This window comes from Aminomonas paucivorans DSM 12260 (genome assembly GCF_000165795.1).
GTDB classification, from domain to species: domain Bacteria; phylum Synergistota; class Synergistia; order Synergistales; family Synergistaceae; genus Aminomonas; species Aminomonas paucivorans.
In genome coordinates, this window is sequence record NZ_CM001022.1 from 2,363,952 (window position 1) to 2,594,637 (window position 230,686).

The 230,686-nt window shown below is 68.7% G+C and carries 192 protein-coding genes (2 of these 192 only partly in view); 90 read left to right on the forward strand and 102 right to left on the reverse strand.

Annotation, left to right across the window (positions count from 1 at the left end):
- The 6 genes from APAU_RS11130 to APAU_RS11155 all read left to right on the forward strand — a co-directional run.
- Positions 1-489, forward strand: the 3' portion of a protein-coding gene (locus APAU_RS11130; RefSeq protein WP_006301857.1) for an RrF2 family transcriptional regulator. It extends 6 nt beyond the left edge of the window; only the last 489 of its 495 coding nucleotides appear in the window; its start codon lies off the left edge, out of view; it ends in the stop codon at positions 487-489.
- Positions 486-1,655: a cysteine desulfurase NifS gene (gene nifS, locus APAU_RS11135; RefSeq protein ID WP_006301858.1), complete on the forward strand. Its 1,170-nt coding sequence runs from the start codon at positions 486-488 to the stop codon at positions 1,653-1,655. Before APAU_RS11130 ends, nifS begins: the two co-directional genes overlap by 4 nt.
- Before the next feature lie 28 nt (positions 1,656-1,683).
- Positions 1,684-2,133, forward strand: coding sequence for a Fe-S cluster assembly scaffold protein NifU (nifU, locus tag APAU_RS11140; protein ID WP_006301859.1), 450 nt, complete (start codon positions 1,684-1,686; stop codon positions 2,131-2,133).
- Positions 2,120-2,578 carry an MOSC domain-containing protein gene (locus APAU_RS11145; protein WP_006301860.1) on the forward strand — a complete coding sequence of 153 codons (459 nt, stop codon included), beginning with the start codon at positions 2,120-2,122 and terminating at the stop codon, positions 2,576-2,578. Before nifU ends, APAU_RS11145 begins: the two co-directional genes overlap by 14 nt.
- Before the next feature lie 121 nt (positions 2,579-2,699).
- Entirely contained in the window at positions 2,700-2,963 is a 264-nt protein-coding gene (locus APAU_RS11150) for a type II toxin-antitoxin system RelB/DinJ family antitoxin (protein WP_006301861.1), read from the forward strand.
- Positions 2,950-3,222, forward strand: coding sequence for a Txe/YoeB family addiction module toxin (locus APAU_RS11155; protein ID WP_006301862.1), 273 nt, complete (start codon positions 2,950-2,952; stop codon positions 3,220-3,222). The genes APAU_RS11150 and APAU_RS11155 overlap by 14 nt, the downstream gene beginning before the upstream one ends.
- A 49-nt stretch (positions 3,223-3,271) precedes the next feature.
- On the opposite strand, the gene APAU_RS11160 is transcribed toward APAU_RS11155, so the two are convergent.
- The 5 genes from APAU_RS11160 to APAU_RS13385 form a co-directional block, all read right to left on the reverse strand.
- The gene (locus APAU_RS11160) at positions 3,272-3,847 is read right to left on the reverse strand and encodes a DJ-1/PfpI family protein (RefSeq protein WP_006301863.1); all 576 of its coding nucleotides are present in this window, start codon (positions 3,845-3,847) and stop codon (positions 3,272-3,274) included.
- Between the two features lie 50 nt (positions 3,848-3,897).
- Positions 3,898-4,218, reverse strand: a complete 321-nt coding sequence (locus APAU_RS11165) for a type II toxin-antitoxin system PemK/MazF family toxin (protein WP_006301864.1) — start codon at positions 4,216-4,218, stop codon at positions 3,898-3,900.
- Positions 4,218-4,430, reverse strand: coding sequence for an antitoxin MazE family protein (locus APAU_RS11170; RefSeq protein ID WP_006301865.1), 213 nt, complete (start codon positions 4,428-4,430; stop codon positions 4,218-4,220). The genes APAU_RS11165 and APAU_RS11170 overlap by 1 nt, the downstream gene beginning before the upstream one ends.
- 48 nt (positions 4,431-4,478) lie before the next feature.
- Positions 4,479-5,822, reverse strand: a complete 1,344-nt coding sequence (rmuC, locus tag APAU_RS11175; protein WP_006301866.1) for a DNA recombination protein RmuC — start codon at positions 5,820-5,822, stop codon at positions 4,479-4,481.
- A gap of 113 nt (positions 5,823-5,935) precedes the next feature.
- Positions 5,936-7,261 carry a hypothetical protein gene (locus tag APAU_RS13385; protein ID WP_006301867.1) on the reverse strand — a complete coding sequence of 442 codons (1,326 nt, stop codon included), beginning with the start codon at positions 7,259-7,261 and terminating at the stop codon, positions 5,936-5,938.
- 156 nt (positions 7,262-7,417) lie between these two features.
- Here APAU_RS13385 and APAU_RS11185 point away from each other — a divergent pair, with 156 nt between their 5' ends.
- Positions 7,418-8,350, forward strand: a complete 933-nt coding sequence (locus APAU_RS11185) for an AEC family transporter (protein WP_006301868.1) — start codon at positions 7,418-7,420, stop codon at positions 8,348-8,350.
- Here the strand turns inward: APAU_RS11185 and APAU_RS11190 are convergent.
- The 5 genes from APAU_RS11190 to APAU_RS11210 are packed head-to-tail and all read right to left on the reverse strand — an operon-like array spanning position 8,310 to position 15,432.
- A complete protein-coding gene (locus APAU_RS11190) occupies positions 8,310-9,410 on the reverse strand; it encodes a hypothetical protein (protein ID WP_006301869.1) in 1,101 nt (366 codons plus the stop codon). The two genes, APAU_RS11185 and APAU_RS11190, sit on opposite strands and share 41 nt — an antisense overlap.
- The gene (locus APAU_RS11195; protein WP_006301870.1) at positions 9,397-11,223 is read right to left on the reverse strand and encodes a glycosyltransferase family 2 protein; all 1,827 of its coding nucleotides are present in this window, start codon (positions 11,221-11,223) and stop codon (positions 9,397-9,399) included. Before APAU_RS11195 ends, APAU_RS11190 begins: the two co-directional genes overlap by 14 nt.
- A gap of 7 nt (positions 11,224-11,230) precedes the next feature.
- Entirely contained in the window at positions 11,231-13,210 is a 1,980-nt protein-coding gene (locus APAU_RS11200) for a cellulose biosynthesis cyclic di-GMP-binding regulatory protein BcsB (RefSeq protein WP_006301871.1), read from the reverse strand.
- 33 nt (positions 13,211-13,243) lie between these two features.
- Positions 13,244-14,305 (reverse strand): mannose-1-phosphate guanylyltransferase, encoded by a 1,062-nt coding sequence (locus tag APAU_RS11205; RefSeq protein ID WP_006301872.1) that lies wholly within the window; start codon positions 14,303-14,305, stop codon positions 13,244-13,246.
- Between the two features lie 38 nt (positions 14,306-14,343).
- Positions 14,344-15,432: a glycoside hydrolase family 5 protein gene (locus tag APAU_RS11210; protein ID WP_198004010.1), complete on the reverse strand. Its 1,089-nt coding sequence runs from the start codon at positions 15,430-15,432 to the stop codon at positions 14,344-14,346.
- A 74-nt stretch (positions 15,433-15,506) separates the two neighbouring features.
- Here APAU_RS11210 and nfi point away from each other — a divergent pair, with 74 nt between their 5' ends.
- The gene (gene nfi / locus APAU_RS11215; RefSeq protein ID WP_006301874.1) at positions 15,507-16,184 is read left to right on the forward strand and encodes a deoxyribonuclease V; all 678 of its coding nucleotides are present in this window, start codon (positions 15,507-15,509) and stop codon (positions 16,182-16,184) included.
- Here the strand turns inward: nfi and APAU_RS11220 are convergent.
- The 8 genes from APAU_RS11220 to APAU_RS14335 all read right to left on the reverse strand — a co-directional run bounded on the left by APAU_RS11220 (position 16,181) and on the right by APAU_RS14335 (position 23,431).
- Positions 16,181-17,089, reverse strand: a complete 909-nt coding sequence (locus tag APAU_RS11220; RefSeq protein WP_006301875.1) for a hypothetical protein — start codon at positions 17,087-17,089, stop codon at positions 16,181-16,183. The two genes, nfi and APAU_RS11220, sit on opposite strands and share 4 nt — an antisense overlap.
- A 312-nt stretch (positions 17,090-17,401) precedes the next feature.
- Positions 17,402-18,268 carry a Synerg-CTERM sorting domain-containing protein gene (locus APAU_RS11225; protein ID WP_156789493.1) on the reverse strand — a complete coding sequence of 289 codons (867 nt, stop codon included), beginning with the start codon at positions 18,266-18,268 and terminating at the stop codon, positions 17,402-17,404.
- A 790-nt stretch (positions 18,269-19,058) separates the two neighbouring features.
- Entirely contained in the window at positions 19,059-19,391 is a 333-nt protein-coding gene (locus APAU_RS11235; protein WP_006301877.1) for a DHCW motif cupin fold protein, read from the reverse strand.
- 40 nt (positions 19,392-19,431) lie between these two features.
- The gene (locus APAU_RS11240) at positions 19,432-20,883 is read right to left on the reverse strand and encodes a sodium:solute symporter family protein (protein ID WP_232207737.1); all 1,452 of its coding nucleotides are present in this window, start codon (positions 20,881-20,883) and stop codon (positions 19,432-19,434) included.
- Positions 20,874-21,065: a hypothetical protein gene (locus APAU_RS11245; RefSeq protein ID WP_006301879.1), complete on the reverse strand. Its 192-nt coding sequence runs from the start codon at positions 21,063-21,065 to the stop codon at positions 20,874-20,876. The genes APAU_RS11240 and APAU_RS11245 overlap by 10 nt, the downstream gene beginning before the upstream one ends.
- Entirely contained in the window at positions 21,062-21,607 is a 546-nt protein-coding gene (locus tag APAU_RS11250) for a transcription repressor NadR (RefSeq protein WP_006301880.1), read from the reverse strand. Before APAU_RS11250 ends, APAU_RS11245 begins: the two co-directional genes overlap by 4 nt.
- Before the next feature lie 105 nt (positions 21,608-21,712).
- Positions 21,713-22,777 (reverse strand): M15 family metallopeptidase, encoded by a 1,065-nt coding sequence (locus APAU_RS13390; protein WP_006301881.1) that lies wholly within the window; start codon positions 22,775-22,777, stop codon positions 21,713-21,715.
- 3 nt (positions 22,778-22,780) lie between these two features.
- Positions 22,781-23,431: a CGNR zinc finger domain-containing protein gene (locus APAU_RS14335; RefSeq protein WP_006301882.1), complete on the reverse strand. Its 651-nt coding sequence runs from the start codon at positions 23,429-23,431 to the stop codon at positions 22,781-22,783.
- 101 nt (positions 23,432-23,532) lie between these two features.
- On the opposite strand from APAU_RS14335, the gene APAU_RS12725 reads away from it, so the two are divergent.
- On the forward strand, positions 23,533-24,426 hold the full coding sequence (locus APAU_RS12725) for a 4Fe-4S double cluster binding domain-containing protein (protein ID WP_006301883.1): 894 nt from the start codon (positions 23,533-23,535) through the stop codon (positions 24,424-24,426).
- Between the two features lie 67 nt (positions 24,427-24,493).
- Here the strand turns inward: APAU_RS12725 and APAU_RS11270 are convergent, their stop codons facing one another.
- Entirely contained in the window at positions 24,494-25,519 is a 1,026-nt protein-coding gene (locus APAU_RS11270) for an NAD(P)H-dependent amine dehydrogenase family protein (RefSeq protein ID WP_006301884.1), read from the reverse strand.
- A 300-nt stretch (positions 25,520-25,819) separates the two neighbouring features.
- Between APAU_RS11270 and APAU_RS11280 the strand changes: the two genes are divergently transcribed.
- Positions 25,820-26,971, forward strand: coding sequence for an MFS transporter (locus APAU_RS11280; RefSeq protein ID WP_006301885.1), 1,152 nt, complete (start codon positions 25,820-25,822; stop codon positions 26,969-26,971).
- 298 nt (positions 26,972-27,269) lie between these two features.
- The gene (locus APAU_RS11285) at positions 27,270-27,623 is read left to right on the forward strand and encodes a cupin domain-containing protein (RefSeq protein WP_006301886.1); all 354 of its coding nucleotides are present in this window, start codon (positions 27,270-27,272) and stop codon (positions 27,621-27,623) included.
- Positions 27,624-27,868: 245 nt separating this feature from the next.
- Here the strand turns inward: APAU_RS11285 and APAU_RS11290 are convergent, their stop codons facing one another.
- Positions 27,869-28,411, reverse strand: a complete 543-nt coding sequence (locus tag APAU_RS11290) for an AraC family transcriptional regulator (protein ID WP_198004011.1) — start codon at positions 28,409-28,411, stop codon at positions 27,869-27,871.
- Positions 28,412-28,640: 229 nt separating this feature from the next.
- On the opposite strand from APAU_RS11290, the gene APAU_RS11295 reads away from it, so the two are divergent.
- From APAU_RS11295 to APAU_RS12730, 6 genes are all read left to right on the forward strand, one after another.
- Positions 28,641-30,668 carry a methyl-accepting chemotaxis protein gene (locus APAU_RS11295; protein ID WP_040346184.1) on the forward strand — a complete coding sequence of 676 codons (2,028 nt, stop codon included), beginning with the start codon at positions 28,641-28,643 and terminating at the stop codon, positions 30,666-30,668.
- A complete protein-coding gene (pepF, locus tag APAU_RS11300) occupies positions 30,665-32,545 on the forward strand; it encodes an oligoendopeptidase F (RefSeq protein ID WP_006301889.1) in 1,881 nt (626 codons plus the stop codon). Before APAU_RS11295 ends, pepF begins: the two co-directional genes overlap by 4 nt.
- A gap of 184 nt (positions 32,546-32,729) precedes the next feature.
- Positions 32,730-33,674, forward strand: a complete 945-nt coding sequence (locus tag APAU_RS11305) for an ABC transporter substrate-binding protein (protein WP_006301890.1) — start codon at positions 32,730-32,732, stop codon at positions 33,672-33,674.
- Between the two features lie 174 nt (positions 33,675-33,848).
- Positions 33,849-34,400 (forward strand): ABC transporter permease, encoded by a 552-nt coding sequence (locus tag APAU_RS11310; protein WP_050792510.1) that lies wholly within the window; start codon positions 33,849-33,851, stop codon positions 34,398-34,400.
- The gene (locus APAU_RS11315) at positions 34,394-34,999 is read left to right on the forward strand and encodes an ABC transporter ATP-binding protein (protein ID WP_006301891.1); all 606 of its coding nucleotides are present in this window, start codon (positions 34,394-34,396) and stop codon (positions 34,997-34,999) included. Before APAU_RS11310 ends, APAU_RS11315 begins: the two co-directional genes overlap by 7 nt.
- Before the next feature lie 71 nt (positions 35,000-35,070).
- Positions 35,071-37,905 carry an HD domain-containing phosphohydrolase gene (locus tag APAU_RS12730; protein ID WP_006301892.1) on the forward strand — a complete coding sequence of 945 codons (2,835 nt, stop codon included), beginning with the start codon at positions 35,071-35,073 and terminating at the stop codon, positions 37,903-37,905.
- 86 nt (positions 37,906-37,991) lie between these two features.
- Here APAU_RS12730 and APAU_RS11325 read toward each other — a convergent pair whose 3' ends face one another.
- The 3 genes from APAU_RS11325 to APAU_RS11335 are packed head-to-tail and all read right to left on the reverse strand — an operon-like array spanning position 37,992 to position 42,932.
- A complete protein-coding gene (locus APAU_RS11325; RefSeq protein WP_006301893.1) occupies positions 37,992-39,404 on the reverse strand; it encodes a mannose-1-phosphate guanylyltransferase/mannose-6-phosphate isomerase in 1,413 nt (470 codons plus the stop codon).
- The gene (locus APAU_RS12735; protein WP_006301894.1) at positions 39,401-41,485 is read right to left on the reverse strand and encodes a diguanylate cyclase; all 2,085 of its coding nucleotides are present in this window, start codon (positions 41,483-41,485) and stop codon (positions 39,401-39,403) included. The genes APAU_RS11325 and APAU_RS12735 overlap by 4 nt, the downstream gene beginning before the upstream one ends.
- A 52-nt stretch (positions 41,486-41,537) precedes the next feature.
- The gene (locus APAU_RS11335) at positions 41,538-42,932 is read right to left on the reverse strand and encodes an HD domain-containing phosphohydrolase (RefSeq protein WP_006301895.1); all 1,395 of its coding nucleotides are present in this window, start codon (positions 42,930-42,932) and stop codon (positions 41,538-41,540) included.
- Between the two features lie 187 nt (positions 42,933-43,119).
- Between APAU_RS11335 and APAU_RS11340 the strand changes: the two genes are divergently transcribed.
- The 8 genes from APAU_RS11340 to APAU_RS11375 all read left to right on the forward strand — a co-directional run bounded on the left by APAU_RS11340 (position 43,120) and on the right by APAU_RS11375 (position 50,880).
- Positions 43,120-43,938 carry a phosphate ABC transporter substrate-binding protein gene (locus tag APAU_RS11340; RefSeq protein ID WP_006301896.1) on the forward strand — a complete coding sequence of 273 codons (819 nt, stop codon included), beginning with the start codon at positions 43,120-43,122 and terminating at the stop codon, positions 43,936-43,938.
- A 94-nt stretch (positions 43,939-44,032) separates the two neighbouring features.
- A complete protein-coding gene (gene pstC / locus APAU_RS11345; protein ID WP_006301897.1) occupies positions 44,033-44,917 on the forward strand; it encodes a phosphate ABC transporter permease subunit PstC in 885 nt (294 codons plus the stop codon).
- The gene (gene pstA / locus APAU_RS11350; protein ID WP_006301898.1) at positions 44,911-45,768 is read left to right on the forward strand and encodes a phosphate ABC transporter permease PstA; all 858 of its coding nucleotides are present in this window, start codon (positions 44,911-44,913) and stop codon (positions 45,766-45,768) included. The genes pstC and pstA overlap by 7 nt, the downstream gene beginning before the upstream one ends.
- Before the next feature lie 31 nt (positions 45,769-45,799).
- The gene (gene pstB / locus APAU_RS11355; protein WP_006301899.1) at positions 45,800-46,609 is read left to right on the forward strand and encodes a phosphate ABC transporter ATP-binding protein PstB; all 810 of its coding nucleotides are present in this window, start codon (positions 45,800-45,802) and stop codon (positions 46,607-46,609) included.
- A 40-nt stretch (positions 46,610-46,649) separates the two neighbouring features.
- Positions 46,650-47,339, forward strand: a complete 690-nt coding sequence (phoU, locus tag APAU_RS11360) for a phosphate signaling complex protein PhoU (protein WP_006301900.1) — start codon at positions 46,650-46,652, stop codon at positions 47,337-47,339.
- 2 nt (positions 47,340-47,341) lie between these two features.
- Positions 47,342-48,049, forward strand: a complete 708-nt coding sequence (locus APAU_RS11365) for a response regulator transcription factor (RefSeq protein ID WP_006301901.1) — start codon at positions 47,342-47,344, stop codon at positions 48,047-48,049.
- A complete protein-coding gene (locus APAU_RS11370; RefSeq protein ID WP_006301902.1) occupies positions 48,046-49,830 on the forward strand; it encodes a HAMP domain-containing sensor histidine kinase in 1,785 nt (594 codons plus the stop codon). The genes APAU_RS11365 and APAU_RS11370 overlap by 4 nt, the downstream gene beginning before the upstream one ends.
- A 237-nt stretch (positions 49,831-50,067) precedes the next feature.
- Positions 50,068-50,880: a transglycosylase SLT domain-containing protein gene (locus tag APAU_RS11375; protein WP_006301903.1), complete on the forward strand. Its 813-nt coding sequence runs from the start codon at positions 50,068-50,070 to the stop codon at positions 50,878-50,880.
- A 114-nt stretch (positions 50,881-50,994) separates the two neighbouring features.
- Here APAU_RS11375 and APAU_RS14785 read toward each other — a convergent pair whose 3' ends face one another.
- A complete protein-coding gene (locus APAU_RS14785) occupies positions 50,995-52,716 on the reverse strand; it encodes a thiamine pyrophosphate-binding protein (RefSeq protein WP_006301904.1) in 1,722 nt (573 codons plus the stop codon).
- Between the two features lie 197 nt (positions 52,717-52,913).
- Here APAU_RS14785 and APAU_RS11385 point away from each other — a divergent pair, with 197 nt between their 5' ends.
- The 9 genes from APAU_RS11385 (at position 52,914) to APAU_RS11425 (ending at position 62,176) form a co-directional block, all read left to right on the forward strand.
- A complete protein-coding gene (locus APAU_RS11385; protein ID WP_006301905.1) occupies positions 52,914-53,303 on the forward strand; it encodes a Na-translocating system protein MpsC family protein in 390 nt (129 codons plus the stop codon).
- A 156-nt stretch (positions 53,304-53,459) separates the two neighbouring features.
- The gene (locus APAU_RS11390; RefSeq protein ID WP_006301906.1) at positions 53,460-54,473 is read left to right on the forward strand and encodes a Nif3-like dinuclear metal center hexameric protein; all 1,014 of its coding nucleotides are present in this window, start codon (positions 53,460-53,462) and stop codon (positions 54,471-54,473) included.
- 29 nt (positions 54,474-54,502) lie between these two features.
- Positions 54,503-55,594, forward strand: coding sequence for a hypothetical protein (locus APAU_RS11395; RefSeq protein ID WP_006301907.1), 1,092 nt, complete (start codon positions 54,503-54,505; stop codon positions 55,592-55,594).
- Between the two features lie 84 nt (positions 55,595-55,678).
- A complete protein-coding gene (locus APAU_RS11400; protein ID WP_006301908.1) occupies positions 55,679-56,983 on the forward strand; it encodes an FAD-dependent oxidoreductase in 1,305 nt (434 codons plus the stop codon).
- Between the two features lie 91 nt (positions 56,984-57,074).
- On the forward strand, positions 57,075-57,794 hold the full coding sequence (locus APAU_RS11405; protein ID WP_006301909.1) for an FCD domain-containing protein: 720 nt from the start codon (positions 57,075-57,077) through the stop codon (positions 57,792-57,794).
- A gap of 184 nt (positions 57,795-57,978) precedes the next feature.
- On the forward strand, positions 57,979-58,887 hold the full coding sequence (locus tag APAU_RS11410; protein ID WP_006301910.1) for a diaminopimelate dehydrogenase: 909 nt from the start codon (positions 57,979-57,981) through the stop codon (positions 58,885-58,887).
- A 25-nt stretch (positions 58,888-58,912) separates the two neighbouring features.
- Positions 58,913-59,740 (forward strand): diaminopimelate epimerase, encoded by an 828-nt coding sequence (gene dapF, locus APAU_RS11415; RefSeq protein WP_006301911.1) that lies wholly within the window; start codon positions 58,913-58,915, stop codon positions 59,738-59,740.
- A gap of 90 nt (positions 59,741-59,830) precedes the next feature.
- Positions 59,831-61,093, forward strand: coding sequence for a dicarboxylate/amino acid:cation symporter (locus APAU_RS11420; RefSeq protein WP_006301912.1), 1,263 nt, complete (start codon positions 59,831-59,833; stop codon positions 61,091-61,093).
- Positions 61,094-61,153: 60 nt separating this feature from the next.
- The gene (locus APAU_RS11425; protein WP_006301913.1) at positions 61,154-62,176 is read left to right on the forward strand and encodes a 1-aminocyclopropane-1-carboxylate deaminase/D-cysteine desulfhydrase; all 1,023 of its coding nucleotides are present in this window, start codon (positions 61,154-61,156) and stop codon (positions 62,174-62,176) included.
- 228 nt (positions 62,177-62,404) lie between these two features.
- On the opposite strand, the gene APAU_RS11430 is transcribed toward APAU_RS11425, so the two are convergent.
- The gene (locus tag APAU_RS11430) at positions 62,405-63,085 is read right to left on the reverse strand and encodes a helix-turn-helix transcriptional regulator (protein ID WP_006301914.1); all 681 of its coding nucleotides are present in this window, start codon (positions 63,083-63,085) and stop codon (positions 62,405-62,407) included.
- A 108-nt stretch (positions 63,086-63,193) separates the two neighbouring features.
- Positions 63,194-64,216, reverse strand: a complete 1,023-nt coding sequence (locus tag APAU_RS11435) for a proline racemase family protein (RefSeq protein WP_006301915.1) — start codon at positions 64,214-64,216, stop codon at positions 63,194-63,196.
- A gap of 269 nt (positions 64,217-64,485) precedes the next feature.
- Between APAU_RS11435 and APAU_RS11440 the strand changes: the two genes are divergently transcribed.
- Entirely contained in the window at positions 64,486-65,442 is a 957-nt protein-coding gene (locus tag APAU_RS11440) for an ornithine cyclodeaminase family protein (protein ID WP_006301916.1), read from the forward strand.
- Positions 65,443-65,526: 84 nt separating this feature from the next.
- Here APAU_RS11440 and APAU_RS11445 read toward each other — a convergent pair whose 3' ends face one another.
- From APAU_RS11445 to rhuM (APAU_RS11455), 3 genes are read right to left on the reverse strand one after another with little or no spacing between them, the layout of a single operon-like run.
- Positions 65,527-68,547 (reverse strand): type I restriction endonuclease subunit R, encoded by a 3,021-nt coding sequence (locus APAU_RS11445; RefSeq protein ID WP_006301917.1) that lies wholly within the window; start codon positions 68,545-68,547, stop codon positions 65,527-65,529.
- Entirely contained in the window at positions 68,544-69,767 is a 1,224-nt protein-coding gene (locus tag APAU_RS11450; RefSeq protein ID WP_006301918.1) for a restriction endonuclease subunit S, read from the reverse strand. Before APAU_RS11450 ends, APAU_RS11445 begins: the two co-directional genes overlap by 4 nt.
- Entirely contained in the window at positions 69,754-70,080 is a 327-nt protein-coding gene (rhuM, locus tag APAU_RS11455; protein WP_083806830.1) for a RhuM family protein, read from the reverse strand. The genes APAU_RS11450 and rhuM (APAU_RS11455) overlap by 14 nt, the downstream gene beginning before the upstream one ends.
- 59 nt (positions 70,081-70,139) lie before the next feature.
- Here rhuM (APAU_RS11455) and APAU_RS11465 point away from each other — a divergent pair.
- A protein-coding gene (locus APAU_RS11465) for an IS3 family transposase (RefSeq protein WP_408626255.1) occupies positions 70,140-71,268 on the forward strand; the annotation gives its coding sequence in 2 pieces (ribosomal slippage) (positions 70,140-70,408 and positions 70,407-71,268; 1,131 coding nt in all).
- Between the two features lie 2 nt (positions 71,269-71,270).
- Here the strand turns inward: APAU_RS11465 and rhuM (APAU_RS11470) are convergent.
- Entirely contained in the window at positions 71,271-72,047 is a 777-nt protein-coding gene (rhuM, locus tag APAU_RS11470) for a RhuM family protein (protein WP_083806831.1), read from the reverse strand.
- Positions 72,044-72,424, reverse strand: coding sequence for a DUF1016 N-terminal domain-containing protein (locus APAU_RS11475; protein ID WP_198004012.1), 381 nt, complete (start codon positions 72,422-72,424; stop codon positions 72,044-72,046). The genes rhuM (APAU_RS11470) and APAU_RS11475 overlap by 4 nt, the downstream gene beginning before the upstream one ends.
- Before the next feature lie 47 nt (positions 72,425-72,471).
- Here APAU_RS11475 and istA point away from each other — a divergent pair, with 47 nt between their 5' ends.
- Both istA and istB read left to right on the forward strand, forming a co-directional pair.
- Complete coding sequence (istA, locus tag APAU_RS11480; protein WP_006299851.1) at positions 72,472-73,941, forward strand: IS21 family transposase; 1,470 nt, start codon at positions 72,472-72,474, stop codon at positions 73,939-73,941.
- Positions 73,938-74,687, forward strand: a complete 750-nt coding sequence (gene istB, locus APAU_RS11485; protein ID WP_006299852.1) for an IS21-like element helper ATPase IstB — start codon at positions 73,938-73,940, stop codon at positions 74,685-74,687. Before istA ends, istB begins: the two co-directional genes overlap by 4 nt.
- Before the next feature lie 48 nt (positions 74,688-74,735).
- On the opposite strand, the gene APAU_RS11490 is transcribed toward istB, so the two are convergent.
- Together APAU_RS11490 and APAU_RS11495 are read right to left on the reverse strand one after the other, a co-directional pair.
- A complete protein-coding gene (locus APAU_RS11490; RefSeq protein WP_006301920.1) occupies positions 74,736-75,056 on the reverse strand; it encodes a DUF1016 N-terminal domain-containing protein in 321 nt (106 codons plus the stop codon).
- Complete coding sequence (locus APAU_RS11495; RefSeq protein ID WP_006301921.1) at positions 75,053-76,699, reverse strand: type I restriction-modification system subunit M; 1,647 nt, start codon at positions 76,697-76,699, stop codon at positions 75,053-75,055. Before APAU_RS11495 ends, APAU_RS11490 begins: the two co-directional genes overlap by 4 nt.
- Positions 76,700-77,145: 446 nt before the next feature.
- Between APAU_RS11495 and APAU_RS11500 the strand changes: the two genes are divergently transcribed.
- From APAU_RS11500 to APAU_RS11530, 7 genes are all read left to right on the forward strand, one after another.
- Positions 77,146-77,808: a bifunctional 4-hydroxy-2-oxoglutarate aldolase/2-dehydro-3-deoxy-phosphogluconate aldolase gene (locus tag APAU_RS11500; protein ID WP_006301922.1), complete on the forward strand. Its 663-nt coding sequence runs from the start codon at positions 77,146-77,148 to the stop codon at positions 77,806-77,808.
- 46 nt (positions 77,809-77,854) lie between these two features.
- Positions 77,855-78,883 (forward strand): sugar kinase, encoded by a 1,029-nt coding sequence (locus tag APAU_RS11505; protein ID WP_006301923.1) that lies wholly within the window; start codon positions 77,855-77,857, stop codon positions 78,881-78,883.
- A gap of 362 nt (positions 78,884-79,245) precedes the next feature.
- Complete coding sequence (locus APAU_RS11510; protein WP_006301924.1) at positions 79,246-80,415, forward strand: ABC transporter substrate-binding protein; 1,170 nt, start codon at positions 79,246-79,248, stop codon at positions 80,413-80,415.
- A 91-nt stretch (positions 80,416-80,506) separates the two neighbouring features.
- Complete coding sequence (locus APAU_RS11515; RefSeq protein ID WP_006301925.1) at positions 80,507-81,682, forward strand: ABC transporter substrate-binding protein; 1,176 nt, start codon at positions 80,507-80,509, stop codon at positions 81,680-81,682.
- Between the two features lie 60 nt (positions 81,683-81,742).
- Positions 81,743-82,648 (forward strand): MBL fold metallo-hydrolase, encoded by a 906-nt coding sequence (locus tag APAU_RS11520; RefSeq protein WP_006301926.1) that lies wholly within the window; start codon positions 81,743-81,745, stop codon positions 82,646-82,648.
- A gap of 20 nt (positions 82,649-82,668) precedes the next feature.
- Complete coding sequence (locus APAU_RS11525; RefSeq protein ID WP_006301927.1) at positions 82,669-83,634, forward strand: dimethylarginine dimethylaminohydrolase family protein; 966 nt, start codon at positions 82,669-82,671, stop codon at positions 83,632-83,634.
- A gap of 13 nt (positions 83,635-83,647) precedes the next feature.
- On the forward strand, positions 83,648-84,667 hold the full coding sequence (locus APAU_RS11530; protein ID WP_006301928.1) for a dimethylarginine dimethylaminohydrolase family protein: 1,020 nt from the start codon (positions 83,648-83,650) through the stop codon (positions 84,665-84,667).
- Between the two features lie 82 nt (positions 84,668-84,749).
- Here the strand turns inward: APAU_RS11530 and APAU_RS11535 are convergent, their stop codons facing one another.
- The 23 genes from APAU_RS11535 to APAU_RS11650 all read right to left on the reverse strand — a co-directional run bounded on the left by APAU_RS11535 (position 84,750) and on the right by APAU_RS11650 (position 118,040).
- The gene (locus APAU_RS11535; protein WP_006301929.1) at positions 84,750-86,174 is read right to left on the reverse strand and encodes an amidohydrolase family protein; all 1,425 of its coding nucleotides are present in this window, start codon (positions 86,172-86,174) and stop codon (positions 84,750-84,752) included.
- 82 nt (positions 86,175-86,256) lie between these two features.
- Positions 86,257-86,991 (reverse strand): ABC transporter ATP-binding protein, encoded by a 735-nt coding sequence (locus APAU_RS11540; RefSeq protein WP_006301930.1) that lies wholly within the window; start codon positions 86,989-86,991, stop codon positions 86,257-86,259.
- Between the two features lie 4 nt (positions 86,992-86,995).
- Positions 86,996-87,763, reverse strand: coding sequence for an ABC transporter ATP-binding protein (locus APAU_RS11545; protein WP_006301931.1), 768 nt, complete (start codon positions 87,761-87,763; stop codon positions 86,996-86,998).
- Entirely contained in the window at positions 87,760-88,659 is a 900-nt protein-coding gene (locus APAU_RS11550) for a branched-chain amino acid ABC transporter permease (protein WP_006301932.1), read from the reverse strand. The genes APAU_RS11545 and APAU_RS11550 overlap by 4 nt, the downstream gene beginning before the upstream one ends.
- A gap of 11 nt (positions 88,660-88,670) precedes the next feature.
- Entirely contained in the window at positions 88,671-89,546 is an 876-nt protein-coding gene (locus APAU_RS11555) for a branched-chain amino acid ABC transporter permease (RefSeq protein ID WP_040346220.1), read from the reverse strand.
- A gap of 5 nt (positions 89,547-89,551) precedes the next feature.
- Positions 89,552-90,817 carry a pyridoxal-phosphate dependent enzyme gene (locus APAU_RS11560; protein WP_006301936.1) on the reverse strand — a complete coding sequence of 422 codons (1,266 nt, stop codon included), beginning with the start codon at positions 90,815-90,817 and terminating at the stop codon, positions 89,552-89,554.
- A 4-nt stretch (positions 90,818-90,821) separates the two neighbouring features.
- Complete coding sequence (locus APAU_RS11565; protein WP_006301939.1) at positions 90,822-91,970, reverse strand: pyridoxal phosphate-dependent aminotransferase; 1,149 nt, start codon at positions 91,968-91,970, stop codon at positions 90,822-90,824.
- Positions 91,971-92,238: 268 nt separating this feature from the next.
- The gene (locus APAU_RS11570; protein ID WP_006301940.1) at positions 92,239-93,003 is read right to left on the reverse strand and encodes an IclR family transcriptional regulator; all 765 of its coding nucleotides are present in this window, start codon (positions 93,001-93,003) and stop codon (positions 92,239-92,241) included.
- 296 nt (positions 93,004-93,299) lie between these two features.
- Complete coding sequence (locus APAU_RS11575; protein ID WP_006301941.1) at positions 93,300-94,526, reverse strand: PucR family transcriptional regulator; 1,227 nt, start codon at positions 94,524-94,526, stop codon at positions 93,300-93,302.
- An 82-nt stretch (positions 94,527-94,608) separates the two neighbouring features.
- Positions 94,609-96,681, reverse strand: a complete 2,073-nt coding sequence (locus APAU_RS11580; RefSeq protein ID WP_006301942.1) for a methyl-accepting chemotaxis protein — start codon at positions 96,679-96,681, stop codon at positions 94,609-94,611.
- Positions 96,682-96,763: 82 nt separating this feature from the next.
- Positions 96,764-98,296 (reverse strand): Na+/H+ antiporter NhaC, encoded by a 1,533-nt coding sequence (nhaC, locus tag APAU_RS11585; protein ID WP_006301943.1) that lies wholly within the window; start codon positions 98,294-98,296, stop codon positions 96,764-96,766.
- 168 nt (positions 98,297-98,464) lie between these two features.
- Positions 98,465-99,772: a lysine 2,3-aminomutase gene (gene kamA / locus APAU_RS11590; protein ID WP_156789496.1), complete on the reverse strand. Its 1,308-nt coding sequence runs from the start codon at positions 99,770-99,772 to the stop codon at positions 98,465-98,467.
- A gap of 353 nt (positions 99,773-100,125) precedes the next feature.
- Positions 100,126-101,925, reverse strand: coding sequence for a DNA helicase RecQ (gene recQ, locus APAU_RS11595; RefSeq protein ID WP_006301945.1), 1,800 nt, complete (start codon positions 101,923-101,925; stop codon positions 100,126-100,128).
- 82 nt (positions 101,926-102,007) lie between these two features.
- Entirely contained in the window at positions 102,008-102,916 is a 909-nt protein-coding gene (locus APAU_RS11600) for a hypothetical protein (protein ID WP_006301946.1), read from the reverse strand.
- 179 nt (positions 102,917-103,095) lie between these two features.
- Positions 103,096-105,324 carry a mechanosensitive ion channel domain-containing protein gene (locus APAU_RS12740; protein ID WP_006301947.1) on the reverse strand — a complete coding sequence of 743 codons (2,229 nt, stop codon included), beginning with the start codon at positions 105,322-105,324 and terminating at the stop codon, positions 103,096-103,098.
- Between the two features lie 3 nt (positions 105,325-105,327).
- Positions 105,328-107,283 (reverse strand): GNAT family N-acetyltransferase, encoded by a 1,956-nt coding sequence (locus APAU_RS14790; protein ID WP_006301948.1) that lies wholly within the window; start codon positions 107,281-107,283, stop codon positions 105,328-105,330.
- Between the two features lie 2 nt (positions 107,284-107,285).
- A complete protein-coding gene (gene menC, locus APAU_RS12745) occupies positions 107,286-108,542 on the reverse strand; it encodes an o-succinylbenzoate synthase (RefSeq protein ID WP_006301949.1) in 1,257 nt (418 codons plus the stop codon).
- Between the two features lie 27 nt (positions 108,543-108,569).
- Complete coding sequence (locus APAU_RS13600; RefSeq protein ID WP_006301950.1) at positions 108,570-109,973, reverse strand: MFS transporter; 1,404 nt, start codon at positions 109,971-109,973, stop codon at positions 108,570-108,572.
- Entirely contained in the window at positions 109,970-111,439 is a 1,470-nt protein-coding gene (locus APAU_RS11625) for an ATP-binding protein (RefSeq protein ID WP_006301951.1), read from the reverse strand. Before APAU_RS11625 ends, APAU_RS13600 begins: the two co-directional genes overlap by 4 nt.
- Before the next feature lie 133 nt (positions 111,440-111,572).
- Complete coding sequence (locus APAU_RS11630) at positions 111,573-114,197, reverse strand: cation-translocating P-type ATPase (RefSeq protein WP_006301952.1); 2,625 nt, start codon at positions 114,195-114,197, stop codon at positions 111,573-111,575.
- A 106-nt stretch (positions 114,198-114,303) separates the two neighbouring features.
- Positions 114,304-115,263 carry a TolB family protein gene (locus tag APAU_RS11635; RefSeq protein WP_006301953.1) on the reverse strand — a complete coding sequence of 320 codons (960 nt, stop codon included), beginning with the start codon at positions 115,261-115,263 and terminating at the stop codon, positions 114,304-114,306.
- 169 nt (positions 115,264-115,432) lie between these two features.
- Positions 115,433-116,743 carry a glycine/betaine/sarcosine/D-proline family reductase selenoprotein B gene (locus APAU_RS11645; protein ID WP_006301954.1) on the reverse strand — a complete coding sequence of 437 codons (1,311 nt, stop codon included), beginning with the start codon at positions 116,741-116,743 and terminating at the stop codon, positions 115,433-115,435.
- A gap of 13 nt (positions 116,744-116,756) precedes the next feature.
- Positions 116,757-118,040: a glycine/sarcosine/betaine reductase component B subunit gene (locus APAU_RS11650; RefSeq protein ID WP_006301955.1), complete on the reverse strand. Its 1,284-nt coding sequence runs from the start codon at positions 118,038-118,040 to the stop codon at positions 116,757-116,759.
- Between the two features lie 191 nt (positions 118,041-118,231).
- Between APAU_RS11650 and APAU_RS11655 the strand changes: the two genes are divergently transcribed.
- Positions 118,232-119,440, forward strand: a complete 1,209-nt coding sequence (locus APAU_RS11655; protein ID WP_006301956.1) for a CdaR family transcriptional regulator — start codon at positions 118,232-118,234, stop codon at positions 119,438-119,440.
- A gap of 254 nt (positions 119,441-119,694) precedes the next feature.
- Here APAU_RS11655 and APAU_RS11660 read toward each other — a convergent pair whose 3' ends face one another.
- The 5 genes from APAU_RS11660 to APAU_RS11680 all read right to left on the reverse strand — a co-directional run bounded on the left by APAU_RS11660 (position 119,695) and on the right by APAU_RS11680 (position 126,629).
- Positions 119,695-120,057 carry a tRNA-binding protein gene (locus APAU_RS11660; RefSeq protein WP_006301957.1) on the reverse strand — a complete coding sequence of 121 codons (363 nt, stop codon included), beginning with the start codon at positions 120,055-120,057 and terminating at the stop codon, positions 119,695-119,697.
- Positions 120,058-120,412: 355 nt separating this feature from the next.
- Positions 120,413-121,594 (reverse strand): SpoIIE family protein phosphatase, encoded by a 1,182-nt coding sequence (locus APAU_RS11665; RefSeq protein WP_006301958.1) that lies wholly within the window; start codon positions 121,592-121,594, stop codon positions 120,413-120,415.
- On the reverse strand, positions 121,591-123,321 hold the full coding sequence (locus tag APAU_RS14795; RefSeq protein WP_006301959.1) for a [Fe-Fe] hydrogenase large subunit C-terminal domain-containing protein: 1,731 nt from the start codon (positions 123,319-123,321) through the stop codon (positions 121,591-121,593). The genes APAU_RS11665 and APAU_RS14795 overlap by 4 nt, the downstream gene beginning before the upstream one ends.
- A gap of 8 nt (positions 123,322-123,329) precedes the next feature.
- Positions 123,330-123,614: a (2Fe-2S) ferredoxin domain-containing protein gene (locus tag APAU_RS11675; protein ID WP_006301960.1), complete on the reverse strand. Its 285-nt coding sequence runs from the start codon at positions 123,612-123,614 to the stop codon at positions 123,330-123,332.
- A gap of 225 nt (positions 123,615-123,839) precedes the next feature.
- Positions 123,840-126,629 carry a right-handed parallel beta-helix repeat-containing protein gene (locus tag APAU_RS11680; protein WP_269490289.1) on the reverse strand — a complete coding sequence of 930 codons (2,790 nt, stop codon included), beginning with the start codon at positions 126,627-126,629 and terminating at the stop codon, positions 123,840-123,842.
- Between the two features lie 192 nt (positions 126,630-126,821).
- Between APAU_RS11680 and APAU_RS11685 the strand changes: the two genes are divergently transcribed.
- Positions 126,822-128,261: a helix-turn-helix domain-containing protein gene (locus APAU_RS11685; RefSeq protein WP_006301962.1), complete on the forward strand. Its 1,440-nt coding sequence runs from the start codon at positions 126,822-126,824 to the stop codon at positions 128,259-128,261.
- Here APAU_RS11685 and APAU_RS11690 read toward each other — a convergent pair.
- The 6 genes from APAU_RS11690 to APAU_RS11715 all read right to left on the reverse strand — a co-directional run bounded on the left by APAU_RS11690 (position 128,258) and on the right by APAU_RS11715 (position 132,800).
- Positions 128,258-128,974 carry an HD-GYP domain-containing protein gene (locus APAU_RS11690; protein WP_006301963.1) on the reverse strand — a complete coding sequence of 239 codons (717 nt, stop codon included), beginning with the start codon at positions 128,972-128,974 and terminating at the stop codon, positions 128,258-128,260. The genes APAU_RS11685 and APAU_RS11690 overlap by 4 nt on opposite strands.
- 113 nt (positions 128,975-129,087) lie before the next feature.
- Positions 129,088-129,420 (reverse strand): DUF2023 family protein, encoded by a 333-nt coding sequence (locus tag APAU_RS11695; protein WP_232207860.1) that lies wholly within the window; start codon positions 129,418-129,420, stop codon positions 129,088-129,090.
- A 31-nt stretch (positions 129,421-129,451) separates the two neighbouring features.
- Positions 129,452-131,479, reverse strand: coding sequence for a ferrous iron transport protein B (gene feoB, locus APAU_RS11700; protein WP_006301965.1), 2,028 nt, complete (start codon positions 131,477-131,479; stop codon positions 129,452-129,454).
- Positions 131,479-131,757: a FeoA family protein gene (locus APAU_RS11705; RefSeq protein ID WP_156789498.1), complete on the reverse strand. Its 279-nt coding sequence runs from the start codon at positions 131,755-131,757 to the stop codon at positions 131,479-131,481. The genes feoB and APAU_RS11705 overlap by 1 nt, the downstream gene beginning before the upstream one ends.
- A gap of 99 nt (positions 131,758-131,856) precedes the next feature.
- Positions 131,857-132,090: a FeoA family protein gene (locus APAU_RS11710; RefSeq protein WP_006301967.1), complete on the reverse strand. Its 234-nt coding sequence runs from the start codon at positions 132,088-132,090 to the stop codon at positions 131,857-131,859.
- Positions 132,090-132,800, reverse strand: a complete 711-nt coding sequence (locus APAU_RS11715) for a metal-dependent transcriptional regulator (protein WP_006301968.1) — start codon at positions 132,798-132,800, stop codon at positions 132,090-132,092. The genes APAU_RS11710 and APAU_RS11715 overlap by 1 nt, the downstream gene beginning before the upstream one ends.
- 319 nt (positions 132,801-133,119) lie before the next feature.
- Here APAU_RS11715 and trpB point away from each other — a divergent pair, with 319 nt between their 5' ends.
- Entirely contained in the window at positions 133,120-134,307 is a 1,188-nt protein-coding gene (gene trpB, locus APAU_RS11720; RefSeq protein ID WP_006301969.1) for a tryptophan synthase subunit beta, read from the forward strand.
- Between the two features lie 60 nt (positions 134,308-134,367).
- Here trpB and APAU_RS11725 read toward each other — a convergent pair whose 3' ends face one another.
- The gene (locus tag APAU_RS11725) at positions 134,368-136,374 is read right to left on the reverse strand and encodes a methyl-accepting chemotaxis protein (RefSeq protein WP_006301970.1); all 2,007 of its coding nucleotides are present in this window, start codon (positions 136,372-136,374) and stop codon (positions 134,368-134,370) included.
- 356 nt (positions 136,375-136,730) lie between these two features.
- On the opposite strand from APAU_RS11725, the gene APAU_RS12750 reads away from it, so the two are divergent.
- Together APAU_RS12750 and APAU_RS11740 are read left to right on the forward strand one after the other, a co-directional pair.
- Entirely contained in the window at positions 136,731-138,695 is a 1,965-nt protein-coding gene (locus tag APAU_RS12750) for an HD domain-containing phosphohydrolase (protein ID WP_006301971.1), read from the forward strand.
- Between the two features lie 131 nt (positions 138,696-138,826).
- The gene (locus APAU_RS11740; protein ID WP_006301972.1) at positions 138,827-140,458 is read left to right on the forward strand and encodes a M20/M25/M40 family metallo-hydrolase; all 1,632 of its coding nucleotides are present in this window, start codon (positions 138,827-138,829) and stop codon (positions 140,456-140,458) included.
- Between the two features lie 49 nt (positions 140,459-140,507).
- On the opposite strand, the gene APAU_RS11745 is transcribed toward APAU_RS11740, so the two are convergent.
- Positions 140,508-141,032, reverse strand: coding sequence for a cob(I)yrinic acid a,c-diamide adenosyltransferase (locus APAU_RS11745; protein ID WP_006301973.1), 525 nt, complete (start codon positions 141,030-141,032; stop codon positions 140,508-140,510).
- 124 nt (positions 141,033-141,156) lie between these two features.
- On the opposite strand from APAU_RS11745, the gene APAU_RS11750 reads away from it, so the two are divergent.
- From APAU_RS11750 to APAU_RS11765, 4 genes are read left to right on the forward strand one after another with little or no spacing between them, the layout of a single operon-like run.
- Complete coding sequence (locus APAU_RS11750; RefSeq protein ID WP_006301974.1) at positions 141,157-142,023, forward strand: methyl-accepting chemotaxis protein; 867 nt, start codon at positions 141,157-141,159, stop codon at positions 142,021-142,023.
- A complete protein-coding gene (locus APAU_RS11755) occupies positions 142,017-143,411 on the forward strand; it encodes a deoxyribodipyrimidine photo-lyase (RefSeq protein ID WP_006301975.1) in 1,395 nt (464 codons plus the stop codon). The genes APAU_RS11750 and APAU_RS11755 overlap by 7 nt, the downstream gene beginning before the upstream one ends.
- A gap of 46 nt (positions 143,412-143,457) precedes the next feature.
- Positions 143,458-144,312, forward strand: a complete 855-nt coding sequence (locus APAU_RS11760; protein ID WP_006301976.1) for a MerR family transcriptional regulator — start codon at positions 143,458-143,460, stop codon at positions 144,310-144,312.
- The gene (locus tag APAU_RS11765) at positions 144,299-145,768 is read left to right on the forward strand and encodes an MATE family efflux transporter (protein WP_006301977.1); all 1,470 of its coding nucleotides are present in this window, start codon (positions 144,299-144,301) and stop codon (positions 145,766-145,768) included. The genes APAU_RS11760 and APAU_RS11765 overlap by 14 nt, the downstream gene beginning before the upstream one ends.
- Here the strand turns inward: APAU_RS11765 and APAU_RS11770 are convergent.
- On the reverse strand, positions 145,747-146,943 hold the full coding sequence (locus tag APAU_RS11770) for a pyridoxal phosphate-dependent aminotransferase (protein WP_006301978.1): 1,197 nt from the start codon (positions 146,941-146,943) through the stop codon (positions 145,747-145,749). The two genes, APAU_RS11765 and APAU_RS11770, sit on opposite strands and share 22 nt — an antisense overlap.
- Before the next feature lie 266 nt (positions 146,944-147,209).
- On the opposite strand from APAU_RS11770, the gene APAU_RS11775 reads away from it, so the two are divergent.
- The 3 genes from APAU_RS11775 to APAU_RS11785 all read left to right on the forward strand — a co-directional run bounded on the left by APAU_RS11775 (position 147,210) and on the right by APAU_RS11785 (position 151,076).
- Positions 147,210-147,890: a GntR family transcriptional regulator gene (locus APAU_RS11775; protein ID WP_006301979.1), complete on the forward strand. Its 681-nt coding sequence runs from the start codon at positions 147,210-147,212 to the stop codon at positions 147,888-147,890.
- Positions 147,891-148,150: 260 nt separating this feature from the next.
- Positions 148,151-149,698: a Na+/H+ antiporter NhaC family protein gene (locus tag APAU_RS11780; RefSeq protein ID WP_006301980.1), complete on the forward strand. Its 1,548-nt coding sequence runs from the start codon at positions 148,151-148,153 to the stop codon at positions 149,696-149,698.
- Between the two features lie 46 nt (positions 149,699-149,744).
- Positions 149,745-151,076 carry a saccharopine dehydrogenase C-terminal domain-containing protein gene (locus APAU_RS11785; protein WP_006301981.1) on the forward strand — a complete coding sequence of 444 codons (1,332 nt, stop codon included), beginning with the start codon at positions 149,745-149,747 and terminating at the stop codon, positions 151,074-151,076.
- Between the two features lie 87 nt (positions 151,077-151,163).
- Here APAU_RS11785 and APAU_RS11790 read toward each other — a convergent pair whose 3' ends face one another.
- The 8 genes from APAU_RS11790 to APAU_RS11825 form a co-directional block, all read right to left on the reverse strand.
- Positions 151,164-151,553: a DUF6672 family protein gene (locus APAU_RS11790; RefSeq protein WP_006301982.1), complete on the reverse strand. Its 390-nt coding sequence runs from the start codon at positions 151,551-151,553 to the stop codon at positions 151,164-151,166.
- A gap of 16 nt (positions 151,554-151,569) precedes the next feature.
- Complete coding sequence (locus APAU_RS11795) at positions 151,570-152,673, reverse strand: ABC transporter permease (protein ID WP_006301983.1); 1,104 nt, start codon at positions 152,671-152,673, stop codon at positions 151,570-151,572.
- Complete coding sequence (locus tag APAU_RS11800; protein ID WP_006301984.1) at positions 152,670-153,716, reverse strand: ABC transporter permease subunit; 1,047 nt, start codon at positions 153,714-153,716, stop codon at positions 152,670-152,672. The genes APAU_RS11795 and APAU_RS11800 overlap by 4 nt, the downstream gene beginning before the upstream one ends.
- On the reverse strand, positions 153,709-155,325 hold the full coding sequence (locus APAU_RS11805) for a sugar ABC transporter ATP-binding protein (protein WP_006301985.1): 1,617 nt from the start codon (positions 155,323-155,325) through the stop codon (positions 153,709-153,711). Before APAU_RS11805 ends, APAU_RS11800 begins: the two co-directional genes overlap by 8 nt.
- Before the next feature lie 306 nt (positions 155,326-155,631).
- The gene (locus APAU_RS11810) at positions 155,632-156,825 is read right to left on the reverse strand and encodes a DUF3798 domain-containing protein (RefSeq protein WP_006301986.1); all 1,194 of its coding nucleotides are present in this window, start codon (positions 156,823-156,825) and stop codon (positions 155,632-155,634) included.
- Between the two features lie 283 nt (positions 156,826-157,108).
- Entirely contained in the window at positions 157,109-158,284 is a 1,176-nt protein-coding gene (locus tag APAU_RS11815; protein ID WP_232207862.1) for a DUF3798 domain-containing protein, read from the reverse strand.
- A 216-nt stretch (positions 158,285-158,500) separates the two neighbouring features.
- Positions 158,501-160,228 carry a methyl-accepting chemotaxis protein gene (locus APAU_RS12755; RefSeq protein WP_156789499.1) on the reverse strand — a complete coding sequence of 576 codons (1,728 nt, stop codon included), beginning with the start codon at positions 160,226-160,228 and terminating at the stop codon, positions 158,501-158,503.
- A gap of 188 nt (positions 160,229-160,416) precedes the next feature.
- Complete coding sequence (locus tag APAU_RS11825) at positions 160,417-161,646, reverse strand: M20 family metallo-hydrolase (protein ID WP_006301989.1); 1,230 nt, start codon at positions 161,644-161,646, stop codon at positions 160,417-160,419.
- Between the two features lie 159 nt (positions 161,647-161,805).
- Here APAU_RS11825 and APAU_RS11830 point away from each other — a divergent pair, with 159 nt between their 5' ends.
- Entirely contained in the window at positions 161,806-162,981 is a 1,176-nt protein-coding gene (locus APAU_RS11830) for an MFS transporter (RefSeq protein ID WP_006301990.1), read from the forward strand.
- Between the two features lie 152 nt (positions 162,982-163,133).
- Positions 163,134-164,000 (forward strand): VOC family protein, encoded by an 867-nt coding sequence (locus APAU_RS11835; protein ID WP_006301991.1) that lies wholly within the window; start codon positions 163,134-163,136, stop codon positions 163,998-164,000.
- Between the two features lie 94 nt (positions 164,001-164,094).
- Here APAU_RS11835 and APAU_RS11840 read toward each other — a convergent pair whose 3' ends face one another.
- Positions 164,095-164,625: a type 1 glutamine amidotransferase domain-containing protein gene (locus APAU_RS11840; protein ID WP_006301993.1), complete on the reverse strand. Its 531-nt coding sequence runs from the start codon at positions 164,623-164,625 to the stop codon at positions 164,095-164,097.
- A 2-nt stretch (positions 164,626-164,627) separates the two neighbouring features.
- On the reverse strand, positions 164,628-165,554 hold the full coding sequence (locus APAU_RS11845; RefSeq protein WP_006301996.1) for a DUF2156 domain-containing protein: 927 nt from the start codon (positions 165,552-165,554) through the stop codon (positions 164,628-164,630).
- A 645-nt stretch (positions 165,555-166,199) separates the two neighbouring features.
- On the opposite strand from APAU_RS11845, the gene APAU_RS11850 reads away from it, so the two are divergent.
- Positions 166,200-167,519 carry a tetratricopeptide repeat protein gene (locus tag APAU_RS11850; protein WP_006301998.1) on the forward strand — a complete coding sequence of 440 codons (1,320 nt, stop codon included), beginning with the start codon at positions 166,200-166,202 and terminating at the stop codon, positions 167,517-167,519.
- A gap of 94 nt (positions 167,520-167,613) precedes the next feature.
- Here APAU_RS11850 and APAU_RS11855 read toward each other — a convergent pair whose 3' ends face one another.
- Complete coding sequence (locus APAU_RS11855; RefSeq protein ID WP_006301999.1) at positions 167,614-168,879, reverse strand: serine hydroxymethyltransferase; 1,266 nt, start codon at positions 168,877-168,879, stop codon at positions 167,614-167,616.
- Positions 168,880-169,031: 152 nt separating this feature from the next.
- On the opposite strand from APAU_RS11855, the gene deoC reads away from it, so the two are divergent.
- Positions 169,032-169,703: a deoxyribose-phosphate aldolase gene (deoC, locus tag APAU_RS11860; protein ID WP_006302000.1), complete on the forward strand. Its 672-nt coding sequence runs from the start codon at positions 169,032-169,034 to the stop codon at positions 169,701-169,703.
- On the opposite strand, the gene APAU_RS11865 is transcribed toward deoC, so the two are convergent.
- From APAU_RS11865 to APAU_RS11880, 4 genes are all read right to left on the reverse strand, one after another.
- On the reverse strand, positions 169,693-170,520 hold the full coding sequence (locus tag APAU_RS11865) for a Cof-type HAD-IIB family hydrolase (RefSeq protein WP_006302001.1): 828 nt from the start codon (positions 170,518-170,520) through the stop codon (positions 169,693-169,695). The genes deoC and APAU_RS11865 overlap by 11 nt on opposite strands.
- Positions 170,517-171,662, reverse strand: coding sequence for an HD-GYP domain-containing protein (locus APAU_RS14800; protein WP_006302002.1), 1,146 nt, complete (start codon positions 171,660-171,662; stop codon positions 170,517-170,519). Before APAU_RS14800 ends, APAU_RS11865 begins: the two co-directional genes overlap by 4 nt.
- Positions 171,663-171,765: 103 nt before the next feature.
- Positions 171,766-172,500: an adenosylcobinamide-GDP ribazoletransferase gene (locus tag APAU_RS11875; protein ID WP_006302003.1), complete on the reverse strand. Its 735-nt coding sequence runs from the start codon at positions 172,498-172,500 to the stop codon at positions 171,766-171,768.
- Positions 172,497-173,072, reverse strand: a complete 576-nt coding sequence (locus tag APAU_RS11880; protein WP_006302004.1) for a bifunctional adenosylcobinamide kinase/adenosylcobinamide-phosphate guanylyltransferase — start codon at positions 173,070-173,072, stop codon at positions 172,497-172,499. The genes APAU_RS11875 and APAU_RS11880 overlap by 4 nt, the downstream gene beginning before the upstream one ends.
- 87 nt (positions 173,073-173,159) lie before the next feature.
- On the opposite strand from APAU_RS11880, the gene APAU_RS11885 reads away from it, so the two are divergent.
- Entirely contained in the window at positions 173,160-174,143 is a 984-nt protein-coding gene (locus tag APAU_RS11885; RefSeq protein WP_006302005.1) for a threonine ammonia-lyase, read from the forward strand.
- Positions 174,144-174,152: 9 nt separating this feature from the next.
- Here the strand turns inward: APAU_RS11885 and APAU_RS11890 are convergent, their stop codons facing one another.
- On the reverse strand, positions 174,153-177,734 hold the full coding sequence (locus APAU_RS11890; RefSeq protein ID WP_156789500.1) for a hypothetical protein: 3,582 nt from the start codon (positions 177,732-177,734) through the stop codon (positions 174,153-174,155).
- A 204-nt stretch (positions 177,735-177,938) separates the two neighbouring features.
- On the opposite strand from APAU_RS11890, the gene APAU_RS11895 reads away from it, so the two are divergent.
- Both APAU_RS11895 and larC read left to right on the forward strand, forming a co-directional pair.
- Positions 177,939-178,709, forward strand: coding sequence for an adenine nucleotide alpha-hydrolase family protein (locus tag APAU_RS11895; RefSeq protein ID WP_156789501.1), 771 nt, complete (start codon positions 177,939-177,941; stop codon positions 178,707-178,709).
- A 56-nt stretch (positions 178,710-178,765) separates the two neighbouring features.
- Positions 178,766-179,899, forward strand: a complete 1,134-nt coding sequence (gene larC / locus APAU_RS11900) for a nickel pincer cofactor biosynthesis protein LarC (RefSeq protein ID WP_006302008.1) — start codon at positions 178,766-178,768, stop codon at positions 179,897-179,899.
- Between the two features lie 24 nt (positions 179,900-179,923).
- On the opposite strand, the gene APAU_RS11905 is transcribed toward larC, so the two are convergent.
- Entirely contained in the window at positions 179,924-180,586 is a 663-nt protein-coding gene (locus APAU_RS11905) for a thermonuclease family protein (protein ID WP_198004013.1), read from the reverse strand.
- A 961-nt stretch (positions 180,587-181,547) separates the two neighbouring features.
- Here APAU_RS11905 and APAU_RS11915 point away from each other — a divergent pair.
- Genes APAU_RS11915 through APAU_RS11935 form a run of 5 tightly spaced genes read left to right on the forward strand, consistent with a single transcriptional unit; the run spans position 181,548 to position 185,849 of the window.
- Complete coding sequence (locus APAU_RS11915) at positions 181,548-182,318, forward strand: ParA family protein (RefSeq protein WP_006302011.1); 771 nt, start codon at positions 181,548-181,550, stop codon at positions 182,316-182,318.
- On the forward strand, positions 182,297-183,163 hold the full coding sequence (locus tag APAU_RS11920) for a ParB/RepB/Spo0J family partition protein (protein WP_006302012.1): 867 nt from the start codon (positions 182,297-182,299) through the stop codon (positions 183,161-183,163). The genes APAU_RS11915 and APAU_RS11920 overlap by 22 nt, the downstream gene beginning before the upstream one ends.
- 51 nt (positions 183,164-183,214) lie before the next feature.
- Entirely contained in the window at positions 183,215-183,685 is a 471-nt protein-coding gene (locus tag APAU_RS11925) for an HIT family protein (protein ID WP_232207739.1), read from the forward strand.
- Positions 183,685-184,323 carry an IMPACT family protein gene (locus tag APAU_RS13125; protein ID WP_040346263.1) on the forward strand — a complete coding sequence of 213 codons (639 nt, stop codon included), beginning with the start codon at positions 183,685-183,687 and terminating at the stop codon, positions 184,321-184,323. Before APAU_RS11925 ends, APAU_RS13125 begins: the two co-directional genes overlap by 1 nt.
- A gap of 23 nt (positions 184,324-184,346) precedes the next feature.
- Positions 184,347-185,849, forward strand: coding sequence for a phosphoenolpyruvate carboxykinase (locus APAU_RS11935; protein WP_006302015.1), 1,503 nt, complete (start codon positions 184,347-184,349; stop codon positions 185,847-185,849).
- Between the two features lie 204 nt (positions 185,850-186,053).
- Here the strand turns inward: APAU_RS11935 and APAU_RS11940 are convergent, their stop codons facing one another.
- Positions 186,054-186,545, reverse strand: coding sequence for a putative metallopeptidase (locus tag APAU_RS11940; protein WP_006302016.1), 492 nt, complete (start codon positions 186,543-186,545; stop codon positions 186,054-186,056).
- Between the two features lie 189 nt (positions 186,546-186,734).
- Here APAU_RS11940 and APAU_RS11945 point away from each other — a divergent pair, with 189 nt between their 5' ends.
- Positions 186,735-187,316, forward strand: a complete 582-nt coding sequence (locus APAU_RS11945; RefSeq protein WP_006302017.1) for a biotin transporter BioY — start codon at positions 186,735-186,737, stop codon at positions 187,314-187,316.
- Between the two features lie 451 nt (positions 187,317-187,767).
- On the opposite strand, the gene ftsZ is transcribed toward APAU_RS11945, so the two are convergent.
- Positions 187,768-188,967 (reverse strand): cell division protein FtsZ, encoded by a 1,200-nt coding sequence (gene ftsZ / locus APAU_RS11950; RefSeq protein ID WP_006302018.1) that lies wholly within the window; start codon positions 188,965-188,967, stop codon positions 187,768-187,770.
- A 198-nt stretch (positions 188,968-189,165) separates the two neighbouring features.
- Here ftsZ and APAU_RS11955 point away from each other — a divergent pair, with 198 nt between their 5' ends.
- From APAU_RS11955 to APAU_RS11970, 4 genes are all read left to right on the forward strand, one after another.
- Positions 189,166-190,278 carry an AI-2E family transporter gene (locus APAU_RS11955; RefSeq protein WP_006302019.1) on the forward strand — a complete coding sequence of 371 codons (1,113 nt, stop codon included), beginning with the start codon at positions 189,166-189,168 and terminating at the stop codon, positions 190,276-190,278.
- Positions 190,279-190,322: 44 nt separating this feature from the next.
- A complete protein-coding gene (locus tag APAU_RS11960; protein ID WP_006302020.1) occupies positions 190,323-191,966 on the forward strand; it encodes a hypothetical protein in 1,644 nt (547 codons plus the stop codon).
- 181 nt (positions 191,967-192,147) lie between these two features.
- Positions 192,148-193,314 carry an efflux RND transporter periplasmic adaptor subunit gene (locus APAU_RS11965; RefSeq protein ID WP_006302021.1) on the forward strand — a complete coding sequence of 389 codons (1,167 nt, stop codon included), beginning with the start codon at positions 192,148-192,150 and terminating at the stop codon, positions 193,312-193,314.
- Positions 193,305-196,412 (forward strand): efflux RND transporter permease subunit, encoded by a 3,108-nt coding sequence (locus tag APAU_RS11970; RefSeq protein ID WP_006302022.1) that lies wholly within the window; start codon positions 193,305-193,307, stop codon positions 196,410-196,412. Before APAU_RS11965 ends, APAU_RS11970 begins: the two co-directional genes overlap by 10 nt.
- A gap of 52 nt (positions 196,413-196,464) precedes the next feature.
- On the opposite strand, the gene APAU_RS11975 is transcribed toward APAU_RS11970, so the two are convergent.
- Positions 196,465-196,944: an Lrp/AsnC family transcriptional regulator gene (locus tag APAU_RS11975; RefSeq protein ID WP_006302023.1), complete on the reverse strand. Its 480-nt coding sequence runs from the start codon at positions 196,942-196,944 to the stop codon at positions 196,465-196,467.
- 216 nt (positions 196,945-197,160) lie between these two features.
- On the opposite strand from APAU_RS11975, the gene APAU_RS11980 reads away from it, so the two are divergent.
- The 4 genes from APAU_RS11980 to APAU_RS11995 all read left to right on the forward strand — a co-directional run bounded on the left by APAU_RS11980 (position 197,161) and on the right by APAU_RS11995 (position 202,992).
- Entirely contained in the window at positions 197,161-198,354 is a 1,194-nt protein-coding gene (locus APAU_RS11980; protein ID WP_006302024.1) for a DUF3798 domain-containing protein, read from the forward strand.
- A gap of 67 nt (positions 198,355-198,421) precedes the next feature.
- Positions 198,422-199,618 (forward strand): DUF3798 domain-containing protein, encoded by a 1,197-nt coding sequence (locus tag APAU_RS11985; RefSeq protein WP_006302025.1) that lies wholly within the window; start codon positions 198,422-198,424, stop codon positions 199,616-199,618.
- A gap of 202 nt (positions 199,619-199,820) precedes the next feature.
- Positions 199,821-201,269: an alanine/glycine:cation symporter family protein gene (locus APAU_RS11990; protein ID WP_006302026.1), complete on the forward strand. Its 1,449-nt coding sequence runs from the start codon at positions 199,821-199,823 to the stop codon at positions 201,267-201,269.
- Positions 201,270-201,351: 82 nt separating this feature from the next.
- Positions 201,352-202,992: an amidohydrolase gene (locus APAU_RS11995; RefSeq protein ID WP_006302027.1), complete on the forward strand. Its 1,641-nt coding sequence runs from the start codon at positions 201,352-201,354 to the stop codon at positions 202,990-202,992.
- A gap of 369 nt (positions 202,993-203,361) precedes the next feature.
- Here APAU_RS11995 and APAU_RS12000 read toward each other — a convergent pair whose 3' ends face one another.
- Positions 203,362-207,165, reverse strand: coding sequence for a Synerg-CTERM sorting domain-containing protein (locus tag APAU_RS12000; protein ID WP_006302028.1), 3,804 nt, complete (start codon positions 207,163-207,165; stop codon positions 203,362-203,364).
- A 382-nt stretch (positions 207,166-207,547) separates the two neighbouring features.
- Here APAU_RS12000 and APAU_RS12765 point away from each other — a divergent pair, with 382 nt between their 5' ends.
- The 6 genes from APAU_RS12765 (at position 207,548) to APAU_RS12030 (ending at position 213,719) form a co-directional block, all read left to right on the forward strand.
- Complete coding sequence (locus APAU_RS12765; RefSeq protein WP_006302029.1) at positions 207,548-210,070, forward strand: AAA family ATPase; 2,523 nt, start codon at positions 207,548-207,550, stop codon at positions 210,068-210,070.
- 75 nt (positions 210,071-210,145) lie between these two features.
- Entirely contained in the window at positions 210,146-210,574 is a 429-nt protein-coding gene (locus APAU_RS12010) for a VOC family protein (protein WP_006302030.1), read from the forward strand.
- Between the two features lie 198 nt (positions 210,575-210,772).
- Positions 210,773-211,495, forward strand: a complete 723-nt coding sequence (gene epsC, locus APAU_RS12015) for a serine O-acetyltransferase EpsC (RefSeq protein WP_006302031.1) — start codon at positions 210,773-210,775, stop codon at positions 211,493-211,495.
- Positions 211,492-212,406 (forward strand): cysteine synthase A, encoded by a 915-nt coding sequence (cysK, locus tag APAU_RS12020; RefSeq protein WP_006302032.1) that lies wholly within the window; start codon positions 211,492-211,494, stop codon positions 212,404-212,406. Before epsC ends, cysK begins: the two co-directional genes overlap by 4 nt.
- A gap of 20 nt (positions 212,407-212,426) precedes the next feature.
- Positions 212,427-212,765 (forward strand): helix-hairpin-helix domain-containing protein, encoded by a 339-nt coding sequence (locus tag APAU_RS12025; protein ID WP_006302033.1) that lies wholly within the window; start codon positions 212,427-212,429, stop codon positions 212,763-212,765.
- Between the two features lie 471 nt (positions 212,766-213,236).
- The gene (locus tag APAU_RS12030) at positions 213,237-213,719 is read left to right on the forward strand and encodes a zinc ribbon domain-containing protein (protein WP_408626267.1); all 483 of its coding nucleotides are present in this window, start codon (positions 213,237-213,239) and stop codon (positions 213,717-213,719) included.
- A gap of 4 nt (positions 213,720-213,723) precedes the next feature.
- Here the strand turns inward: APAU_RS12030 and APAU_RS12035 are convergent, their stop codons facing one another.
- The 8 genes from APAU_RS12035 to APAU_RS12070 all read right to left on the reverse strand — a co-directional run bounded on the left by APAU_RS12035 (position 213,724) and on the right by APAU_RS12070 (position 221,597).
- Positions 213,724-214,740, reverse strand: a complete 1,017-nt coding sequence (locus tag APAU_RS12035; protein ID WP_006302035.1) for a glycosyltransferase family 4 protein — start codon at positions 214,738-214,740, stop codon at positions 213,724-213,726.
- 84 nt (positions 214,741-214,824) lie between these two features.
- Positions 214,825-216,726 carry a SpoIIE family protein phosphatase gene (locus APAU_RS14805; protein ID WP_040345125.1) on the reverse strand — a complete coding sequence of 634 codons (1,902 nt, stop codon included), beginning with the start codon at positions 216,724-216,726 and terminating at the stop codon, positions 214,825-214,827.
- A 38-nt stretch (positions 216,727-216,764) separates the two neighbouring features.
- On the reverse strand, positions 216,765-217,169 hold the full coding sequence (locus tag APAU_RS12045; RefSeq protein WP_006302037.1) for an ATP-binding protein: 405 nt from the start codon (positions 217,167-217,169) through the stop codon (positions 216,765-216,767).
- On the reverse strand, positions 217,151-217,486 hold the full coding sequence (locus tag APAU_RS12050) for an STAS domain-containing protein (RefSeq protein WP_006302038.1): 336 nt from the start codon (positions 217,484-217,486) through the stop codon (positions 217,151-217,153). The genes APAU_RS12045 and APAU_RS12050 overlap by 19 nt, the downstream gene beginning before the upstream one ends.
- 37 nt (positions 217,487-217,523) lie before the next feature.
- On the reverse strand, positions 217,524-218,975 hold the full coding sequence (locus tag APAU_RS12055; protein ID WP_006302039.1) for a GNAT family N-acetyltransferase: 1,452 nt from the start codon (positions 218,973-218,975) through the stop codon (positions 217,524-217,526).
- Positions 218,976-219,067: 92 nt separating this feature from the next.
- Entirely contained in the window at positions 219,068-220,114 is a 1,047-nt protein-coding gene (gene pgsW / locus APAU_RS12060) for a poly-gamma-glutamate system protein (protein WP_006302040.1), read from the reverse strand.
- Complete coding sequence (locus tag APAU_RS12065; protein ID WP_006302041.1) at positions 220,111-220,530, reverse strand: poly-gamma-glutamate biosynthesis protein PgsC/CapC; 420 nt, start codon at positions 220,528-220,530, stop codon at positions 220,111-220,113. The genes pgsW and APAU_RS12065 overlap by 4 nt, the downstream gene beginning before the upstream one ends.
- Complete coding sequence (locus tag APAU_RS12070) at positions 220,530-221,597, reverse strand: hypothetical protein (RefSeq protein WP_050792513.1); 1,068 nt, start codon at positions 221,595-221,597, stop codon at positions 220,530-220,532. Before APAU_RS12070 ends, APAU_RS12065 begins: the two co-directional genes overlap by 1 nt.
- A 165-nt stretch (positions 221,598-221,762) precedes the next feature.
- Here APAU_RS12070 and APAU_RS12770 point away from each other — a divergent pair, with 165 nt between their 5' ends.
- The 3 genes from APAU_RS12770 (at position 221,763) to APAU_RS12085 (ending at position 226,820) form a co-directional block, all read left to right on the forward strand.
- The gene (locus APAU_RS12770; RefSeq protein WP_006302043.1) at positions 221,763-223,538 is read left to right on the forward strand and encodes a methyl-accepting chemotaxis protein; all 1,776 of its coding nucleotides are present in this window, start codon (positions 221,763-221,765) and stop codon (positions 223,536-223,538) included.
- Positions 223,539-223,660: 122 nt separating this feature from the next.
- Positions 223,661-225,748 (forward strand): PAS domain-containing sensor histidine kinase, encoded by a 2,088-nt coding sequence (locus tag APAU_RS12080; RefSeq protein WP_006302044.1) that lies wholly within the window; start codon positions 223,661-223,663, stop codon positions 225,746-225,748.
- Complete coding sequence (locus APAU_RS12085; RefSeq protein WP_006302045.1) at positions 225,735-226,820, forward strand: HD domain-containing phosphohydrolase; 1,086 nt, start codon at positions 225,735-225,737, stop codon at positions 226,818-226,820. Before APAU_RS12080 ends, APAU_RS12085 begins: the two co-directional genes overlap by 14 nt.
- Before the next feature lie 101 nt (positions 226,821-226,921).
- Here the strand turns inward: APAU_RS12085 and APAU_RS12090 are convergent, their stop codons facing one another.
- From APAU_RS12090 to APAU_RS12100, 3 genes are all read right to left on the reverse strand, one after another.
- Entirely contained in the window at positions 226,922-227,326 is a 405-nt protein-coding gene (locus APAU_RS12090; RefSeq protein WP_006302046.1) for a type II toxin-antitoxin system HicB family antitoxin, read from the reverse strand.
- A complete protein-coding gene (locus APAU_RS14940; protein WP_006302047.1) occupies positions 227,323-227,553 on the reverse strand; it encodes a type II toxin-antitoxin system HicA family toxin in 231 nt (76 codons plus the stop codon). The genes APAU_RS12090 and APAU_RS14940 overlap by 4 nt, the downstream gene beginning before the upstream one ends.
- A gap of 169 nt (positions 227,554-227,722) precedes the next feature.
- Positions 227,723-228,175: an Hsp20/alpha crystallin family protein gene (locus APAU_RS12100; RefSeq protein ID WP_006302048.1), complete on the reverse strand. Its 453-nt coding sequence runs from the start codon at positions 228,173-228,175 to the stop codon at positions 227,723-227,725.
- A 255-nt stretch (positions 228,176-228,430) separates the two neighbouring features.
- Between APAU_RS12100 and APAU_RS14810 the strand changes: the two genes are divergently transcribed.
- The 3 genes in view from APAU_RS14810 to APAU_RS12115 are tightly spaced (each overlapping or abutting the next) and all read left to right on the forward strand, a layout consistent with a single transcriptional unit that may run on beyond the window.
- Positions 228,431-229,069 (forward strand): TetR/AcrR family transcriptional regulator, encoded by a 639-nt coding sequence (locus tag APAU_RS14810; protein ID WP_006302049.1) that lies wholly within the window; start codon positions 228,431-228,433, stop codon positions 229,067-229,069.
- Complete coding sequence (locus APAU_RS12110; protein ID WP_006302050.1) at positions 229,066-230,055, forward strand: cation diffusion facilitator family transporter; 990 nt, start codon at positions 229,066-229,068, stop codon at positions 230,053-230,055. Before APAU_RS14810 ends, APAU_RS12110 begins: the two co-directional genes overlap by 4 nt.
- Positions 230,052-230,686: the 5' portion of a hypothetical protein gene (locus APAU_RS12115; RefSeq protein WP_006302051.1), read on the forward strand. The gene runs 370 nt beyond the window's last position; the window shows 635 of its 1,005 coding nt (coding positions 1-635); it begins with the start codon at positions 230,052-230,054; its stop codon lies beyond the right edge, outside the window. The genes APAU_RS12110 and APAU_RS12115 overlap by 4 nt, the downstream gene beginning before the upstream one ends.

A 230,686-nucleotide genomic window follows, 5' to 3' on the forward strand; every position in this document is an offset into this window, starting at 1 on the left:
ATCACGCAGAAATGCCAGTACGCCCTTCGGGCCCTCTTCGAGCTGGCCTGCAGGGAAGGGGAAGGCCCGGTGCGCATCGGGACCGTGGCGGAAGCCCAGAACATCCCCCCCCGCTTCTTGGAGGGCATCCTGAACACCCTGAAGGCGGGGGGGTTCGTGGAGTCCACCCGGGGCAAGGAGGGAGGGTATCGGCTTCTGCGCCCTGCGCGGGACATCTCCGTGGGGGACGTGATCCGGTACCTCCAAGGTTCCCTCTCCCAGGTGGACTGCGATCCCGGATCCAGCCGGGAGCCCTGCGGCCTCTACGGGGACTGCGTGTTCCGCCCCCTGTGGGAACGGGCCCAGAAGGCCCTGGAAAGCGTGTACGACTCCACCACCATCCAGGATTTCGTGGACCGGCAGGCGGAGAGGGAACGGTGTGGATCCCCCCGGCGCTCCTGCGGCGGGAGGGACCCCGAGACGCCAGTCGAACGAGGTGAAAGGACATGAACCCACGCAAGGTGTATCTGGACCACTCCGCCACCACGGCGGTGGACGAATCGGTGCTCGCGGCCATGCTCCCCTTCTTCCGGAGTTCCTTCGGAAACCCCAACAGCCTCCATGCCTGGGGGCGGGAGGTGCGCAAGGCGGTGGACGAGGCCCGGGAAAAGGTGGCGGCCCTCATCGGAGCCCAACCCCAGGAGGTGCTCTTCACGGGAGGGGGCAGCGAGGCGGACAACCTGGCCGTCAAGGGGACCGCCTGGGCACGGCGGGACAGGGGGCGACACCTGATCACCTCCGCGGTGGAACACCACGCGGTGCTGGACACGATGAAGTGGCTGGGGAAGAACGGCTTCGAGGTGACGGTGCTCCCGGTGGACCGGGAGGGGTTCGTGTCCCCCGAGGCCCTGGACGCGGCCATCCGCCCGGACACCACCCTGGTCTCGATCCTCTTCGCCAACAACGAGATCGGCACGGTGCAGCCCGTGGCAAAGCTGGGGGAGGTCTGCCGGAAGCACGGGGTGCTCTTCCACACAGACGCGGTGCAGGCGGCGGGGCACCTGCCCATGGACCTCTCCACCCTGCCGGTGGACCTGATGACCCTGGCGGCCCACAAGATGTACGGCCCCAAGGGGATCGGGGCGCTGTACGTCCGCAAGGGCATCCGCCTCACCCCCCTGATCCACGGGGGAGGGCAGGAGTACGGCCTTCGGTCCGGCACGGAGAACACCCCCTACATCGCCGGATTCGGGGAGGCGGCGGCCCTGGCGGCAAAACGCCTGGGGAACGGGGACGTGGACCGGGAGCGGGCCCTGCGGGACCGGCTCATCGACGGGGTGCTCTCCCGCATCGAGGATTCCTTCCTCACCGGGAGCCGGACGGAGCGGCTGCCCTACCACGCCAGCTTCTGCATCCCCCGGGTGGAGGGGGAGGCCATGCTCCTCCGGCTGGACTTCGCAGGCATCGGAGCCTCCAGCGGATCCGCCTGCACCTCCGGCAGCCTCGAACCGAGCCACGTGCTCCTGGCCCTGGGGCTGCCCCACGAGATCGCCCACGGCTCGGTGCGCCTGACCCTGGGGAAGGACACGGCGGAGGAGGACATCGACTACGTCCTGGAGACCTTCCCCCCCATCGTCCAGACCCTGAGGGGCCTGTCGCCCTTCAAGAAAGCCTGAAAGCCCGGTTCAGGGAGGAGGAACGGACATGTCCCAGTACACGGAAAAGGTGATCCAGTACTTCATGCAACCCCGCAACGTGGGGAGCCTGGAGGACCCCGACGGGGTGGGAGAGGTGGGCAACCCCCGGTGCGGGGACGTGATGAAGATCTATCTTCGCGTCCGGGACGAACGCATCGAGGACGTGAAGTTCCAGACCTTCGGCTGCGCCGCCGCCATCGCCACCAGCTCCATGGCCACGGAGATGGTGAAGGGCAAGACCCTGGAGGAGGCCCTGAAAGTGACCAATAAGGACGTGGCGGAGGCCCTGGGGGGACTCCCCCCGGAGAAGCTCCACTGTTCCCTCCTGGCGGAGCAGGGCATCCGGGCGGCGGTGGAGGACTACCGGCGGCGGCAGAGGGGCGAAGCGATCCCCGTGGGGGCTCCGGCCTGCGAGGACCACGACCACGGGGAGGGGTCGGACCGTGTGGCCGACTGAGGGAACCGTGGTGGCGGTGTGCACCTCCGAGCACAAGGGCACGGTGAAGCGCGACGTGGGTTCCGGAACCCTGGTGGAGGAGCTGGGGCTGGAGGGGGATGCCCACGCGGGGTTCGCCCACCGGCAGGTGAGCCTCCTGGCCCAGGAGGACATCGACACCATGAAGGAGAAGCTGCCCGATCTGATCCCCGGGAGCTTCGCGGAGAACCTCACCGTCCGGGGGGTGGACCTGGGCTCCCTGTCCGTGGGGGACCGCATCGAGGCGGGACCCACCCTGCTGGAGGTCTCCCAGATCGGCAAGGAGTGCCACACGCGATGCCAGGTGTACCACGCCACGGGGGACTGCATCATGCCCAAAAAGGGCATCTTCTGCCGGGTGCTCCGGGGAGGCCCGGTACGGACCGGCGACCCGGTGCGGATCCTGGCGCGTGAACGAGGGCTCTAGCCCTCAGGCAACGGGACGGGGGAGGACATCCCTTCCCCGTCCTTGACGGGCCAAAGGCATGTCTCTATCATTCCATCAAATACATGGAGATGCTCTATCCATACGAAAGGGGGAGACAACGATGGCTCTCGTGCAAGCCCGAATCCCCGAGGAAGTCAAGGAAGAAGCGGAGCGGATCCTGAAGACCCTGGGACTGGATATGGCCAGCGCCATCCGCGTCTTCGTGTCCAGCGTGGTCCTGAACAAGGGATTGCCCTTCGAGGTGGCCATCAAGGACCCCTTCTTCGCCCCTCCCAACATGCGACGTCTGGAGCGATCCATCGCCTCCCTGGATGCGGGGAAGGGAAGCGCCCACGACCTCCAGGAAGACCATGACATCGCCTAACCTGCTCTGGTCGCCGGAAGCATGGGAAGAGTATCTGGACTGGCAGAAGCAGGACAAAAGGACCATGAGGCAGATCAACAGGCTGATCCGAGACATCCAAAGGAGCCCCTTCAAGGGAATCGGCAAACCGGAACCCTTGAAAGGGAACCTCTCGGGCTGGTGGAGTCGGCACATCGATCCCCAAAACCGCCTCGTCTACCGACTCTCGGAAAACCGAATCGAGATCGCCCAGTGCAAAACCCACTACGGGGACAGGTGATCCCGCCGCTCCGGGAAGAACGCCTTTCTTTCCCCCCAGGCGCAGGTCGTCACCCCTCCCAGGGGTACTGAAGGGCTTCGGCGCAGCGGAGCGCCGTCTCCCGACCCGCCAGCTCCGCCACCAGGGCGAGGCTCAGGTCCACGCCGCAGGTGACCCCTCCGGCGGTGGCCACGTTGCCGTCCCGCACCCAGCGCCGCTTGACCAGGCGGATCCCCGGGAAGGTCCCGAGGAGTTCGTCGTAGAAGTGGTGGTGGGTGGTGGCCTCCTTCCCCTCCAGAAGCCCCGCAGCGGCCAGGACGAAGGCGCCGGTGCACACCGACGCCACCAGGGCCCCGGACCGGGCGGTGCGGCGGAGGAAATCCAGGACGACCGGGTCCCGGGAGGCCTCCTTGCGTCCGTCCCCCCCGGGCACCAGCAGCAGGTCCAGCTTCGGGGCCTCCTCCAGGGAGGTTTCCGGAAGGATCCTCAGGCCGTGGTAGGCCCGCAGGGGGGAAAGGTCCGCCCCCAGCACCCGGGGACGGAACGATCCGGGACACACCTCCTCGGCCATGCCGAAGACCTCGTAGGGCCCCACGAAGTCCAGCTCCTCCATGCGGGGAAACGCCAGAAAACCCACGGTGGTCATGGTCCTGCCTCCCTTCTTTCCGAACAGACCTGACTCCCCGAGAAGGGAGATCACGCAAACCCCAGAAAGACCGCCAGAGCCCGGGTCACCTCAAGCAGCGTTCCCTCGTCCAGGCGACCTATCCTCGGACCGATGCGCTCCCGAGGAACGGTCATCGCCTTGTCGACCATCACCTGAGATGGCTTGCCGAGGCCGTTTTCGGGCGAAGGGACCACGGAGATGCGGAAGATCGGGGTGGGGCGCAGCGTCCCGGTGACGGGGAGAAGGGTCACGGAAGGATGCTGGTCGAACAGATCCGACTGGATCACGAGGGCAGGACGGGGCTTCCCGTAGTCGCCCTGCAGGGCCACCGTCACCAGATCCCCCCGCATCAATCCCAATCCTCCCTGTTCGCCGCCTCCTCCAGAAAGGCCAGGATCTCCCTCTCCAGCGGATCCTCCCGCAGCAGGGTGGACTGTCGACGGCACTCCTGAGCAAAGCCGGGACGCCTCGTGTCGGGGACCCAGATCTGCAAGGGCCTCATCCCCGCCGCCAAAAGCCGCTTCCTGTGTCGCGCAACCCGTTCTCTCGCCGTCGCACCCATGGACTCACCCCCAGTTACATGTAACGATAGGCTCCCCTACGCCCCTCGTCAACGGTCCTCCCCCGACCCCAGGGCGTCCAGGTCCTGATCCAGGGCGTCGGAGGGGAGGGCCTCCACCCCCCGGAGCCGGCGTTCGATGGCCCGGGTGCGCACCGCCGCCCCGTCCAGGGCGTTGCCCGCCTCCTCGATCTTCTTGCGGGTCTTGTCCAACACGTCGCCGAACTTGCCGAACTCCGTCTTCACCTGTCCCAGGAGATTCCACACCTCCCCGGAGCGCTTCTCGATGGCCAGGGTGCGGAAGCCCATCTGGAGGCTGTTGAGGAGCGCCGCCACGGTGGTGGGTCCCGCCACCACAACCCGGTGCTCCCGCATGAGGCGTTCGCAGAGCCCGTCGATGCGCAGGGCCTCGGCGTAGAGCCCCTCCACGGGAAGGTACAGCACCCCGAAATCCGTGGTGTAGGGGGGCTCCAGGTACTTCTCCCGGATGGTCCGCCCCTCCCCCAGGAGGCGCTGTTCCAGCTGGCGGCGGGCGGTCTGTACCGCCCCCCCGTCCCCCGCCTCGGAGGCGGCCACGAGACGCAGGTAGTCCTCCTGGGGGAACTTGGAGTCCAGGGGCAGCCAGACGGGGCCGATGCGGTCGTCGGACCCGGGGAGGCGGATGGCGAACTCCACCCGCTCGGCGCACCCAGGGCGGGTGGCCACGTTGAGGGCGTACTGCTCCGGCGCCAGGATCTGCTCCAGCAGGTTCCCCAGCTGGATCTCCCCCCAGGTCCCCCGGGTCTTCACGTTGGAGAGGACCTTCTTCAGGTCCCCCACGTCGGTGGCCAGGGCCTTCATCTCCCCCAGTCCCTGGTGCACCTTCTCCAGCCGCTGGGAGACGCTGGCGAAGGCCTCCCCCAGACGCTGCTCCAGGGTGGCGTGGAGCTTCTCGTCCACCACCTGGCGCATCTTCTCCAGCCGGGCGTCGTTGCCCTCCTGGAGGGCCGCCAGGCGTCCCTCCACGGTCTCCCGCACCGCGTCCAGCTTGGCGGCGTTCATCCGGGTCAGCTCCCCCAGGTGGGAGGAGAAGGTGTCCAGCTGGTCCTTCTGCAGCGTCCCGATCTCCCCCAGCCTCCGAGCCTGGGTCTCTCCGAAAGCCGTGAGGCCCTGCTGGAGTTCCGCCCGGGCCTCCCTCTGGGCGCTTCGGGTCTCCTCCCGGAAGGCCGAAAGGCCTTCCCCGAGGGTGCGCTCCGTCTTCTCCACGCTGGCCTCCAGGGCCTGGAGGCGCACCAGAAGTTCCCGGGCGCACTGTTCCAGGGCGGCGCTGCTGTGACGCATGCGTCCCAGGGCGGCGAAGACCGCCGCCAGCATCAGGCCCGCCGCCAGGACTCCTCCGATGAGCAGAACCCCCATGTCCTCTCCTCCTTATTCGATCGTCTTGCTCCCCCCGGGAGTGGTGGATCTAAACTAGCCCCTGAGTGGAGTTCTCGTTTCGTCGGCCTCCGCCGTCTCGATCTCCGAAGGGGCTAGGCCCCTTCGGGCAGCAGGTATTCCGGTTCCGGGGCCCCCGGGTCGTACGCCGGCCCCTCCGGGTGCGGGGAGGGCTTCGGTCTGGGGGTGGGTTTCGGCTGCGGCTTCGGCGTAGGTTGGGGCTTCGGCTGCGCCGAGGGAGTGGGCTTCAGGTCCGGGCTCGCCTTGGCCGCCCCCGGGGAGGGGTGCGCCCCGGGAGAAGGTTTCGCCGCAGGGGAGGGCTTCGTCCCGAGGGTGGGCACCGGGGTGGGGGACGGATCCGGGGTCAGGGGCACCAGGGGGAAGGGGAAGTTCACCCGCAGGTGGGTCACCCGCTTCAGGGGCGAGTCCGGTCCGTTTTTCGTCACCGACGGCAGGGGCTGCCACTCCCCTCCCTCCAGGCGCACGTCCACCGAGGGGGTGCGGACGATACGGTCGAAGATCTGCCCCGCCTCGTCCCGCTCCTGAGGCCCCGGCACCAGGAAGCCCGAGAAGAGGGGCTCCCGGCCCGGCTCGCTGTACTCCGGCGCCACCGGGGCGATGATGAGCCACTCCGGCTCGTACCAGGCGGCCTTCATCTCCGGGGACTTGGCGTGGCGCTCCGGAAGGATCTGGAATCCCCCCCGCTCCCCCGGAGGGGCGGTGGAGATGCACACCACCCCGGGGTGGTTGGCCCGGATGCGCCCCACCCCCTGGAACTGGCTGCCCTCGAAGAAGCCGATGCCCGAAAAGGGGTGCACCACCTTGGCCACCTGGAGGGACCGGCCGGGCCAGTGCACCGTCACCGCCCCCTCCAGGCGGTTCTCGAACTCCACGGAGAGGGGGCAGTCCGCCCGGGGGTGGACGGTATATTCCAGGGCCACCGCCTGCTTCAGGGACTCCTCGGAGAGGGGCTGCCGGGCCCCGGACTTGTCGATGGCCGTCACCGGGGTCCCCACGGTGGGAGCCCAGGCCCCCCAGAGGCTCTGCCCTCCCACGCTGTCCACCACCACGGCGCTGGCGGGACGGGAGGCGGGGGCGATGGTGAAGGTGGGGATCAGGCTGATGATCCGCCCCCTCCCCCGCTCCACCGCCAGGAGCAGGTGGATGGCGTTGGCCCCCGTGGCGGCCACGCAGCCCGGCCGGGCCCACTTGGAGGCGTCGAACCCCGGCCAGAGGGAGCGGTAGGGGACGCTGCGCACCTCCCCCACCTGACGCACCGTGCCGTCGGGCAGGTAGACCCGCACCTGGCGTCCCGGCTCCAGGGGGATGACCACGGTGAACAGGGACTGGGCCGACGCGGGAACGGCACAACAGAGAACGGCAAGGCACAGGATCGCCCGCCGGAAAAACCATGGGAGCATGGGACCGACCTCCTCGCGAACACCCGGAGGGGACGATCGTGACCCGCTCCGCGAAACGCCATGATACCACTTCCCCACCGAGGGTCCCGGGGATCGCGCGGGACCCCGGTGGTATCCTAAGGACCGATCCACGCTGCGGAAGGGAAGGTCGTCTCCATGAAGGGAATCGCCATCCTGCTGCCCCTGGGGCTCGTGGTCGCCCTGGGGGCCCTGCTTCGCCGACGAGGGCTCCTGCCCCGGGAGGTGGTGCCCTGCCTCACGGGGCTGCTCTACTGGGTGGCCCTCCCGGCGCTTCTGCTGCGCACCGCCGCCTCCGCGGGGGCGGAGGCCCTGGGACACCCCGCCTTCTTCCTGGGGGTGAACCTGCCCTTCCTGGCGGTGCCCCTCCTGGCCTGGGGGATCGCCCGGTGGGCACACCGGGGAAACCGGCCCCGGCAGGCCTTCTCCGCCTTCGCCTCCATCCGGGCCAACAACGTCTACCTGGGGCTGCCCGCGGTGACCCTGGCCATGGGAGAGCCGGGGGTACAGGCTCTGTCCGCCTATCTGGCGGCGGGGCTGGTGGGGTACAACGTGGCCTCCCTGGCCTGGGCGGAGCTGGTGCGCACGGGAAGGCTGGACCTTCCCACCCTGGGCAGGGCCCTGGGACGTCTGGCCCGCAACCCCCTGATCCTCTCCACCCTGGGGGGACTGGCCTGCGCCGCCGCGGGACTGGAACGCTTCCCCGCCCCCCTGGACCTGCCCCTGAAGATCCTGGGGGACACCGCCTCGGGGCTGGCACTGCTCTCCCTGGGGGCCTCCCTGGAGTTCCGCGCCCTGGGCAGGGCGGTGCGCTCCACCCTGCCGGACAGCCTGGTGAAGCTCCTGCTCCACCCCGCCCTGGCCTGGCTCTGCCTTCTGCCCTTCGGTCTGCCCCGGGAGCTGGTGTCCGCCTCGGTGCTGGTGTCCGCCATGCCCCACGCGGTGAACTGCTTCATCGTGGCCCAGGAGATGGACCTGGACGCCCCCTACGCCGCCGACGCGGTGCTGGGCTCCACCCTGCTCTCCGCCCTCAGCTTCCCCCTCTGGCTGGCGGTCCTGGGTCTGGGCTGACCGAGACCGCCTCCCGGACGACCTCCACCCACCGTCTCGCCACGGGGGAGTGGGTCGTCATGTCGTGCCATCCCCAGAGGACGGAGAGGAGCAGGACCCCCAGGATCAGGGCGCTGCCGCCTTTCCCGTGTCCCCTCCAATGAAACGCCGGCAGGAGGAAGAGGGCCACCCCCAGGGCTCCCAGGAGCATCCGGTCCAGGCTGCACCCCCCCGGAACCAGAAACCACAGGCCCACCCAGACGACCCCGCAGACCGCCCAGAACCGGCTGGCCCGCCCCTCGGTTCCCCAGAGGAACACCGTCCCCGCCGCCAGGATCCCCACGGTGGGGGGGAGCACCTCGGCACAGAGGGTCAGGAGCTGGGGGGCCGGAGGGAAGACCCCGCCCCCCGCTCCGAAGAGGCGCCGGAGAAACCCGACCCCGAAGGCGAACAGCCCCAGGGGGGTGAAGATCACGGTGTACAGGGCCAGGGTCTTGTGCCGATCCCCCTCGAAGGCCCCCCAGAGCCCCAGGGCCAGCCCCAGGGCCAGCCAGGCCCCCAGGGGGTGGCAGAAGGGGGCGACCCCCAGGGTCAGGGCCCCCAGAAACAGGTAGAGGCTCTTGTCCGTCTTCCCGTAGTGATGCAGACAGTGGAGGCTCATGGCCAGAAACAGCAGCCCCAGGGTGCCCGAGGGGCTGGTGGTGACCAGCAGGATCACCGCAGGGTGCACGAAGGCCAGGAGCGAGGCGGCGGTCTTGGTCCCCGGCCCCAGGGGGGCGTCCGCCAGCACCACCAGGAAGCCCAGCACCAGGAGGGCCGCGGCGAAACCGCAGAGCAGCCCCCAGAGCCGGGCAGGGTCCATCCCCCCCAGGGAGTGGGCCATGAGGGAGGGGATCAGGGGGGTGTCCAGCACCATCTGCGGGGGATTCGCCAGGGACCTCGCCGCCTTGCCCGTCAGGTCCAGGGCCTCCGGGGTCACCAGCCCCGCGCGGAAGAGACGGGTCGCCGTCTCCCCCACCAGCCCCCCCGTCGTCAGGGATGCCAGGACCGCCGCGGCGAGAGGCCGATCAGCCCAGTCCATGGGTGGTCTTCTCCCAGTAGAAGGGTTTGGTGAAGAGCTGCCACAGGGCCTTGTAGGCCGCCAGGGAGTGCAGCAGCCAGTAGATCGGGTTCAGGAGGGCGTAGGGGGTGAGGCGGAAGAGCTTCCGCCGGAACACCGCCAGCATGTTGAGGTGGATCGCCAGGGCGTTGCCCACCACCAGGCAGAAGGTGGACATGGCGAAGACCCCCGGGGGGAAGAGCAGGGACAGGGCTTCGGGGCGCAGGGTCAGCCAGAGGAGGAACAGCCCCCACAGGAGAGGGTTCACCAGGAAGGTGACGCAGGTGCCTCCGATGAGCAGCTGGAACCCCCAGAAGGCCCGGCCCCCGATGCGCCGGTAGAGCCGCAGGGGGTGGCGCATGTGCACCAGGTAGGTCTGCATGTACCCCTTGATCCACCGGGAGCGCTGCCGCAGCCAGTTGCCCAGGCGGCTGTTGGCCTCCTCGTAGGTGGTGGAGTTGAGGGTGGCCACCCGGTAGCGGTGGGCCCCCGCCCGCACCCCCAGGTCCGCGTCCTCCGTCACGTTGAAGGGATCCCACCCCCCCAGCTCCCGGAGCACCCGGGTGCGGAAGTGGTTCGACGTGCCCCCCAGGGGGATGGGCAGCCTCAGGGCTTCGATGCCCGGGAGCATGTAGTCGAACCAGTAGGAGTACTCCAGGGTGAACATGCGGGTCAGGAAGTTCTGTTCGCTGTTGTAGTAGTTCAGGGCCGCCTGGATGCACACCAGCTCCGGCGGCCCCTTGCGGAACGCCGCCACGGCCTTCTTCAGCTGGTCCCGCTCCGGCACGTCCTCCGCATCGTAGATGGTGAGGTACTCCCCCTTGGCGAAGAGGAGGCCGTAGTTGCAGGCCTTGGGCTTGGTGGTGGGCACCGAACGGGGGACCCGGACGATCTGAAAGTTCGCCGGAGGCCGCGCCTCCCGGAAGGCCTGGAGGGTCTGGGGGTCGTCCTCCTCCAGGAGCACCTTCACGTCCAGGCGGCTGGCGGGGTAGTCCAGATTCCGGATGCCCTCCACGAGCTTGGGCACCACCCCGGGTTCCCGGTACAGGGGCAACAGAAGGGTGTAGACCGGCAGATCCTCCTCCCGAAGCGCCGCCACCTCCTCGTCGGACACCTGTTCCTGGATCTCGTACCGCGCCCCCTGGAGGGAGGCGGCCAGCTTGAACAGGATGGACACCAGATAGAAGGCGTTCACCGCCACGAAAAGCGCCGTCCCCGTCCGGGTCGGGTCCCGCCAGAACGCCGCCGCGAGCAGGGAGACCAGGGCCCCCAGGAAGAGGATCTGCCCCCCCGAAAAGGTCACCAGGGCGGACTCCTCGGGAGTCCGGAAGAAGAGCCCCATGACGCTCTCGTCCACGTAGCGCTTTCGGAAGCTCCGGTCCAGGGCGAAGTACAGATCCCGGTCGCTGGTGACGAAGGGCTCCACCGGACAGCCCAGGCGACGGGCCAGTTCCTCCAGTCCCTCCCGATCCTCCGGGTTCACCAGGGCCACCCCCAGGACGCCCCCCTCCCCCACCTCGCAGGGCACCATCTGGCGACGGCGGAGGAAGTCCTCCCCCACCCCCCGGACCCCCAGGCTCACCGCCTCCGGGTCCGGGGGTTCCTCCACCAGGTTCCGGTAGGGCAGGCCGGACTGCTCCGAGAGAACCCGGGCCAGCTGCTGCCCGTTGATGATCCCCTGGGCCATGAGGATGGTGCCGATGGGGGACCCCCAGATCTTCTGGATTCCCAGGGCCCGGTCCAGATCCTCCTGCCCGATGTCCCCGCTTTTCAGCAGGGCCTCGCCCACCCGCATGGCGTCCTCACTCCTGATCCCGCGACTCCGAGTCGGAGAACCGGCGCTTCTTCTCCTCCTGGGCCCCCCGGCGCCGGGAGTTCTGGCCGAAGTACAGCCGCGCCAGCAGCGCCGCCAGGAGCACCCAGGCGCCGAAGAACACGTAGGGGCGGAACCGCTCGTACCCGTACCAGGGGAACGCGGGCTTGCCCTCCTCCTCCACCCGGAGGAGCTGCTCCCGGGTATCCAGCACCGTGGCCCGCCCGGGGTCCTGGAAGAGGAAGACGTTCCCCGAAAGCCGCCCCAGATGGGCCGGATCCTCCATCCACGCCCCCGCCCTCTGGAGCACCTCCGGACGGACCACCGCCTGCAGCGCCAGGGAGGGCACCCCGGCAAGGCTTCCCACCTGCCCCACCGCCAGGGGAACCTCCGGGCGTCCCCTGAAGAGGACCTTCCGGTCCGGCAGGCGGACCAGGGTGGAGGCGTCGGTGAGGGTGAGGGGAAAGTCCGGCTTCAGCCCCTCCGGGAGGGCCTTCCCTGAAACGGCCACCGCGTACCCCACCCCCTTCAGGTCCCCGGGCTCCTGGAGGAAGCGGACCTCCGGGAAGGGGAACCGGTCCGGGGGAAGGGTGGCGCAGAGAGCACCCCAAAGGTGCGCCGCCGCGGCCAGGCCCATCCCCTTCAGGTCCCGATCCACCAGCAGGACGCCCCGCCCCGTCATGGCCAGGGGGAACCCGACAACTCCCAGACGCGCCGCCGATCCGGAGCCGGTCACCCGGGCACCGCTGCCCGGGTAGAGCTCCGCCCGGCGCAGGGCGGGCTGCACCCGACAGGGGCTGCCCGCCTTCCCGTAGCGGAAGAGCAGCCGCAGATCGTTGCGGGGACCGATCCCCAGCTCCGGGGGAACCGGGACCTTCAGGTCGAACCGCCCCCCGGGAAGGGCCGCGCTGGCCGCCAGGGCTCCGTTCCACAACACGTCCACCTGCACGGGGACCCGGGGGTCCTCCGGGACGGAGCAGGCCCCCCGAAGGGTCAGCTCCACCGCCCCCGGGACGGAGGCGTCCGAAGCGGCGTAGACCGTCCCCTCCAGCTCCGCCGTCAGGACCCCCTCGCCCCGCAGGGTCCCCCGGAGGGGCAGGAAGGAGGGAATCCCTTCGGGCTTGCGGGAATCCGACTCCTCCACCCCCAGGACCGCCGAGGCGGCGGCTCCCATCAGGGACAGGTCCGCCACCTGCCGGGCCACCGCCGTCAGGGCGGTCCCGTCGGCCCCGGAAATCAGGAGATCCCGCCCTCCCTCCACCCGAAGCCCCGAAGCGGACTGGGGATCCGTCTGCACCCGTACCCGGGGGAGGACCCCCGCCCCGGCCTCCTCGGATCCCCGGAGGAAGAAGACCCGTCCGGGAAAGCGCCGGGAGAACCGGGCGAAGAGGCCCACCGCCGAGGCGACCTCCTCCGGGGTGGGCTCGTCGGGGAGGACCACCGCCACCCCGTTCTGGAGCGCCGCCACCCAGTCCGCGGCGGTCTTCACCGGCAGGGGGGCGTACCGGAGCACCAGGGCCGTCTGGGGCCGGAGGGTCACGTTCAGGTTCCCCCCGAAGGCGTCCCGACACAGGTCGTCGGTCCGGTGGATTCGGGTGCGCACCCGCAGGGACACCCCGGACTCCCCATCCCGAGCGGGATCCAGAGGCAGGCTCAGGCGAACCTCCCCGGAGACGCCTCCCAGGGTTCGGGACACCGGGGGACGCCCCTCCAGGTCCGCCAGGACCACGCTGTCCCCCGCAAGCCCCGGAGGCGCGGAGAGGGCCAGATCCACCCGGCTCCCGGGAAGGACCTTGCCTCGGGGGAGGGGAAAGTAGAAGGTCCGCTCCCCCCGGGGACCCTCCAGGGAGACTCCCTCCCGATAGCCCAGGTCCGCGAGGGTCACCGCCCGTTCCTCCGCCGAGGCGACCCCCAGCAGGGAGGTCCCCAGCAACAACGCCGCGATCCACCCTTTCCAGCCCGTCTTCATGCCCCGTCGTCTCCTTTCTTCCCCCTGGCGCCCTCAGGTCCAGTCCGCTCGACCCGATTCCTTCAGGTGATCCACCAGGCGGCGCAGTTCCCCCACCCGATCCCGAGGGCACACCAGCACCCCCTCGGGGCACGCCGCCACCACCAGATCCCGCACTCCGAAGAGGGCCACCCTCTGGGAGCCCTCGTCCACGATGCAGTCCCGGCACTCCAGCAACGCCGCCCTTCCGGCGGAGACGTTGCCGTCCCGATCCCGGGGCCGGATCCGCTCCAGGGAGCGCCAATCTCCCAGGTCGTCCCAGCCGAAGTCCCCGGGGAGCACAAAGAAGGACGAGAGCCTCGAAAGCAGGGCGTATTCCAGGGAGATCGCCGGGAGGGACCGGTGCACCCGCTTCCGCTCCTCCCCGTCCCGATCCCTCCAGGCCCGAAGGAACCCCTCGTACCCCTCCCGGAGCCGGGGATCGATCCGCCCCGCCAGCTCCGCCAGCCGCCGCACCTGGAAGACGTAGATCCCCGTGTTCCACAGGACCTCCCCACCCCGGATCAGGTCCCGGGCCTCTTCCTCCGAGGGCTTCTCCACGAATCCCACCCCCTGGAAGATGCCTCGGACCGGAAGGGGACGAATCCGCAGGTACCCGAACCCCGTCTCGGGACGGGTGGGAGGCACCCCAAAGAAGAGCATCCGCCCGGAGTTTCCCCAGGTCAGGGCCACCTCCAGAAGGGACCGGAAGCGCCGTTCGTCGGCGATGCGGTGGTCCGAGGGAAGCACCGCCACCACCTCTCCCTCCCCGCGGAGGGAGGCGATGCGGGCGCATCCCAGCAGCACCGCTGCGGCGGTGCTGCGTCCTTCCGGCTCCAGGAGGATCTGGGGCTCCGGGACCTCGGGAAGGAACTGCCGGACGAGGGGCTCGTGACGCTCCCCCGTCACCAGGAAAACCCGTTCCTCTCCCACCAGGGCTACCGCCCGGTCCCAGGTTCGGGCCGCCATGACCCGATCCCCTCCCGCCAGGGGAAGGAACTGTTTGGGACGGGACCGGGTGCTGCGAGGCCAGAAACGCACCCCCTCTCCTCCCGCCAGGATCAGGATCGAAGGCATGGATGTTCCCTCCCTCCCGGTTCCTGTTCAGTATAGGGCTATCGCGTTCCACCGGTAAACCCGCGAAGGGAAACCCCCAGGGCTCGGCGAAGCCTCTCCGCTTCCCGAGGGCGATCCAGGACGCCGAAGGTCCCCCGCCCCTCCCAGACGCACCAGGGCACCCCCAGGGATTCCAGGGCCCTGCGAACCTCCCCGAGCCACCGGGCCCGGTCCGCAGGGGGGGAGGAGGCGGTGGCACCGAACTCGGCGCACCAGACCGGAATGCCCGTTCTGTCGCTCCACTTCCGGGCCGCATCCAGGGCGGCTCGATGCGGACCCTCCCCCCAGGAACGGGAGGCATAATCCCGCAGGAGCCCCCGAACTTCCGGGGAAAGAGCCTCCTTCGGCGTTCCCCTCGGGGGATAGGGAACGTCCCGCAGCTCCCTCCAGGCCCCGGGCCCCCAGTCGGCCCCCTGGTGGGTGAAGGGGTGGGGATCGTAGTAGTGGAACCCCGCCACCAGCCTGTCCTCCTTGGGGGGATCCAGCTCCAGCAGACCCTCCAGGCTCCCCCAACGGGCCCCGGAAAGCCCCACCCAGAGACGGGGCGCTTCGGCCCGCACCGCCCGGAGGTACCCCTCCTGGAGCCGGGACCACCGTTTCGCGGGAACGTCGAAGGGTTCGTTCAGGGGTTCCAGCACCACCCGGTCCTCCCGAAGGGTCCCCAGCCGCCTCGCCAGGGAAGAGAGAAGCCGGCGGTGCCGCGCCGCGGCGTCGCCCCCCCGAAGGATCTCCCGGACCATATGGGGATAGGGATGAAGGTCCACCACCACCACGAGCCCTCCCCGGACCCAACGCTCCACCGCCTCCGTCACCGCGGCGACCCGATCCGTCAGAAGACGTCCCTCCCCGTCCCAGAGGGCCTCGGGATCCACGGGCAGGCGCACCACCCGAAACCCCGCCCGAAGGATCCGTTCCGTCGGCAGGGAGACCAGCCGCTCCCCCCAGACCCGGGGATCTCGGGGGGACTGGGCGAAGATCCCCGAGAGGTTCACCCCCGGTCCCGCTTCCATGGGAAAGCGGGGAGCCCCCCCCGCAATCCCGGCCCACCCCAGCCACAGGACGCAGCACACCGCCGCCAGCCGTCTCACGGGCACCCTTCCTTCCTTGCGGGGATCCTGACAGCAGGGTAGCATAAGACATCGTTCTCCCCGGAGGTGATCCCATGAACCCCCTCCTCCCCGACCCTGCCTTGCCCCGGGACCTGTCCGCCCTGGCGGCGCTCCAGAGGGAACTGGCCTCCCGGGTGATCCGGGAGGATCGCTTTCCCGACCCCCTCCGCCTGCTGGGGGGGCTGGACTGCGCCGCCCCCCGAAGGGACGGGAAGACCTTTCTGGTGGCGGCGGCGGTGGTCCTCCGAGCGGAGGACCTGACGCCGGTGGAGCAGGTCACCGCCACCCTGCCCGCTCCGTTTCCCTACATTCCCGGGTTTCTCTCCTTCCGGGAGCTTCCGGCGCTGCTGGAGGCGGCAGGGAGGCTGCGGCACGTGCCGGACCTGTGGCTGGTGGACGGGGCGGGGATTGCCCACCCCCGGAGACTGGGGCTGGCGGCGCACTTCGGGGCGGCCCTGGACGTGCCCTCCATCGGCGTGGCCAAGAGCCGCCTGATGGGGACCTATCAGGAACCGGGGTGGGAACGAGGAAGCGCCTCCCCCCTCTGGGACCGGGGAGAGGCGCTGGGTTGGGTGCTGCGAAGCCGGAGGGGCGTCAAACCCCTCTTCGTGAGCCCGGGACACCGGGTTTCCCTCACCGGGAGCCTCCTGTGGACCCTGCGGGCCTGCGGGCGCTGTCGCCTGCCCGAGCCGACCCGGCTGGCGGACCGGCTCTCCAAGACACCAGGCTAACGATACAGGAGGAGATACAGCGCCGCCCCCAGGAGGGCCACACCCAGCCCCACCAGTCCCAGGAGAAAGGGGGGGAACCTTTGGGGGGAACTCCCTTCTTCCGGGAGGGGTTCCTTCTGGGGCACCCGCACCCGCACGTTCCCGGAAAGGCACAGGGCCCCCAGGATCCCCTCGGAGAGGTACAGGTCCACCTGGGCGCTTCCCGTCTCAGTGGTCTTGATGCCCGTCACCTTCGCCGCCACCACCCCGTCGAAGGTCGGATTCTGGTTGCGGAACAGGCCGAAGAAGAACGAGTCCTCCGGCAGGGCCGCCAACACCTCGTCCCCCACCTTGAGATCGTGCAGGGGCACCCCCCGCACCGGGTCCATGAGGGGCTGGCACCGGAGCACCACCAGGTGGGGCGCCGCAGGGGCCGCCAGGGCCGGAGCCTCTCCTTCCTCCCCCTGCTCCTCCTGCCGGAACTGGGCCTCCTCCCGGGCCTTCTTTTCCTCTAAAACCGCCTGCACGTCCTCCGGAGACGGGTCCTCCGCCTTCACCATCCCCACCGCCTTGAGGGCCAGGCGCTCCCCCAGGAAACGGGTGAGGGCGTGCTCCAGGGTCTTCACGTTCCCGTGCTTCTGCGTCTGGGGCAGCAGGTTCTGGTCCAGCAGGAACGTCTCCATCTGGGAGGCGGCGAAGGAGAAGAAGGAGGGCACGTCCCCCTCCCTGCGATCCCGGAGGACGTCCAGAAACCGCTTCCAGGGAAGGGAGGGATCCAGGGGCTCCACCGAGCCGGTGGTCTCCAGGAAGAGCACGTCCTTGGATCCCACCAGGGCGCAGAAAAGAAGGTACACCGCCTGCCCCTGTTCGTTCTTCCCGTCCAGCATCCCCTTGAGGACACCGTAGGTCTGCACGCCTAGCGTCATGGCCCGTCGCCCCTTCGCGAACAAATGATACCTATTCTCTTATTGTAGCCATAAAGACCCTTCCCGCAAAACCCCCCCCGTTTCCCCAAGCCCGATCCCTCCCGGACCGAGGTCTTGAACGGGCCGGGACCAGTACGCCCCGGGAGAAATAGCCCGGGAGAGGGGACGCCCGGGGTCGAAGGGCGAAAGCCTCCCCGATCCGGACGGGAAACCTCAAATCCCGAAGAGGCCTTAAGAGAAGGCGGGGAAGCCCCGAAGGGCCTCCCCGCCTTGCGGGCAGGTTCGCGAAAACCTCAGGAAGGAGCCGAGAGCCTAGCGACGCCGCTTCAGCAGGGACAGGGGCGCCAGGAGCAGCAGGGCCAGGGGGCCGTAGCCGAAGGCGCTGCAGCCGCTGCTGCGATAACGCTCCGTGGGGGTCGCCGACACGAGCTGCCCCGGGTTCGCCGCCACCCGGACGACGTAGTACTCCGCCTCCACCTTCCCCGTCACCCCGTTGCGATCCCGCACGGCGTTGTCCACCACGTCGAAGTGGAAGGTCCGCTCCGTGGCGGAGGCCGTGCTGTGGGGGGTCAGGAGGACGAAGCCCGTCATGGTGCGGGTTCCCGAGGCCCCGGCCTCATAGGTGGGCAGGACCAGGAAGATCTCCGACCGAGCCGCAGCATCCGCTGCGGAACGGCGGAAGGTGAGGTCCGCGTACAGGGTAGACCCGTCCCCCTGGAGCAGGTTCACGGGGGTCACGGCGATGTTCGCCGTGTACCGGTTCACCGGAACCCCCATGAAGCGCTGGATGAGGTCCCGGGCCTGGTAGCCGAAGGAGGACGCCCGGACCTGGGAGGCCCGGGTCCCGGAGGTGGTGCCGGTGCCCAGGATCAGGTTGCGGAACTCCGCGGCCCGCTGGGAGGCCAGGGGATCGCTCCCCAGGCTGTACACCGCTCCGTTGGTGATCCCCGAGAGGGTTTCCCCGATGAGGCCCACCGTGGGGATCAGGCTCGTCCCGGGGGTAGGCTGGAGGGTCCCCGTGGGGGAAGCCACGGGAGTCTCCGTGGGCAGGGGGGTCTCCGTGGCCCTCGGCGCCACCGTGGGTGCCGGGGTCAGGGTGGGGGCCAGCGTGGGGACGGGGGACACTACCGGCGTGGGCGTTCCCGTGGGGGTGGACGTGGGAGTGGGCGTGGCTGCCACTGCCTTGAAGATGGCGATGCGGGCGTCGAGGCTATTTCCTGGCGTATCCGTCGAAACGTTGATGTACGTATTATCGCCAAGGTTGACCATACCAGTGGTAGCATAGTTATTTGTCCCCGTATCGGTACTCAGGGCAACCCAGGTATTGGCGCCATCTTTAGCACGAACCACTACCCCATCATAGGCACCCGTAAGAGTCACACCAACAATAGAAATGGATAACGCGGTGGTCGTTGCCGGAGCAGCCCCGATATTCCCTGAAACCTGGTACGGATAGTAGGTCACCGTGGTGAAGATCGCGTCGGAGGCCCGCCTTTGAAGTTCCGTGCTGACGGCCGTCCGAATCGCTGCCCCGGCTTCGGTTTCCAGTTCCGCCACGGCGTTCGGCCCTGCCAGGAGGGCACCATCTGCAGAAATGGCAAAATTATCCGCCGTCAGGATGGTCGTGGGAACCCACGTCCCTACCGTCACGGCCCCCACGATGGCAGGCAGAGCCACCAACAGGGCCCCCACGAAGAGAATCAAGACCACGCTGAAACGCCTTCCCTTGGTTCGCATCTTCCCTCTCCCCCTCTCGACGTCTCTTCGAAAAAGCCCTCCGCGCGCCGATCCTGCGCGCATCCCACCATCCGCCGATCACCGGATCTACGCGCCTCATTTCACCACGTTCCCCAGACCTCGTCAAGAAACGGCGCCTCTCTAGCGCGACATAGCAGAAGAAGGAGCCACGGATACCGCCCCCTGGGACGGTCTCCGTAGCTCCCCGACTCCTCGATTCCGCCGAAGGCCCTCAGTCCACGATGAACAGGGTCGCCCCGGTTTCGGTGCGGGAGCGATGGGGGTTCTCCGGGTCGTCCTCCGCCTGGTAGCTCATACCGGGAGTGAGGGTGAAGACCCGCCCGTCCTTCAGCTCCGTCACCAGGGTGCCGGAGAGGACGTAGAGCACGTGCCCCCGGGCGCACCAGTGATCCGCCCGGTACCCCGGGCTGTACTCCACCACCCGAACCCGCAGGTTGCCTCCCTCGAAGGTGCGCCAGAGGGCCACCCCTTCCTCGCCCCGATGCTCCGTGGGTTCCACATCCTCCCATCGGGTGACCCCGAAGGGCACGTCCTGGATCTTCACACCCCATCCCTCCTTCGGATTCGTCGAAATGCGCCAGGCCCTACAGGCCGAAATGGACCTTCAGGTCCTCCTCCACCCCGTCGTGGAAGGCCGCCGCCCCCGGATCGGGACGGGTCAGGAGGCTGACCCCCACGTACAGCCCCGTCGCCACAGCGAGGCCCCAGATGCCCGGCCAGTGTCCCAGGGGTTTCCATCCTGCGGCCGAGAGGGCTCCCACGACCGCCGCGCCCCCCAGGAGGCTCGCCAGGGCCCCCGCCCTCGTGCCCCGGCGCCAGAAAAAGGCCCCGGTCACCGCGGGAAGCTGCACCAGGAGCCCCCCGGAAGCCATGGCGGAGAGCACCGCGATGAGCCCCGGTCGGGCCAGGGCGAAGGCGATGCAGGCCAGGGTGATGACCGGGATGGCCCCCTTGCCCCAGGCCAGCTCCCGGGCGTCCCCCATGGAGGGGCTCAGTGCCCGGGCCAGGTCCCGCCCCACCTGGGAGCTCAGGGTCAGGACGATGGAGTTGAGGGTGGACACCGCCGCCGCCATGATGCTCAGGGCCACCACCAGGGCCAGGGGTCCGGGCACCCGGGAGAGGAGCTCCGGCATGGCCCCGTCGGGATTCGCCAGCCCCGGGAGGGCCACCCCCGCCGCCAGGCCCAGGTAGCCGCACAGCAGCGTGTAGGCCAGGCCGAAGGCCGCGAAGAGCAGCACCATGCGCCGAAGGCTGGCGGGGTCCTTGGGGATGTAGAGACGCTGCACCACCTGGGGGTTCGTCACGGCGAAGAACGCCCAGGGCAGGGCCAGCCCCAGGAAGAGGGGGAAGGACCAGGTGGCCCGAAGCAGCTCCGGCCTCGCCGTCAGGGCGCCCCCCAGCCCCCCGGGAAGCATGCGGGTCTGCAGGAACAGCACCAGCAGCACCGAGGCCACCAGCATGATCCCCGACTGGAGCGCGTCGGTCCAGGCCACGGAGCGCATCCCCGCCCACCAGGAGTAGGCGAAGGCGATCCCCGCCGCCAGGAGCACCCCCATGGCGAAGGGAAGCCCCCCCCCGGAGAGGGTGTTCAGCAGGTAGCCGATGCCCATGAGCTGCACTGCCGCGTAGGGAAGCAGCATCACCAGGCACAGGGCCGCCGCCGCCCCCCCCACCCGCTTGTCCCCGTACCGCAGGCTCAGCAGCTCCCCCGGGGAGACCAGGTCGAACCGCCGCCCCGCCGCCCAGAAGCGCGGCCCGAACACCGAGAGGAGCACCACCGTGCCCAGCAGGTAGGTGAGTTCGAAGCCGATGGCCGCCGCCCCGGACTTGTAGGTGAGCCCCACCAGCCCCACCATCATGAAGGCGCTGTAGGTGGTGGCGCTGTAGGTGAGGGCGGACACCACACCCCCGATGCCCCGGCCCGCCAGGAAGTACTCCACCACCCCGGAACCGGTGCGGCGCCTCGCGTAGGCCGACAGGGCGGACCCCGCGGCGAACCACACCGCGATCCCCGAGAGCAGCCAGGTCAGTTCCACCTCCGCCCCCCCCATCCCCTCATGTACCAGGCCCCCAGGAGGATGATCCCCCCGGTCAAGCCGATCCATCCCGCCAGGGCCCCCCCGACGCCGCCTCCGTCGGGCAGCCCCCAGGGCAGAACAAAGCACCCCGCCCCTGCCGCAAAGCCCCCGGCGCACCAGACCCGCTCCCGAGTGGTCACGATCCCTTTCTCCTTTCCCCCTCCCCCGTCACGGCGGGGGACAAAAACCCCTTTTCCTTCAGCGCCCGTTCCACCCGATCCAGGGTGGCCTCGTCGGGGGCCTCCAGGGTGTGCAGGTGGAACCCGTCGGCCAGGCTGGACAGGGGCCGCTGCCCCGTGCTGGTGAGCAGGTGGACGAACCGCACCACCTCCGCCCGGGTGGAGCAGCCGATGGTCCCCCGCAGCTCCCCGTACACCGGATGGTCCACCACCACGTCCACCACACGCCCCCCCGCCTCCACCACCGCCACCAGTTCGTCGAAGATGTCCTCCTGGTCGTGGCGCACCGCCACGATCCGCCGCACCGACCGGCCCGACGTCTCCAGGACGTAGCCGTGGGAGGTGGCGGCCACGGGCAGCCCCCGGTTGCGCAGGTGCGCCACGTCCTGCACCACCGCCTGGCGGCTCACCCCCAGGCGTTCCGCCAGCTCCGCCCCGCTCAAGGGGCCCCCCGCCTCCCGCAGAAGCGTTTCCAGCAGTTTCAGCCTTCCAGAGCGATCCATGGGCCCACCTCCTTGCTATAGCTGCTAGTTTACAGCAAAAACCCAGACACGACAACAAAGGGGCCCCGGCGCGTCGCCGGAGCCCCGGGAGGACGACAGGATCGTCTAGAGATCCCCCAAGGGTACGTTCAGGAGGGGGTAGCTCTGCCAGCCCCGGTAGTCGAAGTGCCACCACTCGTCGGGGAACACCGTGAACCCCTCCGCCTCCATGCGGGCCCGCAGCAGATCCCGCAGGGCTCGCTGTCGGGAGGTTCCCCCGGGGTAGTCCGGCCGGGCACGGAAGGAGAACTCGTCGAACCCGCTGATCATCTCCAGGGGCCTGCGGGTGGCGAGATCCACCAGGGAGAGGTCCACGGCGCAGCCCCGGTTGTGCCGGGAGCCCTTGGCGGGGTTCGCCACGAAATCCCTCTGTCCCGGGGGCGTGGCGTCCCAGAACATCTTCGTCACCCTCCAGGGCCGGTAGGCGTCGTGGATCACCAGCCCCAGACCCAGGGGAACCAGGGCGCGCTGCACCCTCACCACCGCCTCCGCCGCGGGACGCTGGAGGAAGGCCCGGGGCTGGTCGTAGAGGGACAGGCCCATGAAGTTGTTCGACGTGGCGTAACGGAGGTCCAGGACCAGAGAGGGATCGAGACGCACCAGCTCCACCAGGTCCGGGGACAGGAAGTCCCCCGCCTCCCGAGGGGGGACCGCCCGGTCCGCCCGGCGGCGCAGCTCCCCCAGGGGCAGACGGGGGAGGATGCGGAAGGTCTTCCCCAGCTCCTCCGGAAAGAAGTGGCGCCGGAAGGTCCTGCGTCCCACCCGACAGGCTGTCCCCCGTCCCGACCCGTCCCGGGTCGCCGTCAGGGTCTCCCCCGCCGCCCCGGTCAACCCGGGGGCGAGGGCGTAGCGGTCCCCTCCCAGGGGACGAAGGCTGCGGGGCTTCGGGACCCCGAAGGTCCTCTCCTTTCCCCCGCCGGGCTCGTAGAGGACCTCCAGCGCCCCGTCCCGCTCCCGAAGGAGGAGCCGCCCTCCGTCGTCCTCGTAGAACCCCACCAGGCCCCGCAGGGCCGCGGGGGGTGCGTCGGGCAGGGAAGCCCCCAGCGCGGGGAGCCCTCCCAGGACCCAGATCAGAATCCCCAAACCCACGAACAGACGAGTCGTCCTTTCCCGCAACCCTTCCCGCACCATCCGCTACCCCTCCCCTCCGGCGGTCTTCCGCCCCCGTTCGTAGTGCCGCCGGGCCTTTGCCCGGTTCCCGCAGGTCTCCATGGAACACCATCGCCTGGTGCCGTTCCGGGAACGATCCAGGAAGAACCAGTCGCAGTCCGGGGCCTCGCAGCGCCGCAACCGCCCCAGGGGGGAGGCCAGCAGGGCCAGGATCCGACACAGCACCTCCCGAAGGGGGCGGTCCAGACCCGCCGGGTCCTCCCAGGCCCAGGTCGTCCCCTCCGGCCCGAAGTCCAGGCGCCGTTGGGCCTCCAGGTCCAGCCGGTCCCGCTGGAACCCCTCCCGATCCCGAAGGTCCGGGGCCTCCCCCGCCACCAGCGCCCCCAGGATCCGGGCCAGTCGCTCCCGGACCTCCCGGGCCCGGCGCAGCGCCTCCCGGGCTCCTTGGGCATCCCGGCGCGCCGCCTCCTCCAGGGAGGAGATCGCTCCCTCCTCCAGCAGCCCCGTCCGTCGGGCGAAGCGCAGCAGGTCCCCGTACTCCTCCAGGGCCTCCTGGACCTCCGCCTCCGGAAGCCAGCGCCCGTCCCGGGTGTTCAGGAAGTCCAGGGCCGGATCTCCTCCCACCAGCCGGAACCGGTCCACCAGGCGGGAACTCCCCCGCTCCGCTTCGGCCATAATATAACCCCCTATTTACGATTGACAGGTTATTCGAGACCCCCTACAGTGGGGGCACGTTTCATTCTAACCGGCAAAAACCAGGAAGGGAGGGATTCTCCATGGCGACCCTGAGGGGGGCCTTCGAGGCACGGGGGAGAAGGGCACGGACGGTGGGGGCGGAACGGACGGAGGAGCTGCTGGAGGACCTCTTCCGCGGGCTGGAGCGCCGCCCCCTGGACCCGCACCTCCAGAAACGCTATATAGAACCCTTCCGGGAGCGGGCAGGGGTCTTCCCCCAAGCCCGATCCCTGGTGGTGGTGGCCTCCCCGGAGCCCCCCACCCCGGTGCGCTTCCGCCATCGGGGGCGGCGGATCGAAACCCTCCTGCCTCCCCAGTACGCCCATCAAAAGGACCTGGAGGAGGCGACCCGCATCCTGCGGGAACACCTGCCCCCGGGGGAGCGCTTCGAGGCGGTCCGTCTGCCCCTGAAACTTCTGGCCGCCCGGTCCGGCCTGGGACGCTACGGACGCAACCGGGTGCTTTTCGTCCCGGGCATGGGAAGCTGCTGCCACCTGGCGGCCTTCGCCCTCTCCCTGCCCCCGGAGGAGGAGACCTGGGGCCCCGCGGAGCCTCTGCCTCGCTGCTCCTCCTGCGGCCTCTGCGTGGCCAGGTGTCCCTCCGGGGCCCTGGGGAAGGGGTGGCACGACTTCGACTCCTCCCGCTGCCTCACCCGGCACAACGAGGAAACGGATCCCCTGCCCGGCTGGATGGACCCGGGGTGGCACCACTCCCTGCTGGGGTGCACCCGCTGCCAGGAACTCTGCCCCGCCAACCGAGGCATCTGGGACCATCCCCTGTCCCCGGTGGACTTCGATGAGGAGGAGACGGAAGGGATCCTCCGAGCCTCGGGCTTCGAAGCCCTGCCCGGCCCGGTGCGGGAGCGCCTGGCCGACCTGGGGCTTGCGGAGGACTTCGCCCCGGCGGCCCGGAACCTGCGGCTCCTGCTGGGCTGAAACGGGACGGGGGACCCACCGAAGGGGTCCCCCGCCGGAACAGACGTCCCGAAGCCCTGGCGGACGTTCAGCGGACGTAGAGGTGCAGAGGATAGGTGCGGTAGGCTGCGGCGGGCATCTTCTCGGTGGTGAAGAAGCCTGCGGGGGACAGGAGCAGGTCCGGCAGGCGGTTCACCAGGGTGGCGCAGGTCAGCTCCACCGTGGCGGGGCAGGCGATCTGGACGGTGGTGTTCGGCTCCCCCTTGAGGACCCAGTCGTTCCGGTCCACCTCGCCGGGGGCGTACACCTTGCCGATGCACTGGGTGACGATCACCGGCCCCTGGTAGGTCTCCGTGGTGACCACCGCGGACATGCCCGTGGCGTGCCCTGCGGGGATGGTGGTCCCCAGGGTCTCGGACTTCAGGGGGACGTCGTGGAACGTGGGCACCAGCTCCTGTTTCATGCCCTTGATGGTCCAGCCCATCTGGGAGCAGAGCCACTCGTTGGAGTTCCACACATAGGAGGGGAGGGAGTCGTTCTCCGCGATCTCCCTGCGGAAGTCCTCCTTGCTCAGCCCCGCTCCGTGGACCTTCGCCAGGGCGATGCCGTAGTCCTCCACGTTGTAGCTGGTGACCCCCTCGATGCGGTCGATGCGGTGGGTGGCCCCCGCCAGCACGGAGATCAGGTTGCCCCAGAACACGTCCTGGTAGCCCGATCCCGCCAGAGTGCACCCCGTCTCCTTGGCCAGCCGGTCCAGCCGGTTGGTGATGGCGGGGGAGGTGGTCCAAGGGTAGAAGGCCTCCTCGCAGGTGGTGATGGCGTTCACCCCGTAGCGGGCCGCCCGCTCCAGGTGGGGGAGCATGTCCTCCATGAGGCTGGCCACGGCGATGATGCAGGCGTCGGCGTCGCAGGACTCGAACACCGAGTCCGCGTCGGTGTGCACCGGCACGTTCAGCTTGAAGCCCAGCCCCGCCACCTCACCGGCGTCCTTGCCCTCCAGCTCGGGGTTGCCGTCGATGGCCCCCACGATCTCCGCGCCCTTCTCGTGCAGGTACCGCAGGAAGACCTTGCCCATCTTGCCGCAGCCGTACTGGATCACCCGGATCTTCTCCATGACCTTCGTGCCTCCTTTGCGCCGCGAGGGCGGCGGGATCGGACCCATTTTGTTCATGGGTTCACGTTTCACCCTTCCGGAAAGCTTACCCCAGGAACGAGGGGACCGCAAGGGAACCCCCTGCGGCAAGTCGCAAGACTACCGCAGCCACGAAAGGAACGGCCGGTTCCGATCCGAGGGGGCACGCAACCTCAGGGAAGCCCCCTGCTCCATCCCCCGAAGGCCCCTCTTCTGGTAAGGTACGGCGGTGGATCGCACCCTCTGCGGCAACCCCGGCTCCCCCGGGGAGAAAGGAGCCCTATGCCCGCCCCCTGGCGCCTCCTCCTGCACCTCTTCTGCCTCACCACCGCCGGGGCCTCGGTGGAGATGGCGTTCTATCTCTTCGCCCCCTATCTGCGCGCCACCGGCTCCCCCCACATGGAGGCCCTGGGATGGATCCTGGGGATCTGCTACGGGTTTTCCGCCTGCCTGCGCCCCCTGGCGGGGCAGCTGGTGGAGCGGGTGGGATCCCGGCGCACCCTCTGCCTGGGCTACGGACTGGTCCTGGGAGGGGCGGCGACGGTGGCCCTGGGGGCCCGTTTTCTTCCTGCCCTGCTGGCGGGGAGAGCCCTCTTGGGGATGGGCTACAGCCTCACCATCGTCTCCTCCACCACCTACCAGATCGCCGCGGTGCCCCCGGAGGCGCTGGGCCGCACCCTCTCCCTCACCGCCGTGGGCTATACCGTCCCCACCCTGCTGGTGCTTCCCGCCCTGGAGGGCCTGCTCCGGGGAGGGCACACGGGGCTGTTCCTCCTCTTTCCCCCCCTCTTCGCCGGAGGGGCCCTCTTCCTGGCCTGGCGCCTCCCCCCGGGGGAGCCTCCCCGGGCGCGGGACGCCGCCCCCGGGACCCCCTTCCGGGACATCCTGAAGGTCCCCGCCTTCCGGACCCTCTTTCTGGCGGTGGTGGTCTTCGCCCTGACCGACGCGGCCACCATGCAGATCTCCGCCCTGGCCCTCTCCAAGGATCTGGTGGCCTCGTGGTTCTTCCTCTCCCAGTCCCTGGTGGCCCTGGGGACGCGGCTCCTCGCCCTGGGCTTCATCGACCGGTTCCCCCGCCGTCGGCTGGTGGTGCTGGCTACGGGGCTCTCCGCGGGAGGGCTGGTGCTGGGGACCTTCGCGGAGGGGCCCCGGCTCTTCCTCGCCGCCGGGGCGGTGTTCGGCCTGGGCATGGGCTTCGGCTTTCCCGCCCTCATGGCCCTCATCGGGGACGTGGCGGAGCCGAAGCTCCGCCCCCGGGTGTCCGCCCTCTTCTGGCTCTTCTACTCCGCCTGCTTCTTCGTGGCCCCCATCCTCATCGCCCGAGGCGCCTCTCTCCTGGACTACGACGGGGCCCTGCGGCTTCTGGGGGTCCTCCTCTGCGGGTCCCTCCTGCCCCTGCACCGTCTCCTGAAACGCGGGGACCCCGCCCCATGAGCGAAGGGGGGATCCCGTCGACGGCCTCCCCCCCGGAGGAGTCGGACCGCCGCACAGGAAGGGAAGGACGAGCCGTCCCTCCTTGCATCCCTGGAGCGATACCCCCCATGCACAACGGGCTTTCAGCCTTCCGTAGGATCCGAGAATCCGAATGGATTCACAACCAGGTATCTTTTTGTCCCGTTCTCTCGAAGAGGGCCCCTCCCCAAATCCCCCGTTTCGTCCAATACGCCCTCCCGGTTTCGGCCTAACCTGAGGTCGGACGCCTCGGGCGTCCCAGGACAAGGAGGGGATCCACATGGAGGAAAGGACGGTTCGGGCGTGGACCCGGGCGGAGACGGAGCGTCGGGAGGGGGACCCCCATCCTCGCTTTCCCGGAGTGACCCTGAAGGAACGGGCGGACGGGGCGGTGCGGGTTCTGACGGTGCGGGTGGAACCGGACCGGGAAATCGGGACCCACAGGCACGAGAGGGAGTGGGAGATCCACCAGGTGCTTGAGGGTCGAGGGTGCCTGGAGACGGAGGAGGGCACCTTCCCCTACGAGCCCGGGGCGGGAACCCGGATTCCCCCCCGGGTGTCCCATCGGGTGGCGGCGGGCCCCGAGGGGCTTCTCCTCCTGGCGGTCTTCGCACCCCAGGACGCGTCGGCCTGAAACTGCGGGACGAGGACCGAGGCGACCTCCCGGAAGGGCTCTCTCGCCTCGGTCCCTGACCGGGGTTCCCCGGTGCCCAACCTCACCCGCCCCTCCCGGACGGAGCGTCCCTGCCGCCTCCGGGGCTCCCGCTGCATCCCCAGGACGTCTTCGGGGTCTCCTCCTTCGGTGAGGATCTCCTGCCGGGGACGTGCTCCTGATCCCCTGCCAGGGGGCCACCACCTTCCGCCTCGCCCCATCGTTCCTCAAGCCCCTGCCCCCGTTGGGGGAACTGCCCGCCCCCGATACTGCTCCGGCGTGAGTCCCCAGAGGCGGCGAAACTCCCGGATCAGGTGGGACTGATCCGCATAGCCGCAGAGCGCGGCGACCTCCGCCCCGGAGGCGCCCTCCAGGAGAAGCGCTCCGGCGCGCCAGAGGCGCCGAAGCCGTTTCCCCCGGAAGGACGAAACTCCCGAACCACGAAGGCATCCGGCCAAGGGGATCGCGCCCTCCGCAGCTCGGGCCAGCTCTTCCGGCGTGCGGGGAAGGGCGTCTCCCCACCCGAGACGGACCCAGGGACGCCGACTCAGACGGGGAGGGAATCCTTCCGCCCAAAGGCCCCAACGCCCCGGGGCAAGACGCATCCCCTCCAGCATCCCCTCGCCTCGCCCGCATCGGTGCGTCGTCCCCGGAGGGATCGCCAGGAGATCCTCCGGTCCCAGCAGGATCTCCTGCCCTCCGAAGCGGAAGCTCCAGGTCCCGAGACGGGAGAGCACCAAGCACCCCCCGCGATGGAGGTGAAGTCCCACCTCCCCTCGGACACCTTCCACCCGGAACCGTTCCTCCTCCGGGTCTCTTCCGTCCCGTCGAAGGCGAACCCTCGTACCCGGCGGTCGCCCCATGCTCCTCCCCCTCCAAGACATCCCCGGAATCCCGTTCCTCCCGGAGTGTAATGCGACAACCCCCCAAAAAGGGTACAATTGGGGCCGCGTCTCAAAAAGCCCTCTACAACCAATCTTCGGAAGGAGTGGAATGGACTTGACCATCCGCGGACGTCTGACCTTTCTTGCCCTGGGGATTCTGGGAGCGGTTCTCGTCATGGGGGGGCTGGCCTACGTGAACAGCCGATCCCTGGCCACCCGCCAGATGGAGGAGACGGGGAGCTTCGCCTCCGAGGCCGCGGCGGCCAACGTGGAGCTGTACCTCCAGAAACGGGCCAACCTGCTGGAGGACGTGGCCACGGCGGTGGAGCAGATGGCCGCTTCGGGGGCGTCGCAGCAGCAGATCCTGGACGTCCTGACCCAATGGACCAAGAAGACGGAGAACTTGAGCCTCACGGGGTTCTACGGGGTGGTCCAGGGGACCTACCTGGACGGCTCCGGCTGGGTCCCCCCGGCGGACTACGTCCCCACGGAACGCCCCTGGTACAAGGCCGCCAGCGCCGCGGGCAAGCTGGTGTTCACGGACCCCTACGTGGACGCCCAGCGGGGGGATCTGGTGGTCACCATCGCCCGCCCCCTGGCGGGACCCGACGGGGCATCCCTGGGCATCCTGGCCAACGACGCCACCCTGGCGGAGCTGGCCAAGTTCGTCTCGGAGCGGCGCATCCAGGGGAAGGGCTTCGGCTTCCTGGTGGGCCCCGACGGGACGATCCTCTCCCACCCGGACAAGAAGCTCATCCTGAAGGAGAACGTGGCCAAAGCGGGGACACGCATCCCCCCGGAGCTGGCGGCGGCGGGGCAGGCCATGATCCAGGGCAAGACCGGGTCGGCGACCTACACCTTCGACGGGCAGCGACGGGACCTGTTCTTCCGTCCCCTTTCCAACGGCTGGAGCTTGGGGCTTACGGTGCCGGAGGCGGACCTGACCGCCCCCGTGAAGGCCCTGGGGATGCGGCAGCTCCTGGTGGGCCTGCTGGCTCTGGCTGTCTCGGGGGGGCTCCTCTTCTCCGTGTCCCGCTCCATCCTCGGCCCCCTGAACCGGCTCCTGGAAACCACGGAGCGGGTCAAGGCGGGGGACCTCACCGTCCAGGCGGGCCTCGCCTCCCGGGATGAGCTGGCCCGGGTGGGGCGGGCCCTGGACGAGGTCATCGAGACCCAGAGGGGCTTCTTCCGGGAGCTGAAATCCCAGAGCGACCGCATGGGGGATCAGTCCCGGGGCATGGAGGAGGTCGCCCGGACCTCCCGGGACATCGTGGACACGGTGCGGGAGCAGACCGAGGGGCTCCGGCAGGCGGCGGACGAGAACGCCCAGGCCATCGAGACGGGGAACGCGGGCATCGAGGAAGTGGCCTCCTCCGCCCAGGGAGCCGCCAAGGCCGCCGCCGAGGCCTCGGGGCAGGCGGAGACCCTTCGCTCCACCGCCGAAGGAGCCCAGGGGGTGGTGCGGTCCAACACCGCCCGGGTGGGGGAGATGGCGGGATCCTTCCGCCAGGTGGCCGACGCGGTGGGACACCTGAAGGAACAGGCGGGGCAGATCGGCAGCATCGTGGCCACCATCGGGGGCATCGCGGACCAGACCAACCTGCTGGCCCTGAACGCCGCCATCGAGGCGGCCCGGGCGGGGGAGGCGGGACGGGGCTTCGCCGTGGTGGCGGAGGAGGTCCGCAAGCTGGCGGAGGAGAGCAACACCGCGGCCAAGCAGATCGGGGACCTGGCGGGGGCCATCGCCCAGGGCACCGAGTCGGCGGTGCGCTCCGCCTCCCAGGGGGTCTCCCTGGCGGCCACGGCGGAGGAACAGACCCGGTCCATGCAGGACCAGATCGACGACATGCTGGGGGCGGTGTCCCGCATCGTGGACCAGATCCAGAGCGTGGCCGCCACGGCGCAGGAACAGTCCGCCTCCTCCCAGGAGATGGCGGCCTCCATGGACCGGATCGCCCAGGGGGCGGACCACACCCGCCAGGGCGCGGACCGCATCGCCGGAGAGATCCGCTCCATGACGGATCTGGCGGAACGCCTGGGGGCCTTCTCCCAGGACATGGAGCACATCTCCGGCGGGGTGGCCCAGCACCTGGCCCGATTCCGGATCGAAGGCGACGGGCCGGCCCGCGCCCTGAAAGGATGAGATCTCTGGTGAAGACCCTGACCCTGGCGGCCCTGTCCCTCTGGATGGCCGCTGCCTCCCAACCAGCCCTGGCCTCCGGGAGCGTGCCCAAGCGCAGCGAGATCCCCGAACCCCTCCGTTGGAAGCTGGAGGACATCTACCCCACCGACGAGGCCTGGGAGGCGGACTACGCCGCCGCCAAGGAGGCCCTGCCCCGGATGCAGTCCTTCCGGGGAACCCTGGGGCGATCCCCCCGGGACCTGCTGGCCTGCCTCGTCGCCCGGGACGACCTGGGGATCCGCGTGGGAAAACTGGTGGTGTACGCCACCATGCGCAGCCACGAGGACACGGCGAACCCGGTCTACCAGGCCCTGGCGGACCGGGCCTCGACCCTCTCCGTGCAGGTCTCCGAGGCGGGGAGCTTCGTCGTCCCGGAGATCCTCTCGGTGCCGGAAAAGACCCTGCAGGACTTCCAGACCCGGGAGCCCGGCCTGGCCCCCTACCGCTTCACCCTGTCGGAGCTGCTCCGCCAGAAGGCCCACGTGCTCTCCCAGCCCGAGGAGGCCCTCCTGGCAGGGATGGGGGAGGTGCTCCAGGCACCGGAAGGCGCCTTCTCCATGCTCACCAACGCGGACCTGAAGTTCCCCCAGATCACCGACGAGAAGGGCAAGACCGTGGAACTCTCGGAGGAGCGCTACGCCAAGTTCCTGCGCAGCCCCGACCGGAAGGTCCGGGAGGCGGCCTTCCGGGGCCTCTTCGAGACCTACGGGAAGCTCCGCAACACCCTGGGGGCCACCTTCAGCGGGGCCGTCAAGGGAAGCGCCTTCGTCGCCCGGGCCCGGAAGTACCCCTCCTCCCTGGCGGCGGCCCTGGATGGGGACGCGATCCCCGAGTCGGTCTACCACAACGTGGTGGACACCATCGAGAAGAACCTGGCCCCTCTGCACCGCTACATGGCCCTGCGGCGGCGCATCCTGGGGCTGGCGAAGCTGGCCCCCTGGGACCTCTACGTCCCCCTGGTGGCGGACCCGGACCGGGAAATCCCCTGGGAGCGGGCGGTGGAACAGGTGACGGCGGGACTGACCCCCCTGGGGCCGGACTACCTGGGAGACCTGAAGGCGGGGCTTTCCTCCCAGTGGGTGGACGTGCTGGAGAACCAGGGCAAGCGCAGCGGAGCCTACTCCTGGGGCAGCTACGGCACCCATCCCTACATCCTGATGAACTACAACGGGACCCTCCACGACGTGTTCACCCTGGCCCACGAGCTGGGGCACTCCCTCCACTCCTTCTACTCCAACCGGAGCCAGCCCTACGCGGACGCGGGGTACACCACCTTCGTGGCGGAGGTGGCCTCCACCACCAACGAGGCCCTGCTGCTGGACCACCTTCTCCGGGAGGCCCGGGACCAGAACACCAAGCTCTTCCTGCTGAACCAGCGGCTGGAGCAAATCCGCACCACCGTGTACCGCCAGGCCCTCTTCGCCTCCTTCGAGCGCACGGTGCACCGCCGGGTGGAGGCGGGGGAGGCCCTGACCCCCGAGGACCTGGGCAAGCTGTGGCACCAGCTCAACGAACGCTACTACGGCCCGGACCTGGAGGTGGACCCCCTGCTGGACGGGGAGTGGTCCCGCATCCCCCACTTCTACTCCCCCTTTTACGTGTTCCAGTACGCCACGGGCTACGCCGCCGCCACCTCCCTGTCCCGGCAGATCCAGAAGGGAGGGGAGCCCGCCCGGAAGCGCTACCTCCACATGCTGACCCGGGGGGGATCCGCCCACCCCATCGACCTGCTGCGGGACGCGGGGGTGGACATGGCCACCCCCCAGCCCCTGCTGGACACCCTCCGGGTCTTCGAGGAGACCCTGGATGCCTTCGAGGAGCTGGCAAACCAGAAGTAACCCACCTCCTTTCCCAAGCCCCGCAAGAGGGGCCCCGCCACAGCGGGGCCCCTCTTGCGGGGGTGCCTCCCCCAGACGTACCGTCCCCTCGTCCGACGATCCGACACCCCCCCTTCCGCAAGGACCAACCCCACGACCGGGGAGGTATAATCAGGAACTGTCGAATCACCGGAGGTGGAACGCCGTGAGCAAAACCCCTTTCTCCTTCCTTTCGTTGCGGATGGGAGGCGCGATCCTGGGCCTGCTCCTCGGGACCCTGCTTCTCGCCCTTCCCTGCGAGGCCCTCACCCTGCACCACCCCCTGGGCCCCTCCCTGCTGGCGGCCACGGGGATCCTGGATCGAAGCTCCCTGGGCTCGGTTCCCCTCGTCCTGCGTCCCTGGCGGAGCCTGGAGGAGGCGGGGGCCGTGCTGGCCAAAGAGCCTGGGGGCCTGGCGGTGCTTCCCACCACCACCGCCGCCTTCCTGGCGGAGCGGGGCATCCCCCTGCACCTCCTGGGGGTACACCTCTGGAAGGCCTTCTTCCTCCTGAGCTCCCGGGAAAACCCCCTCAAAGACCTTTCCGCCGCCGGGGGGACGCGAATCCTGGTGCCCTTCGGACGGGGGGACGTGGCGGACGGGGTGCTGCGGACCCTGCTGAAGGCCTCTTCGGTCCGGAACGTGAAGCTCCTCTACGCCTCGCCCCAGGAAGGGGTGGCCCTGCTGGCGGCGGGGAAGATCGACGGGGCGGTGCTTCCGGAGCCCTTCGCCACCCTGGCGCGACGCGGGGGAGCCCACGCCCTGGACCTCCAGGTCGAGTGGGCCCGGCGCTTCGGAGGGCGGCCCCGGCTTCCCGTGACGGGGCTCTTCCGGGTGGGGACCCTGGACCCGGCGACGGAGCAGGCCGCGGTGGCAGCGTTCCAGCGAAGCGTCGCCCGGGCCCTTCGGGATCCCCAAGGGGCGGGGGCCGTGGCGGCGGAGACGCTGCACATGGAACCCGCCCTGGTGCGGGAGGCGGGCAGAAGGCTCACCCTGGAGTTCGTCCCTCCCCGGGCGGCCGCCCCGGAGCTGCGGCGGTTCTTCCAGATCCTCTCCCGCCACGCCCCGGAGACCCTGCCCCCGACCCCCGACCGGGCCCTGGACCTCCCCTGAGCATGCGCACCGCCGGCGTCCTGGGTCTGCTGGCCCTCTGGCAGGGCGCGGCCGTCCTCCTGGGGCCCCGGGGCCGGCTGATCCTCCCGCCCCCCCCGGGCCGTCCTGGAGCGGCTCTTCACCCTGGGAGCGGAGGGGGCCTTCTGGGCGGACGGGGGACGCACCCTCCTGGAGGTGTCCGCCGCCCTGGGACTGATCCTGGGGCTGGGGCTGTTTCTGGGGGTGGCCCTGGGGGCCTCCCGGCGCCTGGACGCCCTCTGCGAACCCGCCCTGGCTCTGCTTCAGGCCACCCCGGTGGTCTCCTGGCTGGCCCTGGCGGTGTTCGCCTTCGGCATCGGCTGGCGGGGACCGGTGCTCCTCACCACCCTGAACCTCCTTCCCCTGGCGACCCTGACGGTGCGGTCGGGGTTCCGCAGCGTGGACGGGGAGCTGCTGGAGATGGCCCGGGTCTTCCGGGTGCCCCGGGGGCGGGTGCTGGCCCGGATCGTGCTGCCCTCCCTGCGCCCCTTCCTAGGGGCGGCCCTGGACGTGGCGGCCCCGGGGGCGTGGAAGGCGGTGCTGGTGACGGAGTACCTCTGCGGCGACGGGGGGTGGGGGGTGCGCCTCGCCTGGGCCCGGCAGACCGTGGACACCCCCGCCCTCTACGCCGTGACCCTGGCGGCGGTGCTGGGGGGCTGGGGCTTCGAGCGGCTCCTGCGCCGCCTGGGGAGGCGGTTCTCGTGCTGACCCTGCGGGGCGTGGGGGTGACCTACGGGGACCGATGGGTCCTGCGGGGCCTGGACCTGACCCTGCCTCCGGGAGAGCGGGCGGCGGTGCTGGGCCCCTCGGGGTGCGGCAAGACCACCCTGCTCCGGGTGGCCGCGGGCCTGCTGACGCCCCGGGAGGGACGGGCCGACCGATCCTGCCGCAAGCTGGCCTACGCTTTCCAGGAGCCCCGGCTGGTCCCGTGGCTTTCCCTGGAGGAGAACCTGCTCCTGGTGCTGGGGGAGACCACCACCCCCGCACCCGTCCGGGATCTGGCAGAACGCTTCGGCCTGACGCCCCTGCTGAAGCAAAGGGCCCGCACCCTCTCGGGGGGACAGCGGCAACGGGCGGGGCTGGTACGGGCCCTTTCGGTGCGGCCGGACCTGCTCCTCCTGGACGAACCCTTCGCCTCCCTGGACCGGCCGACCCGAGATCGGCTCCTGAAGGAGACGGCGGATCGGATCCACCGGGAGGGAACCGCCCTCCTCCTGGTGACCCATGACCCCACCGAGGCCCGGACCCTGGCGGAGCGAATCCTGGAACTGCCCGACCTCGCGGCCCCGGCATCGGATCTTTCCTGACGCCCCGAAAGCGCTATACTACAACACAGTAAAGAAACATCGCGACAATGCACCCCCGATGGAGGACAAACATGAACCGAACCCCCGGACACCCCCTTTTCTGGCTGTCCCTGCTGGCGGTCCTCCTGCTCCTGGAGGGAGCCTCCCCTCTTTGTGCCGCACCCCCGCCCCTTCGAGTGGCCGCAGAGGAGCACCCCCCCTACACCTACCAGGACGAGCAGGGCGTTCCTCGGGGACTGCTGGTGGAGCTGTGGGAGCGATGGAGCCTCCGCAACGGGCGACCCGTGTCCTTCGACGTCCTCCCCTGGCAGGAGGCGGTGGATCGGGTCCTGGAGGGGCGGGCGGACCTCCTGGAGGGGGTCTTCCCCCCGGAGGAGCCGGACCCCCGGCTCCTCCTCTCCGCCCCCTACGGGCGCATCCCCGTCTCCCTCTTCGTCCACCGGAGGATGCCCTACCCCCGGAGGCTCAAGGACCTGGAGGGCCTGGTGGTGGGGGCCGTGCAGGGGGAACGGTCCATCCCCTTCCTCCTGGAGCAGGGGATGGATTCGGTGCTCCCCTATCCGGACTACCCCTCCCTGGTGGAGGGCTTCGCCAAGGGGCGGGTCCGGGCCTTCCTGGGGGAGGACCCCTCCGCCCTGTGGGCGCTGGAGCAGGCGAGGCTCGGCCAGAACTTCCACCGGGGGGCCCCCCTCTTCGAGGTGCTGCTCCGTCGGGGGGTGTTAAAGAAGAACGCGGCCCTGCTCCAGGAGGTGGAGCGGGGTTTCGAGGGCCTGGAAGCGGACCGGGAGGCCCTGCTGGACCGGTGGCCGGGGCAGGACCTGGGACGCCGGGACGCGGGGGGGCAGCTCCTCCTGGCGGTGGTGCTGGCGGTTTCTCTGCTCTTGGCCCTGGCGCTCCTGCTGGTCTTCTTCTGGAACCGGGGCTTGAAGAACCGGGTGGCGGAGCGCACGGAGGAGCTGAACCGAAGCCTGGCGAACCTCCACGACAGCGAAGCCCGCTACTCCCGGGTCCTGGAGGCCACCCACGACGCCTTCTGGGAGCACGACCTCTCGACGGGGACCTGGTTCCGCTCCTCCCGCTGGTACACCCTCCTGGGCTACGCGCCGGGGGAGATCGACCCGGACTTCGAGGAGAACCTGGCCCGGATCCACCCCGACGACCGGGACCGGGTGCGCCAGGCCTTCACCCTCCACCTCCAGGGACGCAGCCCGGACATCCTGGTGGAGTACCGTTCCCGACACCGGGACGGGACCTACCGCTGGTTCCTGACCCGGGGCTCCGTCTCCCAGCGGGACGGGCAGGGCAGCCCGACGCGCCTCTCCGGGATCACCCTGGACATCACGGAGCGGAAGCGGGACGAGCAGGACAAGGCCCTGCTGTACCACCTGGGGGAGATGACCCAGGAGGCCAAGACCCTCCAGGAACTGTACCCCGCCATCCACCTGGCCCTCCTGGAGTTCATGAGGCTGCCCAACCTGTATCTCGCCCTCTACGACGAGACGACGAATCTGCTCCACTTCCCCTATTACGCGGACGAGCGGGACGACGAACACCCCGCCCCCATGCCCCTGGGGAAATCCCCCACGGCTCTGGTGATCCGGACGGGAAAACCCCTGCTTCTGACCCCGGAGACCCTTCAGCCCCTCCTGGACTCCGGGGAGATGGTCCTGGTGGGCTCCCGTCCCGTGGACTGGCTGGGGCTGCCCCTGAAGACGGAGGGGCGCACCCTGGGGGTCCTGGCGGTGCAGAGCTACGACGAGGAACTCCGGTTCACGGAGGAGGACGAGCGGGTCCTGGCCTTCGTGTCCGGGCAGATCGCCCAGGCCATCGAGCGCAAGCAGACGGCGGAGCAGATCTCCTACATCGGCTTCCACGACGCGGTGACGGGGCTGTACAACCGAGCCTTCTTCGAGGAGGAGCTGTACCGGCTGGACACGAACCGCAACCTCCCCTTGAGCCTCCTCATGGGAGACGTGAACGGCCTGAAGCTGGTGAACGACGGGTTCGGCCACCTCATGGGAGACCTGCTGCTCCAGCGCACCGCCGAGGCCATCCGCTCCGCCTGCCGCCAGGAGGACGTGGTGGCCCGATGGGGGGGGGACGAGTTCGTGGTGCTCCTGCCCCGGACCCCGGAGGACCAGGCGGAGGCCGTGGCGGACCGCATCCGGGAGACGGTGGCCCGGATCGACGACCTCCCCGTGCAGCCCAGCATCGCCCTGGGGGTGGCGGTGAAGCGCACCCCGGAGGAGGACGTGCGAACCGCCCTGCTGCGTCAGGCGGAGGAGCGGATGTACCGCAACAAGCTCACGGAGAGCGCCAGCGCCCGCAGCGCCCTGCTGGACTCCCTGAAGGAGGCCTTCTGGGACCGGGAGGAGGGACAGCGGGAGCACGGCACCCGCATGAGGGAGCTGGCCCTGCACCTGGGCGCGGCGGCGGGGCTGTCGGGAAGCGAGCTGGAGGACCTGGGGCTGGTGGCGCTGCTCCACGACATCGGCAAGGCCGCCCTGCCCCCGGAGCTGTTCCGCAAGCACCCCCTGACGGAGGAGGAATGGGAGCAGGTGCGGCAGCACCCGGAGATCGGGTGCCGCATCGCCAAGGCGGCCCCGGATCTGGTGCCCCTGGCCCCCCTGATCCTCTCCCACCACGAGCGATGGGACGGGACGGGATACCCCCAGGGGCTGAAGGGGGAGGAGATCCCCCTCCTCTCCCGCATCGTGGCCCTGGTGGACGCCTTCGACATCATGACCCATCCCCAGGCCTACGGGGCCCAGCCCAGGACCTTCCAGGAAGCCCTCCAGGAAATCGCCGACGGGGCGGGAACCCAGTTCGACCCCTACCTCGCCCGGCTGCTGCTGCGCCTCCTGGCGGGGGGCGGGGAGTCGACGGAGACCATCACGGGAGAGTGAGGGGGGCGGCCCTCTCGGACGCACCGGCCCCCGCCTTCCCGAGGGGAGGGCGGGGGCCGAGGGCGCACCCAAGGGCGAAGGGAAGCTCAGACTTCCGGGACCCGGCGGAAGTCGTCGGAGAGGCGGACGATGTCGTCCTCCCCCAGGTACTCGCCGCACTGCACCTCCACGATCTCCAGGGGGATCTTTCCGGGGTTGCCCAGGCGATGCCGGGACCCCTTGGGGACGAAGACGCTCTCCCCCTCGTGGAAGAGCCGCTCCGTCCCGTCCACCTCCACCTTGGCGGTGCCCTGCACCACCACCCAGTGCTCCGACCGGTGGTGATGGTATTGGAGGGACAGACGCGCCCCGGGGAGGATGGTGATCTGCTTGACCTTGTAGCGTCCCGACTGGGAGACCACCCGGTAGGCCCCCCAGGGACGGGCGCTCACCGGGGCTTCCACCAGCTCCCGGCGCCCCTCCTCCTGAAGCTGCCGCACCACCTCTCGCACCTTCTGGGAGCTGCCCCGAGGGGCCACGAAGACCGCGTCGGGGGTGTCCACCACGATGGTCTCCGTCAAGTCCACCCCCACCACCAGACGCTCCCGGGCGAAGACCAGGTTGTCCTGCCCGTCCAGGAGCCGGGCGTCCCCGAAGAGGGCGTTGCCCGAAAGGTCCTTCTTCGCCAGATCGTACACCGCATCCCAGGACCCCACGTCGGACCACCCCGCGTCCAGGGGGACGCAGGCCACCCGGGGAGCCTTCTCCATGAGGGCGTAGTCGATGGACCGGGAGGGCAGGCCGGGGTAGGCCGCCCGGAGGGCCGCCTCCCCCGCGGCGGCGGGCTCCCCGATCTCCGGGGCCCATTCCCGCAGGGCCTCCAGGAAGGCGTCCACCCGGAAGCAGAAGATACCCCCGTTCCAGAAGAACCCTCCCTGCTCCAGAAACGCCGCCGCCCGCTCCGCGTCGGGCTTCTCCACGAACTGGGCCACCTTCAGGAAGGGGCGGTCCGGCAGGGGTTCCGTCTGGAGGTAGCCGTACCCCGTCTCGGGGCGGTCCGGGACGATGCCGAAGGTGACCAGGTACCCCTCCTCCGCCGCCTGCCGGGCAAGGGCCACCGCCTCGACGAACCGGTCCACGTGGGCCACCGCGTGGTCGCAGGGGCACACCAGCACCAGGTCCTCCCCCGAAGCTCCCTCCTCCACCAGTCGGGCCACCCCCAGGGCGATGGCGGCGGCGGTGTTCTTCCCCTGGGGCTCCGAGATCACCGGATCCTCCAGGGAGGCGGCGCAGGCCTGGGCCTGTTGGGTCACCAGGGCCCGAAAGGACTCCCCCGTCACCACCCGGATGCGCTCCGGAGGGGTCAGGCGGAGCACCCGCAGCACCGTCTCCTGGAGCAGGGAACGGGAATCCGTCAGGGGCAGGAACTGTTTGGGCAGCTCCTGTCGGGAAAGGGGCCAGAGGCGGGTGCCGCTTCCCCCCGCCAGGAGAAGCAGGTGAAGCTGAGGGTCCTGGGTCATGAACTCTCCGCCTTTCTTTGAAGGATGGAAAGAGGGAAACCGTGCTTCCTCTCTCCCTTGTGGCGGTACATCCGCTCGTCCGCCAGCTTGAGCAGGTCCGTCAGGTCCCGCCCGTCCTCGGGGAACCCCGCCACCCCGTGGTCGCAGGGCACCCCCTCGGGACCTCCCGGAACCGCCAGGCGGGCCAGGCGGGCCTCGAAGCGCCGCATCACCTCCCGGGCCCCCTCCGGGGAGGTTCGGGGGAAGAGGACCACGAACTCGTCCCCCCCGTACCGGGCCGCCACGTCGCTGGCCCGGACGCTGTCCTTCAGGCACCGGGCGGTCTCCTGGAGCACCAGGTCCCCCACGAAGTGGCCGTACCGGTCGTTGGTCTCCTTGAAGTCCGTCAGGTCCACCAGGGCCAGGCTCAGGGGCTCCTCGTCCCGTCCCAGCCGTCCCTGCTCCTCCTGCATCCGGGCCTCCAGGTAGCGCCGGTTCCACAATCCCGTCAGGGGGTCCTTCATGGTCTGGAGCCGCATGTCCCCGATGAGGTCCCGCACCGCCCAGAGAGCCCCCAGGTGTCCCGCCAGGATCTGGAAGGCCGCCTCGTCCTCCCCGTCGAAGGGCCGTTCCAGGGATTCCAGGGAGAGCACCCCCCGGATGCGCCCGGAGAAGGAGATCGGGACGTCCAGCTGGTGCCTCGTGCCCGAGGCCACCAGGGAGACGAACCCCGCCTCCGGCCCGATGTCCCGGTGGTTCATCAGCCGCCCCAGCCGGGCGCAGCGGCACACCAGCCCCCCGCCCCGGGCGGTCAGTTCCTGGGAGCGCCGTTCCAGGTCCTCCCGGGGGATGATGCTGGAGGCCAGAAAGCGCAAAGAGAGGGTCGTCCCCTCCTCCCGGACCTCGTAGAAGCTCACCAGGTGGCAGCCCATCCGCTGGGCCACCAGGTCCACCACCCGCTGGGCCAGATCGGGAAGCTCCCGGGTCTGTCCCAGATCCTGCACCAGGCCGTGGATCAGCCTCATCCGGTCCAGCTCCCGCTGGAGGGAGTCGAAGGCCTCCCGGCGCTCCAGGCGCAGCACCAGGGAGGCGGCCAGGGCGGTGAGGATCTCCCCGTCCTGGGGGGTGAGGCTCCCGGGGCCTCCCTGGTTCAACAGCAGGAACCCCCAGGTGTGGCCGTCGGAGCCGAGGAGGGGCACCCCCAGCTCGCAGCGGGCCTCGGGGTTGACGGCCACCACCAGGGGGTCCTTGCGGGTGTCGGGACAGAGGTAGGGCTTCCCCGTCTCGAGGATCCTCCCCACCAGCCCCCCCCGGCTCTCCAGGAGGGCCGTCACCTGCTCCTCCGGGGGAGCAAATCCCTGGAAGCACTGAAGGCGCACCGGTTCGTCCCGTCGGCTCCGGCAGGCCAGGTAGACGTGCTCGTACCCCAGCACCCCGTGCAGGTCCTCCACCACGTCCCGGAACAGGGCGTCCAGGGACACGTGTCCCCCCATCTTCACCAGCAGGTCCACCAGTCCCCGCTGCTGTCGGGAGAGCTTCTGCAGGGCCGCCTCCCGAAGCTGCGCCGCCCCCAGCGCCCGGCCCAGGCGCTCCCGCACGGAGAAGTGGGAGAGGCAGTGGGCCAGGAGGCTCGCCAGAAGCTCCATGAGCCGCACGTCCTTGGGACGGTAGGCATGGAGCCGGGGGCTCTCCGCGTCCAGCACCCCGAAGATCTCCTGCCGCCAGAGGAGGGGCACGGCGATCTCCGACCGGGCCTCCTTGCAGCTTTCCACGTAGTCCGGGTCCAGACGCACGTCGTCCACCACCTGGGTGGCCCGGGTCTCGAAGGCCCGGCCCACCACCCCCTGTCCCCGGGCCAGGGTCAGCCCCCCGGGACGGTAGGTTCCCTGGTTGGCCACCCGAACCACCCGGTTGGGGTCCTTGGGGTCCACCAGGAAGGCGTCGGGGTTGCAGAAGGGGGTGCCGCGCTGGAGGAAGAGGACCGCCTGGGCGCAGGCCTCCTGGGGCGTGGAGGCCTGGTTCAGCTGGTCGATGAACTGAAGGATGAGGGTCCGTTCCCTCTCCACGGGAGAGGAAAGGGGACCTTCGCGGGAAGGGGGCATGGCCACACCTCTTTCGCTCTTCCTCGTTCTCTCCCGAGGGGGCCGGGCCCCGTCAGGATGCGTGTTTGCGGAAGATCTCCTGAAAACCCTCCTGGACCTGGAAAAACGCCTCCACCACGGAGGGGTCGAAGTGGATCCCTCCCTGCTCCCGGATGTGCTCCGCCGTCCGCGGGTGGTCCCAGGGGGCCTTGTAGGGCCTGCGGCTCCGCAGGGCGTCGTACACGTCCGCCACGGCGGTGATCCGGGCGGCCAGGGGGATCTCCGTCTCCTTGAGATGGGAGGGATAGCCGCTGCCATCCCACCGTTCGTGGTGTCCCCGGGCGATCTCCGCCGCCAGGGCCAGGCTGGGCTTGTCCTTCAGGATATTGTAACCGATCAGGGCGTGGCTCTTCATGATCTCGAACTCGTCCGGGTCCAGCTTGCGGGGGGCCAGGAGGATCCGGTCCGGGATACCCACCTTGCCGATGTCGTGGAAGGGGGCGAAGAGTTCCAGGTCCCGGGCGAACTTCCCCGGGAGCCCCAGGGTTTCCGCCAGCAGGCGGGCATAGGCGCCGATGCGCACCAGATGGGCCCCCGTCTCCTCGTCCCGCATCTCCGCGGTGAGGGTGATGGCCCGGTAGGTTTCCAGGCGGACCTGCTCCTCCTGCTCCTTCTGGGCGGTGAGGTCCATGGGGGTGGCGAAGAAGGCGGTGACGTCCCCCCGAACGTCTCGGATGGAACTGATGTACAGGCGTACCCACATGAGGGACCCGTCCCTGCGGCGGTTGATCAGTTCCCCCTCCCAGGCTCCCCTCTCGGGGTCCAGGAGGGCCTCCCACATCTCGCTGAAGAGCCGGTCGTAGGTCTCCTCGTCCACCCCCCACTCCCGATAGACCCGGCGCCCGGGGTTGAGGATCCGGGGGTTCTTGCCCCGGGCCTCCTCCTGGGTGAAGCCGTAGAGTTCCTCGAAGGCCCGGTTCACATAGAGGATGCGACCCCGCACGTCGGTGATGCACATCCCGTGCACCGCGTGCTGCAGAGCGTGGTAGAAGAGCTTGCGCTCCTCCTCCACCCGGGCCCGGTCCGTCACGTCTCCTCCGTGGGCGATGCAGGCCCGCACCGAACCGTCGGGACGGCGCGCGACGCTGAACCGGGTGAGGAAGGTCCGCTCTCCCTCCGGGCAGGGGGCCTTCCAGAGCAGGGGCACCGCGGGGCTTCCCTCCAGTGCCCGGCGAAAGGAGCGCTCCACCAGTCCCCGGTCCTCCTCCCGAGGCAGGTCCCCGATCCGGACCTCCCGGGTCTCCGCCAGGACCTTCCCGAGGAGACGGGTCGCCGCGGGGTTCGCGTAGGTCACCCGGCCCTGGGGGTCCAGCTGGAGGATCAGGGCGTCCATGGCCTCCACCAGGGTGCGGTGCAGGTCCTCCTGGGAATCGGGAACCTCCCGAAGCGGCGACGGGGTCTCGTCCATGGCCACACCCCTCCTCCCGGCGCTCGAGGGCGCCTCGGGCTATTCTAGCAAGCCCCGCGCCCCCGGGGGGCTGTAACTTTTCCGTTACTCCCCTGTAAAACAACCGGAAGCCCTCCTCCGTAGACTGCACGGTGAGGCGACGTCTCGGCGTCCCCGACCCCAGTCCCCAAAGGAGGACATCACGAACATGAAACGTTTCGGTCTTGCAGCGAGCACCCTGGCACTTGCGGCTTTTCTCTTCTCCGGCACCGCCCTGGCGGGAGAGTTGGTGATGAACGGCTCCACCACGGTACTCCCCTTCGCCCAGTCCTCCGCGGAGGCCTTCATGAAGGCCAATCCGGGGATCAAGATCTCCGTGTCCGGCGGCGGCAGCGGCAACGGCATCAAGGCCCTCATCGACGGCACGGCCCAGATCGCCAACGCCTCCCGTCAGATGAAGAAGGAAGAAGTGGCCCAGGCCAAGGGGAAGGGGATCAACCCGGTGGAGCACACCGTGGCGGTGGACTGCATCGTCCCCATCGTGCACCCCTCCAACCCCGTGTCCGACCTGTCGACAGAGCAGCTCAAGGACATCTACACCGGCAAGATCACCAACTGGAAGGAAGTGGGCGGCCCCGACAAGCCCATCGCCGTGGTGGGTCGGGACACCAGCTCCGGCACCTTCGAGGTGTGGGAGGAGAAGATCCTGAAGAAGGAGCCCGTGACGCCCCGGGCCCTCATCGTCGCCTCCTCGGGCGCGGTGATCCAGACCGTGGCCAAGAACCCTCTTGCCCTGGGCTACGACAGCCTGGGCTACGTGGACACCAAGTCCGTGAAGGCCCTGAAGATCGCCGGCGTGGTGGGGACCCCCGAAACCGCCCGAGGCGGCAGGTTCGCCACCTCCCGGAAGCTCTATATGTACACCAACGGAACCCCCCAGGGGGACGCGAAGAAGTACCTGGATTTCCTGATGAGCCCGGAAGGTCAGAAGTACGTGGCGAAGGAAGGCTTCGTCACCCTGAAGTAGGGGCACCATGAGGGACGCAGAGATTTCGGGGGCGGGCTCCGCTGGAGCCCTCCCCCTTTCGCGATCCATCACGTCCGGGAAAAGAGGGGGCTCCATGAACGACACTATGAAGGGAGACCGCCTTCCCCGCATCCTGATCTCCCTGGTGGCGGCGGCGGGAATCCTCATCATGATCTTCATCCTGTTCTTCCTCGTCCGGGAGAGCTTCCCCATCCTTCGGGAGGCCACCCTGGGGGAGATCCTCCTGGGCTCCCTCTGGTACCCCACCATGGAGCCCCCTAAGTTCGGCATGTTCCCCCTCATCGTCGGTTCCCTCGCCGTGACCCTCCTGGCCTCCCTGATGGCGGTGCCCTTCAGCCTGGCCCTGGCGGTGTTCCTGGCGGAGACCTGCCCCCTGGGCCTTCGGGAGGTCTTCAAGCCCGTCCTGGAGATCCTGGGCTTCTTCCCCTCGGTGGTGTTGGGGTTCATCGGCATGGTGGTGCTGGCGCCGGAGCTTCAGAGCCGGTTCGAACTCCTCTCGGGACTCAACCTGTTCAACGCCGCCCTGCTGTTGGGGATCCTCACGATCCCCATCGTGGCCTCCATCGCCGAGGACAGCCTGGCGGCGGTGCCCCAGGCCCTGCGGGACGCCTCCTTCGCCCTGGGGGCCACGAGGAGCGAGACCATCTTCCGGGTGGCGGTGCCCTCTGCGCTGCCGGGAATCCTCCAGGCCTGCCTCCTGGGGATCATGAGGGCCCTGGGGGAGACCATGGTGGTCCTCATGGCGGCGGGAGGCGCGGCGATCCTCCCGGAGGCCCTCATGGACCCGGTGCGCCCCCTCACCTCCACCATCGCCGCGGAGATGGGAGAGACCCCCGTGGGGTCCCCCCACTACCACGCCCTGTTCTTCATGGGGCTCCTGCTCCTCCTGCTCACCCTGGCGATCAACCTGGGAGCCCTGTGGATCGAGCACCGGGGACGGAGGTGGCGGGGATGCTGAACCGAAGGACCCTGGCGGACCGAGCCACCACGCTCTTCCTGTGGCTGTCCATGGGTTTCGTGCTCCTGGTTCTGGGGGGGATCCTGGGCTTCCTGATCCTCCAGGGGGCGGGAAGCCTTTCCTGGAGCTTCTTGGTCGAGCCTCCCCGCAACGGCATGACCGAGGGGGGCATCCTGACCCCCCTGGTGGGAACGGTGCAGCTCATCGCCGTCTCCATGGCCTTCGCCTTCCCCGTGGGGGTCTTCACGGCGGTGTACCTCAACGAGTACGCCCGGGACGACGGCTTCACCCGGACCTTGCGCCTGGCGGTGCGCAGCCTCGCCGGGGTGCCCTCGGTGGTCTTCGGACTCTTCGGGTTCTCCTTCTTCTGCGTGTTCCTCCGCATGGGAGCCAGCCTCCTGGCGGCGGGACTCACCCTGGGATGCCTGGCCCTGCCGGTGATCGTCGGGGCCGCGGAGGTGGCCCTGCAGAACGTCCCCCAGGACTACCGGGACGCCTCCTTCGGCCTGGGGGCCACCCGATGGCAGACCATCCGCCGGGTGGTGCTCCCCGCAGCCCTGCCCTCCATCCTCACCGGGGCCATCCTGAGCGTCGGCCGGGTGGCGGGGGAGACGGCCCCCATCATCTTCACCGGAGCGGCGTTCTTCACCCCCGGCCTGGCCAAGAGCCTCTTCCAGTCCGTCATGGCCCTGCCCTACCACGTGCTGGTGCTGGCCACCGCGGGCACCCAGATCGACAAGACCCGGCCCATCCAGTACGGCACGGTGCTGGTGCTGCTGATCCTGGTGCTGGGCATCTCCCTGGTGGGGGTGCTCTGGCGGGCCCACCTGCGCCTGAAGACCTCCCGATGAACCCGTCGGGGACGAAGAAAGGGGAACGTTCATGATTGCAGCGTCGGTGCCTCCGGTAGCCCGGGAAACCGGGACGCCCGGGGCGGAGAAGCTCCGGGTGGAGCACCTGTTCCTCACCTACGGGGGCAACAAGAGCCCCTCCCTCAAGGACATCGGCCTGTCCATCCCGGAAAACAGCGTCACCGCCTTCATCGGCCCTTCCGGGTGCGGCAAGAGCACCTTCCTGCGCTGCCTCAACCGGATGAACGACTTCATCCGGGGGGTCTCCGTGGAGGGGCAGGTGTTCCTGGACGGGGAGGACATCTACGCCCCCCAGACGGACGTCATCGGCCTGAGGAGGCGGGTGGGCATGGTCTTCCAGCGCCCCAACCCCTTCCCCTCCTCCATCCGGGAGAACGTGGCCTACGGCCCCAAGCTCCACGGCACCCGGGATCGCCGCTCCCTGGACGAGCTGGTGGAACGCAGCCTCCGAGGCGCCGCCCTGTGGGACGAGGTGGCGGACAAGCTGGACTCCCCCGCCCTGTCCCTCTCCGGGGGCCAGCAACAGCGCCTCTGCATCGCCCGGGCCATCGCCGTGGAACCGGAGGTGCTGCTGATGGACGAGCCCACCTCCGCCCTGGACCCCATGGCCACGGCGAAAATCGAGGAACTGGTCCGGGAACTGAAGGAGAAGTACACTGTGGCCATCGTCACCCACAACATGCAGCAGGCCGCCCGGGTGTCGGACACCACCGCCTTCTTCCTCCTCGGGGAGCTGGTGGAGGTGGGACCCACCCACGAGATCTTCACCTCTCCCTCGGATCGGCGCACGGAAGACTACATCACCGGCCGTTTCGGCTAGGCCGGACGGAACCTGGCGGCACGGGAAGGACGGAAGACCCATGCAGGAGAGCAACATTCGCAAGCACATGGACGAGGAGATGGAACGGATCCGGGCGGACCTGCTGAAACTGGGAGGCCTGGCGGGTTCCTTCATCCAGAACGCCGTCTGGGCCCTGGCGAAACAGGACCTGGACCTGGCCCGCCAAGTGGTGACGGGGGACGACGAGGTGGACGACCTGGCCAAGCGGATCGACACGGACTGCTTCCAGTTCATCGCCCGCTACCAGCCCCTGGCAGCGGACCTGCGCACCGTGTCCTCCGCCATCCACATGACCGTGGACCTGGAGCGCATCGCCGACATCGGGGTGAACGTGGCGGAATCGGCCCTGGAGATCGGCACCGCCCGCCCCCTGAAGCCCCTGGTGGACATCCCCCGGATGGGACAGCTGGTGGGAGAGATGGTGGACGGAGCCATGAGGGCCTTCCTCAACCGGGACGCGGAGGCGGCCCGGCGGGTCTGCGCCGCGGACGACGAGGTGGACGACCTGGAACGGCAGGTCTTTCGGGAGCTTCTGGTCCTGATGATCGAACACCCCAAGTCCATCGAGCAGGCCACGACCCTCATCAATGTGGCCCGCAACCTGGAACGGGCGGGGGACCACGCCACCAACCTGGGGGAGCACATCCTCTTCCTGATCGAGGGACAACACGTGAAGGCCTCTTCCTTCCGCCGCCCCCTGGGGGCCTGACCATGCCGGGAGAGCGGATCCTGGTGGTGGAGGACGAGCGGTCCATCGCGGACCTGGTGGCGGAGGCCCTCCGGCGCCAGGGATACCGGGTGGAGACCGCAGGGGACGGGGACCAGGCCCTGGAGGTGGCGGAAACCACCCTCCCGGACCTGGTGATCCTGGACCTGATGCTGCCCAAGCTGGACGGCTGGGAGGTGTGCCGCCGCCTCCGGGAGGAGGAGACCACGCGGCGCATCCCCATCATCATGCTCACCGCCCGGCGGGACGAGAAGGACGTGGTGGCGGGGCTGGAGCTGGGGGCGGACGACTACCTGCGCAAGCCCTTCTCCCTGGCGGAGCTGCTGGCCCGGGTGAAGGCGCACCTGCGGGCCCGGGCCCAGGACGCCCTGGGGGACGAGGGCATCGCCGTGGGCCCCCTGACCCTGGAACCCCGAAGCGGGGAGGTGCTCCTGGACGGGACCCCCCTGGACCTCTCCCCGGTGGAATACCGCCTCCTGGAGACCCTGGTGCGGGGCAAGGGTCGGCTGGTGTCCCGGGAGGAGCTGCTGGCCAAGGTGTGGGGCTACGTGGCGGGGGACACCCGCACCGTGGACGTGCACATCTTCCGGCTCCGCCGGAAGATCGAGCCGGACCCGGAGCACCCCCGACTGGTACACACCGTCCGGGGCCGGGGGTACCGGCTCCTGTGGACCCCGGAGGACCGGCGGTGAAGACCCTCCAGGGAAAGATCATCCTCCTGGTGGGGGTCATGGCGGCCCTCTCCTTCGCCCTGGGGGCGGTGCTGGTGGTGGGGGACGTGCGCCGCCAGCTGGACGACCAGACCCGGGAGATCCTGCAGACGCGCACCCACGCCCTGGCCCAGGCCCTGACGGACCAGGGGACGGAGGCGGTCCGGAACCGGTTGGGAACGTGGCGGGACATCCTGGGCCTGCGCATCACCCTGGTGGACCCGCAGGGGATCGTCCTGGGGGACAGCGACATCCCCCAGGGGAAACTGAAAGGCCTGTCCAACCACCTGACCCGACCGGAGGTGCAGGAGGCCCTCCGCACCGGAGAGGGCTCGGACCTGCGCTACAGCGAGAGCACCGGGGTGGCGTACCTCTACGAGGCCCGCCGGGTGCCCCTGGCGGACGGGAGCTTCCTGGTGGTGCGCACCTCCATGCCCCGTCAGGACTACGACCACCTCCTCTGGAGGATCCGACGGCACCTCTTCGCCTCCCTGGCCCTGGCGGCCCTCCTCTCCCTGGGCCTGGGCATCTGGGGGGTACGCCGCATCACCCGCCCCCTGGGGGAGCTGGCCCGGGCCGCGGGGGCAGTGGAACTGGGGGAGAAGGCCCACTTCCCCCTGGAGGGCACCCTGGAGATCCGTCGGCTCTCCGGGGCGCTGAAGCACATGGCGGAGCGCCTCACCGCCACCCTGGAGGACCTGGAGGAGGAGCGGGAACAGCTGCGCCGACTGGTGGAGTCCCTCCCCGTGGGGGTGCTCCTGGTGGACCCCAAGGGACGAGTACGCTACGCCAACGACGCCCTGAAGGGACTGCTCCGGGACCTCCCCGCCCGCCTGGAGGGAGCCCCCGTGCAGGGGGCCCTGCGCCACCCTCCCCTGCTGGACCTCATCGAGCGGGTCGCCGGAAACCCGGCAACGGGGGGGGACAACATCACCTTCCGCGACCGGGGGGAACGGGAGTCCTTCCTCCGGGCGGAGGCGGTGCGGGTGCACCAGCAGACCCTGGTGGTGGTGCAGGACCTCACGGAACAGGTGCTCATGGAAGAGGCCCGCAAATCCTTCGTGGCCGACGCGGGACACGAACTCCAGACCCCCCTCACGGCCATCCGGGCGGCGGCGGAGCTGCTCCTCTCCATGGACCCCTCCACGGGGGCGGAGCGGGCCCCCTACCTGGACCGCATCGTGGAACAGCAGGAACGCATGACCTCCCTGGTGGACGACCTGCTCCTCCTCTCCCGGCTGGAGAGCGGCGTCCCCGTGCAGACGGAGGAAGACCTGGACCTGGCCGCCCTCCTGGGAGACCTGGTGGAGAGGGCGCGGCAGCACCCTCTGGCGAAGGACCTGGCCTTCCAGGTCCGCCTGCCCGAGACGGCCCCCTTCCGGGGGAGGCCCGAGGAGCTGCGCCGGGCCTTCGAGAACCTCCTGGAGAACGGGGTCAAGTACACCCACCGCCGCTTCGGGGACCAGTCCGGAGGAGTCCTGCGCCTGACCCTGGAGACCACCCCCGAGGGCTACCGGGCGGAAGTGCGGGACAACGGGGTGGGGATCCCCCCCTCCATGAGGGAGCGGATCTTCGAGCGCTTCGAGCGGGCGGAGAAGCACCGGGCCCGGGGCAACGACCCCAAGGGGGGCTACGGCCTGGGGCTGGCCATCGCCCGGCGGGCCCTGGAGGGGCATGGGGGCTCCCTGGAGCTGGCGGAGACCGCCGGAGAAGAGCCCGAGGGCACGGCCTTCCGGATCCGCCTGCCCCGCAAAGGCCGTTAAAGGGGCGTTTCCACCAGCGCTGCCAAGGAGAAAACAATACTGCCCCGGGGCCTTTCCCTGGGGCAGTATTTTCATGGGAAAACCACCGTAATCCCCCGGTCTTTTCACTTCGATCTACAAGAGTTGCCTCAATCCCCCCATTCGCTATAATACCCTCACCTGAAACACCGGGAGCCGAGACCGCACCATAGAGGGAGCAACCCGCCCTTCGGCCCCCCTGTAGAAGGAGGAGAAGACATGGAATCCACGCGACGCCTGTGGAACCTGCCTCTCCTGATCCTGGCAGCGTTTCTGGGGCTTCTTCTGGCCCCGCCGGGATCGGAGGCGGAGACCACGACGGTGATTCAGGTGGTGGACCAACCCCTGAACGCCTACCGCGCCAACGAACCGACCCCATCGGCACCCCTTCAGGAAACACCCGAGGCTGTTTCACCCCTCTCCCCCCCCCTAGCCTCCGTCCCCGCCGCGACGAGCGGCTACGACAGCTCGGTCCGAAAGGCCCTCCAGGAGATGGCCCTACGGACGGAGCATCTGGATCTGTGGGCGGACCTGCATCCCAACTCGGCCCTCCGGGACCTCAAGACCATGTCCACGGGGCACCAGCGCACGGTGGCCAACATCGTCAAGTACATCCGCACCCACAACACCCGCATCGACCCCAAGACGGCCTGGCGGGAGGCTGCGGCCCTGGTGCGGTACAGCAACAAGTACGGCATCCCCGCTCCCCTGGCCACGGCGGTGGCCCATGCGGAGAGCCGCTTCGACCCCAACGCCCAGAGCAGCAAGGGCGCCCTGGGGGTCATGCAGGTCATGTGGCGGGTCCACAACGGCCTGCTCCAGTCCAACGGCATCGAGACCCGCAAACAGATGTTCGACCCCGAAAAGGGCATCGCCGCGGGCTGCCTGCTCCTGTCCCGGTACATCAAGGCCTACGGGTCCGTGCAGAAGGCCATCAACCGCTATTACGGCGGCGTGGCGGTGGCGTACTTCCACAAGGTGAACCGCAACATGGCGAAGCTGGTCTCCCAGTCCGCCGCCAACGGCTACTAAGGGCTCCTAGGGACACCACAAAACGGCCCCGGAGCACAGCCCCGGGGCCGAAGCACAGGAAAAGGGTTTCAGGTGCACGAGGGGGCGTCCGGGGGGACGCCCCCTCGTGGTGTTCTAGTAGAGGCAGTCCATCCCCGCACGGAGGGCTTCGGCGCACCACCCGGGCACGGGGGGCAGGTCCCGGTCCTCCGGGACGCAGGGCAGGGAGATCAGGGACGGACCGTCCAGGGCCAGGGCCCGGGAAAGGACCTCCCGGAAGACCTGAGGCGTCGTCGCCTCGAAGCCTGCCACGCCGAAACCCTTCGCCACGGCGGGGTAGTCCACCGGGGCGAAGTCCGTGAACCGCCCGTACCCCTCCCCCAGCTCGGAGCCTCGGATCACCCGTTCCGTCCCCCGGATCCAGCCGTAGGTCCGGTTGTCGAACACCAGGAAGATCACCCGGCTCCCCCAGCGCGCGGCGGTCTCCAGCTCCCCCGCGACGAAACCGAAGCTCCCGTCCCCCACCAGCCCCACCACCGGGGCACCGGAGGCCACCCCCCAGCGGGCTCCCAGGGCCGCAGGAAGGGCGTAGCCCAGGGCCCCCATGGCGAAGTTGTACGCCGTCCGGCGTCCCGCGGAGGAAAGGCGCAGGAACGCGGCGGAATAGGCCGCCGCCACCCCCGGATCCACCGCCAGGAAGGCATCCTCCGGCAGGACCTCCTCCAGGATGCGGGCCACGTGGAGGGGGTGCAGTTCCCGGCGCTCCGCCAGGGCCCGGACCACCCGCTCCTCGTGGGCCTCCCGTCCCCCCGCCAGCTTCTCCAGCCAGGGGGACCGGTCCGGGGCGACCTCCCTGCCCAGGACCTCCAGGAGCCCCCGCAGGGTCTCCCGGGCGTCCCCCAGGAGGGGAAGCACGGGGTAGTTCAGCCCCAGTCCCTCCCCGCTCACATCCAGCTGGAGGAAGGTCTTCCCGGAGTTCGGGTCGGGAAGGCGCCAGCCGTCGGTGCCCGCGGAATCGGTGCTGTTCCCCAGGAAGAACACCAGGTCCGCCTCCGCCAGGGCCTCGTTGGCCCAGCTCCGCCCTCCCCGGGCCCCCAGCACCCCGAGGCTCAGGGGGTGGGTCTCCGGGAAAGCGCCCTTGGCGTTGATGGTGGTCCCCACAGGGGCGGAGAGGCGCTCCGCCAGGGCCCGCACCTCCGCCCAGGCCCCGGAGTGCACCACCCCCTGCCCGCAGAACAGCACAGGCCTCCGGGCGCCCCTCAGGGCCTCGGCGGCGGCGGACAGGTCCTCCGGAGCGGCGACGCTGCGGCACCCGGGGAACCGGCCATAGCGAGGATCCGCCCAGGCCTCCCGATCCGGACACTCCCCCTCCAGCACGTCCGAGGGGAGCCGCAGGTGCACCGGCCCGGGACGCCCCGTGACGGCGGTGCGGAAGGCCAGGCGCACCAGATGGGGCACCTCCTCCGACGCCGTGGCGGTGAGGGTGGCCTTGGTGATCCCCTGAAACAGGGCGGTCTGGTCGCACCCCGTGAGCATGTTGCGCCGCTCGTACCGCAGGGGGATCTCCGAAGTGAGCACCACCAGGGGCACGCAGGCGTGGAAGGCCTCCGTCACCCCCGGAACCATGTGGGTGGCCCCCACGCTGGGCCCCTCGCACACCCCCACCTTCCCCGAAGCCTTGGCGTACCCATCCGCCATGAACACGGAACTCCGCTCGTCCCGGCACAGGTGGTGCCGCACCTGGGGGAACCGCTCCCACTCCCGGTAGAGGGCCAGGGTGGTCTCCCCGGGGAGGCCGAAGACGTGCTCCACCCCCAGGTCCTTCAGTTGTCGCAACAGCGCCTCAGTGACCTTCATGACCCAACCCCTTTTCTCAAGGAGGATGCTTGCACCTATCCATAGCTCATCATTTATGAGCAGCTACCGCCCAGTCTAGGAGCCCTTCCCCGTTCCGTCAACACGGGGGGAAAAAATCGAAGACCAATTGCGAATGGATTGACAGGTACGCCAAGGGGCTCCTATACTTCGCTCATCATCGGTGATGAGCTGCGGAGGTGGGCATCCTGACCCCCGGCGATCTGAAACAGGAACTCATGCGGATCAACAACGCGGTGAACCAGGAGATGTTCGGCGTGGGCCTCCGGCGACAGAAGGTGGACCTGCTGGACGACCGGATCCTCCTCATGGCCCAGAACCCTCGGGTGAAGGCCCTCACGGTGTTCGACAGCGGCGAGGGCATCACCGGTCGGCTCATGGATCTGGCCCTGCTGGAGGAGTACAAGAAACGGCTTCGAAAGGCCCTGGAGGATCGCCTGGGGGTTCAGATCCGCTCCGTCCTGAAGGACTACGATCCCGCGGAGGAGCTGGCCTTCACCCTGGTGGTCCTATGCGGAACCCTGGAGGACCTGCTCCGGGGAACCGAGCAACCCCGCTCAGCTGGCTGAGGGACATCCGAAGAGGATCGCCCGAGAGGACCGCTGACCGACGAAGCCCCCCGAGACCCCTCGGGCGGGCAACGTATGGTCGGCGGTCCTCTCGTCGTCTGGGGAGACGGCGATCCTCCCGAGAGACGAGGGGACAAGGGAAGGGAGAGAGCAGGAATGGCGGAAAGCGTGACGGTGCGGGACATTCTGGAGGCCCTGGATTGGATCACCGGGGGCCGGGTGGTGAAGGGCCCCGGCGACCTGGGGGGGCAGAACCCCTTCGTGTTGACCAAGTCGTCGGGGATCCCGGGGAAGTCGGTCACGGAGACCCCCGGCCTGGTGTGGGGGGACCCGTCGGCCCGGGTGCGGCGGGCGGCGGTGCTCATGACCCTCACGGAGAGCGCCATCGAACTGGCCGCCGCCACGGGGGTGGAGTGCCTGGTGGCCCACCACCCCATCGCCGACGGGGCCAACTCCGGCGGGGTGACCCTGAAGAACTACCTGGGCCTCTACGGTCTCCACGCCCTGGAGCTGCACGAGGCCTTCCACGGCCTCCACCCGGGGATTCCCTGGCTCCACGGCCACCGGGCCCTGGAGGTGGACATCCGGGCGGGGGGGATCCACGGGAACATCCTCTACTACGGCGAGGCCCTGCCGGAGGTGCGCACCCTGGGGAACCTGCTGGACCGGCTGGAATCCCTCATGGACCTGAAGACGGAACGGGAGGCCCTGGAACAGGAACGGCGCCTCCGGAACTGCCCGGACCTCCTGGAGACCTGCGTCTCCACCCGGGGGCACATCCTCCTGGGGACTCCCGAAAGCCCGGTGCGCCGGCTGCTGCACATCTTCCCCCACACGGGCTTCACCCCGGAGCACCTGGAGGCGGCCAAGGCGGCCCACCCCGACGCGGACACGGTGCTGGCCACCATCAGCCGGGTCTACCCGGGCAACCCCCTGATCGACAAGGCGCGGGAGCTGGGGATGAACTTCCTCTGCGGCAACTCCCACGCCCTGGAAATCCTGGAAAACGGCATCCCCCTGGCCCGGGCCCTGGCGACGCGGCTCCCCGGCCTGGAGGTGCGGGTCTTCCGGGAGCGGGTGACCAGCTACCCCCTGGACGAGGTGGGATCCGGCACGATCCGGGACTACGGGCGGGACATGGCCTCCCGCTACCTGCCCGGGACCCGGTAACGGGGAAGACGAGGAAGGGAGAGAGGATCATGAGCGAAGCGCGGGCAGAGCGGGTGGAATCGACGGGGGTTCGGCGATTCGAGCGGATCGAAGGGGTGGGACTGGGGCTGGTGGCCCTGTCCCTGGGGCTTCTGGTGTGGAACCCCGGAGCCATCGCGGGGCTCTTCAACGCCATGGTGGACCGGGCCTTTCCCCTGGTGGTGAGCGTGTTCCTCACCGGCAAGGTGGGGGTGGCCATCCTGTGCAGCGTCATGATGGGACGCATCCTGGAGCGGTGCGGCTTCACCGACGCCCTCATGCGCCTCTTCGTGCCCCTCACCTCCCGGCTGGGGGTGAACGCGGCGGTGATCGTGCCGTCGGTGTACAACATTCTGGGGGACATCAACGCGGCGGGGCGCATCGCCGGTCCCATCCTGGTGAAGGCGGGGGCCACCAAGGACGAGCAGAAGATCGCCATCGCCACCATGGTACAGTCCCAGCAGTCCTTCTCCACCTTCATGTTCGGTCTCATCGCCCTCACCGCCGTGGGGGTCAAGGCCTACGCGGTGGTGTTCCTGGCGGTCTTCGCCCCTCTGGTGGTGGTGCCCCTGGTGCTGCGCCTCACCCTGTGGCGGAACACCCGAGCGGTAGCGATCCACGAGCTGCCCCGGTTCACCCCCACCAAGGGGGCCCTGCCCACCCTCTTCGGGGCGGCCAAGGAGGGGGCGGAACTGCTCTTCCTGCTCATCATCCCCGCCGTGGGGGCCATCTTCGCCCTCATCGGCGCCCTGGACTACCTGGGGATCTGGAAGCCCATCGAATCGTCCCTGGGGAGCCTGCTGTCCGCCCTGGCCATCGACCCCAAGACGGGGATGGTGTCCATCCTGGCCTCCCCCACCCTGGCCATGGCGCAGCTCAAGGACGTGGCGGCGGGGATGGACCCGAAGCTGGTGGTGGGTTCCTTCGTCCTGGCCGCCTCGGGGTTCCCCTTCTCGGTGATCCTGGGGCAGATCCCCGCCATCTGGTCGGACTGCACGGACCTGAACGAGAAGGAGGCCATGGGGGCGGCGGTGCTGGGGGCCACCATGCGCCTGTTCACCGCCGGGGCGGTGGCCCTGCTGGTGACCCCCCTGGTGCTGTAGCCCCACGGGACGGAAGAAGGACGGAACGGGCCGGGCCCCCGGCACTCGGGGGCTCGGCGGATCGGGGAAGGAAGGGATGAACCGGTGAAAAGGGAGACGAAGGTCCTGGTGTCGGGAGGCGGCTGGGGAGGCTGCGCCGCCGCAGAGGCGGCAGCCCTGGCGGGAGCCCGGGTGACCCTGCTGGAGCGCACGGACATGCTCCTGGGAACGGGGCTGGTGGGGGGCATCTTCCGCAACAACGGGAGGTTCGCCGCAGCAGAGGAGCTGATCGCCCTGGGCTGCGGCCTGGTGGAGGTGATGGACGCCTGCGCCCGGCATCGGGACGTGGACTTCCCGGGGCACCGCCACGCCAGCCTCTACGACGTGTACCGCATCGAACCCGCCGTGCAAGCCCGGCTGGAGGAGCTGGGGGTGCGGGTGCTCACCGAGACCTCCGGGGTGGACGCGGCGGTGGAGGGGGGACGGGTGGTCTCGGTGCGCACCTCCCGGGGGGAGACCCTGGAGACGGACGCCCTGGTGGACGCCTCAGGCACCTCCGCCACCCCGGGCAACTGCGTCCGCCACGGCAAGGGCTGCGCCCTGTGCATCCTGCGCTGTCCCGCCTTCACCCCCCGGGTGAGCCTCACCACCCGCCTGGGGGTGGAGGAGTACGACGGCCATCGCGCCGACGGAACCCTGGGTGCCATGAGCGGCTCCTGCAAGCTCTTCAAGGAGTCCCTGGACCCTGCCCTGGCCCGGGAGCTGGACGAGAAGGGAGTCTGTCTGGTACCGGTGCCCGAGGCGGTGCGGGAGGACCTCTCCATCCTGGGGACCAAGGCCTGCCAGCAGTACGCCCTGAAGGAGTTCGTGGAGAACCTGGTGCTCCTGGACACGGGCCCCGCCAAGCTCATGACCCCCACCTTCCCCCTGGAGCAGCTCCGCCGGGTCCCGGGGATGGAGCGGGCCCGGTTCGAAGACCCCCTGGGAGGGGGACGGGGCAACTCCATGCGCTTCTTCCGCTTCGCCCGGTGCGACGCCTCCCTGCGGGCCCGGGGCCCCGCCGAAAACCTCTTCTGCGCCGGGGAGCGGGGAGGCCCCATGGTGGGACACACGGAGGCCCTGGTCACGGGAGCCCTGGCGGGGCACAACGCGGCGCGGTGCGCCCTGGGGCTGGACCCCCTGGTGCTCCCCCCCTCCCTGGCCTGCGGGGACTTCGTGGCCCACGTGCTGGAGCAGGTGGAGACGGAGGCAGGACGGGGCACCAAGTTCACCTTCTCCGGCTCCGTCTACCTGGAACGCATGAAGGCCCTGGGCCTGGACGGGACGGATGCCCCGGCGATCCGCCGACGGGTGGAGGCTGCGGGGCTCCGGCAGGTCTTCCGTACCCCCCTGACGACCCTTCGGGCATAGAAAACCACGAGCCCCCCTTCACCTTCCGGCGAAGAGGGGCTACCCTTTTTCCCAGCTGCCCCCTTGCGGGGCGTCGCGAGGAGGTCACCCCATGCACGAACGCTCCAACGTCCAGACCGCCCTGCTGTCCATCCTGGGTTCCGCCCGGCAGCCCCTGGGGGCCGGAGCGGCCCGGGAGGCCCTCTGCCGGGAGGGCTTCGAGGTCAGCGAGGCCACGGCGGGACGGCTCCTCCGGGCCCTGGAGGAGCAGGGCCTGGCCCGCAAGGTGAGCGTCCAGGGACGCCTCCTCACGGACCAGGGACGCCTCCTTCTGGAGACCACCCAGCGGGAACAGCGGCGCTCCCAGTCCGCGGAGGCCTTTCTGGAGGTGCTGGAGGCCACCCAGAGGCGGGAGATGATCGACCTCCTGGTGGCCAGAAGGGCCATCGAGGGAGAGATCGCCTCCCTGGCGGCCCGCTACGGCACGGAGGAGGAGCTGCGGCAGCTTCGGGAGCTTCTGACCCTGACCCAGGTGGCCCGGGCGGAGGGGCGCAACCTGGCCGCCCTGGACCAGCGCTTCCACGGCCTCATCGCCGCCATGTCCCGCAACCGGGTGTTGGAGGCGGCTCTCCAGCTCATCCGACAGCACGGGGACCCCTCTCCCATCCTCCCGGAGATCCGGGCCCGCTCAGGCCACGGCTCCGGGCAGGACCACGTCCTCATCCTGGAAGCCCTGGAGGCACGGGACCCGGAGCGGGCCCGGGAGGCCATGACGAACCATCTGGGGAGCGTCCTGGCGGACGTGGAAGCCTATCCGGAAAAACCCCTTTGAGCGCCCTTCCAACCCGGTTTGTTCCACCTGTCGCCCCTCCCTTCGGGAGGGGCGTTGTATTCTCTTCGCCCTAGCGGGGATTGACAGACATGGGGGACAACCCTAGCATGTTGCTCATCAGTGATGATGTGCTCATCCGTGAGGAGTCTCGGGGACCGGTCCTGAGGAAAAAGGAGGGAGTGTCTTGGAAAAGCGACGAATCGCCGTGGTGGGCTTCGGCCACGTGGGGTGCGGCGCCGTGGAGGCCCTGGAGGTGGCCCCGGACCTGGAACTGGCGGGGGTGGTGCTCCAGGATGAGGGGGAGATCCGCCGGGCCTGCTGCAGCCTGGGAAGCGTGCCGGTGGTCCGACACCTGGCAGAGCTGGAAAAGGTGGACGCGGCGCTCCTGGCGGTGCCCAGCCGCTGCGTCCCCAAACTGGCCCCCCCCATCCTGGAGACGGGGGTCGCCACGGTGGACTGTTACGACATCCACGGGGATCCCCTCATGACCCTTCGGGCGACCCTGGATCCCATCGCCCGGGAGCACGGCACCGCGGCGGTGATCTCCGCGGGGTGGGACCCGGGGACGGACTCGGTGGTGCGGACCCTGCTGGAGGCCCTGGTCCCCCGGGGGATCACCTACACCAACTTCGGCCCGGGGATGAGCATGGGACACACGGTGGTGATCAAGGGCTTCGAGGGGGTGGAGGACGCCCTGTCCCTCACCATTCCCAAGGGGTGCGGCCTCCACAAGCGGTACGTGTACCTGAAGACCCGGCCGGGGACGGACTTCGACGCCCTGGTGGCCCGCATCTCCCAGGACCCCTACTTCGCCCACGACGAGGTGCACTTCTTCCCCTGCGAGGACGTGCAGGCCCTGGTGGACACGGGGCACGCGGTGCACCTGGAGCGCCGGGGCTCCGCCGGGAAGACCCACAACCAGAAGGTGGACTTTCTCATGTCCGTTACCAACCCCGCCGCCACGGGACAGGTGCTGGTCTCCGCCGCCCGGGCGGTCCTGCGCCAGCGCCCGGGAGCCTACACCCTCCCGGAGATCCCCCCGGTGGACTTCCTCCCGGGAGATCGGGAGTCGCTGCTGCACCGCCTGATCTGACCCTTCCGCGAGAGGAGAGGCTTCCATGACCCGATACGCCAAGCTTCACGGCAACGGCAACGACTTCCTCGTCCTGGACCTGCGGGGCACCCCCGGGGAGGGGAAGGACCACGCCGCCGAGGCTCGCGCCCTCTGCCGCCGGGAGGAATCCCTGGGGGCCGACGGACTCCTGCTGGTGGAAAGCTCCTCCCGCCTGAACTTCCGGATGCGCCTGTTCAACCGGGACGGGTCGGAGGGGGAGATGTGCGGCAACGGGGCCCGGTGCATCGCCCGGTACGCCTGGGAAACGGGCATCGCCCCGGCGGAGATGGCCTTCGAGACCCTGGGGGGGGACGTGCACGCCCGGGTGGACGCCCCCTTCGTGCGCCTCCGCCTGGCGGAGGTGGATCTGGGCGACGCGACCTGGGAACGGAAGACCTCCGCAGGGGGGCAGGAGCTGGCCTACTCCTTCCTCACCGTGGGGGTGCCCCACTGCGTGGTGTTCCTGGAGGACCTGGCGACGCGCCCCCGGGAAGAACTGTTCCGCCTGGGCCGGGAGCTGCGCGGCCGCACGGACCTGTTCCCCCGGGGGACCAACGTGAACTTCCTGGCCCCGGAGAAGGAAGGGCTTTTCCTCATCACCTACGAAAGGGGGGTGGAAGACCTCACCCGATCCTGCGGAACCGGCTCCGTGGCCGCCGCCGTGACGGCCCGTCGCCTGGGCCGATGCGGCGACGACGTGAAGGTGCGCAACCTGGGGGGCATCAACCGGGTCCTCCTGGAGGACTCGGGACCGGACCGGGTACGCCCCTCCCTGGAGGGACGCACCGCCCTGGTGGCCTGGATGGAGCCCACGGAGGAGGCTCTGGTTTAGGTACGGACATCCTGCGGTACGATCCGCGCCGCTTTCCCCGGTTTGGACGGCACCCCGCGTCCGGGTCAAGAGACAAAGGAGGTTCGGAACATGTCGGAGAAGCAAGAGAACAGCCTCTGGAAGGCCTATCGGTTTCCTCTCATCCTCATCAGCTCCATCGCCCTGGGCTGCATCCTGGGGGCCCACATGGGCAAGGACGCCCTGATCTTCAAACCCCTGGGGGACATTTTCCTCAACGCCATGTTCATGGTGGTGGTGCCCCTGGTGTTCACCACCATCTGCAGCGCCGTGGCCAGCATGTCCTCCATGAAACGCCTCGGCAAGGTCATGGGCTCCATGGTGCTGATCTTCGCCGTCACCGGGGCCATCGCGGCCGTCCTGATGGTGGGCACCGTGGTCCTCTTCCCCCCCGCCGAGGGCACCGCCATCACCCTCACCCAGCCGGAGAACCTGGAGAAGCTCAACACGGCGGACCAGGTGGTGCAGGCCATCACCGTGGGGGACTTCCACGAACTCCTCTCCCGGCGTCACATGCTCCCCCTGATCCTCTTCACCATCCTCTTCGGCATCAGCCTGCAGATGTTGGGGGAACGGTCCCGACCCATCGCCCAGGGCATCTCCATCCTGGCGGACGCCACCCTCAAGATGGTCCAGATCATCATGTACTACGCCCCTGTGGGCCTGGCGGCCTACTTCGCCACCCTGGTGGGGGACTTCGGCCCCAACCTGCTGGGGGCCTACTTCCGCTCCATGGTGGTGTACCACGTGGTCACCCTGGCCTACTTCTTCGTGGCCTTCACGGTCTATTCCTGGCTCGCCACGGGGGGCCGGGGAACAGGGATCTTCTGGAAGAACATTGTCACCCCCGCCCTCACCGCCCTGGGCACGGGCAGCAGCACCGCCACCCTGCCGGTGAACCTGGCGGCGGCGGCGCGCATGGGCATCCCCCAGGACATCCGGGAGGTGGTGCTCCCCATCGGAGCCACCGCCCACATGGAAGGCTCCTGCCTCAGCGGGATCCTCAAGATAGCCTTCCTCTTCGGCATCTTCCACATGCCCTTCGCGGGCCTGGGGACCTTCGCCAGCGCCATCCTCGTGGCGGTGTTGAGCGGCGTGGTGCTCTCGGGCATCCCCGGCGGCGGACTGGTGGGGGAGATGCTCATCGTGAGCCTCTACGGCTTCCCCCCGGAGGCCTTCCCCATCGTGGCCACCCTGGGCTTTTTGGTGGACCCCGCCGCCACCATGGTCAACGCCACCGGGGACACCTGCTCCGCCCTCATGGTCTCCCGCATGGTGGAGGGCAAGGGCTGGTTCCAGCGGTTCTACAAACCCCAGGACGACCCGACGGCCTGAGACGTCCACCCCAAGGGGCCCTGCGGGGCCCCTTCGCCTTGTTCACGAGGAGGTAAGACCATGAAGACCCACGAGCTTCGAGAACGGCTTCGAACCTTTCCCCGGTTTCCCCTTCTGCGGGACGCCACCCCCCTGCACCCCCTGGAGAACCTCTCCGGGGAACTGGGGGTGGACCTGCGGGTCAAACGGGACGACCTGACGGGCCTGGCTGCGGGGGGCAACAAGACCCGCAAGCTGGAGTACCTCATCGGGCGGGCCCAGGCGGAGGGGGCCGACACGGTGCTCACCGCGGGGTGGTACCACTCTAACCACGCCCTCCAGACCGCCGCAGCGGCGGCCCGGGCGGGGCTGGAGTGCATCCTCTACCTGAAGGCGGGGGACCCCCGGAAGGGAAGCCTCTTCCTGGACGCCCTCTGCGGCGCCCAGGTGCGCCTCTTCGACGTGCCGGGCAGCGGCGCCCTGGGCCCGGAGATGGAACGGGGCGCCGAGGCCCTGCGCCGGGAGGGGCGGAAGCCCTACGTCATCCCCGTGGGGGGATCGGACCCCGTGGGGTCCCTGGGCTACGTGGAGGGGGCCCTGGAGATGCGGGAACAGTGCGACGAGACGGGTTGGGAACCGGACCTGGTGGTGTGCCCCACCAGCAGCGGGGGCACCCACGCGGGGCTCTTGGCGGGAATCCCCGCCCTCTTCCCCCGGACCCGGGTGCTGGGCATCGGGGTGGGGGACGACCCGGGGGAGGTCCGGGAGAAGGTGGGACATCTCCGGGACGCCTTGGGGGAGCTTCTTTCTCTACCCCCTCTGGACGACCGCACCCTGGACGAGGCCTTCTGTTTCGACTACGGCTTCGGGGCCTACGGAACCCTGGCGGGCCCGGTGATGGACCTGATCCGGGAGGTGGGCTCCCGGGAAGGGTTCTTCCTGGACCCGGTGTACACCGGCAAGGCCTTCTACGGCCTGCTGGACCGCATCCGCCGGGGGATCGTCCCCCTGGCCTCCCGGGTGCTCTTCCTCCACACCGGGGGCCTGTCGGGGCTCTTCCAGTACGAGGAGGAGGTGCACCGCCACCTGGCGGGGACGGACTAGGTTCTGTCCGCAATTGCCCTGAGAATTCGCAAACTGGGTTTCTTGAGCCCCCAGGGCCTGTTTGCTTTCTTATCCAGAGGGGACACGGGGCGATCCGAACCCAGGCTAGATAGGGTTGAGCCAATTTGTCGTATCGGGTTGCGACCCGGTACGACAAGCTGGCTCGAAAGACCCTGGTCAGGACGCTCCACGCTTCCTGCCTGCGACGGATCCCACGGGAAACAGGACCTAAGAAGCGGGAGCCTCCCCTTTGGCCTCCCGCCCCTCCCTCAGGTAGGCGTAGATGGTGTACTTGGTCTTGCCCATCTCCCGGGCCAGCACCTCCACCGCCCCCTTGAGGAGGAAGAAGCCCCGGGCCTGGAGACGGCGAACCGCCTCCACCTTCTCCCCCCGGGAAAGGGCCGCCAGGGGGCGCCCCGCCCAGATCCGCACCTCCCCCAGGGTCTCCTCCACCAGGTCGTCCAGGTCCCGGGAAAACCGCTCCCGAACCGCCCCCGGGCGGATCTCCTCCATCTCCACCCGGAACAGGTCGTCCAGCATCTCCCGAGCGGCCTGGTACTTGCTGGCGTCCATGTTGATGCACAGAAAGCCGATGATCCGCCCCTCCCCGTCCCGGAGGAACACCACCCCGCACTTGAGGAGCCGGCCGTCCTGGGTGCGGGCCAGGTAGTTGAAGACCCCGTCCTTGTCCCGGTATTCGTCGGCGGTGAGCATGAGCAGGCCGAAGTCCGTCATGGGACACCCCACCCCCCGACCGGTGACGTGGCCGTTCTCGCAGGCCACGATGGAGTGGTCCGGCTGGGACACGTCGTGGAGGAGCACCTCGCAGTGCTTCCCCAGGATGGCCGCCAGACCCCGCACCAGGGGGAAGTAGGGCTTCAGCAGGGGGTGGATCTTCTGGGATTCCATGGATTCGTCGACCTCCCGGAGACGGGGATGAAAGCGCCCCCATCCTAAGGGGCGCCCGTGGGCAGGACAAGGCCCCGGGGAAGGCCGGGGCCGCGAGGGGACGGGGGGTCAGCTCCCCAGGATGCGGAAGCCCTCGGGCAGGGGATCCTCCGGATCCAGGACGATCTGGTTGAACCCCATGATGTGGGCGGTTCCGGAGATCTCCGGGATCACCGCGGGACGCCCCGCCACCACGGTCTCCTCCGCCACCCGCCCCTGGAACACCGTGTCGATGATGCTGTGGTTCTCCAGGATCTGATCCTTCCGCAGAACCCCCCGGGCGAAGAGCTGGGCCACCCGGGCGGAGGTGCCGGTGCCGCAGGGGGAACGGTCCACCTCCGCGTCGGCGAAGACGCAGATGTTCCGGCTCACCAGGCGATCCCCCCGGTCCTGGGGCGGGGTGGTGAGGATGGTGCCGTAGATGCCGTGAAGCCCCTTCTCCAGGGGGTGTTCGATGGAACGCATCTCCATCACCTTGTGCTTGATCTCCATGCCCCGACGCACCAGGGCCTCGACCTGCTCGGGCACCACGTCCAGCCCCAGCTGCGCCGCATCCAGGAAGACGTAGAAGGCCCCGCCGTACACCACGTCGGCGGTCACCTCCCCGATCCCCTCCACGGGGACCCGAAGGCCCTCCAGGTGCACGAAGGAGGGGACGTTGAGGAAGGAGACCCGTTTCACCCGTCCCCCCTCGCAGAGGGAGGTGGAGGTGACCCGCCCGGCGGGGGAGTCGATGCGCAGCACGTTGGGGCCGTCCTGGGGAACCACCATCCCCGTCTCCAGAGCCACCTTGGACACCCCGATGATGCCGTGCCCGCACATGGTGCTCAACCCCTCGTTGTGGGTGAAGAGGACCCCGAAGTCCCCGTCCTCCGTCACCGGCTTGGTGAGGATGCAGCCGTACATGCCGCTGTGCCCCCGGGGTTCCAGCATGAGGAGTTTGCGCAGGTGGTCCAGGTGCTCCACCACGTAGGCCCGCTTCTCCAGGATGGTGTTCCCCGGAATGGGGGGAAAGCCGGAGGTGACGATCCGCAGGGGCTCCCCCACGGTGTGGGCGTCGATGCAGGTGATGACGTTTTGAAACTGGATCATCTCGTGGATCCCTCCCGATGGACGTTCTGGCGGTCCCGGTCCCCCAGGACCGGACGCACTCTTCTTGTACGTTCCATCAATTTTTTTGTCAACCAGCCCCCACCGATAGCGGGGTGTACTCGAAAAACGCCGATCAACACCGGGCCAGACTCAGGAGACACTCCGAGACAACCTAACGGACGCCAGAGATTTGACACTTTTTTGGTGATGCCCTAGGATTTTGCCGGACCCCCTCCCGGGGGCACCCCGCAAACCAAGGAGGCGTCGTCATGCTCTACCTGGACCCGAAGGCCCTGCTCGCCGCCGCTACCCTGCCGGAGCTGATGGACCGCATGGAACAAGCCCTGCTGGCGGAGGAGGAGGGAAAGGCCATCCTTCCCCTGCGCACCAGCGTCTTCCAGGGAGAGGACACCCTGATGCTCATGCCCTGTCTGGAGGAACGGACCTGGGGGCTGAAGATCCTCACTCTGAAGCCCGGCAACCCCGCCCAGGGGCGTCCCTATATCGACGGGCTGGTGGTGCTCTTCGACGGGGGCACCGGGGCTCCCTCCGCCCTCATGGACGGCAAGCTGCTCACGTCCCTGCGCACCGGGGCCATCGGGGGGCTGGGGATCCGGCACCTGTCGAAGCCGGACACCCGCTCCCTGGGATTGGTGGGCGCGGGGGTGCAGGGGTTCTGGCAGGCCCGGTTCGGCTGCGCCGCCCGGGACATCCGGGAGGTGTGGGTGCTGGACGCCTTCCCGGAGAAGCTGCCCCCCTTCCTGGACCGGCTGGGACAGGCCCTGCCGGGGGTGCAGGTGCGAGCCGCCCGCAGCGCGGAGGAGCTTCTGGAGCGCACCGAGGCGGTGATGAGCGCCACCAACGCCTCCGTGCCCCTCTACCCGGAGGACCCGGACCGGCTGCGGGGACACTGTTTCGTGGCCATCGGGTCCTACCGGCCGGACATGCACGAGGTCCCCGACGCCCTCTTCGGCCTGCTGGACCGGGTCTACGTGGACACCCTCCACGCCCTGGAGGAGACGGGGGACCTGACGGGACCCCTGGAGAGGGGGATCCTGCGGCGGGAGGATGTGCGCCCCCTGGCGGACCTGCTGCGGGAACCCCGCCCCGCCCCGGAGACGGGATTCTACAAGTCCGTGGGGGGAGCCCTCTTCGACCTCCACGCGGCGGACCTCCTGGCACAGACCGCCCGGGCCAAGGGCCTGGGGACGGAGCTGCCCCAGTAGCCCCTCCCCACCCGCGACGCCCAGGGGGGACCCCAGGTGGGGTCCCCCCTGCACTGCCTGCGCCGGGCCTGGGGGACGGGACACTCAGATCAGGCCGAAGAAACGCTCGAAGAACGCCCCCAGCTTCTCCAGCACCCTCTGTTTCTTCAGCCCATGGCTGCCGTTTTTGTCGAAGCGGGAAAGGGGCGGGAGGATCTTCGTGATCGCCGTGCCCGTGACGGAGATCTCCCCGTCTCGGAAGGCCGCCTCCACGAACGCTCTCGTCTCGTCGGCCCGAAGCCCCTCCTCGGCGATGATCCGGTCCAGCTCCTGGGCCTTGCGGGCCGAGATGAAGGCGATCCACTCCTCGTCCACCTTGGCCTTGGCGGAGAGGGCGTCCACGAACTGTTCGATCAGGTCCTTCTTGTTCCGCAGGGACGGGCTGGCATCCACCGCCCCGTGGATGGCGATCCGGATCTCCTTGTCCTCCCCGGAGCCCTTCTTTTCCAGATACCTCGCCACCAGCATCAGGATGTAATCGACCCCGATCTCCACCTGCTTGATCAGCTCGATCTCGAACACCACGTCGTCGTTGATCCGCTCCTTCTCCCCGTCCCCCGCCCCCCGCATGTGGGCGTGCAGGTCCAGATACAGGCTCTGGTAATCCTGGAAAGCCCGAGGGGACAACAGCTCGTTCCCCTGAAAGTCGTCGAAGGCCACCAGAATGTTCTTCAGCCGCAGGATCGCGCCGAAGAGCCCGACGAAGGCCCTCTGCTGCTCCTCCCCCACCGGAGGCCGATCCGGGGGGAACTCCTCCGTCAGCTCCTCCACCCGTTTTTTGTACTCTTCGTAGTACTCCCCATAGGGCTTCAACAGCACGACTCCCCGGGCGTCCCGGTTGCCGAACAGGGCCAGGGCGTCGTTGGTGGCCTGCTCCAGATCGCGGAAGGAAACGATGTTGCCGTAGGTCTTCACCGAATTGAGGATGCGGTTGGTGCGCGAGAACGCCTGGATCAGCCCGTGGGCGCGCAGATTCTTGTCCACCCAGAGAGTGTTGAGGGTGGTGGCGTCGAACCCGGTGAGGAACATGTCCACCACGATCACCAGGTCCAGGTCCCCCTGCTTCAGGCGCAGCGACAGGTCCTTGTAGTAGTTCTGGAACCGGTCGTTCGACGTGTCGTAGCTCGTGCCGAAGAGGGCGTTGTAGTCCCGGATCGCCCCCTCCAGGAAGTCCCGGGAGCACGAGTCCAGCCCGTCGGTCTCGAAAGCCTCCTCCCGCAACAGCCCATCCCCTTCCTCCTCGTTGGGGGCGAAGCTGTAGATCAGGCCCACCTTGAGACGCTGCGGGAGGGGCAGGTCCCTTTGCTGTTCCGCAAACGCCGCATAGTAGCGTTTGGCCGCCTCGATGGAGGAGGTGGCTAACAGGGAGTTGAACCCCCTCCGCATCCGATCCTTCACGCGGTAGGAGACGGCGCGATGGGTCTTCTGGTCGAAGTGCTCCCGGATGTAGCCCACCACCTGGGCGATGCGCTCCGGGGCCAGCAGGGCCCGTTCCGTGTCGATGGCCGAAACCTGTTTGTCCCGGATGACCGGAGCCGTCCGGAGGGTGTTGATGGTGTCGATGCGGAAGGGCAGCACGTTCTTGTCGCCGATGGCGTCCACGATGGTGTAGGTGTGCAGCCTGTCCCCGAAGGTCTGTTCGGTGGTGCGGCGCAGCGGGTTGCCCCCCGCTCCCGCGTTGTCCGGGAAGATGGGGGTGCCCGTGAACCCGAACAGATGATAGCGCCGGAACGCCCGGGTGATCTCGCCGTGCATGTCCCCGAACTGGCTGCGGTGGCATTCGTCGAAGATCACCACCACATGGGCGTCGTAGACCGGATGCCTTTTGTTCTTCCCCACGAAACGGCTGAGCTTCTGGATGGTGGTGATGAGGAGGCGGGCGTTCGGGTCCTCCAGCTGCCTCTGCAGCACCGCCGTGGAGGCGTTGGAGTTGGCCGCCCCCTTCTCGAAGCGCTCGTACTCCACCATGGTCTGGTAGTCCAGGTCCTTGCGGTCCACCACGAAGAGCACCTTGTCCACACCTTCCAGCCCCAGGGCCAGCTGCGCCGTCTTGAAGCTGGTCAGCGTCTTCCCCGATCCGGTGGTGTGCCAGATGTACCCCCCCGCTTCGGCCTTGCCCCACTGTCGGAGGTTCGTGCTCGCGACGATGCGCTGCAGGATCCGCTCCGCCGCCGCGATCTGGTAGGGCCGCATCACCAGGAGCTTGCGATCCGCGTCGAACACGCAGTAGCGGGTCAGGATGTTCAGCAGGGTGTGCCGGGCGAAGAAGGTTCTGGTGAAGCTCATCAGATCCATGATGGGCCGGTTTTTCCCGTCGGCCCACCAGCTGGTGAACGCGAAGCTGTTGGAGGTCCTGCGTCGGCTGCGGCCGTTGCGCCGCTCCGCCAGATGGCCTCCCCGAACCGTGTTGCTGTAGTACTTGGTCAACGTGCCGTTGCTGATGACGAAAAGCTGCACGTACTCGAACAGCCCCGACCCCGCCCAGAAGCTGTCCCGCTGGTAGCGGTCGATCTGATGGAAGGCCTCCCGGAGGTCCACGCCCCGGCGCTTCAGCTCCACGTGCACCAGGGGCAGACCATTCACCAGCACCGTCACGTCGTAGCGGTTGGACCGGGCGCCCTCCGCCTCGTACTGGTTGATCACCTGCAGGCGGTTGTTGTGGATGTCCCCCTTGTCGATCAGGCGGACGTTCTTCTTCTCCTTGCCGCCGTCGCGCACCAGCACCTGCACCGGGTCCTCCTGGATCCGGGCGGTCTTCTCCACGATGCCGTCCTTCTCCCCGGCGATGCGGCCCTTGAAAAAGCGTTCCCACTCCGTATCGGAGAACGTCATGTCGTTGAGCCGCTCCAGCTGGCGGCGCAGGTTGGCGATCAGTTCCGCCTCCGAGGCGATCCGCAGGTACTCGTAGGCCTGGGACTGGAGCTGCTCTAGGAAGGCCCTTTCCAAGGCCGCCTCGGACTGGTAGGCTCCCTCCCGCACCCGGTCGGGGAGGAACTCCGCGACCACGGTGCTCTCCTCGGACAACGCGACGGGTTCGTAGCGGTGGGGGGTGAGGTTTTCGCTCATGATGCCTCCTTGAAGCTCAGCAGCCGATCCCGGTAGTGCTCGTACTGTCGGCGCCGGGCGGCGATCTCGGCGGGAAGGCCGCAGGAAAGGTCGCTCACCAGGGCGTCGAAGGCGTCGAGGATGGCGACGATGCGTTCTTGCTCGGCGAGGGGGGGGACGGGGATGGCGAGCTTGCCCAGGCTTTCCCCGGACAAGCGTTTGACCTTTGCTCGGGCCACAAACTTGTTTTTCTCTGCGTGGAAGGCTGTGGTCTGGAAGTAGTAAGACACGAACTTCGGATTCAGTGAGTGCCGAAATGCAAAGCAATCGTCATGTATCGCCACTTCACCGTCGCCAAGCCATGCCACGGCCTTGCCGACGTCCTCGACGGTCTCCCCAACACCGGCGATCACCACGTCGCCCCGCTTTGCAAATCGCAAGATGGGCATCATGTCCGAACGGACATGCGAGACCGTCGCCGTGGCGGCAACGCCGTACTGTGTGTAGATATCGCCATAGTGAATGCATTCGACCCCATCAGGAGCATAGTCATCCTTGGTAAATCGCCGCCCGCGAAAAAACTCTCCGACCTCGGCCATCGTGGTCCATGAAACGTCCTGATTACCCAAGGCGAACAGCGCATCGCGATAGTGCCGATACTGACGCCGCCGGGCCTCCAGCTCCGCCTCCAGCTCCGCCTCCAGTTGGGTGAAGGCGTCTAGCACCTTCACGATCTCGCGCTGCACCTCCAGCGGCGGGACGGGGATTTTGATTTTTGCAAGGCTCTTTGCCGTGACCTCGATCACCTTTGTGCCTGTTGCGAGCGCTTTCTTTTCGGCGAAGAAGCGCGGTGTCTGCAGATAGTAGGAGAGATATTTCGGGTCTTGATCGTGTTTGAGCACCGTGGCGTGACCACCCGTGACAATCTGAACGTCTCCCAACCAGGCAACTGCCTTGCACACGTCTTCAACGTTTTCGCTGGTATTCGTGATGACCAAATCACCAGGATAAACCTTAATTAATCTTTCCGCTTTCTCATGCGGGATGAAAGAGCGTGTCTCCTTTGCCCAAACCCCATAGTAGGTATAAATCTGACCATAATGAATACATCCAACACCTGAATCCGCGAAGTCGGATTTCGGCATTCCGTTGCCCCGTACCAATTCGCCAAGATCGCCAATGGCCTTGTACTCCACCCCGTCCGGGCACAGCTTGGCGATCAGCTCATCAATCCGGCTCATGGTTTTTATTCCCCGCAATTTTCTTCTGTATTGTCTTCACGGTTTCCATGTAGGCCGTTTCCACCTCCGAAGGAAGCACGACCTGCTGACTCTGATATTTGGCGTATTCGACCTCGGCCTTTTCCAGCGCCTGCCGGTGAGTGACCGTGCCCGCCCCCTTCAAGGCCTTGCCGCCCATGGCCGCAATTAGTTGCTCCAAGTGTGCGAGCCAATCCTTCATATACGTGGGCTCGTGATTCATGGCACGAAACTCGGCGGCATCGAAATAAGCCGAGACCAGGGTGTTTATAGTGGACCCCGAAAAATGGACCAGGAGCTAAGCTAAGTGCGGAGTCGGTCCGAGCCCTGGGCCCCCGAAAGAGAGGGGACACGATGACGGTCAAACGGCAACGACGATCACCGGAGTTCAAGAGCAAGGTGGCCCTGGCGGCGCTCAAAGGGGACAAGACCCTGGCCCAGCTATCCAGCGAGTTCGGCGTCTGTTCCGTCCAGATCAGCCAATGGAAGGCCCAGCTCCTGCAGCAGCTCCCGAACGCCTTCCAGCACCAGGAGCGACCGGTGAGGGCGGAGACCCTGACAGCCCCGTTGTACCAGGAGATCGGTCGGCTCAAGATGGAGCTTGACTGGCTCAAAAAAAAAGCTGGAGTTGACGCTTGAGGCCAAACGAGCCTCCGTGGATCCCCATCACCCCCGGATCAGCATCCGTCGCCAGTGCGACCTCCTGGGCCTGAATCGTTCCAGCTACTACGTCGGAGATTCCTGGGGCACGCAGACGCAGGAGAACCTTGAAATCATGGAGCGCCTCGACCGTCAGTACACCGCCGTGCCCACCTACGGGAGCCGTCGGATGACCGCCTGGTTACGTCGGGAGGGCTACGACGTGAATCGAAAACGCATCCAGCGTCTGATGCAGCTCATGGGTCTCGAAGGCTTGGCCCCCAAGCCGGGCAAGTGCAAGTCTCACCCGGAGCACGAGATCTACCCCTACCTGCTTCGCAGTGTCTCCATTGACAGGCCGAACCAGGTATGGAGCACGGACATCACCTACCTTCCCATGAACAGCGGCTTCCTGTACCTTGTGGCGGTGATCGACTGGCACAGCCGGTACGTCCTGTCCTGGGGACTGTCCAACACCCTGGACGCGACCTTCTGCATCGAAGCTCTGGAAGAGGCCCTGTCCCAGGGGACACCGGAGATATTCAATACCGACCAGGGCAGCCAGTTCACCAGCAAGGCCTTCCTGGGGCCACTGAAGGACCGGGAGATCCGCATCAGCATGGATGGCCGAGGGCGAGCGTTGGACAACATCTTCGTGGAACGTTTCTGGAGGACCTTGAAGTACGAATGGCTCTACCTGAACGACTACCAGGAGGTTCGAGAGCTCAAGTTGGGACTTAGAGAGTATATGAAGTTCTACAACGAGCAACGGCTTCATTCATCGCTGCGCTACCGGACTCCACAGGAAGTGCACTTCACCACCCCGGGTTCCATGGCGGTCTGACCTTAACAAACCTTGCCGCTCCCGTGGTCTTGACATTGGGGTCCACCATAGTTCAGACGCTTGAGTTCGTCTACATTCAGGTAATTTTTGGCAGTGGCAATTTCTGCCCGAGTGGGCTGCTTGCCTCTGAATGACAGCAGCCCCATAAACGGTTTGTCGGCGTCGGCCCGCGCCGCGATGACTTCGGCGGCAGTCTGGCCGTGGGCGGCGTAGTGCAGTTTGTTTTGCACCGTCTTGAAGAAGCTGACGCTGGTTTCTGCCTTCGGATCGTAATCCACGCTGGTGGCGTAGAGATCAAGCACCTGCCTGTAGAGCACCTTTTCGCTGCTGCGGATGTCGCGGATGCGATCGAGCAACTCTTTCCAGTAATACCCGCCGCCGAGGTTCTTGAGACGGACATCGTCCATGGTGAAACCCTTGATCAGGTATTCGCGCAATCGCTCGGTGGCCCAGATGCGAAAGGCCGTGGCAATGTTTGAGCGCACCCGGTAACCCAGCGAAATAACGAGATCCAGGTTGTAGAAGGGCAGCGTTCGGGCAACCTGACGGCTTCCTTCGGTGCGAACCTGTCGGAAATCCCGACAGGTTGCCTCCTGGCTCAACTCCCCCTCTGCGTAGATATGGGCGATGTGCTCGACCACATTGGCACGAGAAGTCTGAAACAAGTCGGCAAGCTGCTGTTGGCTCAGCCACACCGTATCGCCATCAAGCCGCACATCGATCGCGGGCGCATCAGCACGCTGGTAAAGGATGATTTCCCCGCCGGGTTGCTTGCTCATGGCCGCTCTCCTTCCAATTCGCGCTTGATCTTCTTGATGCTGGGCAGGCTGGTCCGCAACGATTCGGGCAAGAAGTCCAGCAGCTTCTTCACGGCGTTTCCCTGGCGTTCCAGCAGACGGGTTTCGATCTGCATCACCAGGACGTTGCGGGACCAGTTGTGTTCCAACGTCTTGAACGCGTAGGCCAACCGTTCCTCCCGAGTCTTGAGCTTCGACAACAGCACCAGATTATGTCCCCAGGGCAATCGTCCAACAGCCTGTTGGACGATTGCCTCCTCCGGCCACGCCTCGGCTGTATTCGGTAATCTAAAAGCCCCCCAGTTCGGGGTCCAATGGTCGTCGAAAAGGCACCCACCCCGCACATGTTCCCCTATCATCCTGCGAAAGGAACGGGCATTCCGGTTCGCAGGGAGGACGAGAGGAGATGTACGGGGTGGTTGACAGGGAGTATATCCGCAAGCAGCACTTCCGGGAAGGTTGGTCCATCCGGAAGATCGCCCGGCAGTTGGGGATGTGCCGCAAGACGGTCCGCAGGCTGTTGGAGGATTCGCAGGTTCCCACCTACACCCTCAAGGAGCCCCGTCCGCGTCCGGTCACGGGGCCCTATCTGGAAGTCATCCGGACCTGGCTTACGGAGGACCTCCAGGCTCCCCGCAAGCAGCGCCATACGGCCCGGCGGGTGTACGACCGGCTGGTGACGGAGAGGGGGTTTGGGGGCAGCGAGTCCATCATCCGCAAGGTCGTTGCGGAGCTGAAAAGAGAGATCGCTCCGAAGAAGGGGTTCCTTCCCCTGGAGGCGGACCCGGGAGAGCAGGCTCAGGTGGATTGGGGGGAGGCGATGGTGCGTCTCGAAGGGGAATCGACGCGGGTGCATCTGTTCTGCATGAGGCTTCGTCGCAGTGGAACTCCCTTCGTCTACGCCTTCCCCGACGAAGGGCTGGAGGCGTTTCTGGCGGGGCACCGTCTGGCCTTCGAGTTCTTCGGCGGGGTTCCCAGGGAGTGCGTTTACGACAACCTCAAGTCGGCGGTCACCAAGGTGCTCCAGGGACCCCACCGGGAGGAGAACCGGCAGTTCTCGGCCCTTCGCGGCCACTACCTCTTCGAGAGCGTCTTCTGCAATCCTCGAAGCGGCCACGAGAAGGGGGCGGTGGAGCACCTGGTGGGGTTTGTCCGCAGGAACGTCCTGGTTCCCGTTCCGGATCTGCCCTCCCTGGAGGAACTCAATCTCTGCCTGGCCCGGTGGTGCGAAAAGCAACGCAGGAGCCGAGGGACCTCCTTCGACGAGGAAGCGACCTGTCTGCTGCCGTTACCGGCGCTGCCCCATCCGTGCGCCCTTCAGACCGTTGCGGTGGTAAGCCCCACATCTCTGGTGCGGTTCGAGGGAAACGTCTACTCCGTTCCCGTGGGCCACGAGGGGGAAGCGGTGAACCTCTCCACCACCTGGGACCGGATCCGCATCTCCCGTAACGGCACCCTCCTGGCGGAACATCCCCGGCTTTCCGGGAAGGGGAAGGCCTCCATGGAGCTGGTCCACGTTCTCCCGTTGCTGCAGTTCAAACCGGGGGCGGTGCGCAACGCGGCGGTTCTCCGGCGCTTGGCGGAACCCTGGCAGAAGGCCCGAACGCTCCTGTGCGCTCAACCGGAGGGCTATCGGGAGTTCTGCGCCATCCTCCTGCTGCACCGGGACCATTCCCTGGAGGTTCTCACGGAAGCCCTGGAGGAGGCCCTTGCCCTCAAGCGGGTCACGGCAGAGACGGTTCGTCAGCTGGTGTGGAACCGAACCCCCTCGGTGGTCCCGGAGGCCTCGGTCCCGGATCCCCTGGCGGAGTTGCCCGCCGGCTGCGCCCCCGACCCGAGCCGCTACGACACCTTGCTGGGGGAGGCGGTGGCATGAGCGGACCGACCCACGACCGGGACACGGCCGTCCAAACCCTCTGCCGGGACCTCAAACTCCCCGGGGTCCTGAGACACTACCGAAACGGCATCGTCCCCACCGACCCCAAGGACTACCTCCAGGAAAGCCTGGAGGCGGAACGGACCTCCCGACGGGAGAAACGGCTGAAGAACCTCCTGAAGGGAGCGAGGCTTCCCTACGCCCGCACCCTTTCGGAGTATGACTTCCTGCGCCTTCCCTCCCTGCCGAAGGAGCAGATCCTGTCCTTGGCCCAGGGGGACTTCCTTCGTCGCCGGGAGAACCTGGTCCTCCTGGGGAACTCGGGCACCGGCAAGACCCATGTGGCCATTGGCGTAGCCGCATCCTGCATCGCCGCAGGCTACGCAGTCCGGTTCACCACCGCCCTGACGCTGGCCCAGGAACTGCTCCTGGCCCAGGACGAACACCGCCTCCCCCGGGTGCTCAAATCCTACGACCGGTATGACCTCGTGGTGGTGGACGAACTGGGTTACCTGGGCCTGGGTCCCGGAGGAGCCCCCCTGTTCCAGTTCTTTGCGGAGCGGTACGAGAGAAAGAGCGTCTGCATCACCACAAACCTGGAGTTCGGCCGTTGGGCCGAGGTCTTCGGGGACGCCACCCTGACGGAGGCCCTCCTGGACCGCCTGACCCACCACGCACACATCTTTGTCTTCAGGGGGGAATCCTATCGGTTTGCTCAGCGCAGCGCCAGGACAATGACCGCCTAGGCGGCATCCATCAGGCAAGGGGGATTGGGGTGGGTCCCTTTTCGAGGATCACACTGGGCGCATTTTCGGTTGACGAAAACACTCGGCGAAGGCCCGCATGTACATCAGGTTGGCCCGAGAAAACCCCTTCATGTCCGGAAAGGCCCGGCGCAGGTCCTGAGCCAGCCGGTCGATGACCTTGGCGCCCCATCCCTGTTCGGCCTGCCGGGCCAGGATATCCCGCCCGATCTGCCAGTACAGCAGGACCAGCTCCCGGTTGACCGCCAGGGTGGCGCGCTGCTGGGCGGCATGGATGCGGGTTTTCAGGTCCCCCAGCCAGTCGGCGTAGCCTTCCGGCGGAATCAGCAGGGAAACGGGCTTGTCGCTCATGCCTGGTCCCCCTCCAGGTCCGCCACCAGGGCGTCGATCTGGGCCCGCAGCTCCCCCTGACGGGCCACGATGCGGGCGATCTCCGCGTTGAGGGCCCGGATGTCCACGGCCTCCCGGGTGTCCCGCTGCTCCACGTAGCTCGATACGGCGATGTTGTAGCCGTTCCGGGCGATCTCCTCGTTGTCCACCAGGCGAGCGAAGTGGGGGACGTCCCGGCGGGCCCTGTAGGCCTGGAGGATTTTCTGCCGGTGCTCCGGGTCGAGGCGGTTCTTGTTGCCGCTGCGCACGCATTCGCCGCTGGCGTCGAGGAACAGGGTGGCGTTGTCCCCCTTGGACTTCTTGAGCACGATGACGCAGGTGGCGATGGTGGTGCCGAAGAACAGGTCCGCAGGAAGCTGGATGACCGCATCCACGTAGTTGTTGTCGATGAGGTAGCGGCGGATCTTGGCCTCCGCCCCGCCACGGTAGAGCACCCCGGGGAACTCGACGATGGCCGCCGTCCCGTTCACCGCCAGCCAGCTCAGGATGTGCATGGTGAAGGCCAGGTCGGCCTTGCTCTTGGGGGCCAGCACCCCCGCGGGGGCGAAGCGCGGGTCGTTGATCAGCAGGGGGTTGGCGTCTCCCTCCCACCGGATCGAGTAGGGGGGGTTGGAGACGATGGCCTCGAAGGGTTCGTCGTCCCCGTGGGCCGGGTCGGTGAGGGTGTCGCCGTGGGCGATGTGGAACTTTTCGTAGTTCACGTCGTGCAGAAACATGTTGATGCGGCACAGGTTGTAGGTGGTCAGGTTGATTTCCTGGCCGAAGAAGCCCTGGCGCACCCTGTCGGGCCCCAGCACCTTGAGGAACTGGAGCAACAGCGATCCGGAGCCGCAGGCGGGGTCGTAGACCTTGTTGACCTCCCTCTTTCCCGCGGCGGCGATGTGGGCCAAAAGCTCGGAGACCTCCTGGGGGGTGTAGAACTCCCCGCCGGACTTGCCGGCGGTGGAGGCGTACATCTGCATCAGGTATTCGTAGGCGTCGCCGAAGAGGTCGATGGTGTTGTCGGCGAAACCGCCCCCTCCCCCGGCGAGGGGCAGGTCGCCGATGGCGTCCAGGAGCTTCACGAGCTTTTCGTTTCGTTTGGCCACCGTGGGGCCGAGTTTGCCGGAGTTGACGTCCAGGTCGTCGAACAGGCCCTTGAAGTCGTCCTCGCTGTCCGTGCCCCTCGCGGAGCCTTCGATGTGGGCAAACACCCGGTCCAGGGTCTCGTTGAGGTCCTCGTCGCGGCGCGCCCGGGCCCGCACGTTGGCGAAGAGTTCCGAAGGCAGGATGTAGAAGCCCTTTTCCTTCACCGTCTCGTCGCGGCCCTGTTCCGCTTCGGCGTCGCTCAGGGCGGCGTAGTCGAAATCCGGGGTTCCTGCGCGGCGTTCCTGTTCGTTGAGGTAGGCGGTCAAGTTCTCGGAGATGAAGCGGTAGAACAGCATGCCCAGCACGTAGCTCTTGAAGTCCCAGCCGTCCACGCTGCCCCGCAGGTCGTTGGCGATGCGCCAGATGGTCTTGTGGAGTTCCGCCCGTTCCGCTTCCTTGGCCCCATGGGTTCCGTTGGTCCCGAAGCCCGTGCCTGCCTCCTCACGCAGTCCCAGGGAGTCTTCCCTCTCGGCCATCTCTTCAGCTCCTCCTGGACGGTCGGTTTGCCGCCGTCCCTGTCCGCCCCGCAGGCGGGGGCCCTCCGAACGCCCCGGGGAGGGGCTGGAAAGCGCCCCCATCCTAAGGGGTACCGGGGGAACGGGGCAAGGGACGAGGGAACCAACCGAACCTGCATCCCCCTGGTTCCTCAAAGAAGAACGACGCGGTGCAAGAATCGCCTCCGCTCCGTCCCCGTTCTCTCTGCCCCCCGGGCAAGCCTCGTCGTGCCCTTGACGGAACGGGGAGATCATCGTAACGTCGTCTTAGTTCCACTGTAAAAACCATTGTTCTATTCAATGGAACAAGAACCCGGCGCAACCCTCCCCCAAGGGGGGCCGCCCCGGAGGGTTATGCCCCGGGACGCTGTTGGGGTATTGCCGCGCCGGAGGCGAAGAAACCCAGACCGGAACGGAGGAGGCATTCCATGGATTCCATCGTGAAACACGAAATCCTGCGACAGATCGGCGAGACGGGGGTGGTGGCGGTGATCCGGGCACGGAGCCCGGAGGAGGGGATCGCCCTGGGAGAGGCCCTCCTGGAGGGGGGCATCCGAGCGGTGGAGGTGGCCATGACCACCCCGGGAGGGCTGAAGGTCCTGGAGTCCCTGGCGGCTCGCCTGGAGGACCGGGGGCTTCTCCTGGGGGCGGGAACGGTGCTGGACCCCGAGACCGCCCGAAGCTGCATCCTCGCCGGGGCCCGATACGTGGTGGCCCCGAACCTGAACGGGGACGTGGTCCGGTGCTGCCACCGTCACGGCCTGCCCTGTCTGCCCGGGGTGGGAAGCGTGACGGAACTGCTCCAGGCCCTGGAGTGGGGGGTGGACGTGGTGAAGCTCTTCCCCGGGGAGGTGCTGGGGCCCCGGTTCATCAAGGCGGCCCGGGGACCGGTTCCCCACGCCCGCATCCTGCCCACGGGAGGGGTCAGCCTGGAGAACCTGGAGGAATGGTTTCGGGCGGGGGCCTTCGCGGTGGGCATGGGAGGGTCGCTGACCCACGCAGGAGGAGTCCCCCGGTCGCCGGAGGAGGTCCGGGACACCGCCCGAGGGGTGACGGAGCGGATCGCCGTCCTTCGGGGCGGCCGGGCCTGACCCGCCCCCCATGACCACGGACGGGCAACGGAAGGAGACGGCAACCATGGGCAAGATCGTGACCTTCGGCGAGATCATGCTGCGCCTTTCCCCCCCGGACCACGAGGTGCTCCTCCAGTCCCCCCGCTTCATCGCCCACCTGGGGGGAGCGGAGGCCAACGCGGCGGTGTCCCTGGCGAACTACGGGGAGGCGGCAGCCTTCGTCACCGCCCTGCCCCCGGGGGAGCTGGGGGACGCGGCGATCCGGGAGCTGCGGAAGTTCGGGGTGGAGACCCGGCACATCCTGCGCCAGGGGGAACGCCTGGGGATCTACTTCACCCAGCGGGGCTCCTGCTCCCGTCCCTCCAAGGTGCTCTACGACCGGGCCGGGTCGGCGGTGGCCTGCGCCGCCGCCCGGGACTATCCCTGGAAGGCCATCCTCCAGGGGGTGGACTGGTTCCACGTGACGGGCATCACCCCCGCCCTCTCCCAGCAGGCCGCCGAGGCCACCCTGGAGGCCCTGGAAGTCTGCGGACGCCGGGGCATCACCGTGTCCTGCGACCTGAACTACCGCAAGAAGCTGTGGAAGTGGGGCAAGGCCGCCACGGAGGTGATGCCCCAGGTGGTGCGGAACGCGGACGTGCTGGTGGCCAACGAGGAGGACTGCCAGATGGCCCTGGGCATCCAGTCCAACGCGGACGTGGCCTCGGGGAAGCTGGACCCCGCCTGCTACCGGGGTCTGGCCGCCCGGGTGCTGGAGGCCTACCCCCGGCTTCGATATCTGGCGGTCTCCCTGAGGGAGAGCCACAGCGCGGACCACAACGGCTGGTCCGGGGTCCTGGCGGGACGGGACGGCTTTTTCGTGAGCCGCAAGTACGCCCTCACCCACATCGTGGACCGCATCGGGGGAGGGGACTCCTTCGGAGCAGGGCTCATCCACGGCCTGCGGACCCTGAACTCCCCCCAGGAGGCCCTGGAGTTCGCCGTAGCTGCCTCGGCTCTGAAGCACACCATCCCCGGGGACTTCAACTACGCCCGGCGGGAGGACGTGCTGGCCCTGATGGCGGGGGACTCCAACGGCCGGGTGCAGCGCTAGGGGCTTGTTGACGCCCGGAAATGGCAAGACTATACTGACAACGTTCCGTTGAAAGAATCATCGTTTCGCCAAACGGAACAAACAGGTTCTCGGAGGCCCGCCGACACCCGCCCTGGCCGGAAGGGCCTCCGGAACGCCCACCGGAAATCCCCCCGTCCGTCCCTTCCTTCGTTCTCGGGGAATCCTCCTCCGGGGGCGGGGACGATCCCGGGGGAGGCCGCGTGCGCGGACCTGCTTCGGGAAGGACGTTCGCAGAGGGGGTGTTGGGTCTCCGACAGAGTCCGCGACGCGACTTCGCGCACCGAAGGTGGTCGAGTGCGGGGTTCCCGCAGCAGTGGGACGAGGAGGAGGAGTGAGGGGACATGCGAAAGGGTCTGGCGTGGGCACTGGCGCTGGCGCTGACGGCGATGGTTCCGGGGTTCGCCGCCGCAGGCGGCCCTCCCATCAGGGTGGGGAACCTTCCTGCGGTGACAGGCTCCGGGGCCACCTGGGGCATCTGCCACCGGGACTCGTCCATCCTGGCGGTGGAGGAGTTCAACGCCCAGGGGGGCGTGGACGGCCGCAAGGTGGAGTTCTTCTGGTACGACACCAAGGGCAAGGCGGAGGATGCGGTGAACGGCCTCCGCAGGCTGATCGAGAAGGACAAGGTCACCGCCGTCACCGGGACGGTGGACAGCGGCATCCAGCTGGCCATCGTGCCCATCGGCGAACGGGCCAAGGTGCCCCTCATGGGCATCGCCTGCACCAACCCCACGGTCACGGTGAACCCCAAGACCGGCAAGGTGCGTCCCTATTCGTTCCGCATCTGCTTCACCGATCCATACCTGGCCAAGTGCGTGGCGGAGCTGGCCTTCAAGGAGATGGGCAAGAAGACCGCCACGGTGTTCTACGACGTGGGCAGCGCCTACGCGGAGGGGATGAAGGCCTTCTTCGTGGAGCGCTTCTCCAAGCTGGGGGGGAACGTCCTCAACACCCAGGGCTACCGGGACGGGGACGTGGACTTCCGGGCTCAGATCAGCGCCGCCAAGGCCAGCGGGGCTCAGGTGTGCTTCCTCCCGGGGAACTACAAGGAGATGGCCCTCATCATCAAGCAGTCCCACGAGCTGGGCTGGAAACCCGCCTTCATCGGCGGGGACGGATACAGCCCCAACATGTACGAGATCGCCGGGCCCGCCATGGAGGGGACCTACTGGTGCTCCCCCATCGACTTCCACGACCCCAAGCTGATGCCCCTGTTCCGGCGTTACGAGAAGCGCTTCGGCGCCTACCCCGTGGAGCCGGGCTCCGTGGCCCACGCCTACGACGCCATGTGGTGCCTCCTCCAGGCCATGAAAAAGGCCCAGAAGGATTTCGGCCGGGTGGACGGGGACACCATCGCCAAGACCCTGGAGAACACCCGGAACCTGAAGCTGGAGCACTTCGTCTACACCTGCAACCCCAAGACCCACGACCCGGTGAAAAAACCCGTGGTCATCCTGAAGATCCAAGACAAGACGGAGAAGGTCCATTCCAGCGTCATCGCGGAGGAGTAGTCCCGATCGTACGACGCTATCGAGAAGGACCGAGCCGAGCTACAAACGTACCGAAGTTTCAGGTATAACCTATCCATGGGGAGGGAATGCAATGAAAAAAGCACTGGGATTCACCCTGCTGGCGGCTTCCCTGGCGGTCTCCTGCGCCGCCTTCGCCGCGGACAAGTCGCCCATCAAGATCGGCAAGCTGGCGGCCCTGACGGGCGACGGGGCCACCTGGGGGGAACACCACCGCAACGCCGCCATCATGGCGGTGGAGGAAGTGAACGCCAAGGGCGGCATCGCGGGGCACAAGGTGGAACTGGTGGTGTACGACACCAAGGGCCGGGCGGAGGACGCGGTGAACGCCACCCGGCGACTCATCGAGATGGACAAGGTGGTGGCCATCTCCGGCACCAACACCAGCGGGCAGCAGATCGCCATCCGTCCCCTGAGCCAGAAGGGACAGGTCCCCATCATGTCCACCGCCGCCACCAACCCGGTGGTGACCCAGGATCCCAAGACGGGCAAGCCCTATCCCTACTCCTTCCGGATCTGCTTCACCGACCCCTACGTGAGCACCTGTGTGGCGGAACTGGCCTACCGCTACCTGGGCAAGCGCAAGGCGGTGCTCTTCACCGACGTGGGCAGCGACTACGCCGAGGGGATGAAGGTCTTCTTCGTGAAGCAGTTCGAGAAACTGGGAGGCAAGATCGCCACCATCCAGGGCTATCGGGGCGGGGACGTGGACTTCCGAGCTCAGATCACCGCGGCCAAGGCCAGCGGGGGGGACGTGGTCTTCGTGCCCGGGGTGTACAAGGACATGGCCCTGATCATCAAGCAGTGCGCGGAGATGGACTGGCACCCCGCCTTCATCGGTGGCGACGGCTACAGCCCCGCCATGTACGAGATCGCCGGGGCCGCCATGGAGGGCACCTACTGGGTCTCCAACGTGGACTGGGACGACCCGAACCTGGTCCCCTTCGCCAAGGCCTACGAGAAGCGCTGGGGCAAGTACCCCGTGGAGATGGGGGCGGCGGTGTACTCCTACGAGGCCACCATGGCCCTGCTGGACGCGGCCAAGCGGGCCGCGGCGGCCAACGGCGGCAAGGTGACCGGAGCCCTCATCGCCCGGGAGGTGGTGAAGACGAAGAACCTGAAGATGCCCGACTTCACCTATACCTGCGACCCCGCCACCCACAACCCCCTGAAGCGCCCCGTGGTGATCCTGAAGGTGAAGGACAAGAAGACGGTGATGCACAGCCGGGTCGTGCCGAGCGACCTGTAGACCCTGCGGCGGGGCTCCGGTCTTCGAGCCCCGCCGCACCACCCCGAAAGGAATGAGACCATGACGACCAAGACCGAAAACGAGCTGATCCGTCCCCTGAACTGGTGGAACGCCCTCCCCCGGGAGGGCTACCGCTCCCTGGAAAGGATCTCCACGAACCAGAGCTGGTACTCCGTCTACCGGATCGACCCCCAGACTCTGGTGATCTCCGAGGACGGGCAGTTCGACGAAAACGTCTCCTATCTGGTCATGGGGGAGAAGCGGGCGGCCCTGATCGACACGGGAGACAACCTGGCGGACCTGCGGGAGCTGGTCCGGGGGCTCACCTCCCTGCCCGTCTTCGTGCTCAACACCCACCGTCACCTGGACCACATCGGGGCGAACTACCTCTTCGACGAGGTCTGGGCCTTCGACCACCGGGTCTCCCGGGAGGCGGCGGCCCTCGGGGTCCCGCAGCCCCACGTGCTGGAGGTCATCCAGCCCGGGAGCCTCTGCAAGGAGATCCCCGCCCCGTTCTACGAAAAGGCCTACTGCATCCCCCCCTACCGCATCACCCACTGGGTCCGGGACGGGGAGACCATCGACCTGGGGGGCCGCACCCTGGAGGCGATCCACACCCCCGGGCACTCCCCGGACCACCTGTGCTTCTACGAAGGGCGCACCCGGTACCTGTGGACCGGGGACATCTTCTACACCGGGTGCGTGTACACCCACCTGCCCTGGGGGGACCTGGACGTGTTCCTCCGCACCTACGAGAAGCTGCTGGAGCGCTACGACGAGTTCGGCCTCCTCATGCCCAGCCACAACGACCCCTGCATCGACAAGAGCGTCCTGCGGGAGATGCACGCCCTGGCCCTCCAGGCGCGAAGGGGCGAGGGGACCTACGAGGCGGGAGAAGGCGGCATGAGGAAGTATCGGGGCAGCTGCTTCTCCCTGGTCATCGGGGAAAAGCAGGCGGACCGCTAGAGGGAAGGGAGACGAGAACCATGGTTCGGGACAAGAGCGCGGTGGAGGTCTACGACGACGATTACGGCGAGAAGTGGTTCAGCGACGAGGCGTCCTTCCAGGACGACCTGGTGCCCGTCTGGGGCCGCCGCTGGAGCGTCTCCTCCGAGGTGGGGCGCCTTCGGGCGTGCCTGGTACGCCGTCCGGGCAAGGAGATCGAGTGCGTGAAGAACCCCGCGGACTGGCGCTGGGGAGACGTGATGGACCCCCAGAAGGCCCGGGATCAGCACGACGCCTTCACCCAGGTCTACCGGGACCACGGGGTGGACGTGTTCTACGTGGAGGAGCAGCGGGAGGACCGTCCCAACGCCATCTTCATGCGGGACAATCTCCTGGGCACCCCGGAGGGGGCCATCGTCTGCCGCCAGGCCACCCGGTTCCGCCGGGGGGAGGAGGCGGCGGTGACCCGGGCGGTGGCGAAGATCGGCTGCCCCGTGGTGCGCACCATCTCGGGACACGGCTACTTCGAGGGAGCCTGCGCCATGTGGATCGACCGGCGGACCATCGTCCTGGGGACGGGGGTACGGGCCAACGCCGAGGGAGTGCGGCAGGTGGAAGAGGTGCTCCGTCCCATGGGGGTGGAGACGGTCCTGCCCTTCCAGATCCCCTACGGCCACGCCCACCTGGACGGACTCATGAACCCCGTGGACCGGCGGAAGCTGCTCATCTTCCCCTGGCAGACCCCCTACGACGTCATCGACCCCCTGAAGCGGATGGGCTTCGAACTCATCGAGGCACCGGACGTGGACGAGGTGAAGCACGGCTCCTCCATCAACCTGGTAGCCCTGGCCCCGGGACTGGTGGTGATGCCCGCGGGCAACCCCAAGACCCAGCGGGCCCTGGAGAAGGCGGGGGTGGAGGTCATCCCCGTGGACGTTTCGGAGCTCATGAAGGGCTACGGTTCCCTGCACTGCATGACCGCCTTCCTGGAACGGGAAGAGATCTAGGGGTCCCGGGTCCGTGAGCCAGCTGAAGAACAGCTCCCAGTACTACCACCGGGTGCTCCAGCGCATCCCCCCCCAGGCCCTCCCGGCCTTTCAGGACGAGGACATGCAGCGGCGCGTCTGGGGCCGCCGCTGGGGGGTGTTCAACGACGTGGGCACCCTGCGGACCATCCTGCTCCACCGGCCGGGGGAGGAGATCCGGGTCATGACGCCGGACAAGTACGACCCGGAGATCGAGGCCCTCATCGACGACGACGAGCAGTGGTACTTCCGCTCCGACCAGGGGCCGGACCTGGAGAAGATGCAGCAGGAGCACGACGCCTTCGCCCGGCTCCTCGGAGACAACGGGGTGGAGCTGGTGTACATGGACGGGGGTCCCCGGGACCCCAACGCCATGTTCGTGCGGGACTGCGGCATGGTGGTGGACGGCGGGGTCATCGTCTCCCGCATGGGCCCCGTGGGGAAGGAGCACGGCACGGGCCGCCGGGGGGAGGAGCGCTACATCACCGCCAAACTGGCGGGGATGGGCATGCCCATCCTGCGGACCATCGCGGGAGACGGCCTCATGGAGGGGGGCAGCTTCTGCCTCCTGGACGAGAAGCACGCCGCCCTGGGCATGAGCTTCCGGGGCAACGACTCCGGGGCGGACCAGGTGGAGGACGTGCTCCGCACCCTGGGGATGGAACTGATCCGGGTCCCCCTGCCGGGGTTCGCCATGCACCTGGACGGGGGCATCCTCATGGTGGACCACCGCAAGGCCCTGGTGAACGTGGAGCGCCTCCCCTACTGGTTCCTCCGGACGCTGAAGGAGCTGGACATCGAACCCATCTACGGGGACTATCGGGACATCTCCTTCGCCATCAACGTCCTGGCCCTGCGCCCCGGGGTCATCGTCATGGACCGGCGGGGCGTGTGGACCCGGGAGATCCTGGAACGGCACGGGGTGAAGACCCTGCCGGTGGACTGGGAAGAATGCACGAAACACGGGGGCGGGGTACACTGTTCCTCCCTGCCCCTGGTGCGCGACAGGGATTAGCCTGACCACCACCCTCCCGAAAGCAGGGGCCCCCGGAGCGGACGCTCCGGGGGCCCCTGCCGTTTGCCCCGTCCCGGCCTGCCTACAGCTTGCCTTCCTCCATGAAGCGGAAGTTGGTGCCCCGGACGGACCGGAAGGTCTCCTCCGACGCCTCCCCGATGGGGTCCGCCAGACGCAGGACCTCCTCCCGGACCTCCTCGGCGTCGAGGGTGAGGAAGGCCCCGTCCTCGTAGAGCACCCTTCCGTCCACCGCGACCAGACAGACCTCGTTTCCCCGGGCGGCGTAGACCAGGTTGGGCACCAGGTTCCTCATGGGCCGGACGAAGAGGGGCATCATGGTGGGGGCCTGGAGGTCCACCAGGATGAAATCCCCCCGCTTGCCCTCCTCCAGGGAACCCACCCGATCCCCCAGCCCCACCGCCCGAGCCCCCTCCACCGTGGCCATGCGGAGCACCTTCCAGGCGGGCATGGCCTCCGGATCCTGGTGGCGGATCTTGTGGAACAGGGCGGTGAGCTTCATTTCGTTGAACATGTTGTGGTTGTTGTTTCCCGGGGCCTGATCGGACCCCAGCCCCACCACGCCCCCCGCCTCCAGGAAAGTCCGGGCCGGAGGCACCACCCCATCGATGATGCCGATGGAGTTGGAGCACAACACCATGGAGGCACCGCTTCGGGCCACCAGGCGGGTCTCCTCCTCCGTGGCGTCGGTGAGGTGCACCGCGATGAGGTGCTCGTCCAGATAGCCCCTCTCCTGGAGCCAGGGGATGGTGCGCTTGCCGTAGCGCAGGAGCATCTGCTCCGTCTCCCGGTCTCCCTGGGCCACGTGGAGGTGCACCCGCGTGCCCCGCCGAAGGGCCTGCTCCCGCACCTCTCCCAGCAGGGCCTCCCCCAGAAAATCCGGCCCCATGGGGCCGAAGAGGATGCGGATGCGTCCGTCCCCCCGGCCGTCCCACCGGTCGAAGAGGTCCAACAGGTTCTCCAGGTCCCGGCGACCGTAGGCCTCGTCGAAGCGGTACAGCTCCCCCGGGGCGTAGACCCGCTCGGGCATCTCCCGGACCAGCTGGGTCAGGTTCCCCCGCAGGCCCATCTCCTCCACCAGGGCGGCCTCCTGGTGCATCAGGTCGTCGTAGTTGCCCAAGGTGGTGGTCCCCGCCGCCAGGGCCTCCAGGACCCCCAACCGGAAGCCCCAGAGACGGTCCCGGGGGCTCACCGACCCCTTGAAGGGGTTGAGGCCGTACATCATCCAGTGCCCCGTGTCCTGGGCCAGCCCCCGGAGCACCGAAAGCTCCATGTGGCAGTGGGCGTCCACGAAACCCGGCATCAGGAGGGTGCGGGGCCTGCGGATGAGCCGTTCCGGGGCGTAGGCCCCCAGGATCTCCTCCGTCGGCCCCAGGGCCACGATCCGCCCCCGGTCCACCGCCAGGGCGGAGTCGGCCCGGTAGCCCACCCCTTCCCCCTCCATAGTCAGCACGTGGGGCGCCGCCACCACCAGGTCGATGCTCCGCACCGCCGCTCCCCCCCTCTTCCCTTCGGTCCGCCCCCCCGGGGAGAGGCGGGAAAGGGGCGGCCCCGCGGGGCCACCCCGCCCTTCAGCGCTTCTTTCCCCCCAGGTATGCGGCCTCGATCTCCGGGTTGTGGAGGAGTTCCTGGGAGGGTCCCTCCATGAGGAGGTGCCCCGTCTGGATGACGTAGGCCCGGTGGGAGAGCATGAGGGCCTGCTTGGCGTTCTGCTCCACGATGAGGATGGTGAGGCCCATCTCCTGGTTCACCCGTTTGAGTTCCTTGAAGATCTCCTTGATGATGATGGGCGCCAGCCCCAGGGAGGGTTCGTCCAGCAGCAGCACCCGGGGGCGAGCCATGAGGGCCCGGCCGATGGCCAGCATCTGCTGCTCCCCCCCCGAGAGGGTCCCGGCGTACTGGTCCTTCCGCTCCTCCAGGCGCGGGAAGAGGTCGTAGACCTTCCGCAGGTCTCCCTGGATGTCCGTCTCCGACTTCTGGGGGAACGCCCCCATGCGGAGGTTCTCGTACGTCGTCAGGGGGGCGAAGACCTTTCGCCCCTCCGGGGAGATGGATACCCCCGAGGTGACCACCTGGAAGCTCTTGGTGGGAAGGGAACGTCCCTCCAGGAACACCTCGCCCCCCGCCCGGGGGACGCTGCCCATCACCGCGTTCATCAGGGTGGACTTCCCCGCTCCGTTGGCCCCGATGACCGCCACGATCTCTCCGGCGTACACGTCCAGGTCCAGTCCCTGCAGGGCCTTGATGGCCCCGTAGTTCACCACCAGGTTCCGCACCGAAAGGAGGGGGGTTCTTTCCTGCGACATGGGTCTAGTCCTCCTCTCCCAGGTAGGCCTTGAGGACCTCCGGGTGGCTCTGGATGTCCTCCGGGCCCCCCTCGGCGATCAGGGCGCCGAAGTTCATGCAGACGATGTGGGGGCAGATGGCCATCACCAGCTCCATGTGGTGTTCGATCACCAGGATGGTGAGCTTGAAGTCCCGGTGGATCCCCAGGATCAGGTCGTTGAGCTGTTCCACTTCCTCCGGGTTCATCCCCGCGGCGGGTTCGTCCAGAAGCAGCAGCTCCGGCTGGAGGGACAGGGCCCGGGCGATCTCCAGACGCCGCTGGAGGCCGTAGGGCAAGGTACCCGCCGCCTGTTCGGCCCGGTCCGCCAGGCCCACCCGCTCCAGCAGCTCCATGCTATGGGTCCGGTTGGCCTTCTCCCGGCTCCCCCAGCGCCCCAGGTGGGTGCAGGCCTCGAAGAAGCCGTAGGGGTGGTGCTGCTGGCAGGCGGTCATGACGTTGTCCAGCACCGAGGAGGTGGGGAAGAGGCGCAGGTTCTGGAAGGTGCGGGCGATGCCCTTGCGGATCACCTCGTAGGTCTTCAGGGGGGTGATGTCCTCCCCCTTGAAGTGCACCTTTCCGTCGGAGACGTCGTAGACCCCCGTGATGAGGTTGAAGATGGTGGTCTTTCCCGCCCCGTTGGGGCCGATGAGCCCCGCCAGTTCCCCCTCCTGGAGGGAGAAGGTCATGTCCCGCACGGCCTGCACGCCCCCGAAGGCTTTCCCCACTCCGGTCAGTTCCAGCACCGCGTTCATCGGGTCTCGCTCCCCTCGCTTCCGATCGTCCCGACCCGGCGCCCCTTGCGGCGGAAGAGCCTCTTCAGATAGGACCAGGAAAGCTCGTTCTGCCCCAAAAGCCCCTCGGGACGGGCTACCATGATGACCACCAGCACGAGGCCGTAGATCAGCATGCGGTACTGGGAGATGGGGCGGAACAGCTCCGTCACCAGGGTCAGGATGGCGGACCCCAGGAGACACCCGCTCATGGAGCCCAGGCCTCCGAACACCACCACCGCGGTCAGCTCCGTGGATTTTCCTCCATCGAACATGACGGGCTGGATGAAGGACATGAACCCCGCCATGAGGGCTCCCGCCACACCGCAGTAGAACCCCGAGATGGCCAGGGAGAGCACCCGGTAGCGGGCGGTGTGGAAGCCCAGGAGGGACGCGGCCAGGTAGTCGTCCCGGCAGGCCTTGAAGGCCCGGCCGAAGTTGCCGTTGATGAGCAGGAACATGGCGGCGGACAGGGCCACCAGAAAGCCCACCGCCACGGGCAGGGTGGTGAAGCCGTCGATGCCCGGATAGCCCCGGGCGCCCAGGGTGATGTCCCCCCCGTTCTCCAGGAGCAGGCGGATGGCCTCTCCCAGCCCCAGGGAGGCGATGGTGTAGTAGTCCCCCAGCAGGCGCAGGGTGGGCACCCCGATGACGAAGGACACCAGCATGGCTAAAAGGCCCCCCAGAAGGATCGCCGGGAGCCAGTGGACCCCGTATTCCACCGTGAGGATGGCCGCCACATAGGCCCCCACGGCCATATACCCCGCATGTCCGAGGCTGAAGATCCCCGTGAAGCCCGTGAGGAGGGAAATCCCCAGGGCGGCGATGCAGTTGATGCACAGCAGGATGACGATGCCCTGCCCGTATCCGTCCAACATGATCCCACCCCCTAGACCTTCTCGTCCACGGACTTGCCGAAGAAACCCGTGGGGCGCACCAGCAGGGTGATGATCAGCATGGCGAAGACCACCAGGTCCCGGAACTGGCTGGAGATGAACCCGGCGGTGAGCATCTCCGCCAGGCCCAGGATGAGGCTCCCCAGCACCGCCCCGGGGAGGGAGCCCAGGCCCCCGATCACCGCCGCCACGAAGGCCTTGGTGGTGATGGCCCCCAGCTGCGGGAAGAGGGTATAGCGCACGGAGAGGAAGATGCCCCCCACCGCCGCCAGAAGCCCTGCCACGAAGAAGACGATGGAGATGAGGAGGTTCACGTTCACCCCCATGAGCCCGGCGGTGCGGAGGTTGTAGGACGCCGCCCGGATGGCCAGGCCCCACTTGGTCTTCACCAGGAAGAGCTGGAGCCCCACCAGGCAGACCACCGAGGTGACCAGGGAGAGGAGGTCGAAGGCGCTGGTGGTGGCCAGGCCGAAGAGGTTCACCGGGTTCGTGGGGATCACCGGAGGCAGGGCGCGGAAGCGGCCTCCCACGGTGACCACGAAGAGGTTCTCGATGACGATGCTGATGCCCATGGAGGCGATCATCATGTACAGCGTCAGGGGGGTCCGCTCCCGGATGGGTTTGTACCCCAGGCGCTCCGTCAGCACCGCCGCGATGCCCGCCCCGATCAGGGCCACCCCTGCGGCGACCCAGATGTTTCCTCCTTGGAGGCGCAGGATGCCGTAGCACAGATACCCGCCGATGACCAGGAAGCCCCCGTGGGCGAAGTTGGAGAACAAAAGGATGGAATAGACCAGGGAATACCCCACCGCGATGAGGGCATAGACCGAACCCAGGGACAACCCGTTGATGACCTGCTGGAAGAACATGCCGTTCACGAACGCACCCCCCTCTCCTCCGGCGACCCGCCCCCGCGGGGGGGCATCCGCCGTGCCGCCTCTTCCCGAAGCGCCTCGGGGACCCCGGCCCCCCGGGGGATCCGAAGGATCGACCGGTCCAGGTTCTCCAGGTCCTCCCACTCCCCCAGGACCTTCAGCCCCGTCCCCGTGGCCACCGCCACCGCCACATCCCCCTCCCGGACCAGTCCCTCCCTGCGGCAGCGCAGCAGCGCCGCCAGGGAGACCGCGCCGGTGGGTTCCACCAGCATGCCCTGTCGGGCCAGGAGGAGGGTGGCCGCAGCCAGCTCCGCCTCCTCCACCGCCACCGCCTCGCCCCCCGAAGCCTCCAGGGCCTGCCGGGCGATCTCCCCATCCGCGGGAAAGGGCACCGCGATGGTGAGCGCCAGGGTCCTGCCCGGACAGGGCTCCCGCCGGAGGGGTCGCCCCTCCCGCACCGCCCGCACGAAGGGAGCGCAGGCCGCCGCCTGGGCCGCCACGGGCCGGGGGACCCGGTCCGTCAGCCCCAGGTCCGCCAGGTCCCGGAAGCCCCGGCAGACCCCCGCGCAGACCCCGCCTCCCCCCAGGGGCACGGACACCCAGTCCGGGACGCGCCCCAGTTCCTCGAAGATCTCGTAGGCGATGGTCTTGTCCGCCTCCTCGTGGTAGGGGTTCAGGTGGATCGCCGTGGAACCGTCAGGGTAGCCCAGCTCCCGCCCCCAGGCCTCGCTGACCTCCAGGCAGTCGTTGATGTCCCCCTCCACCAGCACGATCCGGGCCCCGCAGGCCGCCGCCTGACGGCATCGGAACGCCGGGGTGTCCCGGGGCATGAGCACCAGGCAGGGCAGTCCCGCCCGGGCCGCGTAGGCCGCCACGGCGGGGCCGTTGTTCCCGTCGCTGGCCACGATCACCCCTCCCGCCCCGGTCTCCCGGGCCCGGGAGACCGTCACCGAGGCGGGACGGTCCTTGTAGGTCCCCGTGGGGTTCAGCCCCTCCCACTTCACCCACAGCCTCCCCGGTCCGGAATCCTCCCGCAGGGGGACCAGGGGGGTGTCTCCCTCCCCCAGGGTCACCGGATCGGCCCCCTCCAGGGGAAGCCGGGGCCAATAGCGCCACATCCGACGAAACCGGGAGTCCTTCAGGGGAAGGGCCGGGTCGAAGCGGGGGACGCCGTAGGAACCGCACCGGGGACACCGCCCCCAGGGGTTCTCCCGGGACAGGACCTCCCCGCAGGCAAAGCAGACCCGTCGGAAACGGACGCCCATGGCCCTACCCCAGGATCCCCGCGAGGCGCCCCAGGGCCTCCCGGATGGTGTCCTCCGAGGCGGCGAAGCAGAGGCGCACGTACCCCTCCCCGTGAGGCCCGAAGCCGCTTCCCGGGACCACCACCACCCGTCCCCGGCGCAGCCAGTCCATGGCCACCTCCTGGGAGCTTCCCAGGACCTCCACGTTGGCGAAGGCGTAGAAGGCCCCCTCCGGGAGGATGCAGTGCACCCCGGGAAGGCGGTTCAGCCCCTCCACCAGCAGGTCCCGCCTGCGGCGATAGGCCTCCACCATGACCCGGGTGCAGTCCTGGGACCCCCGAAGGGCCTCCAGGGCGGCCCACTGGGCGCAGGCGGTGACGCAGGCGCTCATGCCCTCCTGGAGCTTCACCAGCTCCGTCACCACCTCCTCCGGGCCGTGGATGTACCCCACCCTCCAGCCCGTCATGGAGTAGGTCTTGGAGAAGGAGTTCACCGTCAGCACCCTCTCCGCCATCCCGGGCAGGGAGGCCGGGCTCAGGTGCCGGGCTCCGTCGTAGAGGAACTTCTCATAGGGCTCGTCGGAGATCACCGTGAGATCGTGCCGGATCGCCAGATCCGCCACCTCTCGAAGCTCCTCCGGGGAGGTCACCGCCCCCGTGGGGTTCCCGGGGGAGTTGAGGAGGAGAAGCCGGGTGCGGGGGGTGATCCGGGGGGCGATGCGCTCCGCCCGGACGTGGAACCGTTCCGATTCCAGGAGGGGGTAGGGCACCGTCGTGCCTCCCGCCATGTGGACCTGGCCGTAGTAGTTGGGCCACCCCGGATCGGGGACCAGCACCTCGTCCCCCGGCTCCACCAGCCCCAGGAGGCTCAGCATGATGGCCTCGCAGGCCCCGGAGGTGACCACCAGGTTCCTCTCCGGATCGCAGGCCAGGCCGTTCTCCCGGGACAGCTTCTCCGCCAGGCCCCGGCGCAGCTCCGGGATGCCCGCGTTGGGGGTGTACTTCGTGCGCCCCTCGTCCAGGGCGCGTTTGCCCGCCTCCCGGATGTGCTCCGGGGTGGGGAAGTCGGGCTCCCCGATGCCCAGGCTCAGGGCGTCGGGGTACCCGGCGGCCAGGGAGAACATGGTGCGGATCTCCGAACGGGGGGCGGAAAGGCATTTGGCACTGGGTCGCATGTGGACACGCCTCTTTCCGAAGGGGATAGAAACCCGGAGCCGACGCAGCGCCCCCGGGCAGGGACCGCAGGTTCGCAAACCGCCCCCGGCGAGGGATCGCCCGGGGCAGGGGACCATCTGCAGGACGGACACCGCAGACTTGGAAGATGAGCCGCCTCTTCCCCCCTTCCTTCCCCCCGCCATCCCGGTGGAAGGGCAGACCACCAACAGCGCCCGCGGTTGGACCGCAGCGCCTCCGAAACGCCTGGAACCGATCAGGGAAACCTCGTCAGCCCCGGAAGCCGAAGTGTCGGGAGATCTGTCGCGCCACCCCTTGGATCAGCAGGCCGAACTCCCGGGCCCGCTCGTCCGGAAGGCGGTACTCCGGAGCGGTGACGCTCACCGCCCCCACGGGGTAGCCCTCGGAGTTGCGGATCGCGGCGCCCACGCACCGGATCCCCTCCTCGTTCTCCTGGTTCTCCTCGGAGAAGCCCCGCTCCCGGGCGATCCGGACGATCTCCCGGAGTGACTCCGGGTCCGCACAGGTGTAGGGGGTGCGCCGCTCGAGGACCGTGCGCTCCAGGTAGTCCCGAAGCTCCTCCTCCGGCAGGCAGGACAGGATGGCCCGCCCCGCGGCGGTGGAGTACAGCACCGGGTTCACCCCGATCTCCGCGGACAGGCGCACCTTCTGGGGGCTCTCGATCCGGTGGATGTAGTAGGCCGCCCGGTTGTCGTAGGAGAAGAGGTGGACGGTCTCGGAGGTCCGGCGGTTGAGTTCCTCGATGTAGGGCTTGGAGATGTGGATCAGGCTGGAGTGCTTGTTGAACCCCCCCGCCCAGAAGAGCACCTTCGGGCCGATCTGGTAGTTCCCCTTGGGATCCTTGATGACCAGGTCGTGCTCCACCAGGGTGGCCAGGAGGCGAAACGCCGTGGCCTTGGAAAGCTCCGTCTGCCGACCGATCTCGGAGACCCCCAGGGGTTCCTCAGCCCCCGCCAGGAGGGACAGGACCGCGATGCCCCTCTCCAGGACCCGAACCCCGCTCATTTCCGCCATGCCGGCTCCCCCTTCGACGTCATCGTTTCATTCTAAGAAACGATGATCCTTCTAGCAAAACCACAATAGGGGATTCTCCTCGGAAGGTCAAGATTCCCCCACCTTCGCCGCCGCCCCGCCTCTTCCGGAAGGGGCCTTCCCCTCCGGCGGCGGAGCGTACTCCATGCTCGTTTCATTATGGGGCAGCGGGCCTCGGGGATTCAACGGGGAAAGGGGTTTTGCGGGAAACGGTCACCGACGGGGAGTGCGGGAAAAGAGGGAAACGGAGAAAAGGAATAGGGAGGAGCAAAGAACCCTCAGCGGCTCAGGAGGGAATCCGCCAGCAGGCCCAGCTGGAGGGCTAAGAGGTCGTCCGGGTCCTCCAGGTCCCGGTGGGTGATCTCCCGGATCTTCCGGAGCCGGTAGGCCAGGGTCTGACGGTGGATGAAGAGGACCTGGGCGGTGCGGTTCTTGTTTCGGTCCCGCAGGTAGGTCCGCAGGGTGAGGACGAGCTGGCTCCGGTTGGCCCGGTCGTATTCCGCCAGGGGACGGATCGTGCCGGAACAGAACCGTTGCAGTTCCCCCCGGTCGTTGGCCCCCCCGAGGAGGTGCAGCACCGCCACGTCCCGAAAGGAGGTGACGGGGCTGCGGAACTCCCGGTGACGGCTCAGGTCCAGGGCCACCTGGGCCTCCTCGTAGCTCTCCGCGATGCAGTCCAGGTCCTCCTTGGACTCCCCGATCCCCATGAGCAGGTCGAACTCCCGGTGCACCCGGCACAGGTGGGAAAGGGCCTCCAGAAAGGGACCCTTCTCCTCCCCCGGGGCGTGGAACAGCACCGTCAGGTGTCGGGGGCGGCGCCTCCAGTACATGGCGGCAAAGGGAAACGGCCGCCCCCGAAGGGTCTCCAGCAGCTCCCCCTCCAGGCGCTCCAGGTCCTCGGAGTTCCACGGCCGCTCCGGATCCGGGATCAGGCGGAGCACCCCCACCCGGTAGGACAGGTCCGTGCGGAACCCCAGGGATTCCGCGCGGATGTAGAAGTTCCGGTAGCTGGTGTCCACGCTGCGGTCCAGCAGGTCGTCCAGGAGGTTGTCCATGAGGGGACGGGTCAGCCCCTCGCTGCTTCGGATGCGCAGGGCCAGGGTCCGCTCCTCCGGGTTCCTGGGGGCGAGCCCCAGGATGTCGAAAAGGGTCTTGGTGATGCGGCTGAAGGAAAGACGCTTGGGGAGGCTCATCAGGGGAAGGGCGTGACGCTTTGCGGCGGCCACGAAGGAGGGGGGGATCTCCTCGATGTAGTACCCCGTCTGGAGGGCCAGGCCCGCGATGCCCCGCCGTGCCAGCTCCGAGACGATGGCCTCCGCCGCCGACGGGTCGTCCCAGAGCCCGAAGCCCGTGGAGATGAGGAACTCCCCGGGCTGGAGCTGATGCAGGTCGTCCAGGATCTCCATGAGGTTCACCCAGGAGACCTCGTTGTCCAGGCGCTCCGTCCCCGCCACCACCTCGACCCCCTCGAAGGGGTCGAGCTTCAAGAGGTTGTCCAGACGCACCGTCCCACCTCCAGGGTCTCTTCGTCTCTTCCCGGTGTCCCCCGAAGTCTAAGGGAAGACGAGGCGGCCCGCATGAAAGGGATCACGCCGCCCCGGCCTCTCCCGCCCTTTCCGCAAGCCCGGGAGGCCCCTCCTCCAAGGCAACCCGGGCCAGGAGGCCCCGAAGGCGGTTCGTCCCCTGGGCAAGGCGCCCAGAAACCTCCGCCACCTGCTCCGCCGCACCGGAGGTGGTCTCGGAGGAACTCCGGATGGCTCCGAGGGCTTCCCCCACCTCCCTGGTGGTCCGTTCCGCCTCCCGCACCGCGGAGGACAGTTCCCCGCTGGCCAGGGCCTGTTCCTGGGATGCCGAGGCCAGTTCCCCCATGACCTGATCCAGCCGACGGATCCGCCCCATGGCCTGCCCGAGGCGCTCCTGGGCCTCCCTCGCCCGGGCGAGGGTTCCCTCGAGCGCCTGCTCCGACTCCTGGGAGGACTCCAGGGACCCTCGGGTCTTGGCCTGAAGGGTGGCGATGCGGACCTCCACCTCCCGGGCCGCCCGGCTGGACTCCTCCGCCAGCTTGCGCACCTCCTCCGCCACCACGGCGAAGCCCCGTCCCGCCTCCCCCGCCCGGGCCGCCTCGATGGCGGCGTTCAAGGCCAGCAGGTTCGTCTGGTCGGCGATGCCCTGGATGGTGGATACGAAGCCGGAAATGGAGGACACGGAATCCGCCACCTCCCGGATCCTCTCCGCCGAGGCTCCGGCCTGCCCCCCGATGCGGAGCACCTCCTGGACCACGTGGTCCATCTGCCCCTCCACGTCCTCCGACAGCTCCACCGTCCGGGCCGCCTCCTCGGATCCCGTTCCCGCCGCAGCGGCGGCGGCAAGGGCGGCCTGCTCCATCTCCTCGGTCTTCTCGCGGGTGTTTCGGAAGATCTCCCCGTGGGCATCGCTCAGGGCTGCCACCCGGTCCACGGAGGCCCGGGCCTCCTCCATGGAGGCCAAAGACTCCTGGGACAGCCCCGAAAGGGATTCCGCCCAGTCGGCGCTGCACCGGACATCCTCCCGGATCTGGACCAGGATGTCCCTCATGGCCTCGTGGAACCGGCCCAGGGAACCCGCCATGGCCCCCACCTCCGACGCATCCCGCCCCCACCGGTCCAGGACGTCGCTTCGGGTCAGGTCCAGATCCCCCAGCCTCTTGAGGGATCGGGAGATGGCCTCCACGGGCCGGAGGATGCTCCTTCCCAGGAGAGCCAGGAGGACCAGCATCACCCCCAGGGTCACGCCTCCCGCCAGAAGCTGCCGCAGGGCCAGGGAGTTCACCAGCCCCGCCAGAAGGGACTGAGGCAACACCAGGGCCAGCACGGGGCCGTAGGCGCTGGGAGCGAAGAAGACCCGCCGTCCTTCCCCCAAAGCCTCGTAGTCCCCGAACCCCGTCTCCCGGGCCACCATGCGCCGTCCCACCCCCTGGGCCAACGCCTCCGGGATGACCTTGCTGGGGCGGAGGACATTCTCCTTCAGGACCAGCTCCTTGCGGGGATGGGCCAGCACGACCCCCTTGGGCCCCACCAAAAAACCGTACCCTCCTCCCAGAAGGCGTTGCCCCGTCACCAGCCGGGAGAGGGTCTCCAGGTTCACGTCGATGGCCGCCACCCCCAGAAGCGCCCCCTTTTCGGTGCGCACGGGGGTCGCCAGGCTCACCACCAGGGTCTTGGACTCCCCGTCCACGTAGGGCTCCGTGAGGATCGGCCTTCCCGCCTCCACCGCCTCCCGGTACCAGCTCCGCCTGCGGGCGTCGTAGTCCCCCGGCTCCTTCCATCCCGTCCCGTCGGCGAAGCTGCCGTCCCGTTCCAGGCCCATGTAGACGCAGATCACCCCCAGGTCCTTGTTGGCCTGGTAGAGTCGCGTCATGAGGGGTTCCAGGTCGTCGTCCCCCACCGCGCCCCGGGCCTCCAGAAGCTCCAGGGCCCCCTCCCGGGCGCACCGCACCACCGCCTCCAGCTTGCCGAAGTACTGGTCCATCTCCCGGGCGCCGTTCTCCGCCGTGGCCAGCCCCACCGTGTCGGCCTGCCGGCTCAGGACGTTCCGTCCCTGGAGGTACACCGTCCCCGCCATGAGGGCCAGGAGGCAGGCCAGACCCGCCCCCAGAAGGCCCAGTTTCGCCTTGATGGTCAACCTCTCTCCTCCCTTCCCCCGTTTCCCCGATCCCCCGGGGGCGCGGGAGGACGGTCGCCCCCTCGCGCCCCGAAGAAACCCTTTAGAGGTGCGTCAGCTCCTCCGGACGGGTCCGGGCGAGGACCGGCTCCCCCCCCCGCCCCCTCCAGGCCACCCCGATGCCCAGGTAGGTGAGCAGGATGGCCATGAGGGGGTTCAGCCAGTTCAGGAAGGCGTAGGGGATGTACTGCGCCGTGGGCACCCCCAGGGCCCCGCTCATGTAGGCGCCGCAGGTGTTCCAGGGCACCAGGGAGGAGGTCATGGTGCCCGCGTCCTCCAACGTCCGGGAGAGCATCCGGGCGTGGAGGCCCTTCTTCTCGAAGGCGCTCTTGAAGATCCGGCCGGGCATGACCAGGGACAGGTACTGGTCCCCCAGAAAGAGGTTGCTCAGGACGGCGGAGACGATGACGGAGGTCACCAGCCCTCCGACGGTGCGGACCATCTTCATGATGGCCTCCAGCACCACGTCCAGGAAACCGCAGCGTTCCATGATGCCCCCGAAGGAGAGGGCGCAGGTGATCAGGGCGATGGTGTTGGCCATGGACATCATGCCCCCCCGGGTGAGGAGGGTATCCAGCATCCCCCCCACCTCCCTGGCCAGCGCCGGGGACAGGCCGACCACCTGGTGGTCCGTCAGGACCTTGGCCACCGCCCCCAGGTCCGGGGCACCGGCGATCTCCCCCGCCAGGGCGGCGGTGTAGCCGTCCAGGGTGAAACCCAGGACGTCCCCCACGGAGTAGCCCCCCATGAGGGCCATGGCGGCCCCCGCCGCCACCCCCGAGAAGAGCCCCGGGATGGCGGGACACTTGGCCACGCACAGGGCGATGACGATGATCGGAGGCACGAAGCCCAGAAGGCTGATGTGGAACTCCCCCGCCAGGATGGCCTGGATGGCGGAGATCTTCGCCCCGTCCAGAGACCCCCCGGCGTACCGGAACCCCATGACCGTGGCGATGACGCAGACCACCAGGTAGGTGGGGATGGTGGTCCAGCACATGGCCCGGATGTGCTGGAACAGGTCCGTCCCCGCCACCGCCGGGGCCAGGTTGGTGGTGTCCGACAGGGGGGACATCTTGTCCCCCACGTAGGCCCCGGAGATGATGATCCCCGCCGTCACCGGCGCCGGGATCCCCAGCCCCGCCCCGATGCCCATGAAGGCGATGCCCACGGTGCCCGCGGTGCTCCAGGAACTGCCCGTGGCCAGGGAGACGATGGAACAGATGATCAGGGCGGTAAGGAGAAAGACCGAGGGAGACAGGATGGACAGGCCGTAGGAGATCATGCTGGGCACCACCCCCGCGGGGATCCAGGTGCCGATGATCATGCCGATGATGTAGAGAATCAGCATGGCCTGCATGGCCATCATGATGCCCTGGATCATCCCCTCCTCGATGTTCGTCCAGGGACGTTTCAGGACGAACCGACCCACCAGGGCCGCCAGGGTGGCGGCCACCACGATGGGGATGTGCACCGAGACCTCCCAGTACAGCACCCCCGCTCCGATGAAGACGCCGCTGAAGAACAGGACCGCCAATGCCTCCGCCAACGTGGGTTTTCGACCGATCTGTTCGGACATGCCTACCTCCCCTTTCCGGGACGAACGGATGTGGTCCGGCCTGCAAAACACCCTTCCCCCGCGATGGTTCCTTCCTCCCCCCCCTCTTTCCACGCCCATCGGTTCCTCTCGCGAAGGGGGAGGGAACGGGCCCCGGTCCGCAGCGAGGCTCGCCCCCTCCCCTTCCTCTCAGCTCCCTTGGTGCGTCCCCCGTTCCCGACGGCTCAGGGCGGCGGGTTCCAGGGAGATGGAGTCTCCTTCCAGCAGGGGGATCAGCCCCTCCCGGGAAAAGCCCTTCTGCCGGTCGCAGAAGGCGGCGCAGTGTTCGGGACAGCGGCTGATCCGATCCGCAGGCTCCGCGTAGGTGCTGAACACCCCCTCGTAGTTCCGCAGTACCACCCGCTTGTCCGACATGGACACCAGGTAGTTGGGCAGGAGGGGGATCTTCCCCCCGCCCCCGGGGGCGTCCACGATGAACGTGGGCACCGCCATGCCGGAGGTGTGTCCCCGCAGGTACTCCATGATCTCCAGGCCCTTGGCCACGGGGGTGCGGAAATGCTCGATCCCCTGGGAGAGGTCGCACTGGTAGATGTAGTAGGGCCGCACCCGGAGGGTCAAAAGCTGCTGGTTCAGCTCCCGGAAGACGTAGGGACAGTCGTTGACCCCCTTGAGGAGCACCGACTGGTTCCCCAGGGGGATTCCCGCGTTCGCCAGCTTGGCGCAGGCCGCCCGGGACTGGGGGGTGATCTCCCGGGGGTGGTTGAAGTGGGTGTTCACCCACACCGGGTGGTGTCGCTTGAGGAGGGCGCAGAGGTCGTCGGTGATCCTCTGGGGCATCACCACGGGGGTCCGGGTCCCGAACCGGACGATCTCCACGTGGGGGATGGAGCCCACCTCCGTGAGCACCCAGTCCAGAGTCCCGTCGTCCACCAGGAAGGGGTCCCCCCCGGTGAAGAGCACGTCCCGGAAGGTGGGGGTCCGACGGATATAGTCCAGGGCTGCGGCGATCCGATCCCGGGAGTAGGCGTGGTCCGTCTCCCCCGCCTTCCGGCGCCGGGTACAGTGGCGGCAGTACATGGAGCACTGGTCCGTGAGGAGCAGGATCCCCCGGTCGGGGTAGCGATGGGTCAGCCCCGGCACGGGGGAGTCCACGTCCTCGTGCAGGGGGTCCCGAAGGTCCGTCTCCGCCACGTGGGTTTCCAGGATGGAGGGCACCGCCTGGCGGCGCACCGGGTCCTCCGGGTCCTTCGGATCGATCAGACTGGCGTAGTAGGGAGTGATGGCCATACGCAGGGCCCCCAGGCTCTCCTGGATCTCCCGGGCCTCCGGATCGCTCAGGGGGATCACCCTCCGCAGCACCTCCACGGTGGTGATCCGGTTCGCCACCTGCCAGCGCCAGTCGTTCCACTGGGCTTCCGTCACGTCCTTCCACAGTTCGATGTCCCTGTAGTCCCGCAACGTCTCCACCTCCTCGCCGGACCGCGAAGGGTCCGGCATCCGGCCCGAAGGGCCTTCCCCTCCCGTCGGCGGATCCTCCGCCGGGAGGATGCGATCTTCCCGTGTACCGCCTTCCCTTCCCCCTCGCTTCCCGCTTCCTCGGGCCCGACGCCGGACACGACGCCATCATGGGGAGCGCGAGAACGCACCTTCGGCTTCCGTAAATTTTGAAACTTCGATTTCGGATTACCTGTGGGGGTCTTGCCCTAGAGGATAGAAAACTCGCAAGATAGGGTCAATTCTGCACCTTGTCGTGCCTTTTGGCCGCTGTACCCACCAACCTGCACAAATGGATACTCCACACAGGGGTTCGAGACGCCGGAAGGACCCGGGAAGCGGGAGGGGCGGAGGGATCAGGGGGATTCGGAAAGCAGCTGCAGGAACCGGTCCCCGTAGCGACGGAGCTTGGACTCCCCCACCCCGGGGACCTCCAGGAACTCCTCGGGGGTGGAGGGACGGAGGCGGCACAGGGCCCGGAGGGTGCTGTCCGGGAAGACCACGTAGGGGGGCACCCCCTGCTCCTCGGCGATGCGCCGCCGCAGGGCCCGAAGGGTCTCGAAGAGGTCCTCCGCCGCCTCCTCCCGGGGGGTCCAGAACCCCTCCGCCCGGGAGCGGGGAACCCGACGGGGGAGGAGCACCCGGTCCTGCCCCTTGAGGAAGGTCCAGGCCCGGGGGGTGAAGGTGGCCACCGGCCGGTCGTCGTCGGAGAGGGCCAGGTATCCCTCCGCCGCCAGGGTGTCCACCAGGTCCCGGATCCCCTCCCGGGGCATGTCCCGCAGCAGCCCCCAGGTGGAGAGTTCCTGGAACCCCAGGGACCGGACCTCCCGGTCCAGCCCCCCCTTGAGCACCTTCGTCAGGAGGGCGGGGGAAAAGCGCCTGCCCCCGGCTCGCTCCCCCATGCGGTACACGCAGGACAGGACCATCTTGGTCTCCAGGGTGGCGTCCCGCAGCTCCGTCCCGTCGTCGCAGGAGCCGCAGTTGCCGCAGCGCTCCGGCACGTCCCGATCCCCGAAGTAGCGCAGCAGGGTCCCCCGGAGACACCGGGGGGTGTGGCAGTAGTCCACCATGGCCTGGAGCTTGCGGAAGCCCTGGCGCCGCGCCTCCTCCCCCTCCGCCTGCCCCACCAGGAACCGGGCGGTGGCCACGTCCCCGGGGGCGTAGAGAAGGAGGCACTCGCTCCGCTCCCCGTCCCGCCCCGCCCGGCCCGCCTCCTGGTAGTACCCGTCCAGGCTCAGGGGCATGTTGTAGTGCACCACGAAGCGCACGTCGGACTTGTCGATGCCCATGCCGAAGGCGTTGGTGGCCACCATCACCGGGGCCCGGTCCCGCACGAAGGCCTCCTGGTTCGCCTCCCGCTCCTCGTCCTCCAGCCCCGCGTGGTAGCGCACCGCCCCCACCCCCCGGTCCCGGAGGAAGGCGCACACCTCCTCCACCGCCTTGCGGGTGGCGCAGTACACGATGCCCGAGCGGCTGCCCCGGGGTCCCAGGAAGTCCCGCAGAAAGGCCTTCTTGTCCCGGGGACGCTCCACCCGGAAGGAGAGGTTGGGCCGGTCGAAGCCCGTGGAGAGCACCAGGGGGTCCCGCAGCCCCAGACGCAGGACGATGTCCTCCCGCACCTCCGGGGTGGCGGTGGCGGTGAAGGCCCCCAGGGGGGGGCGGTGGGAGAGCCGGGCCAAGGCCTCGGGGATGCGCAGGTAGGAGGGGCGGAAGTCGTGGCCCCACTGGGAGACGCAGTGGGCCTCGTCCACCACGAAGAGGTTCACCCACAGGGATTCCAGCACCTGGAGGAAGAAGGGGGTCTCCAGGCGCTCCGGGGCCACGTAGAGCAGGCAGGGGCTCTCGGTGCGCAGCCGCCGGAGGATCCGGGGCCACTCCCCCTCCGGCAGGGCGCTGTGCAGGGCCTCCGCCGCCACCCCGCTCTCCCGGAGGGCGTCCACCTGGTCCTTCATGAGGGAGATGAGGGGGGACACCACCAGGGTCACCCCCTCCCGGGCCAGGGCGGGGATCTGGTAGCACAGGGACTTTCCCGCCCCCGTGGGCATCACCCCCAAGGCGTCCCGTCCCTCCAGGAGGGCGGTCACCAGGGGCTCCTGCCCGGGGCGGAAGGAACGGTAGCCGAAGACGTGACGCAGCAGGGAGAGCGGGTCGGGCAAGGGGGAGGTCTCCTTTTTCTCGGGGGCTGGCAAGCCCCCCCATGATACCCCAGCCCTCGAAGGTGCGCCCTCGAAAACGCCCCTAGCCCTTCAGGGCCTCCACGATCTGCCGGATGTGGAGGTCCGCGTCCCCGTAGGGGACCTGGCAGGTGCCCACCATCCGGTGTCCCCCGCCCCCGTGGCGGAGCATGAGGCTGCCCACGTCCACGGCGCAGGTGCGGTTGAGGACGCTGTAGCCGCAGGCGATGGCCACGTTCTGCTTCTGCCTGCCGTCCACGATCCACACCGACACGTTCTGCCCCGGGTAGAGGCTGTAGATGAGGAAACGGTTCCCCGCGTAGATGGGGGAGACGTCCCGCAGGTCCGTGAGGATGACGTTGCCCTCCACCTCCGTGTGCTCCCGCACCATGTCCTCGAAGAGGCGCGCCTGCTCCAGATAGAGGTCCACCCGTTCCGCCACGTCGGGAAGGGCCAGGATCTCGTGGATGCCCATGTGGCGGCAGTGGTTGATGAGTTCCCCCATGAGCTGGTAGTTGCTGATGCGAAACTCCCGGAAGCGTCCCAGGCCCGTGCGGGGGTCCGACAGGAAGCCCAGCAGCACCCAACCCGTGGGGTGGAGGATCTCCTCCCGGGTGAGCTGCCCCGAGTCCACCCGGTCCACCGCCTCGATCATGGCCTCGCAGTCGGGAAACCGCGTCGCCCCGCCGTAGTATTCGTAGACCACCCGGGCGGCGGAGGGGGCGAGACGGCTTTCCCCCTTCACGTCCTGGGACCAGCCCACCCGTTCCACCTCGGAGCTGTGGTGGTCGAACCACATGCCACACCCCGGGACGAAGGGCACGTTGGCCAGCACGTCGTCCTCCGTGGGCTGGAAGAGCCCGTCCTGCAGGTCCTTGGGGTGGACGAAGACCCAGGAATCCACCACCCCCGCCTCCTTCAGGAGCATCCCACAGATCAGTCCGTCGAAATCCGAGCGCGTCACGAGCCGCATGGCGAAGCCACCTCCTCAGGCATCTGTCCTTCCCGACCGCGTCCCGCGGGGACCGAGCCCGGGGAGGTTCGGGAAAGGCCTCGGGAAGGGAGACGGACCCCGGGGCCGGGACAACCCGATTCTACAACGTCTTCCCGGGCGACCCCAGGGCTTCGCGGGGGCCCCTCGGGAAGGGTGGCTCACCTCGGGGCCCCGTCGTTCCCCTTCGGGAAGGGGTCCCCCGCGGGGAAACGGACGTCCATGAGCCCGCCGGGGACAATGTCGATCCCCGCGGCGGGGAGGCTCTCCGCCAGGGCGAAGCGCAGGTCGCTTCGGGCATCCTCCAGGATGCGCCCCGACCGGACCAGCTCCTCCTGGGACAGGAAGACGGTGAGTCGGAAGAGGAGGGCGCTGTTTTGAAACTCCGCGAAGCGCACGTAGGGTTCCGGATCCGCCAGGACGCGGGGGTGGGCCTCCGCCGCCTCCAGCATCAGGCGGCGCACCGTCCCGGGGTCGGAACCGTAGGCCACGGTGACGTCCACCTTGACCTTCACGGTCCGGTGAGCGTAGGTACGGTTGCGGATCTTGTCCCCCAGAAAAGCGCTGTTGGGGAGGAAGAGGTCCACCCCGTCGAAGGTGCGCACGTGGGCGGTGCGGGAGTCGATCTCCTTCACCACGGCATACTCCCCGTCGATCTCGATGATGTCCCGGATGCGCACGGGCTTCTCCACCATAAGGATGAGGCCGCTGATGAGGTTTCGAAAGAAGTCCTGGGCTCCCACGCCGATCCCGATGGCCACGGCGCCTCCCAGGAAGGCGAAGGCGGTGAGGGGGATGTGCACCACGTGCAGGGCGAAGAGCACCAGCCCCGCCACGAAGAGGTAGTACACCAGCCGCTGGAGCAGCAGGGCCAGGTGGATGTCCCGCTTCTCGTTGGCGTGGATCCGGGCCCGGACGATCCGGGAGAGAAGGTTGGCCAGGAAGACCCCGGCCAGGAGGATCCCCAGGGCCTGCACCACCTTGCCCAGGGTGACGGAACGCCCCTCCACCACCCACAGCTCCCGCTCCCAGGCCACCCCCGCCGCCTGGGAGACCGCCGCCTGGGCGTTCCGCCACCACCCCACCTTGGTCTCCCGAGAGGCGATCTCGTCGGAGAAACGCCCCGAGAGGGCTTGAAGGGCCAGGAACCGGGCGATGGTCTCCAGGGTCTGTTCCCGGGTCTCCGCGATGCCCCGGAGCAGCTCCGACCGGACGCCCCCTTCTCCCTCCCCTTTTTCGGCGGGAAGGCTTCGGACCAGGGATTCCACCTGGGTCTGGAAACTCGCCAGGACCTGTTGCCGCTCCGTCACGGTCTCCCGGAGGAAGGCGATCCAGAGGTCGTTCTCCTCCTTCCAGCGGTGGAGCATGGACACCTCCGGGGCCTCGTCTCCCCCCTTCAGGAGGCTGTAGCGCCGTTCCCAGACCTGGCGGGTCTGAAGGAGAACCTGCTCCGCCTGCCGCGCCTGATCCTCCAGACGCTGGTACAGGGAGAGCAGCAGGTCCAGGGCCTCCCCCTCCGGGTCCTCCTTTCCCCCCCGAGCCCCTCCCCGGCGGGCCAGGAGTCCCGTCAGGTCCGCCTGGTGCTCCTCGTTTTGCCGCGCCCAGCGGGCGAAGAGGTTCAGCTTCTCCTCCACCAGGTGCCGTTGGGCCTCGAGGTCCTGGGCGCTGTAGCCCACCTTGGGGAGCAGGGCGCTCAGGAGCTGTGCATCCCGGTCCCGTCCCGCGGTCAGGAGAAGCTGCTCCGCCTCTATTCCCTTCATGCGAAGCTCCAGGCTCGCCAGGGCGGCCCGGCACAGGCGCTCGTCCAGGAGGGCGGCCTCCAGCTTCCAGGCGACCCGCAGCCTCTCCCGGCGGGAAAGCCCCGCCTGGTCCAGCCTTTCCCGCAGCACCCGCTGCTCCGCCTGGGCGTTCTTGAGTTCGTCCAGGTCGGACTCCCGGTCTGCGGCGTAGGACCGTTTGAGGAACCGGTCCTTGTCCAGACGCCGCTGGGCGTTCTCCATGCGGTCCCGGATCCCGTCCAGGAGGGAAAGGGGGTAGGGAGGAGCCCCCTCCGGAAACGCCGGCCCCTGATCCGCCGAGAGGACCTTCCTCCGGGTCTCCAGCTCCCCGAGCCAGCGACGCTCCGCCTGGATCCGCAGGACCAGGTTGCGGAGCACCGCCAGGTTGTCGCTGTACTCCCGCAGGTCCTCCAGGGGCACCCCCAGGCGGGCGGCGTTCTGGGAGGTCTCGTCCCGACGTGCCGCGGCGATCTCCTGGTCCAGCCGGTGGAGGTCCGGGAGGGACACCTCCCCGGTGGCGCCGGCCGTCTCCTGTCCCCGGGCGGGAAGGCCCCCCAGGGACAGGCAGGCCAGGGCGAGGCAGCAGAGCAGAAACCGTTTGATGGGTCTCATGGTCTACCCGATGTAGCGGATCTTGAAGCTCTGGGGGGTCATGATCTCCTCCCGCCGGACGAACCGCACCCGGGGAAGGGCCAGATGGGGCCGGTCCGCCAGGACCTGGGCGTAGATGCCCCCCCGGCCCGCCGCCAGGGCCTCCGCGAAGGCCCGGGAGGCCTCTGCGGGATCCAGGTCCGGCGCGTCGGGTCGGGGCACCAGGGCCAGGTCCAGGTGGGGGTCCTGGTTCTCGTCGGTGCTCCGCTTCATCTGGAACTCCCCGGAGAACCGGGCCGCCAGGTAGGGGGTCCCCTCCAGCACCTCCTTGACCTGGGAGATGAGGATCTTGGTGCCGCAGAAGGCCAGCCCGTCCAGCCGCCCCGTCACCAGCACGAAGGGATCCCGGGTGGACAGGGCGGGGTCGTGGCCCCGCTCCGCCAGGAGGCGCAGGGGGTCGTGTCCCCGGGCCCGCAGGGGTTCCACCAGCTCGTCGAAGCCCAACAGCCGCCCCCCGTCCCCGGAGCGGTACCGCACCAGGGGCACCGCGTTGTACCGGGTCATCACCAGCTCCCCCTCCACCTCCTCCAGGAACAGGTCCCCCGGGGTGATCTGGCAGAGGGTGGGCATGGCGTCCAGCCCCAGCAGCTCCCCCAGCAGTCCCTGCTCGTGGAGGATCCGGCGGATCGCCACGCAGAGGGGGGTTTCCTTCCCCACGTTACGGAAGTCCGTGGCCCCGTAGCCCGACACCACCGAGTCCAGGGTCCCGTAGGGGTACCCCAGAAGCTCGTTGATCCGGTCCCGGAAGGCCTCCGAGTACCCCTCCCCGAGGAGACGGAGCTTCACGTGCAGGTCCTTCACCGGGATCCCCCGGGCCTCGGCGGTTTCCAGCACGTTCTTGGCGGTGGCCCCGTAGGAGAAGAGCACCGTCTGCTCGAACAGGGGGGCGTACTCCCGCAGCGCCTCCAGACACCCCTCCTCGTCCCGCCCGGGGGTCACCAGGGTGATCTCCCCCGTCTCGATGCCCACCGCCCGGAGGGCGTAGGCGAACAGCGCCCCGCTGAGGTTGCCCCCCATGAGGACCCCCAGGATCACCAGGGTGGAGCGGGAACGGATCCGGTAGTTCCGCTCCAGCTCGTCGTAGGTGCGCTGCCAGTAGCCCTTCTCCAGCTCCGGCAGCATGGGCCAGGGGGTGTGGCGCCCCGAGGAACCGGAGCTGTGGGCGATCAGGTGCTTGCCCTTCAGGGTTCCGTCCAGGCACCGGTCCTCCAGGGGGTAGGCCGCCACGTACCCCGGTTTGTCCATGAAGGGCAGCTTCCGAAAGTCCTCCAGGTCCCGCACCTCCGGCACGGCGCCGCACCGTTCCTCCAGGAAGCGGCGGTACGCGGGCACCCGGTCTGCGGCGATGCGGTAGGTCTCGATGGGGGTCTTGGCCATGGTCCTCTCTCCGTCCTTTCTCCCGTCGGGGCTCTCCTCGACGGTCTTTTCCCCGGAGGCGTCCCGGGGCGCGTCCCCTTCCACGGGGTACTCCAGATCCAGCAGGAGCCGGTCCCGAAGCCAAACCCCCTCTTCCATGATCGTCTCGGGGTAGTTCCTCGGGAAGTAGTCCCGATCCACCTCCCGAACCCGAAACCCGCAGCGCTGGTAGAACCGAAGCTGGTAGCCGAAGCTCCCGGTGCCCAGCTCCAGGCGTCGGGCCCCCTCCCGGCCCAGGGTCTCCGTCACGTGGCGCAGCAGCCTCGTCCCCAGGCCCGTGCCCTGCGACGAGGGCTCCACCGCCAGGTTCATCAGCTCGTGGACCCCTCCCCCCCGGGACAGGACCGCGCAGACCCCCAGGATCCGCACCCCGGAGCAGAGGGCGAAGCACCGCGACCGGGGCAGGTAGGCCTCCACCGTCTCTCGGCACGGGTCGGCCAGGAGCAGCAGGTCCCAGGGGGCCTCCCCCGGGGGGATCTCTCGGATCCGCGCCTCCGTATCCATCCCTAATCCCCCAGGTCCAGGTCTTCGATGCCCCAGCCCGCCCCCGAGGGGACGGTCAGGCGGCCCCGGCGGTACTCCGGGGAGCTTCCCACGTTGCGCACGAAGTAGGGGGCCTGGGACACGTGGTCCCCCGGCAGGTCCACCTCGTCCCGGGAGCTGAAGTGCACGTTGGCGGTCTTGCCCAGGGCGGACTCGTGCATCCCCCCGCACCACACCGAGACCCCGTTGTCGCAGCAGAGGCGGGCGATGCGGATGGCCTCCAGGTAGCCCCCCACCCGGGGAGGCTTGATGTTCACCACCAGCCGGGAAGGGTGGGAGTGCTCCTTCCAGAGCTGGATGGCCTGCCGGGCGTGGACGGCGTGGAGGATGCTCTCGTCCAGGCAGATGGGGGTGGAGAGGTGGGCCAGCTGTCGGGCGTGGTCCAGGATGTCGTCGTTCCGACCGGGCTGCTCGATCATCAGGAGGCCGAACCGGTCGAAGTCCTTCAGCAGGGCCAGATGGGCCGGGTCGAAGAGGTCGTAGGCCGCGTTGGCGTCCACCTGGAGGGGCAGGTCGGGGTAGCGGTTCCGGATGGCATCCAGGTAGGCCAGGTCCCGCCCGGGCTTGACCTTCACCTTCACCCGGACCACCTCCATCTCCCGGACCGCCCGGTCCACCTTGTCCATCAGGGCCTCCACGGTGGGCTCCAGGCCCACGGAGGTTCCCGTCAGGACGGCCTTCCTCGTGCCCCCCCACAGGGAGGACACGGAGACCCCCCGGAGCCGGGCGACCCCGTCCCAGTAGGCTCCCTCCATCCCCGCCTTGGCCATGGGGTGCCCCACGATCCAGCGGTACCGGGAGGTGAAGGAGAGCACGTCCGTCACCGGCGGTTCCTTCCCCGAGGCGACGCCGTCCGCCTCCTCCACCGGCTTGCCCGTGAGGGAGGCCACCAGGTAGCCCAGGGCGGTGGCCACGCTCCGGTGGCATTCGTAATCGTACCAGGGGGCGGAGAGGGGGGAGCACTCCCCCACCCCCGTCACCCGTCGGCCGTCCTCCGTCCGGAAGGTGATCTCCGGGTAGAGGCGCACCAGGGAGTCGAACCGGCCGAAGGAGGTCTCGAAGGGGATCCTCAGGTCCATCTTCCGGCTGCGCACCCGCACCGCCTCCACGGTCAGGGGAAGGGGGTTCTCGTAGATCCCCAGGACCTTCGGGGTCAGGACGCGTTCATCCAGGCACCCCCAGGTCGCCGTCCGACCGCGCGTTTCCTTCCATGTCTCCATGACGCACCTCCTCCGGATCAATCCGCCTCAGGCTTCCTCCCCCGTCCCACCGCCCTCCGGCCCCCTTCGGGTCCGGGCCAGGGACAGGACCATCCCCAGACAGCAGACCCCGGCGAAGAAGGCGAAGCACCGCCTCGTGGCCCCCAGCATGTCCCCGTACCGCTCCGGGGGGATGCCCTTCACCTGCCCCAGGGCCAGGAGGAAGGCGACGCCGCAGAGGATGATGCTGCACTGCATCCCCAGGTTGCGCATGAGGGAGTTGGACGCCGCCGCCATCCCCCGGCGCTCCGGGGGGGCCGCCTGCATGATGATGCTGGTGTTGGGGGCGGAGAAGAAGGAAATCCCCACCCCCACCAGCACCAGCCCCGTCACCAGCAGGGAGAGGGGGGTCTGTTCGGTGAGGCGGGAGAAGAGCACCAGCGCCGCGGCGATGAGCCCCATGCCCCCGGTGGCCACCCACGCGGGAGGCACCCGGGAGGCCAGCCACCCCGCCAGGGGGGAGAAGAACACCTGCATCAGGGGCTGGTACAGGGTGATCTTTCCCGCCTCCAGGGGGCTCATGCCTCGGTTGCACTGGAGGTACAGGGGCAGCAGGTACTGGGACCCGTAGGTGGCCAGGAAATTCAGAAACACCGCCCCGTTGGCCAGGGCGAAGACCCGGTTGGTCAGGAAGAGGCGCAGGTCGAACACCGGGTTCTCCGCCCGGGTCTGCCGCCGAAGGAAGAGGGCGAAGGCCAGGGCGCATCCCCCCAGGAGCCAGGGCCCCCAGGGGGAGGTGAGGCGGCTCGCCCCGGTCTGGAGGGACACCAGGGCCAGGGCGTAGAAGAGGATCCCCGGGACGTCCAGGGGGCCCCGGTTCCCTCCCCCGGGCCGGGTGGCGGGGACCAGCAGCTGCAGCAGCACCAGGGCCACCCCAGCGCCCCCGGCGGCGCTCCAGAAGATGCTGCGCCAGCCGAAGACCTCCGTGAGGGCTCCCCCCACGAAGCTCCCCACGGAGTTGCCGAAGTACACCAGCCCCGAGAGCACCCCCAGGGCGGTGGTGCGGTGCTTCGGGGGCACCACCCCCACGATGATGGGGGTGTTGGACACCACCAGAAAGGCCGAGGCCACCCCCTGGATCCCCCGCAGCAGCAGGAGGGACCGGAACCCCTGGGCCAGGAGGGGCACCAGCAGGTTGGAGAGGATGAAGAAACCGCAGCCGAACACCAGGGTCCGCTTGGGACCGTAGGTGTCCGACACCTTCCCGAAGGGGACGATGCAGACGCTGGAGCAGAGCAGGTACACCGACGTGAGGAGGCTCAGGGACGACGGGGAGACCGCCAGTTCCGTGCCGATGGTCTTGAGGGCCAGGTTCACCGACGAGGACAGGTAGGTGGACAGGAAGGACGTGAGCCCCGTGGCGAAGACCACCAGGACCAGGCGGAGGCTCACGGGCGCCCCCCCGGGAGGAAGACCTCCGGGCTCTGGCGGCGCAGGAACGCCAGGATCTCCCCGGCGCTTTCCTGATGGAGGTGGATTTCCTCCGGGTCCAGGGGCGGGCCGCCGATCCGCTGGAGCTGGAGGGCGTCCTTCCCGTCGGAGGTGCCGTCTGGAAAGACCCCGGAGTAGACGAACCCCAGCCGGGCCGCCGTCTCCGCCAGGGGGATCGCCCCCGGGTCCTCCAGGTTCAGGGAGAGGAGGATGCAGGCCACCTCCTGCTCCCGAAGCAGCTCCGTGTAGGCCTCCAGGCGGGCGCAGGCCGCCCCGCCCCCCCGAAGCTCCAGGGTCGCCCGGTTCCACACCAGGTCCCGGTCCAGGGAGCCGTCCTCCCGCTCCGTCGGGTCCGCCGGGTTCCCCAGCTCCACCGGCAGGTCCAGCCACCCGTAGGTCCGAAGGATCAGGTCCCGGTACCGTTCCGGGGGGTACACCACCCGACGGGGCCGGGGGTTCAGGGGGTGCACGTTCAGCACCGTGGTCACCCGGTCCCCCGGGCGGGCTCCCTCCACGAAGACCCCCGGGGAAGAGGCCAGGCGGATCCCCACGGTGCGCCTCCCGTAGCGCTCGCTCACCTTCTGGGTGGCGGTGTGGTTCGTCACGGAGAGGGAGAAGATCCCCCGGAGGCCGCTGCGGAAAGCGTCCCGGTGGGCCTCCTCGGCGAGCTGCCCGAAGACCCCCTCCCGGCGCCGCTCCGGGCGCACGAAGGCCGCCCCCATCTCCCCCACCGACGCGTCGATCCTCTTGCGGATCAGGGCATAGTGGCCGTGCACCGTGCCCCCCTCGTCCACGGCGATCCAGGAGCGCATGAGCCCCCCCCGGTTCTTCTCCAGAAGCTGTTCGGGGTAGTAGATCACGTCCTTGTAGGCGTAGCGGTACACGTCGTAGGCGCACACCGCCACCGCCAGGGCGTCCGCCTCGTCCCGGAGCAGACGGTATTCCATCCGTCCCGCCACCGGCACCCCCTCCGCGGGGAGGGGGGGGCGGACCTCCTCCCCCAGGAGGGGGGAGGGGAAGGCCTTGAACAGGGTCAGCTCCCGCCCCTGTTTCTCCAGGTAGCGCCAGCTGAGGGAGTCCACGCTGTGTCGCATGAGGAAGAGCCCCAGCCCCGCCTGGGAGGTCTCGCAGTCCTCCGGGCTGAACTGGGGGAGCTTGCGGAAGTCGAAGGGGCGCCCCGGGGCCAGGAGGCGGAAGCGCACCGCCGAGGAATCCACGCCCACGGTGACCTTCAGGGGCTCCTCCCGGTCGGCGGCACCTCCCTGCTCCATCAGGGCCGTCAGCCCCTCTTCCAGGGCCAGTTCCAGATCCTGCCGGGTCCGGCCGGGAATCCGAAGGCTCTCGCAGAGGGCCAGGACAAACCCCTGGACCGCGGCGATGCTGGAGGGTTCCTGGGGAACGGAGAGTTCCGCTTCGTAGACTTTCATCGGATGGGACGAACCTCCTCCGGGACGGATGGGAAGCGGCAGGACCGGCGCCTCGGGGGATCGAGCCAACGCGGCACCGTCGCGAAATCGTAGCACGAAACCCCCCTTCCGGAACGGCCTCCCGGCGCCCCCTTCAGATGGGAGAGGTACGGTCCCGGGACAGGAGTTTGCGGACCTGACACAGCGCCGTGGGCAGCAGGGCCCCTGCGGCCACGCAGCCCCACTGGGGAGCGGAGAGGGGGGCGATGTCCAGCACCTCCTGGAGGAGGGGGACGTGGGCCGCCGCCACCTGGACCAGCAGGGTGGCGACGATCCCTCCCAGCAGAAGGGGGTTGGAGATCAGCTGCCTCGGGTCCCGGAGGAAGGACTCCCGGCGCAGGTTCAGGACGAAGCAGAGCTGCGCCGTCACCAGGGTGAAGAAGGCCACCTCGCTGGCCCCCCGGTAGTCCCCCGGGCGGAGGACCAGGCAGGCGCCGTAGGCCCCCAGGACCCCCAGGGTCAGCAGGAGGCCCTGGACGAGGATCCGCCACCGCAGGGGACGGGGCAGCAGGTCCTCCTCCCGGGCCCGGGGGGGACGACGCATCACCCCGGGCTCCGCGGGGTCCAGGGCCAGGGTCAGGGCGGGGACCACGTCGGTGGCCAGGTTCACCCAGAGGATCTGCAAAGGGGTCAGGAGGGTGGGCAGGTTCGCCGCCAGCCCCAGGAACACCGTGAACACCTCCGAGAGGTTGCAGCAGAGGAGGAAGAGGATGGCCTTGCGGATGTTGTCGAAGATCCGCCGCCCCTCCTCCACCGCGTCCACGATGGTGGCGAAGCGGTCGTCCTTCAGGACCACGTCCCCCGCCTCCTTGCTCACCTCCGTGCCCGTGATCCCCATGGCCACCCCCACGTCGGCGGCCTTGAGGGCGGGGGCGTCGTTCACCCCGTCCCCGGTCATGGCCACCACCTCTCCCGCCTCCCGCAGGGCCTGGACCAGCCGGACCTTGTGTTCCGGGGCCACCCGGGCCAGCACCGCCAGGTCCTTCGCCGCCTCCGCCACCCGGTCCTCCGGCAGGGCCCCGAACTCCCTGCCCGTGATCCCCCGGAGCCCCTCCCGCAGGATCCCCGTCTCCTCCGCCACCGCCCGGGCGGTGAGCAGGTGGTCCCCCGTCACCAGGATCACCCGAATCCCCGCCTCCCCGCAGGCCGCCACCGCCCCCCGGACCTCCGGACGGGGCGGGTCCAGGATACCCGCCACCCCCAGCAGGGCGGCCCCTTCCCGGTCCTCCCCGGAGGCGAAGGCCAGGGTCCTCATCCCCTGTGCCGCCAGCGCCGCCACCCGCTTTCGCCACCCCTCCCGGGCGGGCTCGTCCAGGGGGCTTCGTCCCTCCGGGGTCCGGACGTACCGAAGCTCCTCCAGGAGCCTCTCCGGGGCTCCCTTGATCGCCACCCCCGCGGCGTGAAACGTGACCATCCTCATGGTGGAGGAATCGAAGGGCTCCTCGTCCAGACGGGGTTCCGCCGCCCGGAGCCCCTCCGGGTCGACCCCCGCGTCCCGGGCGGCCCGGAGGAGGGCCGTCTCCATGGGGTCTCCGATGTCCCCGTCCCGCCCCAGTGCCCCGTTGTTGCACAGGGCCGCCACCCGCCAAAGCTCCCCCTCCTCCCCCGGCACGGCGGGCAGGAGGACCCGGAGGGTCATGCGGTTCTCCGTGATGGTGCCGGTCTTGTCGGAGCACACCACGGTAGTGCTCCCCAGGGTCTCCACCGCCGCCAGGTTCCGCACCAGGGCGCGGCGGCGGGCCATCTGCCGGACCCCCACGGCCAGGGTCATGGTGGCCACGAAGGGCAGCCCCTCCGGCACCGCCGCCACCGCCAGGGCGATGCCCGTCTCCAGCATCTCCAGCAGGGGGCGGCCCTGCAGGGAGCCCAGGACCACCACCGCCCCGCCCACCCCCAGCACCAGCCAGACCAGGAAGCGTGAGAAGCGCTCCAGCCGCTCCTCCAAGGGGGTGCGCCCCTTGTCGAGGCGGGTCAGGAGCCCCCCGATGCGCCCCATCTCCGTGGCCGCCCCGGTGGCGAAGACCAGGGCCCGGGCGGTGCCCCGGACCAGGGACGTCCCGGCGAAGAGACAGTTCCGCCGATCCCCCAGATCCGTCTCCTCCGGGAGGGGATCGGCGTGTTTTTCCACCGGCACGGACTCCCCCGTGAGGGACGCCTCCCCGGCGGCAAGGCGGGAGGCCTGGAGGATCCGGGCGTCCGCCCCGGGGATGTCCCCCGCCTCCAGGACCAGCAGGTCCCCGGGCACCAGGTCCGCCGCGTCCACCACCTTGGCGACCCCCTCCCGCACCACCCGGGCGGTGGGGGAGGTCATCTTCTTCAGGGCCTGAAGGGAACGCTCCGCCCGGTACTCCGTGGCGAAGCCGATGAGCCCGTTGACCAGCACCACCGCTCCGATGGCCCCCGCGTCCAGGAGGTCCCCCATGGCGATACTGATCCCCGCCGCCCCCGCCAGGAGGAAGACCATGCCCCCCCGAAACTGGCGCAGGAGCACCCGCCACCAGGGGACCGAGGCCTCCCGGGACAGGACGTTGGGACCGAAGCGCTCCCGTCTTCTTTCCGCCTCCTCCTCCGAAAGCCCCCGCTCCGGGTCCGAACCCAGGAGGCGGAGAACCTCCTCGCCGGAGAGGGCATGGGCGGAGGGAACCCCGCCCCCCGGGACAGGGACCTCCTGGCCGCTTCGAGATAATCCCGTCGCCGCCCGTGTCCTGTCCTCCTCCATGGTCTCCCTCCTTGCCTGGCCCTCACCCGTTGCGGGGAAGGAATCTCCCCGTTCTTCCATCCTCTGCGGGACCTTGGATCGTCAACTCAAACGCGACAGGGTGGAGCTACCTCACGGAACAGGAGGGGTGCATTCCCTCCAGCCCCAGGGGGGTCACCTTCCCCTGAGGATCCATCCGGTAGAGCCGGAACCGAATCCGCAGTCCCTCTCCCTTTCCCGTCACGTCCCGGACACCGAAACCGTCAAACACCACCCCGCCGTCCGCCAGAGGAGAAGGATGAGACGCGGAGAGGGAAGAGGGGGAGAGACGACGCCGCTCTCCCCCTGGAAGGAGGAGCCCCACCTCCGAGGCGGGTTCCGACACCGCCCGAGCTACCGGGTGGGAAGCGTCGAGTCGGGCCCCGTCGAAGAGCCAGGCTCCGTCGGGGAGGGGACAGAGCCGCAGGGCGCTGTCCGGCGACAGGCTCCCCAACACCTCTTTGAGGGGACGCCGCTCCGTCAGCGTCCCGGAGAGATCGAACCGGTAGAGGGTCCGTAGGTCCTGGGCGTAGAGGCTCTCTCCCCGGGGATCCCAGGCGGGGGAGTAGACCCCTCCGGGCAGAGAAGGGAAGAGATGCAGCCCCGTGCCGTCCGGAGCCGCCACCCCCAGGGTCCAGTTCGACGCTTTCCGGTCCCAGTGGTTGAAGACCAGGAGCTTCCCGTCGGGGGACCACCGGGGACCGTAGCTGTTGTCCCCAGGGAGGGGGAGCACCCGCAGGGAACGGTTCTCCAGATCCAGCACCGCCACGGTCCGCCCTCCCCGGGAATCCGAGCGGGTGAAGGCCACCCGGGTTCCCTCGGGGGAGATCTCCGGATCCGCCCCCCGGGCCACCGACAGGGGCTTTCGGGCGGACAGGTCCGACAGCCAGATCCGGTCGTCCCCGGGGCGCTGGAACACCAGCCGGCCCGGCAACGCCGCCGCCGGGCCGGGACCCACCAGACAGATCCCCCAAAGCAGAAGCCCCAGGAGGCCCCCGGCGGGGAATCGGATCGGACGACGGGACAGCATCGCAGGGTTTCGGGACATGGCCGTTCCTCCTCGACATCAGGGTGGCGCCATTGTACCCCAACGAACCGACCCACCAGGGGGGAAACCGAGGGAGGAGCGGGAGGCCCAAGGCCCCCCACTCCTCCGGGTGATTCGAATCCCCGATCGGGATGGAAAGCCCCGACCCAGCGTGCTTGCTTTGCTTCCCCTACTCCTCGAAGACCGTCTGCTCCCGGATCTCCGTGCCCAGGGCCTTCAACGCCCGAAGGAGCAGCTCCCGTCGTGCCTTTCGGTCCCCCTCGGGCCCCTCGTCGGGACGCCCCACCGGATGGGGGATGGCTACCCCCGGCACGATCCGGTTGGCCCCCACGGTGAGCATGATGGGCACGATGGTGGCGATCTGCACCACCGGAATCCCCGCAACCCGCTCGATCTCCCGGGTCATCGATGCGCCGCATCGAGTGCAGGTGCCTCAGGTGGCGGTGAGGATCGCCCCGTCCACCCCCGCGGCCTTGAGTTCCTCCCCGATCTCCCGGCCGAAGCGCTCCGCGTGGGCCACCGCGGTGCCCGTGCCGGTGGTGGAGTAGAACATCCCGTAGACCCCCCCGATGACCCCCTCCCGCTCCAGCTCCCGCAGGCCGTCCAGGGGCACCACCACGTTGGGGTCCCGGTTGGCCCAGGTGCGGTCGTACCCCCCGTGGACGGACTCGAAGGTCTCGGGGGTCATGCGGTCCAGGACGGAGATGTCGTAGCGCCCCCAGCTTTCCGCGGAGGAGACCCGGATGCGGTCCGGGTTCCCCTGGGGCACCACCCCCCCGGAGGTGACCAGGGCGAGGACGGCCTTGGAGAGGTCCCTCAGGGGCGGGGCCGGGGGGATCTTCTTGAAGGTGGGCATCTCCAGCTCCGTGCGGAAGGGACGCCCCGCCAGCTTGTCCAAAAGCAGGGCCACCCCGCGCTCCGCCGCGTTCACCTCCTGGGGGAATCCCTTGCGGATCCCCCGGTGGAGGTACCCCTCCAGCCGGGCGGGGCCCAGGGGCTCCCCGCTGGCCAGCTTCCGGGCCAGGGCGGCGGTGCGGGCCAGGGTGTCCCGCATTCCCGCGGCGCTCTCCGGGGCGGGGACGATGAAGGTCCGTCGCCGGTACAGCTCCACCCCCGGGTTCTCCGGGTGCAGGGCCGTGAGGGTGGGGATCCCCAGCTCCTCCCCCACGGCGGCGCACAGGTCCCCGCAGGCCAGGCCGTAGCGTCCCGCGTTGAAGGCGGGTCCCGCCACGAACAGGTCCGGCCGCAGGTCCTTCACCAGGGCGAGGCAGGCGGCCCGGCACGCCTCGGTACGCTCCCCGTAGGCGTTGTCCCCGCAGACCACCGTGCCCACCACCTCCGCGCCCTCTCCCAACAGCTCTCCCAGCTTCGCCGCGGGCCCAACGGCCCCGGGGCGGACCAGGGGATCCAGGCCCGCCGCTTCCTCTCCCCCCATCCCCGCGTAGAACTGGTTCAGGTAGCACACCACCCGGACGGTCATGCCCTTCCCCTCCTCAAATCCACTCGCAGCCCAGACGGCTGAAGCCCTGCTCGTTGGTGGAGCCGATGACGGACTGAAGCTCCACCTTCATGGACCCGTCGGGAGCCAGGCTCTCCGCGCTGCCCCCGGAGAGCACCGCGATGGCCTTCGGATCCCCCAGCACCCGCTCCATGGGGGGCACCCAGATCATCTCGTTCACGTTCCCCGTGGAGACGAAGGCATCCATCTCCGGGGTGGCGTCCGCCAGGCTCTGGCTGGCCCCGTCGGTCCCTGCCGCCTCGTCGGCGATCACCACCACCCGGATCCCCGCCCGCTCCAGCTCCCGGGCGTTGAGGCACAGGTCCGTGTCGGGGTTTCCGTACCCCTCCTCCGTGACCACCACCCCCTGGGCCCCCAGGGACCGGGCCAGGTTCCGGTTCATGGAGGCCGCCCGGAGCTTGCCTTCCAGCATCACGTCCTCCAGGGTGGGTACCACTCCCAGGAAGACCAGGTCCACCCCGTGGCGCCGGTACAGGGCCTGCACCACCGGGTCGTTCACGTGGTGGTAGGTGGTGTTCTTGTCGCAGGCGGAGACGCAGTTCCCCGACACCAGGGCCCCGTCCAGCACCTCATTGGGGTGCAGCAGGGTGGGGAGACTCCTCTTCAGGTCCACCCCGTATACGTAGGTGTCGTGGAGCAGCCCCTGGGTGATGGACATGCACAGGTAGAGCACCCGGGGAAGGTCCGGGTGGGCGGCGCAGGCCTCCGGGAGGGATTCCCGCTCGTAGACCCGCACCTCGTCGGGGGACGCCCCGGCGCAGCGCGAGGCCAGGTGCTCCGCCAGCTTCAGTCCCGCGAGGCGCAGGGCCGCCTCGTAGCCGTGGGGCTCCAGCCCCTCCCGGGGGACGGCGGTGAGCACCACGTTGCAGGTCCCGGAGAAGGGGGTGTAGTCCGCCCCGGGGCCGCTCATGTCGATGAACCCTTCCTGGAAGCCCACCACGGGGCCGCAGGTCACCACCGCCGCCCCCTCCAGCACCAGGGTGACCCCTTCTCCCGCGGAGCCCATGGGGGCACAGAAGCCCGGGAAGTAGCCCTTGCCCCCCTCCAGCTTGGTCCGAGGCTCCACCACGTCCTTCACGGGGATGAGGCGCACCCTCTCCCCCGGGCAGGCCAGGTCCAGCTCCAGGGAGGCGAAGCGTTCGTCCGCCGCCGCCGCCAGAGCCTCCTCCCGACACACCTGAAGGACCCCGTCCCGGACCTCCGTGACGGGACCAAAGCGCAGCCCCTTCACCCGAACCCGCCGCTGTTCCAACCGCATGACCCTTCCCCCTCTCCCTGGCATTCCCACGAGGTCAGTCTAGGAGGACAGGGGGCGGAAGCGCATGGGGCGGCGGACCAAACCCTCGCCTCGGGGGGATGGCCCTTTTCGTGCATCTGCATAAAAATGTGGGGAGGCAAGCGGGAAAGCCCGGGACCAGGTTTGGACGAAACCACAAGGGAGGTGGGGCCTTGCTGCGGGAGGTGGCCCAGGAGATCGCGGAGAGCGCCAGCGGCATCATCGGGCACGGGGTGATCCTCACGGACGAACGAGGGGTGGTGATCGGGGCCAGCGACCCCTCCCGCCTGGGACAGCGCCACGGCCCCTCCCTGGACTGCCTGCAAAGCGGCCGTCTGGAGGTCACCGACGAGGCCCAGGCCCGGGAACGGGAGGTGCTCCCGGGGGTGACGGTGCCCGTTTCGGTGGCGGGAAGGTACGTGGGCACCCTGGCCATCTCCGGACCCCCGGGGGAGGTGGCCCGGTACGGAAGGCTGGTGCAGAGCCAGGCGGAGATCCTGCTGCGGGAGCAGGCCCTGACGGAATCGACCCTGCTTCGGGAGCAGGCCCTGCGGGACCTGGTGCGGGAGATCGGGGCCTTCGACCCCCTCCGCTCGGGGATCACCCCCCTCCTGACCAGGGGGCGGGAGCTGGGGGTGGACCTGAGGCTGCCCCGGCGGGCCCTGGCCCTGGAGGTGCGGGGGCAGAGGCCCTGCGGGAGGGGGCCGGAGGATCGGGCCGAGGAAGGGCGGATCCTGGAGGCCCTTCGGGAGGCCTTTCCCCACCCCCAGGATCTGCGGGTGGGCCTGGGGGAGTGTCGCTTCGCCCTCCTGGTCCTGGAAGGACGGGAGGGCTCCTCGGGGGAGGATCGGGTGGAGGAACGAGCCAGGGGGCTCCTGGCAACCCTGAAGGGCCTGGGTTGGGAGGCCTTCGCGGGGATGGGGCACCCTGCGGCGGGTCCGGAGGGGCTGCCCGGCTCCTGGGAGGAGGCCCTGGAGGCCCTGGACCTGGGGCTTCGTCTGGGGCGCGGCCCGGGGCTCTACCCCCTTCGGGACTGGGCGGTGGAGTCGGCGCTTCTGTCCGCCGCCCCCTCCCGGCTGGACCGGCTGGTGCGGGACACCCTGCCGAGCCGGGCAGCCCGGGACCGGGAGGAGCTGGCCCGCACCTTCCTGGCCTGGTGCGAATCCCCCTTCGCCCCCGGGGAGGTGGCCCGCAGGCTCCACCTGCACCGGAACACCCTGGCCTACCGGCTGGACCGGATCCGACGCCTCACGGGGCTGGACCCCCGGGACTTCCGCCAGGCCTTCCGCCTCTACCTGGCCCTCATCGCCCGGGAGCTGCGGGAGGGGACACCTCGAGAACGGGGAGAACCCGACGACCACGCCCCCGGGGCGGGACCGTGACGTCGACAGGGAAGCCGCCCGTTTCTTCCACAAAAGGGGCGAGGGGGAGGACATGCTCGCCCCTGAGAGGCAACCCGCCGAAGGGGTACGGGTGTCGCCCTTCCGTTCATGAAAGGTCCTCCCCCAGGGAAACCAAGGGACAGGACCTGATGGTCTCGAAATCGTAGCGCATGCAAAAGACCAAAGTCTGGGAGACCGCCGGTTCAGGTCCGTTTCCAGGGACCGGGCATCCCGCGGCGGAGGGACACGGCCTCCTACCCCGCCCTCGTTCCGTTGGGGACCGGTGTCTCGGGCTGAGCCAGCACCGGTCGGATCCCGTCGGCATAGCCGATGTCGAAGAGCATGCCCTCCGAGAGGACCCCCCGGATCCGCCTAGGAGGGAGATTCACCACAAACAGAGCTTGGCGCCCCTCCACTTCTTCCGGATGCTCCCGCTCCTGCCGCAGCCCCACCACGATCCGACGCCGATGATCCCCCAAGTCCACCTCCAGCACCACCAGCTTGTCCGAACGTTCCACCGGCTCCACCCGCAGGATGGTGCCTACCCGAACGTCCAGCTTCTCCAGGACCTCCGTTTCCACCTCCGGCTTCACCGGAGCGGGGGCAAAGGGATTCATGGTCTCGTCTCCTCCTTGGGAACCCGTCATCCTTGCCTACGCAACCGTCCCTCTTCCTCCCCCCTTCAAGGGTCCCCCAAGGCAGAAAGACAATCCCAGCCGTATGGGACACCCCCGAAAGGGTACCTTCTCGGCGAGCCCGATCCTTCACGGATGCCGCCCCCGGGATCTCGGGAACCGAGGCGAAAAGGCACTGCGTCCCGTATTCCCCAAGGGTACAGGAAATAGTATAGCCCTCCGATCCGGCAGAGCACGAAGGGAGCGTCCCTGCTTCTACCCTTCCTCCCCGAAGAGGACCTTCTCCATGACGGCAAGGATGCCCCGCCGGTGGAGAGGGGCTTTCTCCTTCGGTTTCCTAAAGGTAGCGCACGAAGGTCCTCTTGAGGTACCGGGTCTCCAGAAGGGCCGCCAGGCTTCGCACCAGCCCCCGGCGCATTTCGATCTCCACGGGCAGGGAGGGGTCCTGGTGGGCCTCGTTGATCCGGGTCCCCACCACGAACTCGATGACGTCGCTGTCCAGGAGCAGGTCCACCAGACGGCGGGCCCCGTCCCGGGGCTCGTCCAAGACCCCTTCGGTCTCCAGAAGCCGCCGGGCCTTGGTGAGGGTGAGGATCCCCTCCGTCACCAGGTCCACCCCCTCCATGCGGGACAGGGGGGGGAGGTTCCGGGTGGAGGTGCGCAGGTCCGTCTCCAGGGGACGCCCCAGCTCCCGGGAGACGATCTCCGCGGTGGTGCCCCCGCACACCACCGTGCGCCCCTCGAAGCCCGTCAGGAGGTGAGCGAACTCCCCGTCCCGGGAGGGGTCGAAGGGAGGTCCCGTGAGCACCCGACACCTCCGGGGGGTCCGGAAGTAGAGCACCGCGCAGGTCATGTCGTCCCCCGGGCGGTGCTGGGGCTCCTTCCAGAGGGCATCCCGCAGGACGGCCCGGCTCAGGCGATGGGCGGAGACCTGGGGATCCCGGCGGACCCGGTCCAGCACGAAGGCCTTCATCCGTTCCTCCCCCCAGCCCAGGGGGAACGCCGGGCTCCCCATGCCCGCCTGGGTGATGCCGTCGGACAGGAGCACCAGACGGTCCCCGGGGCGCGTGGCCACCTCGCTCTGCCGGAGGGTGCGGGCCTTCCAGCGGGAGGAGGAGAAGGAACGCTTCCCCACCGGGACCGCCTCCCCGTCCCGGACGAGGAGCACCCCCGGGTTGTCCATCTCCATGATGCGGGTCCACCCGTGGAGCACCGCCTCCACCACCGTGAAGGTGGCGTAGCTGATCCCCCTCTGGCGGCACACGGGCAGGGCGTCCATCATCACGTCCGCGGACCGGAGGAACTCCATCTTCCCCTCCACGAACTTGAGGGCCATGGAGGCGGTCATGGAAGAGAGCACGTTGGCCTTCACCCCGCTGCCCAGTCCGTCGGAGAGCACCACGATGATCCGCCCCTCCCCCTCCACCCGGCGGGTGAGGAAGCTGTCCCCGCAGATGCGCTGCCCCTCCTTGCAGCACTGGGCCACGTCCACCTCCAGAAACAGGGAGTCATCCTTCACGGCCGGTCCGCTCCCCCTTCCCGGGTCCGGGGGTCCGCGTAGCCCTCGGCGATGGACCGAAGGAGCATCTCCGTCTCCGCCATGTGCTCCCCCAGGCGGCAGGCGATCTCCTGCACCGTGGAGAGGTTCCGGCGGATGACCTCCTCCGCCCGTTGGGCGATCTGCTCCCGCTTGATCTCCCGGTGGGTCACGTCCATCACCACCCCCCCCACGGTCTGCCCCGGATCGATGGGGAAGAGGGTGAGGTCGAAGAGCTGGTCCTTGTGGCGCAGCAGGTCCAGGTGCAGGTCCTCCCCCGTCTCCAAGGTGGCCCGAAAGAGGTCCGGGAAGGGGACGATCCGGTCCAGACGGGCCCCTTTGAGCCCCTCGCAGGCCCGGTAGGCCAGCAGGGCGTCCTCCCCGAAGAGGACGGCGAAGTGCTCGTTGCACTCCACGATGTTCAGGTCCCGGTCCACGATCACCACCCCCGAGGGCATGCACCGCAGCAGGGCGTTGGCCTTCCTCTGGGCCTGGTTGCGCATGTGGGATACGCACATGCTGGGCTCCGCCCTCCCCAGGACCAGGGCCCGGGCGAAGGCCCGGCAGGTGTCGTAGCCGCAGCCCCCGCAGTTCAGCTCGTCCTCCCGGCTCACCTTGCCCACCTGCCGGAGGGCGAGGCGGATCGCGTCCTCCCCCGGCTCCTCCACGTCCTCGGGACAGGACACGTAGGCCTGATGGAGTTCCAGTGTGGGGAGGCGGCGGATGGGCGCCTCGGGCACCTGGGCGTGCCCCTCCACCTGAGCCCGGCGCCAGAGCACCGGCGTGGTGGCCCGAGACCCCGGGCCGTTGACGCACCCCCCGGGACAGGCGAGACACTCCAGGAAACAGGGAACGTCCAGGGAGCCCGGGTCCAGCCCCTGCAGGGAGATGCGCAGGGCCTCCAGCCCCGAGACGGTGGCGAACCGAACCCGCTCCAGCCCCCCCTGGGCCCGGAGGGTCTCCGTCATACCTCCCTCCACGGGGTACAGGGCTCCCTCCTCCGCCTCCCGCAACAGGAACCGCCCCGTGGGGGGCAGGCTCCAGGGGTCCAGCCCCCGCTCCTCCAGCCACCGGTAGAGATCGTCGAAGGTCAGGGAGGCCTCCACTTCCCGAGGCCACCGATCCGCCTCCCGCTTCTTCGCCACGCAGGGCCCCACAAACACCACCGCCGTCTCCGCCCCCAAGGCCTCCCGAAGCAGACCGGCGTGGGCCCGCAGGGGAGAGGGCAGGGGCGTCAGGGAGCCCACCAGGTCGGGCAGGTACTTCTCCACGTACTCCACCGAGGCGGGACAGGCGGTGGAGAGGTACAGCCCCGGAGGGACGTCCTGGAGAAGCCGGGCGGTGGAAGCGCTCACCTCCTGGGCCCCCAGGGCGGTCTCCCCCACCCCGGCGAACCCCAGGGCCTCCAGGGCCGCCACCAGGGACCCCGCGGGAAGGTCCGGGAACTCCCCCACCCAGGAGGGGGCCAGGGAAACCACGACGGTGCGCCCCGAGGCCAACAGCTCCTCCACCCGGGAGCGATCGTCCCGGATGCACTTGGCCTTGGCCGGGCAGACCTCCACGCAGAGGCCGCAGGAGACGCACAGCTCCGGCAGCACCCGGGCGTGCCCCTCCTCCAGGCGGATGGCCTTCACGGGACACTGGCGCAGGCACTTGAAACAGTCGTGGCAGTTGTTCGTTTGGGTGTAGACGGGAAAGACCCGATCCATGGGATCGCCTAAAGCAGCTCCCGCTCCAGCAGGGCGGGAAGGTCTTCCTGGTTGATCCGGGGGAACAGCCGATCCCCGATGCGCAGGTTCGGCCCCTGGGTGCAGGCCCCCTCGCAGCGGCTGCCCACCAGGGACACCCGATCCTCCATCCGGTGGTCCTTCAGGAACTGCCGGATCACCTCCAGGTTCTTCTGGTTCCCCCGGGCGAAACAGGAACTGCCCATGCAGAGGGTCAAGACCACCCGCTCCCCCTTCTCCGTCGCGCTTCCCACCGGCTCTCCGCTTTCCGCCACCGCCGCTCCCCCCGTCCCTCGGTTTGTGCAAAAATTAACTTTACCCCCGATCCCTCCATCCTAACATCCCCTGCGGGGCCGTCAAGGGAACCCCCGCAACCCGCCCCCGGCTCAAGACGCCCTCTCCCCTGCCGAACATGCAAAATGCCGGGGAGCCCCTGGCCCCCCGGCGAAAGGACGCGGTTTCGGTCCGGACGGACCGTTTCAGGCGACCCGGCGGCCCCTTCAGCGAGGCGCGCCCCCCTTGTCGTCCGGGATGTCGGAAATCCCCCTCCGTTTCCCTCGGTGACCCGAGGCCAACAGGGGCAGCAGGAGGACCGGCAGGCCGAAGCCCAGGAAGCAGCCCCCTCCGCCGCCGGAACCGGTGGGAGACACGGACACGGGGGACGTCGTCGTGGGCGTGGGGCTTCCCGGTACCCCCGAGGCGGGTACCGCCAGCAGGACGTTCAGGGTCCGGGCCGTCAGGACGCCGTCGGCCTTCCCGTCCAGGTCGTAGGGCCCCCCGTCGGCCAGGGGAAGGGGCAGCCAGGTCTCGGAGGAGGCGGAGCGGGCAGAGAAGCGCACGCTCTGGGGCAGCCACCACTTGCGGGTGGCGGGGTTCCACACCAGACACGCCCAACGGTAGGCATAGCCCCCTTCGAGGTGCAGGGGAGAGGGGATCTTCAGGGTCACCACCCCCCCCGGATCGGTGAGGTAGGTCACCGTGCCCCCCTGTCCCGTCAGCACCACCTGGTAGAGCAGGGGATCGATGCCCGCGCCGAGCAGGGCTTCGAGCATCTCCGGAGACAGGTCCACATTCCCGGGGTTGGACCTTCCCGTGATCGGCAGGTCCGAAGGAGGGACGGGGGTGGGGGACACCAGGGGCGTGCCGCCCTCTACGGTGACCGACGGCTCCGGCAGCCCCGAGGGAAGCGGGTAGGGAAAGGGGGTCGGAGAAGGTCCCGGCGTGGGGGAGGGACCGGGCGTGGGGGTGGGACCCGGCGTGGGCGTCACGGCGGCGGGATCCAGCTCGTAGGCTCCCATGTCGTACCCCGCCCCCTTGGGGCGCCCCACCCCCCGCTGGTCCGTGGCGGGAGCCCCGCCGTCCGTCCCCCCGTCCACGGCGGAGCTGCCCCAGGGCAGGGCACAGGTCTTGGTGGGGCCGCCGTTGTCCGCCAAGGGGCCCAGGTTCGGGTTGGCGAAGCGGTTTCCCGTTCCCGAAAAGCCTCCCTTGACGACGCAGTAGGTCACGGTGGGCCAAAGGGCGCCGGAAAACTCCTCCGTGCTTTCGTTCCAGAAGATGCAGTTCTTCGCCGTGATGTTCCCGCTACCCGTACACGCCACCACGGTTCCCGCAGAGGCGCTGTTGCCCGACAGCGTGCAGTTGGTCAACGTGGCGTTTTGCAGGGTGTACAGACCCCCTCCGTTCGCCGCGTTGTTGCCCGAAAGGGTGCCGTTCGTCAGCGTGACGGTGCTGGCGTTGCACAGGCCCCCTCCGTTCGTGGCGCTGTTGCCCGACAACGTGCAGGCCGTCAACGTGGCGTTTTGCGCGTTGTACAAGCCCCCTCCGCCCGCCGCGCTGTTCCCCGAAAGAGTGCAGTGGGTCAACGTCGCGGTACCGCTGGCGTTGTACAAGCCCCCGCCGCAGATCGTGGCGCTGTTGCCCGACAACGTGCAGGCCGTCAACGTGGCGCTTTGCGCGTTGTGCAGGCCCCCTCCGTCCTCCGCGCTGCCCCCCGAGAGGGTGCAGTCCGTCAGCGTCACGGTGGCGTTGTCGTTGCACACCCCCCCGCCCCGCAGAACCGCCGTGTTGTCCGAAAAGGTGCAGCGGGTCAACGTGGCGGTACCGCCTTGACGGTTGTGAAAACCCCCACCGTGGTTCGTGGCGCTGTTCCCCGAAAGGGTGCAGTCGGCCATGACCAGGGTGCCGCTGTAATCGCTCAGTCCCCCGCCGTACTTTGCGCTGTTCCCCGAAAGGGTGCAGCCCGTCAGCGTCTGGTTGCCGGTTAGGTTGACCAACCCCCCGCCGTAGTCCGTGGCGCTGTTGCCCGAAAGGGTGCAGCCCGTCAGCGTCTGGTTGCCGCCGTCAACGCACATCCCCCCGCCGTACTTTGCGCTGTTCCCCGAAAGGGTGCAATGGGACAGGGTTGGGTTGCCGCCCCCCTGGTTGTACAGCCCCCCACCCCGTTCCGTGGCGCTGTTGCCCGACAACGTGCAGTCCGTCAACACCGGGGTGCTGTTGACGCTGTACACCCCCCCACCGAAGCTCGTGGCGCTGTTCCCCGACAATGTACAGCCTGTCAGCACCGCGTTGCCCCCCGAAAGAGCGTGGATCGCGCCTCCGAGGTCTGCCGTGTTCCCCGTAAAGGTGCTGTTCGTCACCGTAGGGCTGCAGGCGATGACGAACATGCCCCCTCCCCACTTCGTCGCAGCGTTCCCCGAGAAGGTGCAGTTCGCCACCGTGACGCTGGAAAGGTCGATGAGCATCCCGCCGGCGCGGGAGGTGGTGTCGTGGGGGTTACCCACGTCCGCTCTTCCCCCGGTGACGGTGAAGCCGTCGAGGACGGCGGTGGCGTCCGTACCATTCGCCGTCACCACGTGGTAGCTGTTGTCCGTCGCACTTGCGGGGTCGCCGAGGTTCCCCGAGAGGATCGTGACGTTTCCCGCTGCGTTCCGCTGGGTTCGGGCCGTCTCGGTGCCTCCGAAGCCGCCGTAGAGGGCCACGCCGGTCTTCAGGACGAAGGACACGCTCCGGTCCGCATCGGCGGTGGGGTTGTACGTCCCCGCCGCCACCCAAAACTCCGTGGCCCCGTTTCCGGGCGCCCCGCCTAACACCGTGCGGAACTCCGCCTCGCCGCAGGCGTCGGCCCAGCTGCTGCCGTCCTTCGCCCCCGCGCCGCTCGGGGTGACGCGCACCACCGCCGCCTCCGCCCGCAGGCACATCAGGGAAAGGACCAGCGCGAAGACCCCCACCCACCGCAACCAAGGACGACCTGCACGCATCTCCATCCCCATCTCCTCCCTCTCCTCTTCCATCCGCCGCACCCGCAAGCTCTCGGCGAGGGCACGACGAACCGGCCCCTTCGGGAGGCTTGGGGGAAAGCTACCAGAGGCAGGGGGGGTCTCCAAGGGTGATTTTTCTCACCCCCCCGAGGAAAGCCCGTAACCGCAAGGGCTTAGAGGACCTTCCTTTTTCGTGTTATGCTTGAAAAAAGGGGAGGTGGGAGGGTGGTCGACGCTCTGGGCCTGGGGTCCATCCTTCTCTGGCAGTGGCTCACGGTCCTCCGGGGATCCCTGTTCTCCCCGTCTTCCGGGACCTTCTTCGCGGAACCTCGCATGGCCTATGCGTTCTTCTCCCTGGTGCTCTGCGGGACCTTCCTGGCCCTCTCCCGCTGGGGAAACCGCCTTTCCCCCCGGTGGTGGCGCGTCGCCCCCTGGGTGGCCGCGGGGCTCATGTCCCTGGCGTGGCTTCCCCAGGGTGCGGGGCTTCGCCGGATTCCCGAGGCGGGGGTCTTCCTCGCCCTGGGCCTTCCCGCCGTGGGATCGGCGATCCAGCTGACCCTCTGGGAATGGCGCTTGGCCTTCGCCCCCTTCTCGGGACAGGCCTCCGTCTTCGGCGTGGCCTGCGCCGTGAGGACGGGGGGGGTCCTGCTGGTCTCCCTGCTCTTCCCCCCCCTGCTCCCCTTCCTGGCGAGGGCGCTCCCCTTCCTGGGAGCGCTGCTCTGGGCTCCCCCTCACCGGGACCTCCCCGCCGCCTTCGGGCCTCCGGGAAAGCGGGTCTTCCCCCTTCGGCCCGCCCTTCGAGCGGCGTCGTTCTTCCTCCTCTCCGCCCTGTTCCTCTCCCTGCTTCTGGGGCGGGAAACCCCGGGGACCGGCCTGGCGAAGGTGTTCTGCGACCCCCTCTACACCCTGGGGGCGCTGGGCGTGGGGGCGGCGCTGCGCTTCGTCCCGGGGCTGGAGCTTCGGAGGATCCACCTCGGGGCGGAAGCCTTCCTCGTCCTGGGCTTTCTGGCCTTCGCCGCCCTGGGGGAGAAGCACCCCCTCGTCCCCCTGGCGCTCCTCCAGACGGGGGCAGGGATCTTCGGGGCCTACGTGTTCACCCTGATCCTCTACCTGGGGGGAAGGGCGGGGCATGCGGGTGCCCTCTCCGTGGTGGCCGCGGGGCAGCTGGTGGTGACGGGTTCCGTGACGGCGGGGCTGCTTCTGACCGACGCGGTGGGATCCCTGGCCCAGCGGGAGGGGGTTCCCTTCGTCCTGGCCGTGAGCCTCCTGGGGGTGGGGCTGTTGTTCTTCTCCAACCTGCTCCTCCGGGACGACCGGGACACCTTCGCGGGCTGCGATCTCTACGACGGAGAGGGAGAAACGGGGCTCCCGGATCCCCTCCGGGAGGAGGGCACCCCTCCGAGGACCCCGACGGAGGAGGGGCGGGGGGGGCCCTCCGCCTGGGAGGAGGACCGGCTGCACCTCCAGCTTCTGCAGGAGGCGCTGTCCCGCCAGGAGGTCCGGGTGGCCCTGCTGGTGGCCCGGGGACACTCCAACGAGGACATCGCCCGACAACTGAACATCACCGGCAACACCCTCCGGACCCACATGAAGAACATCCACCGGAAACTGGGCTCCGCCAACCGGCAGGAGCTGCAGTCCCGGCTGCTGCACCGAACCCCTTAGCTTCGGGAAACCCCCTCCCCCGCGCCGCTTCCCACCGGGACGAGCATCCCCTCCCGGGGCACCCCCCGGGGGACCCGGACGGAGTGCATCAGATCCCCGTGGAGGGCCTCCTCCACCGCGAGGAAGGCCACGTCCCGAGCCCGGAGCAGCCGGGCCTCCACCTGGCGGAAGGCCTCCACCACCCGGGGGTCGAACTGTTCCCCCTCGTGATCCAGGATCTCCCCCAGGGCCACTTCGTGCGGCATCCCCCGCCGGTAGGGACGCTGGGCGGTCATGGCGTCGTAGGCGTCCGCCAGGGCGATGATGCGGGACTCCAGGGGGATGCGCTCCCCCGCCAACCCGTCGGGGTAGCCCCAGCCGTCCCACCGTTCGTGGTGGTGCAGCACCGTCCGCACCAGGTCCTGGGGGAAGCGGATCTTCCGAAGGATCTCCGCCCCGATGCGGGGGTGCTCCTGGATGGCCCGGCGTTCTCCTTCGCTCAGGCTGCCGGGCTTGTTGAGCACCCCGTCGGGCACCCCGATCTTCCCGATGTCGTGGAGCAGCGCGGCGATCCAGAGCCCCTGCCGGGCCGGGCGCGCAAGCCCCAGGGTTTCCCCCAGGAGCAGGCTGATCCGGGCCACCCGGCCGGAGTGACGCCGGGTCAGGGGATCCCGAACCTCCAGGGTGGCGAGGATGGCGAAGGTCAGCGAGGACAGATTCGAAGGCAAGGTCACGGGTCATCTCCTGCTCGTGGGATCGGTCTCTCCTCATAGGGCCAGCGGCGCGAAGGGTTCACGCCGCTGGCCCAGAGGGAAGGGAAGGAAAGGAGGGTGCAGTTCCCGAGAGGTCAGCCTACGAGGCGTTCGCGGCTTCGCTCCCGGAAATCGAGAAAGCGTCGGCACTGCTGGAGCTTGTCGTACCCCAGGAGGATTCCCAGGATGAAGTCCTCCTCCTCTGTCCATTCCGTCAGGTTGGGCTTGGCGATGCGGCGCACCACCTCCACGCAGAGGGGGTTGCCGAAGAACAGGTTCACCCGGGAACACCCCAGGGGGTAGGCCACGTAGGCGATTTCCTCTTTTCGGAGCCGCGCCTCCATCTCGCAGAGGTGCTCCGTCAGGGTGGTGTGGAGGATCAGCTGCCGCACCCCCTTGAGGTACTCGTACACGTGGTGCAGAAACACCTGCAAGGCCATCGCCTCCTTGATCGGTTCTCTAGCCCAGCCCCAGAAGCCGCCCCGCCTGGAACACGGCCAGAGCCAGGACGTAGGCCACCCCGGTGCTGTAGAGGACGAAGAAGGCGGTCCACTTCCAGCTGTTGGTCTCCCGGTAGTAGGCCCCCACCACCGCCACGCAGGGCACGTAGAGCAGGGTCATCACCATGAAGGACAGGGCGCTCAAGGGGGTGAACAGGGCGGGCAGAGCCCCCGCCAGGGCCTCTTCCCCCGTGCCCAGGAGGGTCCCGAAGGTCCCCACCACCACTTCCTTGGCCAAGAAGCCGAAGAACAGGGCCACCCCGGCCTGCCAGAACCCGAAGCCCAAGGGGGCGAAGATGGGGGCCAACAGGTGTCCCAGACGCCCCACCAGGCTCTCCGCGGAACCGTACTCCACCCCGAGGGGCAGGCTCGCCAGGGCCCACACCAACAGCACCGCCCCGAAGATCACCGTGCCGGCCTTGCGGACGAAGAGCCACGCCCGCTCCCCGGCGCTTCGCACCACCGTGAGGGCCTTGGGCAACCGGTAGGGAGGCAGTTCCATGACGAACTGGGAGGTCTCCCCGGAGAAGAGGGTCCCCGCCAGGACCTTGGCGGACACCACCGCCACGGCGATGCCCAGGACGTACAGGGCGAACACCACGTTCCCCGCGCTTTGCCCGAAGAAGGTTCCCGCGAAGAGCAGGAACACGGGAAGCCGGGCGGAACAGCTGACGAAGGGCAGCACCAGCAGGGTGATCTGCCGGTCCCGGGGGCTGTCCAGGATGCGGGTGCCCATGATGGCGGGGACGCCGCAGCCGAAGCCGATGAGCATGGGGATGAAGCTCTTCCCGTGAAGGCCCAAGGCCCTCATGATCCGGTCCATGACGAAGGCCCCTCGGGCCATGTACCCCGAATCCTCCAGCAGGGCGATGAAGGCGAAGAGGATGAAGATGTGGGGCACGAAGACCACCACGGAGCCCACGCCTCCCAAGAGGCCGTCCACCACGAAGCTCTGGAGGACCGAACCCGCGCCCTGGGCCTCCAGCCAGCCCGTCACGGCCTCCCCGAAGGTCCCCAGGACCCCCTCCAGCCACTCCGCCGTGGGGTCCCCCACCAGGAAGGTGGTGCGGAACATGACCCAGGCCACCGCCAGGAAGAGGGGCAACCCCAGGAACCGGTTCGTCACCACCCGGTCCACCCGGTCCGAGAGGGAAAGGGTCGTCTTGTAGGCAGGGTCGAAGGACACCGCCTGTCCCGTCAGGGAGGAGACGAAGTGCCAGCGCCGCTCGATCACCCCGGTCTGCAGGTCCATGCCCACCGCCGCCTCCAGGGTGCGGTTCTCCTCGGCGATCCGCTCCTCCAGGAGCCGCCGTCCCTCGTCGTCCAACATCGCCCCGATCCGGGGGTCTCCCTCCGCCGCCAGCACCGCACCCCGTTCCCCCGGGATGCCCGACCTCCCCCGGAGCCGGGGGGCCAGGAACTCCCCCAGGCGCCCCAGGGAGGCCTCAATCTGCCTGCCGTAGGGGATCGCCAGGGGGCGCGCGCCGGCGGCGTCGTCCAACCGGGCGGAAAGCCGCCGCTTCAGCTCCTCCGCCCCTTCCCCGGTGCGGGCCACCGTGGGAACCACGGGCACCCCCAGCAGATCCTCCAGCTTCTTCGGGTCCACCCGAACCCCCTGGTCCGTGGCGGCGTCCACCATGTTCAGGGCCACCAGCACCGGGGCCCCCGCCTCCAGAAGCTGCACCACCAAATAGAGACTGCGCTCCAGGTTGGAAGCGTCCACCACCGCCACCACCGCCTTGGGGGCGGCGGTCTGCAGGAACTCCGAGGCGATCTGCTCGTCCACCGAGGCGGCTCCCAGGCTGTACACCCCCGGGAGGTCCACCAGCAGGACATCCCCCTCGGGCAGCCGAAGCCGCCCCTCCTTGCGCTCCACCGTCACCCCGGGCCAGTTCCCCACCTTCTGGCGGGACCCGGTGAGGACGTTGAACAGACTGGTCTTGCCCGTGTTGGGGTTTCCCGCCAGGGCCACCACGGAAGCAGACATCAGCGACATCCCCCGCAACCGCCACAACCGCCGCAGCCGCCGCCGCAGAGGGCCACCCGGACCGACTGGGCCTCGGGCAGGCGCAGGCTCAGCTCGTAGCCCCGAAAGACCACCGAGACCGGGTCGCCCAGGGGAGCCCGACGCTGCACCCGCACCTCCGTCCCCGGCACCAGGCCCATGTCCAGCACCCGCCGGCGCAGGTCCTTATCCCCCTCCACCCCCGTCACCCGGGCTGCGATCCCGGGAGCCAGCTCCGAAAGCCGCGTTTCCTTTGCCATACCCATACCCGACCCCTCCAGAACTCTTTGTTTTATCTTCCAAACACGAGTGAACCCCAAAGAAAACCCGGCTCGCGCCGGGGAAAGAAACCTCCGTCTTCAGGCGGCGTCGTCCTGGACCACGAAGACCCTTCCCGCCATCTCCCGTCCCATGGCCATGCGGCAGCTTCCTCCCCGATGGATCAGCACCGCCCCCCCATCAGCGCGCAGCACCGTCAGGCTCGCCCCGGGGATGATGCCCATCTCCGCAAGCCTCTGGGCCATGCAGCAGCCCCCCGCCACCCGGACCACGCACACCCGGGAACCCTCCCGGGCCATCGTCAAGGGACACATCACCCTTCCACCTCCTCACTCTCCACCCAGACCGTTGCCGCCTCGCTCCGCCGGAGGGCCAGACGCCCTCCCCGGATCTCCACGTCCAAGGGGTCCCCCAGGGGGGAGAACCCCCGATGCACCAGAAGCGTCCCCGGGACGAAGCCCTGCTCCAGAAGCCTCTTTCGCAGGACCCCCTCGGCGGTGACCCGGACCACCCGATAGCGGGAACCCGATTCCCCCATGGTCAGGGGGCGGGGCAACCGAACCGGATCGTTCAACCGCGCCTGAAGCTCCTCCATCCAGGGAGCCCCTTCCCGGAGCCCCTTTCCCAGGTAATCCGTCAGGAGAAACAGGCGCGCCTCGGAATTCTCGTCCAGCAGGTGTTCCATCTCGCAGGCCAGGTTCACCGCGTGGTCCCTTCGGATCCCCAGGACCTCCCCGAAGAGAAAGGAGAGGATCTGGTGGCGCCGGTAGATGGTCAGGGCTTTCTGACGGCCTGCCTCAGTGAGGGAGGGGGTGCCGTAGCGCTCGTGGTCCAGGAGCCCTTCTTCCACCAGCTTCTTCAGGGCCGGGACCACGGTGCCCTTGGTGACGGAAAGCCGCTCCGCCAGACGGGTGACCGTGGGGCTTCCCCCCCGGACCTCCTCGTCGAACACCGCTTCCAGATAGTCCTCGATGCGTGCGGTGGGTATGACGAGCCCCTCCCCTCTGTTTGGGTTACAAAACATCCTACCTCCCCTCCGGAGCATCGTCAAGAGCGGCCGCCCCAAGTCGGCGGGGGAAGGGGGCTTGACAGAACCCCGGACCTGCTGCTAAGGTCCCGGGCATGACGACTATGGTGAACCTCTCGGGCACGACGATGACTTCCCTTTGGTGGCGGCGCTTCTAGCGTCGCCGTAGACCCGGCTGTGGCATTCGGGGCTGCGGGGACATCCTTCCCGCAGCCCCTTTTCTATTCCTCACGTGGCACCGAGGGAGGGGCTCGCGAATCCAAGCGAAGCCCCTCCCTTTTTCTTATCCATCCAAACCCTAGAGGAGGCAGACGAGATGACCACCCAGACGAGCGTAGCGGAGAAGAAGGGCTATTTCGGAGAGTACGGAGGCAGCTTCGTGCCCGAGGGGCTTCAGCCCCGGCTGGACGAGCTGGAGCAGGCCTACGAGGACGCGCGCAGCGACCCCGCCTTCGGGGCGGAGTACGCCCGGCTGCTGAAGGAGTACGTGGGGCGTCCCTCGGCGCTGACGGAGTGCGCCAACCTCTTCCGGCACCTGGGGGGCGGGCGGCTCTTCCTGAAGCGGGAGGACCTGAACCACACGGGGGCCCACAAGATCAACAACGCCCTGGGGCAGGCCCTGCTGGCCAAACGCATGGGCAAGACGGAACTCATCGCCGAGACGGGGGCGGGGATGCACGGCACCGCCAGCGCCACCGTCGCGGCCCTGATGGGGATGCACTGCACCGTCTACATGGGAGAGGTGGACGTGGCTCGCCAGGCTCCCAACGTGGCCCGCATGAAGGCCCTGGGGGCGGAGGTGGTGTCGGTGAGGGAGGGACAGCGCACCCTGAAGGAGGCGGTGGACGCGGCCCTGGTGGCCTTCGCCACCCGGCCGGAGACCTTCTATCTCCTGGGCTCCGCAGTGGGACCCCACCCCTACCCGGGGATGGTGCGGGACTTCCAGAGCGTCATCGGCCGGGAGGCCCGGCAGCAGTTCCTCCAGAGGGAGGGGCGTCTGCCGGACTACGGGGTGGCCTGCGTGGGAGGGGGCAGCAACGCCATCGGGCTGTTCTCGGGCTTCCTGGAGGACCCCTCGGTGCGGCTGGTAGGGGTGGAGCCCTCGGGCCGGGGACTCCAGACGGGGGACCACGCCGCCACCCTCACCGCCGGGGCCCCGGGGGTGATCCACGGCTTCCGCTCCTACGTCCTGGCGGACGACCGGGGGGAGCCCGCCCAGGTGTACAGCATCTCCGCCGGGCTGGACTACCCCGGGGTGGGTCCGGAACACGCCCACCTGAAGGACACGGGACGGGTGCGCTACGAGATCGCCTCGGACCGGGAGGCCCTGGACGCCTTCCGGCTCCTCTGCCGCCACGAGGGGATCATCCCCGCCCTGGAGAGTTCCCACGCCCTGGCCTACGCCCTGCGCCTGCTTCCGACCCTGAAGGGGGACCAGACGGTGCTGGTGAACCTCTCCGGCCGGGGGGACAAGGACCTGGACACCGCCCTTCCCCTGCTGTAGACACCCCGAGGGGGGCGTCCCGTCGGGACGCCCCCCTCGTTTTGTCTTTCGGCCCCGGGCCTAAAGGCGGAACTGCCGCAACAGGGCGTCCTGCTCCAGGGCCAGCTTGGAGAGGTTGTGGCTGGAGGAGGCGATCTCCTCCATGGAGGCCAGCTGCTCCTCCGTGGCGGCGGAGACGGTCTGGGCCTCCCCGGCCACGTCGGCGGCGATGCGGCTGGTTTCGGTGATGTGTTCCACCACCTCCGCCCCCTGGGCCGCCGTCCGTCGGGTCACCTCCCCGAAGGTTTCCACCCCCCGGGCCACCTCTCCGAACCGATCCACCAGCCGCTCCAGAGACCCCACCGCCCGCTCCACCGTCTCGATGCCCCGGCGGACGTTTCCGTCTCCCTCCTGGGCGGAGGTCGCGGCCTGGGCCATGTCCGCCCGGGTCCCCTCGATGAGGGTATGGATCTGCGCCGCCGCGTCCCGGGACTGTTCCGCCAGCTTGCGCACCTCCTCCGCCACCACCGCGAAGCCCCGACCCGCCTCTCCCGCCCGGGCCGCCTCGATGGCGGCGTTTAAGGCCAGCAGGTTCGTCTGGTCCGCGATGCCCGTGATGAGGTCCACGATCTCCCCGATCCGGGCGGAGCCGCCTTCCAGCTTCCCGATGGCCTGGGCGATACCCCGGGAGCTTTCCCCCACCAGGCGCACCTGGGCCACCGCCGCCTGGGCGTCCCTCCTGCCCGTCTGGGCGTCCTCCGCTCCCCGCTTGGCCAGGTCTCCCAGGCGACGGGCCTCCTCGTCGGCGGCTCGGGCGCTTTCGGCGATCCCCCCGACCAGGGAGGCGGCCTCCTCGGTGAGGGAGCGCTGCCGATCCGCCCCCTCCGCGGCGCCTGTGACCGACTGGGCCACCATCTCCGCCGCCCGGGCGGACTGATCCGCGCTGGCGGAGAGTTCCTCCGCCGACTCGGACAGGGTGGCGGACACCTCCTCCACCCTCTTCAGGGTGGCACGCAGGGACTCCACCAGGGTCCCGTAGGCCTGTCCCATGCGCCCCAGCTCGTCGTCCCGGTCCAGGGTCACCGTACCGGAAAGGTCCCCTCCCGCCGCCTCCGCCATGGCGCTCTCCAGATAGAGCAGGGGACGGGTCAGGCCCCGGACCAGCATCTCCGTGAGGGCGTAGGCCAGAACCAGGGTGAGCAGGGCCACCACCCCCAGGGAGAGGAGGATGTGGTTGCGGGCCTGGTGGACCAGTTCGGTGCTCTCCCCGGCGAAGAGCACCCCCAGGGGCTTGCCGTCAGGTCCCGGAAGGGGCTTGTAGGCGGTGATGTAGTCCTTCCCCAGGATCGCCGCCTCCCCGGTGAAGCTCTCCCCCTTCCCCAGGACCCGTTCCGCCAGGTCCGCCTTGAGCTTGGTGCCCACCGCCCGCTTGCCGTTCTCCTGGATGGTGGTGGAGACCCGCACGTCCCCCAGAAAGAGGGTGGCGTCCACGCCGAAGAGATCCTTCACCCGGTCCACCAGGGTGTCCTTCTCCGTGAGGTTGAACCCCCCGGAGACGACCCCCACCACCGCTCCGGAGGGGTCCTTCACCGGGGCACCCCCCCGGGCGGAGAGCTTCACCACCGTCCCGGGCTCCACCGCCCCCAGGGGGGAGCCCGACAGGGCGGAACGCACGTTGTCCTGCCCCGTGACGCTGTCCCCGAACTTCTCCGGCTGGTGGGTCCGGGCCAGGACGTTTCCCTCCCGGTCCGTCACGGTGACAAAGTCCAGCCCGGAGGTCTCCACCAGGGGGGTCAGCAGCCGCAGGATCTCCTCCCGATTGCCCGCCGCCACCGCCACCGCCAGCTCCGGGTCCGCCGCGAAGGTCCGGGCCTCCCCCAGGGCCTTATCCCGAAGGTCGTTCAGGGAGCGCTCCAACCCCTCCACCCCCTGGAGGGCCTCCCTGCGGGCCTCCTCCGTCAGGGCCCGGGAGATCACCACCGTGGCGGTTCCCACGGAGGCCCCCACGGCCACCAGGACGAGAAAGAAGACCGTCAGCACGAACCGTCGGCGGATCGACCGCCCCTGTTTCCTCAGGACCAATTTCACAAAGCCACCTCCATGGTGTCGCTGCTTTGTTACGATCTTGCCACGATCCCTTCCTAAATACAAGCCATGTCGATGACAGAATATGCTTTTTCTCTTTCAGAACACCACTCTTATGACCAAACATCTCTTTTCCGCGTCTCCGGAACCCCCGCCCTCCCGTTCCGCTCCTCCCCATTCCGGTGAGTTCAAGCGCCCGGGGGGCGTCGGGCCAGGCCCCAGGGGGGGAAAAACCGCCCGAACTTCGATGCGGAACACCCCCGAGCCAACACGCTCCCCCGATTTCGCGCTAAAATGACAAAGGAACTGGACTCCCCTTCCGGGAAGACCGGGATCCCCCGGGGGAAGGAGGTTACGCCATGGACCGCCTTCTTCACTGCCCTTCCGCGCCACCCCCGATCCAGGGGATGCGAGCCCTGGCCCTCCTGGCCTGGGGGTGCCTGTTTCTGCTCCTCCCCGCCCCCCTCCGGGGGGAGGAGGTCCTCCGGGTGGGGCTCTACGAGAACCCCCCGAAGATCTTCACCTCCCCCTCCGGCAGGCCTGAGGGCATCTTCCCGGACCTGATCCGGGCCATCGCCGCCCAAGAGGGCTGGACCCTGAAGTTCGTCCCCGGCACCTGGGCACAGTGCCTCGACCGCCTCGGGAAGGGGGAGCTGGACATCATGCCCGACGTCTCCTTCTCCCCGGAACGGGCCCGGCTCTACTCCTTCCCCTCGGAACCGGTGCTTTCCGACTGGCTCCAGGTGTACGCCCTCCCGGGCAGCGACATCCGCTCCCTCCCGGACCTGAACGGCAAACGGGTGGCCCTCCTGGCCGGTTCCATCCAGGAGGATTCCCTGCGGACCCTGGCCCGGGAGTTCGAGCTGTCCGTCACCCCCGTTCCCTTCCCTTCCTTCAACGAGGCCTTCCGGGCGGTGGAGGAGGGGCGGGCGGACGCGGTGCTCTCCAACCGCTTCTTCGGACACCACAACCGGGACCGGTTCCGCCTGGAGGAGACGGGGGTGATCTTCCGCCCCAGCAAGCTGTTCTTCGCCGCGTCCCCCCTGGCGAACCCCGCCGTCGTCGCGGGGCTGGACCGTCAGCTCCGCCTCCTGAAGGAAGACCCCCAGTCGGCCTACTACAAGTCCCTCGGCAGGTGGCTCTCCGGGGAGGTGCAGCCCGGCGCCCCTCCCTGGGTGGAAGGGGGGGTCTACGTCCTGTTGGGGCTGCTCTTCCTGGGGATCGCCTTCCACGTGGCACTGCACCGCCGGATCGGCGCCCGGACTCGGGAGCTGGAGTCGGCGAACCGTGCCCTCGCCCTGTCCCGGAACACTTGGCGCTCCACCTTCGACGCGGTGCAGGACGCCCTCTGGGTCCTGGACGCCGACGCCGTCGTCCTCTCCGCCAACGCGGCCACCCAATGGGTGCTGGGGACAGACCCCCGGACGGTGGAGGGGCGCCCCTGGTCGAGCGTCCGGGAGGAGCACCTGCCGACCCTGGACGACGGCCTCCTGCAGGCCGCCCGGACCAACGGGAGACGGGAAAGCACCTACCTCTGCCGGGAGGACCGATGGTTCAAGGCCACCGTCGACCCCATCCCGGGAGAGGGCGGGACCTTGCGGGGGTTCATCCTGTCCGTCGGGGACATCACCGACCTGAAGCGGGCGGAGGAGGAGATCGAGGAGAAGGCTCAGAGCATCTCCTCCATCAACCGAAAGCTCCAGGAGAGCGTGGTGGAACTCAAGAACACCCTGCAGCAGACCATCCAGATCCTGGTCAACGCCTCGGAGCTGAAGGACCCTTACACGGCGGGGCACCAGCGCCGGGTGGCGACGCTGGGACACGCCATCGCCCTGGAGATGGGGCTGACGGCGGAGAAGGCCCGGCGCGTGGAGCTGGCGGGGCTGGTCCACGACATCGGGAAGATCGAGATCCCCTCGGAGATCCTGGTGAAGCCCCGGCGGCTCAGCGACATCGAATACCGGCTGGTGCAGACCCATCCCGCCGCGGCGTTCCGCATCCTCAAGGACGTCCCCGCCGCCTGGCCCCTGGCAGAGATCGTCTACCAGCACCACGAGCGGCTGGACGGGTCCGGCTACCCCCGCAACCTGCGGGGGGACGCGATCCTCCCGGAGGCCCGCATCCTCAGCGTGGCGGACACGGTGGAGGCCATGTCCACCCACCGCCCCTACCGCGCCGCCCGGGGGGTGGAAGCCGCCCTCAAGACCATCGAGGCCGAAAAGGGAACCTCCTTCGACCCCCTGGTGGTGGACGCCTGCGTGCGCCTCTTCCGGCAACGGGGGTTCTCCTTCCGCGAGATCGACCCTCCCGAGACCGTCGACTGAACCCCTCCCCTCCTTTTCTTCCTGCCTTCTCTTTCGTCCCGACCCTCCCCTCGGGCCTTCCGAAAGCCTGTCCTTCCGCGGAAGGAGGTATAAAATGCGGGAAGCGCACAAGACGAGGAGGTCGATGGATCGTGTGGTGGCAGACGGGACTGTTGGCGACGGGGCTCTTCCTGGCGGGCGCCGGGACGGCGGCGGCGAGGACCTGGGAGGAGGAGCTGGACGGGCTGGTGGCGGCCCGCCGGGACGAGGAGGTCCGAGCGATCCAGGAGGTCTTGAGGATTCCCAGCTACAACCACGGCTCCCCCACCACCCCCGCCCCGGGGGTGGTGCGAGTGCTGGACGCCCTGCTGGCCCGGGCGGAGGGGATGGGGATGCGCACCCGCCGGCACCCCGAGGCCCGGTACGGCATCGTGGAGATCGGCCCGGAGGACGCCCGGGAGATGGTGATGGTGCTGGGACACCTGGACACGGTGCCCGAGGGGAACCCCGCCCTCTGGACCCTGGCGGGGCCCTTCGAGGGCAAGGTGGTGGACGGCCGGATCGTCGGTCGGGGGGCCACGGACGACAAGGGACCCTGCGTGGCCTCCCTCTACGCCATGAAGGCCCTCCAGGAGGCGAAGCTCCCCCTGAAGCGCCGGATCCGCCTCTTCCTGGGAACCTCCGAGGACGGGGCGGGGCTGGACGGCCTCTCCTGGAGCTGCGTGGCGGCCTATGCGGAACTCTGCCGCCGGGGGGAGGAGGAGTGGCCCACCCTGGGCTTCTCCCCCGACACGGGGAGCTTCACGGTGACCTACATCGAGAAGACCGGGGTCAACGTCCTGGGAGACCTGCCCCTGCGGTCCCCCGCCTCGGTCCGCCTTGCCGCCCTCCAGGGGGGCAGCGCCCCCAACGCCGTCTCGGACCTGTGCACCTTCGTCCTGGAGACGACGGATGAGGCGGGGGCGGAGGCCCTGCGGGCCGCCCTGGAGGCCGCGGCGGCGGGACAGCCCTGGCGGGACGCCGCGAAGGTCCGCCGGGAGGGGACGACGGTCCGGGGAGAGGTCATCGGCGTGGCTGCCCACTCCGGCCAGGCCTGGAAGGGCCGAAGCGCCAACGTGAGGGCCCTGTTCCTCCTGGCTCAGGCGGCCCCGGGAGAGGACTGGGCACAGGGGGCGGCGAAGCTGGTGGAACTCCTGGGGGTGGACCGGGCGGACGGGGAGGCCCTGGGGATCCGGCAGGGGGACCCGGAAAAGGACGACAACGTCACGGTGAACCTGGGGCTTCTTGAGCTGAAGGTCCGGGAAGGAGAGCCCCGACTGACCTTCCACGTGAACATCCGCTACCCGGGGGCGGGGGCGGACCTGAAGGTCCCCACCCTGCGGCACTTCACGGGAGGCCAGATCCGGGAGAAGGTGGCGACGGCCTTCCGGGCCGCGGGCTTCCAGGTGGGGGAGGGCAAGGAGATCGCCCTGACGGGGGGCGGGGAGCCCTACACCGTCCCCTGGGATTCGGAGATCGTGGTGCGGCTGCGGAAGGCCTACCGGGACGCGGCGGGGGAGGACCGGGAGCCGGAGATCGTCTTCGGGGGCACCTACGCCAGCGCCTGGCGGAACGAGCCCGTGGACGACCGGGGCACCCTCTTCGGCTACCGCATGGCCGCCTGGGGCATGGAGGGGGGCGCGGGGGAACACGAACCCGACGAATCCCTCACCCTGGAGGGCATGGAGCGGAGCACCCGCATCCTGGCCCGGGCCCTGGCGGGTCTGGGAGGGGCGACGAACTAGAAGTTCCGGGGGGGCCTGCGGGCCCCCCCTTATCCCCTCCCCCGGGGGATCAGAACTCGATGCCCTCCCGGGCCTTGACCCCCCGATGGTAGGGGTGGCGCACCTCCCGCATCTCCGTCACCAGGTCCGCCCGTTCCAGGAACGCCTCGGGGGCGTAGCGCCCCGTGAGCACCACCTCCGTGCGGGGGGAGCGAGCGTCCAGGAGGGCAAGAACCTCCTGGGGCTCCACCAGGCCATAGTCCGTCGCCACGTTGATCTCGTCCAGGATGACCAGGTCGTAGTCCCCGCCGGTCACGGCCTCCCGGGCCAGATCCATCCCCCGCCGGGCCTCCTGGAGGTCCAAGGGACGGGCCCCTCCCTTGGGGACGTAGTCCGGCGTGCCCGTCCGGACCAGCTCGAACCCCGGCAGGGCCTCCACCCCCCGGATCTCCCCGTAGAAGTCCCAGCCCTTGAGGAACTGGATCATCTTCACCCGCCAGCCGTGGCCGCAGGCCCGCACCGCCAGCCCCAGGGCCGCGGTGGTCTTGCCCTTCCCGTTTCCCGTGTAGATCTGGATTCCCCGGATCGGGTCCATTTTCTCCCTCCTCCATCTTGTCCCTGCGCAAGGGACAGCGTTCCTTGATAGAATTGCACGGGTGGGTGGGTTCGTGCCCATCCGGGATCAGGATACCTGAACCAGAGAAAAGGGAGGGTTCCTCATGGCGGATATGAAGATCGGCTTCGTCGGCGGCGGCGAAGGCGCCCTCAAGCTCCTGCAGCATTTTCGCAAGCTGGGTTTCGAGGTGGGCGGCGTCATGGACATCGCCCCGGAGGCCCCCGCCATGGCGGAGGCCCGAAGGCACCACATCCCCACCTTCACGCGGCTGGAGGACCTGCTCTCCCAATCCCTCGACCTGGTGGTGGAGGTCACGGGGAAGGATCAGGTGGTCCAGAAGATCCAGGAGCTGAAGAACCCCCGGACGGGGCTCCTGCGCTCCTCCGACGCCCGCTTCCTCTACGAGATCGTCTCCCGGGAGGAGCGGAACCACCGTCTGCTGGAGGAGCAGATCCGGGAGATGGGGACCCTCCGGGAGACCCTCTCCGCCCTGGCCGCCCCCCTGGAAAAGGCCTTCGACGGCCTGGTGGCGGGAAACCAGGAGGTCACGGGATCCCTCAAGCCCATGCTGGCCAACATGGACCGGCTGGGGGACCAGACCAAGCGGTCCGACGAGCTGGTGGGGGCCATCCACGCCATCGCCCGGCAGACCAAGATGCTGGGGCTCAACGCGGCCATCGAGGCCGCCCGGGCGGGGGACCTGGGGAAGGGCTTCGCGGTGGTGGCCGACGAGGTGCGCAAGCTGGCGGAACAGACCACCGCCTCGGTGCAGGAGGTGGGGAAGGTGCTGGTGGACATCGGGGCCCTCTCCCAGGAACTGGAGGCCCCCATCCGGCAGATGAGTTCCATCGTGGAGGGGCGCCTGGACGCCATCGACAACCTCCAGGGGAAGATCCACCAGCTGGGAGACGCCATCCGCGCCACCCAGGAGATCGAGGCGAAGCTGGAGCAGCTCCTCTCCCGGTGCTGACGGGACGGGAGGACCGAGGGGTCCTGGAGGGCGCCCCGGAACGGATCACCTGTCTGCGTCGGGCCCCTCGTCGAGAGGGGCCCGTTCTGTACTGGATGGGGCGGGAACAGCGGGCCCGGGACCACTGGGGCCTGGCGGCGGCCCAGGAGCTGGCGGCGGAGCGCCGCGTCCCCCTGGCCTGCATCTTCACCCTGAGCCCGACCTTTCTGGGAGCCCCCCTGCGGGCCTACGCCTTCCTCCTGCGGGGCCTGAGGGAGACGGCCCGGGAACTGGCGGCCCGGGACATCCCCCTCTTCCTCCTCCGGGGCGACCCGCCGGAGGAGGCGGCCCGGTTCGCGATCCGCCACCGGGTCGCCCTGACGGTGACGGACTTCGACCCCCTTCGGGTCCGGCGGGGCTGGACGGAGGCCTTCCTGGAGCGCACCGAGGGGACGGCCCTGGAGGTGGACGCCCGCAACGTGGTGCCCTGCCGGTTCGTCTCCCCCAAGCGGGAGTGGTCCGCCGCCACCCTGCGCCGGAAGCTCCGCCCCCTGCTGGACCGGTTCCTGCCCTTCCTGCCCCCGCCCCTGGAGACCCACCCGGTCCCCTGGACGGACACCCCTCCCCCGTCCTGGGACCCCCTGGACCTGCTGGCCTCGGGGAGCTTCGAAGGGGTGCCCGAATCGCCCCTGCCCCCGGGAAGCGCCGCGGGGCAGGCCCGGCTGGAGGCCTTCCTGCGGGAGGGGTTGCCCCGGTACGCCCGGGACCGGAACGACCCCCTCCGGGAGGGGCAGTCCGGCCTGTCCCCCTACCTGCACTTCGGCCAGATCTCCCCCCAGAGGGCCGCCTGGGAGGTCCTGCGGGCGGACGCCCCCCCGGAGGACCGGGAGGCCTTCCTGGAGGAGCTGGTGGTGCGGGGAGAGCTGGCGGAGAACTTCTGCCTCCACACCCCGGGGTACGACACCGTCGAGGCCTTCCCGGACTGGGCCCGAAAGACCCTGGCGGCCCACGCCTCGGACCGGCGGCCCGCCCTCTACTCCCTCCGGGAGCTGGAGGAGGGACGCACCCACGACCCCCTCTGGAACGCCGCCCAGAGGGAACTGGTCCTCACGGGCAGGATGCCCGGCTACCTGCGCATGTACTGGGGGAAGAAGCTCCTGGAGTGGACCCCCTCCCCGGAGGAGGCCCTGAGGGCGGGGGTGGCCCTGAACGACCGATACGAGCTGGACGGCCGGGATCCCAAGGGGTACGCGGGCCTGGCCTGGTGCCTGGGAGGGGTCCACGACCGGCCCTGGCCCTCCCGCCCCGTGTTCGGCAGCGTCCGGTCCATGACCGCCGCAGGCATGGCCCGGAAGTTCGACGTGGAGGCCTACTGTCGCCGGGCGGCGGCCCTGCCCCCCTCCCCTTGACCTTCCCCCTGGGGCAACCCCTACCCTTCCCCACCAGGAGGAACCCATGAAGACCTTTCTCACCATAGGCGAGTTCTCCCAGGCCGCCCGCATTTCCCCCAAGGCCCTCCGGCTCTACCAGAGGGAGGGGATCCTGGTCCCCGCGTGGATCGACGAGGCCACGGGATACCGCTACTACCTGCCCAGCCAGTTCGCCGAGGCCCACCGGGTGCGGTGGCTCCGGAACCTGGAGATCCCCCTGGAGGAGATCCGCACCTTCCTCCGCCAGAAGGACCCGGGGGACATGAGACGGCTCCTGGAGGAGTACCGCCGGAGGCTGCGACGGCGCATGGAGAAGCTGGAGGCGGACCTGAAGCTTCTGGAGCGGGTCTGCGCCGAAGGGGAGGAGGCCTTCTTCGGGACCTACGAGATCCGACTGCGCCGCATCCCTTCCCTGCGGGCCCTGACCCGCCGCTTCCTGGTGGACAAGACCCGGTTCGACGAGGAAGTGGACGAGGCGTTCCGGGTCCTCCACCGGGCGGGGGAGCGCCTGGGGGCGGAGGAGAGGGGACCGGAGTTCTGCCTGTTCCACCGGCCGGACCTGGAGGAATCCCACTGGGACGTGGAGTGCTGCCTTCCCGTGAACCCGGACCTTCCCGGGACAGGGCAGTCCCTCCGGGAGATCCGGGGGTGCCTGGCGGCCTGCACCCTCCACCTGGGACCCTACGAGGAGATCGAAGGGGCCTACGGGGCCCTGCTTCGATGGATGGACGGACACAATCTGTTGCCCCGCTACCCCAGCCGGGAGACCTACCTGCACCGACAGGACCCGGGAGGAGCGGAACCGTTGCGGGTGGAACTCCTCTGGCCCGTGCGGCGAAAGCCCCCGAAAGGAGAAGAGAAGGACCATGCGCCACCCTGACGGACACGCCCCCGATTCCCTTCGGGAGCTTCAGACCCAACCCATCCCCCGGCTCCTGCTCCGCTTCGCCCTCCCCGCCCTGGCGGGCATGCTGGCCCAGGGACTGTACAACGTGGTGGACCGGATCTACGTGGGCAACCTGGTGGGGCCCTCCGCCCTGGCGGCCCTGTCGGTGTGCTTCCCCCTCACCCTGGGGATGCTGGCCTTCGGCATGACCCTGGGGGTGGGAGCGGCCTCCCGCATCTCCCTGGCCCTGGGAGAGGGGCGAGTGGAGGCGGCCCGGGAGACCTTCCGGCAGACCCTTCTGCTGGCGGGAGGCGGCTCTCTGGGGATCACCCTCCTGACCGCCCTGGGGCTGGACCCCCTCCTGCGGCTCTGCGGCGCAGGAAGGGAGCTGCTGCCCCTCGCCCGGACCTACCTGGAGATCCTCCTCTGGGGCGTCCCCTTCTGGATCCTCGCCTCCTGCCTGAACTACGTCATCCGGGCCTGCGGGGCCCCCCGCTACGCCATGTCCGTCCTCCTGCTGGGAGCGGGGTGCAACGTGGTGCTGGACGGGGTGCTGATGCTGGGGTTCTCCCTGGGGGTGCGGGGAGCCGCCTGGGCCACCGCGGTCTCCCAGGTTCTGTCGGCCCTCTGGGGACTTCGGTTCTTCCTTCGGGACAGGGGAGGGCTGGGGTTTCCCCGTCTCGCCGGAGGGCTCCGGCGGCAGGAAGTGGGGGCCATCCTTCGGGTGGGCACCTCCCAGGGGGTGGTGGAGCTGTCCTTCATGGTCTTCTCGGTGATCTTCAACCGGGCCCTGCGGGTCCACGGGGGGGACGAGGCCATCGCCGCCCTGGGGGTGGTGCTGGGGTGGGCGGCGTTCCTCTACATGCCCGCCATGAGCCTCTCCGAAGCCGCCATGCCCCTGGTGGGGTACAACTACGGGGCGGGGCGCCCGGATCGGGTGCGCACCACCCTGAAGTACGCCCTGGGGATGAGCTGCGCCTTCTTCACCCTGGTCACCCTGGGGGTGGCCCTCTTCATGGACCCCATGATCCGGCTCTTCGTGTGGGACGCCCCCCGGACGAACCCCCGATTCCTGGAGCTGACCCGGCAGTGCATGGTGTCCTTCAACGTCACCATCGTCTTCACCGGCACCGCCATCGTCACCACCGGCTTCCTCCAGGCCCTGGGGCGCGGGGGGCTGAGCCTCCTGTTCACCCTCGTCCGGGAGCTGCTGGTGCCGGTGCCCCTGATCCTTCTGCTTCCCCGGCTCTACGGTCTTACGGGAATCTGGATCACCTACCCGGCCCTGGACCTGCTGGTGTTCGCCCTGGCCTGCGCCCTTCTGCTGCGGGAGGACCGGAGGCTGGCCCGTCGGGAACCGGTCTGGGAAGGGGTCGCCCCGGAGGCGGCTTCGGGGGCGAAACGCCCCCGAAGCGGAAGCCCGCTCCCTCAGGGACGAAGCTGCCGGTAGGCCTCCAGCCCCCGGCCCAGCACCTCCGCCGCCCGTACCAGCCGGTCCGGAGCGATGGCGTAGGCCACCCGGACCTCGTCCCGTCCCGCCCCGGGGGTGGCGTAGAACCCTTCGCCCGGGGCCACCATCACCGTGTCCCCCTGGTGCTGGAACTCCCGCAACATCCAGGCGGCGAAGTCCGAGGTGTCCTCCACCCCCAGGCGGACCATGAAGTAGAACGCCCCCTCGGGCACCCGGCAGGAGACCCCCTCCACCCGGGAAAGGGCCCCCACCAGGGCGTCCCTTCGGACCCGGTAGGCCTCCCGCTGCTCCGCGAAGAAGGAGGGAGGTTGGCCGTACAGGGCCGCGGCCCCCCGCTGCTCCACCGTGGACACCGCGAGCCGCCCCTGCCCCAGCTTCAGGGCCAGAGCGGCCAGGTCCAGCCGGGGGGTGGCCAGGCACCCCACCCGGACCCCGCAGGCGGAGAACCGCTTGGACACGGAATCGCAGATCACCAGGCGGTCCCGCACCTCCTCCAGCTCCCCGAAGCTGACGAACCCGCCCTCCCGGTAGACGAAGTCCCGGTACACCTCGTCCGCCAGAACGAAGAGGTCATGCCGGGCGGCAAAGCGCCCCAGGCGTTCCATGTCCTCCCGGGGAAGCACCGTCCCCGTGGGGTTGTTGGGGTTGGTCACCAGCACCGCCCGGGTTCGGGAGGAAAGCCGAGCCTCCAGGTCCGCGTCCGGGGGCAGGGCATACCCCTCCTCCGGGTCCGTGCGCACCGACACCAGCTTCACCCCGGCGGTGTCGGCGAAGAAGTTGTAGTTGGTGTAGAAAGGCTCCGCCACCAGCACCTCGTCCCCGGGATCGCAGAGGGTCAGCAGGGAGAAGAGCAGGGCCTCGCTCCCCCCGGCGGTGACCAGGATGGATTCGGGGTCCAGGGCCACCCCCCGGACGCGGAAATCCTCCCGGATCGCCTCCAGAAGCTCCGGAAGCCCCTGAGAGGGGGCGTAGGGGGTGTAGGGGGCGTCGAAGGAGCGGATCGCCTCGTAGTAGGCCCGTGGGGTGGGCAGGTCGGGCTGGCCGATGTTGAGGGGAAGCACCCGGACCCCCCGCTCCTCCGCCTTGCGGGCCAGGGGAGCCAGGTGACGGATGGGGGAAACCCCCAGAGCTTGGATGCGACGCGACGGATTCATGACAGATCCCTCCCGAAGCCAGGATGTCCTTTCGGGCCTCGTGCCGGATCGACCCAAAGTACTGCACCCTCGGCAAAGCGTTTCCGGGCATTGTAGCGTCCCCTGCGTTCCCCGCCAAGGGGAGGGGACCTCCCCCCCCCCGCCCGAGGGGGACGATCTCCTCCCGGTGATAGGGGATTCCCTTCCCCTTGACAGGGGAAAGGGATGTTTCTAGTATCCTCGAAAGGACACAGAAAAGGATACAACTTAGTGGTAGGAGGAACGAAATGAAGGCCCCCACTGCGGAGGATCGGGCGCATCAGGAGATCCTGAAGCTGATCGTGAGTCAGAAGTACGCCCCCGGGGACCGGCTGGTGGAGACGGAGCTGGCGGAGGAGCTGGGCTTGAGCCGCACCCCCGTGCGCAACGCCCTGCGGAAGCTCCTGGCGGAGGGGGTGCTGGAAAGCGAAAAGGGGGTGGGGTGTTCCATCCCCCGTCTGACCCCCTCGGACATGGAAGGGGTCTTCCAGACCCGCATCCTCCTGGAAAGCCGGGCCGCCGCGGCGGCCGCCAAGACCGCCTCCCGACCGGAGATCGAACGGCTCCAGAAGCTCCTGGAGGAGGAGCGGTCCCTCTACGTCGCCGGGGAGATGGACCGGTACACCCGGATCAACGAGCGCCTCCACCTGGGCATCGCCGCCCTGAGCAAGAACGACTACATCGAGCGCTTCGCCCGGCAGGTGTTCTGGCGGTCCGAGCTGTACATCTTCTTCTTCGACCGATTCTACGCCAACCGGGCTCCCCAGGAGGAGCTGCTCCGGGACCCGGAGCAGTCCCGAAGCTGCCGGGAACACGCCGAGCTGATCGAGGCCATCGCCGCCCGGGATGCGAAGCGGGCGGAGGAGGCCATGAGAACCCACGTGACCTCCACCTACCAGACCCTGACCCAGAGGGTCACCCTGTTCTAGCCGCCCCGTAAGGGGCGGGCAAAGCGGCTGTCTGAGAACGCCCCGTTTCGGGAGAGGGCCCGCCCCTCCCGCTGGATGGATTGTTGTCTTTTCGGCTTTCCCCGAGGACCGTTCCTTCATCTCCCCCCCTCGGCGTGTTGCGCAGAAGGCTTCCCCAATCGAAGGCTCCCGAAGGGAGGGATGGGATGTCCGACCCGATCCCCTGATGGTGCAGTGCCCTACAGACCGGTTCCACGACATGGAAAGGAGAGAGAACGGACATGGAGAGTTACGGCTTCCTTTCGATCCTTCCCCCCCTGGTGGCGGTTCTTCTGGCCTGGCGGTTCAAGAACGTGCTGGCCTCCCTGCTGGCAGGCTGCTTCACCGGAACCCTGATCCTGTTCCACGGGAACCCCATGACGGCGGTGGTGGACCTGATCCGCAACACCATCTTCGTGCAGGCCGCGGACGCCTACAACTCCAACCTGCTGGTGATGATGGTGTTCATCGGAGGGTTCGTGGGGGTGGTCACCTACTCCGGCGGAGCCCGGGCCTTCGCGGAGAAGTCGGCGGCCTGGATCAGCAGCCGGGCCAAGACCCAGGTGGCCACGTGGCTTGCGGGCATCCTGGTTTTCTTCTCCGACTCCGCCAGCCCCCTGCTGGTGGGATCCGTGTTCCAACCCATCTGCGACCGCATGAGGGTGAGCCGGGAGAAGCTGGCCTGGCTGTTGGACACCACCGCCTCCCCGGTATGCATCCTCATCCCCTTCATCGGCTGGGGCATCTTCATCCAGGGGCTCATCCAGAAGGAGTACGCCGCCCTGAAGCTGGCGGACTCGGAATGGGACGTGTTCCTCCAGGTGATCCCCTTCCAGTTCTACGCCCTGGGAGCCCTGGCCATGGTGCCCCTGGTGGCCTTCCTGGGCTTCGAGTTCTCCGCCATGTACCGGGCGGAGGAACGGACCCGCCGCACCGGCCAGCCCTTCTGGCCCGAGGCCAAGCCCCTGCGCCCCTCCGTGGAGTTCGATACCTTCCAGGGAACCCAGCCCCGGGCCTCCCTGATCCTGGTGCCCCTGTTCATCCTCTTCGCCTGCATCGTCGGGCTGCTGCTGCCCTTCGGCTTCCCCTTCCAGAAGATCAACGGCTCCATGCTCCGCACCGCCCTCTGCACGGGCTACTTCCTGGGCGCCCTGGCCTGCATGGCCATGATGGTGGGCATGAAGATCAAGACCGCCGGGGAGGCCTACGGCATGTACATGCAGGGGGCCCGGGAGATGATGTTCATCCTCATGATCCTGGTGCTGGCCTGGTCCCTGGGATCGGTGTGCAAGGCCGTGGGCACTGCGGGGTACATCGTGAACCTGGCCAAGGGCAGCGTGCCCGGCTGGGCCGTGCCGTCGCTGCTCTTCGTCACCGGCGCCCTGGTGAGCTTCGCCACCGGCTCCTCCTGGGGCACCTTCGCCATCCTCATCCCCCTGGCGGTCCCCATGGCCCACGGCCTGGAGGCCCCCATCCTGGTCTCCATCGGGGCGGTGCTCTCCGGGGGGCTCTTCGGGGACCACTGTTCCCCCATCTCCGACACCACCATCCTCTCCTCCATGGGAGCGGCCTGCGACCACCTGGACCACGTGAAGACCCAGCTCCCCTACGCCGTCACCGTGGCTCTGGCCTCCCTGGGGGCCTACGTGGTGGCGGGGATCTTCCCCCACCCGGCGGTGCTGGCCCTCTCCCTGGGGCTGGTGGCGGTCCTCCTGGTGGTCTTCGGGAAGATCTGGGGAAGGCGCGTGGAGAACTACACCGTGAAGGACCTGGAGCGGGAAGGGGCCTGACCCCGCCCTCCGGGGACACGCAAAGAAAGCGAGGCTGGATCAAGGCATGAAGAACGTACTGGTGTTCGGGGCGGGAAGGGTCTGCGGCCCCTGCGTCCGCTACCTGGCCGCCCGGGAGGGCGTGGACGTGACAGTGGTGGACGCGGTGCAGGAGAACCTGGACCGGGTCCTGGAAGGGACCCGGGGCAAGGGCATCCGGGCGGACGCGGCCTCCCGCATGGGAGAGCTGCTGGAGCGGGAACGGCCCCAGGTGGCCATCGGCCTCCTGCCCCCCCGGTTTCTGGTCCCCCTGGCGGAGCAATGCGTGAAGCACCGGGTCCACCTGGTGGCCCCTTCCTACGCCAAGGAGGAGCTTCGGGCCCTGGACGGCCCGGCCCGGGAGGCGGGGGTGACCCTGCTGGCGGAACTGGGCCTGGACCCGGGGATCGACCACCTCTCCGCGGCCCGCACGGTGAGCCGCATCCACCACATGGGGGGGCGGGTGGACGCCTTCTGGTCCGTCTGCGGTGCCCTCCCCGCCCCGGAGTCCAACGACAACCCCCTGGGCTACAAGCTCTCCTGGGCCCCGGGAAGTCTGGTGGGGGCCAGCCGGCGGGACGCCCGGATCCTGGAGGACGGGGCGGAGCGCCTCCTGCCCGACGGAGAGACCTTCCGCCGGGTGGGGCTGACGGAGATCCGGGGGTTGGGGTGGTTCGAGCACTACGCCAACGCGGACTCCCTGCCCTACGTGAAGCTCTACGACATGCCGGAGGTCCGAAACGTCTACCGGGGCACCCTGCGCTACCCCGGATGGTGCGAGACGGTGTGCGCCCTTCGGGAACTGGGGTTCTTCGACCTGGAGCGGGTCGACTTCCGGGGACGGACCTTCCCCTCCCTGCTGCGGGAACGGATGGGGATCAGCTCCTCCGCCTGCCTGAAGACGAAGGTCCTGGAACGGATCGGGGCCCGTCCCCACCACGCCGTGGCCCTGCGCCTGGAGTGGCTTGGGGTCTTCGAGGACACCCCCCTGCCCCTGGAGGAGGGGACCATGCAGGACCTGACGGCGGCGCAGTACGAACAACGTCTGCCCTTCCTCCCGGGGGAGCGGGACCTGGTGGCCATGGAGCACCGCTACGAGGCCACCTTCCCCGCCACGGGCAGGCGCTTCCGGTTCACCTCCACCCTGGTGGACCGGGGGACCGTGGGCTCCCCGGAGGGGACCTCCATCGCCCGCACCACCGGCCTGCCCCCCGCCATGGGGGCCCGGATGCTCCTGGAGGGCCGGGTGCGCCGCGCCGGTCTGGTGGTGCCCACCACCCCGGACCTGTACGAACCCCTCCTGGAAGAGCTGGAAGGGCACGGCATCCGCTTCCGGGAGCGGGAGGAGCTGCTGGACTAGACGGAATCGGCGTCGGCACAAACGTCGCGGGGGCGGGGGACCTTCTCGGTCTCCCGCCCCCGCATCGTCTCTGTCCCCCGGGGTTGCCTATTCCACCACGGGAGGAGGCAGGCGATACCCCTCTCCGCCCTGCGCCAGCACGGGCAGGGAGAGCATGACCCGATCCTCGAAGGAGAAGGACACGGACCGCTCCACCGTCTTGGTCACGTTGCCGTTTCCGTCCAGGATCTCCAGCTTCACCTGGGCACGAAGACCCCGGGTCTGGACCACGTCCCGGTCGTCCGCGGCGAACTCCAGGGGTTCCCCCCCGTCCACGGTGACCCGTACCGACTCCAGGGCAGGAACCTCCGCCCCTCCCACGGCCAGGGCCTTGTTGTCCAGGAACACCTGGTGCTCCTTGCCCAGGGCGAAGAGCACCACCCCGAGCCCCACGAGGAGCAGCACCAGAACGGTTCGGATGCCGTTGCGTCGCGTCATGGTCTGTCCTCCTCCCTCACGCCGTGTCCCCGCGCAGGCTGCGCCTCGCCCGCTCCCGGTCCTTCTGCCGCCTCCAGGCGTGCAGGGCCAGGGAGATGGCGATGATGCCGTAGGAGACGAACACCCGGAAGTACTCGCCCAACTGGGCCTGGCCGATGAGTTCCTTGCCCGCCATGGGGGAGACCACGAACATCAGGTGGAAGAGCACCACCCCCACGAAGACGTTGGTGATGGTGGCCCGGGCCACCGTGGCACCTCCGATGAGCAGGGCGGCGATGGCGAACATCCCCGCCTGGTCATGGCTGTTGTAGGTGTTCATGGTACCGATGTTCTGGAGGAAGATGATCTGCCCGTAGCAGGCCAGCACCGTGGAGATGATGATGGCGATGATGCGGGTGCGCTCCACCGGGATGCCCGCGGAGTCCGCCACCGCCATGTCCTGCCCCAGGGCCCGCATGTCCTGTCCCAGCTTGGTCTTCTGGAACCACAGGATGAACAGGCAGAAGGCCCCGATGAGGAGGTACGTGGCCACGGGGACGTTCATGGTGCCGAACTTCAGGGGGATCAGGTCGTCCAGGCAGTGCCGGATCCCCTGGAGGTTCACGGCGTTGCGGATGCCGTACCCCCGGGAGAGCACCAAGGCGGCACTGCGGATGGGGATGAGGTTGCCCATGGTGTAGAGCACCGCCAGCTGGTAGAGGCCATTGATGAAGAATCCCAGGATGTAGCTGGTCACCATCTCCCGGCCCTTGGCCCGGTTCAGCACGGAGCCGCAGATCCAGCCCAGGACGATGGCGATGGGGGTGGCGATGAGGGCCGCCAGGAGCATCCCCGGGATCCCCGAGACAGCCCAGTCCGTCACCAGGATCAGGCCGATCTGCCCCGCCATGGCCCCCAGGACCATCCCGAAGTTCAGCCCCATCCCCGCCAGGATGGGGATGATGAGGGAGAGCACCAGGAACGAGTTCCGGGCCACCCGGGTCATCATCTCCTGGACCAGGTACGTTCCCGAGAAGCCCGAGAGGGGGATGGCCACCGCCGAAAGGGCGATGAAGATGATGGGCACGGCGTAGCTGATCAGCAGACGCTGCACGTGGTCCTTCGTGGTGAGTTCTTTCATCGTTTGACCTGCACCTTTCTGGTCAAGGCGTAGAGGATCATGCCGTTGCTGACGATGATCCGGATGACCTCGGACATGTCGGTCTGGATGAGGCTATTGATGACCGACGGCGTCATGGTGAGGATCCCCTGGAAGAGGAAGGTCCCCACGACGACGTTGAGCATGGACGCCTTGTTCACCGAGGCTCCTCCCAGCAGGATGGCCGCCACCGCGGGGAAGGCCATGTAGAAGGGCCCCATGTAGAGCTGGATGAACCCGAAGCTCTGCTGGTACACCAGGATACCCACCGCTCCCAGCACCGTGGACAGCACCACCGACACGATGCGCATCCGGTCCACGTTGATCCCCGAGGCCCGGGCGAACTCCGGGTTGGAGCCCACGGCGGTCATGGCGGTTCCGGTCTTGGTGTGCAGGAAGCCCCACATGAGGAAGCACATGAGGGCGAAGAAGAGGAACATCCCCGTGGGGAAGTAGAAGAACTTCCCGATCTGCACGTGCAGGAAATCGCTCAGGATGTGGAGCCAGAAACCCTCCACGCTGATGGTGGTCCGAAGCCCCGCGCCCCCGTAGCCCCAGATCATGGTGGGGCTCTTGTAGGGCAGCAGCAGCCAGGCCATGCACATGACCGCCACGGAGGAGAACCCCACGTAGGTGGCGATCATCATCTCGTCGCCCTTGACCCGGTTCAGGAGCAGGCCGTAGCCGTAGCCCAGGAGCACCGCCAGGGGGACGGAGATGAGCAGGGCGACGAAGAAGCCCATCATCCCGAGGGCGTTCATCTCGATGCTGGTCACCGCCCCCACCAGCCCGGCGATGATCCCCAGGGGCAGGCCGAAGTTGAGGCCGCAGCCCGACTGGACCATGGGCACCAGGGCCAGCACCATGACCCCGTTCATGCCAACCCGGACCAGGGTGTCGCTCAGGGACGTGTCGATGCGCACCCCCACGAAGGGGGCGGCGACGAACAGGGACACCAGAAAGAGGCCGATGATGATGCGGGGCCACCCGGCGGCCTCGATGAAGGATTGGATTCGACTATTCACAGGCTTTCACCCTCTCCGCGTCGACGTCCACCTGGCCCATCATGAGGAGGCCGAACTCCTCCGCCGGAGCGGTGGCGGGAAGCGTGCCGGAGATGCGCCCCTCGTCCACGATGGCGATGCGGTCACAGATGGCCCGCAGCTCCTCCAGTTCCGAGGAGGTCATGACGATGGTGGTGCCGTACTCCTCGTTGTAGCGCCGCAGGGTGTCCAGCACCAGCTTCTTGGCGCCCACGTCGATGCCCCGGGTGGGCTCGGAGACGAAGAGCACCTCCGGCCGCACCGCGAAGGCCTTGGCGAGGCACACCTTCTGCTGGTTCCCCCCGGAAAGCTCGATGGCCCGCTGCTGGGGTCCGGTACAGCGGATCTCCAGGGCCTGGATGTACTCCTTGGCGCAGGCCTCGATGGCCGAATCGTCCCGCCACTTCACCAGGCCTCCGGCGAGCTTCTTGATGAACTTCTCCTGGATCTGCATGGCCGTGAAGACGATGTTCCAGTCGATGCCCTCCTCCAGCAGGAGGCCCACCCCCCGCCGATCCTCGGAGACGAAGGCCATGCCCATCTCCAGGGACTTCTGCGGGGCGTTGAGGACCACCTTCTGGCCCCTCAGGGCCGCGTGTCCCCCCGCGGGGTACAGGCCCATGATGCCGTTGGCGATGCCCAGCTTCCCCTGTCCCGCCAGGCCGCCGAAGCCGAAGATCTCCCCTTTGCGCACCTGGAAGGACACGTCCCGCACCGTCTCCCCGGGCATGTCCACCCACAGGTTCTCCACTTCCAGGACGGGTTCGCCGAAGGACCGGGAGGCCACCTCGTGGGCCGCCCCCTCCTCCATCTTCCGACCCACCATCCAGTTGGCAATCTGGCGGACGTTGGTCTCGCAGGTCCGGGCCTCTTGGATCACGTGGCCGTCCCGGAGCACCACGATCTTGTCGCACAGGTCGATGATCTCCTGGAGACGGTGGGAGATGAAGATGATGGCAATGCCCTGGGAGGCCAGCTTGCGGAGGGCGGCGATGAGGATCTGGGCCTCCGACTCGGTGAGCACCGCCGTGGGCTCGTCCAGCACCAGCAGGCGGGTCTTGGTGCGGTCGATCTCCCGGGCGATCTCCGTGAACTGCTTGTGCCCCACGGGCATCTCCGTGCAGAGGGTGTCCGAATCGATCTCCACCCCCAGGGTGGAGATGGCCTTTTCCGCCCGAGCCTTCATCACCGGGCGGTCCAGGGTCTTCAGGCGCTGGTCGAAGACCTCCACCAGCAGGTTGTACTTGGTGGACTCCCGGTTCAGCAGGATGTTCTCCGCCGCGGAGAAGCCCGGGATCAGGGAGAACTCCTGGTGCACCATGCCGATTCCCGCGTCCAGGGCGTCGAAGGGGGAGGCGAAGTGCACCTCTTCCCCCTCCAGGAGGATCTTTCCCTCAAACCCCCCGGTCTGCTGGATCACCGGCATGCCGAAGAGGATGTTCATGAGGGTGGACTTGCCCGCCCCGTTCTCCCCCACGAACCCCATGACCTCCCCGGCGTTCAGGGAAAAGGACACGTCCGAGAGGACCCGATTGCCGAAGTACTCCTTGCCCACGTGTTCGATGCGAAGCAGTGGCTCTTGAACTCCCAAACTCTTCACCTCACTGGACCTTCCCTTCACGAAACGTACATTCCGCTACTTCGAGAGGGGAAAGGCATTGGATTCTTGGGGGAGGAATCCCGGAATCTAGTCATTTTACGGCACCCGACCCCCATCGGGCACCGGATTTTCTCAAGAAAAAACGACCCTTCCCCGGGGCGAAAAAACGAAACTTCCGGTCTCCTGGGGAAGAACCCTCGGACCCCATGAACGGGGGGATCAAGCCTTCGCCTTCCGATGCCGGAGAAACCGCAAAAAAAAGGGAGGGGGAGAATCCCCCTCCCCTCCACCGCAAACCTACTTCACCTTGAAGTACTTCTCGGGCACCTTCACCTTGGTCATGCCCAGGTAGCCCTTGCCGAACACGTAGGTGTCCTGGTAGACGAGGACGTGGTTCTTCTTCTTCACGCCCGTGCCCATGTCCGTGTAGTAGCTCCCGTTCCACGCCGCGCCGGGGGTGAACTTGGCGTAGCAGTCCATGAGGACCTTGAAGTCTCCCAGCTTGGCCTTCTTCTCGGTGATGCGCTTGCCGAACTCCGCCAGGGCCGCGGAGGTGGCGTAGCCGTAGCTGTAGGCCCAGGTGCCCATGCGGTCCTTGCCCCCCGCCTTGACCACCGCGCCCTCCACCTTCTTCAGGATGGCGGGCCAGTTGCCCTTCTCCTTAGAGAGGTCGATGCCCAGTGCGCCGGGGTAGCCCATGAGGGGAGAGGGCAGGTCCGCCTCCACGAAGTAGCCTCCAAGGGTGGCCACCTGCTTCAGCAGGGGCTCCGTCTGGGCGTCGTTGGTGCAGAAGAACGCCGCCCTCTTGCCGTACTTCTGGAGCCACGCGGGGACCTTCTCCAGGATGAACTGCTGCGCCCCCGCCACGCCCACGTCGCTGGTGGGGTCCGGGGCGGTTTCAAAGGCGAACTTCAGGCCCAGGTCCTTGCAGGCCACCTCCATGATGTTCCGCCGCCGGGAGAGAAGCTCGTAGCTCATGTGCCGGGGGAAGGAGATGTGCACGAAGGCGTTGGCGCCCATCTTCTTGGCCGCCGCGATGATCAGGTAACCCCGGGCGATGTTGTCCGCGTTGATGGCCAGGTCCGCGGCGGACTCGATGACTCCGGGATCCTCGTGGGGCTCGCCGGCGAAGCAGAGGATGTCCTTGCGCTTCTCCTTGACCCGCCGGAAGGCCTCGGTGGTCCCCGGGATGGCCTGGTTCACCACGATGACCTTCATGAGGGGATCGTCCGCCAGACCCACGATCTGGGAAATGGTGGTCTCCATCTCGGACATGAAGTTGTCCGGATAGGTGAGGTGCTTGATCATGCCGCCCTTGGCCACGTCGCCGTACTCCTTGATGAGCCGCTCCGCGCCCCGGAGGTCGTCCTCCGACTGGGACACCGTCCCCGTGACCACCCCGATGTGGAACTTCGCCGCCGCAAAGGCGGGGCACGCCAGAAGGACCGCCACCGCAACGCACACCAGACCCAGAACCAATCTCCTTCGCATGAACCGACCAACCTCCCTCTTTCAAGTCAGATTCTGCCCGAAAGCCCTTACAGCTTAGAACCTGGGTAATGCAGCGTCAACGGAAGGGGGAGGGATGCCCCCTCCGCCCCGTAATAAAAATGATAAAAACAGAAAGCACGGGATTTCCTGCAAGGGGCCATCGTTCCGTTACATTTGACCTGCAAAAAACGCAAAACCGACGCCCATCCGCAGGGGAACCCCTAAAAACGAGGGCCCGGCGGGAACCCGCCGGGCCCTCGTTGTTGTCGTAATGGCGCGATTCTTACTTTTTGATCTTAAAGAACTTCTCCGGAACCTTCACGTCCGTGGCCTTCATGTAGCCCCGACCGAAGACGTAGGTGTCCTGGTACACCAGCACGAAGTTCTTCATCTTCACCCCGGTGTTGCTGTCGGTGTAGAACGCCCCGTTCCACTGGGCTCCGGGGGTGTACTTGGCGTAGCAGCTCCACAGGTCCTTGAGGTTCCCCAGCTTGGCCTTCTTTTCCGTGATGCGCTTGCCGTACTCCGTGAGGGCGCACACGGTGCTCCAGCCGTAGCTGTAGGCCCAGGTACCCATGTTGCCCTTGCCGCCCGCCTTGATGACCGCGCCCTCCACCTTCTTCAGGATGGCGGGCCAGTTGCCCTTCTCCTTGGAGAGGTCGATGCCGAAGGCCCCGGGGTAGCCCATGAGGGGAGAGGGAAGGTCGGGCTCCACGAAGAGGGCCCCCTGAGCGGCCACCTGCTTCAGCAGGGGCTCCGTCTGGGCGTCGTTGGTGCAGAAGAACGCCGTGGCCTTGCCGTACTTCTGGACCCACGCGGGGACCTTCTCCAGGATGAACTGCTGGGCTCCCGCCACGCCCACGTCGCTGGTGGGGTCGGGGGCGGTCTCGAAGGCGAACTTCAGGCCCAGGTCCTTGCACGCCGCCTCCATGATGGACCGGCGCCGGGAGAGGAGCTCATAGCTCATGTGCCGGGGGAAGGAGATGTGCACGAAGGTCTTGGCCCCCAGCTTCTTGGCGGTGTGGATGATGAGGTAGCCCCGGGCGATGTTGTCCACCCCGATGGCGAAGTCCGCCGCGGTGGTGATGACCCCCGGGTCCTCCTGGGGCTCCCCGGCGAAGCAGAGGATGTCCTTGCGCTTCTCCTTGATGCGCCGGAAGGCCTCGGTGGTGCCGGGGATGGCGTCGTCCACCACCACGACCTTCATGAGGGGATCGTCGGCGAAGCTGACGATCTGGGAAATGGTGGTCTCCATCTCGGACATGAAGTTGTCCGGCATGGTGACGTGCTTGATCATGCCGCCCTTGGCCACGTCCCCGTATTCCTTCAGCATCCGCTCCGCACCCCGCAGGGTGTCCTCCGCCTGCGACACCGTCAGCGTGGCGATCCCGATGTGGAACTTGGGGGCAGCCAGAGCGACGGTGCAGCTGGTCACCAGGGCAGTGACCAGTAGACCCAGTACGACGAACGCTTTTCTCAAAAGAAAAACCCCCCCGAAACGAAAATTTAGGAAACCTGTGCCTGGAGAATAAGGAGCCAGGATATGTTTGTCAAGCACTAGATGCATCAGTGATATTTTGCATCCTACCCTTGATCCCTCCGTAGCACCTCCGGAGGGATCAAGAAAAGGGGAGGCCCCCCGACGGGGGAGCCTCCCTGAAGCGTCCAGTCTCGATCAGACCCCTTCTTCCCCCAGCCATTCCCGGCGGAGGGAAGGGCAGACCCGCTCCAGGACCCGATCCACGAATTCCTTCCCCTCCCCGTCCACGTCCGGGGGCAGGGCGATGCCGTAGTGCTCCCGGGTCAGGGGAGCCTCCAGGAGGGCGAAGGCCGGGTCCTCCCGGCAAAGCTCCAGCAGCAGGGGGGCGTCCACCGCCGCCGCGTCCACCTCTTGCGACCGAAGGGCCTGGGGGATGCGGTCCCAGTGGTCGTAGGGGCAGGAGACGCAACGGGGAAGCCGCCGGCGCACCTCCTCCTCCCCCGATTCGCCCCGCACCACCGCCACCTTCCGCCCCTCCAGGTCCGCCAGAGCGTCGATCCCCTTCTCCCGCAGGGCCGCCACCCGCTGGCCGCTGGGGTAGTAGGACCGGGAGAAGGCCACGTGGGCCATCCGCTCGGGCAGCTTGGTGATCCCCGAGAGGATCACGTCGCAGACGTCGAAGGGCTGTCCGGAAAGGATGCCCGAGAGGCTCCCCCCCTCGCCCCTTCCCCAGGGCAGGGGGATGAAGACCGCGGCCACCCCCGCCTCCCGGGCCAGGGCCTCCGCCAGGGCGGGTTCGTAGCCCCGGGGACGCCCCCCCTCCCAGAAGACGAAGCGCCCCCAGTTGCGGTCTTCCAGCCCCACACGAAGGGCTCCCCGGCGGCGGATTCGCCCCAGAAACCCCTCCCCGGCGGCCTTTCCCGCCCCCCTCACCAGGGATGCCACTTCCCGGCGGAGGATCTCCAGCCTCTCCCCCAGGGTCTGCACCGCCCCCTGCTGGTCCCGAAGGGTGGCGTCCACCCGGACGAGCCGCTCCCCCTGTTCCAGAGACCCCCGGGCCATGCGCCCCACCAGGTCCGTCATCCGCTCCGCCCCCTGGGCCTGCTGGTCCGAACGAAGGACCGCGTCCTCCAGGTCCCCCAGGGTCTGGAGGACCGCCCCGTGAACCCTCTCGATGCTCTCCCGGGTGCGGTTCGTCCGGGCCTGGGCTTCCTGGACCCGCCGACGGGCCTCGCCGATGCGGGACTGGGCTTCCTCCCCCATGCTACCGATGGCTTCCGCCAGCTCCCCGATGGAACCCGCCGCGGCCTGAGAGCGGGAGGCCAGCTTGCCCACCTCCTCCGCCACCACGGAGAACCCCCGCCCCGCGTCCCCCGCCCGGGCCGCCTCGATGGAGGCGTTGAGGGCCAGGAGGTGGGTTTGCTTGGCGAGGTTGCGGATCCGGTCCACCGTCCCGGCGATGTCCCCGGAAACCCGCCGGATCTCCTCCACCGACAGGGCCACCCGCCCCGCCGCCTCGTCCACCCCCTCCACTCCCTCCACCACGCCCTGGACCAGCTCCCGGTCCTCCCGGGCCTCCCGTTCGATGAGGGCGTTCTGCTCCGCGGCGCGGCGCACCGCGGCGGAGGCATTCCGGGCCTCTTCCGCTCCCCCCTGAAGCTCCTCCTCCACCCGGGCGGCCAGGGCCTTCCCCTCCCGGGCGCTGGCGGACAGGCTTCCCGTGTGCTCCAGGACCCGAGCGAGGGAGGCGACGCAGTCCCCCGCCGCCGTGGACATGTCCTCCTGGACCCCCTCCAGGGTCCGGACCTCCCGAGGGAGGGACTCCGACGAAACCATGTCGGGGCGATCGATCCTTTTTCCCCCTTCTCTTCGGGAGGCCGCGACCCACCAGAGGACCGTCCAGCCGAGGGTCGTGGCTGCCATGATTCCTTGGTTACGAATGTCGATCGTCCCTTTTATGGAGAGAACGAAACCTGCGGTCTGGAGGATCAGGGCCGCTCCCAGATAGCGCCAGGATCCTTTCAAGGAAACCACCCCCAACAAGTAGTTTCCTTATTATGGGCACTTACATCTGAATGGGAAAGGGGGCACGAATTAGGGTTTCCCCGGAATCAGGCCTCCCTTTGAGCCAGGGCGATCAGCCCCCGGGCCAGGACCCGCACACCCCGGAGGAGGTCCGCCGCCTCCGTGTGCTCCTCCGGGCAGTGGCTCAGGCCGCCCCGGGAGGGGACGAAGATCATGGCGGTGGGACAGAGGAAGTGGAGGAACTGGGCATCGTGCCCCGCCCCGCTGGCCAGGCGCAGGACCCGGTCCGTCTCCCCCCGGGCGCAGGAGTCCACCAGGTCCGTCATCTCCCGGGGGAAGCGCACCGGGGGCGCGTCCGCCAGGGCTTCCGCCTCCAGCTCCAGGGCGTGACGGCCCGCCGCCTCCCGCAGAAGCCGGGGAACCTCCTCCTTGAGACGCCCGAAGGATTCCGGCGCCTCCGCCCGAACGTCCACGGTGAAGTCCACCCTCCCGGGCACCACGTTGATCGCCCCGGGCCGGACCTCCACCCGCCCCAGGGTGGCCACGGAAGAGGGGACCCGGGCCGCCAGCTCTCGCAGGGACCGGGAAAGGTCCGCCACCCCCGCGAAGGCGTCCCGGCGCCGGTCCATGGGGGTGGTGCCCGCGTGGTTCGCCTGCCCCCGGTAGGTGCAGCCCCACCAGGCGATGCCCTGGATGCCCTCCACCACGCCGATGCGGGCCCCCGCGTCCTCCAGACGGGGCCCCTGCTCGATGTGCAGCTCCAGGTAGGCCCCGGGGGTCACCCGGTCCGTCCCCCGAAAGCCCAGCCGCTCCAGCTCCTCCCCCGCCCGAAGCCCCTCCCGGTCTCGGGCGGCCAGGGCCTCCTCCAGGGGAAGGCGTCCCGAGAGGACCAGGCTGCCCATCATGTCCGGCTGGAAGCGGACCCCCTCTTCGTTGGTGAAGGCCGCCACCGCTAGGGCCCGACGCAGGCGCGTCCCCGACTCCCGCACCCCCCGGAGCACCGCCAGGGCCCCCAGGACCCCGTAGGCCCCGTCCAGGGCCCCCGCCCGGATCACCGTGTCCAGATGGGACCCCGCGGTCACCGGGGCCTCCGTCCCCTCCTCCCCCGGGAGGATCCCGAAGAGGTTCCCGATGCCGTCCACCCGGATCTCCAGGCCCAGCTCCTCCATCCGCCGGACCAGCCACCTCCGGGCCTCTCCGTCCTCGTCGGAGAGGGCCAGGCGGGTTCGCCCCTCCCCCGGCGCCGCCCCGATCCCCCCCAGTTCCTCCAGGTCCGCCAGAAACCGGCCCTCGTCCAGAACGATCCGCTCCTCCATGCCCGTTCCTCCCTTCCCCCCGAAGGGGCCCTCCGATCCTACCTCTCCGGTTTGACGGGGCCCACCCCTTCGTGGTACACCCCGGATCGCGCCCCTCCGCACCTCACACCGCCCCTCCCGGGAGGGGCGTCCGTCCCCGCACCGGAAAGGAAGGTTCCCGTGAGCCACGGCAAGCAGCTTCTGCGCCTCTTCTTGGCGGTGTACGCGGTGCACTGCTTCTCCAACCTCTACTTCCTCTTCGGCCCCTTCTACGAGGGGCGGGGGGCCACCCCCCAGGCGGCGGGCTGGTTCCTGAGCATCTTCTACGTGGCCACCACCCTCTGCCGCCCCCTGGGGAGCTTCGCCCTGGAACGCCTCGGGGTGCGCAAGACCCTCGTGGGGGCGGCGATCCTGTGCGCCGCGGGCAGCGCGGGGATCGCCCTCTTCCTGAACTCCCCGCCCCTGCTCCTGGCCTTCCGGGCCCTGACGGGGATCGGTTTCTCCGCCTTCGTGGTGGGGGCCATGGCCTTCCAGTCCCTGGTGATCCCCCCGGAGGTCCGGGGGGCCTCCTTCGCCCTGGTCACCACGGGATCCATGGCTCCCCTGGCCACCATCGTCCCCCTTTCGGACTGGCTGATCCAGACCGGCCACCCCTACCTGTACCTCTGGAGCGCCCCCCTGCTGGGGACCCTCTGCATCGTCCTGGGCTACCTGGTGGAGGCCCCGGACCGGGCCCCCGCCCCGAAGCCCGTCTGGGGCAGCTACCGGGACCTGATGCGCCTCCCGGGCTTTCCCGTGCTGGCCTTCTCCTCCCTCTTCCTGGCCCTCTGCGACGCCACCACCATCTGCGTGGCCTCCCTGGCCCGGGAGCGGGGGGTGCTGGTCTCCAGCTTCATGGTGGCCAACGCGGTGGCGGCGGTGCTGGTGCGCACCGTGGGGTTCCGGTTCATGGACCGGTTCCCCCGAACCCTCCTGGCAGCCCCCGCCTTCGGGACCATGGCCGCGGCCCTGCTGGGCATGTCCTTCAGCTCCACCAACGGGGCCTTTCTGGTCTGGGGGCTCCTCTTCGGCCTGGGGATCGGCGTGGGCTTCCCCACCTACCTGTCCCTCATCGGGGACCTGGCCCCGGAACGGCTCCACCCCAAGGGGACGGCGGCGGTGCTCCTGTCCATCGACGTGGGCTGGACCCTCACCCCCCTGCTCTTCGGCTACCTCTCCCCGGGGCTGGGGGTCAGCGGGACCTTCCGCTTCTTCGCCGTCGCGGGGGGAGCGGCGGCCCTGCTGGCCCACCGGTTTCTCTGGCTTCCCCTGTACCGCCGCAACCGCAAGGCCGCCTGTCTCCTCCCGGAGGACTGATCCCCCCGCAGACCCGGGGGCCGGGGAGGACCGGCCCCCCTTTTCCTTGCCCCCTCTCCATACCCCAGCTGGTACAATGAAGAAACTATCGAGTCTTTCCGATGGCCCGACACAGTAAGAGACCGCAACCGCATCGATAAGGAGGGATCCTCATGCGGGCTTCCGACGATTCTCCGATCCTGGGCCCCCTGCGTCTGGGCGTGGCCTCCGTCGAACGTTCCCGGGACTTCTACCGGGCCGCCCTGGGCCTGGAAACCCGGGAGGTCCCCGGCGGGGCGGAGCTGTTCCTTCCCTCGGGAAACCTCCTGGCCACCCTGGAGGAGCGCCCCGGGGCCGTCCCCGAATCCCCCGCCGTCCCGGGGCTCTACCACCTGGCCCTTCGCGTTCCCCATCGCCCCGCCCTGGCTCGGACCTTCCTTCGCCTGAAGGAGGCAAGGCTTCCCACCGATGGCCCGGTGGACCACGGGGTAAGCGAAGCGATCTACACCGAGGACCCCGACGAGACGGGCATCGAGATCTACCGGGACCGGTCCCGGGAAACCTGGCCCACCCGGGGGGGGCACCTGGCCATGGGCTCCCGGCTGGCGCCCCCGCAGGACCTTCTGGGCGCCCTGGCGGAGGAGATGGAGGGCCCCGGATCGACCCCCGAGATGACCCTGGGGCACCTGCACCTGCGGGTATCGAACCTGAAGCGGTCCGTGGACTTCTACTCCTCCCTCCTGCCCCTGAAGGTCACCCAGGAAGACCTTCCCGGGGCGGCCTTCCTGGCCTTCGGGGACTACCACCACCATCTGGGACTCAACGTCTGGTCCAGCCAGGGGGGCAAACCCCGGGACCCCCAAAGATCAGGCTTGATCGAGCTTTCCTTCCTCTTCCCCGTACCTTCGGCGTTCCAATCCTGGAAGGATCGCCTGCTTTCCCAAGGGTGCCCGGAGCTTCTCTCCGTCGCCCCGAACGAATCGTGGCTTCTCGTCCGGGACCCGGACGGTTGGGACGTGCGGATCCGCCAGGCCTCCTGAATCCCCCCCAAAAAAAGAGGGGGCGTCGCGCGGGCCCACCGGCCCCTCCGCGACGCCCCCTTCCGTTCCCCCCCGACGACGGGCCTGCGCCCCCCTAGAGCTTCCTCTCCAGGACCTGCAGGCACCCCTGGAGGAACCAGGGGAGGTCGTCGGGCTTGCGGCTGGACACCATGTTGCGGTCCACCACCAGGGGCTCGTCCACCCAGGTGGCCCCGGCGTGGACCAGGTCGTCCTTGATCCCCGGGGTGGAGGTCATGCGGAACCCCGCCACGATCTCCGCGGAGGCGGGGATCCACCCTCCGTGGCAGATGTGGGCCACCAGCTTTCCCGCCGCCATGAACTGGCGGGTCAGGTCCAGGACCTTGGGGATCCGGCGCAGTTTGTCCGGGGCGAACCCCCCGGGGATCACCAGGCCCTGGAAGTCCCGCTCCTGAAGGTCGTAGAAGGAGGCGTCGCTGCGACAGGGGTAGGTGTGTTTGCCCACGTAGACCTTCCGGGCCTCCGGACCCGCCGTCACCACCTCCGCCCCTTCTTCCGCCAGACGCAGCTTGGGGTACCAGAGTTCCAGGTCCTCATAGGTATCCTCCACGAACACCAGGACGCGCATCCCTTCCAGCCTCTGCATCCTCATCCCTCCCCATCCGATCCTTCGTCTTCGTCGGGAAAACCCCGAACGTCCCATTCCACCCGGTATTTCCGCAAAAAACCGAAGGGGAGGTAGGACATCTTCGCCTCCCGCAAGCCCGGATCTCCCATGTCCTCCTCCCGGTTCACCACGTCGAAACGGTCCCGATGCTGGGCCAGGAAGTCCCGGTGGATCACCTGGTAGGAATCGGGGACCCCGGGGCATCCCTTCTCGAAATGGATCATGAGGTTGCGATCCCCCAGATCCTCTCCCAGGGTGTAGGCCACCAGGGATCCCTCCACCTCCAGGCACCCGCCGAAGAGCCCCTCCAGCCAGTCCAGATCCCCCAAGACCCTCAGGATGCCCCGGTGTTCCCCCCAGAGGAGGAAATCGTCCTGGCAGTCCCGCTTCCCGCACCACCGCACCTGAAGCTCCATCACCCGGGGGACCAGGTCGTCCGTGAGGGGCAGGTAGCGGTACCGGTGGGTCCGAAGGAACCGGTTGATCCGGTTGCGCTTGCGCATGTACCGGTTTCCCTTCAGGTCCGCCAGGTCCTGGACCCGGTGGAGGTATTCGAAGGAGTCCCGGTCCTCCCGAAGACGAACCCGGTTTCCCAGCTGGTCCGCCCAAAGGCGCCCCAGGCTCTCGGGCACCGCAAGAAAGGTTCCCCTCTCGCCCACCGCCTCGGCCAGGAGGCGGTCCCAGTCGTCACGCCGCCACTCCCCCACGGGGGCCAGGCACACGGGCTCGGGGCGGAGCTGACGGATCCAGATCAGGTCGCGGAAGAGGGCGGTTTCGTAGCCCAACGCCTCGTCCCAGGCCCAGAGGACCGCGAAGCTGTGGTCCGAGGAACGCTCCAGACACCTGCCCCAGAGAGAACGATAGATCCCCTGAAGGTCTCGACGCAGCGGTTCGTAGTCTAAAGCCACAGGAACGCCCCCCTTGTCCACCCTCCATCATACCGCAGGGGCAAAACCCCGGGCCTCGGGGCCCCCAGGACGAACCTAGGATCATTACATCTTCGTTTCCTAATTTTTCCTTTTTTCCGGCTTCCCTTTCCATCAAACTCCGTTGTTTTCAAAGCGAGTTGTCCTGTTTTGCAAGAAGTAGGCTGTTGACAGTCAATAAACCGCAGCGTATGATATGGCCACAAAGGGCGGCAAGATCGAATACACAAAAATACCGGCCACCCTATCAAACCCACAAGGAGGGGACAGCCATGTTGCGGAATCCCGAGAAGATCATCGAAATGGAGAAGCGCATCACCGGGGAGTCCAGGGTGGAAGATCCCGCCTATACCCTGATCCGTACCTTCGCCAACTAGAACCGCTTACCCTGCGCGGAAGGGCTGGAGGGCCTCCCCTCCCCGAGACCCTCGCCCTTCCGCTTCGTGCCAAAAGGAGACGCCATGAAACCGGCGTCTCCTTTTGGTTTATTTCAAAACGGATACAGAGTACACCCCTCACCCCTTCCCCCGGGCCCCCCTTCGGGGACAACCCCTTCGGAACAAGCTACAATCGCCCCTAAGGCCCCGCGAACCCCAAGGGACACCCATTCCCCCTGGAGGGATACCCGTGAACGACAGACCCCAAGACCCCAGCTCCCCCCACGAACCCGGCCCCCTTCCGGAGGATTCCTCCTGGGAGGTCCCCGGGGAACTCACGGGGATCACCCCGGAGGAGGAAGCCTTCACCCCGCCGCCGGAACCCCGGCCCCTGCCCCGAGGTCTCTTCGCGGGCCTGGGCCTTCTGCTCCTTCTGGCCTTCGTGGGAGGCGGGTTCTGGTACTACCGCCACACGGTGCTGCCGGAGAAGCACTTCCAGGAGGCCAGCCGCCTCTACGAGGCCCGGCGGTACGCTCCGGCACTGAAGCTCTTCCGCAAGGTCCTGAAGGAGCGGCCGGAGCGGAAGGACACCCTCTTCCAGATCGGCGTCTGCCTGGAAAGCCTGGGGCGTCCCGGAGAGGCCCTGGACGCCTTCGCCTCCCACCTGGAGAACCAGCCCCGGGACGAAGGGGCGTGGATCCGGACGGGACGCATCCTCCTTTCTCTGGGGCGGCCGGAAAGCGCCCTGGACCCCTTGGAGAAGGCGGTCCGGCTGGCTCCGAAGAACCCCGAGACCCAAAGGCTCCTGGGAGAGGTGTACCGTCGCCTGGGGAGCCGGGACCGGGCAGTGGAGCATCTGTCCCTGGCCCTGACCTGGAACCCCGACCAGGTGGACACCCTCCTGCGGGACGCCAAGGCACTCATGGGACTGAAGGCCTACGGGGAGGCCCTGCGGGGGTACCGCAAGGCGGCGGAGCTGGCCCCGGAGGACCCCCGACCCAAGCACGGCCTCTGGGCCGCCCGAGCCCAGCTGGGGCTGCCCAACGACGACCGGTTCTTCCTGGTTCCGGGAAAATCCCTGGGCCCCGTGACCCTGGGGCTCTCCAAGGAGGAGGTGCTGGCCCGGTTCGGGGACCCGGACTCCGCCGACGGCCTCCAGACCCCCGGAGGCAAGACCTTCGAGGTGTGGCGCTTCCCCCGCCTGACGGACCGGGATGCCCCGGGGAAGGCCTTCCCGGGGTGCCGGATGGTCTTCGACGAGGACGGCCGACTGGTGCAGGCCGAGAGCGCCTCTCCGGCCTACAAGACCGAGGACGGCCTGGGGGTGGCGAGCTTCCTCAACAAGCGCTACGCAAAGCGCTTCTCCGGCTGGCAGGAGACGGACCATCGTTCCGTGGGCTACCGATACGCCCTCAAGGAGGGCGGCCTCACCTTCTACGTCTCCGATCTGGGAGGGATCACCCCCGACGGGGAACGCCGGGCCGCGGTGGTCCACACGGGGCCCCTCCCCGCGGACGACCGAGACCAGCCGGAGCTGTGGCTTCCCCTGAAATCCCCTCGGGAGGACTGACCCCCCGACGCACGTCGAAAGAGGGCCCCGGAGGCGGTACCGCCCCGGGGCCCTCTTCGCCTTCCTTCGATCCTCCTCCCTCCAGGAAGGGGGATCAGTCCAGAAGCCCGTCCCCTTCCCCGAAGCGGCAGTAGAGGGGATGGGCGAGGCACAGGTCCAGGACCTGGCCCTTCACGTCCTTCAGGACCTTCTCGTCCCCCCGTCCCTGGAGGGCCCGGTCGAGGAGTTCTCCCAGAACGGGCATGTCCTTCTCCCCGAAACCCCGGGTGGTGAGGGCCCCCAGACCGATGCGGATGCCCGAGGTGACCGTGGGCTTCTCCGGATCGAAGGGGATGAGGTTCTTGTTCACCATGATGTCCACCGACTCCAGGGCACGCTCCGCCACGTCCCCCGTGAGGCCCTTGGGGCGCAGGTCCACCAGCAACAGGTGGTTGTCCGTCCCCCCGGAGACGATGCGGTAGCCCCGATCGGTCAGGTTCCGGGCCAGGGCGGCGGCATTCGCCACGGTGTTCCGGGCGTACCGGGCAAAGGATTCCGTTCCCGCCAGCTTGAAGGTGAGGGCCTTGGCGGCCACATTCTGGAGGATCGGGCCGCCCTGGGTCCCGGGGAAGATGGCCTTGTCCACCGCCGGGGCGAACTCCTCCCGGCAGAGGATGAAGCCCCCCCGAGCGCCCCGGAGGGTCTTGGTGGTGGTGGAGGTGACGAAGTGGCAGTGGGGCACGGGGCTGGGCAGCACTCCCGCGGCCACGAGGCCCGCGATGTGGGCCATGTCGGTGAGGAGCAGGGCCCCCACCTCGTCGGCGATCTCCCGGAAGGCGGGGTAGTCCAGGATCCGGGGGTAGGCGCTGGCGCCGGTCACCAGGAGCCGGGGACGGTGCTCCCGGGCCAGGGCCCGCACCTGGTCCAGGTCCACCCGTTCCGTGTCCGGACGCACCCCGTAGTGCACCCCCCGGTAGACCCGCCCCGTGAGGCTGGCCTTGGATCCGTGGGAGAGGTGCCCCCCGTGCTTGAGGTCCATGGCCAGGATGGTGTCCCCGGGCTGGAGGACCGCCTGGTAGACCGCCAGGTTGGCGTTCACCCCCGAATGGGGCTGCACATTGGCGTGCTCCGCCCCGAAGAGGGCCATCGCCCGCCCGATGGCCAGGCTCTCCAGGGCGTCGATGAACTGGCACCCCCCGTGGTAGCGCTGTCCGGGGTAGCCCTCGGCGTACTTGTTGGTGAGAAGGGAGCCCTGCACCTCCATGATCGCCGGGGGGACAAAGCTCTCCGAGGCGATGAGTTCCAGGGTCAGCTCCTGCCTGGCCGCCTCCCGATCCAGAATGGCCCCCAGTTCCGGGTCCACGATGCCCAACTGTCGCATGCACCCACCTCCATGGCGGCGCCCTTCGGGGCGCCCTCGCTGGCGGCGATTATCCCGACGGGAGAGGACCCTGTCAAACCCGAGGGAACACCCTTTTGGGGTTAAAATGAAGGAGAGTTCTTTTGCACGGTACAGGGAAGGAGGCCGCGATCATGAAGAGGGACGAGTTCGCCCATACCCTGGAACAGGCCCTGCTGCGCCCGGATGTGGACCGGAGAAGCGTGGAGGAGGCCTGCGCCGCCGCGGTGCGGGACCATCTGGGAGCCCTGGTGGTGCTCCCCTGCTACGTCCGGATCGCCGCTCCCCTCCTGGCGAAATCGGGGGTCAAGACGGTCTCCGTGGTGGGGTTCCCCCTGGGAGCGACCCTTTCGGAGGTGAAGGCCCGGGAGGCCCGCCTCCTGTTCGACCAGGGGGCGGAGGAGCTGGACATGGTTCTCCACCTGCCCTGGTTCTTCTCGGGAGAGTACGACGCGGTTCGGGAGGACATCGCCGGGGTGGTGCAGGAGGCCCGGGGACACGTGGTGAAGGTGATCCTGGAGACGAGCCTTCTGGACGAAGGGGGCATCGTGAAGGCCTGTCAGCTGGCCCGAGATGCGGGGGCCTCCTTCGTGAAGACCTCCACGGGCTTCGGCGCGGGGGGAGCCACGGAGGAAGCGGTGGCCCTGATGCGCCGCACCCTGGGAAACCGCATGGGGATCAAGGCCTCCGGGGGGATCCGCACCCTGGACCAGGCTCTTTCCCTCCTGGAGGCGGGGGCGGATCGGCTGGGCACCAGCGGGGCGATGGACCTGCTGGCCCAGTGGGACCAGCGCTTCAGGGGCTAGGGAAACCCCGTCCCTCCAGGGCGAAGCGGCGCACCGCCCAGACCACCGGATCCTCCCCCTCCGGCGCCGTGAAGGCCGCCCCGGCCCGAGCCCGAGGGGAGCCCTGGGGTACCGCCACCCCCAAGGGCACCGAGGCCAGCATCTCCGCGTCGTTGTCCCCGTCCCCCAGAGCCAGGACCTGTCCCCGGGGGATGCCCAGGGCGTCCGCCAGCCAGAGCAGGGCGAGGCCCTTGTGGATCCCCCGGGGAACCACCTCCAGAAACCCCTTCTGCGATCCCGCCACGTGCACCCGGGAACCGAAGGCCTCCCGCAGGCTCGCCTCCAGGGGGGGGATCTCCCGGGGGTCCTGGATGACCAGCAGCTTGGTGGGAGGGGCCTGGAGGCGGTACAACGCCTCCCCCACCTCCAGGGGCTCCAGGCCGGTCAGGCGGGCATAGGCCCGGGCCCCCTCGTGGGAGGCCCGTTCCACCAGGAAGCGGTCGTCCACGTAGGCCTGCACGTACACCCCCCTCTCCCGGAGAAAACCCAGCACCTCCCGGGCCAGCCCCGCCTCCAGGGGCCGGTGGAACCAGGTGAGTTCCGTCCGGGGGTCCCGGATCAGGGCGCCGTTGTAGGAGATCAGGGGGGCGTTCAGGGGCGCCGTCTCCAGGAAGGAGCGGGCGGAGGCATACATCCGCCCCGTGGCCAGAGTGACCCGAACCCCTCGCCTCACCGCCTCCTCCAGCACGGCGATCCGGGCGGAGGGAACCCGTCCCGTCTCGTCCAGGAGGGTTCCGTCCAGGTCCAGGGCGATCAGGCGGGCCGGGGGGAGGTTCATCGGGGGGGATCGAAGGGGTCCGGGACCTCGTCCTCCAGACGATGCAGGACCACGCTGTCCTCGTCCTCCAGGATCGCCCGGACCGAGGCGTCCCGATGGGCCGCCAGGTCCACCCGGAGGGGCTGGGGAAGGGGTCCCTTCCCCTCCAGACGCACCACCGAGAGCACCGGTCGATCCGGGGCCTCGGGGTGGATCTCCGTCACCAGGCCCACGTGTCCCGTGGAAAGGCGCAGCCAGGTCCCCACGGGGAAGGGACAGATGAGAGACGAGAAGGCCTCCACCACCCGGGGGTCGTACAGGCGTCCCGCTCCCAGTTGGAGGTGCCGAAGGGCCTTGAGGGGGGAGAAGGGAACGGGGCGATAGGGCCGGGGGGAGGTGAGGGCGTCGTACACGTCCGCCACCGCCACGATTCGGGCGGTGGCGGAGACCTGTTCCTCCCGCTTCCCGTCGGGGTAGCCGCTGCCGTCCAGGCGTTCGTGGTGGCTCAGGGCGGCCTCGGAGGCCAGGGGCCAGAGGTCCCGGTGCTCCTCCATCAGCCCCGCCCCCATCTCCGGGTGGCGGCGGATCTCCTTCCACTCCTCCTCCGAAAGGGGCTCCACTTTGCTCATGAGACCGGGGGAGAGGAAGACCTTCCCCAGGTCGTGGAGAAGCGCCCCCAGCCCCAGGATGCGGATCTCCTCCCGGGGCAACCCCAGGCGGTGGGCGCACAGGGCCGCCAGGACCAGGGTCTGCACCCCGTGCTGGACCTCGTAGCTCTGGCAGCTCTTCAGGTCCAACAGGTGGACCACCAGATCGGGCTGGGAGAGGACCTCGCAGATCAGCTCCTCCACCTGGGAACCCAGGACCTCCAGGGAGAGGGTGAGGGAGGAGGAGGCGTGGTCCTGGGCGGCCTGCACCAAAACCCCCCGCAGGTCCGCGGTGACCCGGCGGAGGCTCTGGGGGCTCACCAGGGGCTGGACCCGGTCCGTGGGGAAACGGTCGTCCCGGACGTAGACGAAGGGAACCCCCACCTCCACAAGGCGATGGATCAGGCTTTCCCCGAGGGGGACTCCCTCCGCGAGGAGCAACGTCCCCTCCTCGGAGACTAGGGGGCGCGCCAGAACCATGTCCGACTTCAGACGGTGGGTATAGACCAACCTCATGGGGATGTCCTCCCTCCCTTCCCGCCCCGGGTCCTCCCGGAGGAGAAGGTTCCTTGTGCGTGTCCGTCACTTTGCTGTGTGCGTAATATATCATCCCCCGGGTTCAGGAGGCCAGGACCCCCAGGGCGATCAGCTCCCCCAGGACCTCCGTCCCCCCCAGGACGTCCCCGTTGACCCCTCCCATGCGACGGTTGAAGGCCCCCGCCATCCCCAGCCCCGCAAGCACCGCCCCGCACAGGGAAAGGGGCGTCCCTCCGGGGAAGGGGAGGAGGAAGGGCGCCGTCAGCAGCAGGGCCAGGGCCAGGTGGGCCCCCCGGTATTCCCGGACGAAGCACCTGCCCATGCCGGACTCCCAGGGATAGGCTCCCCGCCAGGCGGCGACGCACAGGGCAAACCGCCCCGTCGCCCCGGCGAAGGCCAGGGCCAGGGGCCAGCGGGACGCGGGGATCTGGGCCAGGAGGAGGCTCCACATCCCCACCCCCCACACCAGGGCCAGGGCCCCGAAGCCCCCGATGCGGCTGTCCTTCATGACCTCCCGGAGCGCCTCCCCCCGTCGGCCGGAGCCGAACCCGTCCGCCAGGTCGGACCAGCCGTCCAGGTGCAGGGCCCACCCCGCCAGGGCGTAGAGGCCGCAGGTTCCCCAGGCGGCGGGCAGGGGGGGAAGGGACCGGGCCAGAAGCCAGCCGCACGCCCCCGTCCCCAGCCCCAGAACGCCCCCCACCAGGGGAGCCCAGGAGAGGGAGGGGGCATCGTCCAGCCCCGGGGGAACCCAGGAGGCGGGGAGGGGGAGGCGGGTCAGCAGGGCCCACTGGAGGGCCAGTCGGCGCAGGAAGGTCATGCCCTCCCCTCCTCCGGAGCCTCTCCCTTGATCCACAGGGGAAGGCCCGCCACCACCAGGGCCACCCGATCCGCCCCCTCCGCAGCCAGGCGGTTCAGCCGCCCCTGAAGCTCCTGGAACCGGCGACCCAGCCGGTTGGGAGGGATCAGGCAGCACCCCACCTCGTTGGACACCAGGATCAGACGGACACCGGGGCCCGGGGCGGCCAGGAGGTCCCGCCCCAGGGCGAGGATCCTCCCCTGGGCCTCCTGCCAGGCCCCCTCGTCCTCCCCCTCCGACGAGGGCTCCCGAAACATGAGGCGGGAGGCCCAGAGGGTGAGGCAGTCCACCAGCAGGACCCCCTCCCGGGCCCGCACCGCCCCGGGAAGGTCCTCCGGGGCCCCCTCCCAGGTCTCCCAGGAAGCGGGGCGACGCTCCCGATGACGGCGGATCCGCAGGGCCATCTCCTCGTCCCGGGCCTCCCCGGTGGCCAGGTAGGCCACCGTCCCCCGGTCCCAGGCACGGGCAAGCCTTTCCGCCAACTCGCTCTTCCCGCTGCGCACCCCTCCCAGGATCAACGTCCTCTCCCCCACTCCGGATCCCCCCCTCATGAGCTTTCCCCGATTATACTGTGGGGATCCGTCCCCCTCGGGGGACCGTACAGACAGGAGGAAAACGCCATGACCCACCTTCCCATCAACCCGTCCTTCACGGACGCCCTGCTGGCGTACCGGTTTCTGCGCCCCCGGGTGCGCCACACCCCCCTGGAGCACTCCGCCCCCTTGAGCGAACGCCTGGGTACCCCCGTCTTCGTGAAGTGGGAAAACCAACAGTTCTGCGGCTCCTTCAAGATTCGCGGGGCCCTGTTCAAGATGTCCCGCCTCACGGAGGCCCAGCAAAAGCGCGGGGTGGTCACCGCCTCCAGCGGAAACCACGGTCAGGGGGTGGCCCTGGCGGCGGCACAGATGCGGGTGAAGGCGACGATCTGCGTGCCCGCCTCCTGCCCCCGGACGAAGCAGGAGGCCATCCGACGCCTCGGCGGCCCCTGGGTGGACCTGCAGTGCATCGAGGGAACCTACGACGACGCGGAGGCGGAGGCCCACCGCCGGGGAGAGGCGGGGCTCACCTACGTCTCCTCCTTCGAGGATCCGGACATCCTCTGCGGCGCCTCCACCCTGGGGATCGAAATGCTCCTGGACGAGCCGGACCTGGACCTGATCGTGATGCCCGCGGGGGGAGGAGGGCTGATGAACGGGGTCTCCCTGGCCGCCTCGACCCTGAGACCCCGCATCGAGCTGTGGGGGGTTCAGTCGGAAGCGTCGAACCCCTACGTGGTCTCCTGGGATTCCGGGGTGGTGAGGGACGTGGAGTACGGGGACACCCTGGCGGACGGTCTGGCGGGCTACATCCCCCAGAGCCTCCTGGACCTCGCCAAGACGCGCATGAAGGGGGTGGTGGAGGTGCGGGAGGAGGACATCGCCCGGGCCATCGCCACGCTGCACCGGACCCACCACCAGGTGGTGGAAGGTGCCGGGGCGGTGGGGGTGGCGGCCCTCCTGACGGGCCGGCCGGAGGTGCGGGGGAAAAAAGTGGGGGTGGTGATCTCCGGGGGCAACATCGACGAATCCCGTCTCCTGGAGGTGCTGCGCTCCCAGGAGGGCTGAGGCCCGAGGCTATTCCTGGTCCCCCGGCCGGAGGATCATGCGCACCGCGTTCTGCAGGATCTGATCCTGGATCTGCGACCCCAGGCTGTCGTCGCTCACCAGTCCCTCCCCCAGGGGGATCTCGATGCGGATGCGGATGCCGTCTTCCTGCTTGGGTTTGTTCTTCTGCCCCGGAGACTCGGGGATGGGGGAGGTCTTCTGGGGGCGGGCGATCTTCAGCTCCGAGAGCTTCGGATCGTCCAGGGTCCCCCGGATCCGGAAGGACACGTCCCGGAAGTCCTTGCGCGTGAACCCGCCCACGGCGCCCCCCAGAAAGTTCCCCAGCAGGCCGGTCCCGTCGATCCCCGACTGGACCAGCCCCTGGAGGACCCCCACCGCCACGTTGAGGGCCCGGATGTTCACGTTCCCCAGGCAGGAGACGTCCAGACGCCCCTTGTCGTCCAGGCTTCCGTCCGCCATGAGGTACCGATACGCCCCATCCCCCGGGGGTGCGGAGATGCGGCTTCCCGGGAGCAGAAACAGGCTCTTCCCGTCCACGTTGAAGCTCCCCGCCAGGGAGCGGAAGCGCACGGGCTTGCCCCCGGTGACGGAAGACACCGCCTTGGCTCCGTCGAACTCGGAGATCTCCCCGTCCACCACGGAGAAACGTCCCTCCCCATCCTGGAGGCTGGTGCGGCTCACGTCCCCCTGGAGGCGCAGGATGAAGTCCGCCTTCCCGGAGACGGTCCCCTTGCTCTGGGGGAACCCGTCCTTCAGGGCCTTGGCCAGGTCGGCCCCCCGAATTTCCAGGCGTCCCCCGTAGCGGCTGGAGTTCAGGTCCCGGGCCAGCTGGCCCTTCAGGGTGCCCCCGTAGGCCTTCCCCGTGGCCTCTTCCACCGTCACGAAACCCTCCCCCACGAACAGGGGGGCCTTCAGGTCTGTACCCCGGAAGCCCAGGAACCGAAGCTCCGGAAACGCCACCTCCCCCGTCCCCGTGAGGCCCTGGCCGTTTCCCTTCCCGGCGAAATGGAAACCCACCCGCCCCGCCAGGTTCTTGCGCAGGGAGGCGGGGAAAGCCTGCCCCAGGAGGGCCAGGTCCAGGTTCTCCCCGGAGGCGGAGAAATCCAGCGCCCATCCCTTTTCCCTCCGGGCGAGGACTCCCTGGCCGCGGGCGGAGCCGTCCCCCAAGAGGGCCTTCACCTCCTGGAACTCCAGCCGGTCCTCTTTCCCCTGCACCCGGAAGAGGAGGGACGAGAAGGCCAGACCCTGCACCACCGGCTGGGTCACGCTTCCCTCCGCCGCCACCTGAAAATCCCCCTCCGTCCCCTTCAGGTGGAACGTCCCCCCCAGGAGCCCCTTGATGCGGAGGTCCCCCAGGTGCTGCTTCGCCCATCCGCCGATGAGGAGGTCCTTCACGGTTCCCTTCAGGTCCAGCCGCACCGGATCCGCCTGCCGGGAAGGAAGGACGAGGGAGCCGTCCAGGAAGGCGGTCCCCTCCAGGGTCCGGCCTCCCAGGCGCGTCAGCGTGATCTTCTCCCCGTCGTAGGCAGCCTTGCCCGAAAGGCCCTCCACCTCCAGGGACTTCCAGACCACCCGGGGGGTGCGCAGGTCCGCCTCCCCCGTCACCCGATCCCCGTCTCCCCGAAGCGTCAGGGTGCCCGCCAGGGTCCCCTGGAAGGGCAGCGCCTCCTTGCGAGCCATCCACCGGGAGGTGAACCCGGTGAAGGGACCGGAAAGGGAGAAGGGACCGGGAACTCCCTCCTTGAGGGTTCCCTTGCCGGAAAGGGACAGGGTCCCCCCGGGAGGGCGGAGGGAAAGGCGGTCCACCCGCCAGGAATCGGGGGCCCAGGCTCCCAGAAGGCGCACGTCCCGCACCGGCGCCAGGTCACGCAGGGCGAGGGCGGGCATCGTCGCATCCACCCGCACCAGGGGCTTTTTCGTGGTTCCCTCCACCCGGAAGCTGCCTCCCGCCAGGCCCTTCACCCCCCATTTCTCCGTGGGGATCAGGTCGCGCCAGCGGGCCAGGTCCGCTCCCTGCACCCGCCCCGTCACGGCCAGGGGAAGGTCCTTCCCTCCCAAGGCAACACGCCCCGACCCGGTAACCCGGGCGCCCCGGATCCGGGAGGCAAAGGACAGAAGGTGCAGTTCCTTGGGGGAAAAGGCGAAGTGGACCTCCGTTTCGGGAAGGGGCTCCCGGCCCTTCCCTCGGGCCACCGAAAGGGCGGCGAGGCTTGCCCGGACGGTGAAGCGCAGCGCCTTGGCAGGCCCTTCCACCAGGAGGGTTCCCTGGGCGGTACCCTGGGGGGCAAGGCCCTTCAGGTCCGGGAAACGCTCCCCCAGACGGGGCAGCTCCAGCTTGCGAAAGGCCCCCGCCAGGCGCACCCCCACGTCTCCCCGGGGGTTCACCTCCCCCTTCCCCTCGAAGGAAGCCCCGGTCCATTGCCCGGAGCAACGAAGGGTCAGGGGACGGGACCCCCGGAGGATCGCCTCCGCCGCCAGATCCTGGAGCGTCTCCCCCCACAGACGAACCTCCGGAGCCCGCACCGACACCGGACCCGCCAGCTCCTCCACCGGCCCTCGCAGGTCCAGGGAGACCACCGACAGGACCCCCTCCACCCCCTCCAGCCAGGTGAAGTAGCCCTTCCACTTCTTCGGGTCCAGCTCCTTCCCCCGAAGCCGCAGCCCCAGGCGGGTCTCCTTTCGGAAATCCAGGTCTACCGATCCCTCCACGGGGGTCTCCATCACCCCTCCCGAGGTGACGCGGAGGGCCAGCTTCCCGTCCCCGTAGCTCCAGGAGCCTTTCAAATCCTTTACGGAGAGGCCTGTCACCGTCCCGGTCCAGGAACCCTCCCCCTCCGCCGCCAGGGCACGAGGCGGACCGTGGACCTCGAAGCGCGTGGACACCACGCCTCCCAGACTCGCCTTGCGCACCTCGGGGAGAAACCGTTCCAGCTCTCCCAGTTTGAACCGGGAAAGCTCCCCCGTCAGGTCGTACCGATCCCCCAGGGTTCCCTCCACATCCAGCTCCTGGTCCTCCAGGGTTCCCCGAAGATCCAGCTCCGGGACCCTTCCGTCCAGAAAACGGCCGTGGGCCTCCGCCTTCCGCCCCTCCCAATCCCCCTGGAGACGGAACCGGTACTCCAGGCCATCCACCCGTAGGACCCCCTTCTCCACGTGCAGGGGCCCCCAGGGGGTAGACAGGGCCAGATCACGAAGGACGAACCGGTCCACGGGAACTTCCTCAGGGGGGGCGGAGGGGTCTCGTCCCGGAGCCAGGGAGCGCAGGCCCTCCAGGTCCGCGCTCGTCCCGATCAGGTCCACCCGGCTCAGGCGAGGAGAACCCTGCAGAAGGCTGGGAAGGGAGAGGAAGGCCCGAATCTCCTGGGCTCTCAGCACCACGTCCCCCGACGAGGTGCTGAGGGCCAGCTCCCCCCCCCGGTAGCCCATCAGGGGGTTGCCGGTAAAGCTCCGGTAGGTCAGTTCCGCCTGCAGGGACTCCCGGAGGGCCTGCGCAAACAGGACCCCCACCTGGCGACTGTACAGGTCCCGGTCACGAAAGAAAAACGCCGCAGCGAAAAGAGCAAGCACCACGGCGAACAGCAACCCGATCACAAGACGAATCCAGAAAAACCGACCCATTCCTTCACCTCGCCCGCCCCATCCGGGGCGGAACACGTTAGAATGGATTCTAGCATGAACCCGCAGAGGAGGCGGAGAACCCTGAACCCGGACCTCGAGTCCCTCTGGTGTGACCTTCTCCGTTGGCTCCGAAAGACGGCCCACCTGGGAATCCTCTTCTCCGGGGGAGGGGACAGCGTGCTCCTTGCCCAGGCCGCAGCGGAAGCGCTGGATTGTCATGACTATATCCTATTCTTCATCGACTCCGAGCTGGATCCTCCCGCGTCTCGTCGACGAGCAACTGCGGAAGCGGCACGCCTCGGCGCCTCCCTCCAGATCATCCCAGGGATCGAAACGGAGCACCCCGCCGTCTCCGCCAACCTCCCAGACCGCTGCTACCACTGTCGCAAACTCCGCCATGGACAGGTCCGACAGCACCCGGCCCTGCCCTTTCACTGGCCCTTGGCGGATGGCACCCACCTTGACGACCTGGAGGAACGGAGACCGGGGCTGCAGGCAGCCAGAGAGGACCAGATCCTCCATCCCCTGGCGGAGACGGGCTGGACAAAATCGACGATACGTCAGGCTCTGGAGGCTCTCGGCCTGGAGGCCGCCTCCGTGGCTCCCTCCCCCTGCCTGGCCACCCGGATCCCCTATGGGCAGCCGGTCCGCAGGGAGAACCTCCGTCGGATCGCCCAGGCCGAGGCGCTGATACAAGGCTTGGGGTTCTCCTGCAATCGCGTCCGCCTCTACACGCCTCAAGCAGCTATCCTGGAGGTCCCCCCCCAGGACTTGCCACAAGCCTTCGCCCTGCGGGAAACCCTACTGGAAGGAATCCGCCCTCTGGGTTTTGCCTCCCTCGCACTAGACCTGGAGGGTTATTTCCCGGGGAAAATGGACCGAACCCTCTCTCCCGAGCCAGACCTCTTCCCGGTGGTCCATTTTCGGGAGGGAACACCTTTCGAGTAAATGCCCTTCCACGGAGAAGGGCCGCACCTCACTCAGACCCATCAGGAGGCCTTTTCATGATTCTGTTTCAACCCCATCTCTCCGGCGTCAGCGGCGACATGCTCCTGGGAGCCCTTCTTGGACTCGGAGCCCGAGAGGAACTCCTGCAACGGTTCACGGGATTGGAAGCTCCCGGAGTCCGGGACGTTCGCGTCCAGCTCCTCCCCCAAAACGACGGAACCCTTCCCTGCACTTCCGTCCTCGCCACCTGCGAGGAGACGGCGGCTCACCGCCACCCTGAAGAGCTGCGCCAGCTTCTCCACACCGCAGGGTTCCACACGGGAGCCTCGGCATCCGTTCTGGCTCAGGCAGAAGGCACCCTGGACATACTGGTGCAGGCGGAGGCGGAGGCGCACGGACAGGACGTCTCCCGGGTCCACCTCCACGAAGTAGGCCGCTTCGACACGATCTTCGACGTTCTGGGGTTCTTTCTGCTTCTGGAAGACCTGGGTGACCCGGAAATCCAAAGCACCCCCCCCCGAACGGGTACGGGGTTCGTCCAGATCGAGCACGGTTCTATCCCCGTCCCCGTCCCCGCCGTTCGGGCCATCGCTTCCAGGCACTCCGTTCCCCTCCAGCTGGATGGACCCGACCAGGAACTGACCACTCCCACAGGCATCGCCCTCTTGGCCTCCTGCGCTGCCTTTACCGACACCCCCGCACCTGCTGTCATACTGCATACAGGGTATGGGAGAGGGACTAGGCCCGTCTTCGGCCATCCCAACGTCCTTCCCGCCCATCTCCTGGAGGAGACGGAAAAGGGACGGCTTCTTCAAATGGAGACGGTGCTGGACGACATCACGGGGGAGGAGTTGTCCCGAGCCATCTCCCGTCTCTCCACCCTGGCCCGCGAGGTGGCCTGTCACCCCGGAACAGGGAAGAAGGGGAGGCCCCTGTGGACCCTTCGCATCCTGACCACCCCGGAGGACTTTCAACCGCTGCTCCACCTTCTCTTTTCCTCCACCCCCACACGGGGCGTGCGGTACTGGCCCGTGGGACGTCTAGCTCTTTCCCGGCGCACCCGGGTGTTCCAGGTGGAAACGCCAGAAGGCTCTCGCCCCATTCGCTGGAAGATCTCTAGAAGGGGCTTTCATGTCCTCTCCAAACCCGAATCGGACGATCTGTCCATGCCCTTTGACCCCTACGTCTGATTGTGGGCACTCCGGAGGAGGCCGCTACGGGACCGACGGACCCTCCCACCTTTGCCCCGGATCCACCCAGCGCATCCGCCAGCCTTGGGAACCTCCTGCGAGGTTCCCAAGGAGGACCAGTCGATCTCCCCTCCGGAGATCGAGCCTCCCCAGGACGTTGGGGTACGTGTCGATTCGGATTCGTCCCTTCTGTCCCCAGATACGAACCCCCTTCCCTTTGCGGTTCACCTTCTTCACGTCCAGGGCCAGCAGGATCCAACGCCCCCTCAACGTTTCCGCCTCGGACCAGGCCTGCTCCTCACTGTAGCGTCGCTTTCCCTGCCCCACGAGGCCCCAGATCCCCCGGGCCTCCCTGCGGGCAAGGTCGCAGGCGCGGCGAATCTGATCGCTTCTCTTTCTGTTTTTCCCCACTTCCAGATACAGACACAACCCGGAGCGGGCCATCCGCTCGTTCACCAGAATCCAGCCACTCTTATCCTGAAACCACACGTAAGCAAGCAACCGGCCATAGGCATCCCGCTGTTCCACGTCGTATTCCAAATAGACGGCCCTTCCACCCACCAGGCTCTGGTTCAATCTACGAGCCTGCCCTCCCAGTTCCTCCTCCCCCCTCTGAGGGTGGTGCACCTCCGGGGAATCCACGAGGAGGTAGCGCACCATCTCCGTCCTCCCGTTCTTCGTCCTCACCCTCACGGTGTCTCCATCCGCCACGCTCTCCACGAATACGGGTTGCGCAGAAACCGGCCCTCCCTCATCGGCCAGGGCAGAAACGGGGATACGACAGAGGGCTACCCCAAGGAGGAGGGCTAAGGCAATTCCACAAGGAAGCCGCTTCATACGTCCGTGCCGTGGACACACAACTCATAACCCGGGAAGTCCACCGCATGCCCCCCCTTCAAGACCCAGTCCTTCAGCCCGCCCCAATCGGCCCAATGCCCCCCTACCCAGTGCGTGATGCCCCAGGTCCTGTAAAGCCCGACCAAGGGAGGGACAGGCTCCGGCCCCAGGATGACTTCTTCGAAGTCCTGCAACACCCCTTCCCCCAGCGCATGAGGCATGCTCTGGAGTGATTCGGGGGTCAGCCAGATCTGGCGCCCCTCATTCCGCAAAAAGGCCCCTACCCAAGCGGGGACATCGTCATCCCGTTCCTTTCTCTTGACCAAAGAACAGGCAACCGAAAGATGGCTCCGCAGGAGAGGGGACAGCTCTTCAGAGCGTCCCACCACCATGGCCGAAGAACCCTCCCGAGACTCGAGGAACTGCTCCAAAGGCATGCCCGAGCCGCACCACTCGCACCCACACTCCAGAGCTGCAAGCGACACGGCAAACCGCGCCGGCTCCTCCAGGCCAATGCCGCGAACCAACTCTCGGAGGTCTACAGAACCCAGGAGTTCCCGCATCCACTTCCGGTTTTGCGTCTTTCGTCGTTCCGGGATCCACCCACACCCGGAACGCCCACTGGTCGACTCCACCAATGCTTGGTAGCGACCCACCCAGAAAACCCCCATAGGATCCATCTCGCTTCGTTTCCACGAACTCAGGATCTCTTCACTCCATAGGATTGGAAACACCCCCTTGTTCCACTATAATCTCCCTAGTTTCACGTGAAACCCTCGGGTATTTCCCGGGGAATAAGAGGAGGGATTCGATGCCCGTCTTTGCCTTCGCAAACCAAAAAGGGGGAGTGGGGAAGACATCGTCTTGTGTCAACATCTCCGCCGCTCTTGCGCTCGCAGGCCACAAGGTACTCCTGGCGGATATGGACCCCCAGGGGAATGCCACCTCAGGATTGGGGGTCGACCGAGGGACACTCAGCTCCAGTATATATGATCTCTTACTGGATGCAGTGGACGTGGATTCCGTATGTTGCCCCACCCCTATTGAAGGCCTGGACCTCCTCCCTGCAACCATTGATCTGGCGGGGGCGGAGATTGAACTTACCTCGGCCATCAGCAGAGAGACGCGTCTGCGTCGATCCAGAGACTTCTTTTCCCGATACGACCACGTCATGATCGACTGCCCACCCTCCTTAGGGCTCTTGACCCTGAATTCCCTCGTGGCGGCAGACTACTACATGGTTCCCATCCAATGCGAGTATTATGCCCTCGAGGGGCTCTCCCAGCTCCTCAAAACCATCGAACTGGTGCAACAGTACCTGAACAAGGATCTGCAACTCTTCGGGATCCTCCTGACCATGTACGATGGTCGCACTCGCCTCTCCAGAGATGTGGTCGACCAAGTCAAGGAGCGTTTCCCCAAGGAAATGTTCGAGACCCTGATTCCCCGAAACGTGCGGGTCAGCGAATCTCCCAGCTACGGGATGCCCGTGGTGACCTACGACCCCACAAGCCAAGGAGCGCAAGCCTACACGACACTAACCAAGGAGGTCATCAAGAGATGGCAAGAGCTGCAGGACTAGGGAAGGGTCTCGCCTCCCTCATTCCCACGGAAACAGAACAGGCCGTATCGGCGCCCCAGACGGTACCCTGCTCCGACCTGACGCCCAATCCCTTCCAGCCCAGGCAGACCATGGACGACGGCTCCCTGGAAAGCCTCGCCCAGTCTATCCGCACACACGGGGTCTTACAACCGCTGCTTGTACGCCAATCGACCGGAGGCTACGAGATCGTAGCCGGAGAACGTCGCTGGAGGGCGGCCACCATGGCCGGCATCGCAGAGGTGCCGGTGCGCATCGTTGACTTTGACGACCGCACCATGCGAGAGGTGGCCTTGGTAGAAAACCTCCAACGCGAGGATCTCCCTGCCCTCGACATTGCGGAAAGCCTCAATGAGCTGGTACTCCAGTTCTCCATGACCCACGATGCCCTGGCGGAACGTCTTGGCTGGAGTCGCTCCGCCGTGACTAACAAGCTCCGCCTTCTTCAACTTCCCACTGCGGTACGCCAACTGCTCTCTGCGGGCGACCTGACGGAAGGACACGGGAGGGCACTATTGGGGCTCCAGGATCTTTCTCGCATGGAGGACATGGCCCAGGAGGCGGTAGAAAGAGGATGGAACGTGCGCCAACTGGAAGACGCCGTGCGCCGCTCCAACGCACCACAGACAGGGAACGCCCCGAAGGCCAAACGAGGTGGAATCTCCACCCTGCCCTATGGCTTTGCGGAGGAGCATCAGATCGAGATTGCCTTCTCCGGAAAACCGGAGCAGCTCTCGCTGCATCTCCGGAACCTGACGCAATCTGAGGCTCATCGCATCCTGTCTCTTGTGGATCAGAACAAGGGCCTCATATTCCCCGGGAAATAGTTTCACGTGAAACCTATGCCGGACAAGCAGATCCTCTTCGCGCCCTGGAGAATGGCCTACATCGAGAACTCGGAAAAGGAAGAATCGCCCTGCTTTCTGTGCCGTCTGGACCCTGCCCAGCCCTTGGCCGAGTCCCTTTTGATCCACAAGGACGAGCGTACCTTGCTCCTTCTGAATCGTTATCCCTATAACCCGGGGCACCTTCTGGTCGCCCCGGTCAGGCATGTGGCCCTCATGGGGGATTTGAGTCCCGAAGAGGCGATGGATCTATGGAAGCTTCAATGCAAAGCCGTGACTCTGCTCGAGAAGGCAATGTCGCCGCAGGGGTTCAACTTAGGCATCAACTTGGGGAAGGTGGCGGGAGCGGGGCTTCCGGGTCATCTGCATATCCACATTGTGCCGCGTTGGAATGGGGATTGCAATTTCATGCCCGTTCTGGGGGAAACCAAAGTGATCCCTCAGTCCCTGGAGGAGACCTGTCGGGCCCTCCGAACCTGTTGGGAGGAATCCTCTTCTTGGTGATGAGGGCGCCCTCGGCGCGGGTAATCCGAGAGCAGACCATTCGGCGATCCCGATTCGTTGGGATCGTGTGCCCCTTTTCCTTCCAGATGGATATCAAGGGACTAGTCCGCGAGCTAGAGGAAGCCTACCCGCGGGCAAATCATTACTGTTGGGCCTGGCGGATTTCTCACCCTCGAGAGGATGGGAACGCCTCCGACGCCGGGGAACCGTCGGGCACCGCGGGCAGACCGATCCAGCACGCTCTGGCGGGATCCGGGCTGACCCAGGCGGCGGTGGTGGTGGTCCGATACTTCGGGGGCATCAAGCTGGGTGTGCGCGGCTTGATCGAAGCCTACGGAGGCACCGCTGCCCTGGCGCTTGAGGGGGTGGAGCCGGAGCTTCTGGAAGTATGCGGACTCCTTCACTTGGAGCTTCCCTATGATCGTGCGGACGTCTTTCGGCACTGGTGGACCAAACAGGGCTACTCCCCGGAAGTCCTCCTTTGGGAATATTCGGAAAGCATCACTCTCCAGGCCCCTTTGCCGGTGACGGACTATACTGCATGGGAGGCCTTTCGGGAAACCCTCGCCCCCCATGGATCGCTGACGTGGTCCCTGGGGGAGGAACGGCTTCGGCGAACCCCCCGCATGGACGGATAACCCAAAGAGAGGATGAGGCGAAGATGATGCTTCAGGACGAGGACAACCTCCAGGATCTGCTTCGGAAACCCGTTTGTCGCAGTCTGCTCCGAGATCTGACGGACGAGGAACTTCGCGCCTTGGCACAGCATGAGGCGGTTCCGAACCAACAGGGGGCCTCCCTGTACGTGACCCGCATCCGCTCCCGAAGCGCCGCCTTTACGGAAACCCATTACGAGCTGAACGAGGATACTCTTTCCCTGCTCCAGCAGGTCTGGGGGTACCTACGCTGGCAGCAGATGATCCGCGTCTCCTGCCGCATCGGCTCACCCCAGGTGGCTCCCCTACAGGCCAACCTTTACGTGACACGAAGGTACGCTCGTCTTGCCCAGATGTTCGGGGCCAACTTCTTCCCCGAGGCGGACGACGACTACGCCGACATCACCACGGTGGTGGTCCCGGAGTGGCACCAGCGGAAGATCCTGGTCTTCCCGCGGGCAAAGGTGACCTACATCCTGGGGAGCGACTACTACGGTGAGACGAAGATGGCCACCCTTCGCATGGCCATGCACGTGGCCAGAGAGGAGATGCGTGGCCTGGGGCTCCACGCGGGAAGCAAACTGGTGCGGATCCAACAGGGTGACCAGTTGGTGGAGAAGGGGCTTTTGGTCTTCGGTCTCTCCGGAACGGGAAAGACCACCATCACCACCGACGATTTTCACCTGGAGCCCCCGGAGGGGGTGGAAGTGCTTCAGGACGACATCAACTTCCTCCTCCCCGACGGGAAGAGCCTGGGGACGGAGCGCAACTTCTACATCAAAACGGACAACGTCTCCAAACAGCCCCCCCTCCTGGCTGCCGCCACAGACCCCCAGGCCATCCTGGAGAACGTCTGGGTGAACGATGACGGGGAGGTCAACTTCGACAACCACGCCATCAGCACCAACGGGCGGGCCGTGGTTCCCCGATCCGCCATCCCCAACACCTCCGGGCGGATCGACCTGAGTCGGGTGGATGTGATGTTCTTCAACATGCGCCGCTACGACATCCCCCCCGTGGGGCGGCTGGTCAGTCCGGAGCAGGCGGCGGCGTTCTTCATGCTGGGGGAGTCCACCATCACCAGCGCGGACGACCCTTCCCGGGTGGGACAGGCCAAGAGGGTCGTGGGCTTCGACCCCTTCGTGGTGGACAACCCCCACCGGAACGGGAACCGAATCCTTCAGATCCTTCGGGAAAACCCCCACATCCGATGCTACGTCCTGAGCACGGGGCGGGTAGGAGGCAAGGACGGAGCCAACATCACCCCCCAGGTCACCTTCGCCTGCATCGAGGGCATCCTTCGGGACACCCTGAAGTGGACCTACGACGACGTGTTGGGATACGAGGTTCCCGAAGCCCTTCCCCTTCCCGATCCGGAGCAATACCAGCCCAGGACACACCTTACACAAGAAGAGTATGTAGCCACCATCACTGCGCTCCGTAAGGAACGAAAGACCCATCTGGAGAAGTTCTCTGGACTGGCTCCGGAGATTCTGGCGGCCCTTTAGACCCGGTTTTCTCTCCGTGGGAGCCCGTTGATCAGGATAGAGCAACCTCTTCCTTCTCTTTTTCGCTGCTTGACCAGGGGGCTTTTCTGGCTGGTTGAGAAGAACAGACGAAAACAGGCCTTTCTTGAAACAACGGAGAGGGGGCGACGTCCTCGCGACGTCGCCCCCTCTCTCCTTTTCTGCCCCTTTCGCTACCTCCCTCTTCTATTCCGGAGGCAGCGGTTGCTCGTAGGCGGACCCCATGAGCTTCCTCCAGTCCACATCGTCCCCCAGCAGGTTCGGGCAGGTGGCCTCGGGATAGAACCAGTGCCGCCCCAACCCCATGAGGACGTTGTACCACTCGTGCACGTCCGGGGGTGCCACGTTCCCCTCCCGTCCGATCTGGCGAAGCTCGCGATAGACCAGGGCGACCATCTGGTTTTCGTCCAGGCAGGCGGTGGTCTTCTCGAAAAACTCCATGATGTAGGTAAAATCCATGGCCCCCAGCTGGTAGAGGATCTCCTGCCATTTGGGAGGAACCTTGCTCGTCCGGGCCAGGATCACCCGTTTCTTGCTCCCCACGGACTTCCGGTTGAGGAGGAAGAGGATGTGGTCCACCTCGATGTGCCTCAGTTCCTCGTATTTCTGGATGAGTTTCTCCGCGATGGGCTTGATACGACTGGAACAGATCTCGTAGGTCCCTTCCAAGGGCTCCATCCTTTCATCCCCCTTTGCGTGGAAAAGTATAGCATCCCCATCCCCTTGAGCCCCCATGGTCAGCTTTGGTCTAGCCCTTGGTGCATTTTCCGGGCCTCCCAAAGCCCTTCCTAGACCTGTTTTGATAGGATCTGTTCGCATGTCAAGGCATGAGTTATACTCGGTTGACATCACAAGGAGGTGCATGCCTTGTTCCTTCGACCCCGCGTGGCTGTCCTGGCCGCGCTGTTTGCCGCCCTGACGGCGGTGGGCGCCCAGATCCGCATTCCCTTTCCCCTCGTCCCCCTGACCCTCCAGACGCCCTTCGTCCTGGCGGCAGGGCTCGTCCTGGGCCCCCGTGGAGGCATGTGGGCCATGGGGCTTTATCTCCTCATGGGACTGTTCGGCCTCCCGGTCTTCGCGGGAGCGGGAGGTCCCCAGGTGGTGCTGCTGCCCACCTTCGGCTTCCTTCTGGGCTTCGTGGGGGCCGCCGGGGCGGCGGGATGGGTGGCTCGATGGGATGCCCCGGACCTTTCCCCGGGGCATCGGTTTCGGCTCCACCTCCTGGCCTGCCTCTGCGGGACGGGGGTGCTCTACGCCCTGGGGCTGACGGGACTTTGGGCGAACCTGCATTGGGTGGCGGGAAAGGACGTATCTTGGACCGCGGTCCTGGAGATGGGGCTCTTCCCCTTCCTGCTGGGGGATGGGGTGAAGATTCTGGGCACGTCGGTTCTGGTCTCCCTCTCCCTGCAACGGGTTCCGGGGTTGCTCTCGGGAAGGGCACCGGGCTAGTCCCTGCGCCACGTGAAACAATACCCATAGGCCGTTTAGGAAACCCCGAGGGAGGGAGCCAGTTGGCTCCCCCCCTCGTTTTTTACCCCCCTTCCCTCCTGGTGCCCCCTTGTCCCTCCTGCTGCCCTTCAGCCCCCTGCCCCCCTCTCCGGGTGTTCTCGTCCCCTTCACACCGAGACCTTCCGATTCCTGGTCTCTGTGGGAAGAGTGGAACACGCCTTGAGCGACGGGGAGCGCGCAGAGACCCCCGTTAGGAGTGGCGAAAGGGGATGCGAGGGGAGCGGGAGCGTCAAAACCCAGGCTTTGGAGAGAACGAAGAGGTTGATCTTTACTAACCTATTTTCTCTCCTGGCTCCCCCCTTATCCTCCCGGGATCCTCAAGACGACGAGAGGGCGGCCCCGAAGGGCCGCCCTCTCGTCGTCCGACCTTGTAAGGATGAGGCTTTGGGCGTTACTCCCGGCGTCGCCACACCGAGGGGGTGTCCAAGCCCGTGGTGGGAGTCTGAAGGAAGAGGCCGTCCTCCTCCGCCCCCTCCCGGGGAGCCTCCGCCTCGGGACGTTCCGGAGCCTTGGGGCCTCGGGCCGAGGCGGACTGAAGGTGCAGCCCCGGGGTCTCCCGTTCCCGACGGGCAGGGGAGGTGCCGGGCTCGAAGCCCGTGGCGATGACCACCATCTGCACAGAACCCTCCATGGCAGCATCGGGGACGTAGCCCCAGACGAAGTTGGCGTCCTCGTCCAGGTGCTCCCGAAGGAGTTCCGCCGCCTCGTAGACCTCGTGGATCCCCAAATCCATGCCGCCGGTGACGTTGAGGAGCACTCCCTTGGCCCGGCGCATGGGGGTTTCCATGAGGGGGCTCTCCAGCGCCTTCTGGACCGCCTCCTTGGCCCGGTTCTCTCCCTTGCCCACGCCGATGCCCATGACCGCCGCTCCGGCGTTGGACATGACGGTGCGTAGGTCCGCGAAGTCCACGTTCACCAGGCCGGGGCGCACCACCAGATCCGTGACGCCCTGGACGGCCTGGCGCAGCACGTCGTCCGCCAGGCGGAAGGAGTCCTGCAGGGGCATGTTGCGATCCGCCATCTCCAGGAGCTTGTCGTTGGGCACCACGATGAGGGCGTCCACGGACTCCCGAAGCTGGTCGATGCCCTCCTGGGCCTGGCGGCAGCGTTTCTTGCCCTCGAAACCGAAGGGACGGGTCACCACCGCCACGGAGAGGATCCCCATCTCCTTGGCCATCTGGGCGATCACCGGCAGGGCCCCGGTACCGGTGCCCCCGCCCATGCCCGCGGTGAGGTAGACCATGTCGGAACCCTTCAGGGCCTGGCGGATCTCCTCCCGGGACTCCAGGGCGGCATCCCGTCCCACCTCCGGGCAGGCGCCGGCCCCCAGGCCGCGGGTGAGCTTCGCCCCCAGGACCACCTTCCAGTCCGAGGAGGATTGGTCCAGGCTGCCCAGGTCCGTGTTGGCGGCGATGTAGTCCACCCCCTGCACGCCGCTGCGGATGATGTGGTTGAGGGCATTGTTCCCCCCTCCGCCGACGCCGATGACCTTGATGACCTCCCGGCGGCATTCGTCGCGCTCCAGCCTGATGGTTCCCTGGTCCTGGACGCGCTCGTCCCCGGGAATCACGCTGAGCAGGTGATTTGGCATCCTTTTTCCTCCTTCTCTGGCATCTCCTCTCCGCCTCTTGGGACCTGGATGATCGGGAAGTAAGGAATGGGTCTTCGGGAGGAGGGAGGGAGGTCTCTGGTATTATAAACTGGTTTAACCCTTTGCCGTTATCATAGCCACCGGGCGCTCCCATCGTCAAGACGCCCGAGCCCGATTTCCCAGAGGAGGCCTCTGTCCGTGAGCCCGAACCTTCCTCCCGACGCATCCCCCAAGAACCCCGCCGTCCCCACCCTGCCCTTTCTCCTGTTCTTGGGCATCCTGGGGCTCGGGGCCCTGGAGGTGACCCGCCCCCTGGTGCGCCCCCTGGCCTGGGGGGCCGTGGCGGCCTTCCTGACCCACCCTCTCTTCGCCGCCCTGAACCGGCGCACCCGGGGGCACTGTCCCGGCCTGTGCGCCACCCTCACCCTCCTGGCCGCCCTGTGCTTCGTCCTGGCCCCGGTGTCCTACCTGGTGACCTTCCTGGGGCAGGAGACCTCCGCCCTGGTTGCGGCCATCGCCCGGTTCAACGCCCAGATCCAGGGAGGAACCCCGGAGCTGTGGTTCTCCAAGCTGCCCCCCCGGATCCAGGAGACCCTGGGCCCCCTGCTTCAGGACCGACGCCTCTGGGGGGAGCTGGTCCAGAAGGCGGGGCTCTGGGTGGGGGGGCTGGTGGCGGCGGGATCCTCGGGGCTCCTCCAGGGCACCGCCACCTTCCTCTACGAGGCCTCCTTGGCCCTGGTGTCCACCTTCTTCCTGGTGCGGGACGGGGCCTCCATGGTGGCCTACCTGGGGTCCGCCCTCCCCCTGCCGGGGGAGCAGAAGCGGGCCTTTCTGGAGCGCAGCCGGGACCTGCTCCGGTCGGTGCTCTTCGGGGTGCTGCTCACCGTGGCCCTCCAGGCGGTGCTGGGGGGGCTGGGGTGGTGGGTCGCGGGGCTGCCTAACCCGGTGTTCTCCGGGTTCCTCATGTTCCTCTTCGGCATGGTGCCGTTGGTGGGCACCGCCCTGATCTGGGTCCCCGGGGGGGTCTACCTGCTGATCGCCGGACACATCAAGGCGGGGGTCCTGCTGCTCCTCTGGGGAGCCTTGGTGGTGGGGTCGGTGGACCAGTTCCTCCGCCCCCTGTTCATCTCCGGCCGGGGGGGCGCCCCCACCTTCCTGGTGCTGTTGGGAATCCTGGGGGGGCTTTCCGCCTGGGGCTTTCTGGGGATCTTCCTGGGCCCCCTGGCGCTGGCGCTGTTCCTGGTGGTGTTCGACACCTACCGCCGCCAGTGGGCGACGGAGGATGCCCCCGAGGGGACCCTTCCCTTCTGAAGGGACTCCCCGACCCGGGCCGGAGGGCCGAAAGGAGAGCGATCATGGGTAGACCGCGACGCGGCGGCGGGATGCGGGGGTGGGCCCTGGGGGTGACCCTCCTTCTGGGTTTGGCGGGCTCCGCGCCGGGGGCGACGATCCATCTGTCCGTCCCCTCGGAGGGGGAAACGGTCCTGGCGCCCCTGCGGGATTTCTACGTCCTGGGCTCCTTCGACCGGCAGGGAAAGACCCCGGAACAGGAACCCCTTTCCCTCCGGGCGGACCTGTTCCGGGAGGGAGAGGTCGCACCCCTGCGCACCCTGTGGGCCTCCGTGGACGCCACGGGCCTCACCCCCCGGGAGGCTCTCCGGGTGGACTACCTGAGGGACCTGGCCGCCCGAAGGCTGGGGAACCTCTACGCCGATTCCGACGCCCCGGTGCTCCGGTGCCCCCCGCCGGACATCCGCTGGGACCCCGGCGTCCCCGGAAGCCTGGAGGACCCCCGACTCAAGGGCGTGGTGGGGGAGCGGGCCTTCGCCTTCCTCTTCCAGGGAGGAGTCACCGGGGACTTCGACACCGCCTACCGCCGGGTCTACTCCCGGGACCTGGAGGCGGGGGCCTACCGCCTGGTGGTGCAAGCCCTGGACCGGACCGGGGCTGTCGCGGCCGCGGCGGAGCGCCGCCTTCTCCTGGAGACGGTTCCGGACAAGGTGCTGTCCCGGTTCAGCCCCCCGGCGCACCTGGAGGCGGTGACCGCCTTCGCCGCCCCTCGAGGCTACCGGGTGTACCGGGACCCCTTCCCGGGATACTGGGACTGCGGCTCTCCCGGCTCCCCCCCGGCCCTCCGGGAGGAGGCGACGTACTTCGCGGAGATCCTGCCCCGCTGGCGGGCCAACGACGCCCTGGAGTACCGGGGAGGGCGGGTCCACGGGGTGATTTACAACATCAGCCCGAACTGCGCGACCCAGAACGTGGAGATCGGCAGCCTGGCCGCGGCGGGACGCCTGGAGACCGCCCTGATCCCCTACCGGTACGACATCGGAGAACCCGCGGTGAGCTATGACCGGGGGGACGGGGTCCCGGCCCTGCGGGTGGGGGTCCTGGTACCCTTCGCCCCGGGGGATCGGCTGGCTCTGGCCCGAGCGGAGATCCGAGGGGACGGCATCACCCCCCTCCCGGAATCCGACGGGGTCTGCTCCCCCGACGACGGGGCGAAGCGGGTGGACTGGGGGGTGGCCGACGGGGTTTCCCTGCGGCCCCGGCAGCTTTTGAGCCTCTTCGGGGTGGTGACGCCCCTGCAGCCGGCCCCGAAGGACGTGACCCTCTCCGCCGACGCCTCCTACCGGGTGGACAACCGGATCGCGACGCTGCGGGTGGGGGTCTTCGACGGCCCCCGGGAGGTGCTCTCCCGGGACCTGGAGATCCGCCTCCTCCGGTTCGTGGAGGGACGGGCCCTGACCTCCCTCTACGAGTTCCGCAAGGACCTCTGCCTCCCCGACTCCCTGGACGGGAGGGTCCTGACGGTGCGCCTCTCCGCCCTGGACGCCCGGGGGACCCCCGTTTCCGGCACGGAGGAGGTCTTTCCCCTCCGTGTGGGGGGCGCAGGGGCAACCGGCGGATGCAGCACCGGCGGCACCGGGGGGATCCTGGGGCTGGCCCTCCTGGTGGCCCTGATCCCGGGGTCTCTGCGGCACCGGAGCCGCCCCTAGGCCCTCCCTCTCGCAAGGAAGAACCCGGCGGATCCCCGGGTTCTTCCTTTTCCGCCCCTCCCCCGTTGCCCTCCCGGCCCGAAGCCAGTAGGGTATTCTGGCACGTTTCCCACAGACTTTCCCGGCTCGGCGCGGCCGATGAGGCTCGGTCGCCGAAACGGTCATCGGAGGAGGAAACCCCATGGTGTCGCTCATGAAGAGAACGAAGGGGAAGGCCCGGATGCTGCTGTGGATCGGCCTGATCGTGGCGGGCATCGGCCTGGTGGCCTACCGGATCGCCTTCCCCAAGCCGGAGCCCCGAACCCCCTCGGTGGCGGCCATCCGGGCGGAGAAGGGCCTGCCCGTGCGGGTACGCACCGTGACCTCCGGCACCTGGGAGCTGCGGCGCAGCTACTACGGCCAGGTGGCCGCCTCGGCCACCCAGGAGGTGACGGCGGTGCTTCGGGAACGCATCCTCCGGGTTCTGGTGGAGGAGGGGCAACGGGTCCGGGCGGGACAGCCCCTGCTGGTTCTGGAGTCCACGGAGCAGGCGGCCAACCTGGGGGCCGACCGGGCGGCGGTGGAGGAGGCCCGTAGGGATTACCGCCGGGCGAAGGTCCTCTTCCAGGAGGGGGGGCTTTCCCGGGCGGACGTGGACAAGGCCTACGTGCGCCTCCGGGCGGAGGAGGCCAAGCTGGCGGCCTCCCGGTCCACCCTGGGTCAGACCACGGTGCGCGCCGCCGTGGACGGGGTGGTGGCGGTGCGGGACGCGGAGCCCGGAGAGGTGGCGGAACCGGGGAAGCTGCTCCTGTCCGTCCTGGACCCCTCCCGCCTGGAGGCCCAGATCCCCCTGCCCTCCTCGGAGCTGGGACAGGTGCGTCCGGGCACGGAGGTGGCCTTCTCCCTGGAGGGTCGCACCCTGAACGGACGGGTCAAGCGGGTGAACCCCAAGGCGGACCCCGCCACGGGGCTGTTCACCGCCGTGGTGGCCCTGCCTCCGGACCGGGGGGTGCGGCCGGGGGTCTTCCTGGAGGGGCAGTTCCTCATCCGCCGGAAGGAAGGGGTCATCGCCCTGCCCTCCACGGTGTTCCTCCGGGAGGGGGACCAGATGGCGGTGTACCTGGTCTCCGGGGACCGGGCGGTGCGCCGACCCGTGAAGGTGGGGGAGGGGCAGGGAGATACCCTGGAGGTGCTCTCCGGCCTCGCCCCGGGGGATGCGGTGGTGGAGGAGGGGGTGGGCACCCTGAGCGACGGGGCGAAGCTCTGGATCCAGGACCCCGCTTCCCGGGACCGGACGCCCTCCCCGGCGACCTCTCCTGAACCCCGATCCTCCCGTCCCGCAGAGGGAGAGGGCGCCCCATGGGCCTGATCCGCTTCTGCGTCCGCCGCCCCGTCTTCACCTGGGTGACGGTGCTATTGGCCTGCTTCCTGGGGGTCTACAGCTATTTCAAGCTGGGGGTGGCCCTGTACCCCAAGGTGGACATCCCCGTGGTGGTGGTCTACGCCGCCTACCGGGGGGCCAGCCCCGGAGAGATCGAACAGCTGGTGGCCAAGCCCCTGGAGGACGCGGTCTCCAAGGTGGAGGGCGTCAAGAAGATCGAGAGCTACTCCCTGGAGGGGTTCTGCTACGTGGTGGCGGAGCTGTTCTACGAGGTGGACCTGAACCAGGCCACCCTGGACGTGTCCAACAAGGTCAAGGAGACCCGGGAGAAGCTCCCCAAGGACGCCGACGAGCCCACGGTGGAGAAGGTGGACATCAACGCAGACTCCTTCATGAAGGTGGTCTTCACCTCCCCCCTCCCCCCCAAGCAAGCCCGGGACATCCTGGACGACCAGGTGGTGCGGCAGCTCACCCGGGTGACGGGGGTGGCGGAGGTAGACCTGGCGGGGGGACAGGAGCGGGAGATCCACCTCCTCCTGGACCCCCGGGCGCTGAAGAGCTACGGCGTCTCCATCCAGCGCGTCGCCGCCCTCATCGCCGCCAACAACGTCACCAACCCCTCGGGGTACATCGCCCAGGGGGACCGGGAGATCACCCTCCGCTTCAAGGGAGAGGCCCCGGCGGTGCAGGCCCTGGGGGAGATCCGGGTGCCCCTGCAAAACGGCGCTTCCGTGCGCCTCTCCGCTCTGGGGCGCATCGAGGACGGCATCAAGGACGTGCGGCGCCTCACCCGGTACGACGGGGAAGACGCCTTCCTGATCTACGTGAAGGCCCGACCCAACGCCAACGTGGTGAACGTGGGGCGGGACGTGCGCAAGGCCCTGGACCGGATCCTCCCCACCCTTCCGGGAGGGTTCAAGATGGACGTGGCCTTCGACGACTCGGAGTTCATCCGGGATGCGGTGAAGAACGTCCTGCGGGACATGGTGGTGGGGACCCTCCTCACGGGGCTGGTGCTCTATCTCTTCCTGCGCCGCCTCTCCGCCACCCTGGTGGTGGCCCTGGCCATGCCCGCCGCCGTCCTGGCCACCTTCGTCCCCATGGTGGGGCAGGGCTTCACCCTCAACGTCATGAGCACCCTGGGGCTGGCCATCACCATGGGGGTGCTGGTGAACAACTCCATCCTGGTGCTGGAGAACGTCTACCGCTACCGGGACCTGGGGTACGAACCCCTGGACGCGGCGGAGAAGGGCACCGGAGAGATCGCCATCTCCGTGCTGGCCACCACCGCCACGAACCTGGGGGTGTTCCTGCCCGTGGCCTTCGTCCCCGGGGTGGCGGGACAGTTCCTGGAACAGTACGCCCTGACCATCGTCTACTCCACGGTCTTCTCCCTCTGGGTTTCCCTCACCGTCACCCCCATGGTGGCGGCCCGCATCATGGGAGCGAAGGAACCCTCCAGGGTCAGCCGCTTCCTCTGCGGCTGGTGGACCTGGCTGTACCAGGGCTTCGAGGACCTGCACCACGTCCTCATCACCCGAACCGTGCTGCACCCCTGGAAGACGGTGCTCTTCTTCCTGGCCCTCACGGGGGGGTGCTTCGCCCTGGCCTCCCGGATCGGCACGGAGTTCCTTCCCCGGGCGGACGACGGCACCGTGACCCTCCAGATGGAGCTGCCCGCGGAAAGCTCCCTGGCCCGCACGGACCGGCTGGTGCGGGTGGCGGAGGAGCACGCCCGCCAGCTTCCCCACGTGCGCCACGTCACCGCCGTGACGGGCAGCACCGGGAGCCGTTCGGGCACCCACATGGGGAAGGTGGAACTCGCCCTGGACAAGGACAAGACCGCCCGCCCCAGCTCCTTCCGCATCGCCTCGGACCTGCGGCCCTTCGCCGCCTCTCTCCCCGACGCCACGGTAAGCGTCCAGGCGGCCCGGGCGGACTTCCACAGCGGCAAACCCCTGAAGATCGTGGTGGCGGGGGAGGACACGGGCACCCTGCTTCGGGTGGCGGAGCAGGTGAAGGAGATCATGCGGGACGTCCCCGGGGTGGTGGACGTGGACCTGGACTGGAAGCTGGGCCGTCCGGAGCTGCGCCTGGATCCCCTCCGCTGGCGCCTGGGACAGCTGGACCTGGACGTGGCGTCCCTCTCCGAGGCCGTGCGGGGCTACATCACCGGACTCAAGGCGGGGACCTACCGGGAGGGGGGCCTGGAATACGACATCCTGGCCAAACTGGACCCGGGGAAGACGGAGAGCATCTTCCAGACCCCGGAGCTGCCCATCCTCACCCCCTCGGGGATGGTGCCCCTGAAGGAGCTGGCCACCTTCTCCACCGAGGCGGGACCCACCCGGGTGGTCCGCAAGGACCGGCTGCGCACCGTGACGGTGGAGGGAGACGTGGTGGGCCGCTCCGTGGGGGAGGCCTTCGGGGACATCCAGAAGGGCATCGCGGACATCCCCCTGCCCCCGGGCTACCGCTTCCTCTTCGAAGGGGAGGCGGAGGACATGAGGGAGACCTTCACCGACATGGGCATCGCCTTCGCCCTGGCGGTGGCCATCACCTTCCTCATGATCGCCGCCATCCTGGAGTCCTGGGCCTTCGCGGCCATCATCATGCTCACCGTGCCCCTCTCCGCCATCGGGGTCATCCCCGCCCTGGTGATGACGGACACCACCATGTCCCTCTACGGCCTCATGGGCATGGTCATGCTGGTGGGGCTGGTGGTGAACAACGCCATCGTGGTGATCGACTACGCGGAGGTGCTCCGCAAGGGGGGCATGACCCCCTCCAAGGCCATCGTGGAGGCCTGCGGGGTGCGGCTTCGGTCCATCGTCATGGCCGACGCCACCTCCATCATCGCCATGATCCCCCTGGCCATCGGCTCCGGGGACGGGGGGGAGATGCGGGCTCCCATGGCCATCGTGGCCATCGGCGGCCTGGTGGCGGGGGGTACCCTGGCGCTCTTCGCCATCCCCCCGGTGTACAAGCTCTACTGGGCCGTGCGGATCCGCCTGGCCCGCCGGCGGCAGCGGGGACTCCGGGGCCTGCGCACCCGGGAGGACGTGCTGAAGGACCGGTTCGTGTAGCCCCCTTCGGACCCGCCGGGGCCTCCGCTTCCTCCCGAGGCCCCGGCGGCCTTCACTCCCCCTCCGTCCCCGCGTGCACCACCCCCACCGGGGGAAGCTGGGGGAACTCCTTGTAGAGCACCAGATGGGTCTTGGTGAGACCGATCTTCTCCAGCACCCGGATCACCTCCTCCAGGCGCTTGCGGCTGCACACCGCCACCTCCACCAGGTAGTCCATCTCCCCGGTGACCACCCAATACTGGATCACCTCGGGCACCCGGGCCTGCACGTCGTTGATCAGGGATCGATCCTTGGCCCCGTGGATCTCCACGAGGATGTGCACGGGACAGCCGATCTTGTCGTAGTCCAGCTTGGCCTCGTACCCCCGGATGATCCCCTCCTCCTCCATGCGCTGCACCCGCTCCGCCACCGCGGGCACGGAAAGGCTCACCCGCTCCCCGATCTCCTTGAGGGGCATCCGGGCATCCTTCACCAGGTGCCCCAGGATCTTCCTCCCCGTCGCGTCCAGCAGGTTCAGCTTCTTCCTCGGCATGACCTTCCCTCCCCGGGATCCCTGTCTTTCCATTGCGAATTTCGGCGAAAGGCACAATATACCGAAAAAAGGCTCCCTTTGCCCCCGCAAAGGAAGAAGCAAGTCCTTCTTCCCCCGGGGCTTCGTTGTTACAGTAGGGTAGCCCTGGGTTTGTACATTATAGCCATCACATACGGACGAGGTCGGCGCGCGCCTCGGTCGGGGAGGACGAAGTTCATGAATGGGAAGGGATTCCACAGGATCCTTGCTGGTGCGGCATTGTCTTTGCTTTTGGTCTGTCCCGCCTTCGGGGCGGCGAAGTTCCACATCGGGGTCATGACCCCCACGGTGTCCCAGGCGGAGGACAACGTGCGGGGGGCGGAGACCCTCATGGCCAAGTACGGCAACGCGGACAAGGGCGGCATGATCAAGCACATCACCCACCCGGACAACTTCATGTCCGAGATGGAGACGGTGATCTCCCAGATCGTGGGCCTGGCGGACGACCCCCTCATGAAGGTCATCGTGGTGAACCAGGCCATCCCGGGCACCACCGAGGCCTTCCGGCGGGTGAAGGAGAAGCGTAAGGACATCCTCTGCATCGCCGGGGAACCCCACGAGGACCCGGGGGTCATCGACTCCGCGGCGGATGTGGCGGTGAACGTGGACAACATCGCCCGGGGCTACCTGATCATCGCCGCGGCCAAGAAACTGGGGGCAGACACCTTCGTGCACATCTCCTTCCCCCGGCACATGAGCTACGAGCTTCTCTCCCGGCGGCGGAACATCATGGAGGTGGCCTGCAAGGACCTGGGGATGAAGTTCGTCTTCGAGACCGCCCCGGACCCCACCAGCGACGTGGGCGTGGCGGGAGCGCAGCAGTTCATCCTGGAGAAGGTCCCCGCGTGGCTCCAGAAGTACGGCAAGAAGTCCGCCTTCTTCTGCACCAACGACGCCCAGGCGGAGCCCCTGATCAAGCAGGTGGCGGCCCTGGGGGGCTACTTCGTGGAGGCGGACTTGCCCTCCCCCCTGAGCTACGCCGGAGCCCTGAGCCTGGATCTGTCCAAGGAAAAGGGCAACTGGACGGCCATCCTGAAGAAGGTGGAACAGGCGGTGATCAAGGCGGGGGGCAAGGGCCGCCTGGGCACCTGGGTGTACAGCAACGGCTACGTCACCACCGCCGCCCTGGCGGAGTTCGGCAAGCTGGTGGCGGAGAAGAAGGCCAAGGTCCACGACTTCAAGACCCTCATGGCCTGCCTGAACCGGTACTCCCCCGGGGGCTCCTGGAGCGGCAACCCCTACGTGGACCTGGGCACGGGGGTCAAGCAGAAGAACCACTTCCTCATCTACCAGGACACCTACATCTTCGGCCGGGGCTACCTGGGCATGACCAAGGTGAAGGTGCCGGAGAAGTACTTCCAGATCCGCTGACGTCACGCCCCGACGCATGTCGGGAACAGTCCTGCGGGGACAACCCCCGCAAAGGAGGGCAAACCAGATGGGCTCGAAGGCGATCCATCGGATCCTGGTAGGCGCAGCGCTCTGCTGCCTCTTCGCGTGCCCCGCCCTGGGGGCGGCGAAGTTCCACATCGGCGTGGTCACGGGGACGGTGTCCCAGTCGGAAGACGACCTCCGGGGGGCGGAGCGGCTCATCAAGGAGTACGGCGACGTGAGCAAGGGCGGCATGATCAAGCACCTCACCTATCCGGACAACTTCATGTCCGAGATGGAGACCTCCATCTCCCAGATCGTGGGCCTGGCGGACGACCCCCTCATGAAGGTCATCGTGGTGAACCAGGCCATCCCGGGGACCACCGAGGCCTTCCGACGGGTGAAGGAGAAGCGCAAGGACATCCTCTGCTTCTCCGGGGAACCCCACGAGGACCCCAACGTCATCGATTCCATCTCCGACCTCTCCTGCGGCTCCGACACCATCACCCGGGGCTACCTGATCGTGGCGGCGGCCAAGAAGCTGGGGGCAGACACCCTGGTGCACATCTCCTTCCCCCGGCACATGAGCTACGAGATGCTCTCCCGGCGGCGCAACATCATGGAGGTGGCCTGCAAGGACCTGGGGCTGAAGTTCGTCTTCGAGACCGCCCCGGACCCCACCAGCGACGTGGGCGTGGCGGGGGCGCAGCAGTTCATCCTGGAAAAGGTCCCCGCGTGGCTTGCCAAGTACGGCAAGAAGGCGGCGTTCTTCTGCACCAACGACGCCCAGACGGAGCCCCTGCTGAAGCAGGTGGCCGCCCACGGAGGCTTCTTCGTGGAGGCGGACCTGCCTTCTCCCCTCATGGGCTACCCCGGGGCCTTCGGCATCGACCTCTCCAAGGAGAAGGGCAACTGGCCCGCCATCCTGAAGAAGGTGGAGGGCGCGGTGGTCAAGGCAGGGGGCAAGGGCCGCATGGGCACCTGGGCCTACAGCTTCGGCTTCGCCAACTCCGCCGCCCTGGCGGAGTTCGGCAAGCGCATCGTGGAGAAGAAGACCAAGCTGGGGGACTTCAAGACCCTCATGGAGTGCTTCGCCAAGTACACTCCCGGCGCCCGGTGGAACGGGGGCTACTACACCGACCTGAGCACCGGAACGAAGCGTAAGAACCACGTGCTCATCTATCAGGACACCTACATCCTGGGCCGGGGTTACCTGGACATGACCAAGGTCCAGGTCCCGGAGAAGTACTTCAAGATCCGTTGATCCGCCTTCGGGGGGAGGGGCGGCGCGTCCCTCCCCTCTCCGCTCTTGCCCTCCCGAGGGCGAGGCGGGTCCCATTCGGCTCCGCAAGGCATCGGACAAACCGGTCTTCCCGCCCGGCGCGAGGGGCTCTTCGCGCCCCTGATGTTCTGTGCCCCGGGCGATCAAGCAAGGCAACCCATTCGGACAGAGGAGGCAAGGTCACATGGATAAGATCCTGGAAACCCTGGTGGGGTGGGCCTGGGGAACCCCGCTTCTGGTGGCGGTGTTCTCCGTGGGCATCCTGTTCACGGTGGGAACGGGCTTCTGGCAGTTCCGGCGATTCGGTTTCATCCTCAAGAACACCCTCTGCAAGATGTTCGAGAAGACGGAGACGGGCAAGGGCATCCTCACCCCCTTCCAGGCGGTGGCCATCGCCATGGCCAGCACCGTGGGGGTGGGCAACATCGCCGGCGTGGCCAGCGCCATCGCCTTCGGGGGCCCCGGCGCGGTGTTCTGGATGTGGATCTGCGCCTTCCTGGGCATGATCACCAAGATGGCGGAGTGCACCCTGGCGGTGTACTTCCGGGACGTGGACGATTCCGGGGAGGCCTACGGCGGCCCCACCTACTACATGGAGAAGGGCCTAGGGCGCATGAAGGGCTGGCCCAAGGCCGTGTGGATCCCCATGGCGGCGGTGTTCGGCGGGGGCATCTGGTTCACCTTCTTCATCACCATGCAGAACTACACCGTATCGGAGGCCATCAGTTCCGTCTTCGGCGTGCCCATGGTGGGGGTCAGCCTCTTCTACGCCGCGGCGTGCTACGCCGTGGTCCTTGGGGGTATCCGGCGCATCGGCAAGGTGGCGGCCACCCTGGTGCCCTTCATGGCAGCCTTCTATCTGGGAGGCGGCCTGCTCATCCTCCTGAAGAACGCCTCTCAGGTGATCCCCGCCTTCGGGCTCATCTTTCACTCCGCCTTCAACCCCACCGCCGCTGCGGGGGGCTTCGGGGGCGCCGCGGTGGCGGTGGCCCTGCGCACCGGGGTGGCCCGGTCCATCTACTCCAACGAGGCAGGCTGGGGGACGGCGCCCCACGCCCACTCCACCGCCCAGGTGGACCACCCGATCCGCCAGGGCATGTGGGGGGTCTTCGAGGTCTTCGTGGACACCATCCTGGTGTGCACCATGACCGCCCTCATCGTCCTGGTAACCGGTGAGTGGACCTCCGGCAAGGGCGGGGCGACCCTGGCCCTGGCGGCATTCCGCCACGGCTTCGGGAACCTGGGGGTGACGGTCTTCACCCTGGGGCTCTTCCTCTTCGGATGGACCACCTCCACGGGCTACTGCGCCTACTACGAGATCCTGGCCCGCCACGTGGGGCACTGGAACAAGGGGTTGGCCAAGGCCTTGACCCTCCTGTGCAAGTGGGGTTACCCCATCCCCGGGGTGGCCATCGTGCTGTGGGCCACCAAGTACGAGGTGGGAAGCGGCACGGTGTGGCTCCTGGCGGACCTTTCCACCGCCGTCCCCACCTTCATCAACCTGGTGGCCATCGCGGTGCTCTCCCCGGTGTTCTTCCGCCTGCTGAAGGACTTCGACGCCCGGGAGTTCGGCAAGTCCGGCGGGAAGATGAATCACCTGTTCTACGAGGACGACCCGGCCAACCGCCGCTAGACCCGACGACGACGGTCCTTTGCTTGGGGCGGGGAGGTTTCCCCGCCCTTTTTTCCCGCTAGAAGGGAAGGATGACCTCTCCATGCACTCCAGCCTGGCACTGCACCACGGCCACATCCGCACTCTGGACCCCCGCCACCCCGTGGCCGAGGCCCTCCTGATCCGGGGCGAGACCCTGACGGCGGTGGGGTCCGACGAGGAGATCCGCAGCCTCGACCGGAACGCCGAATCCATCGACCTGCAAGGGAGGACGGTGCTGCCGGGCTTCAACGACAGCCACCTCCACACCCTGGGCTACGGGCGCTTCCTGGGGGTGACGGACCTCCGGGGCTGCGCCTCCGTGGAAGAAATGCTCCTGCGCCTTCGCCCCGCCCTGGGAGATCCGGAGGACCCGGACTCCTGGCTCACCGGCCGGGGATGGGATCAGGAGCGGTTCCACGCCCTCCCCCAGGGACCCTCCCGTCCCTTCTTCGACCGCTCCTGTCTGGACGGGCTCCCCACCCGTCGGCCCCTGCTGCTGGAACGGAACTGCGGCCACGTGGGGGTGGCCAACACCCGGGGCCTCCAGGTACTGGGGCTGTTTCGGGAGGACCCCTTCGGCCCGACGCAGGTGGACCGGGACGAGAAGGGGGAACCCACGGGGGTGCTCCGGGAGGACGCCCTGGAGTGGGTCCGGGGACAGGTGTACCGCATCGACTTCGACTCCGCCCTGCGCTTCTTCGCCCGGGCGGGGGAGGCCTTCGCCCGACGGGGCATCACCTCCGTCCAGTCCGACGACCTGGGCCCCCTGGGGACGGACCTGGACATGCTGCTTCGCCTCTTCGGGGCCCTGCGGGAGAAGGACCTCTTTCCCGTCCGGCTGAACGAGCAGTTCCTCCTGCCCCGCCGGGAGGACCTGGAGACCTTCCTGGAGGGGGGCTACCGCACGGGGCAGGGGGACGGGCACTTTCGCTTCGGCCCCCTGAAGATGCTGCTGGACGGATCCCTGGGGGCCCGCACCGCGGCGCTGCGCCGCGACTATGCCGACGATCCGGGCAACCGGGGGCTTCTGCTCTACGGGCCCGAGGCCCTGAAGGAGCGGGTGGCCCGAGCCCACGGGGCGGGGATGCAGGTGGCCATCCACTGCATCGGGGACCGGAGCCTCCAGACCGCCCTGGAGGCCTACGAGGCCGCCCTGGCGGAGGTTCCCCGGGACGCCCGGCACACCATCGTGCACTGCCAGGTGGGGGACGGGGAGCTGTACGACCGCATGGCCCGCCTGGGGGTGGTGGCGGCGGTGCAGCCCCCCTTCGTGGCCTCGGACCAGTCCATCGCCCCCCCGCGACTGGGGGCGGACCGCCTCGCCGGGGCCTATCCCGTCAAGGGGCTTCTGGATCGGGGCATCCTGACGACCGGGGGCTCCGACGCGCCCGTGGAGGACCCCGCCCCCCTTCGAGGCCTCTGGGCCGCCGTCACCCGGCAGCGGGAACCGGGAGACCCGGCGGAGGGGTGGCTCCCGGGGGAACGCATCTCCTTCCCCGAGGCCCTGGACCTGTACACCCGGGCGGGGGCGCGGCTGTCCTTCGAGGAACACGTGAAGGGCGCCCTGATCCCGGGCTTCTACGGAGATCTGACGGTCCTCCGGGAGGACCCCTTCCGGGTGAACCCGGAGGCCCTCCCGGACCTGCCCGTGGACCTCACGGTGTGCGGCGGACGGATCACCTGGAGGAGCCCGGACCTCTAGGGGCAGCGGGATCCGAAGCAAAACGCAGAGGAGGGAGCCCCCAGGGGCTCCCTCCTCCGCATTCTTCCAGCACCTGGTCCAACACGGCAAGCCCAAGCAAGCCGCCCTCCTGGCCTGTGTTCGCAAGCTGGCTCACATCGCCTGCGGGGTCCTCAAGCACCAGACCCCCTTCTGCCGGCCCCAGGAAACTCCTGGGATCTCCTGTCCCTGAACGAAAGCATCTCTTGGGTTTCGAGGAATTTCGGGACAACCCCATGACGGGCATCACGGTATCTTCCTTGATGTCCGGGGCATATTCTCCCTCCGCCCGGTTCTCCAAGAGAAGGACCCCGCGGAGAGGTCTCGTCCCGCGGGGTCCCGTTCCTGAACCTACTGCCTGCGCCGGGCCACCAGGGGGAGCAGCAGCAGAAGCCCCCACCAGCCGAGACCCGCAGCGTCGCAACCGCCGCCCCCGCCGCTCCCGCTTCCTCCGCCGCCGCCCCCGGAAACCTGGACGGAGACGGAAGCGGTCTGGCCGCTCTTGCGGTTCCCCACCTCCGACAGGACTTTGGCGTAGAGGACGTGGGTCCCCGACGTGGTGGGATGGAAGACCGCCTGCACCCCGTAGGGCACGTTCGGGGTCAGCAGGGGGATGCGGCGCAGGTCGAAGAGCTTGCCGCCCCGATCCGGGTCGCCGTCGTAGAAGCCCACCCGCACCAGGGGCCGCTTCCGGTCGGTGCCGGAAAGGAGCACCGAGGCGTTCACCAGCACCTGGTCCCCCGCCGCGGCCTCGGTCTTGGAGACGGACAGGGAATCCTGGGGCACCACGATGTCGCAGGAAGGAATCTGGATGGCCCCCACACCCTTCTGGGTTCCCGAAACCGCGGAGGAGGAGAGGTCCAGGTCCGCAGGATCCACCAGGGCCACCTCGTAGCGCCCCGTGTTGTTCTCCGCCGGGTCTCCGTCGTCGTGGATCTCGGCGATCTCACCCTCCGGGTCGATGCGCACCCGCACCATGTAGGTGTCCGTGGGGGAGACGGAGGACAGGGAGGCGGTGTTCCAGAGCACCTGGGCCCAGGCCCAGTTGGGGTCCCCCGCGGCGGTCCACCCGGGGATCTGGGGCACCGTCACCGTCCCGATCTCCACCGGGCTGCCCTCGCCGGTCTGACCCGGCTGGGGGTTGTAGGGAGCGTAGTAGAACCGCACCTTCACGTTCGAGACGGGCAGGAAGCTGTAGTTGTAAATCCGGCAGTTCACGTAGAGGGACTGCCCCTTGGGGAGGTCCACCCCCAGGTTGCTGGTGCTGGAATCGGGCAGCACGGACCCCGGAGTCCCGGCGGTGGTGGTGAAGTAGATCCCCCGGATGTCGTGGGAGGCGGAGGCGTCGCTCAGGAGCCACTTGTGCCGGTCGAAGCCGTTGGAGTCCCGGTAGGGGGTGGAGACGTACTTCCGGGGCAGGTTCAGCGCCGGGTCGGGCTTCTCGTAGTAGGGCATATCGTAGGTCTGGTCCCGACCGGTCCAGAAGTCCCCCGCCCCGTTGCCCGTGAGGTTCGGCGCGAAGCCCATGGTCAGGTAGCCCTTCTGGGCCTGGAAGACCTGGGCGGTGACCCCGTAGACCAGGTGGTTCCAGGGGATGGGCCCCGCCAGGACCGCGTCGTTGGTGTTGGGCTTCTGCACCTTCAGCCCCGTGGAGTTGGAGAAGTCCGATTTGGTGGTCACGGCGTGGGAGTAGGCCCCATCCCCGGTGACCCCGATGGAGGCGTTCCATCCGTTGGGGTCACCCTTCTTCTTGGGGCGGCTCGCCACGCCGAAGGTGAGGGAAGCCCCCAGGTTGCCCCCCAGGGTGTTCCCGCTTTCGGTGAACTGGCTGTTGGTCCAGGTCCAGTTCTGGCTCACCTCGTTGTACCCCGTGTCGAAGGCGGCGGCGCTGGTCAGGTCCCCCGTGTTCCCCGAGGGGTGGTCGGAGATCCGGGCGATGCTGTTGGGGTAGGAGAGCAGGTTGCCGTTCTCGTGGACCGGCTGGTACCACTCCAGGTTGGTGCCGCACACCGAGGCGTTCACCGGCGCGTCTCCCGGAATGGGGACCACGATCTGGTACCAGGCCGGGCCGACGTTGCCGCTTGCGTCCGTGGCGGTTTCGTTGAGGATGGGGTAGCGCCACACGTCCAGGTCCTGGACGGTGAAGTAGACCTGGTCGTCGTTCTCCGCGGCGGCCACGCTGGTGGTGCTCTGCTGGGCCACCTGCTTGTCCAGGTCGGTCTTCTTCCCGTTCATGGCGGCGCTCAAGGTGGAGGTGAGGTTCCACTTGAACAGATGCCCCCAGGTCAGGGACCCCTGGGTCTGAGCGCCCACGGACCAGTCGGTGACGTTGGTGGTGGCGGTGGTGGCGGAGCTGGTGTTGTTCAGCTGGAACTGGGACTGGAACCCGCTCAGGGAGCGGAAGGCGTCGATGCTCACCCCGTCCACCAGGTCGAAGTGCTTCGGCGGCTCCTGGAGCACCACGATGGGGCTGATGGACCCGTAGGCGGTGTAGTGCACCGGGTCGCCCAGGGCGAAGCTCTGGTCGTTCCAGTCCCCCAGAGCCAGGTAGAGCCCCTTCACCCCGCTCATGTCGTCGAGCTTGAAGGAGTTCTTCACGTTCCCGTCCACGAAGTCGCTCCCCGTCCAGGTGATGCCCCGGAGGGCCAGGCAGTTGTCGTTGTCCCCGCTGCGCCAGGCCAGGATCACCTGCCGCTTCACCAGGTTCCCGTTGGTCGCGTTGGGCAGGGCGTAGGCGCTGGAGATGGGGCCCACCGTCAGGTCGAACTCGATGCCGTCGGACATGGGGGGACCGGTCCAGTTGCCGTCATACTCGTCGTTGTAGCTGTAACTCAGGGAGGAGCTGCTGCCTTCCACCATCCGGAAGACGAAACAGCCGTAGTTGTCGTCCTTCATGTTGCCCGAGGAGACCCAGACCAGTTCGTCCTTCCCGTCCCCGTCGATGTCCCCGGCACCGCAGCGCACCGGGGCCCACATGGGGAAGTCGTGGGCCGTGCCGTGGGCGTCCTGGCCCCCGATCCGGTGGGTGTCGGAGTTGTGGGCCAACTTGGTAAGGGCCCCCGAAGCGAAGCGGTAGGAGTAGACGTCCGACAAGGCACTGTAGCTATGGACGCCGTAACCGTCCACGTCGTCCTGAACCCGACCCGCGGTCACGGGGAGGATCTCGTCGGTCCCGTCCCCGTCCAGGTCCCCCGCCGCCAGGTCACACTCCCCGGTCAGGTTCTTGCTGAAACCCTTGTCCAGGATCTGGGGTGAGGATAGGGTCTTGGTCCCGTTGGTGAAGAAATCTCTCCCGAAGGAACAGGCCCAGAGGACGTAGGAACCGTCCTTCTCCGTAGGCTGGTGGGTGTCGTTCTGCTCCGCCGCCAGCCAGGCCACCGCCGGGGTGCCGTCCCCCAGGAAGTCCCCCGCCACGGCCCGGACATTGGGCACCAGGTGGACGTTCCCGTCGCTGCTGGTCCAGCCGGTGACCTCCTTCACGGCGAGGCCTCCGCTGCCGGTCAGGTTGCCGTTGATGGCCACCGCCTTGAGTTTCCCCCCGGAGGCAGTGCTGCCGTAGACCACCACGAAGTCCCGGATTCCGTCCCCATCGATGTCCAGGGCCGCCATGTCCACGCACCGGCTCTGTTCCACCCGGTTGTCGTCGGTCTTGGCGGGAGGGGAGGGGGTGTCGAAGCGCTTGAGGGTATAGGCGGGGGAGGATTCCCCCACGTAGGTGGCCACCAGGGAGATGGCCCCGGTCTTGTCTTCCCCCTTGTCGTGGAAGACCCGGGCCTCCAGGACAAAGTCCCCGCGACCGTCCCGCCCCCAGGCCAGGGCATGGCTGTAGGTGTCGTCGGCGTTGGAGTCGAAGGCGGAAAGCGGCGCCCCGATGGACCCGCCGGACTGGAAGGAGAAGGGCAGATTCAGGTCCGTCTGGTCCTGGCTCGCCAGGTAGCCCTTGCTGTTGCTCTGGGCGATGAGGGAGTAGATGAGAAACTCCCGGTGTCCCTCCAGGGGGTCCGTGCTGGTGGTGTCCCCCGTCAGGAGCCCCGGCCGGGGCAGCAGGGCCAGGAGGGGAATCGCCAGAAGGAGAAGGACCCCGGGCCAGCTCCTGCGAAGGACCTGGAGCAGGGAAAGAGAAAACAGGGGGTTGCGTCTTTTGTCTTCGTGCACGGTCGTTCACCTCGGTTCCATCGGTCGGGCAGGTCTCCTCAGGGAGTCCTCGCCCACGACGCCGCCCTCTGGGGCGACGGGGCTTCGACGGCGTCATGAACGGCGCGGTCTCGGCTCATCGGTTCTCTGCTTGGGACCTGTTTCCCTCCGCCGCAGCTCCCACTCCCCATCCTTTCGCCCGACGCCTCCAGGCATGGTACCCTGTGAATGCACCGCGAAGAGGGCAATCCGCTGAAAAAACTGCGGCGTCCCCTCTTTCCGTAGTTACGTTATAGAATCAACCCCGAACCCTTGTCTATGACCCGAGGTCAGCATCCCGGGGACTTGGGGGGACTTTGTTTCGCAAAATACCCGAGGGAGACCGGAGGAAGGGGGTGAGGAAATGAGACAGGGGGAGGACTTTTCCCCTCCCCGCGGAGGGGCGAAGCAGCTGTACCGCGGCGCGATCCTCCGAAGGCTGGACGCGGCGGTGGAGGAGGGAATCCGGCAGTTCTACCTCGTCGCCCCGGGGGGCTTCGGGAAGACCGTGGTCCTGTCCCAGTGGCTTCACCCCCGGCGCAACGGGGTAGCGTGGCTTGCCCTGGACGAGCACGACAACAACGAGGAGCGCCTGACCGCCCGGCTCCTGCGGGCCCTGGCCTTCGCCCAGAAGCAGAACCGCCGTCTGGCCGCCCGGCTACGCCGCATCGAGGCCCCCTCCTTCCAGGACCTTCGGGAGGCCCTGGACCTGCTGGTCCGGGACGGCCCCAGGGACTGGGTGCTGGTGTTGGACGACCTCCACCGCCTCACCGACCAGGACCGATTGCGGGACCTCGCCCGGACCGTCGCCCTCCTGCCCCCTTCCTTCCTGGTGTGCCTGGCGGGACGCACCGAGCCGGACGGGGCCTTCGGGGAGGGGATCCTCAAGGGGACGATGCAGGTCCTCCCCGGATCCCTCCTGGCCTTCACCCGGGAGGAGGTGGCGGAACTCCTCCGCCTGCGCAAGGGCGACCCCCGGGACGGGGACGCCCTCTTCGCCCGGACGGGGGGCTGGCCCATCGCCGTGGGAGCCTTCCTGCTGGGCCCCCGGACGGGGCCGACCGCCGGGGCCCCGGGGGAAGAGCTGCTCTTTCCCTATCTCCAGGCCCACGTGTGGGATCTCCTGGACGAAGGGACGCGCGCCTTCCTGGTACAGGTCTCCCTGGCCCCCTTCCTCACCCCGGAGCTGTGCTCCCGCCTCACCGGCCTCCCCCGATGCGGCGGGATCCTCCAGGACCTCCACCGACGGAACCTGTTCCTCTCCCGCTCCGACGACGGGACCTACCGCCTCCACGACCTGTTCCGGGAGTTCCTCCTCCGCCGTCTGGAAGAACTCCGGCGCCCCGAGGAGCGGGAGGCGCTCTGCCGGGTCCTGGCGGAGGCCCTCTTCGAGGGGGGGCACTACTACGCCGCGGCGTCCTTCTACATCCGGTGCTCCGACGGGAAGAGCGTCTCCGCCTGCTGCCGGGCCCTGCGGCAGTACGCCCCCCAGCACCCCCTGGAGGAGCGCATCGCCTTCACCAAGCGCTACCTCCTGGGCGGCCCCGACCCCCTGGGGAAGCGCCACCCCGACGCGGCAGCACAGTGCGCCGTGGCCCACTACCTGGACGGGGACGTGGAGGGTTTCTTCTCCTCCCTGGACTTCGTGCTGGAGGCGGCCCGGGAACGGGACGACGAAGACTTCCGTCGCCTGGCGGGGATCCTGCGGCTTCTGGACTGCCGCCGCCCCCTGGGGGCATACCTGGAGGAGCTGCTGCACCTCCCCGGTTCCGAGGAGAACCGCCCCGGCCCGGGGACGGAGGCCCTGCCCCCGGGGACCCTCACGGCCTACCTGCCCCTGATGCACCGCTCCTTCACGGATCGGACCGATCGGCTCCCCGGGCTGGACACCTTTCCCGACACCTTCTGTCGGGCCTGCCGACCCCTCCTGGGGGACGACGTGGACCTCATCGGCCTCTGCGCCCAGGGGGGAGGCCTCTACGAGCAGAACCGACTGGAGGAGGCCTGCGAGCTGGCGGTGCGGGCAGAGGCTCGGGCGGCGGGGTGCCGGGAGGACCTGCGGTTCTGCGCGGACCTGCTCTTCCTGACCGTCCTGACGGCCCTGGGGAGGCGGGACGAGGCGCAGCGTCTGGAGGGGGAGATCGCCCGGCGCATGGGTGAGGAGGACCTGCGAGCCCTGCTGCCCAACTTCCGGGCGTGGCGGTACGGGAGGCGCCTGGCGGAGGGAGACCGGGAGGCCGCGGCGGAATGGCTGGCAAGACACGCCGTCCCCGTCACGGAGAAACCGGCCCTCCACCGGATCACCCAGCACTTCGTGACCCTCCGGGCCCTCCTGGCGGAGGGAAGCCCGGACCTGGCCCTCCTCCTGGGGGAAAAGCTCCGCAAGCTGGCGGAGGACTACCGTCGCCCCCTGGACCGCCTCCAGGCCCTCATCCTCCTGACCCGGGCCCAGTGGCAGCGGGGGGAGAGGGGACGGGCCCTGGACCGGCTGGAGGAGGCCCTCGCGGCGGCGGCCCCCCAGGGCCTGATCCGGGGGTTCCTGGACGAGGCCCCGGGCCTGCGGCCGATCTTCCCGGCCTTCCTGAAGAGCCGCCGGGGAGGGGACGAGGCCCTTCGCCGGTTCGCCGTGAACGTGCACCTCCTCGTCCTGGAGGCCTGCGGCCCTTCAGAAAGCGCCCATGACCTGGAGGAACCCGCAGCCCCGTTACGCCTCTCCCCCCGACAGGAGGCGCTTCTGGGGCTGCTGGAACGAAACGCCACCTACCGGGACGTGGCGGAGGCCCTGGGGGTCAGCCACTCCACCGCCAAGTACCACGTCCTGAAGCTCTACCGGACTCTGGGGGTCACCTCCGCCGCGGAGGCCCTGAGGAAGGCCCGGAGACCCTGACCCTTCCCGGGGCGTTCCCCTCGTCGGGACGCCCCCACCGAAACCCCCGAGACCATCCCCGAAGGAGGCAATCCCATGTTCCGTTCCCTGGTCCCCGACCTGCCCTGCGCCGACGTGGCCGCCACCCTGGAGTTCTACCGGGAACTCCTGGGCTTTGTCCCCTCCCTGACCCTCCCCGCCGACCCTCCCTATCACTGGGCCCTGGCCCGGTGCGGGGAGGTGACCCTCATGTTCCAAACCCTCTCCAGCCTGACCGCGGAATTCCCCTCCCTTCACGCCGGAGCTGCGGGGGGACCCTTGGCCCTCTACCTGGAGACGGACCGGGCACTGGACCTCTACGAGCACCTCCGGAACCGCCCCGAGCTGACCCAGCCCCTGAAGGAGACGGGGCAGGGGAAGGTGGAATTCGCCCTGACGGACCCGGACGGGCGGGTGGTGGTGCTGGTGGGAGACCGGAACCCCTCTTGCCAGGGGGCCTGTCCTCCGGTACAATCCGCCCCATGAGACAGTCGAAGGTTCTTCGCGGGGTGTTTTTCCTGTGCGCGTGTTGTCCTCGGGGGCGTTCTCGCTGACCCGACGGACGGCTCGCGTCCGCTTGGGTCCGACCTAGGCGGACCCGCCATCGGCCCTTCGGGGCTTACCCATCGAATCGATCCGGGGATCCGCCGTCGGCGGGTCCCCCTTTTTTTGTCCCACAGGGCAATGACCGAGAACGGGAGGGATGGTTTCCATGGGGTGTGGAGGACGATCGTAGAGGACTATCGGGCGGTTCGGAGGAACGACCCGGCGATCCCGGGAGGCCTGCGGGGCTCCCTGGAGACGCTGCTGTGCACCCCGGGCTTTCAGGCCCTGCTGGTCCACCGGCTGGTGCATCCGCTGCACGTCTCCCTGAAGGTGCCCGTGCTGCCCCGGCTGCTGTCCCTGGTGGCCCGGTGGTGGACGGGCATCGAGATCCACCCGGGGGCGCGCATCGCCCCGGGGGTGTTCATCGACCACGGTTCCGGGGTGGTGGTGGGGGAGTCCGCCGTGGTGGGCCGGGGCTGCGTGCTCTTCCAGGGGGTCACCCTGGGGGCCACGGGAAACGAGCGGACCTGGCAGCGCCACCCCATCCTGGAGGAGGGGGTCTTCGTGGGCAGCGGAGCCCGGGTGCTGGGCCCCGTGACCCTGGGGAAGGGGGCCCGCATCGGGGCCAACGCGGTGGTGCTGGAGGACGTACCTCCGGACACCACCATGGTGGGACCCAAGGCCCGGGCGGTGAAGGTGGGGCGGGCCCGCATCGGGAACCTGCCCGAAGGGGTCTGCCGCCAGGGGATGGAGGACCTGACCGCCCGGATGGAGTCCCTGGAGCGGGAGGTCCGGTCCCTGCGCCGTCAGCTGGAGGCGGCCCGGGGTCTGGAGGAGCGGGGAATGGAGGCGACGGGATGAGGCGCGTGGCGGACCTGGAGATCCTGCGGCACGTGGGGAACACTCCCCTGTACCGCCTGGAGGACACCGGGGGGGCTCCGGTGTGGATCAAGCTGGAGGGGAACAACCCCGGGGGTTCCGTGAAGGACCGGGCGGCCTGGGGGATGCTGCTTCGGGCGGAGCGGGAGGGCCTTCTGGTCCCGGGGGCCGCGGTGGTGGAACCCACCAGCGGCAACACGGGCATCGGCCTGGCCCTGCTGGGGTCCGCCCTGGGACTGCGGGTGGTGCTGGCCATGCCCGAGTCCATGTCCCTGGAGCGTCGGGGGCTGCTGCGGGCCTACGGGGCGGAGCTGGTGCTGACCCCCGCGGGGGAGGGGATGCAGGGGGCGGTGGAGGCGGTGGGGGAGCTGCTGGCCCAGATCCCCGGGAGCTTCACGGTGGACCAGTTCTCCAACCCCGGAAACCCCTGGGCCCATCGGGTCACCACCGCCCCGGAGATCGCCGCGGGCCTGCGGGGGGCATCCCCGGCGGCCTTCGTGGCGGGGGTGGGCACGGGGGGCACCTTCACGGGGGTGACGGGGGTCCTCAAGGCCCTCTTCCCGGACCTGCTGGGGGTGGCGGTGGAACCCGCCTCAAGCCCCCTTCTCTCCCAGGGGAGGGCGGGGAGTCACGGGATCCAGGGCATCGGGGCCAACTTCGTCCCGGCGAACCTGGACCGCTCCCTGGCGGACCGCGTCGTGACCGTGGAGGACGAGGCGGCCCGGGAGGCATCCCGCTGGCTGGCCCGGACCCACGGCATCTTTTCGGGCCTCTCCACGGGGGCCAACCTCCGGGCGGCCCTGGACCTGGCGGCCACCCTGCCCCCGGACCGGCCGGTGGTGACGATCCAGTGCGACCGGGGGGACCGATACTTGAGCGTCCTGGCCTCCTGAACCGAGAGGAGGAGGAAACCATGACGGAACGCGCCGAACCGCCCCGCTCCCCACGGAAGCGGGGTGCCCCGGACCCCCTGCAGACCCTGCCCTCCGTGGGGCCCAGCCTGGCGGCGGACCTGAGGCTTCTGGGGGTGCGGACTCCCGAGGACCTGCGGGGCCAAGACCCCCAGGACCTCTACGACCGCCTCTGCGCCCTCACGGGGACGAGACAGGACCGATGCGTGCTCTACTGCTTCCGCTGCGCCGTCCACGCCGCCTCCGTCCCGAATCCGACCCCGGAGGAACAGCTCTGGTGGAACTGGAAGGATCCCCTTCCCCCGAAACGAAGGAGTCCCGGGAGGGTTACACGTTCCTGACGAAGCCTTGCCACCCCCTTCGCCAAGGGTCTAGAATCCCCTCAGGAACGCTTCCATTCCCGGCGAAAGGGGCTGGTTTGTTTGGCTCGAAAATCTCCGGAACACCCGTTCCCCCCTTCCTGTTCCCGCAAACCCCGCGGCCACTCCTCGGGCGGCAGACCCTCTGACGGGTCTGCCGCCCTTTCGTTTCGCCGCCCCCAGGCGGCCATCGACATGGGGGACACGGTGCTCTTCGCCCTGGTCTCCGACGCCCCCCGGTCCCACCCCCTGCTGGTGCGCAACTTCCTGGGCCGGGAGAGGCTGGACCGCCTCCGCAGGCTGGCCCGGAAGGACCGGGACCGCTTCCGCAAGGAGGTGGCGGCGGTGGACCGATACGTGGAGGAGGCCTGCCACCTGGTGGTGCGCAAGTGCCTGGACCTGGGGGTGGCGGAGGTGGCGGTGGGGGGCCGGTCGGTGAAGAACCCCTACACCGTGAAGCCCCGGTCCCTTTGGGAGAACCCCCTCCTGAACCTGAGCCTCCAGCTCCTCCAGACCCTGCGGTTTCAGTGCATCCTGGGGGGCATCGACCTGCAGGTGGTGGACGAGGCCTTCACCAGCCGGGTGGATTCCCTGTGTCTCCAGCCCCTGGCGGGGGAAGGGAACCTCAAGCCCGGGCGGATGGGGCACTGCAACCGTCGGCAGTTCCTCTCCTCCTGCGGCGAGGTGATCCACCGGGACCTGAACGGGGCCATCAACATCGGGCGCCGGGCCTTCGGGGACGAGTTCGCCCGCCCCATCCTGGAGGACCAGCGCTGGCAGGACCCGGAGCTGGCGGTGGTGTTCCCCGAGGGTCCCTCGGACCCGGAACCCCTCTGGCGCTTCTCCCTGGCCGAACCCTGGGAACCCCGGACCGAGCCCTTCCGGGAGTCCCCCGAACGGCCCTGGCTGCGCCCCCAGGGGCGCCTGGTGAACTGACCCCTCAGGCCGCCCTGCGCTCTCTCCGCCGAGGCTTCAGATTTGCCAGGAACTGATCCGCCGACCGGTCCCAGGACCGGTCCAGGGCCGCCTTTCGGCAGGCCAGGGGGTCCAGCTCCCGGGCCTTTCGGCAGGCTCGCCCCAGGTCGTCCTCCAGCCAGCCCGTGACCCCCTGGTTCACCACGTCCAGGGGCCCCGTCACGGGATAGGCCGCCACGGGAACCCCGCTCGCCAAAGCCTCCAGCATGACGATGCCGAAGGTGTCCGTACGGCTGGGGAAGACGAAGCAGTCCGCCTGGGCGTAGAGCCGGGCCAGCTCCTCCCCCCTGCGGGCCCCCCAGAAGGTGACCCGGGGGTATCGACCCCGCAGCGCCTCCAGATCCGGTCCGTCCCCCACCACCCATTTCGACCCCGGAAGGTCCAGGTCCAGAAAGGCGGGAAGGTTCTTCTCCACCGCCACCCGGCCCACGTACAGGTGCAGGGGGCGGGCCCCCGGCCCCAGATCCGCCTTGGGACGGGGGCGGAAGAGTTCCGTGTCCACCCCTCGCCCCCAGGGGCGCAGGTTGTCGAAGCCCCGGTGGGACAGCTCCTCCGCCAGGCTGGGGGAGGCCACCATCAAGGCTTCCGAGGGGGCGTGGAACCACCGCAGGTAGGCGTAGAACAGGTCGCTCCCCCGACCCAGGCGGGCGTCCAGGTACTCGGGGAAACGGGTGGTGAAGGAGGAGGAGAAGGGGAAGCGGTGGAGGCGGCACCAGGCCCGGACCGCCACCCCCACGGGGCCCTCCGTGGCCAGGTGGATCGCCTCGGGGGCGAAGGCCTCCACCCGAGCCCCGGCGGTCCAGAGGTTCCAGGCCAGGCGGATCTGGGGGTAGGTGGGACAGGGAAGGGTGAGGAAGCGGTGGGGGCCCAGAAGGGCCACTTCGTGCCCTCGGGCCTCCAGGGTGCTGCAGGTTCTTTCCAGGGTCCGGACCACCCCGTTCACCTGGGGCAGCCACGCATCGGTGGCGATGAGGATGCGCATGGAATCCCTCCTTCCTGGGAGCACCCCTTGGGGGGTGCCCTCTTCAGTAAAGGAGGTCCCGGTTACGCCTTCATGACGCCTTCGCTACAGCCTCTCCACCGTCTCGGTCCCGCCGTCCGGAGCCTTCAGCCGCACCGCCAGCACCGCCCGGTCGTCGCTGGGGTCCTGGCCGTCCTCGAAGGCCACCACCGCCTCCACCACCCGGTCCACCGCCTCCTCCGGGGAGGCTGCCTTCTGGGACCGCAGCAGCTCCTCCAGCCGGGGCACCCCGAACAGCTCCCCCCGGGGGGAGAAGGCCTCGGTGACCCCGTCGGTGAAGAGGACCCACAGCTCCTCCTCCCCCAGCTCCAGGGTCTCGTCCCGATAGGCCGTCCCCGGGATCGCCCCCACGGGCAAGGCGGGGGCCACGTCGAAGAGGGACGCCGTCCCGGACCGGGTCACCCGCACCGGGGCGGGGTGCCCCGCGGAGGCGTAGACGCATCGCCCCGCGACCGGGTCCACCCGGGCCAGGAAGAGGGTGACGAACATGGCCGTGTCGTTGTCCCGGGAGAACTGATCGTTCAGGCGCTCCAGGATCCGGGCGGGGGAGAGGGCGCTTCGCCCCAGAACCCCCATGCCCGTGCGCACCGCCGCCATGAACAGGGCCGCGGGGATCCCCTTGCCCGCCACGTCCCCCATGGCCAGGAAGAGGAAGCCCCGGTCGTCCAGGAAGGCGTCGTAGAGGTCCCCCCCCACCTCCCGGGCCGCCTCCAGGCGTCCGGCCACGGCGAAGGTCTCCGTCCTGGGGAAGGCGGCGGGGAGGAGGCCCTTCTGGATCCGCGCCGCCAGGTCCAGCTCCGTGCGGCTGCGGGCGCGCTCCGCCGCGTCCCGCTCCTGCTCCTCCAGGTAGCGCAGCAGGTCCTTTCGGGCGGTCTCCAGGGCCCGGGCCAGCCGGGCGGGCTCGTCGTCCCCGGGAAACTCCGGCACGGGGACCAGCAGGTGCCCCAGGGCCAGCTCCTGGGCCGCTCCCTCCAGCACCTTCACGGGGCGGACCACCGATCGGGCCACCAGAAGCGCCGCCCCCGCCAGGAACAGCACCCCCCCCAGGGCCACCAGGGCCAGCCGTCGGTGCAGGGGCACCAGCACCGCCGTCAGGGCGCTTCGGGGCACGAAGACCCCCAGGGACCAGTCGTTGGTGGGCAGGGGCCCGAAGGTCACCCGGCCGGGCTCCCCCGTCCGGGGGTTCTCCGCCGCCAGGGTTCCCCGGTCCTGTCCCACCATCCGACGCCGCAGGTCCTCCGCCTTCCCCTCCCTCATCCGGGGAAGGTCCTCCGTTCCCGTCAGGCCGGGGACGGAGACCGCCAGCAGCTTGCCCCTCCCGGAGAGAAGGAACGCCACCCCCCCGGGGGGAAGGGAGAGGGAACGCAGCAGGTCCGAAAGCCACTCCAGAGCCACGTCCCCCGTGACCACCCCGGCGAAGCGCCCCTGGGCGTCCCGGAAGGGGACTCCGAAGGTGGTCATGAGGACCTCCCCTCCCCCCTCGTCGAAGTAGGGCTCGCTCCAGCAGGGCTGATCGAGTCCCTGGGGCAGGAGGTACCAGGGGTGGTTCCGGTAGTCGTAGCCCCCCCGGGAGAGGTCCCGGTAGGTCAGCCCATCTCCCCGTCGGAACAGGTAGGGCGCCGCGGGGCGCCCCAGGGAGGCGGGGGAGAAGGCCGCACAGGAACCGTACAGGGTGGGGTTGTCCTCCAGGGTCCGCTCCAGGGCCCCGCGGGCCTCCTCGGGCCCCAGGGTCCGGAAGGAGAGGCGCGCCGCCAGCTCCCGCACCGCCGCCTCCGCATCCCCCAGGCGGGCGTCCACCTCCGCCCCCGCCTGGTAGACCTGGGCGTCCACGGTACGCTGCACCTGCTCCTGAAGCAGGGACTCCGTCAGGACATAGCCCATCCACAGGACCCCGGCGAAGACCCCCCCAGCGCCGAAGAGCACCCACAGGGCCACCCTGCGGGCCATGCCTCCCCGCCGCTTAGGCCCCGCCGAGGGGGAAGGGGTCATGGGCGGTTCCGAAACCGCAGGGTCAGGACGTTCTCCTCCCCCTCCCGGGCGTAGGAAGCCTCATCCTCGGGCATCTCGTCGGGGCAGGTCTTCCGCTCCGGGGGGAAGGGGAACTCCAGGGTCTCCCCTCGATCCCGCACCTGGACCTCCACCTCCCCCGGGCGGGCTCCCACCACCAGGCAGACGCTTCCGGGGCGATCCCCGAACCCCCGGAGGGCCACCCGGAGGAAGGCCGCCTCCACCGTCCGCTCCACGTCGTCCAACCGAAGCCGGGACAGCCCCGCAGGGGTGGAGGCGGCCCGGGCGAACCCCGCCGCTTCCCCCGCGAAGCCCCTCCGGGCGGGGACGATGCGCTCCCGGATCTCCTGACCGTCCGGGGACTTCAGGAGCCGGCGGGACACGGTCCGTCCTCCTTCAGCTCCACCAGGGCGCCGAATCCCGCCAGGTCCAGGACCTCCCGCACCACCCCGCGGGTGCCCACCAGGACCAGCCGCCCTCCCTGGGGCTTCAGACGCTTCACCGCCCCCAGGAACACACGAAGCCCCGCGCTGGACACGTACTCCAGGTCCCGACAGTCCAGCTCCAGATCCCGAGCCCCTCCGTCCAGCCAACGGGACACCTGCTCCTCCAGGGCCGGGGCCGTGGCGGTGTCCAATCTCCCCTGAAGCCGGGCTCCGACCTCCGGCGCCCCTCGGGTCTCCGTGAAACTCAAGGTCATTCTCCCTCACCTCCGTGGAATCGCTCTCTCCCCAGGCTCAGGCCTCCGGATCGTTGCTCCGAACCCGTTCCAACACGCGCCTCCCCCAGGGGGAGGCGGTGGTCACCTTGTCGTAGTCCAGGGGCCCCTCGAAGACCCGCTGCATCAGGAACCGGTCCCCCCGCACCTCGTCGGGCAGGGCCCCCACGGGGAAACACCCCAGGGGCTCCAGCCCCGCCGCCAGGGCCGGCGTCCCCGGGTCCTCCAGGGGAAGGCGCAGGGTCACCGCGCCGGCCTTCCGGAGACGGAACTCCCGAAGCCGCTTTCCCAGGACGCTCAGGGTACCCCGCCCCACCGAATCCACCTCCAGGGTCCCCAGGGCCAGGATCTCCGAGTAGTCCGCCCCCACCAGCCCCGGCCCCTCCGGCGGAGAACCCTCCACGGAAGCCTCCCGGAAGGGAAGGCCCAGGGCCTCGTAGACCTCCCCCAGGAAGTCCCGGTGCCTCTCGGGAAGGTACAGGGTGCGCTCTCGGCGGGTCCCCCGGGGCAGATACTGTACCATGAGGCTCAGGCGCTGTTCCGGGGTCCCCCCCAGGGCCTTGAAGTCCATGGACCCCGGGTAGGCCCCGGGGAGGAGGGCGCACTCCACGAACCCCCCGGCCCGGGCGGCCTTCTGGGAGGCGGGGTGGACGGTGACGGACTGGACGAAGAACCCCCGGAACCCCCGGCGCGTCCCCTCCTCCAGCAGCCGGTCCGTCAGCCCCTTCAGAAGACCCAGCCCCCGGTAGGGGGGCTTCACGAAGGCCATGCCCAGCTCGCAGCTTCCGTCCCGGGGGTTGTGCACCTCCAGGGCCGCATGCCCCAACACCTGATCCCCCGCCGCCGCCACCAGGGAGACCACCTTCCCCGCCTCGTTGAGGGCCCGGACCCGGTCGGGGTAGTACAGATGGGGGTTGGGGTAGGAGTTTCCGTAGGAGCGCCAGGCGCAGCGGCTCACCTCCACCGCCTCCCGGGGATCCATGGGACGGTAGACCACCTCCGCCGGGTCCACCGGCGGGGCGGGGGGTTCCGTCGGGGCGGGGGCCTCCGCCGCCGAGGGGGTGGAGAAGTACTTCACGTAGCGAAGGGTGCGCCCCCCCGGGCCCTCGTCGTCGAAGGAGGTCTCGTCGGTCACCCCCCGGAGCAGCAGAAAGCCCAGGCCCTCCCCCGCTCCCGCCAGGAGGGCCTCCGGGGTGAGCCGTTCGGGACAGACCGCCTCGTAGGGCTCCCCCTCCTCGTGGAGGGACACCTCCAGCCCCAGGGGGACCCGTCGAAAGGCCACCCGGTAGGTCTCCACCGCCCCGGGATGGACGGCAAAGGTCACCGCCTCCTCCAGGGCCAGACGCAGCTCCTCCCCCCGGCGGCCGTCGAACCCCGCCCTCTCCGCCAGCAGGGCCTGGCAGGTCTGGAGAAGCTCCAGCCCCTCCGGCCCCGGGGGCACCTCGATCCCGCAAAGCAGACGCCCGATCATGTCCACTCCTCCCTCGTCCTCCCCGGCGAGGAGGGTCGCTCACATTGTCGCATAGATAGCCTATCCATTGAAAGAGGGAAACGTCCTCCTCGTCAGGAATCGGGGTTTGTTTTTCCCGTCTCCGTGAACCGAAAGCGCCGAAAGGAGGCCAGCGCCCCCGCGAAGAGCCCCAACCCCGCCGCGGCGGCCCAGGGGCTTGTCCCCAGGCTCCTGCGGAAGGGGGCGTCGTAGCCGATCCCCGTGCGGGCGCAGAGGGTCTTCATCTCCAGGAGGTGCAGCACCGGAAGGCCCCGGCGCAGGGAGCGGCCGATCACCCCGTCCCCCGCCTGCCCCCCCTGGGAGGGATCCAGCAGCCCCGGCTGGAGGGCCAGCACCGCCTCCCGGTCCCCCAGATTGGCGTGGGACCCCCCCACGCTCACCACCAGCTTGGGGTGCACCGATTCGATCAGAGCCATCTTGCGGTCCGTCATGCCCCGAAGCCGCTGCTCCGGCGTCCCGGAGGCGGTCCACAGGGGCACCCCGTCCTCCCGGGCGACCCGCTCCAGCAGGACCCGCCCCTCCTCCGAGAGCCCCCCGCCGGTTTCGTAATCCCCCCCCAGGGTGTACGCGACGGGCAGGGTGCGCAGGAACCCCTCCCGGCGGAGGAAGCGCCCCATGGCGGGCCAGGGGAACTGGGGCCGGTTGGCCCCCCAGGTGGAAGATCCCAGGGAGACCACCAGGGTGACCTCCAGCCCCGCGCTCTCCGCCGCCGCCAGGGCGGAGAAGAGGAGCCCCGGAAAGGAGGAGGAGGAGAACAGGACGATCCGGTCCCCCGGAACCAGCCCTGCCTGCCGGAACCACCGGAGGCACTGGACCCCGAAGAGGGGGTTCGCGGCGGTGCGCTTGGCCGGAAGCTCCCCCAGGGTGGTGGTGAGGGGGCTCCACTCCACCCCCACGAAGCCCGTCCGCTCCGGGTCGTCCTGCCGGGAGAGGGGCAGCCCCAGGGCCTCCTGGTGGGCCCACAGGGCCCCCTGGGCGGCGCGGATGCGCTGGACCAGCCGGGCCTCCTCCGGGGTCAGTCCGGGAGCGAAGGCGTAGAGGACCCCCAACAGGGCGACCGCCAGGAACACGAGCCTGCGGGGGAAGGAAGGGACGCTCATCCCAGAAGCAGCCCCGCCGCCAGGGCCGCCGCGGCCCCCACGGAACAGGCCCCCGCCAGGGTGGGGAGGGCTCCCTGGCGCTGCACGTCCGCCGCCACCAGCCCCGGCACCACCCAGCCCAGCCAGAGGGACCCCAGGGGGAAACGGACCTCCACCAGGGCCCGGACCGCCAGGGCCAGCAGCAGGGCCGCCCCCAGGCGCTCCCGGCCGTAGAGGCCGAAACGGCGCACCCCCAAAGCCAGGGGAAGGGCCAACAGCACCCCGATGCCCAGGGCGGCGGCGAGGCGCGAGGGTTGGGAGGCGTGCAGCGCCAAAAGCCCGGGGGTGAGGATGCCCCCGCACCCCCAGCCGGTGCGGTGGGTGTAGACCAGGCCCAGCAGGATGCCCAGCCCCAGGATGAGGGTTTCCGGTTCCATCAGACCCCTTGCCCCCCTTCCCTCCGGGTCCGCAGCAGCTCCAGGGGGGATCCCGCCACGTTGCCGCACCCGAAGACCCGCCCCCGGCTTTCGACCCACCGGGCCAGGTCCTCCCCCCCCGTCAGGTCCCGCCAGGTCCCCAGCCCCCCGGGCCCGCGCCGGGGGGCGAAGCGCCCCCAGAAGGACCGGTCCCGGGAGAAGACCACCTCCCTCCAGGGTCGCCGGGCGATCCAGGGCAGGAAGGCCGCAAGCCGCCCGGGGCGGTCCGGCCGATGGTGGTAGAGCAGTGTGGTCTCCTCCGGGGTCCACCCCGTGGCCTCGAAAAGCCGCTCCGTGCTCTCCGGCTCGTTGGCCGCGAAGGCGGAGGCCAGACGGGCCGCCCCCAGGGGGAGGACCCGGTAGTCCGCCACGTCCGGAGGCAGGGCGACCATGCCCCGACGGGCGGACGCCCCGTCCAGCCCCAGTCCTTCCAGGGCCGCCAGGGCCAGGCCCCGGTTCTCCGCCCCGAAGGGGGCCTCCCCGAACAGGGGTTCCTCCGGCCGGGCCTCCCGCAGGGGGGAGCGGGGCAGCAGCCTCCGGACCCAGGGCAGGGCCTCCCGCCCCGCCGCCACGGGACACCCCTCGGGGATCCCCGCCGCCAGGGCCCGGGCCGCCCCCTCCTCCCCGGGATCCCAAGCCTCCGGGTGGTCCGGCCGGGCGTTGGTCCACACCACCAGGCAGGGGACCAGCCACCGGGCCGCCAGGGGCTGGAGGTCCGGGGCCACGGCGCTGTTCTCCAGCACCACCGACGCCCCCGGGGGCACCTGTCCCAGCCACCAGCGCATCTCCTCCACGTGGGCGGGGGCGGTGCGTTCGATGAGCCGCTCTCCCCCCGGGCCGATCTGCCGGGGCAGCACCCCGGTGATGCGCCCCCAGGCGGGGACGCCGCAGGCCTCCAGGCCCGCGCAGAGAAGCCGCACCAGGGAACTCTTCCCTCGGGAACCCGTCACCAGAATCCGGTGGGACCGTTCCCCCCGAAGCCCTTCCTCCCGTTCCTCCACCCCGCACCCCTCCCGACAGACCATCATTATAGAGGGGCAAGGGACGAACCTTCATGAGGTTTCCGTTCCCCTGGGGATCGAAACGCCTTCAGGCTTCTGAAAGCGGTTTTACAGAAGAGTTACCAGATGCTACATTTCGGGCTAGGGAGGTCCACCAATGCCCCCCTAGCCCCCACAAGGAGGTCCACAACCATGATCCTAGCCCTGCGCAACCTGTCCATCCGCGCGCGACTGACCCTTCTGCTCTCCGTCCTGCTGCTCTGCATGGCGGGGCTTTCCTTCTACCTCACCGGGGTGGTCCGCTCCACCAAGGACCAGGTCCGACAGGTCTACAAGGAAAGCTCCCAGACGGTGCGTTTCGCCCTGGAGACCAGCGCCCACATGACCGCCGCGGAGGTGGCCCTCTACCGGGGCATGAACGCCGACGATCCCAACAGGATCGCGGAGTACTCCGCCACCGCCTTCGACGAGGCGGGGAAGATCACCGAGTCCAACAAGGCCTTCGCCAAGGTCCTGGAGAAGACCCCGGAGGGGCGCAAGCTCCTCTCCCGGTGCAACCAGGCCTTCTCCGCCTGGGAACCCCTGGTCTCGGAGGTGGCGGACCTCATCCAGGGCGGGGCCAACGTCTCCATGATCCTGGACGGGCTGAACAACATGGTGGCCCAGTCCAAGGTCTTCAAGGCGGTGATGGACGAGGCGGTCACCCAGACCACCAAGGACATGGAGGCCCAGGAGAAGGCCCTGGACGCCCGCCTCGCCGCCGCCTCCACCACCGCCCTGGTGGTCACCCTGGCCGCGGCGGCCCTGGCCCTGCTGGTGGGGATGGCCATCGCCAACTCCATCGCCGGACCGGTGAAGCGCACCATGGAATCCCTGGACCGGGCGGCGGAGGCCCTGGACCTCACCCAGCGGGCGGACGAGTCCGGCCGGGACGAGCTGTCCGCCATGAGCCGGTCCCTCAACGGCCTGCTGGCCCGGTGCCAGGAGGCCCTCTCCACGGTGTACACCCTCCAGGCCCAGGTGTCGGAGCACGCGGAAAGCTTCTCCGCCATCGCCCAGGAGACCTCCGCCTCGGTGCAGGAGGTCCGGGCCGGGGTGGGGGAGACGGCGGCGCAGATGGACAACCTGGCGGCGGGGACGGAGCAGATCAACGCCTCGGTGCAGGAGGTGGCTGCGGGGGCCCAGTCCACGGCGGAACGGAGCACCGAGGTGGCCTCCCAGGTCTCCCGGGCCCAGGGAGCGGCGGAGGAGGGCATCACTGCGGTGCGCCAGGTGGTCCGGCAGGTCCTGGACGTGGCCCGCACCACCCGGGACTCGGAGAAGAGCGTCCAGGAGCTGGCGGATCGGGCGGAGCAGATCCGCTCCTTCGTGGGCAGCATCGGCCAGATCGCCGACCAGACCAACCTCCTGGCCCTCAACGCCGCCATCGAGGCGGCCCGGGCGGGGGAGGCGGGGCGCGGTTTCGCCGTGGTGGCGGAGGAGGTGCGCAAGCTGGCGGAGGCCTCCAACGATGCGGCCAAGAACATCGCCGACCTGGCCCAGCAGATCGTTTCGGACCTGGACTCGGTGACCCAGGGGGCCGCGGCCAGCGCCAAGTCCTCCGACGGCGCCCGGGTCCAGGCGGAGCAGACCCAGCAGGCCATCGACCGCATCCTGGAGGCCCTGGGACAGATCACCCACGCCTCCCAGGACATGGCGGCGGTGTCGGAGGAACAGGCCGCCTCCTCCGAGGAGATCGCCGAGGCGGTGCAGAACATGTCCGGGCGCACCCAGAAGGCCGCCCAGTCCGTGGAGTCCATCGAACAGCGCATGGACGAGGTGGCCCGCACCAGCGAGCAGGTGGCCCGGCAGTCCGGGGACCTCTCGGAGCTGGCGTCGGAGCTGCGCCGCCAGGTGGGGCAGTTCGTCCTGACCGCATCGTCCACCCCCCAGCTCCCCTCGGGAGACCGGCCCGCCCTGAAGGGCTAGGCCCTCCCGCCAAACCGCTTCGCCGCGCCGGACACCCCCTCGGGTGCCCGGCGCTTTTCGTCCCGCCCTTCCCCTGTCGCCTTTCCTGTTGTATCGTGGCAGAACCCCCAAGGAGGTGTGCCATGCCTTCTCCGTCCCCTTCCTCTTCCTTCAAGCACCGCCGCTTCCGACCGGCCCTGATTCTGGCCGGGCTCCTCTACCTGGCGGGCGTCCTGGGCTACGCGGGTTGGGTCTACGCCACTTCCCAACGGGACGTGACGGCTGCCGCCGACCGCCGCCTGGAGGCGGGGGCCCGGGGGCTCAAATACCTCCTCCCCCGGGATTTCCACGACCGGGCCCGGGGACCCGAGGACATCCCCCACGACGAAGAGCTGCGCCTGAGGGACCTGGTCAACCGCTACGCCGGGGAGATGGGCTTCGTCTACACCTACACCCTGGCGGAACGGGACGGGAAGTTCTACTTCGCCTCCTGCACCCTGACGGACCAGCAGATGCGGGAACGGGAAGTCTGGTACTTCTACCCCTACGACGACATCCCCCGGGAGTTCGTCCAGGCCTTCCGCACCGGCAAGCCCGCCTTCGTCTCCTACCGCGACCAATGGGGCTCCTTCCGCTCCATCGCCCTGCCCGAGACCTCCCCCGGAGGGGTGCGCTACCTGGCCTGCGCGGACCTGGACATCCGGTTCATCCAGACCCTGACCCGCTGCAAGGCCCTGGAGGCCCTGGGCACGGGGCTCTTCTTCCTCCTCCTCTCCCTTCCTGCGGTGCTGCTGTTCCACATCCTGAACCGGGCCCTGAAGCGGGAGATCCAGGCGACGGAAGAGGGGGAGGAGCGGCTGCGCCTGGCGGTGGAGAGCACGAACCTGGCCCTGTGGGACCTGAACGTGGCCACGGGAACCCGAACCACCAACCCCCGCTACGAGGAACTTTTCGGCCCCCTGGAGGGCGACGCCGCCACCTCCTGGCTCCTGGGGATCCTCCCGGAGGACCGGGACCGGGTGCGCCAGGCCTGGGAGGACCACCTGGAGGGCAAGACCCCCCTCTACGAGTGCGAATTCCGCCGCCGCACCGCCGCGGGGGACACCCTCTGGGTGCTGGACCGGGGCAAGGTCTTCCAGCGGGACCGGAAGGGACAGCCTCTCCGGGTGGTGGGGGCGGTGCTGGACATCACCCCCCGCAAGCAGGCCGAGGAGATCCTCCGGCACGCCAAGGAGAACGCCGAGGCGGCCAGCCGGGCCAAGAGCACCTTCGTGGCCCGGATCAGCCACGAGATCCGCACCCCCCTGAACGCCATCCTGGGGTACACCCAGCTCCTCAAGGAGCGGGAGGAGGTGCGGGCGCTCCCGGGGGAGCTTCGGGAGTGGCTGGACACGGTCAGCCGCAGCGGCCACCACCTGCTCACGGTGGTGGAGGACGTGCTGGAGATGAGCCGCATCGAGGCGGGACGCCTGGTGCTCCAGGAGCGGGACTTCGACCCCCGGGCCCTGCTGGGGCAGATCGAGGAGATGCTGCGCCTCCGGGCGGAGGAAAAAAGCCTGCGCCTCTTCCTGGAACGTACCGACACCCTCCCCAGGAGCCTCCACGCCGACGAGGGAAAGGTGCGGCAGGTGGTCATCAACCTGGTGGGCAACAGCCTGAAGTTCACCACCCAGGGCTCCGTCACCCTCTCCGTGGGCTGGACCCCCCTGGAGGGGTCCTGGGAGGCCCCCCGGGTGAAGGTCTGGATTCGGGTGGAGGACACGGGGCCGGGCATCCCCCTGGGGCTCACGGACAAGCTCTTCGAGCCCTTCGAACGGGGTCTGGAGGGGCGGGGGGGCACCGGGCTGGGGCTGGCCATCAGCCGCCAGTTCGCCCGGTTCCTGGGAGGGGACCTGATCCTGGAGCGGAACGCCCCGGGACGGGGCTGCTCCTTCCTGTTCACCTTCCCCGCCGTCGCCCCGGAGGGGCTCCCCCGGAGGGAGGAAGCCCCCATCCCCGCAGCTCCGGAGGCCGCTCCGGCGCGGCCTGCCCTCCCCCTGCCGGAGGACGTGATCCGGGACCTCCGGAGCGCCGTGGCCCAGGGAGACGCCCTGACCCTGCGACGACTCATCGCAGAACTGGCCAAGACGGAGCCCCGGGAGGCGGAACACCTGTCCATCCTGGCGGAGGAGTTCGACTATCTGGACATCCAGGCCCTGCTGGAAGGGAGTGACCCCCATGCGGACCGATGAAACGGGCACCATCATGATCGTGGACGACACCCCGGCAAACCTGAAGCTCCTGGACCGGATGCTTCGGGTCCTGGGGTACCAGGTGTTCAGCTTCCCCCGAGGGGACCTGTTCCTGGCCGCCGCCAAGACCAGCCCGCCGGACCTGGTGCTGCTGGACATCGACATGCCCGACCTGGACGGGTTCGCGGTGTGCCACCTCCTGAAGGCGGACCAAGCCCTCAAGGACGTGCCGGTGCTCTTCCTGAGCGCCCTGCACCAGGTCCAGGACAAGGTCCGGGCCTTCGACGAAGGGGGGCTGGACTACATCACCAAGCCCTTCCAGCTTCCCGAACTGGGGGCCCGGATCCGCACCCACCTCAAACTCCGCCGGCTCCAGCGGGAACTGGAGGCGGCCAACCGGGACCTGCATGCCCGGATTCAGGAACAGGGGAAGGAACACTCGGAGGTCCAGCTGGCCATGATCCAGGCCCTGGCCAAGCTGGCGGAGTTTCGGGACGACAAGACCGGACACCACCTGGACCGGGTGCGGCGCTACTGCCGCATCCTGGCCGCCAAGGCGGCGGAGCACCCGGACTTCGCCGGGACGGTCACCCCGGAATTCGTGACCCTCTTCACCGATGCGGGACCCCTGCACGACATCGGCAAGGTGGGCATCCCGGACCGGATCCTCCACAAGCCGGGGCCCCTTTCCCCGGAGGAGTTCGAGGAGATGAAGGACCACGTCGCCCTGGGGGCCCGGACCCTGGAGGAGGTGCAGGAGCGGTACCCCCGAAACCCCCTGGTGGGCATGGGCCTCCTGGTGATCCGACACCACCACGAGCGGTGGGACGGCACGGGCTACCCCGAGGGGCTGGAGGGAGAGGCCACCCCCCTGGCAGGGCGCCTCATGGCCCTGGTGGACGTGTACGACGCCCTGCGCTCCCCCCGGTGCTACAAACCCGCCCTGAGCCACGCCGAGGCCCGGACCCTCCTGGAAGAGGGGCGAGGGACCCAGTTCGACCCCCGGATCCTGGACCTGTTCCTCCAGGTGGAGGAGGACTTCGACCAGGTCTTCCAGAGGCTGTCGGAGTAGGGACCGCGCAAAGGAGTGGGGCGGCCCGACGGGCCGCCCCCTTGCCCTTGCCTCTCCCCCGGGGCTATTGCCCCGACTCCAGCTTGGGCACCCGACCCCCGTCACACCCCGAGACGTTCCCGGAGAGCCTCCTGGAGGGTGCTGGAGAAGTTCACGTGGGCCTCCAGGGCCAGCTCGTTGAGCCACCTGGGGATGGTGACGTTCTTGCTGACGGACTTTTGGGACTCTTCCTTTCGGAGGGTGTCCAGACGCACGTCGATCAGGACGGTCACCTCTCCCTCTTCGGGGCGGAGCTTGCCCACCGGGGTAGGGACGGGGAGGGGGTCGCGATCCTCTTCCAGGCAGAGCAGATGCCCTCCCAGGGCGTCCCGGGCGCTGACGATGGCGTCGGCGTACCCCTCCCCGAAGGTGACGCACCCGGGAAGGTCGGGGAACCGCACGTTGACGTAGGTCCCCTCCTCGGAGAGCAACGCGGGGTAGACCCTCACATCCTTGCCTCTTTTCATCGCCCATCTCTCCTCTCCAAAGGACCGGGGGTGTCCTGCAATCCCGCCTGCCGCAGGATGTTCCGTCTGGTACCTTCCGGAACGTCCTTTCGAGGATGCTTCACCGTCACCTTGCCCGGCTTGGTGGGATGCTTGAAGTGGTGGTGGCTCCCCCGAGCCCGCATCAGAACCCAGCCGTCCTCTTGGAGCTGTCTGATCAGGTCCCGGGAACTGCCGATCCGAACCACCCCCTGCCTGGGTCCAGGATAACGCGCACAGAAACGCGCATCAAGCCCTGGAGAAAGCCACCCTCCTCCCTGGAAGCGAGGCTTTCTCAAGAGTCAAGGGAGGGGCGACCCTTGCGGGTCGCCCCTCCCTTGACGGACATCACGGTACCTTGTGCGGTTTCCCCCGGGGCTATTGCCCCGAATCCAGCTTCAGCACCCGACCTCCGTCGGTTCCCGCCCGGGGAGCGGTGATCTCCACCACCCCGTGGGCGAAGGACGCCTGGGCCTTTTCCGGGTCCACCTCGAAGGGGAAGGAGACCTCGTAGTTGATCCTGCGGCTGCACTTGCGGCAGTAGTAGGTCTTCCCCTCCTCCTGCGCCGGGGGGGTCTCCTGGTCCTCGGCGGAGCGGATCACCACCTTGTCCTTGAAGACCCGAAGCTCCACCTTGGAGGGGTCGACCCCCGGGACCTCCAGGGAGAGGTGCACCGCCCCGTCCGCCTCGTACATCTCCACCCCCCGCATCCCCGAGAGGGTGCCGAAGAATCCGTCGAACACCCGATCCACGTCGTGGAAGAACGTCTCCGGATCCGCCAGGAAACTCCTGCTGCGCCGATTGGTTCCGTACGGTGTGATGCCCCACATGACTTTCGACCTCCTTCGATCGGGACGAGCCCGAGATCTAACCTTATCTGACCTAGAGGAAGTATAGACCCATTGGTCAGGACAAGTCAAGGGGTTCCGGGGAGAACGTGCGGGACAGCCGACTCCGGTTCGAGAGGGGCGGTTTTTCCCGGACCCCTTGAGGGCAAACGTCCCGAGGAAGCCTTGACGGAAGGTAGGGGAGGGGCTAGGGTGGGGGCAATTCGACCGACAGTCAGTCGGCAAGGAGGGAGCCCCATGTCACGATCCCCCACATCTTCCGCCCCCGCACCAGGGAGGCGGGAGTCCATCCTGGACGCGGCGGAGGACCTGTTTCTCCGGCAGGGCTACGAGGGCACGTCGGTACACCAGGTGGTGCAGCGGGTGGGCATCGCCCAGGGGACCTTCTACTACCACTTCCCCTCCAAGGAGGCGGTGCTGGACGCCCTGGTGGAGCGGGCCCTGCACCCCTTCGGGGAGGCCGCCCGGGCCCGGGCGACGGAGGACCGCCCCCCCTGGGAGCGGGTGGTGGAGGTGCTCTCCCAGGTGCTGCGGATCCGCAGCGAGCGGGGACCCCTGATGGCCTACATCCATCGGGAGGGGAACCTGAAGCTCCACGAGACCTTCCTGCGGCGGGTGAAGGAGCGCTTCGAACCCCTCCTGATCTCCCTGCTGGAGGAGGGGATGGCCTCGGGGACGCTGCACGTCCACGCCCCGGAGGAGACCGCCTCGTTCCTCCTGGTGACGGCGGAGTATCTCTTCGACTCCCCCCACTGGCTGGGGGATCCGAGGGCCTACGAGGCCCAGCTGAAGGTGGCCGCCTCGGTGGTGGAGGGGCTGCTGGGGCTGCCCCACGACGCGGTGGACCTGGACCTGCTAGGGGGGCGGAAGGGATGATCGGGGACCCGAAGCTGGACGCGGGAACCGAACGAGCCCGCCTGGCGGCCCGGGTCTCCTGGGTGGGCCTGGTGGTGAACCTGCTCCTCACGGGGTTCAAGTACGCCGCGGGCTTCCTGGGGCACAGCGGGGCCATGGTGGCGGATGCCACCCACTCCCTGTCGGACCTGATCACCGACGTGGCGGCGGTGGTGGGGTTCAAGATGGTGGCCAAGCCCATCGACGCCTCCCACGACTACGGCCACGGGAAGATCGAGACGCTCCTGGCGAACCTCTGCGGCCTGTTCCTCCTGGCGGCGGGGCTGTTCCTCCTCTGGGGAGGGGGGACGAACCTCTACAACGCCCTGGCCCGGGGGGAGGTGCTCCCCCAGCCGGGATTCATCGCCTTTGCCGCCGCGGGGATCTCCGTGGTCTCCAAGGAGATCCTCTACGTCTACACGATCCGATGGAGCCGGCGTCTGGACAGCTCCGCCCTGGCCGCCAAGGCCTGGGACCATCGGTCCGACGCCCTGTCCTCCGTGGGCACTCTGGTGGGCATCGGGGGGGCCCTCTTTCTGGGAGAGCGGTTTCGGATCCTGGACCCGTTGGCGGCGGTGGTGGTGAGCGTTTGCATCCTCCGGGTGAGTCTGCCCCTCATCCGGGAGAGCCTGGACGAACTGCTGGAGGCGTCCCTGGACGAGGAGCGGGAGGGGCAGATCCAGGCCCTGATCTGTTCCGTCCCGGGGGTGAAGGGCTGCCACGCCCTGCGGACCCGGAGGATCGGGGCCGCCACCGCCGTGGAGGCCCACGTGCTGGTGCCCCGGGAGCTGTCCATCGTGGAGGCCCACGACGTCGCCACCCGGGCGGAGCGGGCCCTGGAGGGAAGCCTTCGGGGACAGCTCTTCGTGAACCTCCACGTGGAGCCCCTGCCGGAACCGGGACACCCCCACCGGGAGGGGGCCCTCTCCTGGGAGGGGGAGGAGGAAGAGGGGAGGGGTGGGCCATGATTTCCCTGATCCGGGGGGGACCCCGACTGCTCCTCCTCCAGACGCCCCATCCGGAGGAGCTGGAGGCCTTTCTGCTGCGCCGGGCCCGGGCCCGGACCTACGCTCTCCTGGACGCCTTCGACCAGGCGGGGGAGCAGGACACCCTGGTCTTCCTGGTTCCCCCCGACACCCCTCCCTCCCTGGCCGCCCGGGTGGTAGGGGCCCCGGAGGACCCCGCCTCCCTGCTGGCGGCCCTGTTCAACCACTCCCTGTCCCCCCTGGTGCGGCGGGCCGACCTGCTGCCGGGGTTTCTGATCCTCCGGACCCTGGGGGAGGCGGACCGGACCATCGACCGCCTCCGGGAGGAGTTCTCCGCCCGGGAGACCACCCTGGACCGGCAGATCGAGGGGCTCTTCCACCTTCCCGGCACCACCCTGGCGTTCACCGAGGCCCCCCTGGGACATCGGCTTCCCCTGAAGGCCCTGCACGACCGGGTACTGCTGGTGCCCCTCCCCCAGGGGGAGCTGCTGGCCACCCTGCGGTCCCGGAGCCTGCGCCTCCTCCTGGAGGGGCAGGGACACCGGGAGGGGTGGGTGGCGGACGTGCGGCTCTTCGATCAGTGGGAACGCTACGACCTGCACCACGAGCGGTT

Excerpts from the sequence above, each read along its gene's own strand:
- APAU_RS11600 (WP_006301946.1), bottom strand. The coding sequence starts at position 102,916 with ATGCGGCTCGTGACGCGCTCGGATTTCGACGGACTGATCTGTGGGATG.
- APAU_RS11155 (WP_006301862.1), top strand. The coding sequence starts at position 2,950 with ATGACATCGCCTAACCTGCTCTGGTCGCCGGAAGCATGGGAAGAGTAT.
- larC (WP_006302008.1), top strand. The coding sequence starts at position 178,766 with ATGATTCTGTTTCAACCCCATCTCTCCGGCGTCAGCGGCGACATGCTC.
- APAU_RS11220 (WP_006301875.1), bottom strand. The coding sequence starts at position 17,089 with ATGACGCTAGGCGTGCAGACCTACGGTGTCCTCAAGGGGATGCTGGAC.
- APAU_RS14805 (WP_040345125.1), bottom strand. The coding sequence starts at position 216,726 with ATGGCCCGCAGGGTGGCCCTGTGGGTGCTCTTCGGCGCTGGGGGGGTC.
- APAU_RS11550 (WP_006301932.1), bottom strand. The coding sequence starts at position 88,659 with ATGTTGGACGGATACGGGCAGGGCATCGTCATCCTGCTGTGCATCAAC.
- APAU_RS11750 (WP_006301974.1), top strand. The coding sequence starts at position 141,157 with ATGGCGGATATGAAGATCGGCTTCGTCGGCGGCGGCGAAGGCGCCCTC.
- APAU_RS12770 (WP_006302043.1), top strand. The coding sequence starts at position 221,763 with ATGATCCTAGCCCTGCGCAACCTGTCCATCCGCGCGCGACTGACCCTT.
- APAU_RS11205 (WP_006301872.1), bottom strand. The coding sequence starts at position 14,305 with ATGCCTTCGATCCTGATCCTGGCGGGAGGAGAGGGGGTGCGTTTCTGG.
- APAU_RS11935 (WP_006302015.1), top strand. The coding sequence starts at position 184,347 with ATGATGCTTCAGGACGAGGACAACCTCCAGGATCTGCTTCGGAAACCC.
- APAU_RS11160 (WP_006301863.1), bottom strand. The coding sequence starts at position 3,847 with ATGACCACCGTGGGTTTTCTGGCGTTTCCCCGCATGGAGGAGCTGGAC.
- dapF (WP_006301911.1), top strand. The coding sequence starts at position 58,913 with ATGACCCGATACGCCAAGCTTCACGGCAACGGCAACGACTTCCTCGTC.
- epsC (WP_006302031.1), top strand. The coding sequence starts at position 210,773 with ATGACCGAGAACGGGAGGGATGGTTTCCATGGGGTGTGGAGGACGATC.
- APAU_RS13385 (WP_006301867.1), bottom strand. The coding sequence starts at position 7,261 with ATGCTCCCATGGTTTTTCCGGCGGGCGATCCTGTGCCTTGCCGTTCTC.
- APAU_RS11775 (WP_006301979.1), top strand. The coding sequence starts at position 147,210 with ATGAAGGCCCCCACTGCGGAGGATCGGGCGCATCAGGAGATCCTGAAG.
- APAU_RS11925 (WP_232207739.1), top strand. The coding sequence starts at position 183,215 with ATGGCCTACATCGAGAACTCGGAAAAGGAAGAATCGCCCTGCTTTCTG.
- APAU_RS11710 (WP_006301967.1), bottom strand. The coding sequence starts at position 132,090 with ATGTGTCCCTTGACGATGGCCCGGGAGGGTTCCCGGGTGTGCGTGGTC.
- APAU_RS11795 (WP_006301983.1), bottom strand. The coding sequence starts at position 152,673 with ATGAAAGAACTCACCACGAAGGACCACGTGCAGCGTCTGCTGATCAGC.
- APAU_RS14790 (WP_006301948.1), bottom strand. The coding sequence starts at position 107,283 with ATGGATACGGAGGCGCGGATCCGAGAGATCCCCCCGGGGGAGGCCCCC.
- APAU_RS12750 (WP_006301971.1), top strand. The coding sequence starts at position 136,731 with ATGGACCGCCTTCTTCACTGCCCTTCCGCGCCACCCCCGATCCAGGGG.
- APAU_RS11500 (WP_006301922.1), top strand. The coding sequence starts at position 77,146 with ATGGATTCCATCGTGAAACACGAAATCCTGCGACAGATCGGCGAGACG.
- APAU_RS11570 (WP_006301940.1), bottom strand. The coding sequence starts at position 93,003 with ATGGCGGAAATGAGCGGGGTTCGGGTCCTGGAGAGGGGCATCGCGGTC.
- APAU_RS11405 (WP_006301909.1), top strand. The coding sequence starts at position 57,075 with ATGCACGAACGCTCCAACGTCCAGACCGCCCTGCTGTCCATCCTGGGT.
- APAU_RS11985 (WP_006302025.1), top strand. The coding sequence starts at position 198,422 with ATGGGCTCGAAGGCGATCCATCGGATCCTGGTAGGCGCAGCGCTCTGC.
- APAU_RS11430 (WP_006301914.1), bottom strand. The coding sequence starts at position 63,085 with ATGGAATCCCAGAAGATCCACCCCCTGCTGAAGCCCTACTTCCCCCTG.
- APAU_RS12035 (WP_006302035.1), bottom strand. The coding sequence starts at position 214,740 with ATGCGCATCCTCATCGCCACCGATGCGTGGCTGCCCCAGGTGAACGGG.
- rmuC (WP_006301866.1), bottom strand. The coding sequence starts at position 5,822 with ATGGGGGTTCTGCTCATCGGAGGAGTCCTGGCGGCGGGCCTGATGCTG.
- nhaC (WP_006301943.1), bottom strand. The coding sequence starts at position 98,296 with ATGTCCGAACAGATCGGTCGAAAACCCACGTTGGCGGAGGCATTGGCG.
- APAU_RS11435 (WP_006301915.1), bottom strand. The coding sequence starts at position 64,216 with ATGATCCAGTTTCAAAACGTCATCACCTGCATCGACGCCCACACCGTG.
- APAU_RS11790 (WP_006301982.1), bottom strand. The coding sequence starts at position 151,553 with ATGACGCGACGCAACGGCATCCGAACCGTTCTGGTGCTGCTCCTCGTG.
- APAU_RS11475 (WP_198004012.1), bottom strand. The coding sequence starts at position 72,424 with ATGATAGGGGAACATGTGCGGGGTGGGTGCCTTTTCGACGACCATTGG.
- APAU_RS11560 (WP_006301936.1), bottom strand. The coding sequence starts at position 90,817 with ATGGGCGTCCGTTTCCGACGGGTCTGCTTTGCCTGCGGGGAGGTCCTG.
- istB (WP_006299852.1), top strand. The coding sequence starts at position 73,938 with ATGAGCGGACCGACCCACGACCGGGACACGGCCGTCCAAACCCTCTGC.
- APAU_RS11325 (WP_006301893.1), bottom strand. The coding sequence starts at position 39,404 with ATGACCCAGGACCCTCAGCTTCACCTGCTTCTCCTGGCGGGGGGAAGC.
- APAU_RS11855 (WP_006301999.1), bottom strand. The coding sequence starts at position 168,879 with ATGCGACAGTTGGGCATCGTGGACCCGGAACTGGGGGCCATTCTGGAT.
- APAU_RS11505 (WP_006301923.1), top strand. The coding sequence starts at position 77,855 with ATGGGCAAGATCGTGACCTTCGGCGAGATCATGCTGCGCCTTTCCCCC.
- APAU_RS12755 (WP_156789499.1), bottom strand. The coding sequence starts at position 160,228 with ATGGCAGCCACGACCCTCGGCTGGACGGTCCTCTGGTGGGTCGCGGCC.
- APAU_RS11745 (WP_006301973.1), bottom strand. The coding sequence starts at position 141,032 with ATGGACCCGATCCGGGGAATCCAGATCTACACGGGAAACGGGAAGGGC.
- APAU_RS11420 (WP_006301912.1), top strand. The coding sequence starts at position 59,831 with ATGTCGGAGAAGCAAGAGAACAGCCTCTGGAAGGCCTATCGGTTTCCT.
- APAU_RS11565 (WP_006301939.1), bottom strand. The coding sequence starts at position 91,970 with ATGCGACCCAGTGCCAAATGCCTTTCCGCCCCCCGTTCGGAGATCCGC.
- menC (WP_006301949.1), bottom strand. The coding sequence starts at position 108,542 with ATGGAGACATGGAAGGAAACGCGCGGTCGGACGGCGACCTGGGGGTGC.
- APAU_RS11510 (WP_006301924.1), top strand. The coding sequence starts at position 79,246 with ATGCGAAAGGGTCTGGCGTGGGCACTGGCGCTGGCGCTGACGGCGATG.
- APAU_RS11840 (WP_006301993.1), bottom strand. The coding sequence starts at position 164,625 with ATGCAGAGGCTGGAAGGGATGCGCGTCCTGGTGTTCGTGGAGGATACC.
- APAU_RS11990 (WP_006302026.1), top strand. The coding sequence starts at position 199,821 with ATGGATAAGATCCTGGAAACCCTGGTGGGGTGGGCCTGGGGAACCCCG.
- APAU_RS12080 (WP_006302044.1), top strand. The coding sequence starts at position 223,661 with ATGCCTTCTCCGTCCCCTTCCTCTTCCTTCAAGCACCGCCGCTTCCGA.
- APAU_RS11705 (WP_156789498.1), bottom strand. The coding sequence starts at position 131,757 with ATGGCAAAGGAAACGCGGCTTTCGGAGCTGGCTCCCGGGATCGCAGCC.
- pstA (WP_006301898.1), top strand. The coding sequence starts at position 44,911 with ATGCTGAACCGAAGGACCCTGGCGGACCGAGCCACCACGCTCTTCCTG.
- nifS (WP_006301858.1), top strand. The coding sequence starts at position 486 with ATGAACCCACGCAAGGTGTATCTGGACCACTCCGCCACCACGGCGGTG.
- pepF (WP_006301889.1), top strand. The coding sequence starts at position 30,665 with ATGAGATCTCTGGTGAAGACCCTGACCCTGGCGGCCCTGTCCCTCTGG.
- APAU_RS11835 (WP_006301991.1), top strand. The coding sequence starts at position 163,134 with ATGCGGGCTTCCGACGATTCTCCGATCCTGGGCCCCCTGCGTCTGGGC.
- APAU_RS11780 (WP_006301980.1), top strand. The coding sequence starts at position 148,151 with ATGGAGAGTTACGGCTTCCTTTCGATCCTTCCCCCCCTGGTGGCGGTT.
- APAU_RS11450 (WP_006301918.1), bottom strand. The coding sequence starts at position 69,767 with ATGAGCCGGATTGATGAGCTGATCGCCAAGCTGTGCCCGGACGGGGTG.
- APAU_RS11715 (WP_006301968.1), bottom strand. The coding sequence starts at position 132,800 with ATGTTTTGTAACCCAAACAGAGGGGAGGGGCTCGTCATACCCACCGCA.
- APAU_RS11195 (WP_006301870.1), bottom strand. The coding sequence starts at position 11,223 with ATGCGGGTGGGCGAGGCCCTGCTGAAAAGCGGGGACATCGGGCAGGAG.
- APAU_RS14810 (WP_006302049.1), top strand. The coding sequence starts at position 228,431 with ATGTCACGATCCCCCACATCTTCCGCCCCCGCACCAGGGAGGCGGGAG.
- pgsW (WP_006302040.1), bottom strand. The coding sequence starts at position 220,114 with ATGAGCGTCCCTTCCTTCCCCCGCAGGCTCGTGTTCCTGGCGGTCGCC.
- APAU_RS11975 (WP_006302023.1), bottom strand. The coding sequence starts at position 196,944 with ATGCCGAGGAAGAAGCTGAACCTGCTGGACGCGACGGGGAGGAAGATC.
- istA (WP_006299851.1), top strand. The coding sequence starts at position 72,472 with ATGTACGGGGTGGTTGACAGGGAGTATATCCGCAAGCAGCACTTCCGG.
- APAU_RS11980 (WP_006302024.1), top strand. The coding sequence starts at position 197,161 with ATGAATGGGAAGGGATTCCACAGGATCCTTGCTGGTGCGGCATTGTCT.
- APAU_RS11150 (WP_006301861.1), top strand. The coding sequence starts at position 2,700 with ATGGCTCTCGTGCAAGCCCGAATCCCCGAGGAAGTCAAGGAAGAAGCG.
- APAU_RS11810 (WP_006301986.1), bottom strand. The coding sequence starts at position 156,825 with ATGCGAAGGAGATTGGTTCTGGGTCTGGTGTGCGTTGCGGTGGCGGTC.
- APAU_RS11165 (WP_006301864.1), bottom strand. The coding sequence starts at position 4,218 with ATGCGGGGGGATCTGGTGACGGTGGCCCTGCAGGGCGACTACGGGAAG.
- APAU_RS11490 (WP_006301920.1), bottom strand. The coding sequence starts at position 75,056 with ATGAGCGACAAGCCCGTTTCCCTGCTGATTCCGCCGGAAGGCTACGCC.
- APAU_RS11270 (WP_006301884.1), bottom strand. The coding sequence starts at position 25,519 with ATGGAGAAGATCCGGGTGATCCAGTACGGCTGCGGCAAGATGGGCAAG.
- APAU_RS11915 (WP_006302011.1), top strand. The coding sequence starts at position 181,548 with ATGCCCGTCTTTGCCTTCGCAAACCAAAAAGGGGGAGTGGGGAAGACA.
- APAU_RS11625 (WP_006301951.1), bottom strand. The coding sequence starts at position 111,439 with ATGAAAGTCTACGAAGCGGAACTCTCCGTTCCCCAGGAACCCTCCAGC.
- cysK (WP_006302032.1), top strand. The coding sequence starts at position 211,492 with ATGAGGCGCGTGGCGGACCTGGAGATCCTGCGGCACGTGGGGAACACT.
- APAU_RS11825 (WP_006301989.1), bottom strand. The coding sequence starts at position 161,646 with ATGGAGGAGCGGATCGTTCTGGACGAGGGCCGGTTTCTGGCGGACCTG.
- APAU_RS13125 (WP_040346263.1), top strand. The coding sequence starts at position 183,685 with ATGAGGGCGCCCTCGGCGCGGGTAATCCGAGAGCAGACCATTCGGCGA.
- APAU_RS11520 (WP_006301926.1), top strand. The coding sequence starts at position 81,743 with ATGACGACCAAGACCGAAAACGAGCTGATCCGTCCCCTGAACTGGTGG.
- APAU_RS11395 (WP_006301907.1), top strand. The coding sequence starts at position 54,503 with ATGAGCGAAGCGCGGGCAGAGCGGGTGGAATCGACGGGGGTTCGGCGA.
- APAU_RS11865 (WP_006302001.1), bottom strand. The coding sequence starts at position 170,520 with ATGAACCTCCCCCCGGCCCGCCTGATCGCCCTGGACCTGGACGGAACC.
- APAU_RS11365 (WP_006301901.1), top strand. The coding sequence starts at position 47,342 with ATGCCGGGAGAGCGGATCCTGGTGGTGGAGGACGAGCGGTCCATCGCG.
- APAU_RS12735 (WP_006301894.1), bottom strand. The coding sequence starts at position 41,485 with ATGCCCCCTTCCCGCGAAGGTCCCCTTTCCTCTCCCGTGGAGAGGGAA.
- APAU_RS11940 (WP_006302016.1), bottom strand. The coding sequence starts at position 186,545 with ATGGAGCCCTTGGAAGGGACCTACGAGATCTGTTCCAGTCGTATCAAG.
- APAU_RS11970 (WP_006302022.1), top strand. The coding sequence starts at position 193,305 with ATGGGCCTGATCCGCTTCTGCGTCCGCCGCCCCGTCTTCACCTGGGTG.
- ftsZ (WP_006302018.1), bottom strand. The coding sequence starts at position 188,967 with ATGCCAAATCACCTGCTCAGCGTGATTCCCGGGGACGAGCGCGTCCAG.
- APAU_RS14795 (WP_006301959.1), bottom strand. The coding sequence starts at position 123,321 with ATGGATCGGGTCTTTCCCGTCTACACCCAAACGAACAACTGCCACGAC.
- pstC (WP_006301897.1), top strand. The coding sequence starts at position 44,033 with ATGAACGACACTATGAAGGGAGACCGCCTTCCCCGCATCCTGATCTCC.
- APAU_RS11335 (WP_006301895.1), bottom strand. The coding sequence starts at position 42,932 with ATGGACGAGACCCCGTCGCCGCTTCGGGAGGTTCCCGATTCCCAGGAG.
- APAU_RS12765 (WP_006302029.1), top strand. The coding sequence starts at position 207,548 with ATGAGACAGGGGGAGGACTTTTCCCCTCCCCGCGGAGGGGCGAAGCAG.
- APAU_RS14800 (WP_006302002.1), bottom strand. The coding sequence starts at position 171,662 with ATGAGGTTGGTCTATACCCACCGTCTGAAGTCGGACATGGTTCTGGCG.
- APAU_RS11425 (WP_006301913.1), top strand. The coding sequence starts at position 61,154 with ATGAAGACCCACGAGCTTCGAGAACGGCTTCGAACCTTTCCCCGGTTT.
- APAU_RS11555 (WP_040346220.1), bottom strand. The coding sequence starts at position 89,546 with ATGTTCTTCCAGCAGGTCATCAACGGGTTGTCCCTGGGTTCGGTCTAT.
- deoC (WP_006302000.1), top strand. The coding sequence starts at position 169,032 with ATGAAGAGGGACGAGTTCGCCCATACCCTGGAACAGGCCCTGCTGCGC.
- APAU_RS11875 (WP_006302003.1), bottom strand. The coding sequence starts at position 172,500 with ATGACCTTCCTGCGCCGACTGGCCCTCCAGTGGGCCCTGCTGACCCGC.
- APAU_RS12090 (WP_006302046.1), bottom strand. The coding sequence starts at position 227,326 with ATGAAAAGAGGCAAGGATGTGAGGGTCTACCCCGCGTTGCTCTCCGAG.
- APAU_RS11525 (WP_006301927.1), top strand. The coding sequence starts at position 82,669 with ATGGTTCGGGACAAGAGCGCGGTGGAGGTCTACGACGACGATTACGGC.
- APAU_RS12070 (WP_050792513.1), bottom strand. The coding sequence starts at position 221,597 with ATGATGGTCTGTCGGGAGGGGTGCGGGGTGGAGGAACGGGAGGAAGGG.
- APAU_RS12730 (WP_006301892.1), top strand. The coding sequence starts at position 35,071 with ATGAACCGAACCCCCGGACACCCCCTTTTCTGGCTGTCCCTGCTGGCG.
- APAU_RS14335 (WP_006301882.1), bottom strand. The coding sequence starts at position 23,431 with ATGGCCGAAGCGGAGCGGGGGAGTTCCCGCCTGGTGGACCGGTTCCGG.
- feoB (WP_006301965.1), bottom strand. The coding sequence starts at position 131,479 with ATGTCTGCTTCCGTGGTGGCCCTGGCGGGAAACCCCAACACGGGCAAG.
- APAU_RS12740 (WP_006301947.1), bottom strand. The coding sequence starts at position 105,324 with ATGAGACCCATCAAACGGTTTCTGCTCTGCTGCCTCGCCCTGGCCTGC.
- APAU_RS11680 (WP_269490289.1), bottom strand. The coding sequence starts at position 126,629 with ATGGAAGAGGAGAGGGAGGAGATGGGGATGGAGATGCGTGCAGGTCGT.
- APAU_RS11495 (WP_006301921.1), bottom strand. The coding sequence starts at position 76,699 with ATGGCCGAGAGGGAAGACTCCCTGGGACTGCGTGAGGAGGCAGGCACG.
- APAU_RS11770 (WP_006301978.1), bottom strand. The coding sequence starts at position 146,943 with ATGAATCCGTCGCGTCGCATCCAAGCTCTGGGGGTTTCCCCCATCCGT.
- APAU_RS12050 (WP_006302038.1), bottom strand. The coding sequence starts at position 217,486 with ATGACCTTGAGTTTCACGGAGACCCGAGGGGCGCCGGAGGTCGGAGCC.
- APAU_RS12010 (WP_006302030.1), top strand. The coding sequence starts at position 210,146 with ATGTTCCGTTCCCTGGTCCCCGACCTGCCCTGCGCCGACGTGGCCGCC.
- APAU_RS12085 (WP_006302045.1), top strand. The coding sequence starts at position 225,735 with ATGCGGACCGATGAAACGGGCACCATCATGATCGTGGACGACACCCCG.
- APAU_RS11250 (WP_006301880.1), bottom strand. The coding sequence starts at position 21,607 with ATGGATCGCTCTGGAAGGCTGAAACTGCTGGAAACGCTTCTGCGGGAG.
- APAU_RS12725 (WP_006301883.1), top strand. The coding sequence starts at position 23,533 with ATGGCGACCCTGAGGGGGGCCTTCGAGGCACGGGGGAGAAGGGCACGG.
- rhuM (WP_083806831.1), bottom strand. The coding sequence starts at position 72,047 with ATGAGCAAGCAACCCGGCGGGGAAATCATCCTTTACCAGCGTGCTGAT.
- APAU_RS11200 (WP_006301871.1), bottom strand. The coding sequence starts at position 13,210 with ATGAAGACGGGCTGGAAAGGGTGGATCGCGGCGTTGTTGCTGGGGACC.
- APAU_RS11375 (WP_006301903.1), top strand. The coding sequence starts at position 50,068 with ATGGAATCCACGCGACGCCTGTGGAACCTGCCTCTCCTGATCCTGGCA.
- APAU_RS11965 (WP_006302021.1), top strand. The coding sequence starts at position 192,148 with ATGGTGTCGCTCATGAAGAGAACGAAGGGGAAGGCCCGGATGCTGCTG.
- APAU_RS11785 (WP_006301981.1), top strand. The coding sequence starts at position 149,745 with ATGAAGAACGTACTGGTGTTCGGGGCGGGAAGGGTCTGCGGCCCCTGC.
- APAU_RS11630 (WP_006301952.1), bottom strand. The coding sequence starts at position 114,197 with ATGGAGGAGGACAGGACACGGGCGGCGACGGGATTATCTCGAAGCGGC.
- APAU_RS14785 (WP_006301904.1), bottom strand. The coding sequence starts at position 52,716 with ATGAAGGTCACTGAGGCGCTGTTGCGACAACTGAAGGACCTGGGGGTG.
- APAU_RS11285 (WP_006301886.1), top strand. The coding sequence starts at position 27,270 with ATGGAGGAAAGGACGGTTCGGGCGTGGACCCGGGCGGAGACGGAGCGT.
- APAU_RS11170 (WP_006301865.1), bottom strand. The coding sequence starts at position 4,430 with ATGGGTGCGACGGCGAGAGAACGGGTTGCGCGACACAGGAAGCGGCTT.
- nifU (WP_006301859.1), top strand. The coding sequence starts at position 1,684 with ATGTCCCAGTACACGGAAAAGGTGATCCAGTACTTCATGCAACCCCGC.
- APAU_RS12065 (WP_006302041.1), bottom strand. The coding sequence starts at position 220,530 with ATGGAACCGGAAACCCTCATCCTGGGGCTGGGCATCCTGCTGGGCCTG.
- APAU_RS11280 (WP_006301885.1), top strand. The coding sequence starts at position 25,820 with ATGCCCGCCCCCTGGCGCCTCCTCCTGCACCTCTTCTGCCTCACCACC.
- APAU_RS11760 (WP_006301976.1), top strand. The coding sequence starts at position 143,458 with ATGAAGACCTTTCTCACCATAGGCGAGTTCTCCCAGGCCGCCCGCATT.
- APAU_RS11185 (WP_006301868.1), top strand. The coding sequence starts at position 7,418 with ATGAAGGGAATCGCCATCCTGCTGCCCCTGGGGCTCGTGGTCGCCCTG.
- APAU_RS11190 (WP_006301869.1), bottom strand. The coding sequence starts at position 9,410 with ATGGACTGGGCTGATCGGCCTCTCGCCGCGGCGGTCCTGGCATCCCTG.
- APAU_RS12055 (WP_006302039.1), bottom strand. The coding sequence starts at position 218,975 with ATGATCGGGCGTCTGCTTTGCGGGATCGAGGTGCCCCCGGGGCCGGAG.
- APAU_RS11635 (WP_006301953.1), bottom strand. The coding sequence starts at position 115,263 with ATGTCCCGAAACCCTGCGATGCTGTCCCGTCGTCCGATCCGATTCCCC.
- APAU_RS11920 (WP_006302012.1), top strand. The coding sequence starts at position 182,297 with ATGGCAAGAGCTGCAGGACTAGGGAAGGGTCTCGCCTCCCTCATTCCC.
- phoU (WP_006301900.1), top strand. The coding sequence starts at position 46,650 with ATGCAGGAGAGCAACATTCGCAAGCACATGGACGAGGAGATGGAACGG.
- APAU_RS13390 (WP_006301881.1), bottom strand. The coding sequence starts at position 22,777 with ATGGTGCGGGAAGGGTTGCGGGAAAGGACGACTCGTCTGTTCGTGGGT.
- APAU_RS11995 (WP_006302027.1), top strand. The coding sequence starts at position 201,352 with ATGCACTCCAGCCTGGCACTGCACCACGGCCACATCCGCACTCTGGAC.
- nfi (WP_006301874.1), top strand. The coding sequence starts at position 15,507 with ATGAACCCCCTCCTCCCCGACCCTGCCTTGCCCCGGGACCTGTCCGCC.
- APAU_RS12025 (WP_006302033.1), top strand. The coding sequence starts at position 212,427 with ATGACGGAACGCGCCGAACCGCCCCGCTCCCCACGGAAGCGGGGTGCC.
- APAU_RS11340 (WP_006301896.1), top strand. The coding sequence starts at position 43,120 with ATGAAACGTTTCGGTCTTGCAGCGAGCACCCTGGCACTTGCGGCTTTT.
- APAU_RS11515 (WP_006301925.1), top strand. The coding sequence starts at position 80,507 with ATGAAAAAAGCACTGGGATTCACCCTGCTGGCGGCTTCCCTGGCGGTC.
- APAU_RS12110 (WP_006302050.1), top strand. The coding sequence starts at position 229,066 with ATGATCGGGGACCCGAAGCTGGACGCGGGAACCGAACGAGCCCGCCTG.
- kamA (WP_156789496.1), bottom strand. The coding sequence starts at position 99,772 with ATGCCGGACCCTTCGCGGTCCGGCGAGGAGGTGGAGACGTTGCGGGAC.
- pstB (WP_006301899.1), top strand. The coding sequence starts at position 45,800 with ATGATTGCAGCGTCGGTGCCTCCGGTAGCCCGGGAAACCGGGACGCCC.
- APAU_RS11445 (WP_006301917.1), bottom strand. The coding sequence starts at position 68,547 with ATGAGCGAAAACCTCACCCCCCACCGCTACGAACCCGTCGCGTTGTCC.
- APAU_RS11440 (WP_006301916.1), top strand. The coding sequence starts at position 64,486 with ATGCTCTACCTGGACCCGAAGGCCCTGCTCGCCGCCGCTACCCTGCCG.
- APAU_RS11885 (WP_006302005.1), top strand. The coding sequence starts at position 173,160 with ATGACCCACCTTCCCATCAACCCGTCCTTCACGGACGCCCTGCTGGCG.
- trpB (WP_006301969.1), top strand. The coding sequence starts at position 133,120 with ATGACCACCCAGACGAGCGTAGCGGAGAAGAAGGGCTATTTCGGAGAG.
- APAU_RS11650 (WP_006301955.1), bottom strand. The coding sequence starts at position 118,040 with ATGCGGTTGGAACAGCGGCGGGTTCGGGTGAAGGGGCTGCGCTTTGGT.
- APAU_RS12100 (WP_006302048.1), bottom strand. The coding sequence starts at position 228,175 with ATGTGGGGCATCACACCGTACGGAACCAATCGGCGCAGCAGGAGTTTC.
- APAU_RS11540 (WP_006301930.1), bottom strand. The coding sequence starts at position 86,991 with ATGTCGCAGGAAAGAACCCCCCTCCTTTCGGTGCGGAACCTGGTGGTG.
- APAU_RS11545 (WP_006301931.1), bottom strand. The coding sequence starts at position 87,763 with ATGAACGCGGTGCTGGAACTGACCGGAGTGGGGAAAGCCTTCGGGGGC.
- APAU_RS11960 (WP_006302020.1), top strand. The coding sequence starts at position 190,323 with ATGGGTAGACCGCGACGCGGCGGCGGGATGCGGGGGTGGGCCCTGGGG.
- APAU_RS11660 (WP_006301957.1), bottom strand. The coding sequence starts at position 120,057 with ATGAATCCCTTTGCCCCCGCTCCGGTGAAGCCGGAGGTGGAAACGGAG.
- APAU_RS11765 (WP_006301977.1), top strand. The coding sequence starts at position 144,299 with ATGCGCCACCCTGACGGACACGCCCCCGATTCCCTTCGGGAGCTTCAG.
- APAU_RS11390 (WP_006301906.1), top strand. The coding sequence starts at position 53,460 with ATGGCGGAAAGCGTGACGGTGCGGGACATTCTGGAGGCCCTGGATTGG.